The 164,230-nt window shown below is 60.5% G+C and carries 147 protein-coding genes, 1 tRNA gene and 3 pseudogenes; 74 read left to right on the top strand and 77 right to left on the bottom strand.

The features are described from left to right. Positions 1-226 precede the first annotated feature (226 nt). Positions 227-700, top strand: coding sequence for a bacterioferritin (gene bfr / locus N4Q37_RS15580; protein WP_260958983.1), 474 nt, complete (start codon positions 227-229; stop codon positions 698-700). Positions 701-865: 165 nt separating this feature from the next. Here bfr and grxD read toward each other — a convergent pair whose 3' ends face one another. The 3 genes from grxD to N4Q37_RS15595 all read right to left on the bottom strand — a co-directional run bounded on the left by grxD (position 866) and on the right by N4Q37_RS15595 (position 3,837). Further along, positions 866-1,207 (bottom strand): Grx4 family monothiol glutaredoxin, encoded by a 342-nt coding sequence (gene grxD / locus N4Q37_RS15585; protein WP_260958984.1) that lies wholly within the window; start codon positions 1,205-1,207, stop codon positions 866-868. A gap of 101 nt (positions 1,208-1,308) precedes the next feature. Continuing rightward, the gene (locus N4Q37_RS15590) at positions 1,309-3,417 is read right to left on the bottom strand and encodes a molybdopterin oxidoreductase family protein (protein WP_260958986.1); all 2,109 of its coding nucleotides are present in this window, start codon (positions 3,415-3,417) and stop codon (positions 1,309-1,311) included. 132 nt (positions 3,418-3,549) lie between these two features. Beyond that, positions 3,550-3,837, bottom strand: coding sequence for a hypothetical protein (locus N4Q37_RS15595; RefSeq protein ID WP_260958988.1), 288 nt, complete (start codon positions 3,835-3,837; stop codon positions 3,550-3,552). A gap of 403 nt (positions 3,838-4,240) precedes the next feature. Here N4Q37_RS15595 and argF point away from each other — a divergent pair, with 403 nt between their 5' ends. Together argF and N4Q37_RS15605 are read left to right on the top strand one after the other, a co-directional pair. Continuing rightward, positions 4,241-5,161: an ornithine carbamoyltransferase gene (argF, locus tag N4Q37_RS15600; RefSeq protein ID WP_260958990.1), complete on the top strand. Its 921-nt coding sequence runs from the start codon at positions 4,241-4,243 to the stop codon at positions 5,159-5,161. After that, entirely contained in the window at positions 5,158-6,267 is a 1,110-nt protein-coding gene (locus N4Q37_RS15605; RefSeq protein ID WP_260958992.1) for an ABC transporter ATP-binding protein, read from the top strand. The genes argF and N4Q37_RS15605 overlap by 4 nt, the downstream gene beginning before the upstream one ends. A gap of 148 nt (positions 6,268-6,415) precedes the next feature. On the opposite strand, the gene N4Q37_RS15610 is transcribed toward N4Q37_RS15605, so the two are convergent. Together N4Q37_RS15610 and ybaK are read right to left on the bottom strand one after the other, a co-directional pair. Further along, positions 6,416-7,198: a PhzF family phenazine biosynthesis protein gene (locus N4Q37_RS15610; RefSeq protein ID WP_260958993.1), complete on the bottom strand. Its 783-nt coding sequence runs from the start codon at positions 7,196-7,198 to the stop codon at positions 6,416-6,418. A gap of 177 nt (positions 7,199-7,375) precedes the next feature. Next, complete coding sequence (ybaK, locus tag N4Q37_RS15615; RefSeq protein WP_260958995.1) at positions 7,376-7,846, bottom strand: Cys-tRNA(Pro) deacylase; 471 nt, start codon at positions 7,844-7,846, stop codon at positions 7,376-7,378. A gap of 334 nt (positions 7,847-8,180) precedes the next feature. Between ybaK and glpK the strand changes: the two genes are divergently transcribed. The 10 genes from glpK (at position 8,181) to N4Q37_RS15665 (ending at position 19,683) form a co-directional block, all read left to right on the top strand. After that, on the top strand, positions 8,181-9,686 hold the full coding sequence (gene glpK, locus N4Q37_RS15620) for a glycerol kinase GlpK (RefSeq protein WP_260958997.1): 1,506 nt from the start codon (positions 8,181-8,183) through the stop codon (positions 9,684-9,686). Positions 9,687-9,784: 98 nt separating this feature from the next. Continuing rightward, on the top strand, positions 9,785-10,540 hold the full coding sequence (locus N4Q37_RS15625; protein WP_260958998.1) for a DeoR/GlpR family transcriptional regulator: 756 nt from the start codon (positions 9,785-9,787) through the stop codon (positions 10,538-10,540). Positions 10,541-10,853: 313 nt separating this feature from the next. Continuing rightward, positions 10,854-12,392 (top strand): glycerol-3-phosphate dehydrogenase, encoded by a 1,539-nt coding sequence (gene glpD, locus N4Q37_RS15630; protein WP_260959000.1) that lies wholly within the window; start codon positions 10,854-10,856, stop codon positions 12,390-12,392. A gap of 356 nt (positions 12,393-12,748) precedes the next feature. Continuing rightward, positions 12,749-13,663, top strand: a complete 915-nt coding sequence (locus N4Q37_RS15635) for a glutamate/aspartate ABC transporter substrate-binding protein (protein WP_260959001.1) — start codon at positions 12,749-12,751, stop codon at positions 13,661-13,663. A 187-nt stretch (positions 13,664-13,850) separates the two neighbouring features. Continuing rightward, complete coding sequence (locus N4Q37_RS15640; protein WP_260959003.1) at positions 13,851-14,597, top strand: amino acid ABC transporter permease; 747 nt, start codon at positions 13,851-13,853, stop codon at positions 14,595-14,597. Beyond that, the gene (locus tag N4Q37_RS15645; protein ID WP_260959004.1) at positions 14,597-15,268 is read left to right on the top strand and encodes an amino acid ABC transporter permease; all 672 of its coding nucleotides are present in this window, start codon (positions 14,597-14,599) and stop codon (positions 15,266-15,268) included. Before N4Q37_RS15640 ends, N4Q37_RS15645 begins: the two co-directional genes overlap by 1 nt. Beyond that, a complete protein-coding gene (locus N4Q37_RS15650) occupies positions 15,265-15,999 on the top strand; it encodes an amino acid ABC transporter ATP-binding protein (protein WP_260959006.1) in 735 nt (244 codons plus the stop codon). Before N4Q37_RS15645 ends, N4Q37_RS15650 begins: the two co-directional genes overlap by 4 nt. 103 nt (positions 16,000-16,102) lie before the next feature. Beyond that, positions 16,103-18,004: a two-component sensor histidine kinase AauS gene (locus tag N4Q37_RS15655; RefSeq protein WP_260959007.1), complete on the top strand. Its 1,902-nt coding sequence runs from the start codon at positions 16,103-16,105 to the stop codon at positions 18,002-18,004. Next, positions 18,001-19,329, top strand: a complete 1,329-nt coding sequence (locus tag N4Q37_RS15660) for a two-component response regulator AauR (protein ID WP_260959010.1) — start codon at positions 18,001-18,003, stop codon at positions 19,327-19,329. Before N4Q37_RS15655 ends, N4Q37_RS15660 begins: the two co-directional genes overlap by 4 nt. Positions 19,330-19,353: 24 nt before the next feature. Then, on the top strand, positions 19,354-19,683 hold the full coding sequence (locus N4Q37_RS15665; protein ID WP_260959312.1) for a GlpM family protein: 330 nt from the start codon (positions 19,354-19,356) through the stop codon (positions 19,681-19,683). Between the two features lie 24 nt (positions 19,684-19,707). Here the strand turns inward: N4Q37_RS15665 and N4Q37_RS15670 are convergent, their stop codons facing one another. Beyond that, positions 19,708-20,322: an NAD(P)-dependent oxidoreductase gene (locus N4Q37_RS15670; RefSeq protein WP_260959012.1), complete on the bottom strand. Its 615-nt coding sequence runs from the start codon at positions 20,320-20,322 to the stop codon at positions 19,708-19,710. A gap of 172 nt (positions 20,323-20,494) precedes the next feature. Between N4Q37_RS15670 and N4Q37_RS15675 the strand changes: the two genes are divergently transcribed. From N4Q37_RS15675 to N4Q37_RS15710, 8 genes are all read left to right on the top strand, one after another. Then, positions 20,495-21,400 (top strand): LysR family transcriptional regulator, encoded by a 906-nt coding sequence (locus N4Q37_RS15675; protein ID WP_260959015.1) that lies wholly within the window; start codon positions 20,495-20,497, stop codon positions 21,398-21,400. 108 nt (positions 21,401-21,508) lie between these two features. Then, the gene (locus N4Q37_RS15680) at positions 21,509-23,017 is read left to right on the top strand and encodes a sigma-54-dependent transcriptional regulator (protein WP_260959017.1); all 1,509 of its coding nucleotides are present in this window, start codon (positions 21,509-21,511) and stop codon (positions 23,015-23,017) included. A gap of 327 nt (positions 23,018-23,344) precedes the next feature. Continuing rightward, positions 23,345-23,728: a glycine cleavage system protein GcvH gene (gcvH, locus tag N4Q37_RS15685; protein ID WP_260959018.1), complete on the top strand. Its 384-nt coding sequence runs from the start codon at positions 23,345-23,347 to the stop codon at positions 23,726-23,728. A 10-nt stretch (positions 23,729-23,738) separates the two neighbouring features. Next, positions 23,739-26,588: an aminomethyl-transferring glycine dehydrogenase gene (gene gcvP / locus N4Q37_RS15690; protein ID WP_260959020.1), complete on the top strand. Its 2,850-nt coding sequence runs from the start codon at positions 23,739-23,741 to the stop codon at positions 26,586-26,588. Positions 26,589-26,690: 102 nt separating this feature from the next. Then, positions 26,691-28,067: an L-serine ammonia-lyase gene (locus N4Q37_RS15695; protein WP_260959022.1), complete on the top strand. Its 1,377-nt coding sequence runs from the start codon at positions 26,691-26,693 to the stop codon at positions 28,065-28,067. Between the two features lie 31 nt (positions 28,068-28,098). Next, complete coding sequence (gene gcvT / locus N4Q37_RS15700; RefSeq protein WP_260959024.1) at positions 28,099-29,223, top strand: glycine cleavage system aminomethyltransferase GcvT; 1,125 nt, start codon at positions 28,099-28,101, stop codon at positions 29,221-29,223. A gap of 395 nt (positions 29,224-29,618) precedes the next feature. Beyond that, a complete protein-coding gene (locus tag N4Q37_RS15705) occupies positions 29,619-29,831 on the top strand; it encodes a cold-shock protein (protein ID WP_260959025.1) in 213 nt (70 codons plus the stop codon). Positions 29,832-29,925: 94 nt separating this feature from the next. After that, positions 29,926-30,411 carry an RDD family protein gene (locus N4Q37_RS15710; protein ID WP_260959028.1) on the top strand — a complete coding sequence of 162 codons (486 nt, stop codon included), beginning with the start codon at positions 29,926-29,928 and terminating at the stop codon, positions 30,409-30,411. A gap of 78 nt (positions 30,412-30,489) precedes the next feature. Here the strand turns inward: N4Q37_RS15710 and nadA are convergent, their stop codons facing one another. Then, positions 30,490-31,548 carry a quinolinate synthase NadA gene (gene nadA / locus N4Q37_RS15715; protein WP_260959030.1) on the bottom strand — a complete coding sequence of 353 codons (1,059 nt, stop codon included), beginning with the start codon at positions 31,546-31,548 and terminating at the stop codon, positions 30,490-30,492. A 338-nt stretch (positions 31,549-31,886) separates the two neighbouring features. Here nadA and N4Q37_RS15720 point away from each other — a divergent pair, with 338 nt between their 5' ends. From N4Q37_RS15720 to N4Q37_RS15745, 6 genes are all read left to right on the top strand, one after another. Further along, a complete protein-coding gene (locus N4Q37_RS15720; protein ID WP_260959031.1) occupies positions 31,887-33,695 on the top strand; it encodes a copper resistance system multicopper oxidase in 1,809 nt (602 codons plus the stop codon). A gap of 10 nt (positions 33,696-33,705) precedes the next feature. Beyond that, positions 33,706-34,644 (top strand): copper resistance protein B, encoded by a 939-nt coding sequence (locus N4Q37_RS15725; RefSeq protein WP_260959033.1) that lies wholly within the window; start codon positions 33,706-33,708, stop codon positions 34,642-34,644. Positions 34,645-34,697: 53 nt separating this feature from the next. Next, complete coding sequence (copC, locus tag N4Q37_RS15730) at positions 34,698-35,084, top strand: copper homeostasis periplasmic binding protein CopC (protein ID WP_260959035.1); 387 nt, start codon at positions 34,698-34,700, stop codon at positions 35,082-35,084. 4 nt (positions 35,085-35,088) lie between these two features. Further along, positions 35,089-36,000, top strand: coding sequence for a copper homeostasis membrane protein CopD (gene copD, locus N4Q37_RS15735; RefSeq protein ID WP_260959037.1), 912 nt, complete (start codon positions 35,089-35,091; stop codon positions 35,998-36,000). Positions 36,001-36,199: 199 nt separating this feature from the next. Continuing rightward, positions 36,200-37,387 (top strand): cyanate transporter, encoded by a 1,188-nt coding sequence (locus tag N4Q37_RS15740; protein WP_260959038.1) that lies wholly within the window; start codon positions 36,200-36,202, stop codon positions 37,385-37,387. A 129-nt stretch (positions 37,388-37,516) separates the two neighbouring features. Further along, complete coding sequence (locus N4Q37_RS15745; protein WP_260959314.1) at positions 37,517-38,428, top strand: DMT family transporter; 912 nt, start codon at positions 37,517-37,519, stop codon at positions 38,426-38,428. 27 nt (positions 38,429-38,455) lie between these two features. Here N4Q37_RS15745 and N4Q37_RS15750 read toward each other — a convergent pair whose 3' ends face one another. Genes N4Q37_RS15750 through N4Q37_RS15775 form a run of 6 tightly spaced genes read right to left on the bottom strand, consistent with a single transcriptional unit; the run spans position 38,456 to position 45,358 of the window. After that, entirely contained in the window at positions 38,456-39,871 is a 1,416-nt protein-coding gene (locus N4Q37_RS15750; RefSeq protein WP_260959316.1) for an amidase, read from the bottom strand. A 2-nt stretch (positions 39,872-39,873) separates the two neighbouring features. After that, on the bottom strand, positions 39,874-41,214 hold the full coding sequence (locus tag N4Q37_RS15755) for an aspartate aminotransferase family protein (protein WP_260959041.1): 1,341 nt from the start codon (positions 41,212-41,214) through the stop codon (positions 39,874-39,876). After that, a complete protein-coding gene (locus tag N4Q37_RS15760; protein WP_260959043.1) occupies positions 41,192-42,316 on the bottom strand; it encodes an aminotransferase class III-fold pyridoxal phosphate-dependent enzyme in 1,125 nt (374 codons plus the stop codon). The genes N4Q37_RS15755 and N4Q37_RS15760 overlap by 23 nt, the downstream gene beginning before the upstream one ends. A 9-nt stretch (positions 42,317-42,325) precedes the next feature. After that, complete coding sequence (locus tag N4Q37_RS15765; RefSeq protein WP_260959046.1) at positions 42,326-43,207, bottom strand: TauD/TfdA family dioxygenase; 882 nt, start codon at positions 43,205-43,207, stop codon at positions 42,326-42,328. Further along, a complete protein-coding gene (locus N4Q37_RS15770) occupies positions 43,182-44,744 on the bottom strand; it encodes an AMP-binding protein (RefSeq protein WP_260959048.1) in 1,563 nt (520 codons plus the stop codon). The genes N4Q37_RS15765 and N4Q37_RS15770 overlap by 26 nt, the downstream gene beginning before the upstream one ends. Next, positions 44,741-45,358 carry a thermostable hemolysin gene (locus tag N4Q37_RS15775; RefSeq protein ID WP_260959050.1) on the bottom strand — a complete coding sequence of 206 codons (618 nt, stop codon included), beginning with the start codon at positions 45,356-45,358 and terminating at the stop codon, positions 44,741-44,743. The genes N4Q37_RS15770 and N4Q37_RS15775 overlap by 4 nt, the downstream gene beginning before the upstream one ends. A 170-nt stretch (positions 45,359-45,528) precedes the next feature. Between N4Q37_RS15775 and N4Q37_RS15780 the strand changes: the two genes are divergently transcribed. Continuing rightward, entirely contained in the window at positions 45,529-46,464 is a 936-nt protein-coding gene (locus N4Q37_RS15780; RefSeq protein WP_260959052.1) for a LysR family transcriptional regulator, read from the top strand. 130 nt (positions 46,465-46,594) lie between these two features. On the opposite strand, the gene N4Q37_RS15785 is transcribed toward N4Q37_RS15780, so the two are convergent. The 18 genes from N4Q37_RS15785 to N4Q37_RS15870 all read right to left on the bottom strand — a co-directional run bounded on the left by N4Q37_RS15785 (position 46,595) and on the right by N4Q37_RS15870 (position 60,347). Then, positions 46,595-46,670 (bottom strand) — tRNA-Lys (locus tag N4Q37_RS15785). A 63-nt stretch (positions 46,671-46,733) separates the two neighbouring features. Next, complete coding sequence (gene queC, locus N4Q37_RS15790; protein ID WP_260959318.1) at positions 46,734-47,408, bottom strand: 7-cyano-7-deazaguanine synthase QueC; 675 nt, start codon at positions 47,406-47,408, stop codon at positions 46,734-46,736. 16 nt (positions 47,409-47,424) lie between these two features. Then, positions 47,425-48,072: a 7-carboxy-7-deazaguanine synthase QueE gene (gene queE, locus N4Q37_RS15795; RefSeq protein WP_260959054.1), complete on the bottom strand. Its 648-nt coding sequence runs from the start codon at positions 48,070-48,072 to the stop codon at positions 47,425-47,427. Positions 48,073-48,238: 166 nt separating this feature from the next. After that, the gene (gene ybgF / locus N4Q37_RS15800) at positions 48,239-49,075 is read right to left on the bottom strand and encodes a tol-pal system protein YbgF (RefSeq protein WP_260959055.1); all 837 of its coding nucleotides are present in this window, start codon (positions 49,073-49,075) and stop codon (positions 48,239-48,241) included. 6 nt (positions 49,076-49,081) lie between these two features. After that, positions 49,082-49,579: a peptidoglycan-associated lipoprotein Pal gene (pal, locus tag N4Q37_RS15805; protein WP_003178634.1), complete on the bottom strand. Its 498-nt coding sequence runs from the start codon at positions 49,577-49,579 to the stop codon at positions 49,082-49,084. A 52-nt stretch (positions 49,580-49,631) separates the two neighbouring features. Then, entirely contained in the window at positions 49,632-50,912 is a 1,281-nt protein-coding gene (gene tolB / locus N4Q37_RS15810; protein WP_260959122.1) for a Tol-Pal system beta propeller repeat protein TolB, read from the bottom strand. Positions 50,913-50,929: 17 nt separating this feature from the next. Continuing rightward, positions 50,930-52,009, bottom strand: a complete 1,080-nt coding sequence (gene tolA, locus N4Q37_RS15815) for a cell envelope integrity protein TolA (RefSeq protein WP_260959124.1) — start codon at positions 52,007-52,009, stop codon at positions 50,930-50,932. Beyond that, entirely contained in the window at positions 52,009-52,461 is a 453-nt protein-coding gene (gene tolR, locus N4Q37_RS15820) for a protein TolR (protein ID WP_260959320.1), read from the bottom strand. Before tolR ends, tolA begins: the two co-directional genes overlap by 1 nt. 23 nt (positions 52,462-52,484) lie before the next feature. After that, positions 52,485-53,180, bottom strand: coding sequence for a protein TolQ (gene tolQ, locus N4Q37_RS15825; protein ID WP_260959126.1), 696 nt, complete (start codon positions 53,178-53,180; stop codon positions 52,485-52,487). Beyond that, the gene (ybgC, locus tag N4Q37_RS15830) at positions 53,170-53,637 is read right to left on the bottom strand and encodes a tol-pal system-associated acyl-CoA thioesterase (protein ID WP_260959128.1); all 468 of its coding nucleotides are present in this window, start codon (positions 53,635-53,637) and stop codon (positions 53,170-53,172) included. Before ybgC ends, tolQ begins: the two co-directional genes overlap by 11 nt. A gap of 127 nt (positions 53,638-53,764) precedes the next feature. Further along, on the bottom strand, positions 53,765-54,826 hold the full coding sequence (gene ruvB, locus N4Q37_RS15835; protein ID WP_260959130.1) for a Holliday junction branch migration DNA helicase RuvB: 1,062 nt from the start codon (positions 54,824-54,826) through the stop codon (positions 53,765-53,767). Then, positions 54,827-55,435: a Holliday junction branch migration protein RuvA gene (ruvA, locus tag N4Q37_RS15840; RefSeq protein ID WP_260959132.1), complete on the bottom strand. Its 609-nt coding sequence runs from the start codon at positions 55,433-55,435 to the stop codon at positions 54,827-54,829. It lies immediately after the preceding gene. Between the two features lie 115 nt (positions 55,436-55,550). Beyond that, positions 55,551-56,075, bottom strand: coding sequence for a crossover junction endodeoxyribonuclease RuvC (ruvC, locus tag N4Q37_RS15845; RefSeq protein ID WP_260959134.1), 525 nt, complete (start codon positions 56,073-56,075; stop codon positions 55,551-55,553). A 134-nt stretch (positions 56,076-56,209) separates the two neighbouring features. Beyond that, on the bottom strand, positions 56,210-56,956 hold the full coding sequence (locus N4Q37_RS15850; RefSeq protein WP_018614256.1) for a YebC/PmpR family DNA-binding transcriptional regulator: 747 nt from the start codon (positions 56,954-56,956) through the stop codon (positions 56,210-56,212). 120 nt (positions 56,957-57,076) lie between these two features. Continuing rightward, entirely contained in the window at positions 57,077-58,852 is a 1,776-nt protein-coding gene (gene aspS, locus N4Q37_RS15855; RefSeq protein WP_260959142.1) for an aspartate--tRNA ligase, read from the bottom strand. 88 nt (positions 58,853-58,940) lie between these two features. Next, the gene (locus tag N4Q37_RS15860; RefSeq protein WP_003178589.1) at positions 58,941-59,162 is read right to left on the bottom strand and encodes an FmdB family zinc ribbon protein; all 222 of its coding nucleotides are present in this window, start codon (positions 59,160-59,162) and stop codon (positions 58,941-58,943) included. 184 nt (positions 59,163-59,346) lie between these two features. Then, positions 59,347-59,679 carry a ribbon-helix-helix domain-containing protein gene (locus N4Q37_RS15865; RefSeq protein WP_260959150.1) on the bottom strand — a complete coding sequence of 111 codons (333 nt, stop codon included), beginning with the start codon at positions 59,677-59,679 and terminating at the stop codon, positions 59,347-59,349. 194 nt (positions 59,680-59,873) lie between these two features. Continuing rightward, positions 59,874-60,347: a Dps family protein gene (locus N4Q37_RS15870; RefSeq protein WP_260959152.1), complete on the bottom strand. Its 474-nt coding sequence runs from the start codon at positions 60,345-60,347 to the stop codon at positions 59,874-59,876. A gap of 358 nt (positions 60,348-60,705) precedes the next feature. Between N4Q37_RS15870 and N4Q37_RS27710 the strand changes: the two genes are divergently transcribed. Beyond that, a complete protein-coding gene (locus N4Q37_RS27710) occupies positions 60,706-61,311 on the top strand; it encodes a cold-shock protein (RefSeq protein ID WP_313958327.1) in 606 nt (201 codons plus the stop codon). 69 nt (positions 61,312-61,380) lie between these two features. Here N4Q37_RS27710 and N4Q37_RS15880 read toward each other — a convergent pair whose 3' ends face one another. Together N4Q37_RS15880 and N4Q37_RS15885 are read right to left on the bottom strand one after the other, a co-directional pair. Next, positions 61,381-61,587, bottom strand: coding sequence for a SlyX family protein (locus N4Q37_RS15880; protein WP_260959153.1), 207 nt, complete (start codon positions 61,585-61,587; stop codon positions 61,381-61,383). Between the two features lie 4 nt (positions 61,588-61,591). Continuing rightward, positions 61,592-62,017 (bottom strand): HIT family protein, encoded by a 426-nt coding sequence (locus N4Q37_RS15885; protein ID WP_260959155.1) that lies wholly within the window; start codon positions 62,015-62,017, stop codon positions 61,592-61,594. An 847-nt stretch (positions 62,018-62,864) separates the two neighbouring features. Here N4Q37_RS15885 and N4Q37_RS15890 point away from each other — a divergent pair. After that, a complete protein-coding gene (locus N4Q37_RS15890; RefSeq protein ID WP_260959158.1) occupies positions 62,865-64,193 on the top strand; it encodes an OprD family porin in 1,329 nt (442 codons plus the stop codon). Between the two features lie 106 nt (positions 64,194-64,299). Here the strand turns inward: N4Q37_RS15890 and N4Q37_RS15895 are convergent, their stop codons facing one another. Both N4Q37_RS15895 and N4Q37_RS15900 read right to left on the bottom strand, forming a co-directional pair. Next, entirely contained in the window at positions 64,300-65,142 is an 843-nt protein-coding gene (locus tag N4Q37_RS15895) for a mechanosensitive ion channel family protein (RefSeq protein ID WP_260959160.1), read from the bottom strand. A gap of 99 nt (positions 65,143-65,241) precedes the next feature. Further along, complete coding sequence (locus N4Q37_RS15900) at positions 65,242-65,727, bottom strand: YajQ family cyclic di-GMP-binding protein (RefSeq protein WP_260959161.1); 486 nt, start codon at positions 65,725-65,727, stop codon at positions 65,242-65,244. Between the two features lie 143 nt (positions 65,728-65,870). Between N4Q37_RS15900 and N4Q37_RS15905 the strand changes: the two genes are divergently transcribed. Genes N4Q37_RS15905 through N4Q37_RS15915 form a run of 3 tightly spaced genes read left to right on the top strand, consistent with a single transcriptional unit; the run spans position 65,871 to position 69,458 of the window. Continuing rightward, positions 65,871-66,788 carry a putative 2-dehydropantoate 2-reductase gene (locus N4Q37_RS15905; RefSeq protein ID WP_260959163.1) on the top strand — a complete coding sequence of 306 codons (918 nt, stop codon included), beginning with the start codon at positions 65,871-65,873 and terminating at the stop codon, positions 66,786-66,788. A 46-nt stretch (positions 66,789-66,834) separates the two neighbouring features. After that, positions 66,835-68,871, top strand: coding sequence for a sensor histidine kinase (locus N4Q37_RS15910; RefSeq protein WP_260959165.1), 2,037 nt, complete (start codon positions 66,835-66,837; stop codon positions 68,869-68,871). 2 nt (positions 68,872-68,873) lie between these two features. Further along, positions 68,874-69,458: a cob(I)yrinic acid a,c-diamide adenosyltransferase gene (locus N4Q37_RS15915; protein ID WP_260959167.1), complete on the top strand. Its 585-nt coding sequence runs from the start codon at positions 68,874-68,876 to the stop codon at positions 69,456-69,458. Positions 69,459-69,500: 42 nt separating this feature from the next. Here the strand turns inward: N4Q37_RS15915 and N4Q37_RS15920 are convergent, their stop codons facing one another. The 4 genes from N4Q37_RS15920 to secA all read right to left on the bottom strand — a co-directional run bounded on the left by N4Q37_RS15920 (position 69,501) and on the right by secA (position 75,328). Further along, the gene (locus N4Q37_RS15920; protein WP_260959169.1) at positions 69,501-70,445 is read right to left on the bottom strand and encodes a Nudix family hydrolase; all 945 of its coding nucleotides are present in this window, start codon (positions 70,443-70,445) and stop codon (positions 69,501-69,503) included. Then, entirely contained in the window at positions 70,442-71,074 is a 633-nt protein-coding gene (locus N4Q37_RS15925) for a glutathione S-transferase family protein (protein WP_260959171.1), read from the bottom strand. Before N4Q37_RS15925 ends, N4Q37_RS15920 begins: the two co-directional genes overlap by 4 nt. A gap of 174 nt (positions 71,075-71,248) precedes the next feature. After that, positions 71,249-72,466, bottom strand: a complete 1,218-nt coding sequence (gene argJ, locus N4Q37_RS15930; protein ID WP_260959173.1) for a bifunctional glutamate N-acetyltransferase/amino-acid acetyltransferase ArgJ — start codon at positions 72,464-72,466, stop codon at positions 71,249-71,251. Positions 72,467-72,586: 120 nt separating this feature from the next. Continuing rightward, positions 72,587-75,328 (bottom strand): preprotein translocase subunit SecA, encoded by a 2,742-nt coding sequence (gene secA / locus N4Q37_RS15935; RefSeq protein ID WP_260959175.1) that lies wholly within the window; start codon positions 75,326-75,328, stop codon positions 72,587-72,589. 308 nt (positions 75,329-75,636) lie between these two features. Here secA and N4Q37_RS15940 point away from each other — a divergent pair, with 308 nt between their 5' ends. After that, entirely contained in the window at positions 75,637-76,092 is a 456-nt protein-coding gene (locus N4Q37_RS15940) for a DUF721 domain-containing protein (protein ID WP_260959177.1), read from the top strand. A gap of 9 nt (positions 76,093-76,101) precedes the next feature. Here the strand turns inward: N4Q37_RS15940 and N4Q37_RS15945 are convergent, their stop codons facing one another. Continuing rightward, positions 76,102-77,589 carry a DUF853 domain-containing protein gene (locus N4Q37_RS15945; protein ID WP_260959179.1) on the bottom strand — a complete coding sequence of 496 codons (1,488 nt, stop codon included), beginning with the start codon at positions 77,587-77,589 and terminating at the stop codon, positions 76,102-76,104. A gap of 259 nt (positions 77,590-77,848) precedes the next feature. Between N4Q37_RS15945 and N4Q37_RS15950 the strand changes: the two genes are divergently transcribed. The 3 genes from N4Q37_RS15950 to N4Q37_RS15960 are packed head-to-tail and all read left to right on the top strand — an operon-like array spanning position 77,849 to position 80,739. Continuing rightward, positions 77,849-78,964, top strand: coding sequence for a glycosyltransferase family 4 protein (locus tag N4Q37_RS15950; RefSeq protein ID WP_260959181.1), 1,116 nt, complete (start codon positions 77,849-77,851; stop codon positions 78,962-78,964). 15 nt (positions 78,965-78,979) lie between these two features. Beyond that, the gene (locus N4Q37_RS15955; RefSeq protein WP_260959182.1) at positions 78,980-79,747 is read left to right on the top strand and encodes a DUF2334 domain-containing protein; all 768 of its coding nucleotides are present in this window, start codon (positions 78,980-78,982) and stop codon (positions 79,745-79,747) included. Beyond that, positions 79,744-80,739, top strand: a complete 996-nt coding sequence (locus tag N4Q37_RS15960) for a lysylphosphatidylglycerol synthase transmembrane domain-containing protein (RefSeq protein WP_260959184.1) — start codon at positions 79,744-79,746, stop codon at positions 80,737-80,739. The genes N4Q37_RS15955 and N4Q37_RS15960 overlap by 4 nt, the downstream gene beginning before the upstream one ends. Positions 80,740-80,778: 39 nt before the next feature. Here the strand turns inward: N4Q37_RS15960 and purU are convergent, their stop codons facing one another. Further along, positions 80,779-81,627 (bottom strand): formyltetrahydrofolate deformylase, encoded by an 849-nt coding sequence (gene purU, locus N4Q37_RS15965; protein WP_260959186.1) that lies wholly within the window; start codon positions 81,625-81,627, stop codon positions 80,779-80,781. Between the two features lie 307 nt (positions 81,628-81,934). On the opposite strand from purU, the gene mvaT reads away from it, so the two are divergent. Further along, the gene (mvaT, locus tag N4Q37_RS15970; RefSeq protein ID WP_260959188.1) at positions 81,935-82,312 is read left to right on the top strand and encodes a histone-like nucleoid-structuring protein MvaT; all 378 of its coding nucleotides are present in this window, start codon (positions 81,935-81,937) and stop codon (positions 82,310-82,312) included. A 96-nt stretch (positions 82,313-82,408) separates the two neighbouring features. Here the strand turns inward: mvaT and sbcB are convergent, their stop codons facing one another. Beyond that, complete coding sequence (gene sbcB / locus N4Q37_RS15975; RefSeq protein ID WP_260959190.1) at positions 82,409-83,845, bottom strand: exodeoxyribonuclease I; 1,437 nt, start codon at positions 83,843-83,845, stop codon at positions 82,409-82,411. Between the two features lie 248 nt (positions 83,846-84,093). Between sbcB and N4Q37_RS15980 the strand changes: the two genes are divergently transcribed. The 7 genes from N4Q37_RS15980 (at position 84,094) to N4Q37_RS16010 (ending at position 92,411) form a co-directional block, all read left to right on the top strand. Continuing rightward, positions 84,094-84,819 carry an RDD family protein gene (locus tag N4Q37_RS15980; RefSeq protein ID WP_260959193.1) on the top strand — a complete coding sequence of 242 codons (726 nt, stop codon included), beginning with the start codon at positions 84,094-84,096 and terminating at the stop codon, positions 84,817-84,819. After that, complete coding sequence (locus N4Q37_RS15985; RefSeq protein ID WP_260959195.1) at positions 84,816-85,790, top strand: stage II sporulation protein M; 975 nt, start codon at positions 84,816-84,818, stop codon at positions 85,788-85,790. Before N4Q37_RS15980 ends, N4Q37_RS15985 begins: the two co-directional genes overlap by 4 nt. Next, entirely contained in the window at positions 85,777-87,315 is a 1,539-nt protein-coding gene (locus tag N4Q37_RS15990) for a DUF4129 domain-containing protein (protein WP_260959197.1), read from the top strand. Before N4Q37_RS15985 ends, N4Q37_RS15990 begins: the two co-directional genes overlap by 14 nt. After that, the gene (locus tag N4Q37_RS15995; RefSeq protein ID WP_260959199.1) at positions 87,312-88,478 is read left to right on the top strand and encodes a DUF4350 domain-containing protein; all 1,167 of its coding nucleotides are present in this window, start codon (positions 87,312-87,314) and stop codon (positions 88,476-88,478) included. Before N4Q37_RS15990 ends, N4Q37_RS15995 begins: the two co-directional genes overlap by 4 nt. 156 nt (positions 88,479-88,634) lie before the next feature. Next, positions 88,635-89,822, top strand: coding sequence for a Fic family protein (locus tag N4Q37_RS16000; protein WP_260959200.1), 1,188 nt, complete (start codon positions 88,635-88,637; stop codon positions 89,820-89,822). A gap of 48 nt (positions 89,823-89,870) precedes the next feature. Continuing rightward, the gene (locus tag N4Q37_RS16005; protein ID WP_260959202.1) at positions 89,871-90,875 is read left to right on the top strand and encodes an AAA family ATPase; all 1,005 of its coding nucleotides are present in this window, start codon (positions 89,871-89,873) and stop codon (positions 90,873-90,875) included. Positions 90,876-91,079: 204 nt separating this feature from the next. After that, on the top strand, positions 91,080-92,411 hold the full coding sequence (locus N4Q37_RS16010; RefSeq protein WP_260959203.1) for a DUF58 domain-containing protein: 1,332 nt from the start codon (positions 91,080-91,082) through the stop codon (positions 92,409-92,411). Positions 92,412-92,416: 5 nt separating this feature from the next. Here the strand turns inward: N4Q37_RS16010 and N4Q37_RS16015 are convergent, their stop codons facing one another. Together N4Q37_RS16015 and N4Q37_RS16020 are read right to left on the bottom strand one after the other, a co-directional pair. Then, positions 92,417-92,779: a PilZ domain-containing protein gene (locus tag N4Q37_RS16015; RefSeq protein ID WP_260959205.1), complete on the bottom strand. Its 363-nt coding sequence runs from the start codon at positions 92,777-92,779 to the stop codon at positions 92,417-92,419. 272 nt (positions 92,780-93,051) lie between these two features. Further along, positions 93,052-93,423: a tetratricopeptide repeat protein gene (locus N4Q37_RS16020; protein ID WP_260959207.1), complete on the bottom strand. Its 372-nt coding sequence runs from the start codon at positions 93,421-93,423 to the stop codon at positions 93,052-93,054. Positions 93,424-93,787: 364 nt separating this feature from the next. Here N4Q37_RS16020 and pyk point away from each other — a divergent pair, with 364 nt between their 5' ends. Beyond that, positions 93,788-95,239, top strand: coding sequence for a pyruvate kinase (gene pyk, locus N4Q37_RS16025; RefSeq protein ID WP_260959209.1), 1,452 nt, complete (start codon positions 93,788-93,790; stop codon positions 95,237-95,239). A 145-nt stretch (positions 95,240-95,384) separates the two neighbouring features. On the opposite strand, the gene N4Q37_RS16030 is transcribed toward pyk, so the two are convergent. Both N4Q37_RS16030 and N4Q37_RS16035 read right to left on the bottom strand, forming a co-directional pair. Continuing rightward, on the bottom strand, positions 95,385-96,323 hold the full coding sequence (locus tag N4Q37_RS16030; protein ID WP_260959212.1) for an iron-sulfur-binding ferredoxin reductase: 939 nt from the start codon (positions 96,321-96,323) through the stop codon (positions 95,385-95,387). Next, positions 96,316-97,422: a GGDEF domain-containing protein gene (locus tag N4Q37_RS16035; protein WP_260959214.1), complete on the bottom strand. Its 1,107-nt coding sequence runs from the start codon at positions 97,420-97,422 to the stop codon at positions 96,316-96,318. Before N4Q37_RS16035 ends, N4Q37_RS16030 begins: the two co-directional genes overlap by 8 nt. Positions 97,423-97,874: 452 nt before the next feature. On the opposite strand from N4Q37_RS16035, the gene N4Q37_RS16040 reads away from it, so the two are divergent. From N4Q37_RS16040 to N4Q37_RS16055, 4 genes are all read left to right on the top strand, one after another. Then, entirely contained in the window at positions 97,875-99,398 is a 1,524-nt protein-coding gene (locus tag N4Q37_RS16040; RefSeq protein WP_260959216.1) for a fumarate hydratase, read from the top strand. 192 nt (positions 99,399-99,590) lie between these two features. After that, positions 99,591-101,357, top strand: a complete 1,767-nt coding sequence (locus tag N4Q37_RS16045) for a sensor histidine kinase (RefSeq protein WP_260959324.1) — start codon at positions 99,591-99,593, stop codon at positions 101,355-101,357. Continuing rightward, a complete protein-coding gene (locus N4Q37_RS16050) occupies positions 101,350-102,699 on the top strand; it encodes a sigma-54-dependent transcriptional regulator (protein ID WP_260959218.1) in 1,350 nt (449 codons plus the stop codon). Before N4Q37_RS16045 ends, N4Q37_RS16050 begins: the two co-directional genes overlap by 8 nt. Positions 102,700-102,932: 233 nt before the next feature. Continuing rightward, positions 102,933-104,252: an MFS transporter gene (locus N4Q37_RS16055; protein ID WP_260959221.1), complete on the top strand. Its 1,320-nt coding sequence runs from the start codon at positions 102,933-102,935 to the stop codon at positions 104,250-104,252. A 122-nt stretch (positions 104,253-104,374) separates the two neighbouring features. Here the strand turns inward: N4Q37_RS16055 and N4Q37_RS16060 are convergent, their stop codons facing one another. Beyond that, positions 104,375-105,130 carry a COG4705 family protein gene (locus tag N4Q37_RS16060; protein ID WP_260959222.1) on the bottom strand — a complete coding sequence of 252 codons (756 nt, stop codon included), beginning with the start codon at positions 105,128-105,130 and terminating at the stop codon, positions 104,375-104,377. 341 nt (positions 105,131-105,471) lie between these two features. Here N4Q37_RS16060 and N4Q37_RS16065 point away from each other — a divergent pair, with 341 nt between their 5' ends. Then, positions 105,472-105,957: a hypothetical protein gene (locus N4Q37_RS16065; protein WP_260959224.1), complete on the top strand. Its 486-nt coding sequence runs from the start codon at positions 105,472-105,474 to the stop codon at positions 105,955-105,957. A 163-nt stretch (positions 105,958-106,120) separates the two neighbouring features. Further along, positions 106,121-106,741, top strand: a complete 621-nt coding sequence (locus tag N4Q37_RS16070; RefSeq protein WP_260959226.1) for a flavin reductase family protein — start codon at positions 106,121-106,123, stop codon at positions 106,739-106,741. A 110-nt stretch (positions 106,742-106,851) separates the two neighbouring features. Here the strand turns inward: N4Q37_RS16070 and N4Q37_RS16075 are convergent, their stop codons facing one another. Further along, the gene (locus N4Q37_RS16075; RefSeq protein ID WP_260959229.1) at positions 106,852-107,085 is read right to left on the bottom strand and encodes a hypothetical protein; all 234 of its coding nucleotides are present in this window, start codon (positions 107,083-107,085) and stop codon (positions 106,852-106,854) included. Between the two features lie 44 nt (positions 107,086-107,129). Beyond that, positions 107,130-107,483 carry a putative quinol monooxygenase gene (locus N4Q37_RS16080; RefSeq protein WP_260959231.1) on the bottom strand — a complete coding sequence of 118 codons (354 nt, stop codon included), beginning with the start codon at positions 107,481-107,483 and terminating at the stop codon, positions 107,130-107,132. A gap of 326 nt (positions 107,484-107,809) precedes the next feature. Between N4Q37_RS16080 and N4Q37_RS16085 the strand changes: the two genes are divergently transcribed. Next, positions 107,810-108,739 (top strand): AraC family transcriptional regulator, encoded by a 930-nt coding sequence (locus N4Q37_RS16085; protein ID WP_260959233.1) that lies wholly within the window; start codon positions 107,810-107,812, stop codon positions 108,737-108,739. A 4-nt stretch (positions 108,740-108,743) separates the two neighbouring features. Here N4Q37_RS16085 and N4Q37_RS16090 read toward each other — a convergent pair whose 3' ends face one another. Next, complete coding sequence (locus N4Q37_RS16090) at positions 108,744-109,763, bottom strand: alpha/beta fold hydrolase (protein WP_260959234.1); 1,020 nt, start codon at positions 109,761-109,763, stop codon at positions 108,744-108,746. Positions 109,764-110,018: 255 nt separating this feature from the next. Beyond that, a complete protein-coding gene (gene metE / locus N4Q37_RS16095; RefSeq protein ID WP_260959236.1) occupies positions 110,019-112,331 on the bottom strand; it encodes a 5-methyltetrahydropteroyltriglutamate--homocysteine S-methyltransferase in 2,313 nt (770 codons plus the stop codon). Between the two features lie 107 nt (positions 112,332-112,438). On the opposite strand from metE, the gene metR reads away from it, so the two are divergent. Beyond that, positions 112,439-113,356, top strand: a complete 918-nt coding sequence (metR, locus tag N4Q37_RS16100) for a transcriptional regulator MetR (RefSeq protein ID WP_260959238.1) — start codon at positions 112,439-112,441, stop codon at positions 113,354-113,356. 52 nt (positions 113,357-113,408) lie between these two features. Here metR and N4Q37_RS16105 read toward each other — a convergent pair whose 3' ends face one another. The 4 genes from N4Q37_RS16105 to N4Q37_RS16120 all read right to left on the bottom strand — a co-directional run bounded on the left by N4Q37_RS16105 (position 113,409) and on the right by N4Q37_RS16120 (position 116,462). After that, on the bottom strand, positions 113,409-113,906 hold the full coding sequence (locus tag N4Q37_RS16105; RefSeq protein ID WP_260959240.1) for a GNAT family N-acetyltransferase: 498 nt from the start codon (positions 113,904-113,906) through the stop codon (positions 113,409-113,411). Then, positions 113,903-114,541: a LysE family translocator gene (locus tag N4Q37_RS16110; RefSeq protein ID WP_260959242.1), complete on the bottom strand. Its 639-nt coding sequence runs from the start codon at positions 114,539-114,541 to the stop codon at positions 113,903-113,905. Before N4Q37_RS16110 ends, N4Q37_RS16105 begins: the two co-directional genes overlap by 4 nt. A gap of 17 nt (positions 114,542-114,558) precedes the next feature. Beyond that, positions 114,559-114,975 (bottom strand): NUDIX hydrolase, encoded by a 417-nt coding sequence (locus tag N4Q37_RS16115; RefSeq protein WP_260959244.1) that lies wholly within the window; start codon positions 114,973-114,975, stop codon positions 114,559-114,561. A gap of 122 nt (positions 114,976-115,097) precedes the next feature. After that, positions 115,098-116,462 (bottom strand): HD domain-containing phosphohydrolase, encoded by a 1,365-nt coding sequence (locus N4Q37_RS16120; RefSeq protein WP_260959246.1) that lies wholly within the window; start codon positions 116,460-116,462, stop codon positions 115,098-115,100. 228 nt (positions 116,463-116,690) lie between these two features. Between N4Q37_RS16120 and N4Q37_RS16125 the strand changes: the two genes are divergently transcribed. The 8 genes and pseudogenes from N4Q37_RS16125 (at position 116,691) to N4Q37_RS16155 (ending at position 127,206) form a co-directional block, all read left to right on the top strand. Next, on the top strand, positions 116,691-118,982 hold the full coding sequence (locus N4Q37_RS16125; protein ID WP_260959248.1) for a GGDEF/EAL domain-containing response regulator: 2,292 nt from the start codon (positions 116,691-116,693) through the stop codon (positions 118,980-118,982). Continuing rightward, positions 118,979-120,853 carry an EAL domain-containing protein gene (locus N4Q37_RS16130; protein ID WP_260959250.1) on the top strand — a complete coding sequence of 625 codons (1,875 nt, stop codon included), beginning with the start codon at positions 118,979-118,981 and terminating at the stop codon, positions 120,851-120,853. Before N4Q37_RS16125 ends, N4Q37_RS16130 begins: the two co-directional genes overlap by 4 nt. Before the next feature lie 45 nt (positions 120,854-120,898). Further along, a complete protein-coding gene (locus tag N4Q37_RS16135) occupies positions 120,899-121,858 on the top strand; it encodes a cytochrome-c peroxidase (protein WP_260959252.1) in 960 nt (319 codons plus the stop codon). Then, a complete protein-coding gene (locus N4Q37_RS16140) occupies positions 121,855-123,657 on the top strand; it encodes a DAHL domain-containing protein (RefSeq protein WP_260959254.1) in 1,803 nt (600 codons plus the stop codon). The genes N4Q37_RS16135 and N4Q37_RS16140 overlap by 4 nt, the downstream gene beginning before the upstream one ends. 590 nt (positions 123,658-124,247) lie before the next feature. Further along, positions 124,248-124,334, top strand: a pseudogene (locus N4Q37_RS28110) (hypothetical protein); the annotation flags it as partial. 291 nt (positions 124,335-124,625) lie between these two features. Continuing rightward, on the top strand, positions 124,626-125,060 hold the full coding sequence (locus tag N4Q37_RS28115) for a sensor histidine kinase (protein WP_449301164.1): 435 nt from the start codon (positions 124,626-124,628) through the stop codon (positions 125,058-125,060). Positions 125,061-125,273: 213 nt separating this feature from the next. Next, positions 125,274-125,504, top strand: a pseudogene (locus tag N4Q37_RS16150) (FMN-binding glutamate synthase family protein); the annotation flags it as partial. Between the two features lie 436 nt (positions 125,505-125,940). Beyond that, entirely contained in the window at positions 125,941-127,206 is a 1,266-nt protein-coding gene (locus N4Q37_RS16155) for a hypothetical protein (protein WP_260959258.1), read from the top strand. 217 nt (positions 127,207-127,423) lie between these two features. On the opposite strand, the gene N4Q37_RS16160 is transcribed toward N4Q37_RS16155, so the two are convergent. Then, a complete protein-coding gene (locus N4Q37_RS16160) occupies positions 127,424-128,479 on the bottom strand; it encodes a hypothetical protein (protein WP_260959259.1) in 1,056 nt (351 codons plus the stop codon). Positions 128,480-128,653: 174 nt separating this feature from the next. Here N4Q37_RS16160 and N4Q37_RS16165 point away from each other — a divergent pair, with 174 nt between their 5' ends. Together N4Q37_RS16165 and N4Q37_RS16170 are read left to right on the top strand one after the other, a co-directional pair. Further along, positions 128,654-129,784 carry a DUF3800 domain-containing protein gene (locus tag N4Q37_RS16165; RefSeq protein WP_260959261.1) on the top strand — a complete coding sequence of 377 codons (1,131 nt, stop codon included), beginning with the start codon at positions 128,654-128,656 and terminating at the stop codon, positions 129,782-129,784. 142 nt (positions 129,785-129,926) lie between these two features. Continuing rightward, complete coding sequence (locus N4Q37_RS16170; RefSeq protein WP_260959263.1) at positions 129,927-131,699, top strand: ATP-binding protein; 1,773 nt, start codon at positions 129,927-129,929, stop codon at positions 131,697-131,699. Between the two features lie 226 nt (positions 131,700-131,925). On the opposite strand, the gene N4Q37_RS16175 is transcribed toward N4Q37_RS16170, so the two are convergent. The 5 genes from N4Q37_RS16175 to N4Q37_RS16195 form a co-directional block, all read right to left on the bottom strand. Beyond that, a complete protein-coding gene (locus tag N4Q37_RS16175; RefSeq protein WP_260959265.1) occupies positions 131,926-133,437 on the bottom strand; it encodes a glucosyltransferase domain-containing protein in 1,512 nt (503 codons plus the stop codon). Between the two features lie 314 nt (positions 133,438-133,751). Next, positions 133,752-135,173 (bottom strand): amino acid permease, encoded by a 1,422-nt coding sequence (locus N4Q37_RS16180; RefSeq protein WP_260959267.1) that lies wholly within the window; start codon positions 135,171-135,173, stop codon positions 133,752-133,754. 414 nt (positions 135,174-135,587) lie between these two features. Then, complete coding sequence (locus N4Q37_RS16185; protein WP_260959269.1) at positions 135,588-137,123, bottom strand: glucosyltransferase domain-containing protein; 1,536 nt, start codon at positions 137,121-137,123, stop codon at positions 135,588-135,590. Beyond that, positions 137,120-138,070, bottom strand: a complete 951-nt coding sequence (locus tag N4Q37_RS16190) for a glycosyltransferase family 2 protein (protein ID WP_260959271.1) — start codon at positions 138,068-138,070, stop codon at positions 137,120-137,122. Before N4Q37_RS16190 ends, N4Q37_RS16185 begins: the two co-directional genes overlap by 4 nt. Then, on the bottom strand, positions 138,067-138,441 hold the full coding sequence (locus N4Q37_RS16195; protein WP_260959273.1) for a GtrA family protein: 375 nt from the start codon (positions 138,439-138,441) through the stop codon (positions 138,067-138,069). The genes N4Q37_RS16190 and N4Q37_RS16195 overlap by 4 nt, the downstream gene beginning before the upstream one ends. A 320-nt stretch (positions 138,442-138,761) precedes the next feature. Between N4Q37_RS16195 and N4Q37_RS16200 the strand changes: the two genes are divergently transcribed. Then, on the top strand, positions 138,762-141,869 hold the full coding sequence (locus tag N4Q37_RS16200; RefSeq protein WP_260959275.1) for a transglycosylase domain-containing protein: 3,108 nt from the start codon (positions 138,762-138,764) through the stop codon (positions 141,867-141,869). Positions 141,870-141,905: 36 nt separating this feature from the next. On the opposite strand, the gene N4Q37_RS16205 is transcribed toward N4Q37_RS16200, so the two are convergent. The 9 genes from N4Q37_RS16205 to N4Q37_RS16245 all read right to left on the bottom strand — a co-directional run bounded on the left by N4Q37_RS16205 (position 141,906) and on the right by N4Q37_RS16245 (position 150,854). Beyond that, positions 141,906-142,403: an adhesin gene (locus tag N4Q37_RS16205; protein WP_260959277.1), complete on the bottom strand. Its 498-nt coding sequence runs from the start codon at positions 142,401-142,403 to the stop codon at positions 141,906-141,908. 86 nt (positions 142,404-142,489) lie between these two features. Beyond that, positions 142,490-143,002 (bottom strand): adhesin, encoded by a 513-nt coding sequence (locus N4Q37_RS16210; protein WP_260959279.1) that lies wholly within the window; start codon positions 143,000-143,002, stop codon positions 142,490-142,492. Positions 143,003-143,051: 49 nt separating this feature from the next. Beyond that, positions 143,052-143,381 carry a hypothetical protein gene (locus N4Q37_RS16215; protein ID WP_260959280.1) on the bottom strand — a complete coding sequence of 110 codons (330 nt, stop codon included), beginning with the start codon at positions 143,379-143,381 and terminating at the stop codon, positions 143,052-143,054. A 343-nt stretch (positions 143,382-143,724) separates the two neighbouring features. After that, a complete protein-coding gene (locus N4Q37_RS16220; RefSeq protein ID WP_260959281.1) occupies positions 143,725-144,207 on the bottom strand; it encodes a fimbrial protein in 483 nt (160 codons plus the stop codon). A gap of 44 nt (positions 144,208-144,251) precedes the next feature. Continuing rightward, positions 144,252-144,995 (bottom strand): molecular chaperone, encoded by a 744-nt coding sequence (locus tag N4Q37_RS16225; protein WP_260959282.1) that lies wholly within the window; start codon positions 144,993-144,995, stop codon positions 144,252-144,254. Between the two features lie 59 nt (positions 144,996-145,054). Then, entirely contained in the window at positions 145,055-146,233 is a 1,179-nt protein-coding gene (locus N4Q37_RS16230) for a hypothetical protein (RefSeq protein ID WP_260959283.1), read from the bottom strand. A gap of 123 nt (positions 146,234-146,356) precedes the next feature. After that, positions 146,357-147,613, bottom strand: coding sequence for a hypothetical protein (locus tag N4Q37_RS16235; RefSeq protein WP_260959284.1), 1,257 nt, complete (start codon positions 147,611-147,613; stop codon positions 146,357-146,359). 94 nt (positions 147,614-147,707) lie between these two features. After that, positions 147,708-150,242, bottom strand: coding sequence for a CS1-pili formation C-terminal domain-containing protein (locus tag N4Q37_RS16240; protein WP_260959285.1), 2,535 nt, complete (start codon positions 150,240-150,242; stop codon positions 147,708-147,710). Between the two features lie 126 nt (positions 150,243-150,368). Beyond that, complete coding sequence (locus tag N4Q37_RS16245) at positions 150,369-150,854, bottom strand: fimbrial protein (RefSeq protein ID WP_260959286.1); 486 nt, start codon at positions 150,852-150,854, stop codon at positions 150,369-150,371. A 437-nt stretch (positions 150,855-151,291) separates the two neighbouring features. Here N4Q37_RS16245 and N4Q37_RS16250 point away from each other — a divergent pair, with 437 nt between their 5' ends. The 4 genes and pseudogenes from N4Q37_RS16250 to purT all read left to right on the top strand — a co-directional run bounded on the left by N4Q37_RS16250 (position 151,292) and on the right by purT (position 154,059). After that, positions 151,292-151,852, top strand: a complete 561-nt coding sequence (locus tag N4Q37_RS16250; RefSeq protein WP_260959287.1) for a PadR family transcriptional regulator — start codon at positions 151,292-151,294, stop codon at positions 151,850-151,852. Between the two features lie 6 nt (positions 151,853-151,858). Then, positions 151,859-151,993, top strand: a pseudogene (locus tag N4Q37_RS16255) (siderophore-interacting protein); the annotation flags it as partial. 325 nt (positions 151,994-152,318) lie between these two features. Next, positions 152,319-152,786, top strand: coding sequence for a VUT family protein (locus N4Q37_RS16260; RefSeq protein ID WP_260959288.1), 468 nt, complete (start codon positions 152,319-152,321; stop codon positions 152,784-152,786). Between the two features lie 91 nt (positions 152,787-152,877). Beyond that, positions 152,878-154,059: a formate-dependent phosphoribosylglycinamide formyltransferase gene (gene purT, locus N4Q37_RS16265; RefSeq protein WP_260959289.1), complete on the top strand. Its 1,182-nt coding sequence runs from the start codon at positions 152,878-152,880 to the stop codon at positions 154,057-154,059. A gap of 117 nt (positions 154,060-154,176) precedes the next feature. Here purT and N4Q37_RS16270 read toward each other — a convergent pair whose 3' ends face one another. Beyond that, positions 154,177-156,591, bottom strand: a complete 2,415-nt coding sequence (locus N4Q37_RS16270) for a glucose/quinate/shikimate family membrane-bound PQQ-dependent dehydrogenase (RefSeq protein WP_260959291.1) — start codon at positions 156,589-156,591, stop codon at positions 154,177-154,179. Between the two features lie 226 nt (positions 156,592-156,817). Here N4Q37_RS16270 and N4Q37_RS16275 point away from each other — a divergent pair, with 226 nt between their 5' ends. Continuing rightward, positions 156,818-157,048, top strand: coding sequence for a VF530 family protein (locus N4Q37_RS16275; protein WP_003205228.1), 231 nt, complete (start codon positions 156,818-156,820; stop codon positions 157,046-157,048). A gap of 3 nt (positions 157,049-157,051) precedes the next feature. Then, on the top strand, positions 157,052-157,699 hold the full coding sequence (locus tag N4Q37_RS16280; RefSeq protein ID WP_260959293.1) for a Pr6Pr family membrane protein: 648 nt from the start codon (positions 157,052-157,054) through the stop codon (positions 157,697-157,699). 141 nt (positions 157,700-157,840) lie between these two features. Here N4Q37_RS16280 and N4Q37_RS16285 read toward each other — a convergent pair whose 3' ends face one another. Genes N4Q37_RS16285 through N4Q37_RS16295 form a run of 3 tightly spaced genes read right to left on the bottom strand, consistent with a single transcriptional unit; the run spans position 157,841 to position 159,186 of the window. Further along, complete coding sequence (locus N4Q37_RS16285; protein WP_260959296.1) at positions 157,841-158,050, bottom strand: DUF1289 domain-containing protein; 210 nt, start codon at positions 158,048-158,050, stop codon at positions 157,841-157,843. Beyond that, the gene (locus tag N4Q37_RS16290; protein WP_260959297.1) at positions 158,047-158,571 is read right to left on the bottom strand and encodes a gamma carbonic anhydrase family protein; all 525 of its coding nucleotides are present in this window, start codon (positions 158,569-158,571) and stop codon (positions 158,047-158,049) included. Before N4Q37_RS16290 ends, N4Q37_RS16285 begins: the two co-directional genes overlap by 4 nt. Before the next feature lie 15 nt (positions 158,572-158,586). Next, positions 158,587-159,186, bottom strand: coding sequence for a CoA pyrophosphatase (locus N4Q37_RS16295; protein WP_260959299.1), 600 nt, complete (start codon positions 159,184-159,186; stop codon positions 158,587-158,589). A gap of 146 nt (positions 159,187-159,332) precedes the next feature. Here N4Q37_RS16295 and N4Q37_RS16300 point away from each other — a divergent pair, with 146 nt between their 5' ends. From N4Q37_RS16300 to N4Q37_RS16310, 3 genes are all read left to right on the top strand, one after another. Continuing rightward, positions 159,333-159,884 (top strand): NUDIX hydrolase, encoded by a 552-nt coding sequence (locus tag N4Q37_RS16300; RefSeq protein ID WP_260959301.1) that lies wholly within the window; start codon positions 159,333-159,335, stop codon positions 159,882-159,884. A gap of 39 nt (positions 159,885-159,923) precedes the next feature. Continuing rightward, positions 159,924-160,430, top strand: coding sequence for a L,D-transpeptidase family protein (locus tag N4Q37_RS16305; RefSeq protein ID WP_260959302.1), 507 nt, complete (start codon positions 159,924-159,926; stop codon positions 160,428-160,430). A gap of 234 nt (positions 160,431-160,664) precedes the next feature. Beyond that, positions 160,665-161,750 carry a scabin-related ADP-ribosyltransferase gene (locus N4Q37_RS16310; RefSeq protein ID WP_260959304.1) on the top strand — a complete coding sequence of 362 codons (1,086 nt, stop codon included), beginning with the start codon at positions 160,665-160,667 and terminating at the stop codon, positions 161,748-161,750. A 107-nt stretch (positions 161,751-161,857) separates the two neighbouring features. On the opposite strand, the gene N4Q37_RS16315 is transcribed toward N4Q37_RS16310, so the two are convergent. The 3 genes from N4Q37_RS16315 to N4Q37_RS16325 all read right to left on the bottom strand — a co-directional run bounded on the left by N4Q37_RS16315 (position 161,858) and on the right by N4Q37_RS16325 (position 163,663). Continuing rightward, positions 161,858-162,217, bottom strand: coding sequence for a DUF6124 family protein (locus tag N4Q37_RS16315; protein ID WP_260959305.1), 360 nt, complete (start codon positions 162,215-162,217; stop codon positions 161,858-161,860). Between the two features lie 371 nt (positions 162,218-162,588). Beyond that, complete coding sequence (locus N4Q37_RS16320; protein ID WP_260959307.1) at positions 162,589-163,041, bottom strand: hypothetical protein; 453 nt, start codon at positions 163,039-163,041, stop codon at positions 162,589-162,591. After that, entirely contained in the window at positions 163,025-163,663 is a 639-nt protein-coding gene (locus N4Q37_RS16325; RefSeq protein ID WP_260959310.1) for a DUF6036 family nucleotidyltransferase, read from the bottom strand. The genes N4Q37_RS16320 and N4Q37_RS16325 overlap by 17 nt, the downstream gene beginning before the upstream one ends. Positions 163,664-164,230 lie beyond the last annotated feature (567 nt).

The raw sequence follows: 164,230 nt of genomic DNA on the forward strand, positions 1-164,230 counted from the left end.
GATAGATTTAAGCAAGCCAACCACACCACCCGTTAATCAGTATTGCAAAAATGGGGGTGACCATAGATTTTTATGCCCGTAAATCAATTGCTTAGCTTCCAGACGCGGAATACAAACGTTCTTATTCAGATTTATTTTCATTTATTATTCAAGAACTTAGGTTTGACACTCGTAAATGCGCGGCTCAAACTCTGCCGTAAACAGCTATTACAAGGCAGGCCCCACCATGAAAGGCGACGTTACAGTCATCCAGCATCTCAACAAGATCCTCGCCAATGAACTGGTCGCGATCAATCAATACTTCCTGCATGCCCGCATGTATGAGGATTGGGGCCTGAACAAGCTCGGCAAGCACGAGTACCACGAATCCATTGACGAGATGAAACACGCCGACAAGCTGATCAAGCGCATCCTGTTCCTTGAAGGCCTGCCAAACGTCCAGGACCTGGGCAAACTGCACATCGGCGAACACACCCGGGAAATGCTCGAGTGCGACCTGCGCATCGAACGCACCGGCCATGCGGATCTGAAGGCGGCCATCGCTTATTGCGAAAGCGCGGGAGACTTTGGCAGCCGCGAACTGCTGGAAGATATCCTCGAATCCGAAGAAGAACACATCGATTGGCTGGAAACCCAGTTGGGCCTGATCGACAAAGTGGGTCTTGAGAACTACCTGCAATCGCAGATGGGCGAAGAATAACTTTTCCCGAACGCAGCCACTAAAAAGCCCCGCCCTGTTTCCAGAGGCGGGGCTTTTCATTGCCTGGATTCCAGGACAACTGAAATCCACTATGGGAGTAACCTGCTCGCGAATGGATCAAATTCCTTCATCGCGAACTGGCTCGTTCCCACATTGGCTTGTAGATCAAGCTTCGGTCTTGTTCGCCGCCGCTTTTTCGACAGCTGCCTTGATCGTGGTCTGCAAGGAGCCGTCGGCGGCCATCTCGACCATGATGTCGCTGCCGCCAATCAACTCGCCAGCCACCCACAATTGCGGGAAGGTTGGCCAGTTGGCGTACTTGGGCAGATTGGCACGGATTTCCGGGTTCTGCAGGATGTCCACGTAGGCGAACTTCTCGCCACACGCCATCACAGCTTGAGCGGCCTTGGCCGAGAAACCGCACTGTGGCGCGTTCGGCGAGCCTTTCATGTAAAGCAGGACGGTGTTGTTGGCAATCTGGTCTTTGATCGTTTCGATGATATCCACGGAGCACCTCGGGCTTAAACTTCTACGACTTAAGTTGTCGACACGGTGGCGCATTGTAACGGAAAGCCGAGCACGCTGCTCGGTCTTGCGACGAGACAAATTCACGCAGCCGCCACTTTCACCACCACCCCATTAAGCACCGCATTGCCGGACAATTCATCGAGCAGCCCGTCATCGGTCAAGTCGTTGGCACTGGAACCCGGTTGTCCGCTGGCGATGCTCATCTGCACGCCTGGCCGGGCATGGCCCCAACCGTGGGGCAGGCTGACTACGCCCTGCATCATGTCCAGGCAGGCCTGCACCTCGACTTCGATCACCCCCACCCGCGAGCTGACCGTCACCCGCTGCCCATCGACCAGGCCACGGCTGGCCAGGTCGTCCGGGTGCATCAGCAATTGATGCCGCGGCTTACCCTTCACCAGCCGATGAAAATTATGCATCCAGGAATTGTTGCTGCGTACATGCCGCCGACCAATCATCAGCAATTCCCCAGGCTCAGGCGCCCGCAGCGCGGCGAAGCGCTCGAGGTCGGCGAGTATCACCGCAGGCGCGGCCTGGATGCGCTGGTTTTCGGTCTTCAGGCGCGGGCCAAGATTGGGCTTGAGCGCGCCCAGGTCGATGCCATGGGGATGGTCGAACAGGGTCGCCAAAGACAGCTTGTGCGGCGAGCCATCGCCATAGGCTCCGCTGCGCAGGCCCAGATCGATCATCTGCGCCGGCGGCAGGGTCGGCTTGAGCTCCTTGCCGGTCCGGGCGGCAAAGGCCTTGGCCAGGCCGACGAAAATCTCCCAGTCGTGCAACGCCCCATCGGGCTTGGGCAGGATCGCCCGGTTGAAACGGGTCACGTTGCGCACGGCGAACAGGTTGAACGTCGTGTCGTAGTGATCGTTTTCCAGCGCCGAGGTCGACGGCAGGATCAGGTCGGCATAGCGGGTGGTTTCGTTGATGTACAAATCGATGCTGACCATGAATTCCAGCCCGTCCAGCGCCTGCTCCAGTTGTCGCCCGTTGGGTGTGGAAAGCACCGGGTTACCGGCCACGGTGACCAACGCACGGATCTGCCCTTCCCCTTCGGTGAGCATTTCCTCGGCCAGGGTCGACACCGGCAACTCTCCCGCGTACTCCGGACGCCCGGATACCCGGCTCTGCCAGCGGTTGAAGTGCCCTCCCGAAGACGTGGCGACCAGATCCACCGCCGGCTCAGTGCACAACGCCCCACCCACTCGGTCGAGGTTGCCCGTGACCAGGTTGATCACCTGGATTAGCCAATGACACAGCGTGCCGAATGCCTGGGTCGACACGCCCATGCGCCCATAGCAGACCGCTGATGGCGCGGCGGCAAAGTCCCGGGCCAACTGCCGGATCTGTGGTGCCGGTACGGCACAGAGCGGGCTCATCGCTTCAGCCGTAAACGCGGCGACGGCCGCGCGCACTTCGTCCAGGCCGTCCACCGGCAAGTGGCTGTCGCGGGTCAGCCCCTCGCTGAACAGGGTGTTGAGCAAGCCGAACAACAACGCCGCATCGCTGCCGGGGCGCACAAAAAGGTGCTGGCTGGCGATGGCTGCCGTTTCGCTGCGACGCGGATCGACCACCACCACTTTGCCGCCACGGGCCTGGATCGCCTTGAGACGCTTTTCCACGTCCGGAACGGTCATGATGCTGCCGTTGGACGCCAGGGGGTTGCCGCCCAGGATCAGCATGAAGTCGGTGTGGTCGATGTCCGGGATCGGCAACAACAGGCCATGGCCGTACATCAGGTGACTGGTCAGGTGATGGGGCAGTTGGTCCACCGAAGTCGCCGAGAAACGGCTGCGGGTTTTCAACAGGCCCAGGAAATAGTTGCTGTGGGTCGTCAACCCATAGTTATGCACGCTGGGATTGCCCTGGTAGACCGCCACTGCATTCTGGCCGTGACGCGCCTGGATATCGGCCAGGCGTTCAGCCACCAACGCGAAGGCATCGTCCCAGGCAATCGGCTGCCATTGCTGGCCGATGCGCTGCATGGGCTGGCGCAGACGGTCAGGATCGTTCTGGATATCCTGCAGGGCCACCGCCTTGGGGCAGATATGCCCGCGGCTGAAGCTGTCCAGCGCATCGCCCTTGATCGAGGTGATCGCCAGGCCCTGGCCTTCGGTTTCGGTGGTTTCGAGGGTCAAGCCACAAATGGCTTCACACAGATGGCACGCACGGTGGTGAAGAGTCTTGGTCATGGCCAGTCTCTGTTTTATTCGTGGCGGGCACTTTCGGCCGCGGGAACAAAACTATGGCGCGCGATACCCGACAGCGCCAGCGACGTTCGTCCTGTGAATTGGCGAGCATCAGGGCCACCGATACAGGGGGCGTCAGGGCTGCTCGGGAGGCGGCGCCGCCAGCTGGATTTCCTCGATGGTCTCCACTTGCTCCTGGGCGATCGGCACCCCGGTCAATTCGCCAATCAACCGCCAATGCTCATCGAGCCCGCCGCTGATGGTGGCCATGCGATCGATCATCCGGCGACCGGCAGCCTTGATCACCTCGTCGTCGCTGCGCAGCAGTTCGAACGACATGGACGTCACCGAAGCCGTCAGGTGAGTCAGTGAGCGTGCCGTCAGCCCTAGCAGTTCCATCAGTTGTTGCTCTTTCGAATCCATTTCGGGGCTCCTGGGGCGCGCGGGGTTCATTTATAACCCAGCCCCTTGCATTAGGAAACGTTTCATGCCGACAACAGGTCAGCGAGTCAACCCGGACATGCCAAAACGCGACCACTGGCCTCATCCCGCCCGCCCCGCTTGATTGCCAAGCGGCGCAGCGCCAGTGTACAAAGAGGTCGCTGCTGTCAGGAATCCGGCTTCATACATGTCATCGCAGTCCTGTGATGACCTCGCTGAAATCCCCAAAAACCGTAGCCCTATTGGTAAGACGCGACATTTCCTTATAAGATCGCGCCTTCCCTATTTCGTCGCCCCGTGCGGCTTTTGCCGCAGGTCTCGCCCGTTTCTGATTGAACATGGCTTTGAGCATCTGCGGTCAGTTACAAAAAAAAGGTAGTCAATCATGAGCGCAAGGCACTTTCTCTCCCTGATGGATTTCACGCCCGACGAGTTGCTCGGCGTGATCCGTCGAGGCGTGGAGCTCAAAGACCTGCGTAAGCGCGGCGTACTGTTCGAGCCCTTGAAAAACCGTGTGCTGGGGATGATCTTCGAGAAGTCATCGACCCGCACGCGTATCTCTTTCGAAGCCGGCATGATCCAGCTCGGCGGCCAGGCGATCTTCCTGTCGCCCCGCGACACCCAGCTGGGCCGTGGCGAACCGATCAGCGACAGCGCCATCGTCATGTCGAGCATGCTCGATGCCGTAATGATCCGCACCTTTGCCCACAGCACCCTGACCGAGTTCGCGGCCCATTCCCGCGTGCCGGTGATCAACGGCCTGTCCGATGATTTCCATCCCTGCCAGTTGCTGGCCGACCTGCAGACGTTCCTCGAGCACCGGGGTTCTATCCAGGGTAAGACCGTGACCTGGATCGGCGACGGCAACAACATGTGCAACAGCTATATAGAAGCGGCAATGCAGTTCGACTTCCAACTGCGCATCGCCTGCCCCGAAGGCTACGACCCCAATGCCGCACTGGTCGCCAAGGCCGGGGACCGGGTGACCATTCTCCGCGATCCGAAGCTGGCCGTGGCCGGGGCGCACCTGGTGAGCACCGACGTCTGGACCTCCATGGGCCAGGAAGAAGAAACCGCCAAGCGCCTCGAACTGTTCGCACCGTTCCAGGTCAACCGGGCCCTGCTCGACCTGGCGGACAGCGAGGTGTTGTTCATGCACTGCCTACCGGCCCACCGCGGCGAGGAAATCAGCTTTGACCTGCTGGATGACCCGCGCTCGGTGGCATGGGACCAGGCAGAAAACCGTCTTCACGCACAGAAGGCCCTGCTCGAGTTCCTGGTCGAGCCGGCGTACCACCACGCATGAGCCATCCCCTGCTGTTGAATTTGCACAACCTGGCCTGTGGTTATGAGGGTCAACGGGTTGTCCAGAATCTCAACCTGCACCTCAACACGGGCGACATCGGTTGCCTGCTCGGTTCCTCAGGGTGTGGCAAGACCACGACGTTGCGCGCCATCGCCGGCTTCGAGCCGGTGCACGAGGGTGAGATCCAGCTGGCCGGGCAAACCATCTCCCGCGCCGGCTTCACCCTGGCCCCGGAAAAACGTCGCATCGGCATGGTGTTCCAGGACTATGCGTTGTTCCCTCATTTGAGCGTGGCCGAGAACATCGCCTTCGGCATTCGCAAGCACCCGGAACTGGAGCGCGTCGTCGAAGACCTGCTGGAACTGGTCAACCTGAAGAACCTGGGCAAGCGCTTCCCCCATGAATTGTCCGGTGGCCAGCAACAGCGCGTGGCCCTGGCCCGGGCGCTGGCGCCGGAACCCCAGTTGCTGTTACTCGATGAGCCGTTTTCCAATCTCGATGGCGAGCTTCGACGCAAGCTCAGCCATGAGGTGCGGGACATCCTCAAGGCGCGCGGCACCAGCGCGATCCTGGTCACCCATGACCAGGAAGAAGCCTTTGCCGTCAGCGATCACGTCGGGGTGTTCAAGGAAGGTCGGCTGGAACAGTGGGACACGCCCTACAACCTGTACCACGAACCGCTGACGCCCTTCGTCGCCAGCTTCATTGGCCAGGGTTACTTCATTCGCGGCAACCTCCAGAGCCCCGAGTCGGTACAGACCGAACTGGGGACCCTGCGCGGCAACCGGGCCTATACCTGGCCTGTCGGCGGCGCGGTGGACGTGTTGCTGCGACCGGACGATATCGTCTACGCCCCCGACAGCCCGCTGACCGCGAACATCATCGGCAAGACGTTCCTGGGCGCTTCAACCTTGTATCGCCTGCAATTGCCCACGGGCGCACAACTGGAATCGATCTTCCCCAGCCATGCCGACCATCAGGTCGGTGCCCGCGTCGGCATCCGCGTGGTGGCGGAACACCTGGTGTTGTTCCAGGCATCGGGCAGCACGGCTGCTCATCTCTCTTCGGTAGAGAGTGGCGTGCGGCGGCATAGCGTGGCGAGTTGACAGCTGAAGGCATGCAAAACCCTGTGGGAGCCGAGCTTGCTCGCGATGGCGTCGGATCAGTTTGCATTGTGTCGACTGTCCCACCGCTATCGCGAGCAAGCTCGCTCCCACAAAGAATCTCATTGGCCTGAAAGTCGAGCCTGTCCCTTTAGCTCAGCGTCAACGTCCCACTGGCCACCAGCGTCGCATTCCCGCCTATCTTCACCCGCTCCCCCTCCAGCCGACAGAACAACGCGCCGCCCCTGGCCGAGCATTGGTAAGCCGTCAGGCCGTGCTTGCCCAGGCGCCTGGCCCAGTAGGGAATGAGACTGCAATGGGTCGAGCCGGTCACCGGGTCTTCGTTGATGCCAATGGCCGGGGCGAAATAGCGCGAGACAAAATCCTGCTTGCTGCCCGGTGCCGTGACGATTGCGCCCGGCCACGGCAGTTTCGCCAGGGCCGCCATATCCGGTTTGCAATCAAGTACCGCTTGCTCCGATTCGAGCACCACGAACAGCTCGTTGGAACTGAGCACATCCACCGCTTCGACACCCAGCGCATTCTGCACCGCCAGGGACACGCCCAATTCGCTGGGCACGACGGCCGGGAAATCCAACCACAGTTGATCGCCTTCGCGAGTGACGCTCAACGGTCCGGATTTGCAGATGAAATCCAGCCGCTCGACCCTTTCGTCGTATACCTCGAACAGCACATGGGCGCTGGCCAGCGTGGCATGCCCACACAGCGGGACTTCAGTGGTGGGCGTGAACCAACGAATATGCCAATGCTGGCCTTCACGCACCAGAAACGCGGTTTCAGCCAGGTTGTGTTCAGCGGCGATCTTCTGCATCAGCTCGTCGGTCAGCCAGGCATCGAGCCGGTAGACCATCGCCGGATTACCACTAAAGGGCCGGTCGCTAAACGCATCGACCTGATGAAACGCAAGCTGCATGGTATGTTCTCCTTATTTTTCAATGCGCCAGCATGAGGTGTCGCGGCACGGGTTATCCAGTGACAGATCAGTGGAATTTTCGCCCGCCAACGTCGGATAAATCCCCTGAGGACAAGTAAAGCTCAGCCTTACACCCTTGCGGCAAAGGGGATGGACAGCAGCGGCCACCAGGATCAATCAAGCACGCCCGATATCGGCGAACACCGCGCCGGTGTGCTCTTTCAACACCGACGGCGCCAATTCGACTTCCAAGCCGCGCCGGCCCGCACTGACAAACAGGCTGGCAAGCGGCAGGGCGCTGCTGTCGATGAACGTGCGCAAACGCTTCTTCTGCCCCAGCGGGCTGATGCCGCCGAGCAGATAACCGGTGGAACGCTGTGCAGCGGCCGGGTCGGCCATTTCGACCTTTTTCACGCCGGCCGCATGGGCCAGGGCTTTCAAATCGAGGCTCCCGGCAACGGGCACGACTGCCACCAGCAGTTCGCCCTTTTCGCTGGCCGCCAGCAACGTCTTGAACACCTGCCCCGGCTCCAATCCAAGCTTTTCCGCCGCTTCCAGCCCATAGGACGGCGCCTTGGGGTCGTGTTCATAGCTGTGGATACGATGTTCGGCACGCACTTTCTTAAGCAGATCCAACGCCGGTGTCATGACTGCTCCTGACAAGAAGATCAAAAGGATGGGCGGATTCTATGCCATCGTCCGGTAAAAGACTTCCGGGCTGAACCGACTTCCCGCCCAGGTTGGATTCATTCACGACACGAATAGCTGGAATGTGACCACCAGTTCACTTTCGACCTTTGACACCAGCATTTCTTGTCTATATTTTTTCGAAACCGAAAGAAGCAATGCAGATTCCAGCAGCCACCCGAGTTCACCGAGACTTTAATCTCAAACGGGTGACTTTCTTCGCTGGCTGGGGTGAAATTTCCCTCACGGATGGGTGCCAGGCTTGCTTCCCTCTTTTCGTCCCAAGGCAATCGAAATGACCGACATTCAGAACAAGAACTACATCATTGCCCTCGACCAGGGTACGACCAGCTCCCGCGCGATCATCTTCGACCGTGACGCCAACGTGGTCTGCACCGCCCAGCGCGAATTCGCCCAGCACTATCCACAGGCCGGCTGGGTCGAGCATGACCCAATGGAAATCTTCGCCACCCAAAGCGCGGTCATGGTGGAGGCACTGGCCCAGGCGGGCCTGCACCACGACCAGGTCGCCGCCATCGGCATCACCAACCAGCGGGAAACCACCGTGGTCTGGGACAAGACCACCGGCCGCCCCATCCACAACGCCGTCGTCTGGCAATGCCGGCGCAGCACCGAGATCTGCCAGCAGCTCAAGCGTGACGGCCACGAGCCCTACATCAGCCAGACCACCGGCCTGGTCACCGACCCGTATTTTTCCGGCACCAAGCTCAAGTGGATCCTGGACAACGTGGAAGGTAGCCGCGAGCGGGCGCGTAACGGCGAACTGCTGTTCGGCACCGTCGACAGCTGGCTGATCTGGAAATTCACCGGTGGCAAGGTCCACGTCACCGACTACACCAACGCCTCGCGCACGATGCTCTTCAATATTCACTCGCTGGAATGGGACACGAAGATGCTCGAGCTTCTCGACATCCCCCGCGAGATGCTGCCGCAAGTGAAGTCGTCCTCGGAAATCTATGGCCGCACCAAAAGCGGCATCGCCATTGGCGGCATCGCCGGCGACCAACAGGCGGCCCTCTTCGGCCAGATGTGCGTGGAGCCGGGCCAGGCAAAAAACACCTACGGCACTGGCTGCTTCCTGCTGATGAACACCGGGAAAAAAGCCGTCAAATCCAATCACGGTCTGCTGACCACTATCGCCTGCGGCCCGCGCGGCGAAGTGGCCTATGCCCTGGAAGGCGCGGTGTTCAATGGCGGGTCGACGGTGCAGTGGCTGCGCGATGAACTGAAAATCATCAACGACGCCCTGGACACCGAATACTTCGCCAACAAGGTCAAGGACAGCAACGGCGTGTACCTGGTGCCCGCCTTCACCGGCCTCGGCGCACCGTACTGGGACCCTTATGCCCGTGGTGCGCTGTTCGGCCTGACCCGCGGCGTGCGGGTCGATCACATCATTCGCGCCACCCTGGAATCGATTGCCTACCAGACCCGCGACGTTCTCGACGCCATGCAGCAGGATTGTGGCGAACGCCTCAAGGCCCTGCGCGTCGACGGCGGCGCGGTGGCGAACAACTTCCTGATGCAGTTCCAGGCCGACATCCTGGGGACTCGGGTCGAACGCCCGAAGATGCGGGAAACCACGGCACTGGGGGCTGCCTATCTGGCCGGCCTGGCGTGCGGCTTCTGGGGCAGCCTGGAAGAATTGCGCGGCAAAGCGGTGATCGAACGCGAATTCGAACCGCAACTGGACGAGCACGCCAAGGAAGCGCTCTACGCCGGCTGGAAGAAAGCGGTCAGCCGCACCCGCGACTGGGAACCCCACGAAGACGCGGAATAAACCGACCCAGGTCGTATCAAGACAGGGCTGCAACTGGTCGGCAGGGGATTCCTGCGGCATCATGGGCACATTTTGCATGGCAGCCCAAAGGAAGCCGTATGAATCTGCCTCCCCGTCAACAGCAAATCCTCGAACTGGTCCGCGAACGCGGCTATGTCAGCATCGAGGAAATGGCCCAGCTTTTTGTCGTCACTCCGCAAACCATCCGCCGCGATATCAATCAACTGGCGGAAGCGAACCTGCTGCGTCGCTACCACGGTGGCGCCGCCTACGACTCAAGCGTGGAAAACACCGCGTACGCCATGCGCGCCGACCAGATGCGCGACGAGAAGCAGCGGATCGCCGAAGCCATCGCCGCCCAGATTCCCGACCACGCCTCGTTGTTCATCAACATCGGCACTACCACCGAATCCATCGCCCGGGCGTTGCTCAACCACAATCACCTCAAGATCATCACCAACAACCTGCACGTGGCTTCGATCCTCAGCGCCAAGGACGATTTCGAAGTCCTGATCGCCGGTGGCAACGTGCGGCGTGACGGTGGCGTGGTCGGCCAGGCCAGCGTCGACTTCATCAACCAGTTCAAGGTCGACTTCGCGCTGGTGGGCATCAGCGGCATCGATGAGGACGGCAGCCTGCTGGATTTCGACTACCAGGAAGTGCGTGTGTCCCAAGCCATCATCGCCAACGCCCGGCAAGTATTGTTGGCGGCGGACTCCAGCAAATTCGGGCGCAACGCCATGGTTCGCCTGGGGCCGATCAGCCTGATCGACTGCCTGGTGACCGATCAGCAACCGGTGCCAGCGCTGGCGCAGTTGCTCAGCCAGCACAAAATTCGGTTGGAAGTGGTCTGACGGCATCTCAATACCTGTGGCAATACTGCTGTGGGAGCAAGGCTTGCCCGCGATGAAGGCGACACGGTTCCTACCCTGAAACGAGGCGCCTGTTTCGCGAGCAAGCTTTGCTCCCACAACTCCTCCTCGCCACAAAGGCGTGCCAGAGCAACGCCTTGCCGCCTAAATGTTCGAAAATTTTCTTTTAAGCCTCTTTCGATGAGTATTTTCAATCGAAAGCGGCTAGTCGTTACTTGGCTTATGGGCTAGTATTTTCGCAAATGAACATTCATGTTCGAATTCAAATGTTACGAAAAGAGCCCGAGGCCAGCCGATGCCCACCTCCACGTTGCCTACTCCCCCTATCGCCGAAATCTACGACATTGCCGTCATTGGCGGCGGTATCAATGGCGTAGGGATTGCCGCGGATGCTGCCGGTCGCGGCCTTTCGGTATTCCTTTGCGAAAAGGACGACCTGGCCAGCCACACGTCGTCGGCCAGCAGCAAGCTGATCCATGGCGGCCTGCGTTACCTCGAACATTATGAATTCCGCCTGGTGCGCGAGGCACTGGCCGAGCGCGAAGTGTTGCTGACCAAGGCACCTCATATCGTCAAGCAAATGCGCTTCGTCCTGCCTCACCGTCCGCACTTGCGTCCGGCGTGGATGATTCGCGCCGGCCTGTTCCTCTACGATCATCTGGGCAAACGCGAGCAGCTTGCCGGCTCCAGAAGCTTGAAGTTCGGCGCGGACAGCGTCTTGAAAAGCGAAATCACCAAAGGCTTCGAATACTCCGACTGCTGGGTCGACGATGCGCGACTGGTGGTGCTCAACGCCATGGCGGCCCGGGAGAAAGGCGCGCATGTGCATACCCGCACTCGTTGCGTGAACGCCCGTCGCAGCAAAGGCTTGTGGCACTTGCAGCTGGAACGTGTCGACGGCAGCTTGTTCTCGATCCGGACCAAGGCGCTGGTAAACGCCGCTGGGCCGTGGGTCGCCCAGTTCATTCGCGATGACCTGAAGATGGATTCGCCCTACGGCATCCGCCTGATCCAGGGCAGCCACCTGATCGTGCCGAAACTCTACGAAGGCGAGCATGCGCACATTCTTCAAAACGAAGACCAGCGCATCGTGTTCACCATTCCGTACCTGAACCAATTCACCCTGATCGGCACCACCGATCGCGAATACACCGGTGACCCGGCCAAAGTGGCGATCACCGAAGGCGAAACCGATTATCTGCTCCAAGTGGTCAACGCGCACTTCAAGAAACAGATCAGCCGCGACGACATCCTGCACAGTTATTCCGGCGTGCGTCCGCTGTGCAACGACGAATCCGACAACCCTTCGGCTGTCACCCGGGACTACACCCTGGCGCTGTCGGGCAGCGGAGAAGAAGCGCCGCTGCTGTCGGTGTTCGGCGGCAAGCTGACCACCTACCGCAAGCTGGCCGAATCGGCCATGACGCAACTGGCCCCCTACTTCACGCAGATGCATGCGAGCTGGACCGCCATAGAAGCCCTCCCCGGCGGCGAGAACATGACTACCCCACAGGCACTGTGCTCGGCGATCCGCGACAAGTTCGACTGGCTGCCCACCGACATCGCCCGCCGCTGGGCCACCACCTACGGCAGCCGCACCTGGCGCATGCTCGAAGGCGTACATAACCTCAGCGACCTGGGCGAGCACATCGGCGCCGGCCTTTATACCCGCGAAGTCGATTACCTGTGCAGCGACGAATGGGCTGTCGACGCCCAGGACATCTTGTGGCGCCGCAGCAAGCTGGGCCTGTTCACCACCCCGGGCGAACAGGAAAAGCTGCAGCAGTACCTGAACAAGGTCGAGCAGAGCCGTCGCAAGATAGAAGCGGCCTGAAGGACAGAGCCCGCTAGACCGAAGGCCCCTGAATCCACGATTCAGGGGCTTTTTGCCTTCTTAAGCGCGCTCCCACGAAGCTCGCTGCAAAGACAGAAAACATTCGGTTTTCCGAACACGACTCATCAGTCAATTCGGCTAACCGGATAAATCAATCCCAGAAAACCTGAAACAAAACATTAATTTCCTTATAAAACAATCATATAGCCATGCACACCTGGCTTGGCACGCCTCATGCTCTACACTCCCTCGAGACGAATGCCTGTACGCCAACACAACAGGAGCTGGCAGGTATTTCGAAGTACTCAGGGCCGATGAACCGGCTGAATAAAAAAAACAATGTCGAGGAAACACCGATGCGTATCGTTCCCCATCTCCTGGGCGCAGCCATGGCTGCCGCTCTGATCAGCACTCCGGCTTTCGCGGCCGAACTGACCGGCACACTGAAAAAAATCAAAGAGTCCGGCGTCATTACGCTCGGGCATCGCGACGCTTCCATTCCGTTTTCCTACATCGCAGACGCTTCCGGCAAACCGGTCGGCTACTCCCACGACATTCAACTGAAAGTCGTCGAAGCCCTGAAAAAAGACCTGGGCATGCCTGACCTGCAAGTCAAGTACAACCTCGTCACTTCGCAAACACGTATCCCGCTGGTGCAGAACGGCACCGTGGACCTGGAGTGCGGCTCCACCACCAACAACGTCGAGCGTCAGCAGCAGGTTGACTTCTCCGTGGGCATCTTCGAGATCGGTACCCGCCTGCTCTCCAAGAAGGACTCCAAGTACAAGGATTTCGACGATCTGAAAGGCAAGAACGTCGTGACCACCGCCGGCACCACCTCCGAGCGCCTGCTCAAGGCCATGAACGCCGACAAGCAGATGGGCATGAACGTGATCTCCGCCAAAGACCACGGCGAATCCTTCCAGATGCTGGAATCGGGTCGTGCCGTCGCGTTCATGATGGACGATGCGCTGCTGGCCGGCGAAGCCGCCAAGGCCAAGAAAGCCGATGACTGGGCCGTGACCGGTACTCCGCAGTCCTACGAAATCTATGGCTGCATGATGCGCAAAGGCGACGAGCCGTTCAAAAAGGCTGTCGATGAGGCCATCAAGGCCACCTACGCGTCGGGCGAGATCAACAAGATCTACGAAAAATGGTTCATGCAACCCATCCCACCAAAAGGCCTGAACCTGAACTTCCCGATGAGCGACGAACTCAAGACCCTGATCGCCAACCCGACCGACAAAGCGGCTGACGACAAGAAATCCTGATTTCTGACTAGTCTTCTCCTGAAAGGACACGCGTCCTTTCAGGAGGCCGCCACTCCCTGCTGGCAAAAAGGAAACGCTCTGGACGGTGAGGTCGAGCCGTGGGTGTGTACCCGTTCGTCACGATCGGGTGGGAAAGGATTTTCCCCTGCAGACATTTGTACATTGATCGATCTGAGGGGAGACCCTAATGAATTACAACTGGGACTGGGGCGTGTTCTTCAAGTCCACCGGCGTGGGCAGCGAGACCTATCTCGACTGGTACGTGGCCGGCCTGGGCTGGACCATCGCCATCGCCGTCGTCGCCTGGATCATCGCCCTGCTGCTGGGCTCGATCCTGGGCGTGATGCGCACCGTGCCGAACCGGCTGGTGTCGGGCATCGCCACCTGCTACGTGGAGCTCTTTCGTAACGTACCGCTGCTGGTGCAGCTGTTCATCTGGTACTTCCTGGTGCCCGACCTGCTGCCGGAAAACCTGCAGGAGTGGTACAAACAGGACCTGAACCCGACTACCTCGGCCTACCTGAGCGTCGTCGTGTGCCTGGGCCTGTTCACCGCCGCCCGGGTCTGCGAGCAGGTTCGCACCGGTATCCAGGCGCTGCCACGCGGCCAGGAATCCGCCGCCCGCGCCATGGGCTTCAAACTGCCGCAGATCTACTGGAACGTGCTGCTGCCCCAGGCCTACCGGATCATCATTCCGCCGCTGACCTCGGAATTCCTCAACGTCTTCAAGAACTCCTCCGTGGCCTCGCTGATCGGCCTGATGGAACTGCTCGCGCAAACCAAGCAGACCGCCGAGTTCTCCGCCAACCTGTTCGAAGCCTTCACCCTGGCGACGCTGATCTACTTCACCCTGAACATGAGCCTGATGTTGCTCATGCGCATGGTCGAGAAGAAAGTCGCGGTGCCCGGCCTGATCTCCGTAGGGGGTAAATGATGGAATTCGATTTCAGTGGCGTCGTCCCGGCCATCCCCGGCTTGTGGAACGGCATGGTCATGACCCTCAAGTTGATGGCCCTGGGCGTGGTTGGCGGGATCATCCTGGGGACGATCCTGGCCCTGATGCGCCTGTCCCATAACCGGCTGCTGTCCAATTTCGCCGGGGCCTACGTCAACTATTTCCGCTCGATCCCGCTGCTGCTGGTCATCACCTGGTTCTACCTGGCGGTGCCGTTCGTACTGCGCTGGATCACCGGCGAGGACACACCGATCGGTGCATTCGGCTCCTGCATCGTGGCGTTCATGATGTTCGAAGCGGCGTACTTCTGCGAAATCGTCCGGGCCGGCGTGCAGTCGATCCCCAAGGGCCAGATGGGCGCCGCCCAGGCGCTGGGCATGAATTATGGCCAGACCATGCGCCTGATCATCCTGCCCCAGGCGTTTCGCAAGATGACCCCGCTGCTGCTGCAACAAAGCATCATCCTGTTCCAGGACACCTCGTTGGTCTACACCGTCGGCCTGGTGGATTTCCTCAATGCCTCGCGGGCCAGTGGCGACATCATCGGCCGCTCCAATGAGTTCCTGATCGTCGCAGGTCTCGTGTACTTCACCATCAGCTTTGCCGCTTCGCAGCTGGTCAAGCGTCTGCAAAAAAGGTTCGCCGTATGATCTCTATCAAGAACATCAACAAGTGGTATGGGGACTTCCAGGTACTGACCAATTGCAGCACCGAGGTCAGCAAGGGTGAAGTGGTGGTGGTGTGCGGGCCGTCGGGTTCGGGCAAGTCCACGCTGATCAAATGCGTGAACGCCCTGGAGCCCTTCCAGAAGGGCGACATCGTGGTGGACGGCACCTCCATCGCCGACCCGAAGACCAACCTGCCGAAACTGCGCTCCCGCGTGGGCATGGTGTTCCAGCATTTCGAGCTGTTCCCGCACCTGACCATCACCGAGAACCTGACCATCGCGCAGATCAAGGTGCTGGGCCGCAGCAAGCAAGAAGCCACCAAGAAAGGCCTGCAGTTGCTCGAGCGCGTTGGCCTGGCAGCCCACGCCCACAAGCACCCGGGCCAACTCTCCGGGGGCCAGCAGCAACGCGTGGCGATTGCCCGTGCGTTGGCGATGGACCCGGTGGTGATGCTGTTCGACGAACCGACGTCGGCCCTTGACCCGGAAATGGTCAACGAAGTGCTCGACGTGATGGTGCAACTGGCCCACGAAGGCATGACCATGATGTGCGTGACCCACGAAATGGGCTTCGCCCGCAAAGTGGCGAACCGGGTGATCTTCATGGACCAGGGCCAGATCATCGAAGACTGCAAGAAGGAAGAGTTCTTCGGCGACATCAGCGCCCGCTCCGAACGTGCGCAGCACTTCCTCGAGAAAATCCTGCAGCACTAAGCGTCGCCTTCTTCAGGCACGCTTGATCCTGTGGCGAGGTATCGCCACAGGATCGCGCTCCAAGGACGAGCGCAGCCACACTGGTTGACCCAAGGCTTCTGTGATGAAATGCGACCCCACCCTCTATCGCGCCGCGCCGCCATCACTCGCCGTGAAACCCCGCCTGATCCGCCACCTGTTCCTCCCGCCGCTGATCATTGCCCTGATGATCGGCCTGGGTTACCTCGGTTTCTGGATCAGCGAACACTATGGCATTCGCAACCTCGCCGAGAACGGCGAACGCCAACTCGAGCTCCACGCCCGTGCTGTCGAGAGCGAGATCAGCAAGTACACCTACCTGCCCAGCCTGCTGGAGCTTGAGTCCAGCGTCTCGCAACTGCTCGAGGACCCGACGCCCGAGCATCGCAAGACCGTCAACGAATACCTCGAAGGCCTGAACCGCCGCAGCCGCAGCCGGGCCATTTATGTGATGGACACCACCGGCCGGGTCATGGCCACCAGCAACTGGCGCGACGTCGACAGTTACCTGGGTGAAGACCTGTCCTTTCGCGCCTATTTCCAGAACGCCGTGCGTGGTCAACCGGGGCGTTTCTACGGCATCGGCAGCACCAATGGCGAACCCGGCTACTACCTCGCCCACGGCCTGGAGCAACAGGGTAAGATCATCGGCGTCGCCGTGGTCAAGGTACGCCTCGAAGCCATGGAAGAGCGCTGGCAACGGGCGCGCCTGGAAGCGTTCGTCAGCGACGAGAACGGCATCATCATCCTGTCCAGCGATCCGGCGCGACGCCTCAAGTCGGTTCGCCCCCTGAGCGACGACACCAAGGAGCGCCTGGCCCGCAGCCTGCAATATTACTGGTTCCCCCTCAACGAGCTGATTCCGCTGGCCCGCGAGCGGCTGGCCGAGGGAATGGAGCTGCTGACCTTCCCGGCCAACGCCGAAGTCGCGGCCGACAACCCCGCCAGCAGCTACCTCTCCCAGACCCGGCCCCTGAACGACACCCCCTGGAACTTCACCTTGCTGACGCCGCTGGAAGACCTGCGCCGCCAGGCGATCAACCAGGGCATCCTGGTGGCCGTGGCCTTTGCCCTGGTGGCGTTCCTGCTGATCGCCTGGAACGAACGGCGCAAGGTCATCGCCACCCGCCTCGCCGCCCGCGAGGCCTTGCAGGAGGCCAACAACCAGCTCGAGCGTCGGATTACCGAACGCACCACCGACCTGCGGGCCAGCAACGAACGTCTCAAGGGCCAGATCCGCGAGCGACGGCAGGCCGAAGAGACCTTGCGCCGTGCCCAGGACGAGCTGGTGCAGGCCGGGAAGCTGGCCGCCATCGGCCAGATGTCCACCAGCATCGCCCACGAACTCAACCAGCCGCTGGCCGCGCTGCGGACCTTGTCCGGCAATACCGTGCGCTTTCTGGAACGGGGCCAGTTGGACATTGCCAGCACCAACCTCAAGACCATCAACGAACTGATCGACCGCATGGGCCGGATCACCGCCAGCCTGCGCGCCTTTGCCCGGCGCGGCGACGACCAGGGCCGGGCGAGCCTGGGCAAGGCGGTCGAGGCTGCGCTGCAATTGCTAGGCGGGCGCCTGGAAAACCTCGACCTCCAGGTGCATAGCGATTTCGATGACGTCCAATTGCAAATCGATCAGACGCGCCTGGAACAGATCCTCGTGAACCTGGTTGGCAATGCCCTGGACGCCATGCAGACGCAACCCGAGCCACAGCTATGGCTCGAAGGCGACATCGCCGACGGCAAATATCGCCTGCGGGTACGGGACAACGGCCATGGCATCGACCCCGAGGCGCGCAAGCATCTGTTCGAGCCCTTTTTCACCACCAAGCCCGGCGAACAGGGCCTCGGCCTGGGGTTGACGCTCTCGGCGAGCCTGGCCGCCGCCGCGGGCGGGCACCTGGGCGTCGAATACCCGGTCGAGCGTGGCACCACCTTCGTCCTCAGTTTACCGTTGGTAAGCCCTTCACCTGCCGAGCCGCTATGAACAACGACCTGAGCGTATTGATCGTCGAAGATGACCCCCATGTCCTGCTGGGCTGCCAGCAAGCCCTGAGCCTGGAAGACATTCCATGCATCGGCGTGGGCAGCGCCGAAGAAGCCCTGGCGCGGGTGGGCGATGACTTCGCCGGCATCGTCATCAGCGACATTCGCCTGCCGGGCATGGATGGCCTGGAGCTGCTGACGCACCTCAAGGCACGCGATCGCAGCCTGCCGGTGGTGCTGATCACCGGCCACGGCGATATCTCCATGGCCGTCGGCGCCATGCAGAAAGGCGCCTATGACTTCATGGAAAAACCGTTCTCCCCGGAGCGCCTGGTGGACGTTGCCCGCCGCGCGCTGGAGCAGCGCGGCCTGGCCCGCGAGGTTTCCTCCCTGCGTCGGCAATTGGCCGAGCGCGATTCCCTGGAAGGCCGGATCATCGGTCGCTCACCGGCCATGCAGCATTTGCGCGAACTGATCGCCAACGTCGCCGACACTTCGGCCAACGTGCTGATCGAAGGCGAAACCGGCACTGGCAAAGAGCTGGTCGCCCGCTGCCTGCACGATTTCAGCCGACGTCACACCAAGCCGTTCGTCGCACTCAATTGCGGCGGCTTGCCGGAGAACCTGTTCGAAAGCGAGATCTTCGGCCACGAGGCCAACGCCTTCACCGGCGCTGGCAAGCGCCGGATCGGCAAGATCGAGCACGCCGACGGCGGTACGCTGTTTCTCGATGAAGTGGAAAGCATGCCCCTGCCCTTGCAGATCAAACTGCTGCGGGTGTTGCAGGAGCGCACCCTCGAACGGCTGGGATCGAACCAGAGCGTGGCTGTGGATTGCCGGGTGATCGCCGCCACCAAGTCCGACCTGGACGAACTGGGCCGCGCCGGACAATTTCGCAGCGACTTGTATTACCGACTCAACGTGGTGACCCTGGAATTGCCCCCCCTGCGCGAACGCCGCGAGGACATCCTGCAATTGTTCGAGCATTTCCTCCAGCAGTCATCCCTGCGCTTCGACCGCACCGCGCCGGAGCTGGACAACCAGACCCTGTCGAACCTGATGAGCCACGACTGGCCGGGCAACGTGCGCGAACTGCGCAACGTCGCCGAGCGCTACGCCCTCGGCCTGCCGGCCTTCAAGAAACCGGGGACCAGCGGTGGCAGCCAGGGCCTGGCCTTCGCCGAGGCGGTGGAAGCCTTCGAGCGCAACCTGCTGGTGGACGCCCTGCAACGCAGCGGTGGCAACCTGACCCAGGCCAGCCTGGAGCTGGGCATGGCCAAGACCACGCTGTTCGACAAAGTCAAAAAATACGGCTTGAGCCATTAACGAGGCGGTCAACCTGTGGACCTGATTTTCAAGGCGGCGCTCGGTGCGGCCGTGGTGGTCATCCTGGCGATGCTGGCCAAGACCAAGAACTATTACATCGCCGGGCTGGTGCCGCTGTTTCCCACGTTCGCCCTGATCGCCCATTACATCGTCGGCAAGGGCCGCTCGATAGACGATCTCAAGACCACCATCGTGTTTGGCATGTGGTCGATCATTCCGTACTTCGTCTATCTGGCGACGCTGTACGTGATGGTCGACCGTCTGCGCCTGGAGGCGTCGCTCGCCGTGGCGGCGGTGGCCTGGCTGATGGCGGCGACGGTGCTGGTCAGCGTCTGGATGAGGGTCCATGGCTGACGCAGCACCTTCGCAGCGGCGGGATCAATAGCCGACGGTAAACCGCGTGCGGGAAAATTGCGGCGTTTCCACTTCATCGATCATCGCAATGGCGTAATCGGCAAAGCTGATCCAGCTGCGCCCGGCGCCGTCGAACAACAGGTGATCCTTGCCAACACGGAACTGACTGGTGCGCTCGGTTTCGACGAACTCCGCTGACGGCGAGAGGAAGGTCCAGTCCAGATCCGGCTCCTTGCGCAGCACGTCCAGGAACAACGCCCCGGCCGTGGCTTCAGCCAGGTATTCCTCCGGGAAGCCATCGCTGTCGACCACGCGGCTGTTGTCCGGTAGCAGCAACGAGCCGGCACCGCCCACCACCAGCAAACGCTTGACCCCGGCGGCTTTCACCGGCGCGATGACTTTGTCGGCCGGCACCGTGGAAAAGTGCGCGGCGCTGATCACCACGTCGTGCCCGGCGATGGCGGCGGCCAACGCCTCGCTGTCCAGCACGTCCAGTTGCTTGCTGGTCACCCCGGCCCTTTCACCGACTTTCGCGGTGTTACGGGCGATAGCCGTTACGCTGTGGCCGCGGCGCAGGGCTTCTTCCAACAGCTGGCTGCCGGCACGCCCCGTGGCGCCGATGATTGCGATCTTGCTCATGGTGTTCTCCCGTGATGACACGTCGTTGATTGTGAAGCGGTTAAGGAATGAGAAAGAGCTTAGGCTTTTTACGAAAAATGCCTGCGCAACGCTTCATACAAATCCTAATCACCTGGTTCGTTCCAAAAAATGCGATGCTGCAACATAGTTTGTTTCTGAAAGCGGGCAAATCATGGATCGTCTACAAGCAATGCGGGTGTTTGTCACAGTGGTGGACCTGGGCAGCCAGTCGGCGGCGGCCGACTACCTGGAGCTGTCACGCCCGGTGGTGTCGCGGTATCTGGCGGAGTTGGAGAACTGGGTGGGCGCCCGGCTGATGCACCGCACCACCCGCAAGCTGAGCCTGACGGCGGCCGGCCTGGAAATCCTGCCGCGCTGCCGGCAGATGCTGGAACTTTCCAGCGACATGCAAGCAGCGGTCGGCGCGCCGGACGATGCCCCGCGGGGCATGTTGCGCATCAGCTCCAGCACCTCGTTCGGCCAGGCCCAACTGGCTGCGGCAATTACCGAATACGTCACCCGGTATCCGGGAGTGAGCGTCGACCTGCAAATGCTCGATCGCATCGTGAACCTGGTGGATGAGCGCATCGACCTGGCGATCCGCATGAGCAACGACCTGGATCCGAACCTGATCGCCCGGCGCCTCAGCATCTGCCGCTCGGTGATCTGTGCCTCGCCCGCTTACCTGCGCGAACACCCGGCACCCCGACGGGTCGAGGATCTGAGCCGGCACAACTGCCTGACCCACGCCTACGTGGGCAAGAGCCTCTGGCATTTCGAGCAGGACGGTGAACAGGTCTCGGTGCCGGTGCAGGGCAATATCAGTGGCAACGACGCCAGTACCCTGCTGCGGGCGGCCATGGCCGGTGCCGGCGTGGCGATGCTGCCCAGCTACCAGGCCGGCGTCCACATCAAGAGCGGCGAGCTGGTTCGCCTGGTGGCCCATGCCGAACCCCGGCAGATGAACATGTACGCGGTATATACATCACGCAGGCACATGTCGTCGGCGCTGCGCAGCCTGCTGGATTTTCTGGTGCTCAGATTTCCCGAGACGCCGGAGTGGGATGTGGGCCTGTAAGCCCTATTGGCCTCCCCAACGCTCCCGCAGGGGAGCTCTGGGATTTCACCAACAGCCCGCCCAGGGCATACTTGCCACCCTCCGCACTCCAGAACCCAGAAGCGCCCCATGCGTATCCACGTCAGTTTCATCGACCGCGTTGGTATCACCCAGGAAGTCCTGGCCTTGCTCGGTGGCCGTAATCTCAATCTGGATGCCGTGGAGATGGTGCCGCCCAACGTCTACATCGATGCCCCGACCCTCAGCCCGCAAGTGCTGGATGAACTGCGCGAGGCGTTGTTCAGTGTGCGCGGCGTGCAGGCGGTCACTGTGGTGGACATCTTGCCGGGCCAGCGCCGGCACTTGCAGCTCGATGCCCTGCTGGCCGCCATGACCGATCCGGTGCTGGCCGTGGACAGCGCCGGCAAGGTGCTGCTGGCCAACCCCGCGCTGATCGCCCTGTATGGTCGAGAACCGATGGGGGAAAGCCTGGCCGAGCTGTTCAGTGACGAAGCGCTGCTGAGTACCCTGCTGGAAAGCGGCTTCCGCCTGCCGTTGCGGGAAATCACCCTCAACGGCCAGACCCTGCTGCTGGACGCCACGCCCATCACGGACGCCGGCGCGCTCCTGACGCTCTACCCGCCGAACCGCATCGGCGAACGCCTCTCCGCCCTGCACCACGATCATGCCGAAGGCTTCGACGCGCTGCTCGGCGAGTCCCCGGCGATCCGCACCCTCAAGGCCCGGGCACAACGGGTCGCGGCCCTCGATGCACCACTGTTGATCCAGGGCGAAACCGGCACCGGCAAGGAGCTGGTCGCCCGGGCCTGCCACGCCATCAGCGCCCGCCACGGTGCGCCGTTCCTGGCCCTGAACTGCGCGGCGTTGCCGGAGAACCTGGCCGAAAGCGAACTGTTCGGCTACGCCCCCGGCGCCTTCACCGGCGCGCAACGGGGCGGTAAGCCAGGGTTGATGGAACTGGCGAACCAGGGCACGGTGTTCCTCGATGAAATCGGCGAGATGTCGCCGTACCTGCAAGCCAAGCTGCTGCGCTTTTTGAACGACGGCAGTTTCAGGCGAGTCGGCGGCGACCGGGAAATCAAGGTCAACGTGCGCATCCTCAGCGCCACCCATCGCAACCTGGAGAAAATGGTCAGCGAAGGCTCGTTCCGCGAAGACCTGTTCTATCGCCTGAACGTGCTCAACGTGGCCGTCCCGCCGCTGCGCGAGCGCGGCCAGGACATCCTGCTGCTGGCGCGTTATTTCATGCAGCAGGCCTGCGCGCAGATCCAGCGCCCGGTCTGCCGCCTCGCCCCTGGCACCTACCCGGCGCTGCTGGGCAACCGCTGGCCGGGCAACGTGCGGCAATTGCAGAACGTGATCTTCCGCGCCGCGGCTATCTGCGAAAGCAGCCTGGTGGACATCGGCGACCTGGACATCGCCGGCACCTCCGTGGCGCGCCAGGGCGACGTGGAAGTCGAAAGCCTGGAGCAGGCCGTGGAGACCTTCGAGAAGCACCTGCTCGAAAGCCTTTACGCCAACTACCCCTCCACCCGCCAACTTGCCAGCCGCTTGCAGACCTCCCACACGGCGATTGCCCATCGGTTGCGCAAGTACGGGATTCCCAACAAGCCGTAGCTCAATCCCTTTGTGACCCGCGCCAAAAACGACCTCAACCGTACTGAAAGCGCTACAGTGGAACGATATCGCTACAACCGTCGGTAAACTGCGCCGGATAAGGCTTTGATCCCCCAACCTTTTTATCCTGGGCAGGCGCTGTAGCGATTTCGCTACACACATCATTTCCGACCCTTCAGCAAACCGCTATAAACCATTGATAAATATGCACATATTCGTATTGGCCGCATTCTTGCTATGGGCTTTAGCTGAATAGAACCATTCGGCCGGGCCAAGCCCCGTGCCTTTCTTCGCGTCCACCAGACGAATCTGGCCCCAGGAGTTTCCATGAGCGAGTTGCGTTTCACTGAAGATCACGAATGGCTGCGTGCCGAAGCCGACGGCAGCGTTACTGTCGGTATTACTGCGTTTGCCCAGAACGCCTTGGGCGATGTGGTCTATGTTCAGTTACCGGAACTGCAAAGCTACGCCAAGGGTGACGAGGCCTCGACCGTGGAATCGGTGAAAGCCGCCAGCGGTGTCTACATGCCACTGGACGGTGAAGTGCTCGAAGTGAACCCGGCCCTGGAAAGCAATCCGGAACTGGTCAACGAAGATCCGCTGGGCGAAGGCTGGTTTTTCCGATTCAAGCCAGTCAACGCCGGCGAGGTTGGCCAACTGCTGGATCAGGACGCCTACGACCGCCTGATCAAAGCCAACGCCGAAGCCTGAGGAGCGCAACATGACCGTTAATCTCGGCACCGCCAACGAATTCATTGCCCGCCACATTGGCCCGCGCGCCAGTGACGAGCAAGCCATGCTCGAGTGCCTGGGCTACGACTCCCTGCAAGCCCTGAGCGCCAGCGTCATCCCCGAAAGCATCAAGGGCACCAGCGTGCTGAACATGGGCGACGGCCAGAGCGAAGCCGATGCACTGGCCTCGATCAAGGCCATCGCCGCCAAGAACCAACTGTTCAAGACTTACATCGGCCAGGGCTACTACAACTGCCACACGCCAGCGCCGATCCTGCGCAACCTGCTGGAAAACCCGGCCTGGTACACCGCCTACACGCCGTACCAGCCGGAAATCTCCCAGGGCCGTCTCGAAGCGCTGCTGAACTTCCAGACCCTGATCAGCGACCTCACCGGCCTGCCGATCGCCAACGCTTCCCTGCTCGACGAAGCCACCGCCGCCGCCGAAGCCATGACCTTCTGCAAGCGCCTGAGCAAGAACAAGGGCAGCAACGCCTTCTTCGCCTCCGTACACAGCCACCCGCAAACCCTCGACGTGCTGCGCACCCGTGCCGAGCCCCTGGGCATCGACGTGGTGGTCGGCGATGAGCGCGAACTGAGCGACGTCAGTGCCTTCTTCGGCGCGTTGCTGCAATACCCGGCCAGCAACGGCGACCTGTTCGACTACCGCGAACTGACCGAACGCTTCCACGCCGCCAATGCCCTGGTGGCCGTCGCGGCTGATTTGCTGGCCCTGACAGTGCTGACCCCACCGGGTGAATTCGGGGCCGACGTGGCCATCGGCAGCGCCCAGCGCTTCGGCGTGCCGCTGGGCTTCGGTGGCCCGCACGCGGCGTATTTCTCCACCAAGGATGCCTTCAAGCGCGACATGCCGGGCCGCCTGGTCGGTGTCTCCGTGGACCGTTTCGGCAAGCCGGCCCTGCGCCTGGCGATGCAGACCCGCGAGCAACACATCCGCCGCGAGAAAGCCACCAGCAACATCTGCACCGCCCAGGTGCTGCTGGCCAACATCGCCAGCATGTACGCCGTGTACCACGGGCCCAAGGGCCTGGTGCAGATTGCCAACCGCATCCACCACCTCACTGCGATCCTCGCCAAGGGCCTGGGCGCATTGGGCCTGAGCGTCGAGCAAGAAAGTTTCTTCGACACCCTGACCCTGCACACCGGCGCGCAGACCGCCGCCCTGCACGACAAGGCCCGCGCCCAGCGCATCAACCTGCGTGTGGTCGACGTGCAGCGCCTGGGCCTGTCCCTGGACGAAACCACCGGCCAGGCGGACGTCGAAGCGCTGTGGAGCCTACTGGCCGACGGCAAGGCCCTGCCAGACTTCACCGCACTGGCCGCCTCCGTGCAAAGCCGCATCCCGGCCGAACTGGTGCGTCAATCGGCGATCCTCAGCCACCCGGTGTTCAACCGCTACCATTCCGAAACCGAGCTGATGCGCTACCTGCGCAAGCTCGCCGACAAGGACCTGGCCCTGGATCGCACCATGATCCCGCTGGGTTCCTGCACCATGAAACTCAACGCCGCCAGCGAAATGATCCCGGTGACCTGGGCCGAATTCGGCGCCCTGCACCCGTTCGCCCCAGCCGAACAGAGCGCCGGCTACCAGCAACTGACCGACGAACTGGAGGCCATGCTTTGCGCCGCCACCGGTTACGACGCGGTGTCGCTGCAACCCAACGCCGGCTCGCAAGGTGAATACGCCGGTCTGCTGGCGATCCGCGCCTACCACCAGAGCCGTGGCGAAGAGCGTCGCGACATCTGCCTGATCCCATCCTCGGCCCACGGCACCAACCCGGCCACCGCCAACATGGCCGGCATGCGCGTGGTCGTGACCGCCTGCGATGCCCGTGGCAACGTCGACATCGAAGACCTGCGGGCCAAGGCCATCGAGCACCGCGAACACCTGGCCGCGCTGATGATCACCTACCCGTCCACCCACGGTGTGTTCGAGGAAGGCATCCGCGAGATCTGCGGCATCATTCATGACAACGGCGGCCAGGTGTACATCGACGGCGCCAACATGAACGCCATGGTCGGCCTCTGCGCCCCGGGCAAGTTCGGCGGCGACGTGTCGCACCTGAACCTGCACAAGACCTTCTGCATCCCTCACGGCGGTGGCGGCCCGGGCGTTGGCCCGATTGGCGTCAAGTCGCACCTGGCGCCGTTCCTGCCGGGCCACGCGAACATGGCGCGCAAGGAAGGCGCGGTGTGCGCGGCGCCGTTCGGCAGCGCGAGCATTTTGCCGATCACCTGGATGTACATCCGCATGATGGGTGGCGCCGGCCTCAAGCGCGCCTCGCAACTGGCGATCCTCAACGCCAACTACATCGCCCGTCGCCTGGAAGAGCACTACCCGGTGCTCTACTCCGGCAGCAACGGCCTGGTCGCCCACGAATGCATCCTCGACCTGCGCCCGCTCAAGGACAGCAGCGGCATCAGCGTCGATGACGTGGCCAAGCGCCTGATCGACTTCGGCTTCCACGCCCCGACCATGTCGTTCCCGGTAGCTGGCACGTTGATGATCGAGCCGACCGAAAGCGAATCCAAGGAAGAACTGGACCGCTTCTGCGACGCCATGATCTGCATCCGCGAAGAAATCCGCGCGGTGGAAAACGGCAGCCTGGACAAGGACGACAACCCGCTGAAAAACGCCCCGCACACCGCAGCGGAACTCGTCGGCGAGTGGACCCATCCCTACAGTCGCGAGCAAGCGGTGTACCCTGTCTCGTCGTTGATCGAAGGCAAGTACTGGCCGCCGGTTGGCCGGGTCGACAACGTGTTCGGCGACCGCAACCTGGTCTGCGCCTGCCCGTCGATCGAAAGTTACGCATAAAAGCAGCTACGAGCTTCAAGTTGTAAGCTGCAAGTAAGAGTCGCTCGGCTTTTAACTTGCAGCTTGTAGCTTGCAGCTCGAAGCGGCTCCTAGGAGTTTCATATGTCGTTAAGCGTGTTCGACCTGTTCAAGATCGGTATCGGCCCTTCCAGTTCCCATACGGTCGGCCCGATGCGCGCCGCTGCCCGTTTTGTCGAAGGGCTGCGCCGTGATGACCTGCTCGAAACCATCACCAGCGTCAAGGTCGAGCTCTACGGCTCCCTCGGCGCCACCGGCAAGGGCCATGGCAGCGACAAGGCCGTGCTGCTGGGCCTGGAAGGTGAGCACCCCGATACCGTGGACACCGAGACCGTCACCGCCCGCCTGCAGGACATTCGCAGCAACGGTCGCTTGAACCTGCTCGGCCAACACCCCATCGAATTCAACGAAAAGCTGCACCTGGCCATGATTCGCAAGCCCCTGGCCTATCACCCCAACGGCATGATCTTCCGCGCCTTCGATGCCGCGGGATTGCAAGTGCGCAGCCGGGAGTACTACTCGGTGGGCGGCGGCTTTGTCGTCGACGAAGACGCGGCCGGTGCCGACCGTATCGTCGAAGATGCCACGCCCCTGACATTCCCGTTCAAGAGCGCCAAGGACCTGCTGGGCCATTGCGCCACCTATGGTTTATCCATCAGCCAGGTGATGCTGACCAACGAGAGCGCCTGGCGCCCAGAAGCCGAGACCCGCGCCGGCCTGCTGAAAATCTGGCAGGTCATGCAGGATTGCGTGGCGGCCGGCTGTCGCAACGAAGGCATCCTGCCAGGCGGCTTGAAGGTCAAGCGACGGGCTGCCGCGCTGCACCGCCAGTTGTGCAAGAACCCGGAAGCGTCGCTGCGCGATCCGCTGTCGGTGCTGGATTGGGTCAACCTGTATGCCTTGGCGGTCAACGAAGAGAACGCCTTCGGCGGACGCGTCGTCACCGCACCGACCAACGGCGCGGCCGGGATCATTCCGGCGGTGCTGCATTACTACATGCGCTTCATCCCCGGCGCCAATGAAGATGGCGTGGTGCGCTTTCTGCTGACCGCCGCCGCCATCGGCATCCTGTACAAGGAAAATGCCTCCATCTCCGGCGCCGAGGTCGGCTGCCAGGGTGAAGTCGGCGTGGCCTGCTCCATGGCCGCCGGCGCCCTTTGCGAAGTGCTGGGCGGGACAGTGCAGCAAGTGGAAAACGCGGCCGAAATCGGCATGGAACATAACCTCGGCCTGACCTGCGACCCGATCGGTGGGCTGGTGCAGGTGCCGTGTATCGAACGCAACGCCATGGGCTCGGTGAAAGCCATCAACGCGGTGCGCATGGCCATGCGCGGCGACGGGCATCACTTTGTGTCCCTCGACAAAGTCATCCGTACCATGCGCCAGACCGGCGCCGACATGAAAAGCAAATACAAGGAGACCGCTCGCGGCGGTCTGGCGGTCAACATCATCGAATGCTGATACGCGCCCCTCTCATTTTCCAGGAGCCGATATGTCCACCGAACAACTGTTGAAAACCCCGCTGCATGCCCTGCACCTCGAACTCGGCGCACGCATGGTGCCGTTCGCCGGCTACGACATGCCGGTGCAATACCCACTGGGCGTGATGAAAGAACACCAGCACACTCGCGAGCAGGCGGGGCTGTTCGACGTGTCCCACATGGGCCAGATCCGCCTGAGCGGTGCAGGCGCCGCCAAGGCCTTGGAAACCCTGGTGCCGGTGGATATCCTCGACCTGCCGGTGGGCATGCAGCGCTACGCCATGTTCACCAACGAGAACGGTGGCATCCTCGACGACCTGATGGTCGCCAACCTGGGTAACGACGAGCTGTTCCTGGTGGTCAATGCCGCCTGCAAGGAACAAGACCTGGCCCACCTGCGTGCCCACATCGGCGGCCAGTGCGACATCGAGCCACTGTTCGAAGCCCGCGCCCTGCTCGCGCTGCAAGGCCCGGCCGCAGTCACCGTGCTCGCGCGCCTGGCACCACAAGTGGCGCAAATGACCTTCATGCAATTCCAGCGCGTGACGCTGCTGGGCCTGGATTGTTTCGTCAGCCGTTCGGGTTACACCGGTGAAGACGGTTTCGAAATCTCCGTTCCTGCCGCCGACTCGGAGAAACTGGCCCGCGCCCTGCTGGCCGAACCGGAAGTCGCCGCCATCGGCCTCGGTGCCCGCGACTCGCTGCGCCTGGAAGCCGGCCTGTGCCTGTACGGCCACGACATGAACAGCGAAACGACACCGATCGAAGCCAGCCTCTTGTGGGCCATCTCCAAGGTCCGCCGTGCAGACGGTGCCCGTGCCGGTGGTTTCCCGGGTGCACAAACCGTGTTCGCCCAACAACAGGGCGGCGTGCGCCGTAAACGCGTCGGCCTGCTCCCCCAGGAACGCACACCCGTGCGTGAAGGCGCGGAAATCGTCAACGAAGCCGGCGAGATCATCGGCATGGTGTGCAGCGGTGGCTTCGGCCCGACGCTGGGCGGTCCATTGGCGATGGGTTACCTGGACACCGCGTATACCGCGCTGAATACGCCAATATGGGCCATCGTGCGTGGGAAAAAGGTGTCATTGCTTGTAAGCAAAACGCCATTCGTTGCACAACGCTATTACCGCGGTTGATTAGCTGTTTCTATAAGTAACGCGGTTGTGTTATTCGTGCACTAATGTGTAACGCAACCGCCATAAAAAGGTGCATCAATTCGATATAGCACCGCGCTTATAACCCGGCTAAACAATTGAACTAACCTATCGAATAAGCCCAGGCCAGCGAAACGCGCAAAATACCGGCAAGCTGAGTAAATACGGGCGCTCCAGGGGGGGTTGTTTTTTCGTTCGGAGTTGGCGTAGAGTTTGATCACTGTGTTTGCATGGGTCGCTTGGATCGTGACCTGGGCAGTAGCCTACGAAGTTAGCTACATCCCGTTCGACGTCTCTTACTTTCCTGCAACCCAGCCCCAGTACTCTTTCCCCGGAAAGAGGCTGTCATCAATTTTAGCGTCAAAGGAAATAAGAAAATGTCTCAACGTCAGAATGGTACCGTCAAGTGGTTCAACGACGAAAAAGGTTTCGGTTTTATCACGCCTGAAAGCGGTCCGGATCTGTTCGTACATTTCCGTGCTATTCAGGGCACCGGCTTCAAGAGCCTGAAAGAAGGCCAGAAAGTCTCTTTCGTTGCCGTGCAAGGCCAGAAAGGCATGCAGGCTGACGAAGTTCAAGCCGAAGGCTAAGCTTTCGAGCACGAGAAAAGCCCCTGATTGATATCAGGGGCTTTTTTATGGGCGCAAATCCGTAGAATGGCTTCTTTTTTCATCCGAGGCCGTCATGCCGAAACACCTGCTCATTCCCCAGGGCGACTTCCCTCCTGTCGGCCTGGGCCGTCGCCTGGCCGCGATGTTCTATGACTTCCTGCTGTGCACGGCACTGTTGATCGTCACCAGCGGTGTCTACAAGATGATCCAGATGTCGATCATCGGCGAAGAAAAAATGCGCACCCTGACCGAATCCGGCGCACTGGATGGCGACCCGCTGCTGTCCACCGTGCTGCTGTTCGTGCTGTTCGGCTTCTTCGCCAAGTTCTGGACCCACAACGGCCAGACCCTGGGCATGCAGGTCTGGCGCATCCGTGTGCAAAACGCCGATGGCACGGCCATCAGCCTATGGCAGGCATTGTTGCGGTTCGTGGTTTCGATTGCGTCGTTACTGCTGCTGGGGATGGGCTTTGTCTGGGCGTTGTTCGACAAGCAGAAGCGCGGTTGGCATGACATCTACTCCAACACGCAACTGGTGCGGATTCCCAAGAAAAAATAGACGCAGCGGCAAGCTGCAAGCCTCAACTTTTAAAGCTTGCAGCTCGCAGCTCGCAGCTCGCAACTTGCCGCTTGCGACTCAGGCATTCCCCGCCAGCTTCATCCGCGCAGCCTGGGTGAAGTCCAGCATGCGCTTGAGTGGGCGAATGGCCTGGGGGATCAGCGCCGGGTCGACGAAGATCTCGTTGGAGCCTTCCTGCAGGCACTTGAGCGTGCGTTCCAGGGTGTTCATCGCCATCCACGGGCAGTGGGCGCAACTGCGGCAAGCCGCACCATTGCCGGCCGTGGGGGCTTCGATGAAGACCTTGTCCGGGCACAACTGCTGCATCTTGTAGAAAATGCCGCGGTCGGTCGCGACGATCAGCGTCTTGTGCGGCAGGCTCTGGGCCGCCGCGATCAACTGGCTGGTGGAGCCCACCGCGTCCGCCAGCGCAATGACCGATGCCGGTGACTCGGGGTGCACCAGGATCGCCGCGTCCGGGTACAACGCCTTCATGTCCTCCAGCTGCTTGGACTTGAACTCCTCGTGGACGATGCAAGCGCCGTCCCAGAGCAGCATGTCGGCGCCGGTCTTGTTCTGGATGTAGGTCCCCAGGTGCTTGTCCGGGCCCCAGATGATCGTCTCGCCGTTGTCCATCAGGCTCTCGACGATTTCCAATGCGCAACTGGACGTCACCACCCAGTCGGCACGCGCCTTGACCGCCGCCGACGTGTTGGCATACACCACCACCGTGCGTTCCGGATGCTGGTCGCAAAACGCCGAGAACTCGTCCACCGGGCACCCCAGGTCCAGGGAGCAGGTGGCCTCGAGGGTCGGCATCAGGACGCGTTTCTCGGGGTTGAGGATCTTGGCGGTTTCCCCCATGAACCGGACCCCGGCCACCACCACGGTCTTGGCCGGGTGGGCGTTGCCGAAGCGGGCCATTTCCAGGGAGTCGGACACGCAGCCACCGGTCTCTTCGGCCAAGGCCTGGATGATCGGGTCGCAGTAGAAGTGCGCGACCAGCACCGCGTCCTGAGCCTTGAGCTCGGCGGCGATGGCAGCGCGGTACCAGGCCTCTTGCTCGGCGGACAGCGGCTTGGGCTGCTTGGCGTCGAGGTGGGCCTGGACCAGAAGGCGTTCGGAAATTTGCGTCATGTTTCGCAAGACCTGCAAGCGCGTATCGCGCGAAAGTCGAGTATACACCCGGCTCCGGACCACTCGGGTACCGCCGGGAAAGTGGGTGTCAATCAGGCACGGGACAACTGAAGCGGGCAAGGCTACAGAATATCCCCTCGATGCAAAAGATCATTCTGACCTGTGCCCCAACCGGCGCATCAGGGCATAAGGCGGAACCAGGAAATGGCTGACTTCCCACCCCGTCAAGCTGACTGAAATGTAATCACTCGCCTCGCCCACCTGTGTCATCTTTCGTTCAAACCTGCTGCGGGCAATCCCCCCCTGCACGCAGCGAATCGACTGACGGACTTCTATCGATGCAAACCAAAACTTCCCGACGAACCTTCGTCAAGGGCGTGGTTGCCGGCGGCCTCCTCAGTGGCCTGGGCTTGTGGCGCACGCCCGTCTGGGCGATCACCAGCCCGGGCCAGCCCAATGCACTGAGCGGCACCGAGTTCGACTTGTTCATCGGCGAAAGCCCGGTCAATTTCACCGGCACCGCCCGCACGGCCCAGACCATCAACGGGGGCATTCCCGGACCGTTGCTGCGCTGGCGCGAGGGCGACACCGTGACACTGCGGGTACGCAACCGCCTGAATGAGACCACGTCCATCCATTGGCACGGCATCCTGCTGCCGGCCAACATGGACGGCGTCCCCGGGCTGAGCTTCAAAGGTATCGAACCCGACGGCCTGTACGTTTATCAGTTCAAGGTCCGGCAGAACGGCACCTACTGGTACCACAGTCACTCCGGCTTCCAGGAGCAATCCGGGGTCTACGGCCCGCTGGTGATCGACGCAAAGGAACCCGAGCCGTTCCAATACGAGCGGGACTATGTGGTGATGCTCACCGACTGGACCGATGAAGACCCCGCCGGCGTCCTGCGCAAGCTCAAGAAGCAGTCGGACTACTACAACTACAACAAGCGCACCGTCGGCGATTTCATCGACGATGTGAGCAAGAACGGCTGGTCCGCGACCGTGGCCGATCGCAAGATGTGGGCTGAAATGAGGATGAATCCCACTGACCTCTCCGACGTCAGCGGCGCCACCTACACCTATCTCATGAACGGCCAGGCGCCGGACATGAACTGGACTGGCCTGTTCAAGCCCGGCGAGCGCTTGCGCCTGCGCCTGATCAACGGCTCGTCCATGACCTACTTCGACGTGCGCATCCCCGGCCTGAAAATGACCGTGGTGGCCGCCGACGGGCAATACGTCAAACCCGTCAGCGTCGACGAGCTCCGGATCGCCGTGGCCGAAACCTACGACGTCATTGTCGAGCCGACCGCCGAGGCCTACACCTTGTTCGCCCAATCGATGGACCGCACCGGCTACGCTCGCGGCACCCTCGCCACCCGTACCGGCCTTTCGGCACCCGTGCCCCCCCTGGACCCAAGGCCGCAACTGACCATGGACGACATGGGCATGGACGGGATGGATCACGGCAGCATGAGCGGCATGGATCACGGCTCGATGCAGGGCATGTCGGGAATGGATCACAGCCAGATGCAAGGCATGGATCACAGCAACATGCAGGGCATGGACACCATGACGGGGATGGACCACGGCGCCATGCAAGACATGGGCGGCATGGGCGGCATGCAGTCCCATCCGGACTCGGAAAAGGACAACCCGCTGGTGGACATGCAAGCCATGAGCGTCACCCCCAAGCTGGACGATCCTGGCCTGGGCCTGCGCAACAACGGGCGCAAGGTGCTCACTTATTCAGATCTGCGCAGCACCTTTGCCGACCCGGATGGCCGTGAGCCGGGTCGCACTCTTGAACTGCACTTGACCGGGCACATGGAAAAATTCGCCTGGTCGTTCAATGGTGTGAAGTTTTCCGATGCCGCACCGCTGCTGCTCAAGTACGGCGAGCGCCTGCGCATCGTGCTGATCAACGACACCATGATGACCCACCCCATCCACCTGCACGGCATGTGGAGCGACCTGGAGGACGAAAACGGCGCGTTCATGGTCCGCAAGCACACCATCGATGTACCGCCAGGTTCCAAACGCAGCTACCGCGTCACGGCCGATGCCCTTGGGCGCTGGGCCTATCATTGCCACCTGTTGTTTCACATGGAGATGGGCATGTTCCGCGAAGTTCGGGTACAGGAATGAGGAGCAGATCATGACCCCTGTTTTTCAATATTCCACGTTGTCGATGGCGCTGGTTGCCAGCCTTGCCTGGGGCACCCCGGCCTGGGCCGCCAGCCACCAGATGCAAGGCGATCACAGCCAGATGCCGGGCATGGACCACAACCAGATGCAAGGCATGGACTCGATGCAAGGTATGGAACCCATGCAGGGCATGGAGCCAATGCAAACAATGGAACCGATGCAATCGGCCCCCACCCGCAGCCGCACGCCCATCCCTGAACTGACCGCCGCCGACCGTGCGGCTGTCTATGAGGACCATGGCGGCCACATGATGCAAGACAACGCCATCCACTCGTTCTTTCTTATCGATCAACTGGAATGGCAGGACGCCGATGACGGCAGCGCCCTGAGCTGGGACGCCTCAGGTTGGATCGGTGGCGACATCGACCGTTTGTGGCTGCGCTCCGAAGGCGAGCGCACCAACGGCAAGACCGAAAAAGCCGAGCTCCAGGCCTTGTGGGGCCATGCCGTCAGCCCCTGGTGGGACGTGGTGGCGGGCGTGCGCCAGGACTTCAAGCCGGGCGACCCGCAAACCTGGGCCGCCCTCGGTGTGCAAGGCATGGCGCTCTACAACTTCGAAGCCGAGGCGACCGCGTTCATCGGTGAAGGCGGCCAGAGCGCGGCGCGCCTGGAGGGCGACTATGACATCTTGTTGACCAACCGCCTGATCCTGCAGCCCACCGCCGAAGCCAATTTCTACGGCAAGAACGATCCCGCTCGAGGCGTCGGCTCGGGGCTGTCGGACACCGAAGTCGGCGTACGGCTGCGTTATGAAATACGCCGCGAATTCGCCCCCTACATTGGCGTCACCTGGAATCGGCTCTACGGCAACACCGCCGACTACGCCCGGGAAGAAGGCGAAGACCGCAGCGAAGCCCGCCTGGTATTGGGCGTGCGCATGTGGTTCTGAGCCACTGACCTGTTTCACTCAAAACTAAAAAACCGAGCTGTAGGAGTCCTTGCATGTCACTCATCAAAACCGCTGTTGTTGCTGTCGCCTTGTCCACCGGCCTGTTGGTCAGTGGTCTGGCCCAGGCCCATCCGAAACTGCTGTCCTCTACCCCCGCCGAGGGCGCCGAAGGTGCGGCACCGGCAAAGATCGAGCTGCACTTTTCCGAAAACCTGATGACCAAGTTTTCCGGTGCCAAGCTGCTGATGACCGAGATGCCCGGCATGGCGGCGCATTCGCCCATGCCCATGCCAGCCAAGGTCTCCGGCAGCGATGACCCGAAAACCATGGTCATTGTCCCGAATGGTCCCCTCACCGCCGGCACCTATCAGGTCCAGTGGCGTGCGGTGTCGTCGGACACTCACCCCATCAACGGCAACATCACGTTCAAGGTGAAGTGAGTTGATGAGCGACTCGATCAACATCGCACTGCGCTTCGCGCTGTACCTGGATCTGATGTTGCTGTTCGGCCTGGCCGCATTTGGCCTGTACGCCCTGCGCGGCCAGGAGCGGGTCTCAGGCGCGCAGCTGCCTTTCGCGCCGCTGCTGGTGGGCTCGGCAGTGCTCGGCGGCTTGCTCTCCCTGGCCGCCATGGCGTGCATGGCCTGGGCCATGAGCGGCGCGGCGGACTGGACCGAGCTATGGCCGCACATTGAAATGATGGTGCTGGAGACCGATGTCGGTTTGACTTGGACGCTACGGATCGCGGCGCTGCTGCTGGCCGGTTTCGCCGTGACGCTCAATAAACGTTGGCCGACCATCAGCCTGGGCCTGGTCACGCTGGCCGGGGCCGTGGCGTTGGCGACACTGGCCTGGGCCGGGCATGGCGCCATGGACGAAGGCGCGCGCCGTAATGGGCACTTCATCACCGACTTCCTCCACCTGTGGGCGGCCGGTGGCTGGGTCGGTGCCCTGGCCGCGTTTGCCCTGCTGCTTCGCCAGGCCGAACCTCGCTTGTCGGTACTGGCCCGGACGTTGATCGGGTTTGAAAGCATCGGGGCGTTGATCGTGGTGATCCTCAGCGTGACGGGCTTGGTGAATTACCTGTTCATCGTCGGTCCAAGCGTCGAAGGATTGTTCGACAGCACTTATGGCCAGTTGCTGGTGCTCAAGCTCATCCTGTTCGCGGTCATGCTGGTGTTCGCTGCGCTGAACCGCTTTCACCTGAGCCCGCAGCTGGAACAGGCCAGGCAAACCGATGAACACCGTATCGCCGTGAGGGCGTTGCGGCGCAGCATGGTGCTTGAGTTCTCTGTAGCGGCGGTCATCCTGGCTTTGGTGGCCTGGTTGGGTACGTTGAGCCCGGCCATGGAATAGCATTTGCGGGAGCGGGTCTGCTTGCGAAAACGGCGTGTCTGTCACGTAGAGGCTGAATGTGCCGCCGTCTTCGCGGGTAAGCTCGGCTCCCACAGGGTGATGAGCATTTAATCTTTCAATATTCCTGCCCAGTTTTCAGTTTGCCCCGGTCCTCCTTTCTCGGCCTAAATGGCATTTTTTTATCAGCCAAGGCTCCGTTATGGAAAACGTTCGAACTTCAAGCACCCATGCCGTCTGGTTGATGGTCAGTGTGGTGTTGGTGGCGCTGAACCTGCGACCTTCGATGGCGGCGGTCGGACCGTTGTTGTCAGCCATTCGCGGCGAGGTGCCGTTGAGTTTCAGCACCGCTTCATTGCTGACCATGTTGCCCGTCATGGCGATGGGCCTGGCGATGTTCCTGGGCATGCGCATTGCCCTGCGTATCGGCGAACACCGCACCATCGTGCTCTCGCTATTGATCATCGGCATTGCAACGGCGTCGCGCCTGTACCTGGACAGCGCCGCCGAGCTGATTATCAGCGCCGTGGTGGCCGGGGTCGGAATCGCGTTGATTCAGGCGGTCATGCCGGCCGTGATCAAATCGCGCTACTCTGACAACGTCTCGCTGTTCATGGGGCTGTATGTCACCTCGATCATGGGGGGGGCAGCACTGGCGGCCTCATTTTCCCCCTTCGTCCTGACACAAACCGGTAGCTGGCGTATCGCCCTGGCGATCTGGGCGGTGCTGGCACTGGTCGCACTGGGATGCTGGTACGCCCAGCGCTCGGCCGTCACGCCGTTACCCGACGCCCCGAGCCGGAACAAGGAGTCGTTCTTCGCCAATGGACGAGCCTGGCTGCTGGCGATTTTCTTCGGCCTGGGCACCGCGTCCTACACCTGCGTACTGGCTTGGCTCGCGCCGTACTACGTGGAAAAAGGTTGGAGCGAACAGCACGCGGGCCTGTTGCTGGGGTTCCTGACGGCTATGGAAGTGCTCTCGGGCCTCGTCACCCCCGCAATCGCCAACCGCAGCCAGGACAAGCGCCTGGTACTGACCGTTCTGCTGGCCCTGATCATGGGCGGTTTCTGCGGCCTGATCCTCAGCCCCGAACGCTTCAGCCTGCTGTGGCCCTGCCTGCTGGGACTGGGCATCGGCGGCCTGTTCCCGATGAGCCTGATCGTGTCCCTCGACCACCTGGACAACCCACGCCGTGCCGGTGGCCTGACGGCGTTTGTGCAAGGCATCGGCTATCTGATCGCTGGGCTTTCACCCCTGATCGCCGGGATGATCCGCGATCAGTTGGGCAGCTTCGAATGGGCCTGGTGGTCGCTTACCGCAGTCATGGCGCTGATGATCCTGATGGTGTTGCGCTTCAATCCCAAGCAGTACGCGCGGCACATCAGCTAGCGGAACCGTTCGCGTCACTGAAAAAAGGGCCGCAATGAATGCGGCCCTGTCTTTATCCCCCTACCCATGACGGCCGACGGACTTGCCCATCATGACGTTCCAGTTCTCGAACAGAGGAATAAGACCTTGATGAAACACGTCGGTTTTGCAGCCGCTCACTGGGGCATGCTGATCTGGGCAATGCTGATCGCCTCGTCGTTCTTCGCAGCGGCTCAGGTCAGCCATTCGATCGACCCGATTCTGCTCACGGGCTTGCGACTGCTGTTTTCGACCTTGCTGTTCCTGCCGCTGTTGTTGCTGAAAAACACCACGCCCATCACCCTCAAAGGGTTGCTGGCCCACGCAGTGCTTGGCCTGTTGCTGGCGACCTATTTTGGTTCGTTGTTCGAGGCTTTGCGCTACACCTCGGCGGTCAATACCGCGACACTGTACACACTGGTGCCATTGATGACCTTGTTCTTCGAGGTGTTCCTGCTGCCCAGTCCAAACCTCAAGACCCGCTTGCTGCCCATGCTGATCGCGGCGGCCGGCGCCGTCTTGCTGACGCTCAAGGGCGCGGTGCCGGGGCAGATGCCGGCGCTGTATCCGGTGCTGGTATTCGGTGCCGGTTGCGTGGCGATGGCACTGTACTCACCCCTTAGCCAGCGATTCAAGGCCAAGGCGCTCCAGGGACGAGATCCGGTGGCGATGACGTTCTGGAACATGCTGTTCGGCTCGCTGTTTCTACTGGTGTTCTGCCTGTTCAGCGGCGGCTGGCGCAGCGGCCTGCAATTGTCGATGCTGGATATCGGCTGGCTGGTGTACCTGGCTCTGTTCGGTACCCTTGCCACGTTCTGGCTGTTGCACCGGGCCATCGGGGTGATCGCACCGTCCACGGTGATTTCCTACGTGTACCTCAACACCCTGTTCGTGACGCTGCTCAACTGGTTCTGGCTCAGACAGCAACCGATGGCGCTCGAGATCATCGGTGCCGGGCTGGTAGGCGTAGGGATGCTGGCGCTGGTGATTTCAAGCCGTAATGCCAGAACCGTTACGGCTTGAAATCGCCCCAGGCTTTGTACGTTGGCGCTAGTACGCCGACGCCGAGCGAGGTGCAACCGGGCTCCAGCGCTCCAGCTCCCGCTCAAGGAAAGCCGCCACGGCCAGCAACCGTTCCTCCTGCCAATGCGGTCCGACGATCTGGATGCCGATGGGCATTCCCGTGACCGCATCGGTTCCGGCGCGGATCACCACCGCCGGTGAACCGCTGAGACTGAACGGGAACACAAAGGCATAGCGGTTGCGATCCTCCAGGGATTCGCCATGACGGAACGCAACGTCCGGGAATACCGGGCAGATGAACAGGTCGTGTTGCTTGAAGAACTTCGCCAGTTGATAGCGGAATGTATCGATCGCGATCCAGTCGCGCTTGACTTCATCCACGGTCAACTCCGCGGCTTTGCTCATCTCCAGCAACTGGGCGATGGCCGGGGTGAAACGGCGCTTGTTCATCGACTCGAACAGCTGTCGCCAGCCGCGCCCGGCGTCGGCACCGGTGATGAACACCCGCCATAGCACATCGCAGGCCTCCTCGAGCATCGGCGGCGCCACCGGACTTACCTGCGCCACGATCTGACTCAGGCACCGTTCGACCCGCTGCAACACCTGCCTCACCGCTGCGCTGACGGGCGTGCGGTCCGACTCCGAAAACAGTGCGACCCGCAGGCTGGCCAGCGGCTCGCTTTCGACAAACGGTACGTCGACGGTGTCCGGATCCTGTCCGTCGGCGCCGCTGATCAACGGCCCGAGCAGCGCCAGGTCATCGACATAGCGACCCATCACGCCAAAAGCCGAGGTCATGTGGAACAACCCGGAGCGGTCGTTGGGAAACTGGCCGGTCAATGGCACCCGGCCCTGGGTCAGTTTCAAGCCGCAGATGCCGTTGAAGTGCGCGGGTATCCGCACACTGCCACAGGCATCGGAGGCCAGCCCGGCGGGCGAACACCCGGCGGCGATCGCCGCCGCCTCACCACCACTGCTGCCGCCGGCGGAGCGTTGCAAGTCATGGGGATTGAGGGTGCGGCCATAGATCAGGTTTTCGGTCTCGAAAGCCATGCACAACTCAGGCACATTGCTGATACCCAGGATGATCGCCCCGGCCTGCCGAAGCCGGGCGACGGCCGTCGCGTCCTGCTGGCTGACGTCGCCCAGCAACTCCTCCAGCCCCCGGGACATCCTGAATCCCTGGACGTGGAGGACGTCCTTGATGGTGATGGGAATACCGTGCAATGGACCACTGATCTGGCCGATGCGCGCCATCTCATCGGCTTCGCGGGCCTGGCGCCGCAATTGCTCCACGGGCGCCAGTTGGATCAGTGCGTTGATCTGCCGGTTACGCTCGGCAATCCGCTGCAGGTAGAACTCCAGCAGCGTGACGCTGGTCAGCACGCCACGTCGTAACAGACCAGCCATTTCCCGAAGGGTCAGCGAGTCGGGGTTGAACATGTTCACGACGCCTCCTTGCTGCGCAACCATTTGTTGGGTAACTGGTACATGTTGCGCACCACCAGGGAGAATGCCTTGACCGCCAGCTTCGGGCGCCGGTCGATGGCCTCAAGGGCCTCTTCGATCATTGCCAGGACATGGCGCAACGCATCGGGCGAGATGCTCAACGGTGGGTAGAAGCGCAGCACCGGACGCTCGGCCTTTTCATTCATCGAATGACCGGCATGAACGCCGCGCTTGCTCAACTCCATGCTCATCAAGGCTTCATAGACCGAACCGCGCAAGCGCAGCCCCGTCATCAGGCCCACCCCCGGTACGTCCTCGACGATGTGCCGATAGCGCAGCGCCAGGCGTTGCAGGCCATGGCGCAGCAAGCCGCCGTTGATCCGCGACTGCTCCACCAGGTTGTTCTGCTCGATGTAATCGATGGCCGCCAACGCCGAGGCGCACGCCACCGGATGCCCGCCATTGGTGCGCGTATCGGGCTCGATTTCACTGAGCGGGTATTGGGTCGCCAGACGCTGGCTGTACATGGCGCAGGCGAACGAGGTGTAGCCGCCGGTCAGGCCCTTGGAGAGGATCATGATGTCGGGCACCACGTCGTCATACTGCACGGCGAACCATTTGCCGCAGCGACCGAAACCGGTCTGGATTTCATCTGCCACCAGCAGGGTGTCGGTGGCATCGCACAAGGCCCGCAGGTTGGCCATGTAGCCCACCGGAGGTACCTGCAGGTGCGCGCCGCCCAGGATCGGTTCGACATACACCGCGCACACGCCCTCGCCGACGGCCTTTTGCAGGGCCGCAAAATCACCGTAGGGCACATGGATCACGTCGGGCGCGGCGATGCCATAGCTGCTGTGGTTCTGTCGTTGCCCCAGGATGCTCATCGCCGCCAGGGTCTTGCCGTGGTAGGAGCCGCTCATCACCACGATCCCGCGCCGGTGCGGTTGGATGCGCAACGCATAGCGCAGGCTCTGCTCGATGGCCTCGGCCCCCGAGACCATGTACTGCACGTCACCCCACTCCCCCGGCACCAGTTGGCACAGACGTTCGGTCAATTTGTCCTGGAGTGGATGACGCCGGCCTTCCGGTACCCAGGCCATCTGGTTCAGTTGCGCCTGCACCTGCTCGCGGACCATCGGGTTGCGATGGCCAACGATAAACACACCGTAACTGCACGCACAGTCGATAAAGCGTTTGCCGGTGTGGTCGGTAACGTGAATGCCATCGGCCTGTTGCTCGACGCTGGTCTTGCCCAGGCGATAGAGCTTGGCCGCCGAGGCGCTCCAGTACCGCTGGCAATCATCCAGCAGTTGTTCATGCGGCCTGAGTAAGGACATGGCTCAGGGTCTCCTTGATGATGTTTGCGGCACGTTGGATATGTTCGGGACGAGCGGTGATCGGGCAACGCAGGATCAACTCCCGACCACGAGGAACGCTGATATAGACGCCTTTTTCATAGAGCGCCTCGCACACCGCGCTCGGTTGCAGGTCATCGGACAGCGGCAGGCTGACCCAGCCGCCCTCGGCCACGGCGCCGAACGACGCCAGGGTCTGCGCCAGGCGCTGACCGTTTTCCAGGCATTGCCGGGGTGAGTCGTTGGCCTGCACATAATCCAGCGCGGCCAGGGCCGCCACGCAAGCCATCGGATTGCCGGCCGTGGTGCTGCCATGCTTGGCCGGGCTGCTGCGCCCATAAACCTGCCAGGCCATGCGCTCGCTGCAGGTATAGGTGCCGATGGGAATCGCACTGCCCCCCAACGCTCCACCGAGCACGACAATGTCCGGGACACAGCGATAACGCTGGAAACCGAACAGCGAGCCCAGGCTGCCAAGGCAGGTCTGGGTGTCGACCGCGATCACCGGCACCGAGGCTTGCGCCGCACGGGCATGCAAGCGCTCGACCAGGGCCGGTTCGAGCAATTGCATCCGACCGTTCGCATCGAGGCGGGTACTGCTGTGGCAGACCGCGAAGCAATCACTCCAGTCCACCGTGTCCAGATCCGCGAGATGACGAATCGCCACACGCTTGAAGCCCTGGAAATGTTGCACGTCCAGGTCGCCCTGCGCGGCGTTGAGGCAACGCCCGTAGGTCAGCGAGCCGTAATCACCGCCCTGGATGAATACGATGGTGTTGCCCTTCGGCTTGAGCCCCTTGCATAACTTCAAGGCGCCCTCGAACGCCTCGTCGCCGGAGCTGCACACATAGGAACTGACCAGCGGCTCAGGCAGCAGCTCGGCCAGACGGCGGCACAAGGCAATCAGCGGTGCAGACATCAGTACCCGGTTGGACAAGCCCATGATCTGCGCCTGACGGGTGACCGCATCGATCACCGCTGGCACCTGGAAGCCAAACCCGCCGGTCAGGTCGATGATCTGCCGACCATCGCCGTCAAGGTACGTCTCGTACTGCCCGCCAATAATATATTTATCGTTATTCATGGCACTCTCTCAGCGATAGCTCAGGGCATTGAAAATGCGCCGACGCTCGTCGACGATGGTTTCACGACCGTGCATGACCCGACGGTTATCGATCATCACCACATCGTGGTCACGCCACCCCACCGGAACGGTGTACTGGGCGGAGACTTCGGCGATTTCGGCCAGGAACCCGGCGGGAATCACCTGCCCGTCCATCGTATCGATCACCGGCGCCTCGTAGTTGAACGAAGGCCCCAGGATGCTGTTGGCAAACGCCGGGCGCTGGCTGAACGCGGAGGTAAGGATCGCCGGCGTGCTGAAGGCGTAGTGCATCGAGTCATCGGCCGGGTTGAAGGAGATCTGCGTCTGCGGGTCATTACCAATGATCTGCAACAGATCCTCGATGACCACGTCTGCCGGGTTCGACAGGGTCGGCGAATAGTGACAAACCAACCGGCGCCACTTTTCCCCCGCCACGGTGCGGCTGTAGCGAATAGGGTTGTTTTCGAAGAAGCTGCGGCAGGCCGGGGACAGCCTCGCCAGCACTTTCTCACCGTCGCAGATCGTGGTTTGCGAACCCTTGCGCGGCGCTTCCTGGCAATAGAACCAGGTCATGTCCGGCCAAAACGGCGAATTGCCGTTTTCGCAATGCAGGCCGACCGCCTGATGCCCGGCATCCACCAACTGCGCGGCACCATCGACCATGACCCGCGCCGGGTCCAGGCTCAGCCGCGAACTGTTTTGCTTGACGTAGGCGCTGAACGCCTCCGCACTGTGGATACAGTTGCGAAACAGCACGACACCGTAGTGTCCCAGCAGCTCATACAACTCGTCCTTGCCCAGGCTGGCGAAGTGGTGCGACTCGACGATGGAGACGTCCGGGTTTTCAAAGTGAAAGGCAAGTGTGCTCATTGGATGCATTCCCTTGCAGAGTGGAAAAAACAGTGGCGATATCGGCGCGTTTCGGTCGACCGGTGACGGTGTAGAGCTGCTCGATCAACGGATCGTCCTTGGTCAACAACCACAGTCGATTCGGTCGTTCGATGTCGGAGAAGCGGCCGGTCGACCAGGTAATCAGTTCATCGCTGGCCGGCGTCGACTCGACACACAGCAACGCCACGAGACCGTGTTGCTCATCGAAGAACACCGCGGCGTCGTTCACACCCGGGTATTTGCGATATTCCAGCTCGACCTGCTCGGGGCTGACATTGCGGCCGTTGGGCAGGCAGATCACATTCTTCTTGCGACCGTGCACGTAGAGGTAGCCCTCTTCGTCGAGCATCCCCAGGTCCCCGGTGTCCATCCAGCCGTCACCCGACATGGAGCACGCGCTGGGATCCGTCCCTGAATAACCGCTGAACAGCGAGCTGCTCCTGACCTCGATGGTCTGGTCGGCGCCGATCCGTACCTGGACATGGGGAAGCGGCTTGCCGACACTGCCCAGGCGCTGCTCTTCGAGGGTGTTCATGCTTACCACCGAGGCGTTTTCCGACAGACCGTAGCCCTGGTACACCTCGATACCTTGCTCGGCCAGATCGTGCAGGGCATCGATACTCACCGCCGCGCCGCCACAGGTGATGTGAGCCCCGGACTTCAGGTAACTCGCCAACCGCGCCCCTGCCTCGCCGCCATCGTTCAACTGCTCCAGGAAGCGATTGATCATGACCGGCGGCACCGTCAGGGCCGTCGGCTGGATCTGCAGAATCCAGTCGACCAGACGCCGTGGCGAAGCCCCGGGTTCGCCGAGCAATGCTTCGCTCGGCGGCAGGAAATGCACGGTTCCGCCGGCCAGCAGCGGCAGGTAAGCGGCAGTCACCTGTTCAAGCAGCAAGCTCAACGGAACCAGCGACAGATACCGACGATGGGCGTTGATCGGCATGCGTTCGCGCAACGACGTCAGCACCGCGCCAACCGCCTGATTGCTCAAGCGCACGCCTTTCGGCCGACTGGTAGTGCCCGAGGTGTGAATGATCTTGCAGATCCAGTCACCCTCTGCGTCCGGAACGTGCGCCAGGGGTTGCTCGATCACTGGCTCACTGAGGCGACGCAGGCGGCTGTCAGGGAAATTCAGTTTCCAACGTTGAGCCAGTGTCCGCTGCCCGGCGGCGTCCACCAGAAACCCGTCGCAACGCTCGGCCAGATGCTCGGCCTGGGATTGACTGAATGCCAGCGGCAACGGCAGCGCGGTAATCCCGGCAAACAGGCACGCCAGGTCGGCCACCAGCCAGTCGCTGCTGTTGCGCGTGGCAATCCCCAGCACCACCTGATCGCCGTGGGCCGACGTTGCGAAACGTCGTTGCAACTCGGCAGCCAGATTGAGCGCCCGGTGCTCCAGTTCGCCGTAGGTCAGCGCCACAGACTCCGAGCCCGACGTCCAGTCAACCGCGCAGACCGCCTGGCGGTTGTCCTGCAATGCCTGTTTCAACAGATTGATAAAACCACCGCTCATGGCTGCGCCCTCGCCAGGGTTTCACCAGGCAATTGTGTGAACGAGGTGTTGAGCGTCGTGGCGGCGAAACGTGAGCGCTTCGGATCGACTCGGATGAAACCGGTAATCGGCTTCTTGGCGTAATAGGTCCCCCAGTTCTTGCCGCCATCATCGGCCAGGCGGGTGGGGTCAGCGGTCAATAACGGCTCGAAATCGATCTGGCAACTTTCCATCATTTGCCGGACCCGAGGCGTAACAGTGCACAACAAGTAATGACCGCCCATGCACCAGGACAACAATGGAATCATATTAACGAGAATCATTCCCGCCGTGAGGTGATGGGAAACCAGATTGCCGATCTCGACAATGTTCGAACGCTCGATGGTTTTTTCGAAACGCTGGGACAGGATCTCCTCAATCGGTTGTGCCAGGTATTGCTCGGAAAAGAGAATGCGATGATCCGCAAAAGTAATACCGGCACACGCGAGTATGCGATCTTCCTGGTCCTGAGTGACCGCAAAGTATTGTGGATTAGGTTCTACCGAAGCCGCGTAAGAACTTCTAAACTTGTCTTTTACTACCTCCGTGGCCTGTACCCATAATGACGTTTTAGTTTCCGCGACACGTATTTGCATTTTGCCTTCCTCCGTCCCTGTGCAGGATGTCTATAAAAGCAAGGCGAGCATATTTAAGAAATTTCCTACAAGCCATTTAAAAAATAAAATGCATCCGCTAATATATAAATAAACGTCTTTGTCATAAAAACCAGGGACGCTAACCCATGGATTGTGCCAAGAAGGATCTTATGCTCAATAGTAATTTGCTTAGAAAGCTGGACATGCAGGACTTGATGGTGTTCGTTGCGGTGTACGAGAAGAGCAGTGTCACAGAGGTCTCCGAGGCCCTCTGCGTCAGCCAGTCAACCGTGAGCTACTGCCTGAAGAAGCTGCGCACCAGCTTCGAAGATGAATTATTCATTAATACCCGCAGTGGCATGCATCCGACCAATAAGGCCACCGCGATGTACAGTCATGTCCTCAAGATTCTTCAGACTATTAATATTTGCCATTCCGGGATTCAAATCTTCGACCCCACCCAGAAAGAAATAACATTCAATCTTTGCGCACCGGAATATTTTGAGTTATTGATCCTGCCAAACTTGGTCAAGCGTTTTATTGGCAGCCAATTTCCAGTCATCATCAATATAACTAAATTGCACAAAGATATTCCGGCTGACGAACTGACGGACGGTCGCTTCGACCTAGTTATTTGTTTCGGCCCGAACTTTCATCGCAGCGCCAAAGGCTTGCGCTCGCAAGTATTACTGGAGGATGAATTGGTCTGTGTAGTCGACAGAAACAGCAACTTGCCAGACGAGGTCCTCAGCCTGGAAACATTCGTCGCGTGCCAGCATGTTTTCCCGACCCCCTGGACCTCCGACACCAACATGATTGATGGCTGGCTGGCCCGCCAGGGCTACAGTCGGCAGATCGTCGCCCGAGCCAACAGCTACGTAGCAGCGCTCAATATGGTCACCGGGACTGACTTCGTGCTGACACTGCCCCGACGCATTCAGGCGCTGACCTGTGACGAGGCCAAATTCAGCCATCGCAAGCCGCCGGCCGGATTACCGAACTTTACGCTGGATATGATGTGGAGCGAGAAACCCGGCCAGGACAACGCCAACATCTGGTTTCGCGAGCAGATAGTGAAGGTCTGCGCCGAGGACGGCTTGCTCTAAGCCGCTGGGGGAACCACGCATATCCTCGCGTGGTTCCCAGCCTGGCCGGCCTTGGATTTTCCTATAGGCAAAAAAAATCCGGAAATCCTCACTTTCGTGGGCCTTCCGGACTTTCAAAACTGCTAGAAAATGGTGGGTCGTGTGGGATTCGAACCTACGACCAATTGGTTAAAAGCCAACTGCTCTACCAACTGAGCTAACGACCCGCTGTGTGGTGGCGCGTATAATACTGATTTCTAAGGACTATTCAACACTTATTTTGAAATAAATCAAAAATATGGGGTTGGATCGCTCACACCGGCCGCCGCGAAGCCTTCCGCACGCAGGCGGCAGCTGTCGCACTTGCCACAGGCACGGCCCTGATCGTCGGCCTGGTAGCACGAAACGGTAAGCCCGTAGTCAACGCCAAGCTTCATACCCGCCTTGACGATGGCAGCCTTGCTGAGGTTTTGCAGCGGCGCCTGGATGCGAAAACCCTGCCCTTCCACGCCTGCCTTGGTTGCCAGGTTCGCCATGCGTTCGAACGCTTCGACGAACTCCGGGCGACAATCCGGGTAGCCGGAATAATCCACGGCATTGACCCCAATGAAGATGTCACGGGCGCCAAGAACCTCAGCCCAACCCAGGGCCAGCGACAGGAACACAGTGTTGCGCGCCGGCACATAAGTCACCGGGATGCCTTCACTCGGTGCTTCAGGCACGTCGATGGAGCTGTCGGTCAATGCCGAGCCGCCAATGCCGTTGAGGTTCAGGCCGATTACCTTGTGCTCGACCACTCCCAGGTCCCGCGCCACCCGCTCGGCGGCTTGCAGCTCGGCGCGATGGCGTTGGCCGTAATCGAAACTCATGGTGTAGCAGCGGTAGCCTTCGGCGCGGGCCATGGCCACGACAGTCGCCGAGTCCAGGCCACCCGACAGCAGGATGACCGCACGTTTTTCTGTGATGGATTGTTCAGTCATATCAGCGCCCCGGCTCATCGTTCCAAAGGTATTTGTGCAACTGCAGTTGCAGGCGCACCGGCAGATTGTCCGCCACGATCCAGTCCGCCAGGTCACGGGCATTCAAGTCGTGATGACTTGGCGAGAACAACACCTCGCCAGCACGCCGGTCGAGGCCGTACTGGATCAACTTGGACACAGCCCAGTCATAGTCTTCTCGCGAGCAGATGACAAACTTGACCTGGTCGTGGGCGGTCAGCAGCTCGATGTTCTCATAACGGTTGCGATGCGCTTCCTCGGAGCCTGGGGTTTTCAGGTCCAGGACGCGGCTGACCCGCGGGTCGACGCTCGAAATGTCCAGGGCACCGCTGGTTTCCAGCGAAACCTCATAGCCGGCGTCGCACAATTGCTTGAGCAGTGGGATGACGTTGGGTTGTGCCAATGGCTCGCCGCCCGTGACGCATACATAGCGCGGACGATAGCCAGCCACTTGCTCCAGAATATCGTCGAGGGTGCGCAAGGTGCCGCCGCTGAACGCGTAGGCACTGTCGCAGTATTGGCAACGCAGCGGGCAACCGGTGAGGCGCACGAATACCGTGGGCAGGCCGGCCGTTCGTGTTTCACCCTGTAACGAGTAAAAAACTTCGGTGATTCTCAATGTGTCTTGCATAGTCGCCACGGGCGTAACAGCTAAACAGGCTGTCCGCCTCCGTCAGGCACTTCAAGGAACCCCGTCAACGCGTAGATCCCAAAAAGCGTGTTTCATGAAAAGGGCGTGAATTCTAACGAAAAAACCCGCGACAAGCGCGGGTTTCTTCGAAACGGGTCAAACAGCCTTACATGCGTTGCAAGTCGCGCTGCGCCAACTGGGCGGCGGAGGTACCCGGATACTGGGCCACCACTTGCTGCAGAATGCCCTTGACCTTGTCGGTGTGACCGAGGCGGCGTTCTACATCAGCGAGCTTGTACAGCGAATCCGGCACCTTGGCGTGCTTGGGGTACAGCTGGGAGACCTTGGCGAAGGCCTGGCCGGCACCTTGCAGGTCACCTTTGGCCAGGTTCACTTCACCCAACCAGTATTGGGCGTTACCCGCGTACTGGCTGTTGGGGTATTTGCGCAGGAAAGCGGCAAAGGCCTGGCTGGCCTTGTCGAAATCCTTGGCCTTGATCAGGTCGAAGGCAGCGTCGTAATAGAGCTTTTCCTTCGCCGGGTCGGCCGGCTCGCCACTGGCAGCGGGTGCTGGAGCGGCTGCCCCCGCATTTGCGCCTGCGGCTGCACCAGGGGCGTTCAAGTCGCCACCGGCAGGAGAATTCTCAGGAGTCGCGGCAGGTGCAACACCGCTTCCTATGCGCCGATCAAGATCCTGGTAACGTTCCAGGTTTTCCTGCTTCATGCGCGATACTTCATTTTGCAGTACCTCAATCGCGCCTTGCTGGCGTGAAAGCTGATCCTGCATTTGCTGGAGCTGGTTGAACAGCTCGCCCTGTGCCGAGACAGGGGCCGAAACCCCTCCCCCGGCATAGGCGCCGTTCGTACCGTAACCTGCAGGCGGATAACTGCTCCCGCTATTGCTATAGCCGGAATCGTTATCGACCACAGGAACCGCAGCCCACGCCGCAAGCGGCGCGAAGCTGAGAGCCAGGACAGTTACAGCACGACGGCACGTTCGCATGACGAATTACTTACGCAGTTCGACGCGACGGTTTTGAGCCCAGGACTGCTCGTCGTTGCCGGTAGCAACTGGACGCTCTTCGCCGTAGGAAACCAGTTCCAGCTGAGCTGGGGAAACACCTTGCAGTACCAGGTAGCGTTGAACGGCTTTCGCACGACGCTCGCCCAGTGCCATGTTGTACTCACGAGTACCACGTTCGTCGGTGTTGCCTTCCAGAACAACGCGAGCGCCGTTTGCTTTCAGGTCTTTGGCGTGAACGTCCAGAGCGCGCATGGCTTCTGGCTTCAGGTCCGAGCTGTCGTATTCGAAGTAGAAGGTGGTGATTGCGCGCAGAGCAGCTTCTTCGCTCAGGGAGCCATCAACTGCACCGGTGTTTGCGCCGTAACCAGCGTTCGGATCAACAGCGCCTTCACCAGCGTTGTCGCCGCCCTTGGAGGAGCAACCTACAGCTACAGCCATGGCCAGAGCCAGCGCAGCAAATTTACCAAACTTCAGCATTTCCATCGTGAAACTCCTAATGAACCCCAGTGTGTTAAGTAAAACGTATTGCGCCGCGTCAGTTCAGGTAAGGGGACCAGGACGGTTCTCTGACTTCGCCTTGAGCGGTAGGAAGCGGGAGCCTCACGCGTCCATTAATGGACACGAGCATCAAGACTCCCCGGCCCTGCTGGCGGGTGGCGTAGATTACCATGGTGCCGTTGGGCGCAACAGTAGGTGACTCGTCCAGAGTGCTATCAGTGAGGATTTTTACGCTACCGCGCGCCATATCCTGGGCTGCCACCTTGAAATTGGTGAAACCATCCTGGCGATGGATCATCACCAGGGTCTTTTCGTCCGCCGACAGTTTAGGGTTGGCGTTGTAGTTACCCACGAACGTCACGCGCTCGGCACCGCCGCCACCGGCACTGGTCTTGTAGATCTGCGGCTTGCCGCCACGGTCGGAGGTGAAGTAGATGGTCGAGCCATCCTTGCCCCAGAACGGTTCGGTGTTGATGCCCGGGCCATTGGTGACGCGCGAGATCGAACGCGACGCCAGGTTCATCACGTAGACATCCGGGTTGCCATCCTTGGACAGCACGAACGCCAGGCGCGAACCGTCCGGCGACCAGGCTGGCGCGCCGTTCAGGCCTTCGAAGTTGGTGATCTGCTCGCGACGGCCGGTGTCGATGTGCTGGACGAAGATGCGCGGACGCTTCTGCTCGAACGACACGTAGGCGATGCGCTTGCCATCGGGTGCGAAACGTGGCGACAGGATCGGCTCACGCGATTGCAGCAGGGTCACTGCGCGGGCGCCATCGTAGTCGGAACGCTGCAGGGTGTAGCGGGTGTTGTTCTCGGAGAAACGCTCGGCCGTCACGTAGAGCATCCGGGTGGAGAAGGCGCCCTTGATGCCGGTGAGTTTCTCGAACGACTGGTCGGCGATGTAGTGGGCCATGTCACGCAGTTGGTCGACGCCGCCCGACACGCTGCCGGTCAGCACTTGCTGCTCGGTGGCGACGTTGAACAAGGCGTACTGCACCTGCAGGCGACCACCGGCCGGAACGATGCTGCCGACCATGATGTACTGGGCGCCCAGGGCCTTCCAGTCACGGTAGATGATCTCGCTGGCCTGGGTCGGCAGGCTGATCATGTTCTGCTTCGGAATCGGCGCGTAGTAACCCGAGTTGCGCAGGTCATTGCCGATGATCTCCGCCATGTCATCCGGCAGGACGCTACCGCCCTGCCAGCCGAACGGTACGACGGCGATCGGGGTGGCCCGGTCGCTGCCGCTGGTGACCAGGATGTTCTTTTCCTCTGCCATCGCTATCCCTGCCATGCAGAAGATAACGACGAGCATTGTTCGAAGAAGGTTTCTCACAAGGCTAGATCCTCAGGTGTGAATGTCATCTTGAATGAACGATAGGGAGCGAAGTCGCTCGGTTTCATTCCTTGCATTTCCGTCAATCGTCCAATGTTCTTGACCGCCGCGACCGCCGAAGCATCGAACGGACCGTCGCCGCTGGACTTGGCCACGCTGACCGAGGTCACCGTACCGTCGGGCAACATGCCGATTTGCAACACGACCGTCATGCCTTTACGCGCCGAAGGTGGACGGGCCCAGCCTTCCGCCGCACGGATCCGGATCAGGTCGTCGTAATCGCCTGCCACTTGATCGCCAAGTTCATCGGCCTTGGTCGCCTCACGCTCAGTCGTGTCCGAAAGCAGGTCTGCCAAGGCCTGGGCCTTCTTATCTTCGGCGGACTTGCGCGCAGCATCCTGGGCCTTTTTCTTGGCGGCGTCGGCGGCAGCTTTCTTCTTCGCGTCTTCGGCGGCTTTCTTTTTCGCCTCTTCGGCTTCGGCCTTTTTCTTGGCGTCTTCAGCCGCCTTCTTCTTGGCGTCCTCGACGATCTTTTTCTTCGCTTCTTCAGCGGCCGCTTTCTTGGCCTCTTCTTCAGCGGCTTTCTTGGCTTCGTCTTCGGCTTTCTTCTTGGCTATATCAGCCAATTGTTTCTCTTCTGCCTTTTTCGCCTCGGCGGCTTTCTTCGCATCGTCGGCTTTCTTGGCTTCATCAGCCTTCTTCGCCTCTTCCGCTTTCTTCGCCTCGTCAGCCTTCTTGGCTTCTTCGGCCTTTTGAGCGGCTTCCTCTTTCTTTTGTTCCGCGGCCTTGATCGCTTCCTGTTCGACCTTTTTCTGCTCCAACTGCTCGGTTTCGGTCTGGCGCGCGGCAGACTTCTTCGCCTCACCCGCAATCTTCTGATTGGTCTGGGTGGTGGCCGGACTTTTCGACTTGAGCTGGTACAGGGTCGCCTGCACGATCGGCTTGGCGGGTGGCAGCTCCGGCGTCATGGCAAAACTGACGAACAGCATGCCGAACACCAGCACGTGCAGGCTGATTGCCAGGACACTGGGCCAGAAGTAGCTTTCCGAGGCGGACGGCTCTCGCTGTTGCTGCATCAGGGCGCCTCAGTGATCAAGCCAACGTTACCGACCCCGGCTTTCTGCAGGCCACCCATGGCGCCCATCACGGCGCCGTAGTCGACGGACTTGTCGCCGCGAATGAAAACCTGGGTGCGCTTGCCGGCATCGTTGCCGGCACGGATGATCTTGGTCACCGCGTCGGTCATCTGCGGCAAGGTCATGGCCCGGTCCTGCTGCTTCTCGGTGTCGACTTCACTGCCAAGGTTCCAGTAGTAGGTCTTGTCAGCCTTGATCGAAATGGTCAGGACCTGGGTGTTGTTGTCCTGCGGCAAGGCTTCGCTGGAAACCTTGGGCAGATCGACCTTCACGCCCTGATTGAGCATCGGCGCGGTCACCATGAAGATGACCAGCAGCACCAGCATCACGTCGATGTAGGGCACCACGTTCATCTCGGCAACCGGCTTGCGCTTGTTTCGGGCTCGAGCGATTAAAGCCATCGGGAAATACCTGCTTATTCTTCGCTGGTGTGCACTTTGCGGTGCAGGATCGCCTGGAATTCGTCGGCGAAGGTGTAGTAACGGCCGATCAGCGTTTCACTGCGGGCAGAGAAGCGGTTGTAGGCGATAACAGCAGGGATGGCGGCGAACAGGCCAATCGCCGTGGCGACCAGGGCCTCGGCGATGCCCGGTGCCACGGTGGCCAGGGTCGCCTGCTGCGCGGACGCCAGGCCGCGGAAGGAGTTCATGATCCCCCACACCGTACCGAACAGACCGATGTACGGGCTGACCGAACCGACCGTCGCCAGGAACGGCAGGCTCTGTTCGAGTTTTTCTTCCTCACGCGAGATGGCCACGCGCATGGCACGGGCCACGCCTTCCATTACCGCCTCCGGATCAACGCCGGTTTGCTGGCGCAGACGGGAGAACTCCTTGAAGCCGGCGCGGAAAATCTGCTCGACACCCGAATCCGGGTCCGGGTTGCTGCCCGCCTGGCGATAGAGCTTGGACAGGTCGATCCCGGACCAGAAGCGCTCTTCGAAGCTCTCCAGGGCACGACGACCGGCGCGCAGCATGTTGCTGCGCTGAAAAATCATGATCCACGAGGTCACCGATGCGGCTACCAGGGTCAGCATTACCAGTTGCACCACGACGCTGGCATTGCTGACCAGGCTCCACATGGAGGTATGGTCGACGACGTTAGCTTCCACGCTTTATCTCCTGCTCTGAGTGTGTACCCGCGCCGCTCACGCCGGCAAAGGCCGCGCGTAGAGTTTCGGGAATGGCCCGGGGTTTCAAACTATGGGTGCGCACACAGGCCACCAGGAACTGCCCTTCGCAGAGCAGCATGTTATCCGTAGCCCGCCTGACCTGCTGCTTGAAGCGCAGGCTGGCACGGTTCAATTCAATGACATCGGCACTTACCAGCAATTCATCGTCCAGTCGCGCCGGCGCGTGATAGCGCGCTTCGCTGGAATGCACGACGAATAACAGGTCCTCCCCCACCAGCGCGGATTGGGCAAAACCCAGTTCCCGCAGCCGTTCGGTTCGAGCCCGTTCCATAAACTTGAGGTAATTGACGTAGTAAACGATGCCGCCGGCATCGGTGTCCTCGTAATAAACGCGACAGCGATGTGCGAACGACTCCAGCCCGTTTTGCGCGCGCATACTCTAGTGCTTACTCCTCAGGTTGCCAATCGGCCAGGCAACTGTTTTTTCATTCTCGAGCCCATTGACGCTCCAGGCATCGCCTGGGACAGCACGAACCGGGAAAAAATCGACGTGTAAAGCTCGCTCAATCGTCCACGGCATCGAGGAATTCGTCTACCACCGGCATCTCGCCCATTCGTGTCGGGATGTTTAAGCCAAAATGCAGGTACGCATGACGGGTCACGACGCGCCCACGGGGGGTGCGCATGATATAGCCCTGCTGGATCAGGTACGGCTCCAGCACATCCTCGATGGTGTGGCGCTCCTCGCTGATCGCCGCCGCCAGGCTGTCCACGCCCACCGGGCCGCCGTCGAACTTCTCGATCATGGTCAGCAGCAGGCGTCGGTCCTGGTGGTCGAAGCCGCGTTCGTCGATGTCCAGCAGGTTCAACGCCAAGTCAGCTATCGGCTTGGTGATATGGCCCTTGGCCCGGACTTCGGCAAAATCCCGTACCCGGCGCAGCAGGCGGTTGGCGATCCGCGGCGTGCCCCGGGCCCGTCGGGCGACTTCATAAGCGCCGTCCGGGTCCAGCGGCAGGCCGAGAATACCCGCCGAACGGCTGACAATCGTCGCCAGGTCCGCATTGCTGTAGAACTCCAGGCGCTGGACGATCCCGAAACGATCCCGCAGCGGGTTGGTCAGCATGCCGGCGCGAGTGGTGGCGCCCACCAGGGTGAAAGGTGGCAGGTCGAGCTTGATGGAGCGCGCCGCCGGCCCTTCGCCGATCATGATATCGAGCTGGAAATCTTCCATGGCCGGGTACAGCACTTCCTCGACGATCGGCGACAGCCGATGGATCTCGTCGATGAACAGCACGTCATGGGGCTCAAGGTTGGTCAACAGCGCCGCCAGGTCCCCCGGTCGCTCGAGGACAGGGCCGGAAGTGCTCTTGATCGACACGCCCATTTCCTGGGCGATGATGTTGGCCAGGGTGGTCTTGCCCAGGCCCGGGGGGCCGAAGATCAAGGTATGGTCCAACGATTCGCTGCGCCCACGGGCAGCCTGGATGAATAGCTCCATCTGCTCGCGCACGGTCGGCTGGCCGATGTAGTCGGCCAGGCTGACGGGGCGAATCGCGCGGTCCTGGATGTCCTCGCGGTCACGAGGAGCACCCGTGGCGGCGATCAGGCGATCAGCTTCTATCACTTAGATCATCCCCTTCAAGGCGCGACGAATCATGTCTTCGCTGCTCAAGCCTTTTTCCTTGATGGCGGAAACCGCCTTGCTGGCTTCCTGCGGCTTGTAGCCCAGGGAAATCAGCGCGCTGACCGCATCGTTTTCAGCATTGTTGACAGGGACTGGCGCGTCCGGCTGATTCGGCACCAGGGCAAACATGGCCGGCACCGCCTCCCAGGCCTTGAAGCGATCCTTGAGCTCGACCAGCAGACGCTCGGCGGTTTTCTTGCCCACGCCCGGCACCTTGGTCAGGGCCGAGGTGTCCTGGGATTGTACGCAACGGACCAGTTCGTCGACTTCCAGGCTCGACATCAAGGCCAGGGCCAGCTTCGGCCCCACCCCATTGAGACGGATCAATTCGCGAAAAAAGTCTCGCTCGCGCTTGCCGACAAAACCGTAGAGTAACTGCGCATCCTCGCGCACGACCAAATGGGTGTGCAGCGTCAGCGGCTCACCGACCGACGGCAAGCGATACAGCGTGGTCATGGGCACTTCCAGCTCATAGCCCAGGCCGTTTACATCCAGAATCAGGTGCGGCGGCTGTTTTTCAGCCAGGGTGCCGCGCAAGCGTCCAATCACGTTTCAGATCCTTGGGCATTGACCAGCCGCTGGCTGGCGAGTAACAGCCGGGGCATGGCGGGCCGACGACACAGGCACGGCATACTCGGGCTCATGAATGATTGCGCAGATGCTATCAGAGACGCAGGCGTCCGCCACGACTGCGTGCGGTTGCCAGGCCATGAGGCATCAGGCTGGAGCGAGTGTGGGCATGGCAGATGGCGATGGCCAGGGCGTCGGAGGCGTCGATTTGCGGCTTGCTGACTAGTTTCAACAGGTGCATCACCATCATTTGCACCTGTTCCTTGTTCGCCGCGCCCGTTCCGACGACGGCCTGCTTGACCTGGGTGGCGGTGTACTCGGCGATCTCCAGGTTTTCCTCGGCCCCGGCCACAATCGCCGCGCCCCGGGCCTGCCCCAGCTTCAAGGCGGAATCGGCGTTGCGCGCCATGAAGACCTTTTCGATGCCCATGGTCACCGGGCCGTACGTCTGGATGACCTCGCGCACGCCGCGATAAACGATCTGCAGGCGTTCGTGCAATTCACCCGCACCGGTGCGAATGCAGCCAGACGCGACGTACACACAGCCACGCCCGGTATCGCGAACCACGCCATAGCCGGTGATGCGCGAACCGGGGTCGATACCAAGGATTAAAGTCATAACGCCTGCGAAGAGTAATGCGGTTGCAAGTGAGGATACAGCTCACCCAGGGCCTGGAGTGAATCCGTGGCGAGGGAGCTTGCTCCCTCGCCACGATGATTTCAAACAACCTTAAATGAGCTGTGTTACGCCTGTCACCCAAGCTGTTCAGCCACTGACTCGGGAATGTCCGCATTGGAATAAACGTTCTGCACGTCATCCAGGTCTTCAAGCATGTCGATCAGCTTGAGCACCTTCTCCGCGCCCTCCAGGTCCAGCTCGGCGCTGGTGGTCGGCTGCATGACGATTTCCGCGTCGGCCGGCTTGAAACCGGCGGCCTCCAGGGCGTTGCGCACGGCATAGAAACTGGCGAACGACGTGAACACGTCAAACGAGCCGTCTTCATGGCTGACCACGTCATCGGCGTCGGCTTCCAAGGCTGCCTCTGTCAGGGCGTCCTCATCGAGGCCCGGAGCAAAGCTGATCTGCCCCTTGCGCTCGAACAGGTAGGCCACCGAACCGTCGGTCCCCAGGTTGCCACCGCACTTGCTGAAAGCGTGACGCACGGCCGCCGCGGTACGGTTGCGGTTGTCGGTCATGCATTCGACCATCACCGCCACGCCGCCCGGACCGTAACCTTCGTAGGTCAACTCTTCAACGTTGTCGGCCTCGGTCGCACCCGCGCCACGGGCGATGGCCCGGTCGATGATGTCGCGGCTCATGTTGGCACCCAGCGCCTTGTCCAGGGCCAGGCGCAAGCGCGGGTTGGAACCCGGATCGCCGCCACCCTGGCGGGCCGCGACCGTCAGCTCACGGATCCATTTGGTGAAGATCTTGCCTCTCTTGGCATCCTGACGTTCTTTGCGGTGCTTGATGTTCGCCCACTTGGAATGACCTGCCATAACTCGCTCCGGTTTCTCTTTGGAACATTGCCCGTCCTGCGCTTGGGCAGCGACAGGCAATCAGAAATATCGACCCAATGAAAAAGCGCATCCGAAGATGCGCCCTCTCACATGCCAGATTTACTCGGCTTTTGGCTGTTCGCGCAGGCGAATGTGCAACTCGCGCAGCGCCTTGGCATCCACCATACCCGGCGCCTGGGTCATGACATCGGCCGCGCTCTGGGTTTTCGGGAATGCGATCACTTCGCGGATCGACTGGGCGCCGGTCATCAGCATCACCAGGCGATCCAGGCCGAAGGCCAGGCCACCGTGGGGCGGCGCACCGTACTTCAGCGCGTCGAGCAGGAAGCCGAACTTCTCTTCCTGCTCCGCTTCGTCGATGCCCAGCAGGCGGAACACCGCCTGTTGCATTTCCTTGCGATGGATACGAATCGAACCACCACCCAGCTCGGTACCGTTCAGGACCATGTCGTAGGCGCGCGACAGGGCGGCAGCCGGGTTGGCCTCCAACTCTTGTGGCGAGCACTTCGGCGCGGTGAACGGGTGGTGCAGCGCGGAGAAGCTGCCGTCGTCGTTCTCTTCGAACATCGGGAAGTCAACGACCCACATCGGCGCCCACTCGCAGGTGAGCAGCTCCAGGTCATGACCCACCTTGATCCGCAGGGCGCCGAGGGCCTCGCTGACGATCTTGGCCTTGTCGGCACCGAAGAACACGATATCGCCATCGACCGCGCCAACGCGATCGAGGATCACGTTCAGGTTGGCCTCAGGGATATTCTTGACGATCGGCGACTGCAAGCCTTCGACACCTTTGGCGCGCTCGTTGACCTTGATGTACGCCAGGCCCTTGGCACCGTAGATGCCGACAAACTTGGTGTAGTCGTCGATCTTGCTGCGCGGCATGCTCGCCGCGCCCGGTACACGCAAGGCGGCCACACGGCATTTCGGATCGTTAGCCGGGCCACTGAAGACCTTGAACTCGACTTCCTTGAGCTGGTCGGCCACGTCCACCAGCTCCAGCGGGATACGCAGGTCTGGCTTGTCGGAACCGTAGCGGCGCATGGCTTCTTCGAAGGTCATGTGCGGGAACTCACCGAACTCCAGGTCCAGCACTTCCTTGAACAGGTTGCGGATCATGCCCTCGGTCAGGCCCATGATGTCTTTTTCGTCGAGGAAGCTGGTCTCGATGTCGATCTGGGTGAATTCAGGTTGACGGTCGGCACGCAGGTCTTCGTCGCGGAAGCACTTGGCGATCTGGTAGTAGCGGTCGAAGCCGGCCACCATCAGCAGTTGCTTGAACAACTGGGGCGATTGCGGCAAGGCGAAGAAGCTGCCGGGGTGGGTACGGCTCGGCACCAGGTAGTCGCGGGCGCCTTCCGGCGTGGCACGGGTCAGGATCGGCGTCTCGACGTCGAGGAAGCCGTTCTCGTCCAGATAGCGACGGATGCTGGTGGTCATGCGCGAACGCAGGCGCAGCTTCTCGGCCATTTCCGGGCGACGCAGGTCAATGAAGCGGTAGCGCAGGCGGGTTTCCTCGCCCACGTCTGAGTATTCGTTGAGCGGGAACGGCGGGGTTTCCGCTTCGTTGAGCACTTCCAGCTCATAGCCCAGCACTTCGATCATGCCGGAGGCCATGTTGGCGTTCCCGGCACCGGCTGGACGCAGGCGAACCTTGCCGGTGATCTTGACGACGTATTCGCTGCGCACGCGGTCGGCGGTGGCGAAGGTTTGTGCGCGGTCCGGGTCGAATACCACCTGGGCCAGGCCTTCACGATCACGGATATCGAGGAAAATCACCCCGCCATGGTCACGGCGACGATGAACCCATCCGCAAAGAGTAACTTCCTGACCTTCCAGGCTTTCGTTCAGTTGGCCGCAATAATGGCTGCGCATCATGGTAGTGGTTTCACTTCTCGTAATTCGACGTTCGGTTGGAGGCCCTGCCGGTGCAAGAACTCGCGCGTGTTCAATTTTCGTACAAACCCTAGTCAGCTTTGTCGCCACCGGCCAGGTTCTTCTTGGCGCCGGTCTTGAAGTCGGTTTCATACCAGCCCGTGCCGCCGAGGCGGAAACCGGGCATGGACAGCATTTTCTTCAGCTCTGGCGCCTGGCAGGCAGGGCAATCGACCAGCGGTGCCGCGCTGATTTTTTGAATCGCTTCCATCTGATGACCACAGGAAGCGCATTGGTAGTCGTACATCGGCATGGGGGTTGTCTCGGCGATCAGGTTACAAGCGCAAAGGCTGGGCCTTGCGGCAAAGAGCGGGATTATATCCATTAAATGCAGCCTGTGCAGCCGTAGGAACTGTCGAGTGCAACAAGGCAGCTCCTACGCCGTTCCTGCGGCCAGCGACAGAGTCATCCCTGGCCTTTTTTGGTGCCTGGTGCACTCAATGCTTCATTCCGGCCTCCTTCAAGCTGTGCACCACGCAAACCACACGCACCAGCCCGCTGAAATTGCGCACCCCGCCGTGGCGCAAGTGCACCTCCCTGTCCACGTGGGACAGCAAGGCACTGATGGAACAGCGGTTGAGCTGGGCCATGTCGCCGAGAATATCCCAATAGACCCGTTCCAGCCGAAGACAGGTGGCGAACCCGTTCAGGCGGATGGATCGGGCCAGGGGATGGGCCAGTTGCATGTCGAACCCACTGACGAACGGTTCGACACTCATGGACCGAAAGCGCTCTTGCACGCCTTCGGCGGATTCTTTTCCTTGGATCATACCGTTGACACTCCTTTGCCATACGAACCTCTCGATTGGAACAACCAACCTGCGGCTCTATGGAAGCTCAACGGCATCCCCAAGATCCAGATGACTTTATGACCATCGATGTAGGACAAGCCAACAGTTGGCCTGCGACGAGTTACGTCGTCCTACCCGCCACCCGGTGCGAACGACATCGACGCCCGCACGGCCTATTTATCTTCCAGCAGCGAGCGCAGCATCCACGCGGTCTTTTCGTGGACCTGCATGCGCTGGGTCAGCAGATCCGCAGTCGGTTCGTCACTGACCTTCTCCAGCAACGGGAAAATCCCACGGGCCGTACGCGTCACCGCTTCCTGCCCATCGACCAGTTGCCGGATCATGTCTTCGGCACCCGGCACACCCTCCTCCTCCTTGATGGACGACAGGCGTGCATACACCGAATAGGCCCCTGGGGCCGGGAAGCCGAGGGCGCGGATTCGCTCGGCAATCAGGTCCACCGCCAACGCCAGTTCGTTGTATTGCTCCTCGAACATCAAATGCAGAGTCCGAAACATCGGCCCCGTGACGTTCCAGTGGAAATTGTGGGTCTTGAGATACAGCACATAGGTGTCCGACAGCAGGCGCGAGAGGCCGTCGACAATGGATTTGCGATCTTGCTCACTGATACCGATATCAATTGCCATGTTGGTTGATCTCCTGACGGATGAATTCAACAGCATAGTGGGTATTGCCCCTTTACAGCCTGCGACAGATCGCCAACCCTGCGGTTCCGGCAAACAGGAAAAATTCAACGCCTTTTGCCGCCGACCTTCAAGGGGCCGACTTGCCTCCACCGGCCGACGAACAGCGCGACTCACGCCCGCGACGCGTTTGAGAAGGCTCAGGGTTTGCTGTTAAATAGGCCGTGTGTCGCTACGCTTATTTTTCAAGGCGTGGCGCATAGGCTGATTCGGGGACGTGTCCAGCATCTCTCATTGTTCTGATACGAACCGCCCCAATCCGCTCTTCCTTGTGATCCGTCTTAACTGTGAGCCAATCAAAATGTTGAAAATCGTCCACTTGCTAATGGGCGCAGCTGCCTTGCTGCTGTCCTTCATCCCTAGCCTGGGTTCCGAAGCCACGCCTTACCTGCAACACCCCGATGCGTTGTACCTGGCCTTTTTCGGCCTGCTCAACCTGACCCTCGCACCTGTCATCCCTTACTGGAACAAAGGTCCGCGCCATCAACTGCAAAACCTTGTCAGTGTCCTGCTGGTGTTGGCCGTAGCCTTGCAAACCCTGGCCCTGCTGGCACCCATGCCGGAAATCGGCGGCCAACCGGCCATCCTGTTCAGCCTCGGAGCGGCACTGCTCGCCGTGTTGCTGCACCTGGCCGTCAGCTTCTACAAGAAGTCGTCGCCGACCGCCGCGCCGCAGAACTACGACATGTCCAACCGCGATACCGGCACCGTGAAGTGGTTCAACACCTCCAAGGGGTTCGGCTTTATTTCCCGCGATTCCGGCGATGACATTTTCGTGCATTTCCGGGCCATTCGTGGCGAAGGCCACCGCGTCCTGGTGGAAGGCCAGCGCGTGGAGTTCTCCGTGATGCACCGCGACAAAGGCCTGCAGGCCGAAGATGTGATCGCCGCGCTGCCGCGCCGCTGATCCAGGCACAAAAAACCGCGAGCAGCCTGGCTGTCTCGCGGTTTTTTACGCCTGCCGTTCAAGTCCCGGTCAGTAATGAGGCGGCGGCGCGTCTTCTTCCAAGGCGCCAAATTGCCCGGCCATCTCTTCCTGACGCTTGAGCAGCGCGGCTATCTGCAGCTGTAGGCGTTCGACGATTCGCTGCTGCTCCACCAATACATCGTTCAATGCCTGGATGGTGTCATCCTGAAACGCCAGGCGGCTTTCCAGATCGGTCACGCGTTCTTCAAGGCTCATGGCTTCAACCCTCCAGAAACTTGAAATCATCGGTCAGGGCCATTCGCAAGCGCTCGCGAATGGCCGCCACCTGCCCGGCATCATAAGGCTTGGCCGGGTGCTTGCCCCAGACCGGCGCCGGCCAGGCGATATCATCGCGTTTGCGCACGATGACATGCATGTGCAATTGGCTGACGACGTTACCCAAGGTGGCAACGTTCAGTTTGTCGGCGTCGAACGAGTCCTTGAGGGTTTCGGCCAGCGCCGTGGTCTCTTTCCACAGCTGTTGTTGATCGGCGTCATCCAATTGAAACAATTCGCTGATATTTTCCCGTCGCGGTACGAGGATGAACCACGGGTAATTGGAATCGTTGGACAAGAGCAGCCGGCACAGCGGGAAATCGCCGATGGGCAACGTGTCTTGTTGCAGTTGTGGATCTAAGGCAAACACCGTGCGTACTCCTTGCCCGTTATCGATTCAGCCCGGCACGACGGCCATTGGCCTGCGTCGGGCACAGGCTTTCAGCATACCCGCGAATGGCTGAACGTTCACTGCCCAGCGCAGGATCGATCCGTCGTAGGTTTCTTTCAAGCCCGCACCAGTACCGTGCAACGAGCCTGGAAAAAGGACACCCAGACCGCCGTTCGACCACACAGCTGTATGATTTTCGTACACCGTGAAGATTTTTTGCACCAAAACCGCACAATGCGTCTACGCTCTATGCTCGAAGCATCCGCGATTTACTCACCTGTAGGGTGAACCGGTAACGTTTTTGGTTGTCCGGCGAGTTTTTCGGACTGCAAACATAAGATCTGCGTAGCAGTCAACCCCGTTTAAAACAAGGCCTTTGGAGCCCGGTTTCATGAGGTTTCACCGCAACCGCAGCTAAAATGTGAAAAAAATGTAAAGAAAAATGGGATTTGTGCATGCTTGTTGCATTCATCCCCACATCGTCTACAGGACCCCGCCGGAAGCGGTGCCCTGGTGACCTACTAATGACAGTGGCAAGGCTGCCCTCAGGAGCTTCAAAGGTAGTAACAATGGACTCTTTACGCCGATGTCGGATTAAAAAACAACATTAAAGTTGTCAATCCAATTACCTCGGAAACAGCTGAAATACGACATGGATCTAGCCATTGGCGACAGGGTCGTAAAGAAGCTGAAAGGTTGAATGGGCAAGTATCGCCAATAGGGTCGGCGTGATATAAGTTTGCGCCGGCACAAAAAGAAAGAGCCGCCCAGATAAAAAAACAGGTGGGACGGCAGTACTCTTCTAAAACCAAAGGAGCAAATCACGATGCGCGTGATGAAGTGGAGCATGATCGCACTGGCCGTTGCAGCAGCAGCCAGTACTCAAATGGCTACGGCCGCACCTTTTGTAAGTGACCAGTCTGAAGCCAAGGGCTTTGTTGAAGATGCCAGCGCTAAACTGCTGCTGCGCAACTACTACTTCAACCGTGACCGCAAAGACGGCGCTACCGACCAGAAAGACTGGACCCAGGGTATCTGGGGCAACTTCAACTCCGGTTTCACCCAAGGTACTGTTGGCGTCGGCGTTGATGCATTCGGTTACCTGGCCGTCAAACTGGACGGCGGCGACGGCACTGGCGGCACCGGCAACATGAGCCGCGACGCCGATGGCGACGTCAACGACAGCCAAGGCAAAGCTGGCGCAGCCGTCAAGTTCCGCGTCTCCAAGACACAACTGAAAATCGGCGACCAGCAGCCAAGCACTGCTCCAGTGTTCGCTGTCGGTGGTTCCCGCGTCCTGCCACAAACTGCCAGCGGTTTTGAACTGCAGAGCAGCGAAATCAAAGACCTGGACCTCGAAGCCGGTCACTTCTACTCGGGTACCAGCCAGGACCGTAACGCCCGTGACGGCGGCATCTTCGCAACCTACGCTGGCGTTGAAGCCAACAGCATCGACTACGCTGGCGGCAAATATGCCATCACCGACAACCTGAGCGCATCGATCTACGGCGCCCAGCTGGAAGACATCTGGAACCAGTACTACGGTAACCTGAACTACACCATCCCAATGGGTGGCGATCAGTCGCTGAACCTGGACGGTAACATCTACCGCACCACCGACACTGGCAGCTCCAAGGCCGGTGACATCAGCAACACCGCGTTCTCCCTGGCAGCGGCTTTCTCCTTCCTGAAAGCGCACACCATCACCGTGGCCTTCCAGAAGATCAACGGTGACACGCCGTTCGACTACATCGGTATCGGCAAGAACAACCGCGGTGGCGACTCGATCTTCCTGGCCAACTCCATCCAGTACTCTGACTTCAACGCACCTAACGAGAAGTCCGCCCAGATCCGTTACGATCTGAAAATGGCTGAGTACGGCGTTCCAGGCCTGAGCTTCATGACCCGTTACGTCAAAGGTTGGGACATCGACGGCACCAACACTCCAGCAGGCAGCCCTTACGCTGGTCTGTACGGTGAAGATGGCAAGCACAACGAAACCAACTTCGAAGCCAAGTACGTTGTTCAGTCTGGCCCGGCCAAAGATCTTTCCTTCCGTGTTCGTCAAGCCTGGCACTACGCTAACGCTGACGAAGGCGAAGGCGATATCAAAGAGTTCCGCCTGATCGTCGACTACCCGATTTCGGTTCTGTAATTGCCGAAAGTCTGTTTGCGGTAATCAAGAAAAAGGCCCATCTTCGGATGGGCCTTTTTTGTTGCTCGATACTTTTACGCAAGGTCTGGGCAGAACCGATCGATCATTACGCCGATGTCGATTCCTGAACCACTCGAATCACTCGCTGCGGGAACGGAATATCAATGCCCGCCTCTTTCAAACGATCCCGCGCATGCTCATTGAGCATGAACATCACGTTCCAATAGTCCGCCGTCTTGACCCAGATACGCAAAGACACCGTGATAGCACTGTCACCCAGGGTGGAAATAACCGCTTCAGGCGCAGGGTCGGTCAATACGCGTTCATCCTTGGCCAATTCCAGCAACACTTGCCGGGCCTTTTGTAGATCGGCCTGGTAATCCACACCGACATCGAACACCACCTTGCGGGTGGGCTGGCGATTGGTATTGGTGATGATGCCGTTCGACAGATTGCCGTTGGGCACGATGACGGTCTTGTTGTCGCCGGTGCGCAACACCGTGTGAAAGATCTGGATGCTGTCGACCGTACCGGCCACACCTTGGGCTTCGATCCAGTCACCGATGCGGAACGGGCGGAACAGCAGGATCAGCACGCCACCGGCGAAGTTCGCCAGGCTGCCCTGCAACGCCAGACCAATCGCCAGGCCGGCCGCGCCGATGGCCGCGACGAAGGACGTGGTCTCCACACCGATCATCGACGCGACACTGACGATCAGCAGGATCTTCAGGATGATGTTCGCCAGGGTACTGATAAACCCTTGCAGTGCCAGGTCGGCATTACGCAGGGCCAGCAAAGCCCCCAGTTTCTGTGTCACCTTGTTGATCAGCCACCAGCCGATGGCCAGGGTGATGACCGCCAGCAGCACACGGCTGCCGTACTCCATGACCAGAGGGATCCACGTCTGGGACACCTTGACCAGGTTGTCCACTTCAGCGTTCAAGTCCATCGTTTTCTCCTTATTCCTGTTACCGCGAAAAGGCCAATCGGAACATACTGTGGCGAGAGGATTTATACCCCTCGCCACAGTCGTGCAAACAACCGAGGGTCAGTCGCGGAAGTTGTTGAACTGCAGCGGCATGCCGAATTCCTTGGCACGCAGGGCCGCGATGGCTTCCTGCAAGTCGTCACGCTTCTTGCCGGTCACGCGCACCTGCTCACCCTGGATGGCAGCCTGGACCTTGAGCTTGGCCTCCTTGATGTGAGCGACGATCTTCTTCGCCAGCTCCTTGTCGATACCTTCCTTGAGCACGGCTTCCTGCTTCATCAGCTTGCCCGAGGCATAGGCGTCCTTGACCTCGAGGCACTGCACGTCGATCTTGCGCTTGGTCAGCGCCAGCTTGAGGATCTCGATCATCGCTTCGAGCTGGAACTCGGCCTCGGCGGTCAGGTTGACGGTAAGGTCCTTTTCCTTGAACTCGAAACTGCCCTTACCCTTGAGGTCATAACGACGGTCGAGTTCCTTGACGGCGTTTTCAACGGCGTTGGTGACTTCGTGCTTGTCCAGTTCGGATACCACGTCGAATGACGGCATGTAGTGTTCTCCAAATAAAAAGGCGCGCCGGTAACGAAGGCGCGCGCTTGGCTTGTGGTTAAAATCGGGCTCATTATAACGGGTCTTTTCCTGCCGACACTGCGAGCCCTTCAGATGCCTGTGCCAAAGCGAGTAAAAAACTGATGCCCACCACCTGGCATGTCCTGGGGGCCGGCAGCCTCGGCACGTTGTGGGCCGCACGGCTGTTCCGCGCCGGCCTGCCGGTGCAACTGGTGCTGCGCAACACGCAGCGGCTACAGGATTATCGAGCGGCGGGTGGCCTGACCCTGGTGGAACAAGGCCAGGCACAGTGTTACCCGGTACCTGGCGAAACAGCGGACAGCCCGGGGCCGATCAAGCGCCTGCTATTGGCTTGCAAGGCGTATGACGCCGAAAACGCCATTGCCTCGGTGGCCCATCGCCTGAGCGCCGAGACAGAACTGATCCTGCTGCAGAACGGCCTCGGCAGCCAGGACGCCGTGGCAAACCGCATCCCCCAGGCCCGTTGCATCAGTGCCTCGAGCACCGAAGGCGCCTTCCGCGAAGGAGATTGGCGCGTGGTGTTCGCCGGCCACGGTTACACCTGGCTGGGTGACCCGGCCCATCCGGTGCCACCGTTCTGGCTGGAAGACCTCGACGGGGCTGGCATCCCCCACGAATGGAGCACCGACATCCTCACCCGACTCTGGCGCAAGCTGGCGCTCAATTGCGCAATCAACCCGCTGACCGTGCTGCATGACTGCAAGAACGGCGGCCTGCTGGAACATCATTGCGAAGTGGCAACCCTGTGCGCCGAACTCACCGCACTGCTGGAAAACTGCGGCCAACCCGCGGCAGCCGCGGACTTGCAGCCGGAAGTCGAACGGGTGATCCACGCCACCGCCGCCAACTATTCCTCGATGTACCAGGACGTGGCCAATCGACGCCGCACCGAAATCAGCTACCTGCTTGGTCATGCCTGCAAGGTCGCGCAGCGCCATGGCGTGGCCGCGCCTCATCTGGAGCAATTGCGCCAGCGACTGATTACCCACTTGGACAACCTCGGATTGCCCAGCGACTGAGCAGCGGCTACGCTGGCCCTCGTGTTCCTTTTTTGTGACGAGTCTGATGCCATTGCGCCAGCGCCTTGAGAACCTTCCGGTCGGCCAGAAACTGCTGGCTGCCCTGCTGGTGTTATTGACCACTGTCCTGCTGGTGGCGAACCTGACCTTTATCAGCGCCGCCTACTACATCTCCCAGGAAAGCATGGCGCCCCAGGCATTGCAGACCATTGGCCGGCTGGTGGCCAACCCGAGCCTGATCTCCGATGCCCTGCAATCGCCGCAAAGCGCCCAACGCCTGCTCGATGAACTCAACAGCTACACACCATTGCGGGCAGGTGCGCTGTATGACAGCCAGGGCCAACGCCTGGCGCAATTGCAACAAGGCGACAAACTCAAGCTGCCGGAACATTTCCGGCAAATGCAGGCCTGGCGCCAGGGTGAATTTCGCAGCAACCAGGTCATTGCCCTGCCCCGCCCAGGCAGCACGCCGGGGCATCTGCTGCTGGTGGCCAGCAGCGAACTGCCGACCGCGTTCTACACCGGGACCTTGACCGCGAGCCTGGGCATCCTGATTTTCAGCGTGCTGCTGTGGCTGATCATCGCCCAACAGATCAAGCGCCTGATCACCCAACCGATCCATCAGCTCGAAGAGCTGTCGCGCCAGGTGACCCGCGAAGAGAACTACGCCCTGCGCGCCGCCCGCGGCAACCATGACGAGATCGGCAGCCTGGCCGAAGCGTTCAACACCATGCTGTCGCGCATCGAAGCCCGGGAACAGCAACTCAAGCGCGCCCGAGACGACTCCCAGGCGGCCTACGACCAGGCCCAGGGCCTGGCGGAAGAAACCCGCCACACCAACCGCAAGCTGGAACTGGAAGTCCAGGTGCGCAGCAAGATCGAGAAGAAGCTCACCGGCTTCCAGAACTACCTCAACAGCATCATCGACTCCATGCCCTCGGCGCTGATCGCCCTCGACGAACAGCTCTACGTCACCCAATGGAACCAGGAGGCCAGCGCCCTTTCCGGCACACGCCTGGACGAGGCCCTGAACCAACCGATCTTCCTCGCCTTCGAACCGCTCAAGCCGTACTTGCCGCAACTCAAGCAGACGGTCGAGCAACACACGGTGGCCAAGATCGAACGCGTCACCTGGACCAAGGACGACGAGGCCCGGCACTACGCCTTGACCTTCTATCCCTTGATGGGCGGCGCCGGGCGCGGCGTGGTGATCCGCATCGACGACATCACCCAGCGCCTGTCCCTGGAAGAAATGATGGTGCAATCGGAAAAAATGCTCTCGGTCGGTGGCCTGGCAGCGGGCATGGCCCATGAGATCAACAACCCTCTGGGCGCGATCCTGCACAACGTACAGAACATCCGCCGACGCCTGTCGCCGGATCTGCCCAAGAACCTTGAACAGGCCGAACAATTGGGGATCCCACTGGAAACGGTGAATCTTTACTTGCAGGGCCGGGAAATCCCGCAGTTGCTCGACGGCATCCAGCAGGCCGGCGCCCGGGCGGCAAAAATCGTCACCCACATGCTCAGCTTCAGCCGACGCAGCACCCGCCAGATGGCGCCGTGCGACCTGCCAGCGCTGATCGACCAGGCGGTGGAAATCGCTGGCAACGACTTCGACCTGGCCATCGGTTTCGACTTCAAGGGCCAGGCCATCATCCGTCAGTTCGATCCGAACCTGGGCCCGGTGCCCGGGACGGCCAACGAACTGGAGCAAGTGTTGCTCAACCTGCTGAAGAACGCCGCCCAGGCGATCCATCAGCGCCAGGACGACAGCGAACCGGGGCGCATCATCCTGCGCACCCGGCTGAATCCGCCGTGGGCGGAGATCCAGGTCGAGGACAACGGCATTGGCATGAGCGAGAACGTGCGCAAACGCACGTTCGAGCCGTTCTTCACCACCAAGGAAATCGGCCAAGGCACGGGGCTAGGGCTTTCGGTGTCGTATTTCATCATCACCAACAACCACAAGGGCCAGATGGAAGTGCAGTCGGCACCCGGCCAAGGCACCTGCTTCACCTTGCGCCTGCCACTGGCGAGTGTTTCCACCCTCCCCCAGGAAAACAAGCAACTGGAGCGTTGAGCATGGGCTTTCGCCTGTCAAAAATTTACACCCGCACCGGAGATCAAGGTGAAACCGGACTGGGAGACGGCCGCCGCGTCCCCAAGGACCACCCACGGGTCGAGGCCATTGGCGAAGTGGACACGCTCAATAGCCAACTGGGCTTGTTGCTGGCCGGACTCGCCGCCGAAGTGAGCCGATTCCCGGCGCTCGGGGAGGTCATCGAGGTGCTGAAACCTTGCCAGCATCGCCTGTTCGACCTGGGCGGCGAGCTGGCGATGCCGGCCTACCAGGCCTTGAACATGACGGAAATCGAGCGGCTGGAGGCGGCGATCGATGTGTGGAACGAGGAATTGGGCCCCCTGGAGAATTTCATCCTGCCTGGAGGCTCGATGCTGATCGCCCAGGCCCACGTCTGCCGCAGCCTGGCCCGCAGTGCCGAACGGCGTTGCCAGCAATTGAATGCCATGGAGCCGCTGGCCGGGCCGGGATTGGCCTACATCAACCGGTTGTCGGACTTGTTGTTCGTCGCGGCGCGGATCATTGCCCGCCGGCAGGGGGTGGCAGAGGTGCTTTGGGAAGCGGCGGCCAAGCCTGGCGTTGAATGAGTCGCGTGCCAGGAGGCTATCGCGAACACATTCACCCTTGAATCAAACCCCAGGCCAGAACGCCCGGATCCCCGCCACTCCCTGCGCCCCGACCGCCCAGGCTTGTTGCCGCTCGGCCGGCCCGACTCCACCCAACAGATAGACGGGTTTGTCGAAGCCGTCGATCAAGCGCGTCGCCTCGTCCCAACCCAACGGCTGGGCCTCGGGGTGGGTCTGGGTCGGCTGTACCGGCGAGAGCGTCACGAAATCGACGTCCATCTGCTGCGCCAGGGACAGCTCTTCGGCGTTATGACAGGACGCTGCCAGCCAGCGCTCTTTGCCGAACGGCCGCCCCGCCGCCGCATGCTTGCGCAGTTGCGCGGCGGTGACGTGCCAGCCAGCGGAGGGAAAATCCCCCAACCATTCGAAGGGCCCCTTGAGCATCAATTGCGCCTTGCCGGCACACAAGCCCACCGCATCCACCGCCAGGTCGCGGTATTGCGGGTCGTAGCCATTGGGCGCACGCAATTGCAGCAGCTTGATCCCGCCGGCAATCGCCTTCTGCATGCCGCGCAGCAAGGTCGGCGTCTCGAGGCCTTCCGGGGTGATCAGGTATTCGCCCGGCAAACGGGCCGCCGCGACGATCGGCTGGTTGGCGGCCGGAAATTCGTAGTTCACCAAGTCGCGAGCCGCCACCCAGGCCAACGGCTGCCCTTCGGCGCCATGGGGTTGGCCGGTGAACGCCGAGACTTCCCAGACATCCAGCAACACCTGCTTGTCCGGGTAGTCGTGACGTACCTTGATCAATGGCCGGGCAGCGCTGACCACAATCCCCAGTTCCTCATGAAGCTCCCGGGCCAGGGCCGTCTCGACGGACTCATCCGCCTCGACCTTGCCGCCGGGAAACTCCCACAGGCCGCCCTGGTGCTGGGTGTCGGCACGCCGGGCGATGAGGATTTTACCGGCGACGTCGCGAATGACCGCCGCCGCCACATGGATTCGTTTCACCGCGCAGTTTCCTCCAGGCCAGCCTGTTGCCAGGCCTTGAACGCTGGCCATTGATAAAGGGTTTCGACATAGGCCGCATCGACTTCGGGCAACTGCACCTGATAGGTGCGCAGGCGTACGGCGATCGGTGCGAAAAACGCGTCGGCCAGGCTCAAGGCGCCAAACAGGTAAGGACCGGTTTCGGTGGCCGCCGCTCGACATTCCGCCCACAACGCCAGCATCCGCTCGATCTCCGCCTGCACGTCGGCCGGCATCGGCGACAGCGGTGCATCGCGGGTCAGCTCGAAGGGCATGTTGCTGCGGAGGGCAAAGAAACCGCTGTGCATTTGTGCACAGGCCGAACGCGCCTGGGCCCGAGCGCTCACATCCTTGGGCCAGAGACCGGCGTGGGGAAAGCGTTCGGCCAGGTATTCGGCAATCGCCAGGGAATCGGCGATCACGCCGAACTCGGTCTTGAGCAGCGGGACCTTGGCCGTGGCCGAGTACTTGAGCAGTTTCTCGCGGGTGTCGGGCTGGTTGAGCCTGACCAGCTCTTCGGTGTACTTCTCGCCGGTCAATGCCAGGGCCAGCGCGCCGCGCAAGGACCAGGAAGAGAGGTTCTTGTCGCCGATGATCAGGTGCAGGCTCATGTCTGGATTCCTTTCTTGTAGGTCAATCAGAGATTTTCGAAGTCTGTACTGCCGTCATCGCGAGCAAGCTTTGCTCCCACAGAGAAACGGTGGTGTGGACATCATCGATGCCACCCAACAACTCCCTGCAGGAGCGAGCTTGCTCGCGACTGGAACAACTCGCCCCCGAAGCTGTCAGGTCCGATATTCAGCGTTGATCTTGACGTATTCGTGGGACAGGTCGGTGGTCCAGATGGTTTCGCTGCAATCCCCACGCCCCAGCTCGATGCGGATGGTGATTTCTTCCTGCTGCATCACCGCCGCGCCCTGGGCTTCGGTATAGGTGGTCGCGCGCGCGCCTTGGCTGGCGATGCAGACTTCGCCAAGGAACACGTCGATCTTGCTCACGTCCAGCGCCGGCACACCCGCCCGGCCGACGGCAGCGAGGATCCGGCCCCAGTTCGGGTCGGAGGCGAACAGCGCGGTCTTGATCAATGGCGAATGCGCCACGGTGTAGCCGACGTCCAGGCATTCCTGGTGATTGCCACCGCCGTTGACCTGCACGGTCACGAACTTGGTCGCACCTTCGCCGTCACGGACGATGGCCTGGGCCACTTCCATGCACACTTCAAGCACCGCCTGCTTCAGAGCCGCGAACAGCGGGCCGCTGGCTTCGGTGATTTCAGGCAGGCTGGCCTTGCCGGTGGCGATCAGCATGCAGCAGTCGTTGGTGGAGGTGTCACCGTCGATGGTGATGCGGTTGAACGACTTGTTGGCACCGTCGAGCATCAGGTCTTGCAGCACCTGGCGCGAGACTTTGGCGTCAGTGGCGATGTAGCCGAGCATGGTCGCCATGTTCGGACGGATCATCCCGGCGCCCTTGCTGATGCCGGTCACGGTCACGGTCACACCGTCATGCTGGAACTGGCGGCTGGCGCCCTTGGGCAGGGTGTCGGTGGTCATGATGCCGGTGGCGGCCGCGGCCCAGTTGTTTTCCGACAGGTCATCGAGGGCGGCCTGCAAGGCGCCCTCGATCTTCTCGACCGGCAATGGCTCGCCGATCACACCGGTGGAGTACGGCAGCACCTGGCTGGCGTCGACGCCGGTCAGCTCGGCCAGCTTGGCGCAAGTGCGCTCGGCGGCGGCCAGGCCCGGCGCGCCGGTGCCGGCGTTGGCATTGCCGGTGTTGGTCAGCAGGTAACGCACCGGCCCTTGGACGCGTTGCTTGGCCAGGATCACCGGTGCGGCGCAAAAGGCATTGAGGGTGAACACGCCGGCCACCGTCGAGCCTTCGGCGCAACGCATGACGACGACGTCCTTGCGCCCCGGGCGCTTGATGCCCGCCGAGGCGATACCGAGTTCAAAACCGGCAACCGGGTGCAACGTTGGCAACGGACCAAGACCAACAGCCATGAATGCGCTCCTTAACAGATGTATGTCGGTGCCGTCGCTTCGGGACGGCAGAACAAATGGCAAAACGCCGCGACAGAACGTGACCTGTCGCGGCGCAAAGGGTTCAGCGTTGCAACGGGGTTATTGAATCTGCCCGTGGCAATGCTTGTATTTCTTGCCCGAACCGCAGTAGCACAGCTCGTTGCGGCCCAGCTTCTGCTCGTTGCGCACTGGCGCGGTGGCCAGGGCGACGTCCACGTCGACACCCTCTTCCTGGGCCTGGCTGGCTTCCAGGCCTGGCGCGGCGGCGTGTTCGAATTGCATGCGCGCAGCCAGGGCCTCGGCTTCCTGGCGCAGGCGGGCTTCTTCCTCGGCCGGGTCTTCGCGGCGAACCTGGACGTGGGACAGCACACGGATCGAATCGCGCTTGATCGAATCCAGCAGGTCGGAGAACAGCGTGTAGGACTCGCGCTTGTACTCCTGCTTCGGGTTCTTCTGGGCGTAACCGCGCAAATGGATGCCGTGGCGCAGGTGGTCCATGGTCGACAGGTGGTCTTTCCACAGGTCGTCCAGCACCCGCAGCACGATCTGCTTCTCGAAGGAGCGCAGCGCTTCGGCGCCGGCCTGGTCTTCCTTCTCGTTGTAAGCGGCGATCAGTTCGGCGAGCAGTTTCTCGCGCAGGGTTTCTTCGTACAGGTGATCGTCTTCGTCCAGCCACTGCTGGATCGGCAACGACACGCCGAAGTCACTGCGCAAGGCCGCTTCCAGGCCCGCGATGTCCCATTGCTCCGGCAGCGATTGCGGCGGAATGTGGGCGCTGACGGTGGCGTTGAGCACTTCCTGGCGGAAATCGGCGATGGTGTCGCCAATGTTGTCGGCGGCCAACAAGCTGTTGCGCATGTGATAGATCACTTTACGCTGCTCGTTGTTGACGTCGTCGAACTCCAGCAGTTGCTTGCGGATATCGAAGTTGCGGCCTTCGACCTTGCGCTGGGCTTTCTCGATGGCGTTGGTCACCATGCGGTGCTCGATCGCCTCGCCTGGCTGCATGCCCAGGGCCTTCATGAAATTCTTCACCCGGTCAGAGGCGAAGATGCGCATCAGGCTGTCTTCCAGGGACAGGTAGAAACGGCTGGAACCGGCGTCACCCTGGCGACCGGCGCGGCCACGCAGCTGGTTGTCGATACGGCGCGATTCGTGGCGCTCGGACGCGATCACCTGCAAGCCACCGGACTCGAGCACCTGCTGGTGACGCTTCTGCCAGTCGGCCTTGATCTGCGCAATCTGCTCGGGGGTCGGGCTTTCCAGGGAGGCGACTTCCACTTCCCAGTTGCCGCCCAGCAGGATGTCGGTACCACGACCGGCCATGTTGGTGGCGATGGTCAGCGCACCCGGGCGACCGGCCTGGGCAATGATCTCGGCTTCCTTCTCGTGGAACTTGGCGTTGAGGACCTTGTGCTCGATGCCTTCCTTGTTGAGCAAGGCGGACATGTGCTCGGAGGTCTCGATGGTGGCGGTACCCACCAGGATCGGCCGGCCCTGGGCCATGCCTTCCTTGATGTCGTTGATGATCGCCGCGTACTTCTCTTCGGCGGTCAGGAACACCAGGTCGTTGTAGTCCTTGCGCGCCAGTGGCTTGTTGGTGGGGATCACCACCACTTGCAGGCCGTAGATCTGGTGGAATTCGAACGCTTCGGTGTCAGCGGTACCGGTCATGCCGGAGAGTTTGCTGTACAGGCGGAAGTAGTTCTGGAAGGTGGTCGAGGCCAGGGTCTGGCTCTCGGCCTGGATGTTCAGGCCTTCCTTCGCTTCGATGGCCTGGTGCAGGCCTTCGGACAGGCGACGGCCCGGCATGGTGCGGCCGGTGTGCTCGTCGACCAGCACGACCTGGCCGTCCTGCACGATGTATTCGACGTTGCGATGGAACAGTTTGTGGGCGCGCAGGCCGGCATAGACGTGGGTCAACAGGCCCAGGTTATGGGCCGAGTACAGGCTTTCGCCTTCGGCCAGCAAGCCAACGCGGGTCAGCACGTCCTCGATGAACTGGTGACCGGCTTCGTTGAGCTCGACCTGGCGGGTCTTCTCGTCGACGGTATAGTGCCCGGCCTGGGTCACCTGGCCTTCGACTTCCTCGACGTGCAACTTGAGCTGCGGGATCAGCTTGTTGATCTCCATGTACAGCTTGGAGCTGTCCTCGGCCTGGCCGGAGATGATCAGCGGGGTACGGGCTTCGTCGATGAGGATGGAGTCGACTTCGTCGATCACGGCGAAGTTGAGTTCACGCTGGAATTTTTCTTCCAGGCTGAACGCCATGTTGTCGCGCAGGTAGTCGAAACCGAATTCGTTGTTGGTGCCGTAGGTGATGTCGGCGGCGTAGGCGGCGCGCTTCTCTTCCGGCGGCTGGAACGGCGTGACGACGCCGACGGTCAGGCCGAGGAATTCATAGAGCGGGCGCATCCAGTTGGCGTCGCGGCGGGCCAGGTAGTCGTTGACCGTCACCACGTGCACGCCCTTGCCGGACAATGCGTTGAGGTACACGCCCAGGGTCGCCACGAGGGTCTTGCCCTCGCCGGTGCGCATTTCGGCGATCTTGCCTTCGTGCAAGGTCATGCCGCCGATCAACTGGACGTCGAAGTGGCGCATGCCCATGATCCGCTTGCCGGCTTCGCGGGCGACCGCAAAGGCTTCAGGCAGGAGCTGATCGAGGGTTTCTCCCTTGGCGATGCGGCCCTTGAATTCGGCGGTCTTGGCGCGTAACTGATCGTCCGAAAGGGCCACCATTTGCTCTTCGAAGGCATTGACAGTCTGTACCGTCTTGAGCATGCGCTTGACTTCACGCTCGTTCTTGCTTCCAAAAAGTTTCTTTAACAAAGGCGCAAACATATCGGCAGGATCTTCCACACTAAAGGGATGGAGGGCGGGCCCCGTGGGTCGCCCGTGCAGCCCTCATGGCCGCATGCGAACGAGCATTCTACCCGGAAACGATGGAGAGGAAAGTGGCGTTATTCCACGATGCTGGCACAGCGCTGTGACGGGACCTGCTTAAAGTAAGGTCTTTTGTGCGAGTTTCAACCCACAAAACGCAGAAGTTAACCGTTGATTGTCCAGGTAAAACGCCTCGGACCACCGGGCCGAGGCACCTGCGGTGCTTTCTGCTACCATGGCGCCTCTGTCACTTGCGGTATCAGTTCATGGCCTTCCGCCCTCTCACCGCCAAGGTGCCCGCCGTCCTGCTGCGCGAAGCCAAGCCGCTGAAAGCCATCTTCGGTCACGCCCGGCGCCTGGGTCACCTGCAGCGCTTGCTGGACAGCCAGTTGCAACCTGCCGCCCGCGAGCACTGCCACGTGGCGTCCTGGCGCGAAGGCTGCCTGCTGTTGATCGTCACCGACGGCCACTGGGCCACGCGCCTGCGCTACCAGCAAAATCGCCTGGTGCGTCAATTGCAGGTATTCGAAGAATTCGCCGGCCTGACGCGGATCCTGTTCAAGGTGCAGCCGCCCACGGTCCACGTAGGCGCCCGCGGGCATACGCTGGATTTGTCCACCGACGCCGCCGCGACCATCCAGGCCACCGCCGACGGCATCAGCGACCCCAACCTGCGGGCGGCGCTGGAGCGCCTGGCGGCGCACGGCAAGCCCAAGGGTTGAAATTTTCGACTACCGCCGCTTGCTCCCCCCCAGCAACGACCCCATCAACCCGCGCACCAACTGCCGCCCCAGTTGATTGGCCGCCTGGCGCATCGCCGACTTCAAGGCCTGGCCGGCCGCCGTGCCGAGGAACTCGCCGGCCTTTTCGGTGAAACTCGGTTCTTCGGCCGCCGGCTTGTCCGGTGCGGCTTCGGCCTGCGGCTCCAGCCCCTTGCGCCCCATCAGCACTTCATAGGCCGACTCACGATCGATGGGCTTGTCGTAACGCCCTTGCAGCGGCGAACCGGCGATGAGCCCGGCGCGTTCGGCCTCGGTCAGCGGGCCGATGCGCGATTGCGGCGGCGCCACCAGCACGCGCTGGACCATTTCCGGCGTGCCCTTTTCCTGCAAGGTGCCCACCAAGGCTTCACCGATGCCCAGTTCGGTCAGTACCGCCAGCGTGTCGAACTGCGGGTTCGGCCGGAAACCGTCGGCCACCGCCCGCAAGGACTTCTGCTCCTTGGCGGTAAAGGCGCGCAAACCATGCTGGATACGCAACCCCAATTGCGCCAGCACATCGTCGGGCAAGTCCCCCGGCGACTGGGTCACGAAATACACCCCGACGCCCTTGGAGCGAATCAACCGCACCACCTGCTCCAGACGCTCTTGCAAGGCCTTCGGCGTACCGGCAAAAAGCAGGTGCGCCTCGTCGAAAAACAGCGCCAACAGGGGTTTGTCCGCATCGCCGCGCTCGGGCAGTTGCTCGAACAGTTCGGCCAGCAGCCACAACAGGAACGTCGCATAGACCTTCGGCGCCTCATGGACCAGGCGGCTGGCGTCGAGCAAATGGATACGGCCACGACCGTCGCTGGCCGGTTGCAGGATGTCTTCGAGTTGCAAGGCCGGTTCGCCAAACAACGCGTCCGCGCCCTGCTGCTCCAGGGTGGACAGTCGACGCAGCAACGCCTGGCTGGAACCGGTGGTCATCAGGGCGGCGTCGTCGCCCAGCAACTCGGGGTTGTCCTTGAGGTGATTGAGCAGCGCCTTGAGGTCCTTGAGGTCCAGCAACAACAGGCCTTCGCGGTCGGCCACCTTGAATGCGGCGTACAACGCCGATTGCTGGCTGTCGGTCAGTTCCAGCAGGCTGCCGATCAACAACGGGCCCATTTCGCTCAAGGTGGTGCGCAGCGGATGCCCGGACTGGCCGTGGATATCCCATAGGCTCACCGGATAAGCCTGGGGCTGATGGTCGAGCCAGGGCATGCCGGCGATGCGCTCGGCGATCTTGCCTTGGGGATTGCCGGCAGCACCGAGACCGCACAGGTCACCCTTGATGTCCGCGGCGAACACCGCCACGCCGGCATCGCTGAACATTTCAGCCAGGCGCTGCAAGGTCACGGTCTTGCCGGTGCCGGTGGCGCCCGCCACCAGGCCATGTCGGTTCGCCAGGCGCATGGCCTGGGCAATGGGCTGGCCGCTCAGGTCGGCCCCGATCACCAATTGCGATGAATCATGCATTTTGTCACCTGCGGTTAATCTGTGGTTTGCATGGCCATATATGAAGCGACAGATCCTGCTGAACACAAGGCCGGGGACTCCCCTCAAGGAAAGATATAAATATCAGCTTTTTTGAATCTGACACCATTTTGCGTGCCCATCCCTGAAAGCACGTCCACAGCATCAAGCCCTCACCCTTTGACCGACTCCCTGCCCCAGCAACCCAACCGAACATCTATTATTCATAAAGGTCAACACAGGAGATACACAGACCAGAGGGATGTTCATCGTGCATATCGCGGACATAACCATGTTCTACGCCCCCGCCAGCGGCGGCGTGCGTACTTATCTGGATGCCAAGCACCGGCGGCTGGGGGATCGGCCCGGTATTCGCCACAGTTTGCTGGTCCCCGGCGCGCATTTGAGCGAGCAGGATGGGGTCTACAAGGTTCCGGCCCCTCCCCTGCCGTTCGGCAAGGGCTATCGCTTCCCCCTTCGCCTGGCGCCCTGGCGCAATGCCCTGCGTGATTTGCAACCGGACCTGATCGAGGTCGGCGACCCCTATCTCACGGCCTGGGCCGCCCTGGATGCCCGGCGACAACTCGACGTGCCGGTGATCGGCTTCTATCACTCCGACCTGCCATTGCTGGTGAGCAACCGCATGGGCAACTGGTTCACGCCCAACATCGAAGCCTACGTCAGAAAGTTATACGGCAATTTCGACCGGGTCCTGGCGCCGAGCCAGGTCATGGCCGACAAGTTGACCGGCCTGGGCGTGCAAAATGTCTACGTGCAGCCCTTGGGCGTGGACCTGCACACCTTCAACCCCGCCGCCCGCGACTCGGAACTGCGGGCCGAACTGGGCATCGCCGAGGACGCGCGCCTGCTGGTGTTCGCCGGCCGCGGCTCAAAGGAAAAAAACCTGCCGGTGCTGCTCAAGTGCATGAAACGCCTGGGCCAGCGCTACCACTTGTTGCTGGTCGGCTCGTCGATGCCCGCCGTGGTGCAGAACAACGTCACCGTGGTCGACGAGTTCTGCCCGGCGCCACAGGTCGCCCGACTGATGGCCAGCGCCGATGCCCTGCTCCATGCCGGGGACCAGGAGACCTTCGGCCTGGTGATCCTCGAAGCCATGGCCTGCGGCATCCCGGTGGTAGCGGTGGCAGCCGGCGCCTTCACTGAAATCGTCGACGAAGACTGCGGCCTGCTGTGTACCCCCAACAACCCACAGGCCATGGCCAACGCCGTGCGCCAGCTGTTCAGCGAAGGCTGCCAACGCCGCGGCGTGCTGGCGCGGCAGCATGTTGAACGTCATTACGCCTGGGATTCGGTGGTCAATAGCCTACTGGGCCATTACTACGCCGTGCTCGGCGCCCAGATACCGATGTTGGCTTGAGCGAGGTGCGCAGCGATGAATCCACCATCCAGCGTATTGCTGGTGTTACATGACGTAGCCCCGCAAACCTGGCCTGACTACCAGCCCTTTGTCGAAGCCGTCGACGCCCTTGGCCACGTGCCGATGACATGGCTGGTGGTGCCGGACTTTCACCACGGCAATGGGCTGGAGCATTTTCCGAGCATGCGTCGCCTGCTCGATCGCCGGGTCGCGCGGGGCGACGAACTGGTCTTGCACGGCTATTACCATTGCGACGAGGGGAAGACACCACGCTCGCCCAGGGACTGGTTCATGCGCCGGGTCTACACCCATGAAGGCGAGTTCTACGCCTTGTCCGAGGCCGAGGCCCTCCGGCGCCTGCGTGCGGGCATTGACCTGTTCCAGCGCTACCAGTGGCCGCTGGAGGGGTTCGTCGCGCCGGCCTGGCTGATGAGCGAAGGTACACGCCAGGCCTTGCGCCAACTGCCCCTGCGCTATACCAGCGATCCCCGGCATTTGTATCGCCTGCCAGACTTTACCCCCGTCGACGCCCCGGGGCTGGTCTGGAGCGCCCGGAGTGCCTGGCGCCGTGGCTTGTCGAAAGTCATCAGCGACCGGCGTGAACAGCGCTGGCGCCAGGCCCCCGTGATTCGCATGGGACTGCACCCGGAGGACATGCGCCACCGGTTTTCCCGGGACTACTGGCTACGCACCCTCGAACGGCTGCTTGAGGATGGACGCGTGCCGCTGACCAAGGCCCGCTGGCTAGCGACCCGCGAACTCAAGATCGGCAGCGCCGCATGAAGCGAATGGTCTGGCTGGCCCTCGCGCTGCTCACGGCGTGGCTGGTCCCGTTGCTGGTGGGTGGTGGGGAGATGTGGTCGCGGGTGCAGCGTTTTCCCTTGTCGTTGCTGCTGGTCATGTTGTGCATGATCTTGCTCTGCTGGGGCCTGAACTCCGTGCGCCTGCGCCTGCTGCTGGGCGAACACCGTGGGCAGCTCGGCGGACTGAAAAGCCTCGGCGTGGTGATGTCCACCGAGTTCGCCATGTGCGCGACGCCAGGCGGCAGCGGCGGACCGCTGACGCTGATGGCTCTGCTCTCGCGCAACGGCGTGCGCCCGGCCCACGGCAGCGCGGTGTTTGCCATGGACCAACTGAGCGACCTGCTGTTCTTTCTCTGCGCGCTGGTGGGCATCCTGCTGTACGCGCTGTTCCAGAACCTCAGCCAGCGCCTGGAATGGATGTTGGCCTTGAGCGCCGTGTCATTGTTTGGCGGCTTGTTCGGTTGTGCGCTCGCGGCCCGCTATCACCGTCGGCTGATCCTGCTAGGGGCCCGGTTGCTGGGCCATCTGCGGGTCAGGGATAGCACCCGTCGACGCTGGGGGCGCAAGATCCTGCACTTTCTGGCGGCGTTCACCGACACCCTGAAACTGCCACGGCGGACGTTGTTCCAGGTTTTCGGCCTGACGTGCCTGCACTGGGCGTTGCGCTACAGCGTGTTGTACCTGGCACTCAGAGGCCTGGGCGCGGATTTGCAGTGGGCCTGGAGCTTCCTGATCCAGATGCTCTCCTTGAGCGCAGGACAGTTCAGCCTGCTGCCGGGCGGTGCCGGTGCGGCGGAAGTGACATCGGCGGCGTTGCTGGCGCCCATGGTGGGTAAATCCACCGCAGCGGCGGCCATCCTGATCTGGCGGGCGGTGACCTACTACTTCTACCTGCTGGCCGGCGGGCCGGTGTTCTTCCTGATGGTCGGGCGACCGTTGCTCAAGAAGTTGATGCGGTTCAGGCAGGCATGAAAAAGGCCTGGCGATTTGCTCGTCCAGGCCCTTCTTTGATCAGAACACCACGGTCTTGTTGCCGTGCACCAGCACCCGGTCTTCCAGGTGATAACGCAGGCCCCGCGCCAGCACCATCTTCTCGACGTCACGGCCGAAACGCACCATGTCGTCGATGCTGTCGCTGTGGCTGACGCGCACCACGTCCTGCTCGATGATCGGACCGGCGTCCAGCTCTTCGGTCACGTAGTGGCAGGTGGCGCCGATCAACTTCACACCCCGCATCGAGGCCTGGTGATACGGCTTGGCGCCGACGAACGAAGGCAGGAAGCTGTGGTGGATGTTGATGACTTTCTGGGCATATTCACTGCACAACGCCGGCGGCAGGATTTGCATGTAGCGGGCCAGCACTACGACGTCGGCATCGTGCTGCTTGACCAGGCGCGAGACTTCGGCGAACGCCGGCTGCTTGTCCTGCGGGTTGACCGGTACGTGGTAGTACGGGATGCCGTGCCACTCCACCATGCTGCGCAAGTCGTCATGGTTGGAGATTACGCAGGCGATATCGCAATCGAGCTCATCGCTGTGCCAGCGATGCAACAGGTCGGCCAGGCAGTGGGATTCACGACTGGCCATCAACACCACACGTTTTTTTTGCGCGGTATCGGTGATGCGCCAGTCCATCGAGAACTCTTGGGCAATCGGTGCGAACGCCTCGCGAAAAGCCTCGATACCGAAGGGTAGCGAGTCGGCGCGAATCTCGTGACGCATGAAAAACCAACCGTTTTGATCGTCCGAGTGATGGCTTGCTTCGGTGATCCAACCGTTATGGGACGCCAGAAAGTTACTGACTTTAGCAACGATGCCGACGCGGTCCGGGCAAGCGATCACCAACCGAAAAGTGCGCATTAGGGGAAACTCCAGAACTTCGCAAAGGCGGCCATTCTAGCCATTGCGCAACAAAACTGCAGTATTGATGATTGGCCGCCGCCCACGGCGGACAGCGGTGGATAGCCAAGCGCCTGGCCCGCGCAGGGATGCTATATGTGTGAACAGATGTGAAGAAACTGTTGGAATTTAACTGCAACACGGTTTTTGGCGGGGCAGCACTAATTAATTAAATAAAACACCGGCTAAATGTTTACTTGATGAAACTGTCTGATTACTATTGCCGCACTGTGTCCTTACCACCCGTCTCCTACATAAGGTAGTCCCCATGTCCTTGATCAATGAATACCGCGCCACAGAAGAAGCCATCAAAGAACTGCAAGCGCGCCTGAAAAACCTGTCGCAAGACGACAAGCTGCAAAAAGAACTGGAATTCGAAGGCAAACTGCGCACGCTGATGGGCGAATACTCCAAGTCCCTGCGCGACATCATTGCCCTGCTGGATCCAGAAGCCAAATCGAGCAAAGCCCCACGTGGCGCCGTGAAAACTACCGGCACCAAACGCGCTCGCAAAGTTAAGCAATACAAAAACCCGCACAACGGCGAAGTCATCGAAACCAAAGGTGGCAACCACAAGACTCTGAAAGAGTGGAAAGCCAAGTGGGGCGGTGACGTGGTTGAAGGCTGGGCAACCCTGCTGGGTTAAGCCTCACCGGTTCGCACCATTGGGTTCGCACCATTGTTTGCGAACAAAAAACGCCAGCATTCGCTGGCGTTTTTTTATCCCTGTCATCTTTTCAACTCACCATGACCCAAGGCTTAAACGGTTGCGCAGTTGCTCGCTGTATCCCTGCCATTGCAGGAGTATTTCTCGCTGCAATGGCGTTGCAACAGGCATCCATTGCGCCATCGCCTTATCAAAACTTTCCAGCGTATTAGGCGCGCCCCACTCCGGGGATGACAGGCGTTGTTGACAGAAAAGTCTCCAACGCTCGTGCTCTTGCTCATTCAACGTGTCAGGAAAGTTACGGGCGCGATATCGGAACAATAACTCCGGCAAACGCTCATCATCGAAAGGCCAGCGCTCCCGGGTCAATTGAGCCGGATCCGCCAGTCGGACTTGCTCACATAAACGCCGATCGCGATCACCGAGGAAACCTGCGTACAACTGTTGTTCGGGATCTTCGCTGGCGGTGAAATCCTCGCCCCCATAAATAGCCTGGAGTTTGTCCTGCCAAACTTTCTGTGCGGCAGTTAGCCGCAACGCCCGCTGCTGATAACCCTCCATATCCAGTTGCAGTCGCTGCCGATCCTCCGCCCGCAGTACCGAGAGCGGCGCAACCACCGGGCATTTGTTGATATGGATGAGCTTGAGCGGCACGGGCAACTCACCTTCGAGCAATTCCTCGCGACGGGTATACAGGCGTTGGCGCAACGTGTCGGCGTCGTTATCGAGCAGGCCCTGGGGATCCAGGTGCAGGTCGCAGACAATCAGGGCATTGCGGTTCTTCGGATGCCAGGCCAGCGGCAGGACCACGCCGAGATAATTGCGCTCGCCGGAAAAACGCCCGGAAACATGCACCAAGGGTTGCAGCAGGCGGATCTGCTCCATCACGTTCTGTTTGCTGCGCAACTGGAACAGCCAGTCGTAGAGCCGGGGTTGCTTGTGCCGGATCAGGCGCGCCAGGGCGATGGTCGCGCGCACGTCCGACAACGCATCGTGGGCCTGGCCATGATCAATACCGTTGGCGGCCGTCAGGCGCTCCAGCTTGAGGGTGACGCGGCCCTCTTCTTGCGGCCAGCTAATGCCTTGCGGGCGCAGCGCGTAGGCCGCGCGCACCAGGTCGATCAGATCCCATCGGCTGTTGCCGCCTTGCCACTCGCGTGCGTACGGGTCGAAGAAATTCCGATACAGGCTGTAGCGAGTCATTTCATCGTCGAAGCGCAGGGTGTTGTAGCCGGCGCCGCACGTCCCGGGGGCGGCCAGTTGTGCATGGACACGGGTCATGAAATCGGCTTCGCTCAAACCCTTTTCCGCCAGGCATGCCGGGGTGATGCCGGTGATCGCACAGGCCGCCGGATGGGGCAGGATGTCGTCACTGGGACGGCAATACAGGTTCACCGGCTCATCGATCTCATTGAGCTGGAAATCGGTACGGATACCCGCCACCTGCAAGGGCCGGTCGCAACGCGGATTGATGCCGGTGGTTTCGTAGTCGTACCAGAAAATGGAAGTCACGGGCTGTTCCTGAACTGAAGACTGGCAAAGTCTAGGCGCTCGAACCCAGCGACGGCCAGCGGTCGTGTAACTTTTGAATGCCAAGTACTTATCGCAGCCCCGCGGAATCAACCCACAATGGATCCGCGGCCGGGTCGTATTGGGCAATCCGTGAAATGACACACACAGCCATATCGTCCGCCCGCACGAAGACTGCTAGCATCGGGGCCGAGATAACTCTTCGACCCGGCCCATCATTCAGGTTGCCCATGCTCGAAAAATCAGCACTGCAAAGGAACGCGACGCTGCCTGCGCCATTGGACACGCGGTATCAGGTCGAGACGCCCGAAGGCATCGACCTGCCGCTGCGCCCGGCGGGGTTGATGCCCCGTGCACTCGCCTTCACCCTCGACCTGGCCATACGCGGACTGATCCTGGGCCTGCTCTTCATCATCCTGGCGTTTTTCGGCGAAGTGGGGATCGGCCTGGGCTCTATCCTGCTGTTCGTCATCAGTTGGTGGTACATGGTGCTGTTCGAGGTATTGAACCAGGGCCGCTCCCCCGGCAAGCAGGTCATGGGCTTGCGCGTGGTCCAGGACGATGGCCGGCCCGTGAGCTGGTCGGCCTCGCTGATTCGCAACCTGTTGCGTTTCGTCGACATGCTGCCCTTCGGCTATACCTTCGGCGCGATCAGTTGCCTGCAACATCCGGCATTCAAACGCCTGGGAGATCTCGCGGCGGGCACCCTGGTGGTGTATCGCGAACAGCCGGTCAAGCGCCCCACCCTGCCCATGGCACACCCCATACGGTTGCCCTTCACCCTGAGCTTGAGCGAGCAACGCGCCGTACTCGGTTTCGCCGAGCGCCAGGCGGAACTCTCCCCCGCGCGGGTCAACGAACTGGCTGGCATCCTGGCCGCGCCCTTGAACGTCCAGCCGCCCCAAGCCGCGACACAGCTCAATGGCATCGCCCGCGGCCTGCTGGGGTCAACATGAAGCAGAGCCTGTTCGAAAGCCGCCATCAAACGGAGTGGGACCAACTGGCCCGGCAGCTCGATCAATTGGAGCGCAGTCGCAATGCGCTCCAGGACGGCGACTTCCCCGCTGCCTACCGACGGCTTTGCCATCACCTGGCACTGGCCCAGGCCCGCGGCTACAGCAGCCTGCTGGTCGACACCCTGCAACAACTGGCACTGCGTGGCCACCAGCAACTCTATCGGGAGCGCAGCCGGCTTTCGCTCAGCCTCTCGGCCTTTATCCTGGCCGGGTTTCCCCGACTGGTCCGTGAACAATGGCGGTTCGTGCTGGCCGCCGCCGCAATGTTCCTCGGCAGCCTGGCCGGCATCGCGCTGCTGGTCTATTGGTATCCGGATTTGGTCTACAGCGTGCTGAGTGTCGACGAGGTAAGCCAGATCCGCAGCATGTACGACCCGGCTTCCGGGCATCTGGGGCGCGCCGTCGAACGGGCCGCCAGCGAAGATTGGGTCATGTTCGGCTACTACATCATGCACAACATCGGCATCGCTTTTCAGACCTTTGCCAGTGGCTTGATGTTTGGCCTGGGGAGCGCGTTCTTCCTGTTTTTCAACGGCCTGACCATCGGCGCCGTGGCCGGCCACCTGACCCAGGTCGGGTCCGCCACGACGTTCTGGTCGTTCGTGATCGGCCATGGTGCCTTCGAACTGACCGCCATTGTCCTGGCCGGTGCCGCCGGCCTGCAACTGGGCTGGGCATTGATCGCGCCGGGGCGACTCACCCGGGGCGAAGCCCTGCGGCTCGCAGCAGGCAAAAGCGTGCTTTTGATCGGCGGCATCGTCCTGTTGCTGCTGATCGCCGCCTTCATCGAGGCGTACTGGTCCTCCAGCGCCGTGACGCCCGCCACCAAATACACGGTCGGCGCCTTGTTATGGTTGCTGGTGATCAGCTACCTCTCGTTTGCCGGACGGAGCCGTCATGCGCCTGAGTGATGCCACGGTCGTCATCCGCCCGCGTACCGCCTGGGAAGCCATGGACCTCGGCGTACTGATGAGCCAGCAACACCGACGCCTGTTGATGACCAGTTGGGCCATCGTCACCCTGCCGGTGTATGCGTTGTTGACGGTGTTGCTGTGGGAGTGGCCGTCCCTGGTCGTGATCCTGTTCTGGTGGTTGAAGCCGGCCTTCGATCGCTTGCCCCTGTACATCCTGTCCAAGGCACTGTTTGGCGAAACCCCGACCTTGAAACAGGCCTTGCGCCAATGGCCGGCGCTGCTCAAGCCCCAGTTGTTGGCGAGCCTGACCTGGCGCAGGCTGAGCCTGAGCCGCAGCTTCCTGATGCCCGTGGTGCAACTCGAAGGGCTGGCCGGCGCGGCGCGGGAACAACGCCTGCGGGTCTTGCTGCAACGCAACGGTGGCGCGGCGCAGTGGCTGACAGTCATTGGCGTGCACCTGGAAAGCGCCCTATGGTTCGGCCTGATGGCGCTGTTCTATCTGTTCGTTCCACAACAGGTCGAACTGGAATGGGATTGGCAGATGCTGATCGCAACGAGCGAGCACACCGTGCTGAGGTTCGAGCACCTGGTCAACTTCCTCTACCCCTTGCTGCTGATCGTCTGGGAGCCGATCTACGTCGCCGCGGGCTTCAGCCTCTACCTGAACCGGCGCACGATCCTCGAAGCCTGGGACATCGAACTGGTGTTCCGGCGCCTGCGCCAGCGCTTGAGCGGCGTGGCCCCGGCGCTGCTCCTGCTGGCCGTGCTGCTGCCCGTCCTGGTGCCCCCGGCGTGGGCCGACGAGGACAGCAGCACCCCCGAAAGCCCACGGCTGCTCAACCAACCGCTGACCAGCGAGGCGTCGCGCGACAGCATCAAGGCGATCCTGCAAGTCCCGCCGTTCAAGAACCCAGAGACAATCACCCGCTATCGTTTTGGCAAAGAAAGCACCGAATCCCCCGAGACCGAGCCCGCCCCGGGCTGGCTCAAGGCGTTGTTCAACTGGATCGGCAGCCAACGCTTCGACGCCGCCGCCACGCTGATCCAGGTCATCCTCTGGGCCTGCCTGGCCGGCGCGATCGCCTGGCTGGCCTGGCGCTATCGTGAGCAGGCCCAAGCCCTGGTGCCCCGCCGGTCGACGCGATTGCCAGCCGTCGAACAACCGGCACCGGCGCGGATGTTCGGCCTGGACATACGCCAGGAAAGCCTGCCGGAGGACGTTGCCGCCAGTGTCGAACAACTCTGGGCCACTCACCCCCGTGACGCCCTCGGCCTGCTCTACCGCGCCCTGCTCAGCCGCTTGCATCATGATTTCAACATGCCCTTGAAACCGGCTGACACCGAAGGCCAGGTGCTGCAACGCGTCGAACGACTTCAGCAACAGGACTTGCTGGTGTTCAGCAAAGACCTGACGCTGCATTGGCAGAACATCGCTTACGGGCATCGCCCACCGCCGGCCCATCTGCAACGAGAACTGTGCGATGGCTGGCGTGGGCTGTTCGGGTCGGGAGCGTCCCGATGAGACCGCGCCCGGGATGGCTGGTGGGGGCCGTCGTGGCCGTGGTGCTGTGCGGGCTGGCCGCTTACCTCGTCTATACGAAGGCGGTGCCCTACCAGGAAACCATCGACCATGGCCCCTCGCCGCAAGCCCAGGCCAACCCCTACCTGGCGGCCGAGTATTTCCTGGGCCAGCAGGGCATCAAGGTCGAGCACGCCAATAGCCTCGACGTCCTCCCCACCCTGGAGCCCCGCCAGCGCACCCTGCTGTTGCTGGGCGAGCGAAGCAACATGACGCCACGGGACGTCGAGCAGTTGCTGAACTGGACCCGGGCCGGCGGGCGCCTGCTGTTTGTCGCCGAGGCCCTGTGGGACGAGAGCACCGACAGCAGCGACGATTTGCTGCTGGACCGCGTACTCCTGCGGCAGATGCTCAGCAAGGACCTCAAGGAGCCGGCGCCGGAGCTCATCAAGGATCGCTACCCCGAACTGACCAAGCTGTACCTGGAAGACGAAGAAGCGCCAGCGTATGTCGACTTCGACACCGACTACCACCTCGAAGACCCGCACAACCTGGCCCAGGCCTGGGCCAACAGCGCGTCGTCGACCCACATGATGCAACTGAACCTCGGCCTGGGTTCGATCATCGTGATCACCGACGCCGAGCTGTGGAAGAACGAGCACATCGACCACTACGACAACGCCTGGCTGCTTTGGTACTTGAGCGCCGACACCGACGTCACGCTGCTGTTCAACACCGATCACGACAACCTGCTGGGCCTGCTGCTGCGCTATTTCCCCCAGGCATTGCTCGCCCTGCTGGCGCTGATCGGCCTGTGGCTGTGGCGCGCAGCGGCGCGCCTGGGTCCCTTGCAACAACCGGCTCCCAAGGCACGGCGCCAGTTGGAAGAGCATTTGCAGGCCAGCGCCGGCTTCCACCTGCGCCACAACGGCCAGCAACAGCTGTTGCACACCTTGCAGCAGGACGTACTGCGCCGCGCCCGCCATCTGCACCCCGGCTTCGAACAACTGGCCGTCGCTGAACAATGGCAGGTCCTCGCCCGCCTCACGCGCCAACCCACACGAGCCATCAGCCAGGCCCTAAGCCCCCGACCGAAACAGCGCCTGTCCAGCGCTGAGTTCTGCCGCCTGGTCGCCCATTTGCAAAACCTCAGGAATGCCTTATAGATTTACGCAGAAAAATCCGCAAATACATGGGTGGTAATCTATCGCGCGGCATCGTCTAACCTTGTCATAACGGGCCTTATAGACCATTTATTTTCCGCATAAATTTCCGCAGATATTGCGTAAGAACAGCCGTTCCTTTTCGTTGGAAGCAACACGATGATCACCTCGAAGACGTACCTCGACCCAGTGCTGCCAGAACATCTGCCCGACTCGCTCATTCAGGCTGCGGATCAATTGCCGCGCAAGGCAGAATTTCTTGCTGGACGGCTCGCCGACGAGACATCGAAGCAACTGGCAGGGCTGTTGCGCATCACCAATACCTACTATTCGAATCTGATCGAAGGGCATCGAACCGAAATAGCCGACCTGCAGGCTGCTCGCACGACCCCGAAACGGGAGAGAAAGGAGCTCAAGGAGCTCGCCGTGCAGCACATGACGCAGCAAGAGGTGATGGAGCGCTTGTTTCGCATGCGGCCAGCGGACAGTTTCTCTACCATGTTCGACCCCAAGTTGATCGCTACCCTTCATCGTCGACTGTTCAAGGACGCTTCCCGGCAGGAACTGACGCTAGGTGACGGTCGCATGATGGAGCCTGGCAGGCTGCGTACGGAAGAGAATGAACAGGTCCAGGTCGGCACACATGTCGCTCCCTCGGCTACCGCTGTCTTGCCCATGCTTGAGCATCTGCAATTGCACTATGGACGAATAAAGGATCCGCGGCGCCAACTGATCGCGGCCCTGGCAAGTCATCATCGAGTAGCGCTTGTCCACCCTTTCCTTGATGGCAATGGTCGAGTGACTCGGATGCTCACCCACCTGCAACTTGTTCACCTCGGGCTGAAACCTTTCCTATGGTCACTGTCCCGTGGACTGGCTCGCAGGCAAGATGAGTATTATCGCTTCCTGGCTTTGGCTGATCGCCCTCGTGAAGGTGACTATGACGGGCGAGGACAACTCTCACAGCATCACTATTTCAACTTCATCGAATTCATGCTCGATGTCTGCCACGACCAGATCGAGTACATGACGACCTCGCTCAACCCTGCCAAGCTGCGCGAGCAGGTCGTTCATGTGTTCTCGACGGATCCTGAGCTTCGCCGCGCCGGCATCAGGCCCACCAGTGCGGCAGCTGTGTTGGCGCTACTTACCCAAGGTGCGATGCCTCGCGCGGAATTCAAGGTGTTCACCGGCTTGAAGGATCGGCTTGCAACGGAAGAACTGAGTCGCTTGATCGAAGCGGGGATCGTGGTCAGCAGCACCCCACGGTCCCGCACGGTGAAAGCGGGTTTGCCCGCACGCTTCGCCGGATTGATCTTTGCGAACCTGCATTTCCATATGGGCTAAGTTGTGTCAGCGACATAGGATCTAACCATCAGGAGAACGCCAGAATTGATGACTGAACAAAACGAACCAGCCGGCAGCCAGGCCCATGCCACCCAACAGCGCCAGCGTGCCAGTCAGTTGGCCCAGGCCATACGCAGCGAATTGCATAAGGCGGTGGTCGGCCAGGCCGAGGTCGTCGACGACGTGCTCACGGCGCTGATCGCTGGCGGCCACGTCTTGCTCGAAGGCGTGCCGGGACTGGGCAAGACGCTGCTGGTGCGGGCCCTGGCGCGTTGTTTCAGCGGCGAATACGCACGCATCCAGTTCACCCCCGACCTGATGCCCAGCGACGTGACCGGCCATGCGGTGTACGACTTGCAGACCGAACAGTTCAAGCTGCGCAAGGGCCCGGTGTTCACCAACCTGCTGCTGGCCGACGAGATCAACCGGGCGCCGGCCAAGACCCAGGCCGCGCTGCTCGAAGCCATGCAAGAACGCCAGGTCACCCTCGAAGGCCGCGCGTTGCCCATCACCCAGCCGTTCATGGTGCTCGCCACCCAGAACCCTATCGAACAGGAAGGCACCTACCCGCTGCCAGAGGCCGAACTCGATCGTTTCATGCTCAAGGTGCGCATGGACTACCCCGACGCCGACCAGGAGTTGGACATGGTGCGCCAGGTCAGCCGCTCGACCCGCGCCGACATGCTCGACGTGCAGCCGCTGCGCACGGTGCTGCAAGCCAAGGACGTGCAAGCGCTGCAACGCATCGCCAGCGACCTGCCGATGGACGAGCAGGTGCTCGACTACGCCGTGCGCCTGGCCCGCACCAGTCGCAGTTGGCCGGGGTTGACCCTCGGCGCCGGGCCTCGCGCCTCGATCGCGCTGGTGCGTTGCGCCCGGGCCCGGGCGTTGTTGCGTGGCGGCGAGTTCGTGGTGCCGGATGACGTCAAGGGCTGCGCCCTGGCGGTACTGCGCCATCGCGTCCGCCTGGCGCCGGAGCTGGATATCGAAGGGCTGTCAGTGGACCAGGTGCTCGGGCAACTGCTCGAACAAGTGCCGGCGCCACGGTTGTGAGCCAGACCAGGGTGATGACACATTGATTGTGGAAAAGGACATTGCTGTGGCGAGGGAGACTCATGTGGGAGCAAGGCTTGCCCGCGATGGAAACGACGCGGTCGCTCAGAAATCGAGTCGCCTATTTCGCGAGCAAGCTTTGCTCCCACAGGAAGCCCCCTGCCAAAAGGCTCGCTCAGCATTTCACCCAAAGGCACTGTATAGATGAAACCCTCCCGCCTGCTGCTGACCTGGCTCGCCGTATTGCTGGCCGTGAGTATCGTGCTGGGCGCGTTGCGGGCGTTGGGCATGGCAGTGCCATCGACGCTGCTGTCGATCAACTGGGGCTTGCTGCTGGCGCTGCTGGCCTTGGCAACCCTCGACGCCGTGCGCCTCAAGCGCCTACCCTCGCCCCAGGTACAACGACAGATGCCGGGGAGCCTGGCGCTGGGTCGATGGAGTGAGGTACGCCTGCAAGTCAGCCATGATTTCCAGCGACCGCTGAACGTACAGGTCTTCGATCACGTCGCCGACGGGCTGGATTTCGAGAACCTGCCATTGTCCGTCGAACTGCAACCCGGCCAGCACAGCCAGGTCGGCTATCGCCTGCGTCCGCTCAAGCGCGGGCACTTCAGCTTCGAACACTGCGAGACCCACCTGCCGAGCCCGTTGGGCCTGTGGACCGACAAACGCCTGCTGGATGCCGCCGACGAGACCCGCGTCTACCCCGACTTCGCCAGGCTTTACGAGGGCCAGCTATTGGCCGTGGACAACTGGCTCAGTCATCTGGGCATTCGCCAACATCAACGACGCGGCCAGGGTCAGGAATTCCATCAACTACGCGAGTTTCGCGAAGGCGACAGCCTGCGCCAGATCGATTGGAAAGCCACCGCACGCCACCGCACGCCGATTGCCCGGGAGTACGAAGACGAACGCGACCAACAGATTATCTTCCTGCTCGATTGCGGTCGGCGCATGCGCAGCCAGGACGGCGAGCTGGCCCATTTCGACCACGCCCTCAACGCCTGCCTGCTGCTCAGCTACACCGCCTTGCGCCAGGGCGACGCCGTGGGCCTGGGCACTTTCGCCACCGAACAGCCCCGCTACCTCGCACCGGTCAAGGGCAGCGGCCAGCTCAACGTATTGCTCAACGCCGTCTACGACCTCGACAGCAGCCAACGCCCCGCCGATTACCAGGCAGCCGTGACCCAATTGCTGGCCCGGCAGAAACGCCGGGCCCTGGTGGTGCTGGTGACCAACCTGCGGGATGAAGACGATGAAGAGCTGCTGGCAGCCCTCAAACGGCTGGGCCAACAGCATCGGGTCCTGCTGGCCAGCCTGCGGGAAGAGGCGCTCGATCGCTTGCGCCAGGTACCCGTGCAAACCCTGCCCGAGGCCTTGGCTTATTGCGGGACGGTGGACTATCTGAATACGCGGGCCGAGCTGCACAAGCGACTGGGCGCCCATGCCATCCCGGTGCTAGATTCACGCCCTAGTGAATTGGGGGCGCAATTGGTGACGCAATACCTAGCCTGGAAAAAGGCCGGGACCGCGTAGCAGCCTCAAGCCGACGCTGGCAACGGGTGAAAACTGAAATACTGCTGCAAGTCGCTGACCAACTGCCCGTATTCCGGCGCAACGGCTCCGCGCAGTTTGAAACCGGCATCGAAATGCTGTGGTGTGACATCTTCACGGCACCACAAGCAATTGGCCTTTATCTGGATGATTTGCTGCCCGCCGTCGTCGGTGGGAATTTTCAGGCGCAGATCGAAGTCTGCACCGACCAACAACGGCAAATGGCTGATGAGCATCAGGCCATCTTCCGAAACATTACCCAAAAAGCCGATGGGCCTGTCGTTGACGCCATTAAACACTTTCAGGAAATACGGCAGTTGCTGCCGCTCAATTCGCCGATTCTTGTACATGGCTTGTATCGCTTTTTGAACGACCCCGAACAGGGGCTACCGAATATTTCGGAACGAGCACACGCCAGCCCGCTCTCCCCGATCCCGGTGCCAGACGCCTATTACGCCATGGCCAGAATTGATGCCGGTCACAGGTGCCCCTTGAATCTAGAGATCTAGCTCTAATACGACTTGTACAATATAGCTCATGATTGCAGGGCGGCCAGTCTATAAACAACCGTTAATCAAACCGCCCTGCAATGGGCGCTGAAGCGCTGTGGCTGCGGGATGTCTCAGGATGCAGGACGGATCGCCGAGGCGCTGCGGGTCGGGTAATGGCCCAGGCTCTGCAGGGTCTCGAGCCGCGCGCGAGCGCGGAAGGCGTATTCGCTCTCGGGGTATTGCGTGATGATGAACTGATAGGTCTGCGCCGCATCGATGAACAGCTTCTGCCGCTCCAGGCACTGGCCGCGCATCATCGAGACCTCCGGCTGCATGTAGCGCCGGGCGCGGCTGTCGCGGTCGACCTGGGACAGTTCGAGCATCACCTGTTCGCAATTGCCGCGCTCATAGGCCTTGTAGGCCAGGTTCATGTGATGGTTCATCGACCACCGGGTGCAGCCCGTGATGCTCAGGGCCAGGGCAATAAAAAGCACGAATCGCATGGGAAGGTTCTCCTGTCTTGAGCGCTGTATCGGCCTGGGCAAGAAATTCTTCAGCCTAAAATGGAACCGGGCGTTGTCCTTCTGGTAGACGGATGATCAGCCAGGGGGCACAGGAATGTGAATGAGGCCCTGCGGGAGCAAGGCTTGCCCGCGATGACACACCCAAGATCGCCATCGCGAGCAAGCTGTGCTCCCACAGGGTCACTCCACCGCCCGACAAGCTGTACTCGAAGCTCGTCCAAGGTGCACAAATTTTCAGGAATGTTCATTTCGAAAAACAAACGAAAAAGTAGTGCAGATGAACAATGACTACACCCAAAGAGCATAGTAGCCTTCGCTGGCGCTTGAACCTGAGGAGTCTTGCATGTCCGTCCGTCGCACCAAAATCGTTGCTACCCTTGGCCCGGCCAGTCATTCGCCGGAAGTTCTCGAACAGCTGATCCTGGCTGGCCTGGACGTCGCCCGCCTGAACTTTTCCCATGGCACCCCCGACGAGCACAAGGCTCGTGCCAAGCTGGTGCGCGACCTGGCCGCCAAGCACGGCCGCTTCGTCGCCCTGCTGGGTGACCTGCAAGGCCCGAAGATCCGTATCGCCAAATTCGCCAACAAGCGCATCGAACTGAAGATCGGTGACACCTTCACCTTCTCCACCAGCCATCCGCTGACCGAAGGCAACCAGCAAGTGGTCGGCATCGACTACCCGGACCTGGTCAAGGATTGCGGCGTGGGCGACGAGCTGCTGCTCGACGACGGTCGCGTAGTGATGCGCGTCGAGACCGCCACCGCCACCGAACTGAACTGCGTGGTGACCATCGGCGGCCCGCTGTCGGACCATAAAGGCATCAACCGTCGTGGCGGCGGCCTGACGGCCCCGGCCTTGACCGACAAAGACAAGGCCGACATCAAGCTGGCCGCGGAAATGGAAGTCGACTACCTGGCCGTGTCCTTCCCACGCGACGCTGCCGACATGGAGTACGCCCGTCAACTGCGCGACGAAGCCGGCGGCACCGCCTGGCTGGTGGCCAAGATCGAACGCGCCGAAGCCGTGGCCGACGACGAAACCCTCGATGGCCTGATCAAGGCCTCCGACGCCGTGATGGTGGCCCGTGGCGACCTGGGCGTGGAAATCGGCGACGCCGAGTTGGTGGGCATCCAGAAGAAGATCATCCTGCACGCCCGCCGCCACAACAAAGCGGTGATCGTCGCGACCCAGATGATGGAGTCGATGATCCAGAACCCGATGCCGACCCGCGCCGAAGTGTCCGACGTAGCCAACGCCGTGCTGGACTACACCGACGCCGTAATGCTCTCGGCCGAAAGCGCCGCCGGCCTCTACCCGCTCGAAGCGGTGCAAGCCATGGCGCGCATCTGCCTGGGCGCGGAAAAGCACCCGACCAGCAAGACCTCCAGCCACCGCATCGGCAAGACGTTCGAGCGCTGCGACGAAAGCATCGCCCTGGCGACCATGTACACCGCCAACCACTTCCCCGGCGTGAAGGCGATCATCGCCCTGACCGAAAGTGGCTACACCCCGTTGATCATGTCGCGCATCCGCTCCTCGGTGCCGATCTACGCGTTCTCCCCGCACCGCGAAACCCAGGCCCGCGCGGCACTGTTCCGTGGCGTCTACACCGTGCCGTTCGACCCGGCCGCCCTGCAACCGGGCGAAGTCAGCCAGGCGGCGGTGGACGAACTGGTCAAGCGCGGCGTGGTGCAGACCGGTGACTGGGTGATCCTGACCAAAGGCGACAGTTACCACACCATCGGTGGCACCAACGGGATGAAGATCCTGCACGTTGGCGACCCGATGGTCTGAGTGACCGAGCGCTGGAAAACCAAAGCCCTGCCATGTAGATGGCGGGGCTTTTTTGGTTTTTGAGGTGTATTGCCTGGGCTGACGCTATCGCGAGCAAGCTTTGCTCCCACAGCAAGCGTTGCTCTCACAGGCCCGCCCTGACAGGTCAGCTCGTCCGAGTCAGGAAAACATCCGAAAACAGCTGATTGCGCGGCAAGCCAGCCAGGTACAAGCACTTGGCGAAGGCTTCGACCCGGTCGGGATGGCCGCACAGCAACGCCTGGGTTTGCCGGGAAGCCAGGCGCAGTTGTCCCAGCGCCAGCGCGGCCTCGGCCGAGGTCAGCAGTTCGACGCTGAGGTTGGGATGCTTGGCCGCCAGCGCCGCCAATGGCTTGGCCAGGTAATGTCCGGCCGCATCGTGGGCCACATGGATGAGCCGGATCGGCCCCTGATGACGTTGGCGCAGGGCTTCCCGCAGGATCCCGAACAGCGGCGCCAGGCCGGTGCCGGCGGCCAGCAGCCACAAGGGTTTGTCGTGCCAGTCGGGGTTGTAATGCAAGGCCCCACCGCGCAGTTCGCCCAGGCGGATCGGCTCGCCTGCTTTCATCTGCCTGGCCGCATCGCTGAAGCGGCCGGGCTCGCGGCAATCGAGGTGAAACTCCAAAAAGCGGTCTTCCTCGGGCAGGCTCGCCAGGGAGTACGGCCTGGCCACGCCAGCGGCCCACAGCACCAGATGCTGCCCGGCCTGGTAACGCAGCCCCCGTTCAGGCGTGACGCGCAGGCGCAGCACATCGGAGCCCAGCCAATCCACCGCTGCCACGCGGGCCGCCTGGCCGTCGCGCTGCGGGTCGAAGGCATGGACCTGGACATCCTCGACCACCTGGCATTGGCAGGCCAGGCGCCAGCCTTGATCGCGCTGCGCCGGGCTCAGCGCGTCGGGCCGGCTGTCGCGCACGTCACCGTCCACACATTGCACCAGGCACGCATGGCAACTGCCCGCCCGACAACTGTAGGGCACCGGCACACCGGACTGATTCAAGGCGTCCAGCAGGTTGCTGCCCGCCGCCACCGTCCATTGCCGTTCGCCGACCGTCAACTCAGGCATCGACGTTCTCCCAGGCGGCGGCGCAGCGATTACGACCGTCTCGCTTGGCGCGGTACAAGGCCTGGTCGGCGCGCTGCAAGGCGTTGTCCAGATCATCGTTCATTTCCAGCATCGTCATGCCCGCCGACAGGCTGAGGGCTCCGACCTGCAGGCCGATCAGCTCGACCTCGGTGAACGCCAGCCGCAGTCGCTCGCAACAGGCCGTCAGGCGCGAGGGATCGCAATCGGGCAACAGCATCACGAACTCTTCGCCACCATAACGCGCCAGCACGTCGCCTTCGCGCAGACAAGCCGTGGCGACACCGGCGAACGCCTGGAGCACCTGGTCGCCGGCGGCGTGGCCGTGCAGGTCGTTGATCCGCTTGAAGTGGTCAAGGTCGATCAAGGCCAGGCCATGGGCGACGTCGGGCCGCAGGGTGTTGAGCTCCCGGGAGGCCAGGCGCAGGAAGTGACGGCGGTTGAACAGCCCGGTCAGTTCGTCGGTAGCCACCAGGTCTTCGAGCTGGCGCATCATGCCGCGCAAGGTGTCCTGGTGCGCCTGCAAGGCAAACCGTCGCTGGCGCATACGTTGGCGTGAGGTCTGGACATAGCGGGCGTAGAACACCAGCCACACCAGCACCATGAACAGCACGCACACCTGCAACCCGGCCAGTGTGGGATCGGGGAGCTGGAAGAAATAGCCGTCCCACAGAGTGATGCCGGTGAAACTGATGAACACCAGCATCGCGCAGCGCACGAAGGCCCGTCGGGACAAGTGGAACAGGCCGAACAGCAGGATCAGCACATAGAACACCAGGAACACGCCACGGGCCTGGTCCAGGTGCGCCATCATCCAGGTCTGCCAGCCCAGGCCGATCAAGACCTGCATCTCGGTGAGGCTGGGGTCTTCGAACCGCAGGTTGCGGCCGGTGATAAACAGCGCGAACAGCCCGGCCTGGCACAACACCACCAACCCGCTGCCGATGATGACGCCGCGCAACGAGTCGAGGTAATGGCCACTGAAAAATGCCAGCCACAGCAACACCAGCGCCAGCGCGTAGGTCACGGCCGCCAAAGCGAAGCGTTTCAGCAAAAGACGTTGAATGGCGTTTTGGGTCAATCGTTGACTCACCATGGAAAAGGAAAACTGACAGAGGCGTCCAACGCTACAGGCCAGCCGCCACTTTAGTGGCGTGTAGGACAAATGACCATTCAATTCTGGAGCAGAAAAATGGCGTCAAAGCAATGGCCCAGATTGACGCAGTGGTTTAACGCCTGACACCGAATCTGTGCACCGCCCTGTCGGGCTGTGGGAGCAAAGCTTGCTCGCGATGCAGACGCCTCGACTCTCTGGGAGATTGCATGATCTTCATCGTGGGCAAGCCTTGAACCCACATCACTATCACGAACAAGCTCGCTCCCACAGGGTCCCCGCCTGCGATATACTGCCGCGCCTTTTTAACGTCGCGCCAACATGCCCGGCGTGTCTTGAGAGGTTCCGTCCGTCGACCGATGCACCCAAACGGGCGGTGCCTTATTGAATGTTCCCGTCTTTAGAGAGGAGCGCGACTCGTGACCGTGATCAAGCAAGATGACCTGATACAAAGCGTTGCCGACGCCTTGCAGTTCATTTCCTACTACCACCCCGTGGATTTCATCCAGGCGATGCACGAGGCCTACCTGCGCGAAGAATCGCCAGCGGCCCGTGACTCCATGGCGCAGATCCTGATCAACTCGCGCATGTGCGCCACCGGCCATCGGCCGATCTGCCAGGACACCGGCATCGTGACCGTGTTCGTACGCGTGGGCATGGACGTGCGTTGGGACGGCGCGACCATGAGCCTGGACGACATGATCAACGAGGGCGTGCGTCGCGCCTACAACCTGCCGGAAAACGTCCTGCGTGCATCCATCCTCGCCGACCCGGCAGGCGCGCGTAAGAACACCAAGGACAACACCCCTGCGGTGATCCACTACTCCATCGTCCCGGGCAACACCGTGGAAGTGGACGTGGCGGCCAAGGGCGGCGGCTCCGAGAACAAGTCGAAGATGGCGATGCTCAACCCGTCCGACTCCATCGTCGACTGGGTCCTGAAAACCGTTCCGACCATGGGCGCCGGCTGGTGCCCGCCGGGCATGCTCGGCATCGGCATCGGCGGCACCGCCGAGAAAGCCGCGGTCATGGCCAAGGAAGTGTTGATGGAATCCATCGACATCCATGAGCTGAAGGCTCGCGGCCCGCAGAACCGCATCGAAGAAATGCGCCTGGAGCTGTTCGAGAAGGTCAACCAACTGGGCATCGGCGCCCAGGGCCTGGGTGGCCTGACCACCGTGCTCGACGTGAAGATCATGGATTACCCGACCCACGCCGCCTCCCTGCCGGTGTGCATGATCCCGAACTGCGCCGCCACCCGTCACGCGCACTTCGTGCTCGACGGTTCCGGCCCTGCCGCCCTGGAAGCGCCACCGCTGGACGCCTACCCGGAAATCGTCTGGGAAGCCGGCCCATCGGCCCGTCGCGTGAACCTCGACACCCTGACCCCGGAAGAAGTGCAGAGCTGGAAGCCGGGCGAAACCGTCCTGCTCAACGGCAAGATGCTCACCGGTCGCGACGCGGCGCACAAGCGCATGGTCGAGATGCTGAACAAGGGCGAGACCCTGCCGGTGGACCTGAAAGGTCGCTTCATCTACTACGTCGGCCCGGTCGACCCGGTGGGCGACGAAGTGGTAGGCCCGGCCGGCCCGACCACCGCCACGCGGATGGACAAGTTCACCCGCCAGATCCTCGAGCAGACCGGCCTGCTGGGCATGATTGGCAAATCCGAGCGCGGCCCGACCGCCATCGACGCGATCAAGGACAGCAAGGCGGTCTACCTGATGGCCGTCGGCGGTGCGGCTTACCTGGTTGCCCAGGCGATCAAGAAGTCCAAGGTCCTGGCCTTCGCCGAACTGGGCATGGAAGCGATCTACGAGTTCGAGGTCAAGGACATGCCTGTGACCGTCGCGGTCGACAGCAAGGGCGAGTCGGTGCACATCACCGGCCCCGCCATCTGGCAGAAAAAGATCAGCGACAGCCTGGCGGTGGAAGTGCAGTAACACGCACGTTGCCGCTGTGAAAAAGGCCGGTGGGGCAACATGCCCACCGGCCTTTTTTGTTCATTTAAGAACACCACAATTGTTCACACGGAACTCAAGTGAACTGCCTTGCCCGTAACGGCAATAGCGCAGGCCCCAAGACGTCCCGCCATGCTATCGTGCCCGCCCGACCTGCCACTGGTCTACGCCAGCATGTTGCCGACCACCCGTACCTTGCGCCTGTCGTTGTACACCTTGCTGATCCTGGCCGGGGCCGTCGTGGCCGCCACGCTGGCGGTACGCCACGCCGAACGCGCGGCCTTGCAGGAGGACGCCAACCGGGCAAACCAGCAGTTGGCGCTGTACGCCAATTCATTGCACACCCTGATCGAACGCTACCGCACCCTCCCCGCCGTGCTGGCGCTGGACCCCGAGTTGCGCTCAGCCCTCAAGGGATCGGTCAGCGCGACGCAACAGGACGCACTGAACCGCAAGCTCGAACACATCAACGGCGCCGCCCAGTCCTCGACCCTGGAGCTGCTCGACCGCACGGGCCTGGCCGTCGCCGCCAGCAACTGGCGCCTGCCCAGCAGCTACGTGGGCCACAACTATGGTTTTCGCCCCTATTTCATCCAGACCCGCACCCAGGGCACCGGGCGCTTTTATGCCGTGGGGGTGACCAGCGGCATTCCGGGCTACTTCCTTTCCAGCGCGGTGAGCGACGAGAACGGCCAGTTCCTTGGCGCGATGGTGGTCAAGCTGGAGTTTCCGGACCTGGAGCGCGAATGGCGCCAAGGCAGCGACACCCTGTTGGTCAGCGATGCCCGGGGCATCATTTTCATCGCCAATCGCGATGGCTGGCGCTATCGCCACTTGAAGCCGTTGAGCGACAGCGACCGCGCCGAACTCAAGGCCACCCGCCAGTACGACAAGCAACCGCTGCAACCCTTGGCCTATGAAGCGCTGCGGCGCTTTGACGACAACAGCCACCTCGCCCGGGTCGAGACTCCCGCAGGCCCGGCGGATTATTTGTGGGAATCGCTGCCGCTGAACGCCGAAGGTTGGACACTGCACTTGCTGCGCCAGCCGCAGATCGCCTTCGAAGACCGCCGCAACGCCGGGCTCGCCGCCGCCGGGCTGTGGCTGGCGCTGGTGTTCCTGCTGCTGTTTCTCAACCAGCGTTGGCGCCTGGCAAAGCTGCGCCAGCGCAGTCGCCAGGAACTTGAACGGTTGGTGGAGGAGCGCACCCGGGACCTGCGCACGGCCCAGGACGGCCTGGTGCAATCGGCCAAGCTGGCAGCCCTGGGGCAGATGTCGGCGGCGCTGGCCCATGAAATCAACCAGCCGCTGACCGCCCAGCGCATGCAACTGGCGACCCTGCGCCTGCTGCTCGATCACGGCCGGGTCGACGATGCCTACAAGGCCCTCAAACCGGTGGACGACATGCTGACCCGCATGGCCGCCCTCACCGGCCACCTGAAGACCTTCGCCCGCAAAAGCCCCAGCGGCCTGCGCGAACGCCTGGACCTGGCGGCGGTGGTGGACCAGGCCTTGCAACTGCTGGACACCCGGCTACGGGACGAGAACGTCAGCACCGTGCTGCACCTGACCCGCCCGGCGTGGGTGCGGGGCGACGCGATCCGCCTCGAACAGGTGCTGATCAACCTGCTGCGCAACGCCCTCGACGCCATGGCCGACCAGCCCCTCAAGCGCCTGGAAATTCGCCTGGAGGCCGATGAACAGTTGTGGTGCCTGACCGTCAGCGACAGTGGCAGCGGGATCGCCGACGAGCACCTGGCCCAAGTCTTCGACCCATTCTTCACCACCAAGGCCGTGGGCGATGGCCTGGGCTTGGGCCTGGCGGTTTCGTTTGCGATCATTCACGAGTCCGGCGGGCGGTTGACCGCCGGCAATCATGAAAACGGCGCGGTGTTCTGCGTGACCTTGCCCATCGATCAGGAGGCACCGCTGCATGCCTAGCCATTGCACCTTGAAAAACGTCCTGGTCGTCGATGACGAAAGCAGCATCCGCAGCGCCGTCGAGCAGTGGTTGAGCCTGTCCGGGTTCGAGGTGCAGTTGTTCAGCCGCGCCGAAGAATGCCTGGCGCAACTCCCGGCGCATTTCCCGGGGGTAATCCTGAGCGACGTGCGCATGCCCGGGCTCAGCGGCCTGGAATTGCTCGCCGAAGTACGCCGTCGCGATCCGGACCTGCCGGTGATTTTGCTGACCGGCCACGGCGACGTGCCGATGGCCGTCGAAGCCATGCGCGACGGCGCCTACGACTTCCTGGAGAAGCCCTTCAGTCCCGAAGCCCTGCTTGGCAGCCTGCGCCGGGCCCTGGACAAGCGGTTCCTGGTACTGGAGAACCGCCGCCTGCATGAACAGGCCGACGCTCGGGCCCGGCTCGATGGGACGCTGCTGGGGGTTTCCCGTGCGCTGCAAAACCTGCGACGCCAGGTGTTGGACCTGGCGGCGTTGCCGGTCAACGTGTTGATCCGTGGCGAAACCGGCAGCGGCAAGGAACTGGTCGCCCGCTGCCTGCATGACTTCGGCCCGAGGGCGAGCAAGCCCTTCGTGGCGTTGAACTGCGCGGCCATTCCCGAACCGTTGTTCGAGGCCGAATTGTTCGGCCACGAAAGCGGCGCCTTCACCGGCGCCCAGGGCAAGCGCATCGGCAAGCTCGAATACGCCCACGGCGGGACGCTGTTTCTCGATGAAATCGAGAGCATGCCCCTGGCCCAGCAGGTCAAGCTGCTGCGCGTGTTGCAGGAACAGAAGCTCGAACGCCTGGGCTCCAACCAGAGCATCGCGGTGGACATTCGCATCGTCGCCGCCACCAAGCCCGACCTGCTGGACGAAGCCCGGGCAGGGCGCTTTCGCGAAGACCTGGCCTATCGCCTGAACATCGCCGAACTGCGCCTGCCGCCGCTGCGTGAACGGCGCGAGGATATTCCCCTGCTGTTCGAACACTTCACCCACCACGCAGCCGAGCGCCTGGGCCGCACCGCCGCGCCATTGAGCGCTGCGCAACTGAACCACCTGCTCAGCCATGACTGGCCGGGCAACGTGCGGGAGCTGGCCAACGTCGCCGAACGCCAGGTGTTGGGGTTGGACCAGTCCATCGGGCCCGACCTGGAACCCGGCCAATCCCTCGCTGCCCAGCAGGAAGCCTTCGAAGCCCAATGCCTGCGCGCCGCCCTGATGCGGCACAAGGGCGATGTGAAAGCAGTGCTCGAAGAACTGCAACTGCCGCGCCGCACCTTCAATGAAAAGATGCAGCGGCATGGGTTGAGTCGGGAGATGTTCCTGCAAGATAGCTGATTGTGCAGTGACCTTATCGCGAGCAGGCTTGCGATAAGACGGCACACTTGTTCATTGCTCCGCATAAGCGGATTTCCGCCCACACCCCCAACAGAAATGAGCGGATTTCCGCTCATTCAGCGCTCGCGCCCCCTCTAGACCGGCCTTCCGGCACCTGGCACAGCTCCTGCTATAGCCCTGGCAGGCTGCGTTCCCACGCGCTCCACAACAACAATTAAACGAAGGATCCTTCAATGGATAACTCCAACGCCCTGCCCATCGGGTCGGCCGCCGTACCCGCCCGTGAAAGAACCACCGCCAGCCGGATCAAATCGATCTTCAGCGGTTCGGTCGGCAATATGGTCGAGTGGTATGACTGGTACGTCTACGCCGCGTTCTCGTTGTACTTCGCCAAAGTCTTCTTCCCCAAGGGCGACACCACCGCCCAGTTGCTCAACACCGCTGCGATCTTCGCCGTGGGCTTTTTGATGCGCCCGATCGGCGGCTGGTTGATGGGGCTGTACGCCGACCGCGCCGGTCGTAAACGCGCGCTGATGGCCTCGGTCTACCTGATGTGCTTCGGCTCGCTGATCATCGCCCTGAGCCCGGGCTATGAAACCATCGGCGTCGGCGCACCGATCCTGCTGGTGTTCGCCCGCCTGCTCCAGGGCCTGTCGGTGGGTGGCGAATACGGCACCTCGGCGACCTACCTGAGCGAGATGGCGACCAAGGAACGTCGCGGTTTCTTCTCCAGCTTCCAGTACGTGACCCTGATCTCCGGCCAGCTCATCGCCCTCGGCGTGCTGATCGTGCTGCAACAGTTCCTCACCAGCGAACAGCTGTACGCCTGGGGCTGGCGCATTCCGTTCGCCATCGGCGCCCTGTGCGCGATCGTGGCGCTGTACCTGCGACGCGGCATGGAAGAAACCGAATCGTTCACCAAGAAAGCGAAAGCCAAGGAAAGCACCATGCGCACCTTGCTGCGCCATCCGAAGGAACTGATGACCGTGGTCGGCCTGACCATGGGCGGCACCCTGGCCTTCTACACCTACACCACCTACATGCAGAAATACCTGGTGAACACCGTCGGCATGAGCATTTCCGACTCCACCACCATTTCCGCTGCCACATTGTTCCTGTTCATGTGCCTGCAACCGGTGATCGGCGGGCTGTCGGACAAGATCGGGCGGCGGCCGATCCTGATTGCCTTCGGCATCCTCGGCACGCTGTTCACCGTACCGATCCTCACCACCCTGCACACCATCCAGACCTGGTGGGGCGCGTTTTTCCTGATCATGGCCGCGCTGATCATCGTCAGCGGCTACACCTCGATCAACGCCGTGGTGAAAGCCGAGCTGTTCCCCACCGAAATCCGCGCCCTGGGCGTCGGCCTGCCGTACGCGCTGACCGTGTCGATCTTCGGCGGCACCGCGGAATACATCGCCCTGTGGTTCAAGAGCATCGGAATGGAAACCGGCTACTACTGGTACGTGACGGCGTGCATCGCGGTATCGCTGCTGGTGTACATCACCATGAAAGACACCCGCAAGCATTCGCGGATCGTGACGGACTGACTGGGTTCGGCGGTCATTGTGCAGTGACTGCCGCGCCGCTATCGCGAGCTAGCTTTGCTCCCACAGAGTGTTGAGCTGAACCTGTGGAAGCTGAGCCTGCTCGCGACAGGGGCTACGCGGTCTCAAGTCAACTCGGCAGCCTCTCGGTTGCCATTGCGGTTTTGCGCATACGCCGCCCCGGCGATCATCACCAGCAGGATCCCCGCCAGCACCGCCGATGAACCGAGGGTGCCAAAGTCCAGGCCCCCCTTCTCATGGGACTTGGTCATCAAGTCACCCAGCGTCGCCCCCAGCGGACGGGTCAGTACGAACGCGATCCAAAACAACACCACCGACGAAATTTTTGTGAAGTACTTGAGCAGCACGACCACGGCAATGGTCGAGCCGATCAGCAATGCACCACCGGCGAATCCCAAGCCCGAATCATCGGCCAGGTAGTCACCGAGCGCAGTGCCCAGGGTGTTGGAAAACAGAATCGCCATCCAATAGAACATCTCGCCGCGAAAGGTTTGCACCTTGGTCACGTTGAGCGAATCACCGCTCAGGCGCCAAGCGGCGAAGATCGCCAGCAAAATCGCTATCAGGATCATTGACCCGGTGGCGTAGCCCAGTTCGAGGGTGCGATCCATGAAATCGGACATCGTGGTGCCCGCAGTGCTGGTGGACAGGATAACGATCCAATACAGGGCGGGCTTGTAGGTCTTGGACATCAACTGCATAACCAGGGTCAGGACGAAGACACTGATCAAAATCAGCGAACTGACGGCGTAACCGATATCCAGGGTCATCGACAGCAAATCCCCCGCTGTTTCGCCCAGGGTCGTCGCGCAGATTTTCATGACCCAGAAGGCCAGGGTGATTTGAGGCAGTTTGTTCATCGCAGGGCAAGGCTCCAGTGTGTGGCGTGCGGCGTTTGTTTTTTGCCGTGGGCAGACTGGCGTTGCAGCGGTGAAAAACAGGTCGCGAATGCATGAAAAATCTGTCACTCACGTCTGAACAGCGATTAATCGCGAATTAATGCTGGAACTGCATCCTGCCCCCACCTGATCGATGACCTGCGCGACGTTCGCTCCAAGGCTGAAAGCGAATTGAATACGTCGCCCTTAATATCTATTTAATCGATTGGTTCTAGCATTATTTTGCGCTTTTTAATCAATTTAATAGGCGTAGCATTCAACCCATGCAAGACACATCGCCAACGAACCTGGAGTTTACGACCATGAAAACCAAACTGATCCTCGCCCTGACCTTGTCCGTATTGGCCGCCAATACCTTCGCTGCCGATGGCTTCGACAAGACCGGTGCCGCCTCTTCCGGCGCTAGCGCCAACGCTGCCATCGAACGCAACCACTCGGGCAGCTACGCCGCCGATGGTTTCGACAAGACCGGCACCGCCGATGCCATTGCCGCCGACGGCTTCGACAAGACCGGCACCGCCGACGCCATTGCCGCCGACGGCTTCGACAAGACCGGCACCGCCGACGCCATTGCCGCCGACGGCTTCGACAAGACCGGCACCGCCGACGCCATTGCCGCCGACGGCTTCGACAAGACCGGCACTGCCGACGCCATTGCCGCCGACGGCTTCGACAAGACCGGCACTGCCGACGCCATTGCCGCCGACGGCTTCGACAAGACCGGCACTGCCGACGCCATTGCCGCCGACGACTTCGACAAGACCGGCACCGCCGGCGTGATTGGTTGATGGTCGAAACAAAAGATCGCAGCCTTCGGCCGCTCCTGCAGAGCGTGTTCAACTCGTAGGAGCTGCCGCAGGCTGCGATCTTTTTGCACCCAGCAGATCTGGAAATAAAAGGCCCGGCCTTGCACTATTGCCGCCTCCGAACACCTTCCAGGAACGTCCCGCCATGCCCGATGACATCCACTTCTACGAACCCGCCAACGGTCACGGCCTGCCTCACGACCCGTTCAATGCCATCGTCGGCCCGCGTCCCATTGGTTGGATCTCGTCCCAGGATGGCGAAGGCCGCTTGAACCTGGCGCCCTACAGTTTTTTCAATGCGTTCAACTACATTCCGCCGATCATTGGTTTTTCCAGCGTCGGGCGCAAAGACAGCCTGAACAACATCGAACAGACCGGTGAATTCGCCTGGAACCTGGCCACCCGTCCGCTGGCCGAGCAGATGAACCAGAGCTGCGCGATGGTCGCGCCCGAGGTCAATGAGTTCGAATTGGCGGGTTTGACGACAGCGCCGTCACGGGTCATCCAGGTGCCGCGCATCGCCGAGAGCCCGGTGTCCTTCGAATGCAAGGTCACCCAGATCATTCAGTTGCAACGGGCGGACAAAGAGCGGGTGCCAAGCTGGCTGGTCCTCGGCGAAGTGGTCGCCGTGCATATCGCCAAGTGGCTGTTGAAGGATGGGGTCTACGACACCGCGGCAGCCGAACCGATCCTGCGCGGCGGTGGGCCGGCGGATTATTTCCAGCTGGGGCCGGAGGCGTTGTTCAAGATGCATCGGCCTCGATAAAGGCTGCACTTGGATAAAAAGGCTATCTGTGGGAGCGGTGTCTGTGGGAGCAAGGCTTGCTCCCACACTGAGTACCTACAGCCTTGCTTGCACTGGGTTAACTCCACTGATTACCAGACCAACCCACCCTCCTCGCTCACTCCCTTGAGATGGGTCAGTTGCACCGCTGCCGCTTCATCGGCTTTGGTGGCCGTCTCGAAAGTCTGTCCTTCAAGCACCTTGTTAAAACGCGGAGCCCCCAAGCCACCAATGGCCTTGGTGGCAATCGCGGCGAAGTAGCCGCCGCCCTCCCGGGGAACGACTGCAGAAACAGCTTCAAAGGTTTCAAAGGCTTTACGTGCCATGTTTGCGCATCCTGGCGGTGTGGAAAATGACCGTCATTAAACCTTCAACCGGCCAGTTTGTGCACCTTCGCCACGCCACCTTCGGTCGCCTGGGCGACAGACACATCCTTGAAAGTATGAAAATCCAGGCTGCTGACCACCAGGTCTTGCACCAGCTCGGAGAAAATCGCCATGGCCGGGGAATTGAAATAGGCTTCCATCGCCGACTGGCTGGCCCAGAGTCCGGAAAGCAGCCACAGGTCGGCGTCGCATTGCGATTGCTGCAAGGCAAAGTGCAGGCAGCCGGGGGTTTGGCGCGAGGGCGTGATCAGCGTACTCAGGCGTGCACCCAACTGCCTGGAGCAACCGACGCGGGCCCTCACAAACGCCATGTGGCTGACGGGAATCTGTGTAGACATGTTCAACCTCCCAGGTCATCCGTCGTGCAGCCGGGGACCGGCTGCTACAGGATCAAAGGTTAAATGCCCGCCGCCCCTGCGGGTTAGTCGGATCCTGCCGACCCATTGCACAATCCTGCCCGCCGACACACCAACAGCCGCCACCCATCGCCTGGAAACCCGGGGAGTTGAAACAAAAGGTTTCAAGCAAGTTTCATAGGCATTGCCAGGCGATGTCTCCGTATGCCGTGCAGGATCAGGCAAGCTTTCAAGAGAATGTGACTAACGCCCGGCCTTGCACAAACTTAAGCTGTGTCCATTGAGCCTTATCATTCGAGGATTCCGGCATGTCACCACTCGATCACGCCCCCCTCCCGCTGGACACATACCTGGAACAACAGCGCGCCGAACTGGCGTCGATCATCGACCACAACACCAGCGAAGACGGCAGCTATGCCACGGCTATCGGCTCGCTGCACCTGTCACGCTACAGCCAACCCCATGATTTCGCCCCGGTGCTGGCGCAACCGGCGCTGTGCATCATGGCCCAGGGCAGCAAACAGGTGCGCCTGGCGGACGAGTTGTTCAACTACGACCCGCTCCACTACCTGGTGGTCTCGGTGTCGATGCCCTTGAGCGGTTGCATCGCCGATGTGTCGCCCGAGCAACCGATCCTGGCCCTGCGCCTGGACATCGACCCGGCGGAAATCACCGCGTTGATCGCCGACGCCGGCCCGTTGGGCGTGCCGACCCGCCTCGCCGGGCGCGGTCTGTATATTGAACGCCTGGACACGCCGATGCTCGATGCCGTGCTGCGCCTGACGCGGTTGCTCGACACCCCGAAAGACATCGCCATGCTCGCGCCCCTGGTGCGCCGGGAGATCCTCTACCGCCTGCTACGCAGTCCCCAGGGTTATCGGTTGTACGAAATCGCCATTGCCAACAGTCAGAGCCATCGCATCAGCCAGGCGATCAAATGGCTCAACGGTCATTTCGAACAACCGCTGCGCATCGATGAGCTGGCGCGGGAAGTGAATCTAAGTGTTTCCACGCTACATCACCGCTTCAAGGCCATGACCGCCATGAGCCCGCTGCAATACCAGAAGCAACTGCGCTTGCAGGAAGCCCGGCGGCTGATGCTGGCCGAAGGGTTGGAGGCTTCCGCGGCGGGGTATCGGGTGGGTTACGAAAGCCCTTCGCAATTCAGCCGCGAGTACAGCCGGTTGTTCGGCGCCCCGCCGTTGCGAGACTTGGCACGGTTGCGGCTGTCGGTTTGATCCACTAGAGCAGGTTCGGCGCCTGGACCGGTTCGATCTGTGCCCAATGGGACGTGTCTTCGCGGTGCTGCTGCAAGTAGGGCAACACCGCCCCCAGCAGCGGCGCCTTGAAGGCGTCCTGGAAACGATGGGCCAGGCCGGGGATCAACTTCAGCTGGCTGCCGCGGATGTGCGCGGCCAGATGCACGCCGTGCATGACCGGCAACAGCGGGTCGGCGGTGCCGTGGACCACCAGGGTCGGCACCTGCAATTGATTGAGCAACGCGACCCGGCTCGGCTCGGCCATGATCGCCATGATCTGCCGTTGCACGCCTTCGGGGTTGAAGGCGCGGTCATAGGACACGGCGGCCTGATGCAGCAACGCCTGGCGGTCATCGACCACCAGGGGGCTGCCCAGCGCGGCCAACAGATCGGCCTGTTGCTCCAGCGCCACTTCGCGATTCGGCGCGCTGCGCCGCGACAGCAACTGCACCAGCGCGGCATTCGGTGGCGGCAACCCTTCGGCCCCGGAACTGCTCATGATCAGCGTCAGGCTTTCGACCCGCTGCGGCGCCATGGCGGCCATGTGCTGGGCGATCATGCCGCCCATGCTCGCGCCCAACAGGTGGAAGCGTTGCACCTGCAAGGCATCCATCAGCCCCAGCCCGTCGTTGGCCATGTCGGTCAAGGTGTAAGGCGCGGCCACGGGCAAACCGAGCTTGTAGCGCAAGGCTTCGAACGTCAGGTTGGCACTGCCGGGGGCCTGGCGCCAGGTAGACAGGCCCACGTCCCGGTTGTCGTAGCGGATCACCCGGAACCCCTGCTCACACAGGGCCACCACCACCTCGTCCGGCCAGTGGATCAACTGCCCACCCAGCCCCATCACCAGCAGCAAGGCCGGATCCGAGGCACGGCCAACGCTCTGGTACGCCAGGCTTACCTGGTCCAGGTCGACCCGTTGGGTCGCGACATTGACATCACAACGAGACGCCGCCAGAGACGGCAGGCCGAATAACAACGCGGCCAGGAAAATGAATGCACGCATGAACAAACACCGAAACGCAGAACCCCAGTAGAGCGCGAGTCTGATGAAGTTTGTTCAAGCGCGCTGCCACAAATGCGTGACAGTTTGATGAAGATTGCCGTGTGGTTGCCTGCACGAAGGATATATCTGTGGGAAAGGATGTATCTGTGGGAGCAAAGCTTGCTCGCGATACAGGCACCTCGATTCCAGAGAAATCGCGTTGGCTTCATCGCGAGCAAGCTTTGCTCCCACAGGCACCCGCTCAAGGCGTCGGCGTCAAGCCAACTGGCTACGCAACTGCCGCGCCGCCGCCACCATATTCACCAAGGCCGCTTCCGTCTCCGACCAGCCCCGGGTCTTCAACCCGCAATCGGGGTTGACCCACAGCCGTTCAGGCGCGATCCGCTTCACCGCCTTGCTCATCAATGCCACCATCTCGGCGGTGTCCGGCACACGCGGCGAGTGGATGTCATAGACGCCCGGGCCGATGTCGTTGGGGTAGTCGAACGCCTCGAACGCGTCCAACAGTTCCATGTCCGAGCGCGACGTTTCGATGGTGATGACATCGGCATCCATGGCCGCGATAGCCTCGATCACGTCATTGAATTCGCTGTAGCACATGTGGGTGTGGATCTGGGTTTCGTCAGCCACGCCCGAGGCGCACAGGCGGAAGGCCTCCACCGCCCAATCCAGGTAGGCCTGCCATTCGGCACGGCGCAGCGGCAAGCCTTCGCGGAAAGCGGCCTCGTCGATCTGTACGATCCTGATCCCGGCCTTCTCCAGGTCCACCACTTCATCGCGCAGGGCCAGGGCCAGTTGCTGCGCCTGGACCCGGCGCGACACGTCTTCGCGCGGAAACGACCACATCAGCATGGTCACAGGACCGGTGAGCATGCCTTTCACGACTTTGTCGGTCAGGCTCTGGGCATAGCGGATCCACTCGACCGTCATGGCCTTCGGTCGGCTGATGTCGCCGTAGATGATCGCCGGCTTCACACAACGTGAACCGTAGCTCTGCACCCAGCCGAAGCGGGTGAAGGCGTAACCGTCCAATTGCTCGGCGAAGTATTCCACCATGTCGTTGCGTTCCGCCTCACCGTGCACCAGCACATCCAGGCCCAGGCGCTCCTGGATCTGCACGGCATGGCGGATCTCGGAGTGCATGGCGTCCTGATAGTCATTGGCCGACAGCTTGCCTTGCTTGTAAGCCTGGCGTGCCAGGCGAATCGCCGATGTCTGTGGGAAAGAGCCAATGCTGGTCGTTGGAAATGCCGGTAGATTCAGCCCGGCGCGTTGTCGTTCGATGCGCTTGGCAAACGGTGAGTGCCGCTGGCTGTCCTGGGGCCCGATCGCCGCCAGACGTGCCTGGACCACGGGTTTGTGAATACGTGCCGAACGGGCGCGACTGGCTTGCACGTCACGGCTGTCGGCCAGGGCGCGCTGTACATCCGGCGCCTGCGGATCGTTAAGCGCATCGCGCAATACCGCGACTTCACCGCACTTCTGCACCGCAAAGGCCAACCAGCTCTTGAGTTCGGGGTCGAGCCGGTCTTCACGCTCTAGGTCTACCGGGCTGTGCAGCAACGAACACGAGGTGCTGACCCAGAGGTTGTCGCCAAAGCGCTCCAGGGCCGGTTGCAATTGCGCCAGTGCCTGTTCCAGTTCGCAGCGCCAGACGTTGCGGCCATTGACCAGGCCCACCGAGAGGATCTTGTAGGTGGGCAGGCGGTCGAGCACCTGGCCCAATTGGTCCGGCGCACGCACGGCGTCGATGTGCAAACCGTCCACCGGCAGGCTGACCGCCAGGCCGAGGTTGTCTTCCAGGCCACCGAAGTAAGTCGCCACGAGTTTTTTCAGCGGCGAATACTGGAGGATGTGATAGGCCCGCTCGAAGGCGTTTTTCCAGGCCTGTGGCAGGTCAAGGGTGAGGATCGGCTCGTCGATCTGCACCCATTCCACGCCTTGGGCCTTGAGACGGTTGAGGATTTCACCGTAGACCGGCAGCAGGCGTTCGAGCAGGTCGAGCTTGTCGAAGTCTTCACCTTTAGCCTTGCCCAGCCACAGATAGGTCAGCGGACCGATGATCACCGGCTTGACCGGATAACCCAGGGCCTGGGCCTCGCTCACTTCGTCGAACAGCTGTTGCCAGCTCAGGGCGAATGTCTGGTCAGCAGTGAACTCCGGGACCAGGTAGTGGTAGTTGGTATCGAACCACTTGGTCAATTCCTGGGCATGCTGGGGCTGGCCGTGATCGGCACCGCAGCAAGGCGCCGTGGCGCCACGGGCCATGGCGAACAAGGTGTCCAGGGTCGGCAGGCCCTGCGCATCCAGCGTACCGTGGAAGCGTGGCGGAACGGCGCCGAGGGTCAAGGTGTGGCTGAGCACCTGGTCGTACCAGGCGAAATCGCCCACGGGCAACAGGTCGACGCCGGCATCTTTCTGAATTTGCCAGTGCCGCGCCCGCAACTGGCGCCCGACGGTTTGCAGCTCGGACAGGGCCAGGTCGCCCTTCCAATAGGCTTCGAGGGCTTTCTTCAGTTCGCGGTCTGCGCCGATGCGGGGAAAACCTAGGGTGTGGGCCAGGGCCATGGTATGCATCCTCCTCTATAAGATGTCGCCATTGTCGACAGCCGGACCCACATGAGACAAACTCAACATTTTCGTGTTGATCACAAGTTTCATTCATGGAGCCCACCTTGCTCGAACTCCGACACCTCAAGACCCTGCATGCCCTGCGCGAAGCCGACAGCCTGGTGGAAGCCGCCGAACGCCTGCACCTGACCCAATCCGCCCTCTCCCACCAGTTCAAAGAGCTGGAAGAGCGCCTGGGCATGCCGTTGTTCGTGCGCAAGACCAAACCCGTGCGCTTCACCAGCGCCGGCCTGCGCTTGTTGCAACTGGCCGACGCCACCCTGCCGTTGCTGCGCAGCGCCGAGCGGGACATCGCCCGCCTGGCCGGCGGCACGGCGGGACGCCTGCACATGGCCATCGAATGCCACAGCTGCTTCCAGTGGCTGATGCCCACCATCGACCAGTTCCGCGATGCCTGGCCGGAAGTCGAGCTGGACCTGGCCTCGGGCTTCGCCTTCGCCCCGCTGCCGGCCCTGGCTCGCGGCGACCTGGACCTGGTGGTGACCTCCGACCCATTGGAACTGGCGGGTATCACCTATGTGCCGCTGTTCACCTACGAGGCGATGCTCGCCGTGGCCAACCAGCATCGGCTGGCGAGCAAACCGTACATCGTGCCCGAAGACCTGATCAGCGAAACCCTGATCACCTACCCGGTGGAACGGGATCGGCTGGACATCTTCACCCGCTTCCTGGAACCGGCCGACATCGAGCCCGCCCAGGTGCGCACGTCCGAACTGACGGTGATGATGATGCAACTGGTGGCCAGCGGCCGAGGCGTGTGCGGCATGCCGCACTGGGCGCTGCATGAATACAGCTCACGCGGCTACGTGAAGGCCAAGCGGCTGGGGGAGAAAGGCTTGTTCGCCACACTGTACGCGGCGGTGCGCACCGACATGCTCGATGCGCCGTACATGCGCGACTTCTTGCTGACGGCCAAGGACACGTCGTTTTCCACACTCGATGGGGTCAGTGCGGTGCGATGAAACGCCATCGCGGGCAAGCCTTGCTCCCACAAAAAACCTGGATGGCTGTGAGTCAGAGCTCCAGCCACATATGGATCTTGTCGAGGTATTCGTCACCCATGCGGATCGCCATCGGTTCGAGGCCATACAGGGCGAAACCGCAGCGCTGGTAAAGCCTGATCGCCGGCTCGTTGCCGGCAGTGACGGTCAGTTGCACCAGGCGCAGGAACGGATGGCGGCGGGCCTCCTCGAGGGCCGCTTGCAGCAGTTGGTAGCCAAGCCCATGGCGGAGGTGGGCCTCATCGACGTACATGCCGAACAGCAAGGCCTTGTGCCGGGCCTTTTCCCGAGGTTCCAGGGCTAGGCCGACAATACCGACCAACGCTTGATCGACAAACGCGCCCAGCAGCACATCGAGTCGGCTGCCCAGGCGCGACTCCCACCAATTGATGGGCAACGCCGCCCGCTCGTTGACGCTGGAGGTGAAGGCCTGCGGATGCCGTGCATACGCCTTGAGCATCAGCTCGCGATACGCCGGGGCATCGCCGGCCCGCAACCGCCGGATGTTCACGCCGAGCGCCGTTGCTCAAGCATCAGCCGCAGCGCCAATCCACCGAGGACAAAGCCCATGAAATAGCGCTGCGCAGCCAGCCAGGTCGGGTTGTGCACGAACCAGGAAGCGATGCCGGCGGCGAACAGGGCAATCAGCAGGTTGACGCTGAAACTGACGGTGATCTGGGTCAGCCCCAGGAGGATGCTCTGGGTGAACAGCGAACCGTGTTCCGGGCTGATGAATTGCGGGAATACCGAAAGATAGAACACCGCGATCTTCGGATTCAGCGCGCTGGTCAGAAACCCCATGGTGATCAGCTTGCGCGTCGAGTCCGCCGGCAATGGCTGGGCCTCGAAGGGCGAGCGCGCCCCCGGCTTCACCGCCTGCCAGGCCATCCACAGCAAATACAGCGCACCGGCCCATTTCAACGCCTCGTACGCCATGGGCACCGCCAGGAACACCGCGGTCAGCCCTGCGGCGGCGGCAAACACGTGCACGAAGAAGCCTGCCACTACCCCCAGCAACGAAGTGACCCCGGCCTTGCGGCCCTGGCAGATCGAACGGGAAATCAGGTAGATCATGTTCGGGCCGGGCGTCAGCACCATCAGCAGCGCGGCAGCGGCGAAAATCAACAGGTCCGGCAATGGAATCATGAGTATCAGTCCTTGAATCAGCAGGTGGTCAAATGTCTGGCCCGATAAAACGGCAGGATCACTTCGCCTGTCAACGGTGCCAGGAACAGATCGCCGTCGGCGGCCGGGTCGATCCAGCGGATTTCTTCAATTTCGGCGGCAGGAGAAACCGCGGTATCGATGTTCAGCAGGAACACCTCGGCCTGCACGGTAAACCCCGGCTCGTTGGCCGCCGGAGCGCTGAACAGGCCCAGGTGGCGGGCCTGCGTAGAATCAATGACCAGCCCGAGTTCTTCCTCCAGCTCTCGGGCCAGCGCCTGCACCGGTTGTTCATGGGGCTCGATCTTGCCACCCGGCTGCATGAAGGCTCGGGTGCCGCGCTTGCGCACCAATAGCGTCCGGCCGTCTGCGCCGATCAACAGGGCAGCGGCGATGCGGATGAGGGAAGTGGTCATGGGATCCTGGCCTTGGAGGAGAAAGTGCCGGGGAGATTACAGCGTGGGGCGAGGGGGAGCCACCTTCAAATCAGCACATCCCCTGTGGGAGCGAGGCGGCTCGCTCCCACAGGGGATCCTAGTCACCCCAACATCGGCTTGGGCACCGACGGATCTTCCTCTTCGGGAATCTTGACGAACACGCTGTACCGCGCCCCTTCCATCGCTTCGAAGGCGATGAGCTTGTCGATCAGCGGCCCGCTCATCACTTTGCCGGCGTTGAGCAGCAACATGCCGTTGTCGGCGTTGAGGTTGCGCGCCAAAACCATGCCGGGTGCCAGTTCGCGGGTGGTCATGACCTTGACCGTCGGGTCGGACAACGTCACGTCTTCCAGGTATTCGGCACAGGCCTTGATGAAGTCCTCGATCATGTCCGGGTCGTAGAGCTTGCCGGCGTACTTGCGGATGTAGACCAGCGCTTCATCGCTGTTCATCTGCCGCTCCAGGATCAACCCGCGCTGCAACTCGATGAAATCCACCGCCAGTTTCAACAGCCGCGAACCGAACGGAATGGCCTCGCCCTTGAGGTGGTCGGGAAAACCGCTGCCATCCCAACGCTCCTGGTGATGGAGAATGATGCGCGCCGCGTCCTTCATCGGGTCCAGGGTCATCAGCAGCGACTCGCTCTGCTTCGGATAGGCCCGGTACAACTCCAACTCGTTGTGGTGCAGCATGTCGGCGGGCGTGATCATCATGTTGTCGGTCCAGCTCAACTTGCCGATGTTGTACAACGCCGCGGCCATGGTCAGGTCGCGGTCGGTGGACTCATCCAGGAAATGCAGGCGGCTGTAGACCCTGATCAACTCGATGATCTGCCGGTTGGTCTGCTTGGCCTTGGGCAGACGCAGGTTGGCGATCAGCGAAAACACTTCGGTACCGGTCACGTAGCTGCGCTTGAGCTCTTCATAGGCCAGGTCGAGCATGTCGGCGGTCTGCTGCAACTCGGAGGTACGCGACGCCACGCGTTTTTCCAGGGTGGTGTTGAGGGTCTTGAGTTGCTGGTTCTGCTCGCGGGTCAACGCTTCGAGGCGCTGGCGCTCGCTTTCGGAATGCTGGTGGGCCAGGGCCTGGCGCAAGGCCTGCACCAGCTCATCATCGTTCCAGGGCTTGCTGAGATAACGATAAAGCCCCCCTTCGTTGATGGCCTTGGTCATCATGTCGACGTCGGCGTAACCGGTCAGCAGAATGCGCAGCGTCGAAGGGTATAGCTTGCGAACCTGTGCCAACAGCGTCGCGCCGTCCATGTTGGGCATGCGCGCATCGGTCATCACCAGGTCGACCGGCCGCTCCTTGAGGATTTCCAGGGCCTTGGCGCCGCTGTCGGCGACGAGGAGTTCATACGGCTGGCTGCGCAATAATCGACGCAGGCTATTGAGAATCGGCTCTTCATCATCGACCAACAGTACCGTCGGCTTCTTGACCGGAACGTCCGGCGATAGATCTTCCATTACAACCCCCTCCTGTTCACGACAACCGTTCTACCCTACCCCCAAATGACAGGCTAGTAGATTGGGGAAATTTAGATACGATTTGCCATCATCGGCCGAGCGTATCCCGATGAGACGACTATGCTGTACCCCATGAAGGGCCAAGTACAGGCCAGAATACTCATGCCAGCGAAAGGGATATCAGATGTTTCCAGGGTTCTATAGTCAGCATCCCGACGGTGCACGGCCATGAGCCTGCCGATGGAAAAAACCAATCGGCGGATCCTGATCGTCGACGACACCCAGACGATTCATGACGATTTTCGCAAGATCCTCAGCCCCCAGACCGTCTCGGAAGACAGCCTGAGCAGCGCCGAAGAGGCCCTGTTCGGCGCGCCGGTGGCGGTCGCCACCCAGAGCTTCGCGCTCGATTCGGCCTTCCAGGGCATGGAAGCGCTGAACAAGGTCGAAACGGCGCTGGCCCAGGGGCAACCCTACGCCATGGCGTTCATCGACATGCGCATGCCGCCGGGCTGGGATGGCCTGGAAACCATCGAGCGGCTGTGGCGCGTCGACCCCAAGCTGCAAGTGGCCTTGTGCACCGCCTATTCGGATTATTCCTGGGAAGACATTTCCGAGCGCCTCGATCTGGGCGATCGCCTGCTCATCCTGAAAAAACCCTTCGATGCCATCGAGATCCGCCAGATGGCGAGCGCCCTGACGGTCAAATGGCAGATGACCGAGGACGCGGCGCTGAAGATGGACCAGCTCGAACGGGCCGTGGAGGAGCGCACCCGCGAGCTGGCCGACGCCAACATCATCGTGCAGAACAGCCCGACCATCCTCTATCGTCTGCGAGGCGAGCCACCGTTCGCCTTGATGTACATCTCCCACAACATCACCAAGTTCGGCCATGTCGCGGCGCAACTGATCAGCTCGCCGGACTGGGCGCAGACCCTGATCCACCCCGACGACCAGGACAAGGTCCAGGAGGCCATGATCCGCGTGCTGGACCGCGACACGGCGGGCGCCTCCATCGAGTTCCGCATGCGCACCGGCGACGACACGTTCCGCTGGGTGGAAAACCGCTACATTCCGGTGCGCAACGAACAGGGCCTGTTGCTGGAAGTGGAAGGCATCATCCTGGACATCACCGAGCGCAAGCTGGCCGAAGAGAGAATCGCCCTGCTGGCCCGTACCGATGCCCTGACCGGCCTGGCCAACCGGGCCACGGTGATCGAACGCCTGCACCAGGCCTTCGCCGCCGCTCGCCGGGGGGCTACGCCGTTCGCGATGTTCTACTTGGACCTGGACCACTTCAAGCGGATCAACGACACCCTGGGCCATCCCATCGGCGACCTGCTGTTGCAGGAAGTCGCCAGCCGCATCAAGTCCTGCACCCGGGAAAACGACGTGGTGGCGCGCCTGGGCGGCGACGAGTTCGCCATCCTGCAACTGGACGTCCATGAAGCGACCCACTGTGCCGCGCTGGCGGCCAAGATCCGCGACGTCCTGGTGGCGCCCTACTCCCTGGACGGCAACGACGTACGCATCTCGGTCAGCATCGGCATCGCCTTGTACACCCCGCAGAGCCTGAGCGCGGACAGCCTGATGGCGCAATCGGACATGGCCCTGTACCGCTCCAAGGAAAAAGGCCGCAACCAGTACCACTTCCATAACGAGGAGATCAACCAGGAGGTCACCGACCGGGTCGCCCTGGCCAATGACCTGCGCCAGGCCATCGAGAACAACGAGCTGCAATTGCATTACCTGCCGGAAGTCGACCTGGGTACCGGCAAGATCCTCGGCATGGGCGTGCAGGTCCGCTGGAAGCACCCGCAGCGCGGTTGGCTGGAACCGTCGGTCTTCATGCCGACGGCAGAAAAGACCGGCATCATCATCGGTCTCGGCCATTGGGTGTTGGACCAGGCCTGCCAGCAGATGCGCCAGTGGCGCGACCAGGGCATGGCGCCGCCGGTGATTGCCATCGACCTGTCCCTGACCCAGCTCAAGACCGGCCCGGAACTGATCTACGATGTGCTGCGCACCACCGCCCGCTGGGAACTGGCGCCCTGGGACCTGCGCTTCGACGTGACCGAAGCCACCCTGGCGCAGACCAAATGGACCCACAACGACGTGCTGCCGCGCCTCTGTGAACTGGGCGTGCAGATCGCCATCGACGATTTCGGCACCGAGTACTCCTCGTTCGATTACCTCAAGACCTATCGGGTCAATCACCTCAAGCTCGCGCAACGGTTCCTCGACAGCGCCAACGCCGACCCCGAGAACGCCACGACCTTGCGGGCCATCATCAATTTCGCCCGGGACGTGGGCATCGGCATCATTGCCGAGGGCGTCGAGACCCAGGAACAGCGCACCACGCTGATGTCCAGCGGCGGACCGATGCTGGCCCAGGGGCATTACTTCAGCACCGTGGTCGACAGTGGCCAGGCCGCCGAGCTGCTCAAGGCCGGCACCATCGTTCCCGTGGCCAACCACTGGACCAGGCCTGCGGGCGAGCTATCGGAGAGCAACCCATGAACCCCATGTCGGTACCTGCCAACCGGCGCATCCTGGTGGTGGACGACACGCCCGCTATCCACCAGGACTTTCGCAAGATCCTCAGCCCCAGCGCCGGCAGCGACGATTCGCTGGACGACACCGAAAGCCTGCTGTTCGGCACCCCGCAGGTCAACCGGTTGCAATTCCAGATCGACTCGGCCTACCAAGGTGAAGAGGCGCTGGAGCTGGTCAAGCGCGCCCAGGCCGAGGGCCAGCCCTACGCCCTGGTGTTCGCCGACATGCGCATGCCCCCGGGCTGGGACGGCCTGCAAACCATCGAGCAGTTATGGAAGGTCGACCCGCGGCTGCAAATCGCGTTGTGCACGGCGTTTTCCGATTACACCTGGGAAACCATGTCCGAACGGATCGAGTTCGACGATCAGTTGCTGATCCTCAAGAAACCCTTCGACACCCTGGAAATCCGCCAGATGGCCAGCGCCATGACCTGGAAATGGCAACTGGCCCAGGATGCGGCGAGAAAAATGCGCAGCCTGGAGCGCACCATCGAAGAACGCGTCCAGGAATTGCTCAAGGTCTCTCATCTGCTGCAATACGATGTGCTCACCGAGCTGCCCAACAGCATGTTGCTCGGCGATCGCCTGACCCAGGCCATGGCCCAGTGCCGTCGGCATGACCGGCAACTGGCGGTGATGTTCATCGGCCTGGACCGGTTCAAGCGTATCAATAACGGGCTGGGCCATCCGGTGGGCGACGAAATGCTCAAGCGCGTGGCGCGGGCCTTGGCCGGCGTGGTGCGCGAGTCCGACTCGGTGTTTCGCTACGGCTCCGATGAGTTCGTGGTGCTGATGGGGGACGTCAGCGACCCGCAGCAGACCAAGGGCGTGGCGGAAAAACTGCTGGCGGCCATCAGCACGCCCCAGCCCATCGAGGGCCACGACCTGACCATCACGGCGAGCCTGGGCATCAGTGTGTACCCCACCGACGGTTTCGATGCCGTGGCGCTGATCAAGAAAGCCGAGACGGCGATGCGCAACGTCAAGGACACCGGGCCCAACGACTACCGTTTCTTCACCGAGGACATGAACCGCCGGGCCCGCCAGCAGCAGACCATCGAATCCGGCCTGCGCCTGGCCCTGCAACGCAAGGAGTTCGTGCTGCACTACCAGCCCAAGCTGGACCTGACGAGCGGCCGGGTGGTCGGCGTCGAGGCCCTGGTGCGCTGGAACCGGCCGGATTACGGCCTGGTCTACCCCTCCGATTTCATCCCCGTGGCCGAAGACAGCGGGCTGATCGTGCCCTTGAGCCAATGGGTGCTCCAAGAGGCCTGCCAACAGGCCTGCCGCTGGCAAGCCGAGGGAATGCGGCCGTTATACCTGTCGGTGAACATCTCGGCCATCGATTTTCGCCAGCGCGGTTTCGTCGAAGGTATTGCCCGCACCCTCAAGGAAAGCGGATTCGATCCGACATTATTGGAACTGGAGATCACCGAAAGCGTGCTCATGCAGAACATCGACACCACCGTCGCCGTTCTCAAGGCCATCAAGCAACTGGGGATACGGCTGGCCATCGATGACTTCGGCACCGGCTATTCGAGCCTGAGCTACCTGCAGAAATTTCCCGTGGATGTGCTGAAGATCGACCAGTCGTTCGTCGGTGACCTGAGCATCGACAGCAACGACGCCAAGCTGGTGAGCACCATCATCAGCCTGGGCAAGAGCCTGAACCTGCACATCATCGCCGAAGGCGTGGAAACCCCTGAACAACTGGAGTTCCTCAAGCTGCACCAGTGTGAAGAGGCCCAGGGGTATTACTTCAGCAAGGCGGTGGAAGCGCAGGCTTTCGTCCAATGGGTAACCGAGTGGGAACAACGCCAGTACCCGTTTGCGTGAGCACCTGAGCGTCATCAACCAAACGTTTTTCAAGGAATGCACCCCATGGCATCACATGGACTGATTCTGGCGCTCGGCCTGCTCCTGGGAACGAGCCTGGCCGCTCACGCCGCGCCACTGGACGAACCGCTCAAACCCTTGCCCCCCCTTCCGGCCCTGGACCCCAAACGGGTCCAGCTGGGGTTGCGGTTGTTCAATGACCCGCGGCTGTCGGTCAACAACACCTTGTCCTGCGCCAGTTGCCATCGACTGGACAAGGGGGGAGCGGACGATAAACAGTTTTCCCTTGGCTTCGACGGCAAGCCGCTGGCAGTCAATACCCCCACGGTGTTCAACGCCGGCCTGAACTTCCACCAGTTCTGGGACGGGCGCGTCGACACCCTGGAAGAGCAGGTGCACGCGGTGGTGATCAGCCCCACTGAAATGGGCAACACCTGGGAGGCGGTGGTCAAGCGCATCGCCGATGACCCCGGCTACGCCAAGGATTTCAAGCAGGCGTACCCCGATGGCGTGACCCCGGCCAACATCCAGGGCGCGCTGGCCGACTATGAACGGACCCTGCAAACCCCCAACTCGCGCTTCGACCAATACCTGCTGGGCAATACCGACATCCTGACGCCCAGGGAAAAATTCGGTTACCAGCGTTTCAAGGAGTACGGCTGCATCGCTTGCCACCAGGGCGTGAACATCGGCGGCAACATGTTCCAGAAGTTCGGCGTGATGGGCGACTACATCGCGGACCGGGGCAACCCTACCCAGGCCGACGAAGGACGCTTCAACGTCACCGGCGACGAAGCGGACCGCCAGGTGTTCAAGGTGCCCAGCCTGCGCAACGTCGCCGTCACCGCGCCGTATTTTCACGCCGGCTCCGCGCCGACCCTGGAGAAGGCAGTGGAGGTGATGTTCAAGTACCAGTTGGGGCGTGAACCCACCGGCCAGGACACGGAACTGATCGTCGAATTCCTCAAGACCCTGACCGGCGAATCGGAGGGCAAGCCGCTATGACTCTCCTGCGCCGCCTCGGCCTGCTGTTCATCGGCGTATTGCTCGCTTCGGTGCTGCTGTTCATGTACATCAATTCCAGCGCGCAACAAGCCGCCTCGTACATCGAATCGCGAGACCTGGTGCGCCAGCTCAAACAGCAGGACGCCATCTGGGACAACGAAGTCCTCAAGGCGCGCGTCGCCCTGAGCCACAATTACGACCCGCTGGTCTCGCCCCTGCACGAGATGGCGCGTCTCTGGCAGCGCCTGGACACCATTGAGTCGGAGCCAGGCCGCCACGCGCCCACCCTCTGGGATAGCCAGCGCGAGCAATACCTCAAGGCGGTCAAGGAAAAAACCCGCCTGGTGGAACAGTTCAAGTCCCATAACTCGATACTGCGCAATTCCCTGGCGTTCCTGCCCACGGCCGAGGACGACATCCAAGGCCAGTTCGCCCAACTCTCCGACGCGGACAAACTGGCACTGCAAAACGTTGCCATCGACACCTACGACCTGCTGCTCAGCAGCATGGAATACGCCCAACTCACCACACCAGACATCGCCGCCGAAGTGCTGCTGGGGTTGAATCGGCTCGACGTCAACAAGGAACGCCTGCCCCAGGGCTTACAGGGTTCCATCGGCATCTTGAGCAAACACATTGCCCTGGTGCTGCGCGAACAACCCCGGGTCAATGAGTTGTTGGTGGGCATCGAGACGGTGCCCCTGTCCGACCAACTGGACGCCATTTCCAAGCTGCTCGAGCAGGACCAGCAAAAAGCCGCCGCCAAGTACCAGCGCAACCACGTGCTCCTGCTGGTGTTCGCCACCTTCCTGGTGCTGATCCTGATCTGGCTGGCGATCCGGCTGCTGCGCAGTTTCGCCGAAATCAAACGGGTCAACAGCGCCCTGAAGACCGCCAACGATGAACTGGAACAACGGGTCGAAGAACGCACCCGCCAGCTCAAGGATACCCAGAGCGAGCTGATGGACACGGCCCGCCAGGCGGGCATGGCGGAAATCGCCACCAACGTGCTGCATAACGTCGGTAACGTGCTCAACAGCGTGAACATCTCCGCCGATCTGGTCAGCCGCAAGCTGCGCAGCAGCAAGGCCCTGGGGCTGGGCAAGGCGATGCAACTGATCAACGAACACCCCCATGACCTCGGGCATTTCCTCAGCGAGGACGAAAAAGGCAAGCTGCTACCGGGCTATCTCAACCAGTTGGTGGAAGCCATTGGCACCGAGCAGCAAAGCCTGATCGATGAGCTGGCGCAACTGAGCAAAAGCGTCGACCACATCAAGGACATCGTCTCCACCCAGCAGTCCTATGCCGGCGCCAACAGTCTGCTGGAACCGCTGGTGGTCAGCGAACTGCTCGAAGACGCCCTGCGCATGAATTCCGGGGCGCTGACCCGCCATCACGTCACGGTGATCAAGGAATACGGCGACGTACCGCGGATCATGGGGGACAAGCACCGCTTGCTGCTGATCCTGATCAACCTGATCAGCAACGCCAAGTACGCCATGGCGGGGGTTTCCAACGATGCGCGGAACATGACCCTCAAGGCCGCGGTCGTAGATGGCGAGACCCTGCAAATCAGCGTCAAGGACGAAGGCGAAGGCATCCCGCAGGAAAACATGACGCGCATCTTCGCCCACGGTTTTACCACCCGTAAGGACGGTCACGGGTTTGGCCTGCACAGCTGCGCACTGGCGGCCATTGAAATGAACGGCCAACTCACCGCCCACAGCGAAGGGCCAGGCAAAGGGGCGACGTTCCAATTGCAAGTGCCCCTGAAACTTGCAGAGGGTGAACCATGAATAACCTGAGTAACCGCCGCATCCTGTTGATCGACGATACGCCCGCCATTCATGACGATTTCCGCAAGATCCTCACCCCGCAGGACGAGGGCAACGCCGATCTGCAAGACATGGAAAACGCGCTGTTCGGCGACGCGCCGAAACCTGTCACCACCGTGTTCGAACTCGACTCGGCCTATGGCGGCCAGGAGGGCCTGAGCAAGTTGCTGGACGCCACGGCCAAGGAGCAGCCCTACGCCCTGGCCTTCGTCGACATGCGCATGCCCGAAGGCTGGGATGGTGCCAAGACCATCGAGGAGCTGTGGAAGCGCGACCCCCAATTGCAGGTGGTGGTCTGTACGGCGTACTCGGATTATTCGTGGGATGAATTGCTCGACCGCCTGAATGGCCACGACCGCCTGCTGATCCTGAAGAAGCCCTTCGACAACATCGAAGTCCAGCAGATGGCCAACACCCTGACCACCAAGTGGGAAATGACCTCCCGCGCGCAGTTGAAAATGAACAAGCTCGAAGACCTGGTGGAACAACGGACCCAGGCGTTCAAGCAAGCCAGCGAACTGCTGCAGATGGAGATCGACGAACGCAAGATGCTCGAAACCCAACTGGTGCAATCGGAAAAACTCGCCTCGCTGGGTCAACTGGCGGCGGGGGTGGCCCATGAGATCAACAACCCGATCGGCTTCATCTCTTCCAACCTGGGGGCGCTGGACGGTTATTTCGGCAAGCTCCAGGAAATGCTCCAGGCCTATGACAGCGCCGAAGAGGCCATTGCCTCGGCCGAATTGGTGGTGCGCTTGAGAAAACTGCGCGAACAGGTGGAGCTGGATTTCCTGGTCGAGGACATTCCGCTGCTGATCAAGGAGTCCAAGGACGGCATCGCCCGGGTCGGACAGATCGTCAAGGACCTGAAGGATTTCTCCCGCGTGGACTCCAATCAGGAATGGCAGATGGCCAATCTGCAACAGGGCATGGATTCGACGCTGAACATCGTCGCCAATGAAATCAAGTACAAGGCCGACGTGGTCAAGGAGTACACGCCGCTGCCGGAAGTGGAATGCCTGCCGTCGCAAATCAACCAGGTGATCATGAACCTGATCGTCAACGCCGCCCAGGCCATCGGCCCCGAGCGCGGCACCATCACCCTGCGCAACGGTATCGGCGACGAAACCGTGTGGATCGAAGTCGCCGACAACGGCTCGGGCATCCCACCGGAAACGCTGCAAAAGATCTTCGACCCGTTCTTCACCACCAAGCCCATCGGCCAAGGGACCGGGCTTGGGCTTTCGTTGTCCTATGGGATCGTGAAAAAGCATAACGGCGAAATCACCGTGCGCAGCGAAGTGGGCGTAGGGACGACGTTCCGTGTTGAGTTGCCAATTCGGCAGATGAAATTGGCGGGGTGAGCCCGGAAGGGGATCATCTGTGGCGAGGGGATTCATCCCCGCTGGGCTGCGCAGCAGCCCCATTGCCGCGGGTTCAATTTGCCTGACACACCCGGGTGGCAGATCTTAGGGCTGCTCGGCAGCCCAGCGGGGATAAATCCCCTCGCCACGGGGTTGCCCAGCGTTTCGCCACCAGCGCAGAATGCCCCACCGCCCCCTTCCCAAGGAAACCGCATGAGCCTGTCTCTGCTGAGCCGTTACGCCTTCTTTGCCGGCTGTGTGCTGTTCACGCTCGCCAGCCTACCGTTCCTGGAGCATGACTGGCTCTGGCTGATCACGCTGGTGACCGGGCTCTTGAGTCTGCTGGGGCTGTTCGACCTGTTGCAAAGCCGCCATGCCGTACGGCGCAATTACCCGATCCTGGGCAATATCCGCTATCTGGTCGAAGGCATCCGTCCGGAATTGCTCTCCATATCACTAACCATACTAACAACAGCAACACCCCAGACTGACGGCCACGGCGCTGCATAAAACGCTTAGTACACATACTAACGATTGGTACTAAGCTGCGCGGCAAGCTAGTACGCTCAAACGCACAGGGCACACGGAAAAACCCCTCGGCCAGCTTTGAGATCAACCTCCCCAGACACCCATTACGCAGTGCCCCAGGAATGCCACTGACTCCCGAGCCCGCTCTGCTGTGAAAAATGTTATTGCCCACAACTCAAACACCTGCGTGAGCAGTTGGATGTAACGGCCATTTGGCTAACAGCGTGTACTAGGCAGAAATCGGCCAGAATGAGGTAATCTCACGCGTAGCCAAGGCCCCACCGCCACCAAATCGCACATTGTTTTTCCGTGTTTGAGCCTAAGTGCTGATACCAAATGAATAAGGATAGTCATGAATATCTGCAAATGTTTTCAATGCGACACATGCGGCACAAAAATCGATTGCAGAATTGGCATGTCAAACAGAGACATTCAGCCATTCCAATTCGCTTGCCCACAATGTGAAGAGCGCATTTCATTTGTTTTTGGCCAGTCCGATGGTGAATTGTTTGGGGCCACAGACGTGGTAGATTTTGAAGGCCCTTTCAATGGAACCAACCCGTTCGTTGACTTGCACTTGGACTTTCCAGCGCACTTCGGAAAATACGTAATGGGCATGACAACTTTTCTCCGAGTCACACGAGAAATTGGCCACGATTCATATCAGCACTTGAATCAACGCCTAAACACGCTGAACATTCTTTACCCGATGCAGAACGACTTGAGAAGTGTGATTACCCAGTACAAGCGCGGGGACATAGATAACTTCCAAAAGACATGCTCAAAGATACCCGGAGTCAGTCTAACGTCGCGTAAAAAAGAGGACGTGTTAGCTGCGCTGTATACAGCTACATCCGTGATGTCTTCTCCATTTACAATCCATGAGCACAATTCTGAAATAAGCTCGAAAGCATCCGACCTAATGATGTGGCTGCACCAGCACCACAACGAAAAGACCATTGCATTTATTGACGAGATATTAGGCAACGGTTTTCTCAAAAACTTACATAACGACTGCTTATCTTTGTACCCAAAATTGATTGCAATGGATTTGCCGTTTCGCTCAGCATTCTTCTACGATTATGCGAACACTGAAGAACTTGGTAAAATTCCCGCTCGTATATCTACAGCGGATTTCGATGTTTGCAGCAACTATTACAAAGACTTGACAGAGGTTTTCTCGCGACAACTTAACTTTCTGGCAGGACTGAACAACCTAATTAAGCGAGGAGACAGTAATCTTTTTGAACCGTCTCTGAAACTGACGAAAGCTCAGAAGGTAAGACTTGAGCTTAAGAACCTAAATTCTTTCGCAAACGTTGATCTTGGAAACAAGCTGGCCTTTATAGATGAATGCTTCTATCGAATTGACATGAACGCTATTGACAACAAACTAAGAAACGGCATTGCCCACTACAAGTATGAATACAAGGAATCTACACAGCTAATAACCTATTATCCTGGAAAAGAAGGTATGAGCAGAGACAAGTACTACGAAATCTCCTTCATGGATTTTATGAGAAAGTCACTCCTACTATTCAGGGAGGTTCATGGCATCAATCACATAATGAAAGCAACACTTTTTTATTGTGTATTGATTCTTAAAAAGGAAATCTAATTCCGCGAGAAGACAGGAAATTTCGCGGGTGCATTAGGCTATGCGCCCTCGCATGCAGACTTCCCACTTTTGCTCATGATTAGGGGGGTTGGCCAGGTGTGCTTGGTAACGGCGGTAGTATAAAAGACTCGACCACATATTCCTCATCAGGGAAACCCAAGCGAAAGGTAAAAACATAATCTGTAAAACCAAAAAAGCCCCTTGTAGGTGCTTTCGATTACGCCTTCTCAGAGCTGATAGCCCGCCAGACCTTCGTCCAAAACCCCGCCTTGGCATTCTCCAATTCGCCCTTCAAGCTTTTGATCTCATTGACCCTGCTCGTATATGCCGTCTTGTATTTCCCCAGCTCGACGTTCAGTTGTTCCACGGTTTGCGTCAGACCATCATTTGAAACCACCAAAGCCGCCATGTCCTTTGCCAGCAAATCTTTCGCTTCAGCAATACTGTCTCGCCGCTTGGAAACATCAGCAGCAAGAGATTCCGCCTCTCGGTACTTCCTGGCAATTGCCAGCATGTCCTGTCTGGTTTTCTCTGCCAGCTCCAATCGGTCCTTTTCAGTTTGCCTAACATAATCCTGATGAAACTCAATACTCACTGGGTTAGAGAGGACTCTGCAAAACAACTGGTTTGAAGCGATATCGTTAATTTTTTGATAGCCCCGCTCGATACTTCCCTCAATGTCATTTTTATCAATATAGGTCTCAATATTAATGCTTTTGGCAATCTTGATTTCGATAATGGGGATTCCGTGGTCACGGAAATCTACGATCTTTTGCATGCTGCACGGATTGGAGTAGCAGACCTCAATCGCCAGCTTCCCGCCCCACTTCTGGTAGAAGGGGTTATCAGAGGTGAACTCGCCATATAGGTCAGGAACGTAGACATTGCCGTTCCCGAATCGCAGCCGGGTTTCCTCCGCAACAAGGCGTGTGAACGTGAATGGGACGACGTCATCACCAATCTTGAAATTGATCGTTTGAAGCTGTGAGAGGATGGCTATCAGATAGGCGTGTGGGAGGGATTCTCCGTCGCTATCACCAGATCGAGTAGCCTGAACATCGACGCTCTTGTAGCGAAAATATCCATTCTTGACGGCGACCATCTCACGGCGCTTCTCTACGCGGGAATGGGTACTGAAGAAGGTAAGCGCGCTAAATTCGTCAGGGTTCAGGCGGCGCATCTTGAGGACTTGCCAAATGAAGAACAGCTTGTACCGACCATCCTCCCGGTTGATGAAGCCGTTAGCACCCTTCGCACACGCCCAAATCTTCATGCCTCTTCCTTACCCTGCAACGCTCTATATCGGACCATCCTACCGGTAGCCGTTAGCTACGGGCTACCTGAAAAGCTCACCTTACGTAATGCAAGCCATGGGCTACCATAAAGGAATGCTGCGCCTGTAAGCACTCAACGAAACCCCGTACAGCTTGAAAACAAGGAATGTGTAATGAGCACGGTTTACCCCATTGAAGATGCTGTTCCGCTGCCACCTGATGACGGCGAGAAAAAATCGGAGAAAAAGGTTTTAACCAAGGACGAAAAAATTGAGAAGGAGAAAAAAGAGCTTCTATCTTCGGTAGCTGCCGCTGACTTTTCTTCCTTGAAGCCTAGAGTTGCATACGTACTAAACCTTTATCCTCACACTCGAAATAGCGACATTTCGCTTTCATTGAAATACTGGGAAATATTCCAACCAGACCTATACAAAGAAAGTGGGATTCAACCGAAAGATCTATTCAAGCTGGAACGGCTTCATTACATAGTTCGTGCCCGCGCTAAAATACAAAACGAGTACGAGCTATTTTTAGCAGACAGTGAAATCAAAAAAAGCCGCAGAAGAAATGAAGAGAAAATGGAAGGTGCAGTCATTGATGACTCCCCCCCCGTCAAGAAGGTGCATATATTCTCAGATGAAACAGGAAAAACGCACAAATTCGTAATTGTCGCATCTGTTTGGGTTCTCAATGGCAGAGCGGTATTCGCCACCAGCAAAGCCATAAGCGAATGGAAAGATAAATCTGTCTGGAAAAATAGAGAAGTTCATTTTACAAAATTTGGTAAAAGCGATTACGAAACCCTGAAATCATACCTTGGAGTGATTGTAGAAAATCGTGAGTATCTAGGATTTAAATACATAGCAGTCGAGCGGGCGAAAACCAATCGTCCGATTGAAGAAACAATTCTCAAGCTGCATGAGCTGATGCTTGCACGTGGTGCTGCTCATGAGCTGGAAAGCGGAAGGATAGATCTACCCAGAGAGATGGAAGTAACTGTGGATGAAGAGCAATCGCTGGATTCCTTTGTTATCTCTGACCTAAGAGACCGTGTAGGGGAAACCTTCAAAAAACGGTATGAGGATAAGCTACGACTGACCTCATTACAGACGGCCTCATCAAAAAATAGTGCTCTGATCCAATTGTCAGATGTGATCGCTGGAGCGATAGGTCGAATTCTTAACCATGACGGAGAACGTAATTTTAAAGACGACATGGCTGACCTCGTTATCCAGATGCTAGATCTAAAAATTGAAGAAGGCGATATTGACGGACTCGATTCAGCGGCGCGGTTCAACGTCTAAGGTTGAACGTTGAAGGATTGATTTCGATACGGCCCGAACTTCCCATACGCATCGAGCCATCATTAGGCCATCCGTGTAGAATGAGCTAAAATAGCCTTTCATGCATGTCCTGGATGTGACTGGGGGCCAACGACCTTCCGTGATGGAATACGAGATGCAGCAAGCAAATTTTCAGGTTGACTCCCGACTGGCAACGTTGCTCAGCCAAGACTACTCAACGACAGAAAAAGCTCTTAAAGAGCTGGTTGATAACGCATGGGATGCAGATGCTGAAGAGGTGGTAATAGAACTGCCTGAGCCATTGACTGATGGCCCTATTGTTGTGAGCGACAATGGCAACGGGATGACGCGTCAGGAGCTTGAGTCTCACTATTTGAAAATCGCGTCTGATCGACGGATGCGGAATGATGGACGCACATCAAAAAAGCGGCGTCCGATCAAAGGTAAGAAAGGGATCGGAAAATTCGCCGGGCTCATGTCCGCTTCGGTGATGTGCCTCACAACAAAGGCTCGTGGCCAGCAGATTTCGTTCACACTCGGCATTCAGGATCTTGAGTCGGCGTCTGATATCGAGCACTTGACGCTGCCGTTGGAGGTGAGCGAGTGCAGCTCCGAAGACCACGGAACCTGCGTGACACTGACGCATCTTCGCCAGGGACTTCGTTACCCAAGTGCTGACCGTCTGCGCCAAGAGCTGATCATGGAGTACGGTCGGCAAAAGGACTTCAAGATCATCATCAATGGCAAACTGCTGGGCATTGATGATCTTGAGGGCGAATTTACAGAGGTGCGGGGTACGTTCCCCAATGCAGGAGATGTGATTCTTCGTTTTGCGATCAGCAAAAAGAAAAGTGGTCTGAGACGCCCCGGCATTAATTTGATGGTGGAAGGAAAGGCGGTCGGCAAGCCTGGCTTTTTTGGGCTGGAAAGCAGTGATGAGATTCCTTCTCGCCTGTTGAGGAAGCTGTATGGCGAGGTCGAGGCTGACGGACTGATCGATTATGTGACAGCTGGTTGGGACTCGGTAATCGAAAACAGTGAGGCCTACTTACAGATCGTCGCCTTCGTACAAGGGAATTTGGTTGAGGCTTTCCGCGCCACGCACGGTATGGAAATGCGGATGGCGCATGCTCGCTTGCAAAAAGCAGTCTCCGGCCGATTGGAAAAACTGCCGCAGCACAAGCGCGAGTTCGCGGATCGAGCAATCAAAAAAGTTTTGAAGAAGTATTACGACGAACCTGCCCACAAGGTACAGGCTCTGGCGTTTGTCGTTCTTGAGGCCGTAGAGCGTACCGAATACCGCTCTATCGTTGAGCATCTCGCTGAAGCAAATCGCGGTGATATCGTGAACCTTGCTAATGCACTGGAGAATTTTGGTCTTGCCGACATGGCCGTTCTAGTCGATCAAGCCAAAGCCAGATTGCAGTTCTTGGACGACCTGGAATGCCTAGTCCGAAATGAAGCCTGCCTTGAGTCGACGGTACACAAAGCTATAGAAGTGAACCTTTGGATATTGGGCGCTGCGTTCACCATCTTCAGCTCCAATATCACTTTGAAACGGCAGATCGAAGAGCTACTGGATCAGAGGTACTCTGGAGCACAAGGCACGACCCGTCCGGACTTATTGCTGAATGAAAGCCTGCTTGGGGAGTTCTTGCTTATCGAGTTTAAGCGTCCTTCCCACCCTCTGAGCTATCTAGACTACCAGCAAGCAACTAGGTATAGGAATGAGCTTTCAGGGTATACCGCTAAACCGATAAAAGTTCTAGTAATAGGAGGTCGGATTGATGGATTCCCGACCCGAGAACTTGAGCCTGGTGTCAGCTGCCTATTGTTTACAGACATTATCTCTACAGCACGTCGACAAATTGAATGGCAGCTTCAACGTGCTCCGAGTTTTCCAGGTGTCGTGTAGCCGTTTATAGTGGGCTTGGGATAGTTTCATAATTTTTAGCTTAGAATTCAGCATCCACGGAACTGCGCTGTTGCCGTTTCCCGGCAACAGCTGTCGCTCCATCGGGTGTCCGCCTGACTTTGGTAACCGTTCGGCCAAGTCACCTACCGAACTCCAGCATTAAGGGCAATGGTGTCCGCGCCCCCCAAGAGCTGGATGCCAATCGAACATCAAGATAGCTGGGGCTTCAAGGTTGCTCTATGTATCCCTCATAATCGACTATATTTTTCATGAGGATGTAATTGCCCGCTTCTGTGACATAAATGGAATAAAACTTTCTATCCAGCAAAGGTTGCGATGTTTTGCTGGCAGACAGCGCAGCCTCAAAAACCTGCCTTTCGCCATCTACGACAGTATTGATACCCAACCGTGTCAGAAAGTGCGGGTACAACAGTTTATTTGAATCACTCAAAATATATCGCAACACTGGCATATAACTCATCGTTCCTTGCCCACTGGGCAACCAGTTCCCTTCACCTCTTCGCGTTATTAGATAAAAAATATTGGCTTCTCTCAACTCTGGCGTTGTGACAATGTCATAAGCGACAAATGTGGCCAGAGCCATTTCAAATTCTTTCTTCGCGACAATGACCTGTCCATAGGCATAACAAAAGGAAAACATGCACAGGACTGGAATGATCAGAAGCAGTCGTAACCCATGCCAAACTCGTCCTAAAAATTCATAATTCAGTAAAAACAAAAGAAACAGGACCACTGAAAAACCCAAGTAATTTCTGGCTTCGAGATGCGGCTCTGCTGCCAGCAACATAGCACCTGGAATGCCGACTATCAGCACGGGAATCACACACAGACAGACTAGAAAAACCAATGCCTTTTCCCGTCGGCGGCCATTCAACTGCAAGACACTTATCATCAACCAAACATACCCAACCCCGGCCACCAACAATAAGACAACAGAAAAATACAAATTACCTGCAGTAACCAGCTCCAGTACCTTATCAATAGAGAAAACAAACTTCCTACTCATACCATCAAGCCATTGCGGATCAGAAAATGTCGAATCCATGCGCCGACTTATCGCCATCTGAAATATCGTTAGATAATACACAACCCCACCAACAGCAAGTTGCAGAACTCGCTGGAAAAATATCCACAAGACATCAAGCGGCGCCTTTTTATTTCTTACACCCCAGACACACTCAACAAAAATCAACCCTACAAACACGGTAATTGTCAATTGATACAAGCTCAATATGACGACCACCAGCATGGCGGATGACAGCCCGCGAAAATAGATGTTCCTGATATCGAGCGTCACCGCAGAAATCGCAGCCGCCAGAGCTAGCATCATTCCCGGCCCATCATACTGGTAAGTAATATTACCCAGGAAAAAAGGATTACAAAGCATAGGAAGGACCACCAGGCATGCGGCCAGTCCTGGCTGAGGAAAATACCACCACGTCAACCGGCACATCGCCAGGGCCACTGCAAGGGTGGCAATCAACAAGGGAAGAGGAAATATATTGATAGTTGCATTATTAAAAGCCAGAAACTTAGTAAGCCCTTCAAGTAACAACCTGCCATGGGTTCTCCAACTCTCATCCGCCAACAGCAACGACCGCCAATTATCATCCACGTAGGCATAATCGGCGTGAACAAATGGAAAAATATAAACGAGCGAAGTGCAAATAAAAAACACCAGCACTTCTCGCTTCCCCAATATTTTTTCACTCCACATCAGCCGTCACCTCAGCGCTATATAAACTGAATTAACAAACACCCTCTCGACGACATATTCTTTGGTTGCCCCCGACCGTGCAGGCGCTTCAGCCCACTTAATCCAGGCTCTGCTGGAAAAGTCTTGAGACGAAGGTCAGGCAAAGCTGTTTTCAACGCAGCATGAACGAGTATCAAGGCTTTTCAGACAGAGCCTAGGGCGCTGTCATTGTGCGGTCTACTGTAGGAGTTGACAGGTAGGGCCCCACAGAACCGTCATTGGCGAAAAAAAACCCCGATCGGCTGACCAGGGTTTTCTTTTACATCACCGGCAACTTACGAAGCCGAACGCACCGCCCCCTGCACATACCCGGTCGGTTGCAATTTGAAGACGTAGAACAACACCGTCAGCAACACCAGGAACGCCGGCCCCACGTACAGCGCCACCCGCGTATCCGGGAAGTACGCCATCAGGCCCACCACCAGCACCAGGAACGCCAGCGCCAGGTATGAGCTGACCGGGTACAGCCACAGGCGGAATTTCAGGGCCGCGCGTTCCGACGAGCTCAAGCCTTTACGGAATTTGAGCTGGGCCAGCAGGATCATCACCCAGGTCCAGATCGCGCCGAAGGTGGCGATGGACGTCACCCAGACGAACACTTTTTCCGGCACCAGGTAGTTGAGCAGCACGCCCAGCAGCAGCGCGCCAATGGACAGCAGCAACGCGCGGCGCGGTACACCGCTGGCCGAGGTCTTGGCGAAACTGGCCGGGGCCTGGCCGTTCTGCGCCAGGCTATAGAGCATCCGCCCGGTGCTGAAGATACCGCCGTTGCAGGACGACAGCGCGGCCGTGATCACCACGAAGTTGATGATGCCGGCAGCGGTCTTGATACCCAGGCGTTCGAAAGTCATCACGAACGGGCTGCCCTGGGTGCCGATCTCGTTCCAGGGGTAGATCGACAGGATCACGAACAACGCGCCGACGTAGAACAGCAGGATCCGCCAGAACACCGAGCCGATGGCGTCGGGGATGGTTTTTTGCGGGTTTTTCGCTTCACCGGCGGTCAGGCCGATCATCTCCACGCCCAGGTAGGCGAACATCACCATTTGCAGGGACATCAGCACACCCTGCACGCCGTTGGGCATGAAGCCGTCGTGGCTCCAGAGATTGGAAATACCCAGGGCCACGCCCCCGTTGCCGAACCCGAAGGCGATGATGCCGACGCCGCCGATGACCATCGCAATGATGGTCACGATCTTGATCAGGGCGAACCAGAACTCGAACTCGCCGAAGGCCTTGACCGCAATCAGGTTGATCGAGCCCATGCTCAGCAATGCCGCCAGAGCCCAGATCCAGCGCGGTACATCGGGAAACCAGATGCCCATGTACACCGCCACCGCCGTGATCTCCGCCACGCAGGTCACCAGCCACAGGAACCAGTAGTTCCAACCGGTGAGGAAACCGGCCAAGGGGCCGAGGTAGTCCTGGGCATAACGGCTGAACGAACCGGCCACGGGATTGTGCACGGCCATCTCGCCCAGGGCGCGCATGATCACCAGAATCGCCAGGCCGCCAATGATGTAGGACAGCATGATCGCCGGGCCGGCCATCTCGATGGCCTTGGCCGAACCGAGGAACAGCCCGACACCGATACAGGCGCCAAGCGCCATCAGGCGGATATGTCGCTCGCCGAGTTCACGTTTGAGCGGACCACCCTGCGCGGTCTCGCCATGGGGCAGATGATTGCCGACAGCCATAGGGATACAACCTCGTCTTGTTATTGGATTGACCACCGAGTGTCCAAGACCGCAGGCCGATAAGCCTGTCGCCTTGCCGAAACCGGGTCTGCTTCATGGACAGACCGTCCTTTGGGACACCCGCCCCAGGATCGGTGGGCCGTGCAGTATAAAAAGCCAGGGGTAGAGGGATTCACTGTAAAACCAGGGAAATTCAGGCGTAAGCCTCAGCACGAACGGGTTCTGTGGGAGGCTTTGTCCAGGATCACAGACGTTCGCGAGTATTGCACAGCGAGGGTGCAGCGTCATGCTTGTGAGCAGCGTCAAGGGCTCTAGCACAAGCTTTACAACCAACGCCGCCCCTGTGTGGCGAGGGTCAAAGGGCCAGTGCAACAGACGCCAAGCATCAAGCCGGCAAATGTCCAGCACAGGTCGTCAATGACATTGCTCAATGTCGGTTATCAAACACAATTTGGGCACGACATCAGGATTGGCCTGCGGCTTTTTCATGAAGATATAACCGCTGTCGTGAATGACATAGAGGTCATAGAACAAAGTGGAAACGACAGGCGGATAGTCGCCTCGTCGGAGCGCAGCGATCATCCCCGGGTCCTTGGCAAGGTACACATTGGTAATTCCTGCCCGCGGCAAGGCTTCCGGCAACAAAACATAACCCACGCCAACTATTTGCTTCAGGGTAGGCATCGCCGCGAACGCGCCGCTGGCTGCGGGGAGCCAATCGGCGGTTGGTTCGGGGATCATGTAAATGCTGTTCTGGTCGCGCAATGATGAATGGGTTATGTCATATGCCAACGACGCCAGCACGGCGCTCTCCTGTTCTTTTTGTAATGCCAGAACCCGGCCATGCCCGAAAGAAAATGACAACATCGCCAATAAAGGAACCAACAAAACGACACCTAAGCGAGCGTGAAGGCGGGTCAGCATCTGAAAGCTGAAAAAGAACATCAGCAACAACAAAGCCGAAAGAGCGGCAAGCGTCCTGGTGCCTTTGTTGAAATAGGCGAAGAATACCGTGATGCCTGGGATACACATCAACAGCACCGGGGCTGCCAATAAATAGGCGGTGACCAAGACTGTTTTTCGCCAAAGGTTCTCCGGACGGCGAAGCAGATTGAAACCTGCCCACGCATACCCGATCACAACCAATACTGTACCGCACCAGACAAGCGGTCGAACGCCTTCCGCCCCCCATCCGCTTAACATCCGGCCGACCTGGAACACCCTCTCCCTGATCTCCAACAGACTATTTATCTCCAACGCCAGCATCGGCTGACGAAGGCCGGACATCCATTGATAAGTGGTCGCGTAATACACCAGTACGGCTATCGCGATGGCCATCGACTTTCGTCCGATGAAGGCGAGAATCACCTCCGGGGTTTGCCCCTCCCAAACCCGCCGAATAACTTCAACGCAGCACAGCGCAATGAAAAACCCGATAAGCAATTGGTAAAACGAAAGGGCCAAGGCTATTAACAACGCCGCCCCCCCTATGTCTGACCAGAGCCTTCGACGCTGCCAGATAACGGCGTAAATGAGCGCCACCAGCCCCAACGTCATGGTCGGGCCGTCGTAGCGATAGGAGAGGTTTTGTAGAAAAGCGGGGTTGTACCAGATGGGCAGGACCACCAGACAGTGGGCAAAGCCCGGACGCTCGAAATAAAAAAATGTCAGGTCCCTCAATGCCAGCGAGAGAGTCGCCGTGGCGATGAACAATGGCAACGGAAACATATCCGGTGCCTTTGAGCTGAAAGAAACGATGTTGTAGAAAAAACCGATCGCCGCCCGGCCCTCTTCGCGCCATCCCCCTCCCCCTATCAACACACGCCAATTATCATCGTTGTAAAAATAATCGGCCTGTATCAGGGGAAAGACATACAGAAAGTTGGCCACCAGGAAAAACAACAGCACCTCGTTTCGCGTCAATGCCTGTGCATAGCGCAATGGCGTCATGGCTGACCTCGCGTCTGGAGTTTTCCTCCCTGAATCATTTCCTTTATGACGTATCTGGGCCGGTGCTTGGTTTCCAGATAGATCCGTCCGATGTACTCACCCAAGACTCCGATACCGATCAACTGCACCCCGCCCAGAAACAGAATCGCGGTCATCAGCGAAGGGTAGCCAGGCACCTCATTCCCAAGGAACAGTTTGTCCAGGACCATGTACGCGGCGTACACCAACGAAACCAACGAAATGCAACTGCCCACGTAAGTCCACAACCGCAACGGCACCGTGCTGAACGAAGTGATCCCCTCAAGCGCCAGGTTCCACAACTTCCAGCCATTGAACTTGCTCTTGCCAGAAGCGCGACTGGGGCGGTCGTATTCGATGACAACGGTGTTGAAGCCGGCCCATGACAACACGCCCTTCATGAAAAGCTGGTATTCGGGAAGGGTCTTGATCACCTCTACCACCTTGCGATCCATCAGGCGGAAATCCCCGACATTCCGTTCAATGTGTGGGTAGGCAATGTGATTGAGTACGCCATAGAACAATGCCGCGCCCCGGCGCTTGAAATAGCCGTCGGATGAGCGATCGCGACGCTTGGCCAGCACCACTTCGGCGCCCTTCTCCCATTCGGCGATCAGCCGTGGAACGACCTCGATGGGGTCTTGCAAGTCCACGTCCATGGGGATCACCACATCGCCGCTGGCGTGCTCGAGCCCCGCAAACAGGGCCGGCTCCTTGCCAAAGTTGCGGGAGAAGTTGATCAACAGCACCCGGCTGTCCATGAGTGCTATATCACGGGCAATGGCAGCGGTACGGTCGCCGCTGCCATCGTTGATAAACACGATCTCGACGACATGCTCTTGCAACGCCGGATACTGACGGACACTTTCGTAAAACAGGTTGATGGCCTGTTCTTCATTGAATACCGGAACGATCAGCGAAACGTTCATTGGCGATGTCCACGAAACACCACAAAGCGGGACAACAGAAAACCGATCACCAGGCTCAACAGCGAGAATACCGCCACAGTCAGCAGACCATGGATATTCCAGAGATCGCCCAGGTAACCCACGATGAGACTGAGGGTCCCCATGACACATAAGAAAAAAACATAGCCCAACGCAGAGGTTTTAGCCTCGAAGGTATAGAGCGCATTCACATAAAAAGAGAATGAGGCCGCCACGCAAAAGGCAACGAAATTACTCATCGCTTGATTGAAGCCGAACGCCACCCTCAGCACGAAAAATATCTGCCAATGGATCAGCGTATTGGCCAGCCCAATCAGCGAATAACTGAAAAAACCTTTCCATAACGCTTTCATGGATACCCTCGACTGTGCCGGAGCTTCAGCCGACTCAATCTAAGGTCCTGTCGGTGTGCGGTCTACTGTAGGAGTTAACAGGTTCGACCCCGCAGACACGTGATTGACGCACGTAAAAAAGTCCCGCTCATCCGACCGGGGCCCTGTTTGCCATCCCTTGACTTACGAAGCCGAATGGCACCAGACCCTGCACATCTGAGGTGGGTAGTTCAGAGTTTGGGGCTCGAAATAGGCCTCCCCACAAATTCCCCTCCCCCCCGCCAACCACCGTCTAAGCTTCAAGCAAGTCCGATCAATCTGCGTGAATGGATCAGTCGACTATGGGCGCTTTGTGGCAAACCGATTCGAATGAACCTGTGGTCCCGGCTGAACGTATGGAAGAAGCGCCTTCACCTCAAAAAAAACCTCGCGCCCGGCATGGTTGGCGGGCGTTCTGGTTGTTGCTGCTGATTATCATCGTGGTAGTCGGGCTGGCGGTGGCCAAGGAAATGCGCACGTCCCGGTTCCAGGCCCGGGAGATCAGCCATTACGCCACTTCCCTGAGTTATTCGGTGCAACCAGGGCCCAGCGATGCCATCGTCTATCCGGGCGCCGGCCCGTTCGACCGGCGCCTGGGCTACAGCGCCCTGGGGGAGTTCCTGCCGCGGTTGCTCAAGCGTGACTACGTGATCCAGTCCCAGGCGCACTTCTCCCCCGCCTTGATGAAGTACGTCGAGAAAGGCCTGTTCGTGCCCTACCCCGAGAAGATCCAGGCCGGGCTGACCATCACCGATTGCCGCGCCGCGCCGCTGTACCAGTTCAAGTACCCGCAACAGTTGTATGCCAGTTTTGAAGCGATCCCACCGGTGGTGGTGCAAAGCCTGCTGTTTATCGAGAACCGTTTTTTGCTCGACCCCAAGCAACCCTTGGCCAACCCGGCGGTGGACTGGCCGCGCTTTGGCATGGCGGCGTGGTCGCAGGTGGCCAAGCTGTTGAGCCTGCCGGGGCAATCCGCCGGTGGCAGTACCCTGGCGACGCAGTTGGAAAAATACCGTCACTCTCCCGAAGGCCTCACCGTGTCGGGCGGGGAGAAGATCCGCCAGATGATTTCCGCCAGCGTGCGCGCCTACCAGTCCGGCCCGCAGACGCTCGAAGCGCGGCAGCGGATCATCCGTGACTACCTCAACAGCGTGCCGCTTTCCGCCGTGCCGGGGCACGGTGAAGTGCATGGCATGGCCGAAGGCTTGCGGGTCTGGTACGGCGCCGACTTCAAACGGGCCAACGAGCGGCTGTTCAGCGATGCCAGCGACCCGCAGAGCCTGACGGAAAAAGGCCTGGCCCTGCGGGAAATGCTGTCGTTGATGATCGCCCAGCGGCGGCCGTCCCACTACCTGTCCAAGGGTCACGACGAACTGGCGAGCCTGACCGACAGCCACCTCCGGCTGCTGGCCCAGAACGGCGTGATCGACGCGCCACTGGCCGCGGCCGCCCTGGCCAGCAAGGTCAGTTACCGCGATTGGGTGCAGGAACCAACGATCCAGCCCAACGAAACCAACAAAGGCATCAGCGCCGCCCGCAGTCGTCTCGCCACGTTGCTCAACCGTCCGCTCTATGACCTCGATCGCCTGGACCTCTCCGCCACCAGCACCTTGCAAAGTGATTTGCAGGCCCAGGCCACCGAGTACCTCAAGCGCCTGGCCGACCCGGCGTTCGCCACCGAGATCGGCCTGATGGGCGAACGCCTGCTGACCCCCACCAGCACCACCCAGGTGCGCTACAGCTTCACCCTGCTGGAACTGACGCCGGACGGTTCGCGCGTGCGCGTGCAGACCGACAGCACCGACCAGCCTTTCGACATCAACGAAGGCAGCAAGCTGGAACTGGGCTCGACCGCCAAGCTGCGGGTGCTCACCACCTATTTGCAGATCATCGCCGAACTGCATGCGCGCTACGCCGCAGAAACTCCCGCGGCGCTGAAAAAAACCGAGATCGCCGAGCAGGACCGCATCTCCCGCTGGGCCGTCGACTACCTGATCCAGAACACCGACCGCAGCCTGCCGAAGATGCTCGAGGCAGCGCTGGACCGCACCTATTCGGCCAGCCCGGGCGAGGCCTTTTTCACCGGCGGCGGATTGCACACCTTCCATAACTTCCGCAACGAGGACAACGGCCGCAACCCCACCCTGCGCGACGCGCTGCGCGAATCGATCAACCTGCCCTTCATCCGCCTGATGCGCGACCTGGTGCGCTACGCCACCTACGCCGGTCCCAACAACAGCTCCGAACTGCTCAAGGACGACCAGGACCCGCGCCGCCAGGAATACCTGGCCCAGTTCGCCGACCGCGAAGGCACCTCGTTCCTGCTCAGGTTCTGGAAGAAGTACCAGAAAAAAGACACCGGCCAACGCCTGGAAACCTTCCTCGACGGCATGCGCCCCACGGCGATCCGCCTGGCGGCGGTGCACCGCTACTTCTTTCCCGGCGACAGCCAGGAAAGCTTCAACCTGTTCGTGCGCTCGCACCTCAAGTCGGTCAAAAACCCCGAGAAACTCACCGACGAACGCCTGGAGCGGCTCTACCAGAGCTACGGCCCCGGCGCCTACGACCTGCCGGACCAGGGCTTCATCGCCAAGGTCCACCCGCTGGACCTGTGGTTGATGGGCTACCTGCTGAACAACCCCGACGCCAAGTTCAGCCAGATCGTCAAGGCCAGCCAGTTCGAGCGCCAGGAAGTCTACAGCTGGCTGTTCAAGAGCAAGCACAAGAGCGCCCGCGACAGTCGCATCCGGACCATGCTGGAGATCGAAGCGTTCCTGGACATTCACCAGCGCTGGCAGAAAGTCGGCTACCCGTTCGACCACCTGGTGCCGTCGCTCGCCACCGCCATCGGCAGCTCCGGCGACCGCCCCGCCGCGCTGGCGGAGTTGGTGGGCACCATCCTCAACGACGGCATCCGCCAACCGGCGCTGCGCGTCGACAGCCTGGACTTTGCCGTCGGCACACCCTACGAAACGCGCCTGCTCAACGATCCGGACAAAGGCAAGCGGGTGATGCCGGTTGAAGTGGCCCAGGCCCTGCGCGGGGCGCTGTCACAAGTCGTCGATGCCGGTACCGCGAAACGCGTGGCCGGCAGTTTCAAACTGGCGGACGGCACGCCGCTGGCCATGGGCGGCAAGACCGGTACCGGTGACAACCGCATCGAAGCCATCGGTGCCGGTGGACGGGTGATCAGTTCCAAGGCGATCAACCGCACCGCCACCTTTGTGTTCTACATCGGCGACAGCCATTTCGGCACCCTCACCGCTTTTGTCCCGGGGGCTTCGGCACAGAACTTCAAGTTCACCTCGGCCTTGCCGGTGCAGGTGCTCAAGGGCATGGCGCCGATTCTCTCGCCGTACTTGCAACCGGGCAGTCAGACCCAGTGCAAGCCTTTGGTGGCGCGGCAATGAGTGACAGCAGTGCTTGGCGGCAACTCCGTGGCCGTTCTACAGGGATGCCACCCGAGGAACGGCGTCGAACATCACGGTGAAATGCCCGGTGTACATACCTGCCGACAGGTTGGAAGAGACCGGCCAGGGCACGAAGATGACCATCTCGGCCTGCATACCTGGCGTGGACGTTACGTCATCCACTACTTCCCGCGGGATACTGTCCAGGAGAGCATTATTGAAAGTGGTGAGGAGCGGGATCGTATGCCGCCCGTTGTATAGCCATCGAGCCCCCTCGATGTACGCATGAACCGAACCTTCAGTGTGCTTCACATCGAAGGTCTGGCGCACTGGAGTCAATCTTCGGTCCACAGGGTTGAAGTGCATCACCTCATTCTTGCCGAACTCCGGATTACGTGGTTGCACGTAAAAGTTCTTGTTCGGAATATTCGCCGTGATATGGATGGGGGTGAGAGCATCCTCGGCCGCCGACACCCATGAAGGATTCAAAACAGCTACACCCAAGGCTGTAACGGACACTATTTTTTTAAACATGTTTGATCTTCTTATAAGTAATGAAACGAAATACACCCCCGTGGCGAGGGAGCTTGCTCCCTCGCCACGGGATCTTCGTAGCCCTTCTACAGGGCTGACGAGCGGGGCACAGCGTCGAAAATCACGGTGAAGTCAGCGTTATACATACCGGGAGAGAGTGGGCGTGTAGGCGAGTTCGCAACCATGACGAGCATCTCCGCCTGGGTGCCCGGTGTGGACGTGGCATCGTCCACGACTTCCTGAGGTAGGTTGTCCAGAGGCACACCGTTGAATACCGCCCTCAGGCTTACATGATCCACCCCGTTGCTCAGATAGATGGCACCTGTGCTGTTACCATTCTCAATATAGGCGTGGACGGAACCGTCGGTGTTCTTCACATCATATATGTGGCGCAAAGGCGTAAATCTGTAGGTCATGGGGTTGTAGTACATGTATTCATCCTTGCCGAACTCCGGATTACGTGGCTGCACGTAAAAGTTCTTGTCCGGAATATTCGCCGTGATATGGATGGGGGTCAGAGCATCCTCGGCCGCCGACACCCACGAAGGATTCAAAACAGCTACACCCAAGGCTGTAACGGATATTATTTTTTTAAACATGCTTGATCTTCTTATAAGTAATTAAACGAAATACAACCCCGTGGCCGATCTACAGGGATGCCACCCGAGGGACCGCGTCGAAGATCACTGTGAAATGCCCGGTGTACAAACCGTTGTGTTCGATGGGAACCACTGGGAACGCCGTAAAAATGCGCAACTCCGCCGTCGTACCTGGAGTGGATGTTGCGTCATCCACCACTTCTTGCGGCCAACTGCGCAGATAAACATTGTTGAACACGACCTCAAGGGTTATCGCGTCACGACCGTTGTCCAGCTGGCGTCGCCCCTCGATGTAGGCATGGACCGAACCGTCGGTATTCTTCACATCGAAGATCTGGCGCACCGGGGACAACGTTCTATCCACAGTATTGAAATGCATGACCTCATCCTTACCGAACTCCGGATCACGTGGCTGCACGTAAAAGTTCTTGTTCGGAATATTCGCCGTGATATGGATGGGGGTAAGAGCATCCTCGGCCGCCGACACCCACGAAGGATTCAAAACAGCTACACCCAAGGCTGTAACGGACACTATTTTTTTAAACATACTTGATCTTCTTATAAGTAATGAAACGAAATACAACCCCGTGGCGAGGGAGCTTGCTCCCGCTGGGGGGCGAAGCCGCCCTCGCTTTTCAACTGCTGGACTCTTAAGCCAGGCTCCGTTGCGTCTGCTGCGCAGCCGAGCGGGAGCAAGCTCCCTCGCCACAGACGGCCGGCCGTCACGGCGCAACAGCGTCGAACACCATGTGCACCGTGCCGTAGTAGGCCCCCGACCTGTATCCATCACCGGGCTTGATCGCAGCGATTTCCAGCGGCACCTGGCGCCCGGGCCTGGCCTCGATGGCGGACACGACCTGGTTCGAGTCCTGGGTCAGTTCGATGTCGTTGAACGTCACCTTCAAGTCGATGCGCTCACGGCCATTGGACAAATAAGCCTCCTCAGCCAGGCGCGCACCGATGGCACCGTTGGTGTTCTTCACCTCATAGGTCGCCCGCAGCGGGCGGAGGTCGCTGGTGATGGAGTTGAACGACAAGCGCTGCTCAACCTGCACCAATTGCGGGTCGAGGGGCAGTACATAAAAATCGATCGTCGGGATGGTCACGTGAAGTTCGAACGTTTCCCGCTCGACCGCCCCCCAGGCCGCAACCCAGGGCAACATCAGGGCGGTCATCGCGAGAGGGCATAGCAGTGTCTTGGACATATTGATTACCTGTGGCGTCTGCGACGGTTCGGCGACGGCAACCGTCAACCCTTGATCTCGACGGCTTTGCTCTTGCCGCCCTCGATCAGCGTGAAGCGGTACTCACGCCCCGCCTCCTTGTCGAACGAAAACGTGCGCCCGGCCATGACGTGGTGCTTGGTCGTCGGTTGACAGTCGCTTTCCTTCTTCGCGTCGCAATCCTTGAACTCATCGATCACCACGACGCTGTTGCCGTTGTTGCGCATCAGGTAGCGATTGGCGCTGTCATCGATCACCGTCTCGAAACGGGTGTTCTTCGGCCGCACGAAAAACACCGTGCCGTAGCCCGCCAGGACCTTGACCCCCGCCGCCACGCGTTCCTTCTTGTACTCTTCGCGCTCTTCTGCGCTGATGGCGAATTCATCTTCGGCTTCGGGCACTACCGGCACGAAACGCACCCGGAAGTAACGCTCTTTGTCGCGGTTACCCATGAACAGCAACCGGGTACCCTGCATGCCGTTGGCCGGCACAATCAGGCGCGCCGGGCTGGCCATCAGGCCGTCCTTGGAGGTGCCATTGGCCTGGGTCTCCAGGGGCAGTTCCTGGTAGCTGCCGTCTTCGTTGTAAACAATCTCCAGGATGTTGACTTTGACGAACGCCGTGGAGGTTCCTCCGTTGAACACTCGCTTCATGTAAGTGCTTTTGTCGCCATCGAGATAGTCGTAGACCACCCCGACACCAATCTGCGGTCCGGCCTGGGCCATGTTGCAAAACAGAAGAAAACCAACCCATGCCAATAGATGTTTCATCACTTCTTAACCTCATGTATTAAACGCAACTTGCTGGACACTGCCGCACGGCACGCCCGTCAAACCTCTGAATCCCAGATCACCGTGACGCTGCCGGTGTAAGTGTCGGGCGTGCGGTCAAGCATCGCGGCGACACTGCTGCTGCGGATCTGGAAATGCAGGGTTGCGGGCTTGCGATCGATGTACCTGAGCGGCAGAAATCGAACAGGATTGGAAAAGCTTCCAACCGGCACCGTTTGGCGGTTGACCGGTTGACCGTTGGTATTGGTCAAGCCGTCGGGCAGCGTTACGTAGACGTCCACCGGGTAGTAAATGGCGGACTCAGGTGCCGTGACACCGCATTCGGTGCCGGCCATGTACCGGCATTCGAGCCTCATCGTGAACGGGCTCGACGTCGAGATATGGAACTGATGGTCGCGAAACAGCACGGTCGGTTTGCTGCCGTTGCTCAACCAGGCTTTCCAGCCCTCTCGCGGTTCCAGTTCCACCCGATTGCCTCCCGGTGGAATTTCCACCTTGAGGACGTGTTCGACATCCAAGGTGAAATTGAGCGTGAGGGCCGCATCGTTGGGGGCCACGACGTCGCCGAAGTCAAAGTCCTGACCGGGCCCGAGGCCGAACGTCAGCGAGCCTCGGTATTGGCCGCCCGCCATTCTCAAGGGATTAGGCGTGCGCAGTTCGTAGGCAAAGCTCAAGTCCTGATACTGGAGCTGAGAAATCGGATAGCGGGCTGGTTTGGCACAAGCTTCTTGCGCCGGCGTGCGCCAGAAGAACCATGCGTGGGAAATACTGGCCCCCTGCCTTACACAGGGCGCCGGGGCTTGCCACCAGGTCGAGCCGAAGATCATGTTGTAAGCGGTTTCGTCATTCACGCCACCACCGACAATGTCCACAGGGTTGGGCGTGAGCGCGAGGGCCCCGCCTATTCCGGCGACACGCAGTTCAAGGGTTTCGGTGTGACCTGTTCCTGCATGGGTTACCTGCACCGTACGCCAGTTGGCCGGCACTTTAAGCATCGCGCCTTGCCGGGCGTCTTCATGATTGGCCTGGATCGGCCCCCCTGAAACGCTCGTGCCCAATCTCAGGCTGAACATCCCCGCCGACTGGCACAGCGCAGCAAATTGCTCGCAATAGCCGCTGTTACGCGTGGTGTTGACGAACTTGTTTTCTTGGGGCTTTGCGCTATCGGCTTTGAATTGCGCCGTAATGTCCAGCGTGGCGGCATCGACAGCCGGCAAGCAGGCCAACCCAGCCGCGACCACCGTACCGCGAGCCAATTTCCTCGAAAGTTTCATCTATGCAACCTCCTGTAGCAGAGCGAATCGTGGCGCAGAAAAACAGCCGCTGACCGAACTCTAGGTTCAGACTTCCGAATCCCAGATCACCGTGACGTTGCCGCTATAAGCCTTGGCGCCCGTGTCCAGCATCGCTTCGACATGGGGCCGGGCCACTTCGAAGTGCAGCATTCCCGGCCGCCGATCGAGGTAAAAACCCGGTTGGAACAACTCGGTGCCGCTGCCATCACGCAGCAAGGGGCGACGGCTGACCGGTTGTCCGGCGGCGTCGGTCAAGCCATCGGGCAGGCTCACGGCAACATTCACCGGCACGGCATGGCCGGTGTCGGTTTCCGCGACCGCGCAGGTGTTGCCGCTGACGTACTGGCATTCGAGGGCCATCTTGAAACGTGAGGAGGCCGAGATATGGAAGCGCTGGTCACGGAACAACCGTGTCGGCTTACGGCCGCTGTTGAGCCAGGCCTGCCAGCCTTCCTGGGGCACCAAGTCGACCCGGTTGCCGCCGGGAGGGACTTCGATTTTGAGGGTGTGTTGGACTTCAAGATTGAAATTGAGCGTGATCGTCGAATCGTTCGGGATCATGACATCGCCCATGTCGAAGTCCTGTCCCGGACCGACGCTGTAGCTTAATAAACCGGCGTAGCGGCCAGATGACATCTTCAAAGGATTGGGCGTACGAAGTTCGTAGGCGAAATCCAGATAGTTGTACTTCAAGTCCGGTATTCGGTACCTGGCCAATTTAGAGCAGGCGCTTTCTTGCGGAGTTTTCCAGAAAAATTGAAACGCGAACGTGGATAAATACCCAACACCGCTGTAGCGGCACGGCGCAGGGGCATACACCCATGCGCTGCCCCATAGCATTGAATGAGCCGTACTCAGGCTCACGCCTCCTCCCACCAGTGTTACGGGGCTGACATTCAGCTGATATTGAGAACCAATGCCAGACACCCGCACTTCAACTACTTCACTTTCGCCAGTACTTGAGTTGGTTACAGTTACCGGACGCCAATTGGCGGGCACCTTGAACGTGGCTCCCTGCCGAGAATCGCCGTGATTGGCCTCGATCGCCCCGGACGATTGGAAAGTAACGGGCATCCGGATACTGAACATGTCCGTAAGTTCGCACTCTCTTGGGAACTGGGCGCAATACCCACTCACCGGCGTGGTGTTAGTGAACTTGTTCTCCGTAGGTTTCGCCGGATCAGGCCGAAAACGCGCACTGATATCCTGGGTCAATGCACTGGCCGTTGTTGGCCCAGCAACGAGCGACGCAAACAACAACACCGAAACCACGCTGCGCACGGCTACCGATAAGGGTTTCATCTATACAACCTCATACATCAAAGCGAATCCCTGCAAATTGGAGAAAGAACCTTCATGCGGGGCGCGCACCTTGCTCCCCACGATACATCGGGTATCAGGAGCGCTGCCGGTCCTTGCCCGCCTCACCCAATGAGTTATCCGCCAAGGTGTCCGGCGTGCAGCGCAAATCACCGATCATCAACACATCGCCTTCGCGCTCGGCGTTGTCCGGGTCGAGGCGGAACCGGCAGAACAATTCACTGCCGTAACGCACTTCCAGGGTCGGCGAGCTGGCGTTCATTTCCATGGAGAAGAAGCCGTCGGCCTCGCTGACCCCGCGACTGGCGTGGTTGATGACGTGATGGCCCCGAAGCGGCTCGCCCTGTTCGTCCAGCAGGCGACCGAGCACGGTCACGGTCTTCATGACCTGGATCTTGCGGTAGTCCACACCACCCTTGTTCAGGTGGTAACGGGTGCGCGCAGGCTGGATGTTCGCCGCGGGTGGGTGTACGCCTTCGAAGTCGAAGGTCACCATGCTGTTTTTGTAGGCGGTGATGGGGACGAAGTTACGGCCCGGGCGCAGGGTGGTACTGCCACCGGTCAAATCGTCGGCACGCAGGGCGACATCGTCTAGGTCGGTTTCCACGTCGACGATCATGCCCGCGCCACGCCCTTGGGGCAGGCCGGTGAAGGCAGTCTTATGCCCGCCCACGGCCACGGTGCTGCTCAGGTTCAAGCCGCCGGTCAGGTTGTCGTTATAGGACGAACGCTGGACGAAACCGTCGCCGTACAGCGAATCGGTCATGAAACTGGCGAGGCCGGACATGCCCACGCCGTAGGTGTCGGCCAACGCGGTGGCGGAGACGCTTTGCAACACGTGATCTTCCAGGTCCCGGCGATAAGTCACCGACGCATTGTTATCCCGCTCGCCCTCTCGTGAGGTGCGGGTGCCGACGCTGCCCGACCAGTATTCGCCCGGTCCGCCCAGCGCAACATTGAGGCTCAGGTCGATGCCGCGATTGCGCCGGTCGGCCGTGCTCGACGTGCCCGGGCGGTCGAACACCGACAGCCGCCAGTTGGCATCGCTGCCCCCCAGCTTGCCGCGCTGGGTCCAGCCCAGGTCCAGGCCGGTGCCCTGGATGTTGCCTTCGCTGTAGGCCAGCCGCCCATTGATGGAGGTCTTGTTGCTCAAGCGATGGTTGACCGACAGCGAGGAGTTGCTGGTCTGGCCGACGAACACGTTGCGCTGGCGAATACGAGTGCCGTCCGCCAGGGTTTCATAGGTGTTGCGGGTGTCCAGCCAGCTGCGGTTGTGGCTCGCCACGACACTGCCATGGCCGTAGCTGTACAGGCCTTGGATGTCCATGCCGGTGCCGTACTGCTGGGTCTGGTAGACGTTGGCATACAGGCTGGTGTGGCTGGCCAGTGTCCAGTCGATCGAGGTGCCCACTTGCAGCTTGTCCTGCACCTGGCGCGTGGAGGCGCCCAGGATCACCCGCGGATGCGCCAGGTAATTGAAGCCCAGGCCAGCGGTGGTGAAACCCGAGGGCTGGTCTTCCCAGTTGCTCCAGAGCCGGGTCTCGCGTCCGGCGAACAGGTTGTAGCGCCAGCGATCCTCCGAATTGCTCCAGTTATTGGGCTTGTAGACCAGCTCCTGGCTGGTGGCGGTGGTTTGCCCGTCCTCGATCAACCGCACTTCCACTTCATAGATGCCACCGGGCAAGGGCCGGGTGTCCAGGCTCTGCAAGCCGGCGCTGACCGCCTGGGTATTGATCAACAGGCCGCCGCGGTAAATCTCCACCGACGCCTGGCGGCTGGCGGTGACATAAATGGGGTAGACGCTGGGTTTGGGATTTTCGACCACCAGACTGTCGGAGCTGCCGTACATCACCCCGAGCGCGGTGTCCGGGTTAGCGCCGAACGAACGGATCTGACGGTTCAGGCCATCGGAGCTGGGCGTGAAATAACCCAGGCGGAAAAAATTCCCTTCCATCTCCCGTTGGGTGTAGAGCTCGTAGATGGCGTGGTACAGCTTGTCGTCCGGGCCGCCAAGACGCGACAGCTGAAGGTCCAGTGACTGGCTCCAATTGCCGACGCTGGAACTGGCGTTGAGGCCATAACGCCCGCCCGTGTCCTGTTCCTGGCCACCATTGAGGTTCAGTTGGTTGTTGAAGATCAGGCCGAGGCTGCCGCCTTCCGGCTGATCGTGATAACGCTTGGTTTCGTTGGCTCGCTCCACGTCCCTGGTCAGGATCGACACCAATGAATTTTCAAGGCTGTAATGCACGGCCAGCAGCCCCGACGGGCAACGGCCTTCACAGGCACCCAGCTTTTGTCCTTGCTTGAGAAGTTGTTCCCATTGATCGCGGTCGACAGCTTTTATGGGGCTGTCCTGGGTGTCGGTGAACTCGAGCAGGGTGATGCGATCATCCCGCGTCAGGACCACCATCGCTTCACCGAGGTATTGTTGATTGAGTTCAACACGAACCGCCAAAGGCACATCGAAAAAATGCGATTCAAACTCAGCCGGCAAACCCTTGGCCTGGGCTAGCAGGCTCCTGGGCGTGGTACCGGGGGCAGTCGGCGCAGCCAATGCACTCGCGCACAAACACAGCGCGAGGGCACCCGCGATGGGTGTCATCGGAAACATCAACGGATTCTCGTAATCAGCGAACGATCAGGGCGTTTCAGGTGCGGGCCGCCCGGCGGGGGAGCGCCGGACGGCCTGCGGCGATGCCCGTGCAATGAGGTGAAACTCACCGGGCATCGAGCGACATCACGGGCGCGGCACAGCGTCGAAGATGACGGTCATGTCGGCGGTGTACAGGCCGTTCTGGGTATCCAGTGGCTTGGCCGCGACGATGGTCATGTCAGCCTGAGTACCTGGAGTGGAGGTTGCATCATCCACCACTTCCTGAGGGGTAGCGGTCAGGGTGATGCCGTTGAACTTGGTGGTCAGGGCGATGGCGTCACGACCGTTGTACAGCGCCGCCGGGCCACCCTCGATGTAGGCGTTGACCGAACCGTTGGTGTTCTTCACATCAAAGGTCTGGCGCAGCGAAGTCAGGGTGCCACTGACGGTGTTGTAGCTCATGACTTCATCCTTACCGAAGTTCGGATCACGTGGCAGCACATGGAATTGCTCGGTCGGGATGTTCGCGGTGATGTGGATCGAGGAGCGAGCGTCGTCAACGGCGAACGCCGCCGAAGAAGCCAGGGCAGCGGCGACCAGGGCAGTACCGGATACGAGTTGTTTGAGCATGTTGTTAACACCTGTTCTTGACATGAATAGAGAAGGGTTGAATTTACGGCCCGATAACAACTTGGGCTGCATTTCCAACGCCGGGCATGATCGGCTCTCTCCAACTAAAAAAAAGCAGGCAATTTCCCACAAGCTTGTAGTAAATGCGGCACACGAACGCGCGAAAAATACCCGCTTATATATATTCTTTAAGTTTGTATGTCAGAAACAGCCCACACGCCCAGCAGCGCCGCGGCATTGCTCAATGTCAAGTAAAACCGCATGTAAAAACCCATCACCCGCCTACCCGCCACATTCAGGTAAGGTCATGTTTCATTACAAGTAACCCGCCATGAAGCTTGATATATCTTAGTTCCAGCAACCGCCAAAGTTGAAAGATATATCACACAACTAAAGTTATATCTCAATACTCACTTATGCAGAACGGAGAACAGCATATGACCGTCCCTTATTCCCACTCCAAACACGAACACGACGGCTTCGAACGCCCGACCGTGCGCGAACGTGGCAGTCGCGGACCACGGGTCTTCGCTTCCGGCGACTTGAAACTGCTGGCATTGGCGCTGATTGCCGAACAGCCTTGCCACGGCTACGACCTGATCCGCCGGATCGAGAGCATGTTCGACGGCGCCTACAGCCCCAGCCCCGGTGTGATCTACCCGACCCTGACATTCCTGGAAATGAGCGCGCTGGTTACCTGCGGCGTCGATGACGGAAAAAAAAGCTACAGCGTGACCGAGGCCGGACGTCTATCCCTTGAAGAACAAGCGGCGGCGCTGCAAGAGGTGCACCTGCGTATAGAAAGCAGCCGGCGCATGCTGCACGGCCATGATCGGCCCCCGCAGATCCATGAAGCGGTGTATAACCTGCGGCATGCGCTGCAAAAGCATCATGGCCGCTGGAGCCCGGAAGAAGTCCGGCGGGTGCGCGACCTGCTCAACGACACCGCCAAAGCCATCATCGACGGTCCGTCCGTTTCGGAGTCCAGCAATGAATGAAATCGATCCAACCGCCATTCACCGCGTCAACCACGAGATCAAGCGCTGCGCCTGCAAGACCTGACCCCGCGCCGCTATGACCTGGACAGCCTGGAGCTGGACATCGATTTCGTGCTCCACGGCAACGGCCCGGCCGCGACGCAAGGTGTTGCTGGAGGAGAAAGGGTTGGACCCGGATTACGTGAAATCAGTGGGCTACTGGAAGGCGGATGATAGCGACGAGGAGTGATCCGGATCCCCACAGCCCTTTTGCAAAGCTCAGGTATTTGTGGGAGCAAGGCTTGCCCGCGATGAAGTTGACGAGGTCTTCCAGAATCGCCGCGCCTGTATCGCGAGCAAGCTTTGCTCCCACAGAAGTGGGCTCAAGTGACTGGTGCCCGCTATTGGACCGGCCCGACTTGAAGTAACCTGCATCCCACCACAGGGGCAGTGTTGTCCTTTTTATCGTCGAACCAGGTCCCGCCCCATGCTCTTCCTGCTCGCCTACATCAGCAGCGTCGTGCTGATCAACTTCGCGTTTTCCGCCGCGCCGCACCTGGACGTCCTCTGGTCGGCCTGGGGCGGGTTGGTGTTTATCCTGCGCGACATGGTGCAGACCCGCTTCGGCCACGGCGCCATCGTCGCGATGCTGGTGGCGCTGGTGTTGTCCTACGTCACCTCCGACCCGACCATCGCCCTGGCCAGCGCCACGGCGTTCGCGGTGTCCGAGTGCATCGACTGGCTGGTGTTCACTGTCACCAAGCGCCCACTGCATGATCGGCTGTGGCTCAGTTCGGCCCTGAGCATTCCCCTCGACACGTTCATTTTCTTCGGCCTGATCGACGCCTTGACGCCCCCGGTGGTCATCACCGCCCTGCTGTCGAAATTCGCCGGGGTCACGGTCGTCTGGCTGATCATGGCCTGGCGTCTGCGCAAACAGGCCGTCACCGGCTGACGCGGTTCATGTAAAATGCCGCGTTTTCTCCCCACGGGAAGCTCGCCCGGCGTGCAACCCTCGACGACCGCTCCTGTTTGAGGACCTTCAGATGACCCGTATCGGAACTCCCTTGTCGCCCACCGCGACCCGCGTTTTGTTGTGTGGCAGCGGTGAGCTGGGCAAGGAAGTGGTAATCGAGCTGCAGCGCCTGGGCGTTGAAGTGATCGCCGTGGATCGCTACGCCAACGCGCCGGCCATGCAAGTGGCCCATCGCAGCCATGTGATCAACATGCTCGACGGCGCCGCCCTGCGTGCGGTGATCGAGGCCGAGAAGCCACATTTCATCGTGCCGGAAATCGAAGCCATCGCCACCGCCACCCTGGTGGAACTGGAAGCCGAAGGTTTCACCGTGATCCCTACGGCCCGCGCCGCGCAGTTGACCATGAACCGCGAAGGCATCCGTCGCCTGGCCGCCGAAGAACTGGGCCTGCCGACCTCGCCGTATTTCTTCGCCGACACCGTGGAAGATTACCGCAAGGCCGTCGAGACCCTGGGCTTCCCGTGTGTGGTCAAGCCGGTGATGAGTTCGTCGGGCAAGGGCCAAAGCCTGCTGCGCAGTGCCGACGACGTGCAGAAAGCCTGGGACTACGCCCAGGAAGGCGGCCGTGCCGGCAAGGGCCGGGTGATCATCGAAGGCTTCATCGACTTCGACTACGAAATCACCTTGCTCACCGTGCGTCACGTCGGCGGCACCACGTTCTGTGCACCGGTCGGCCACCGTCAGGAGAAAGGCGACTATCAGGAGTCCTGGCAGCCCCAGGCCATGAGCCCGGCGGCCCTGGCCGAATCCGAGCGCGTGGCCAAGGCCGTGACCGAGGCCCTGGGTGGTCGTGGGATGTTTGGCGTCGAGCTGTTCATCAAGGGTGACCAGGTGTGGTTCAGCGAAGTCTCGCCACGCCCGCACGACACCGGCCTGGTCACGTTGATCTCCCAGGACCTTTCGCAATTTGCCCTGCACGCCCGGGCCATTCTCGGCTTGCCGATCCCGCTGATCCGCCAGTTCGGCCCATCGGCCTCGGCGGTGCTGCTGGTGGAAGGCCAGTCGACCCAGACCGCTTTCGCCAACCTTGGCGCCGCCCTGAGCGAACCCGACACCGCCCTGCGCCTGTTCGGCAAGCCGGAAGTCAACGGCCAACGCCGCCTGGGCGTGGCCCTGGCCCGCGACGAATCCATCGAAGCCGCCCGCGCCAAGGCGACCCGGGCTTCGCAGGCGGTGAAGGTCGAGTTGTAACACCCGAGACCGAACACCGGCCCCTGTGGCTCAGGGGGACTTCATGTGGGAGCAAAGCGGCTACAAAAAAGGCGACACCCACCCGGGTGTCGCCTTTTTCATGAACGCCAGTGCGGCTCAATCCGGCAGTTTGTACGCAATCACATAGTCCCCCTGCTTCGTCCCCAGCGAACCATGGCCGCCGGCAACCACCAGCACGTATTGCTTGCCATCCTTGCCGGTGTAGGTCATCGGCGTGGTCTGGGCACCGGCGGGCAGGCGGCCTTCCCACAGTTGCTTGCCGTTCTTCACGTCATAGGCGCGCAGGTACTGGTCGAGGGTGCCGCTCAGGAACGCCAGGCCGCTGGCCGTGGTGAAGGTGCCGCCCAGGCTCGGAACGCCCATGCTCAGCGGGATCGGGACTGGCGAGCTATCGCGCACGGTGCCGTTCTTGTGCTTCCAGAGGATCTTGTTGTTGGTCAGGTCCACCGCTGCCACATAACCCCAGGCGGGCGCCTGGCATGGCAGGCCCATGGGCGAGAGCAGCGCTTCGAGGATCACACCGTACGGCGCGCCTTTGTTCGGCTGCACACCTTCGGTTTCGCTCTTGCGACCCGGACCGCCAGCCACTTCGGCCGCCGGCACCAGTTTCGACTTGAACGCCATGTAGCTCGGGTTGACGAAGGCCACCTGGCGCACCGGGTCCACCGAAATGCCACCCCAGTCGAACACGCCGAAGTTGCCCGGGTAGACGATCGAGCCTTGCAGCGACGGCGGCGTGAACATGCCGTCATAGCGCAGCGACTTGAAGTCGATCCGGCAGAGCATCTGGTCGAACGGCGTCACCCCCCACATGTCGCGTTCGTGCAGGACCGGCGGCACCAGGTTCAGGTCGGACATCGGCTGGGTCGGCGAGGTGTGGTCGCCTTCCACCGCGCCTTGCGGCACCGGGACTTCCTTGATCGGCACGATCGGCTGGCCATTGCTGCGGTCCAGCACATAGAGGCTGCCTTGCTTGGTCGACGCCAGCACGGCCGGCTTCACGCCGTCGGCGGTCTTCAGGTCCATCAGTGTCGGTTGACCGCCGACGTCCATGTCCCACAGGTCGTGGTGGGTGAACTGGAAGTACCAGCGCACCTTGCCGGTGGCAATGTCCAGGGCAGTCAGGCCGGCGGCGTATTTTTCCGATTCCGGGGTGCGCATGCCGCCGAACTGGTCGGGGGTCTGGTTGCCCATCGGCAGGTAGAGCATGCCGAGTTTTTCATCGACGCTGAACATCGACCACATGTTCGGCGAGTTGCGGGTGTAGGTCTGGCCTTCGGCAATCGGCGTGGTGTCGTCCGGCTTGCCGCTGTCCCAGTTCCACACCAGCTTGCCAGTGTGCACGTCATAGGCGCGGATCACACCGCTCGGCTCGTCGGTGGAGACGTTATCGGTGACGTGGCCGCCGATCACCACCAGGTTTTCGGTGACCGCCGGTGGCGACGTGGAGTAGTAACCGCCGGCCGTGAAGCCGCCGATGTTGGCGGTCAGGTCGACCTGGCCCTTGTCGCCGAAGTCCTCGCACACCTTGCCGGTGTCGGCGTTGAGGGCGATCAGGCGGGTGTCGGCGGTCGGCAGGAAGATCCGCCGCGGGCAGGTGGTGCTGGCCGGCGTGGTGCTGGCGGCGCCGGTCGGGCTCTGCTCGGCCGAGGCGTACACGGCGTCATCGTGATAGGTCACGCCTCGGCAGGTCATATGGGCCCAGCCCTTGAAGTTCTCGGCCTTCTGCGTGGACAGCTTCGGATCGAAGCGCCAGATTTCCTTGCCGGTCTCTGGCTCCAGGGCAATCACCTGGCTGTGGGGCGTGCACACGTAGAGCATGCCGTTGACCTTCAGCGGGGTGTTTTCCGCCGTGGTTTCACCCGGGTCGTTCGGCCCGGGCAGGTCGCCCGTGCGGTAGGTCCAGGCCGGCACCAGTTTGCTGACATTCTGCGGCGTGATCTGTGCCAGCGGCGAATAACGGTCTCCATGGGCGCTGCGGCCGTAGGAGTTCCAGTCGCCCTCCGGCATCGCCGGTGCGGTGTTGGTCATGCCCGGCACGCTGTCACGCTCCAGTTGCCCCTTGATTTCGCCGGGGTTGGTGAACTGGCTGGCCAGCGCCGCGACACCGGCGATGACCACGGCGGCGCCCAGCGCGCGGGCGCCCGTGGGCGAGGCGTCGGCGCTCGACAGCGGGCGACGGAACCACGGCAGCAACAGGACGATACCCAAGGCAAACAGCATCGCCAGGCGCGGCACCAGCTGCCACCAATCCAGGCCGACTTCCCACAGCGCCCACACGGTGCTGGCGAACAGCACCAGCGCGTACAGCCCCAGGGCCGCACGACGGGCCATGATCAGCAGCACGCCGGTCAACGCCAGGCCGATCCCGGCCAGCAGGTAATAGAGCGAGCCGCCAAGCGTGCTCAGCTTGACTCCCCCGGCCAACAGGGCCAGGCCCATCAATAGAAGCAGAATGCCGAGCAGGCTCGGTAGCAGACGGCTTCGACTCAAAGCACCCTCAGCGCTCATAGTGTGATTCTCCGTGACGTTTAAGGAGTCCCGTGTAACAACTTAGTCACTGTAGATGACGATCTTGAAGGGGCATGGTTCAGTAAAGGTACGAAAGGGCTTTTGCTGGCATGCAGCCTTTCGAATCCGGCAACAGTGCCCGTCCCTGTGAACGCTATGCTTCCACCACAGGGGCACCTCGGCTAAGGTGCGCGGCTTTACACCCCTTTTGCGCAAAGGCCTTCCCATGACCGAACCGAACAACAACCCGCTGCACGGCGTGACGCTGGAGCAGATTCTCAATGCCCTGGTGCAACATTACGAATGGTCGGGCCTGGCCGAGCGCATCGATATTCGTTGTTTCAAGAGCGATCCGAGCATCAAGTCGAGCCTGACCTTCCTGCGCAAGACGCCGTGGGCGCGGGAGAAAGTCGAACGTCTCTACATCAAGTTGATGCGCACCAAGCGGCCAGTCTGAGCGATGGACACCGATTGGCGTCCCGCGCTGCGGCAACACTTCGTGTCGGTGACGGCATTGCTGGGTTGGGCGGGACTGAGCATCCAGTTGTATCTGGTCTTGTGGGGGCGCTGGGAACTGGGGGCAAGCCTGCTGGGCGGGCTGGTCAATTGCTTCAGCTTCTTCACCGTGCTGACCAACACTTTGGTGGCGGTGGTGCTGACCTGGGAACTGACCCCGCGGCCATCGGCCGTGCGCCGCTGGTTCCTGCTGCCCGCCGTGCGCAGCGGCATCGCCGCCAGCATCGCCCTGGTGAGCCTGGCCTACAACCTGCTGCTGCGTCACCTCTGGCAGCCCGAAGGCTGGCAGTTCGTGGCCGACGAGCTGCTGCACGACATCGTGCCCATGCTGTACCTCGCCTATTGGTGGCGATGGGTGCCCAAAGGAACGTTGCGCCTGGGCCACATCGGGCTATGGGCCCTCTACCCCGTGGCGTATTTCGCCTACCTGCTGCTGCGCGGGAATATGCTGGGAGCCTACCCCTACCCTTTCATCGACGTGGCGAACCTGGGTTATCCACAGGTGTTCGTCAATGCCGGGGGGATCTTGCTGGGGTTTGTCGCGATTGCGCTGGCGGTGGTGGGGGTGGATCGGTGGGCATCGGTGAAATAGCTGCGTGAGCCAAACCTGTGGGGGCAAGGCTTGCCCGCGATGAACGATAACACTGTCCACCTGAAGACCAGGGTGTCTGCATCGCGAGCAAGCTTTGCTCCCACAGAGATATATCCCACACGGGGAGTGGCTATACCGGCATCACCGCCTCGCGGGCAACATCCATAGCAACCCACTGGCCTTGGCTCGTTCATGACACAACGCCAACACCTCGCGGCGTTCAGCGTTGTCCATCCGGCTCCAGCGGGTGATTTCCGCCACGCTGCGCTGGCACCCGGTGCAGATATCGTCATCGTCCAGCGCGCAGATGCTCACGCATGGCGACGGCACCGGGCGTTCAGGCGTGGTCATTGTTCCTGCTCCGCCAGGTCGCGGGCGTAGCGCTGGGCATTGTGCACATAGTGCGCGGCGCTGGCTTCGAGCATCTTCTTCTGCGCCTCGGTCAACTCCCGCACCACCTTGCCGGGCGAGCCCATGACCAGCGAGCCGTCGGGAATTTCCTTGTTTTCGCCAATCAGCGAGTTGGCGCCGATGATGCAGTTCTTGCCGATCTTCGCGCCATTGAGAATCACCGCGTTGATGCCGATGAGGCTGTAGTCGCCCACCGTGCAGCCGTGGAGCATGGCGTTGTGGCCGATGGTCACGCCGGTGCCGATGGTCAGCGGGTAGCCCATGTCGGTGTGCATCACCGTGCCGTCCTGCACGTTGCTGTCCTTGCCGATCAGGATCAGTTCGTTGTCGCCGCGCAGCACGGCGTTGAACCAGACATTGGCGCCCTCTTCGAGGCGCACTTTGCCCACCAACGTGGCGTTGGGCGCGACCCAGCTCTGTGGATGGGTTTCGACACGGGCATCGCCCAAGCGGTATTTCATGGGTTCCTCGGGACGTCAGGTATTGATGAAGCTTCTGGGGGGCTTGTGCAGGTCGATACCGGCGTCGAACAGCAGGTTGACCAGCTCGACGATCATGATCGCCGTCAACCCCCAGATCTTGTATTCGCCAAACCGATAACTGGGCACATACCAGCTACAGCCTTGATAGTCGATACGGTGGGTGTGCTCGCGGGGGTCCTTGCGGAAAAACTCCAGCGGCACGCTGAACACCGCGGCGATCTCCGCATCGTTGGCCTGGTATTCGACAAAATCCGGAATCACCCCGACATACGGCGTAACCTTGATGCCATGCAAGGAGATCAACGGACTCAGGGGGCCGATCACTTCCACCAGGCCGGGGGGCAGGCCAATTTCTTCCTCGGCTTCGCGCAGGGCCGTGAACACCAGGTCCGGGTCTTCCGGGTCGCGGCGCCCGCCGGGGAACGCCACTTCGCCGCCATGGGTCGAGAGCCCGCTGGCGCGCAGGGTCAGCACCAGTTCCGGATCGTCACGGCGGCTGATCGGCACCAGCACCGCGGCTTCAGGAAAACGTCGGTCGACCTGCAGATCGCGCGGGGTGTGGTTGCTTACTCGATGCAGTAGCTCGTCCAGCATGAGGCTTCTCGATTCATTCGCTACCTTGCATCATGCACCAATCAATCAAGCGGCCCAACCCCTGGCACCGCGTCGTGTCGCGAAACGACAACTTGCCGCACCGGCCCACGCACGCCAAGATAGGCGCAGCATTCAGGAATCCAAGCATGAAATTCTGCAGCCAGTGCGGTAACCCCGTGACCCAGCGCATACCCGAGGGCGACTCGCGCCTGCGCTTCGTCTGCGACACCTGCCACACCATCCATTACCAGAACCCCAACATCGTCGCCGGTTGCATACCGACCTGGGGCAGCCAGGTGCTGTTGTGCCGACGTGCCATCGAACCGCGACGCGGTTATTGGACGCTGCCGGCGGGCTTCATGGAGAACGGCGAAACCGTGGAACAGGCCGCCGAGCGCGAAACCGCCGAGGAAGCCTGCGCCCGGGTTCGTAATCTGCGCATCTATACGCTGATCGATGTACCGCACATCAGCCAGGTACATGTATTCTTCCGCGCCGAACTGGTGGATGAAGATTTTGCCGCCGGGACAGAAAGCCTCGAGGTAAAACTGTTCGAAGAAGCCGATATACCCTGGGATGAGCTGGCATTCCGCACGGTGGGCCGGACCCTGGAGTATTTCTTCGCCGACCGGCGAGCCGAGACCTACCCGGTGCGATCCGAATCGATCCCACCGTTGGCCCAGCCCGCCAACACCTGAAAACCATTTAGCCGCGACACTTCTAGGGATACCGTTTCAATGCGTTGGTTGCTTGTCCTGTTCTGCTTGTCGTTCACCGCTGTGTCCCAGGCCTCGGCGGTGGGAACCTACAACGGCAAGGTCATCGAGAAAGTGTTGGTGCTCAAGTCCGCCCATCAATTGCAATTGATCAACGACAACAAGCCACTCAAGACCTATCGCATCTCCCTGGGCAAGGGCGCCAGGAAAGGCCCCAAGCTGATCGAAGGCGACAAGCGCACCCCCGAAGGTTTCTACTGGATCGACTGGCGCAAGACCAGCCAGAACTATTACCTGTCGATGCACATCTCCTACCCCAACATCAGCGACGCCGCCCGCGCCCGCCGCGAGGGTGTGGAGCCCGGCGGCATGATCATGATCCATGGCACGCCGGACTCGGAAGAAAACCCTGAGCAGCTGTTCCACACCCTGGACTGGACCGATGGCTGCATTGCCATGCGCAATGTGGACATGCGCGAAGTCTGGGACCTGGTGCCGGATGGGACGATGATCGAGATTCGGCCTTAATTATTGCCAAACCCAATACAAATCCTGTGGCGAGGGACGGTGCCGGTTTCATATCTTGCTACAAGTCCCAGAAGCGGAGCGCAACCGCCTCATCAACCTTGATCTACGCTCAAAACTGATGCGGTGGCGCGACGCCCCGCAGAATTTACAGTGAGACGTGTCACGTCGAAGCATAGGCAGTCATGACGTATGTGATTCGACAGGGCTTCACCCGCTCAAGATGAGACATCAATCATGACAACCCATAACGGTTTTATACGGACCACCGCAGTTGCTGTGGTGGCGTTGGCGAGTGCGTGGCAGTCAGGTAACAACGCGTGGGGGGCCGGGGCGCCTACGGATGAAAAAGAGGAGCCGTGGTACACAGCCTGGCTTCAGGTCACGGCGGATTCGAGCGTGGACATCCACAAAACCACGCCCTCGTTGCGCTGGCGTACCGACATGGACACGCTCTATCGGGGAGATACGACGGGTCAGGGCCTCACTGCCTTCGAGAAGGGGCTGTTGCCCAAAGCCGTGGGCACTCCCGAGGAGCAATGGAAATACGACTGGTACAACCATGCGGGCGGAAGCGCGGGGACGGTGTTCAGCAGCACAACGCGCAGCCTGATCTGGGCCCAACATTACGCCGTCGAGTGGGTGTACGAGTTCACTGCTCCCCACGGAATCGATCAGGTGCAATCGGGAGGGCCCTTTCCAAAAGAGCAGGAAATCAGCTTCCCGGGCGGGGTCAAGGCGCACTTCATCAAACAGGCCTGCTACAAAGACGATCTTTCCAAATGCAGGCCGAACCCAAACTACCGAGAACCCACCGGCCGCGAGTCGATGCAGGACGTCGCCGCGGTTTCCATCAACTGGAACCGGCTGAATCCTCCAGAGGGGTTGACATGGGTAACGACCAAGCAATCCCTCTGGGCAGTCGGCTCCACGACGATCAACCCCGTGCAGGGCGCGGATGCGCTTGCCCAAGGGTTACGGGCCAGGGACTCTTCGCCACCCAGTTTGAGATCGGTGCGCAGGCCGGAGTCTCCGCTGGCCGGATCGATCGTTGTAGCATTTCGCGATTATAGCGAGGCCAAACTCTGGGCAACCCAGGAAGCAGAAAACGGCGGATGGGTGTATGAAGTCAGACCCAATGTCGTGGCGGTGGACTTGTCGGTACCTAACGCGGGCTCCCGTGAAGGCGCCTTCGCGCTCATCGGCGGTATCAAGGGAGGCCTGTTGATGAATGCACGCCGTTTCGAGAAAGGCGTGAGTGAACCGGTCGAGTGCATTGGCATCGAAAAAGAAGCGTGCCGACTCGAGAACGTCCACCAATAGTTTCAGAGTGCCTGAGGCCTTGAGGCTTGTACGCCTCCCTCGCCACCTCAGTGACGAGGGAGCTTGCTCCAGCCGGCGCTCCAGTGATGAGGCCAGTCCTTATTGCATCAAACCCGAAGCTCTGCCCGGTCCAGGCATTTGTTCGCCAGCAACGTGCCCAGCTCGATCATCTGCGCCACGCCCAGTGCCACATGGCGTCGTGAACCGTCCAGGTCGAACGCCAGGTCGCTGAGCATGGCGTTGGCCGAGGCCAGGGTTTCGCTGAGGTTGGCCAACATAACTTCGGGGTCGACACCGTCGGTCACGGTGAAGAGCTGCGTCGAGGGTTGAGGGGCTGGCTCGCCGTCTTCAGGCTTGAGGTAATGGTCCATCGCTCGATCGGCGGCTTCTTTCAGTTTTTCGGGAGCGTAGTCGCCGTAGGGGAAGGAAGAAGCGGGTTTTGGAGGGTTGGGGGAATCTTTGATCATTTAGAGCTCCTGATTCAATGGAGCCACCACTTTTCGCGGTCAAACAAAAAGGGGCAGCTGTACGCGGGTTGACCGACCGGGAATCAAGAACCGGCACATCCGAAGACGTCCCACGCACAGCTGCCGCGACACGATACCTCAGACGAAAGAAAAACACCTGAACTAGGTCTTGGAACGCTGGCGCGTCTAGATTCTCGGACGGTCAAATCCGGTCGCTGAATTGGCAGCGACACCCAAAGGCTAGAGCCCTCGCTTCCGACGGGCAACCTTAAAAACTTGTCGGAAACTTCGGTGCGTCTGACAGACCAATGGACAAGTATTCACACAACAAAAAACCGGCCTAGGCCGGTTTTCATTGGTGATATTTGGATTCAAACAAACGCTGCCCGCTGCTCAGCCTCATAATGCCGAGTCTGAAAAGGCAAAAGGGTTTGCACCTTCAAACCAAGACCTTCCTTTAATCCCCAAGAAAGGGCGAGTTCATCACGGCGCTTGCGAAGCGCAACAGCGGTCTGCGGGGCTATGGCTTGCTTGGGTGTTGAGCGTAAGAACAGCTCCAGGGCATTAAAGACTTCCAACGCACGAGTGTCCGTGACACACGAAAAACGGGTGAGTCGTTCGAGCAAATATCCTGCTCGACGCTGCTCGACCTCATCAGTGTGTTGGCTCAGGAAAGCTTGGGCTGCGCTTATTAAATCCGCGCTGGAATACCAGATAGCCTTGGCCATGCTCACAAGCGCAGCATCGTCTGCGTGATCCAATGGGTTCTTGACCAATGTGTCCAGAGCGGCTGAGAGGACTTGGCCGTTAGCAGGCTTCGTCATCTGTATCCTCCAAATAATTTTGCAAAATGTGGTTAAGAACAGAGGTTGGAGGCTCTTTGTTGCCAACATATACGTCAATCGCCTGCAGCGCCAGTCGACGCAGCTCGGCAGATAAAATGAAGCCAGCCCTCAGAAGCGCCATGATGTCGCCAATATCTTGATCCGTTGCCCTGCCCAGCTTTGAAATCGCAATATCGATCGGAGCGGCAATGTGAACATGCAAAGGAGACTCGACAGGGAACTCTTCAAGGGGAAGGCTTCGAACCCAGTAGTCCTCGTGAATTGGACCAAAGCTGGTGTTGTATTGGAGGTCGTAGTTTAGCTCCATCAATCGACCGGATTTCTCGTCGCGAAATTGCTCGGGCACTTGCGCGAGCAGCATTCGAAGATCAAAACCGTCCGGAAGGCTGGCCTCATAGATTTCCGCGTCAACGTCCGTGGAAACACGATGATTTGTATAGAGGTGCACTGCGCATCCACCAAATACCATGACTTTAACCGCCCCTGGTTTTGCACTCTCAGATGTCAGCTCTGCTTCGACGGACTTGAACATTGAAACCAAAGCCTGCCCCATCGCGGTGCTGGTATTAAGGCGGGGAGTGATCATTTCCGGCATTTCCATGTTTGAACCTCAGAGGCAGGTGTTGCTCCTTGAAACCTGGATCTGCCACTCGGCCTTGCCAAAGACCAGTTGGCTATCCCTGCGCTTGGAGACGGGCCCCGAAGCTAGAGCCCTCGCTTCCGAGGGACAACCTTAAAAACTTGTCGGAAACTTCGGTGCGTCTGACAGACCAATTGTCTGGTTATGGATGTTTCATACGGGGCATATCCGTTTCTGCGGTAACGGCGGCTGGCGGTTTCGCCCTGACGGCGACTTACTTTCTTTCAAACGCCAAAGAAAGTAAGCAAAGAACGCTGGCCCCACCACTCGGCACCTCGCCTGGGCGAGGTGTGCCCTCACTCCGGCATTGCTCCGTGGGCCCGCCGCGAAGGGCCCTCCATGGCCCAGCGCGGCTATCCCGGCATCCATGCCGGGATGCCCACTGCGCAATGCCTGCGTTCGGCCTGCGTGGTTAATGGGGCGCTCAGATCAAAATCAAAAGCAGAGCAACAGCAACAGCAACAGCAACAGCAACAGCAACAGCAACAGCAACAGCAACAGCAACAGCAACAGCAACAGCAACAGCAA

This window comes from Pseudomonas citri (assembly GCF_025336485.1).
Classification (GTDB): Bacteria; Pseudomonadota; Gammaproteobacteria; order Pseudomonadales; family Pseudomonadaceae; genus Aquipseudomonas; species Aquipseudomonas citri.

Coding starts and splice junctions, on each gene's coding strand:
- N4Q37_RS16225 (WP_260959282.1), bottom strand. CDS start 144,995: ATGAAACATCTATTGGCATGGGTTGGTTTTCTTCTGTTTTGCAACATG.
- copC (WP_260959035.1), top strand. CDS start 34,698: ATGTCACTCATCAAAACCGCTGTTGTTGCTGTCGCCTTGTCCACCGGC.
- N4Q37_RS15990 (WP_260959197.1), top strand. CDS start 85,777: ATGCGCCTGAGTGATGCCACGGTCGTCATCCGCCCGCGTACCGCCTGG.
- N4Q37_RS16320 (WP_260959307.1), bottom strand. CDS start 163,041: ATGACGAAGCCTGCTAACGGCCAAGTCCTCTCAGCCGCTCTGGACACA.
- N4Q37_RS15995 (WP_260959199.1), top strand. CDS start 87,312: ATGAGACCGCGCCCGGGATGGCTGGTGGGGGCCGTCGTGGCCGTGGTG.
- queE (WP_260959054.1), bottom strand. CDS start 48,072: ATGCAAGACACATTGAGAATCACCGAAGTTTTTTACTCGTTACAGGGT.
- N4Q37_RS16020 (WP_260959207.1), bottom strand. CDS start 93,423: ATGCGATTCGTGCTTTTTATTGCCCTGGCCCTGAGCATCACGGGCTGC.
- N4Q37_RS15950 (WP_260959181.1), top strand. CDS start 77,849: ATGTTCATCGTGCATATCGCGGACATAACCATGTTCTACGCCCCCGCC.
- N4Q37_RS15765 (WP_260959046.1), bottom strand. CDS start 43,207: ATGAGCACACTTGCCTTTCACTTTGAAAACCCGGACGTCTCCATCGTC.
- N4Q37_RS16160 (WP_260959259.1), bottom strand. CDS start 128,479: ATGAAGATTTGGGCGTGTGCGAAGGGTGCTAACGGCTTCATCAACCGG.
- pyk (WP_260959209.1), top strand. CDS start 93,788: ATGTCCGTCCGTCGCACCAAAATCGTTGCTACCCTTGGCCCGGCCAGT.
- N4Q37_RS15880 (WP_260959153.1), bottom strand. CDS start 61,587: ATGAGCCTTGAAGAACGCGTGACCGATCTGGAAAGCCGCCTGGCGTTT.
- N4Q37_RS15675 (WP_260959015.1), top strand. CDS start 20,495: ATGGATCGTCTACAAGCAATGCGGGTGTTTGTCACAGTGGTGGACCTG.
- nadA (WP_260959030.1), bottom strand. CDS start 31,548: ATGACGCAAATTTCCGAACGCCTTCTGGTCCAGGCCCACCTCGACGCC.
- N4Q37_RS16185 (WP_260959269.1), bottom strand. CDS start 137,123: ATGACGCCATTGCGCTATGCACAGGCATTGACGCGAAACGAGGTGCTG.
- ruvC (WP_260959134.1), bottom strand. CDS start 56,075: ATGACTTTAATCCTTGGTATCGACCCCGGTTCGCGCATCACCGGCTAT.
- N4Q37_RS16295 (WP_260959299.1), bottom strand. CDS start 159,186: ATGCTGGACGAGCTACTGCATCGAGTAAGCAACCACACCCCGCGCGAT.
- N4Q37_RS16125 (WP_260959248.1), top strand. CDS start 116,691: ATGAGCCTGCCGATGGAAAAAACCAATCGGCGGATCCTGATCGTCGAC.
- N4Q37_RS15725 (WP_260959033.1), top strand. CDS start 33,706: ATGACCCCTGTTTTTCAATATTCCACGTTGTCGATGGCGCTGGTTGCC.
- N4Q37_RS16080 (WP_260959231.1), bottom strand. CDS start 107,483: ATGTCTACACAGATTCCCGTCAGCCACATGGCGTTTGTGAGGGCCCGC.
- N4Q37_RS16055 (WP_260959221.1), top strand. CDS start 102,933: ATGGATAACTCCAACGCCCTGCCCATCGGGTCGGCCGCCGTACCCGCC.
- N4Q37_RS16005 (WP_260959202.1), top strand. CDS start 89,871: ATGACTGAACAAAACGAACCAGCCGGCAGCCAGGCCCATGCCACCCAA.
- ybaK (WP_260958995.1), bottom strand. CDS start 7,846: ATGACACCGGCGTTGGATCTGCTTAAGAAAGTGCGTGCCGAACATCGT.
- N4Q37_RS15755 (WP_260959041.1), bottom strand. CDS start 41,214: ATGTCCTTACTCAGGCCGCATGAACAACTGCTGGATGATTGCCAGCGG.
- N4Q37_RS16190 (WP_260959271.1), bottom strand. CDS start 138,070: ATGAACGTTTCGCTGATCGTTCCGGTATTCAATGAAGAACAGGCCATC.
- N4Q37_RS15595 (WP_260958988.1), bottom strand. CDS start 3,837: ATGGATTCGAAAGAGCAACAACTGATGGAACTGCTAGGGCTGACGGCA.
- N4Q37_RS16015 (WP_260959205.1), bottom strand. CDS start 92,779: ATGTACAAGAATCGGCGAATTGAGCGGCAGCAACTGCCGTATTTCCTG.
- N4Q37_RS16195 (WP_260959273.1), bottom strand. CDS start 138,441: ATGAAAGCGTTATGGAAAGGTTTTTTCAGTTATTCGCTGATTGGGCTG.
- ybgC (WP_260959128.1), bottom strand. CDS start 53,637: ATGCGCGCGCAAAACGGGCTGGAGTCGTTCGCACATCGCTGTCGCGTT.
- N4Q37_RS15660 (WP_260959010.1), top strand. CDS start 18,001: ATGAACAACGACCTGAGCGTATTGATCGTCGAAGATGACCCCCATGTC.
- N4Q37_RS16245 (WP_260959286.1), bottom strand. CDS start 150,854: ATGCTCAAACAACTCGTATCCGGTACTGCCCTGGTCGCCGCTGCCCTG.
- N4Q37_RS16310 (WP_260959304.1), top strand. CDS start 160,665: ATGACAACCCATAACGGTTTTATACGGACCACCGCAGTTGCTGTGGTG.
- N4Q37_RS16290 (WP_260959297.1), bottom strand. CDS start 158,571: ATGAAATACCGCTTGGGCGATGCCCGTGTCGAAACCCATCCACAGAGC.
- N4Q37_RS15650 (WP_260959006.1), top strand. CDS start 15,265: ATGATCTCTATCAAGAACATCAACAAGTGGTATGGGGACTTCCAGGTA.
- pal (WP_003178634.1), bottom strand. CDS start 49,579: ATGGAAATGCTGAAGTTTGGTAAATTTGCTGCGCTGGCTCTGGCCATG.
- N4Q37_RS16135 (WP_260959252.1), top strand. CDS start 120,899: ATGGCATCACATGGACTGATTCTGGCGCTCGGCCTGCTCCTGGGAACG.
- N4Q37_RS15645 (WP_260959004.1), top strand. CDS start 14,597: ATGGAATTCGATTTCAGTGGCGTCGTCCCGGCCATCCCCGGCTTGTGG.
- argF (WP_260958990.1), top strand. CDS start 4,241: ATGAGCGCAAGGCACTTTCTCTCCCTGATGGATTTCACGCCCGACGAG.
- N4Q37_RS15720 (WP_260959031.1), top strand. CDS start 31,887: ATGCAAACCAAAACTTCCCGACGAACCTTCGTCAAGGGCGTGGTTGCC.
- N4Q37_RS15865 (WP_260959150.1), bottom strand. CDS start 59,679: ATGATCCAAGGAAAAGAATCCGCCGAAGGCGTGCAAGAGCGCTTTCGG.
- N4Q37_RS16155 (WP_260959258.1), top strand. CDS start 125,941: ATGAATATCTGCAAATGTTTTCAATGCGACACATGCGGCACAAAAATC.
- N4Q37_RS15775 (WP_260959050.1), bottom strand. CDS start 45,358: ATGCAAATACGTGTCGCGGAAACTAAAACGTCATTATGGGTACAGGCC.
- N4Q37_RS16045 (WP_260959324.1), top strand. CDS start 99,591: ATGTTGCCGACCACCCGTACCTTGCGCCTGTCGTTGTACACCTTGCTG.
- N4Q37_RS15655 (WP_260959007.1), top strand. CDS start 16,103: ATGAAATGCGACCCCACCCTCTATCGCGCCGCGCCGCCATCACTCGCC.
- N4Q37_RS16120 (WP_260959246.1), bottom strand. CDS start 116,462: ATGGAAGATCTATCGCCGGACGTTCCGGTCAAGAAGCCGACGGTACTG.
- N4Q37_RS16010 (WP_260959203.1), top strand. CDS start 91,080: ATGAAACCCTCCCGCCTGCTGCTGACCTGGCTCGCCGTATTGCTGGCC.
- N4Q37_RS16325 (WP_260959310.1), bottom strand. CDS start 163,663: ATGGAAATGCCGGAAATGATCACTCCCCGCCTTAATACCAGCACCGCG.
- gcvT (WP_260959024.1), top strand. CDS start 28,099: ATGTCCACCGAACAACTGTTGAAAACCCCGCTGCATGCCCTGCACCTC.
- metE (WP_260959236.1), bottom strand. CDS start 112,331: ATGGCCCTGGCCCACACCCTAGGTTTTCCCCGCATCGGCGCAGACCGC.
- N4Q37_RS16235 (WP_260959284.1), bottom strand. CDS start 147,613: ATGAAACCCTTATCGGTAGCCGTGCGCAGCGTGGTTTCGGTGTTGTTG.
- bfr (WP_260958983.1), top strand. CDS start 227: ATGAAAGGCGACGTTACAGTCATCCAGCATCTCAACAAGATCCTCGCC.
- N4Q37_RS15705 (WP_260959025.1), top strand. CDS start 29,619: ATGTCTCAACGTCAGAATGGTACCGTCAAGTGGTTCAACGACGAAAAA.
- N4Q37_RS15610 (WP_260958993.1), bottom strand. CDS start 7,198: ATGCAGCTTGCGTTTCATCAGGTCGATGCGTTTAGCGACCGGCCCTTT.
- N4Q37_RS15890 (WP_260959158.1), top strand. CDS start 62,865: ATGCGCGTGATGAAGTGGAGCATGATCGCACTGGCCGTTGCAGCAGCA.
- N4Q37_RS16260 (WP_260959288.1), top strand. CDS start 152,319: ATGCTCTTCCTGCTCGCCTACATCAGCAGCGTCGTGCTGATCAACTTC.
- N4Q37_RS15985 (WP_260959195.1), top strand. CDS start 84,816: ATGAAGCAGAGCCTGTTCGAAAGCCGCCATCAAACGGAGTGGGACCAA.
- N4Q37_RS16170 (WP_260959263.1), top strand. CDS start 129,927: ATGGAATACGAGATGCAGCAAGCAAATTTTCAGGTTGACTCCCGACTG.
- glpD (WP_260959000.1), top strand. CDS start 10,854: ATGCCCACCTCCACGTTGCCTACTCCCCCTATCGCCGAAATCTACGAC.
- N4Q37_RS16060 (WP_260959222.1), bottom strand. CDS start 105,130: ATGAACAAACTGCCTCAAATCACCCTGGCCTTCTGGGTCATGAAAATC.
- N4Q37_RS16270 (WP_260959291.1), bottom strand. CDS start 156,591: ATGAGCGCTGAGGGTGCTTTGAGTCGAAGCCGTCTGCTACCGAGCCTG.
- N4Q37_RS15670 (WP_260959012.1), bottom strand. CDS start 20,322: ATGAGCAAGATCGCAATCATCGGCGCCACGGGGCGTGCCGGCAGCCAG.
- aspS (WP_260959142.1), bottom strand. CDS start 58,852: ATGATGCGCAGCCATTATTGCGGCCAACTGAACGAAAGCCTGGAAGGT.
- purU (WP_260959186.1), bottom strand. CDS start 81,627: ATGCGCACTTTTCGGTTGGTGATCGCTTGCCCGGACCGCGTCGGCATC.
- N4Q37_RS15770 (WP_260959048.1), bottom strand. CDS start 44,744: ATGAGCGGTGGTTTTATCAATCTGTTGAAACAGGCATTGCAGGACAAC.
- N4Q37_RS16110 (WP_260959242.1), bottom strand. CDS start 114,541: ATGATTCCATTGCCGGACCTGTTGATTTTCGCCGCTGCCGCGCTGCTG.
- N4Q37_RS15895 (WP_260959160.1), bottom strand. CDS start 65,142: ATGGACTTGAACGCTGAAGTGGACAACCTGGTCAAGGTGTCCCAGACG.
- purT (WP_260959289.1), top strand. CDS start 152,878: ATGACCCGTATCGGAACTCCCTTGTCGCCCACCGCGACCCGCGTTTTG.
- N4Q37_RS16050 (WP_260959218.1), top strand. CDS start 101,350: ATGCCTAGCCATTGCACCTTGAAAAACGTCCTGGTCGTCGATGACGAA.
- N4Q37_RS16030 (WP_260959212.1), bottom strand. CDS start 96,323: ATGCCTGAGTTGACGGTCGGCGAACGGCAATGGACGGTGGCGGCGGGC.
- N4Q37_RS16280 (WP_260959293.1), top strand. CDS start 157,052: ATGGACACCGATTGGCGTCCCGCGCTGCGGCAACACTTCGTGTCGGTG.
- N4Q37_RS15625 (WP_260958998.1), top strand. CDS start 9,785: ATGAATCTGCCTCCCCGTCAACAGCAAATCCTCGAACTGGTCCGCGAA.
- N4Q37_RS15900 (WP_260959161.1), bottom strand. CDS start 65,727: ATGCCGTCATTCGACGTGGTATCCGAACTGGACAAGCACGAAGTCACC.
- N4Q37_RS16220 (WP_260959281.1), bottom strand. CDS start 144,207: ATGTCCAAGACACTGCTATGCCCTCTCGCGATGACCGCCCTGATGTTG.
- N4Q37_RS16115 (WP_260959244.1), bottom strand. CDS start 114,975: ATGACCACTTCCCTCATCCGCATCGCCGCTGCCCTGTTGATCGGCGCA.
- N4Q37_RS15850 (WP_018614256.1), bottom strand. CDS start 56,956: ATGGCAGGTCATTCCAAGTGGGCGAACATCAAGCACCGCAAAGAACGT.
- N4Q37_RS15750 (WP_260959316.1), bottom strand. CDS start 39,871: ATGTTCAACCCCGACTCGCTGACCCTTCGGGAAATGGCTGGTCTGTTA.
- N4Q37_RS28115 (WP_449301164.1), top strand. CDS start 124,626: ATGGATTCGACGCTGAACATCGTCGCCAATGAAATCAAGTACAAGGCC.
- N4Q37_RS15635 (WP_260959001.1), top strand. CDS start 12,749: ATGCGTATCGTTCCCCATCTCCTGGGCGCAGCCATGGCTGCCGCTCTG.
- N4Q37_RS16130 (WP_260959250.1), top strand. CDS start 118,979: ATGAACCCCATGTCGGTACCTGCCAACCGGCGCATCCTGGTGGTGGAC.
- argJ (WP_260959173.1), bottom strand. CDS start 72,466: ATGGCTGTTGGTCTTGGTCCGTTGCCAACGTTGCACCCGGTTGCCGGT.
- N4Q37_RS15745 (WP_260959314.1), top strand. CDS start 37,517: ATGAAACACGTCGGTTTTGCAGCCGCTCACTGGGGCATGCTGATCTGG.
- secA (WP_260959175.1), bottom strand. CDS start 75,328: ATGTTTGCGCCTTTGTTAAAGAAACTTTTTGGAAGCAAGAACGAGCGT.
- N4Q37_RS15910 (WP_260959165.1), top strand. CDS start 66,835: ATGCCATTGCGCCAGCGCCTTGAGAACCTTCCGGTCGGCCAGAAACTG.
- N4Q37_RS16075 (WP_260959229.1), bottom strand. CDS start 107,085: ATGGCACGTAAAGCCTTTGAAACCTTTGAAGCTGTTTCTGCAGTCGTT.
- ybgF (WP_260959055.1), bottom strand. CDS start 49,075: ATGCGAACGTGCCGTCGTGCTGTAACTGTCCTGGCTCTCAGCTTCGCG.
- gcvP (WP_260959020.1), top strand. CDS start 23,739: ATGACCGTTAATCTCGGCACCGCCAACGAATTCATTGCCCGCCACATT.
- copD (WP_260959037.1), top strand. CDS start 35,089: ATGAGCGACTCGATCAACATCGCACTGCGCTTCGCGCTGTACCTGGAT.
- N4Q37_RS15605 (WP_260958992.1), top strand. CDS start 5,158: ATGAGCCATCCCCTGCTGTTGAATTTGCACAACCTGGCCTGTGGTTAT.
- N4Q37_RS16065 (WP_260959224.1), top strand. CDS start 105,472: ATGAAAACCAAACTGATCCTCGCCCTGACCTTGTCCGTATTGGCCGCC.
- N4Q37_RS16275 (WP_003205228.1), top strand. CDS start 156,818: ATGACCGAACCGAACAACAACCCGCTGCACGGCGTGACGCTGGAGCAG.
- tolB (WP_260959122.1), bottom strand. CDS start 50,912: ATGCTCGTCGTTATCTTCTGCATGGCAGGGATAGCGATGGCAGAGGAA.
- N4Q37_RS16165 (WP_260959261.1), top strand. CDS start 128,654: ATGAGCACGGTTTACCCCATTGAAGATGCTGTTCCGCTGCCACCTGAT.
- N4Q37_RS15695 (WP_260959022.1), top strand. CDS start 26,691: ATGTCGTTAAGCGTGTTCGACCTGTTCAAGATCGGTATCGGCCCTTCC.
- N4Q37_RS16305 (WP_260959302.1), top strand. CDS start 159,924: ATGCGTTGGTTGCTTGTCCTGTTCTGCTTGTCGTTCACCGCTGTGTCC.
- N4Q37_RS16140 (WP_260959254.1), top strand. CDS start 121,855: ATGACTCTCCTGCGCCGCCTCGGCCTGCTGTTCATCGGCGTATTGCTC.
- N4Q37_RS15940 (WP_260959177.1), top strand. CDS start 75,637: ATGGCCTTCCGCCCTCTCACCGCCAAGGTGCCCGCCGTCCTGCTGCGC.
- tolA (WP_260959124.1), bottom strand. CDS start 52,009: ATGCAGCAACAGCGAGAGCCGTCCGCCTCGGAAAGCTACTTCTGGCCC.
- N4Q37_RS16250 (WP_260959287.1), top strand. CDS start 151,292: ATGACCGTCCCTTATTCCCACTCCAAACACGAACACGACGGCTTCGAA.
- N4Q37_RS15945 (WP_260959179.1), bottom strand. CDS start 77,589: ATGCATGATTCATCGCAATTGGTGATCGGGGCCGACCTGAGCGGCCAG.
- N4Q37_RS15905 (WP_260959163.1), top strand. CDS start 65,871: ATGCCCACCACCTGGCATGTCCTGGGGGCCGGCAGCCTCGGCACGTTG.
- N4Q37_RS16285 (WP_260959296.1), bottom strand. CDS start 158,050: ATGACCACGCCTGAACGCCCGGTGCCGTCGCCATGCGTGAGCATCTGC.
- N4Q37_RS15740 (WP_260959038.1), top strand. CDS start 36,200: ATGGAAAACGTTCGAACTTCAAGCACCCATGCCGTCTGGTTGATGGTC.
- N4Q37_RS16215 (WP_260959280.1), bottom strand. CDS start 143,381: ATGCATTTCAATACTGTGGATAGAACGTTGTCCCCGGTGCGCCAGATC.
- gcvH (WP_260959018.1), top strand. CDS start 23,345: ATGAGCGAGTTGCGTTTCACTGAAGATCACGAATGGCTGCGTGCCGAA.
- N4Q37_RS16200 (WP_260959275.1), top strand. CDS start 138,762: ATGGGCGCTTTGTGGCAAACCGATTCGAATGAACCTGTGGTCCCGGCT.
- N4Q37_RS15590 (WP_260958986.1), bottom strand. CDS start 3,417: ATGACCAAGACTCTTCACCACCGTGCGTGCCATCTGTGTGAAGCCATT.
- N4Q37_RS15760 (WP_260959043.1), bottom strand. CDS start 42,316: ATGAATAACGATAAATATATTATTGGCGGGCAGTACGAGACGTACCTT.
- mvaT (WP_260959188.1), top strand. CDS start 81,935: ATGTCCTTGATCAATGAATACCGCGCCACAGAAGAAGCCATCAAAGAA.
- N4Q37_RS15960 (WP_260959184.1), top strand. CDS start 79,744: ATGAAGCGAATGGTCTGGCTGGCCCTCGCGCTGCTCACGGCGTGGCTG.
- N4Q37_RS15710 (WP_260959028.1), top strand. CDS start 29,926: ATGCCGAAACACCTGCTCATTCCCCAGGGCGACTTCCCTCCTGTCGGC.
- N4Q37_RS16000 (WP_260959200.1), top strand. CDS start 88,635: ATGATCACCTCGAAGACGTACCTCGACCCAGTGCTGCCAGAACATCTG.
- N4Q37_RS16205 (WP_260959277.1), bottom strand. CDS start 142,403: ATGTTTAAAAAAATAGTGTCCGTTACAGCCTTGGGTGTAGCTGTTTTG.
- glpK (WP_260958997.1), top strand. CDS start 8,181: ATGACCGACATTCAGAACAAGAACTACATCATTGCCCTCGACCAGGGT.
- N4Q37_RS15780 (WP_260959052.1), top strand. CDS start 45,529: ATGCTCAATAGTAATTTGCTTAGAAAGCTGGACATGCAGGACTTGATG.
- N4Q37_RS15980 (WP_260959193.1), top strand. CDS start 84,094: ATGCTCGAAAAATCAGCACTGCAAAGGAACGCGACGCTGCCTGCGCCA.
- N4Q37_RS16085 (WP_260959233.1), top strand. CDS start 107,810: ATGTCACCACTCGATCACGCCCCCCTCCCGCTGGACACATACCTGGAA.
- N4Q37_RS15860 (WP_003178589.1), bottom strand. CDS start 59,162: ATGCCGATGTACGACTACCAATGCGCTTCCTGTGGTCATCAGATGGAA.
- N4Q37_RS16175 (WP_260959265.1), bottom strand. CDS start 133,437: ATGTGGAGTGAAAAAATATTGGGGAAGCGAGAAGTGCTGGTGTTTTTT.
- N4Q37_RS16090 (WP_260959234.1), bottom strand. CDS start 109,763: ATGCGTGCATTCATTTTCCTGGCCGCGTTGTTATTCGGCCTGCCGTCT.
- N4Q37_RS16070 (WP_260959226.1), top strand. CDS start 106,121: ATGCCCGATGACATCCACTTCTACGAACCCGCCAACGGTCACGGCCTG.
- N4Q37_RS15680 (WP_260959017.1), top strand. CDS start 21,509: ATGCGTATCCACGTCAGTTTCATCGACCGCGTTGGTATCACCCAGGAA.
- N4Q37_RS15955 (WP_260959182.1), top strand. CDS start 78,980: ATGAATCCACCATCCAGCGTATTGCTGGTGTTACATGACGTAGCCCCG.
- N4Q37_RS16180 (WP_260959267.1), bottom strand. CDS start 135,173: ATGGCTGTCGGCAATCATCTGCCCCATGGCGAGACCGCGCAGGGTGGT.
- N4Q37_RS16315 (WP_260959305.1), bottom strand. CDS start 162,217: ATGATCAAAGATTCCCCCAACCCTCCAAAACCCGCTTCTTCCTTCCCC.
- N4Q37_RS16300 (WP_260959301.1), top strand. CDS start 159,333: ATGAAATTCTGCAGCCAGTGCGGTAACCCCGTGACCCAGCGCATACCC.
- N4Q37_RS27710 (WP_313958327.1), top strand. CDS start 60,706: ATGTTGAAAATCGTCCACTTGCTAATGGGCGCAGCTGCCTTGCTGCTG.
- N4Q37_RS15640 (WP_260959003.1), top strand. CDS start 13,851: ATGAATTACAACTGGGACTGGGGCGTGTTCTTCAAGTCCACCGGCGTG.
- N4Q37_RS16240 (WP_260959285.1), bottom strand. CDS start 150,242: ATGTTTCCGATGACACCCATCGCGGGTGCCCTCGCGCTGTGTTTGTGC.
- N4Q37_RS15915 (WP_260959167.1), top strand. CDS start 68,874: ATGGGCTTTCGCCTGTCAAAAATTTACACCCGCACCGGAGATCAAGGT.
- N4Q37_RS15925 (WP_260959171.1), bottom strand. CDS start 71,074: ATGAGCCTGCACCTGATCATCGGCGACAAGAACCTCTCTTCCTGGTCC.
- N4Q37_RS15870 (WP_260959152.1), bottom strand. CDS start 60,347: ATGGCAATTGATATCGGTATCAGTGAGCAAGATCGCAAATCCATTGTC.
- N4Q37_RS16210 (WP_260959279.1), bottom strand. CDS start 143,002: ATGTTTAAAAAAATAATATCCGTTACAGCCTTGGGTGTAGCTGTTTTG.